This window comes from Sphingobacterium sp. InxBP1 (assembly GCF_026191775.1).
Lineage (GTDB): Bacteria > Bacteroidota > Bacteroidia > Sphingobacteriales > Sphingobacteriaceae > Sphingobacterium > Sphingobacterium thalpophilum.
This window is the reverse complement of sequence record NZ_JAINDX010000049.1, coordinates 115,343-346,028: the sequence shown is the minus strand read 5'-3', so window position 1 is coordinate 346,028 and position 230,686 is coordinate 115,343. Positions and strand designations below refer to the sequence as shown.

Annotated in this window: 197 protein-coding genes, 1 tRNA gene, 1 pseudogene and 1 riboswitch (2 of these 200 cut by a window edge); of the genes and pseudogenes, 94 read left to right on the top strand and 105 right to left on the bottom strand. The window is 42.6% G+C overall.

Annotated features, from left to right (window positions below):
• From K7A41_RS21515 to K7A41_RS21505, 3 genes are all read right to left on the bottom strand, one after another.
• A protein-coding gene (locus tag K7A41_RS21515) for a serine hydrolase domain-containing protein (protein WP_265715475.1) crosses the window boundary here: on the bottom strand, positions 1–207 show its 5' end (the start). Its footprint begins 828 nt before the window's first position; the window shows 207 of its 1,035 coding nt (coding positions 1–207); the start codon lies at positions 205–207; its stop codon lies beyond the left edge, outside the window.
• Between the two features lie 198 nt (positions 208–405).
• Complete coding sequence (locus K7A41_RS21510; RefSeq protein ID WP_028071459.1) at positions 406–738, bottom strand: YegP family protein; 333 nt, start codon at positions 736–738, stop codon at positions 406–408.
• A gap of 296 nt (positions 739–1,034) precedes the next feature.
• Positions 1,035–1,409, bottom strand: coding sequence for a hypothetical protein (locus tag K7A41_RS21505; RefSeq protein ID WP_265715474.1), 375 nt, complete (start codon positions 1,407–1,409; stop codon positions 1,035–1,037).
• A gap of 129 nt (positions 1,410–1,538) precedes the next feature.
• Here K7A41_RS21505 and K7A41_RS21500 point away from each other — a divergent pair, with 129 nt between their 5' ends.
• Positions 1,539–2,564, top strand: a complete 1,026-nt coding sequence (locus tag K7A41_RS21500; RefSeq protein WP_265715473.1) for an AraC family transcriptional regulator — start codon at positions 1,539–1,541, stop codon at positions 2,562–2,564.
• A 20-nt stretch (positions 2,565–2,584) separates the two neighbouring features.
• On the opposite strand, the gene K7A41_RS21495 is transcribed toward K7A41_RS21500, so the two are convergent.
• The 4 genes from K7A41_RS21495 to K7A41_RS21480 form a co-directional block, all read right to left on the bottom strand.
• The gene (locus tag K7A41_RS21495) at positions 2,585–3,022 is read right to left on the bottom strand and encodes a RidA family protein (protein WP_265715472.1); all 438 of its coding nucleotides are present in this window, start codon (positions 3,020–3,022) and stop codon (positions 2,585–2,587) included.
• 63 nt (positions 3,023–3,085) lie between these two features.
• A complete protein-coding gene (locus K7A41_RS21490) occupies positions 3,086–3,994 on the bottom strand; it encodes an alpha/beta fold hydrolase (protein ID WP_265715471.1) in 909 nt (302 codons plus the stop codon).
• A gap of 117 nt (positions 3,995–4,111) precedes the next feature.
• Positions 4,112–4,933 carry an alpha/beta fold hydrolase gene (locus tag K7A41_RS21485; RefSeq protein ID WP_265715470.1) on the bottom strand — a complete coding sequence of 274 codons (822 nt, stop codon included), beginning with the start codon at positions 4,931–4,933 and terminating at the stop codon, positions 4,112–4,114.
• A 227-nt stretch (positions 4,934–5,160) separates the two neighbouring features.
• Positions 5,161–5,985, bottom strand: a complete 825-nt coding sequence (locus K7A41_RS21480) for a helix-turn-helix domain-containing protein (protein ID WP_265715469.1) — start codon at positions 5,983–5,985, stop codon at positions 5,161–5,163.
• A 131-nt stretch (positions 5,986–6,116) separates the two neighbouring features.
• Between K7A41_RS21480 and K7A41_RS21475 the strand changes: the two genes are divergently transcribed.
• Positions 6,117–6,788: an acyl carrier protein gene (locus K7A41_RS21475; RefSeq protein ID WP_265715468.1), complete on the top strand. Its 672-nt coding sequence runs from the start codon at positions 6,117–6,119 to the stop codon at positions 6,786–6,788.
• A gap of 384 nt (positions 6,789–7,172) precedes the next feature.
• Here K7A41_RS21475 and ligD read toward each other — a convergent pair whose 3' ends face one another.
• On the bottom strand, positions 7,173–9,167 hold the full coding sequence (ligD, locus tag K7A41_RS21470; RefSeq protein WP_265715467.1) for a DNA ligase D: 1,995 nt from the start codon (positions 9,165–9,167) through the stop codon (positions 7,173–7,175).
• A gap of 164 nt (positions 9,168–9,331) precedes the next feature.
• Positions 9,332–10,333, bottom strand: coding sequence for an alpha/beta hydrolase family protein (locus tag K7A41_RS21465; RefSeq protein ID WP_265715466.1), 1,002 nt, complete (start codon positions 10,331–10,333; stop codon positions 9,332–9,334).
• Between the two features lie 983 nt (positions 10,334–11,316).
• Between K7A41_RS21465 and K7A41_RS21460 the strand changes: the two genes are divergently transcribed.
• The 4 genes from K7A41_RS21460 to K7A41_RS21445 all read left to right on the top strand — a co-directional run bounded on the left by K7A41_RS21460 (position 11,317) and on the right by K7A41_RS21445 (position 16,631).
• Complete coding sequence (locus K7A41_RS21460) at positions 11,317–13,824, top strand: TonB-dependent receptor (protein ID WP_265715465.1); 2,508 nt, start codon at positions 11,317–11,319, stop codon at positions 13,822–13,824.
• A 445-nt stretch (positions 13,825–14,269) separates the two neighbouring features.
• On the top strand, positions 14,270–14,884 hold the full coding sequence (locus K7A41_RS21455) for a histidine kinase (protein WP_265715464.1): 615 nt from the start codon (positions 14,270–14,272) through the stop codon (positions 14,882–14,884).
• The gene (locus tag K7A41_RS21450; protein ID WP_265715462.1) at positions 14,875–15,933 is read left to right on the top strand and encodes a sensor histidine kinase; all 1,059 of its coding nucleotides are present in this window, start codon (positions 14,875–14,877) and stop codon (positions 15,931–15,933) included. Before K7A41_RS21455 ends, K7A41_RS21450 begins: the two co-directional genes overlap by 10 nt.
• On the top strand, positions 15,930–16,631 hold the full coding sequence (locus K7A41_RS21445; protein ID WP_265715461.1) for a LytR/AlgR family response regulator transcription factor: 702 nt from the start codon (positions 15,930–15,932) through the stop codon (positions 16,629–16,631). The genes K7A41_RS21450 and K7A41_RS21445 overlap by 4 nt, the downstream gene beginning before the upstream one ends.
• A gap of 94 nt (positions 16,632–16,725) precedes the next feature.
• On the opposite strand, the gene K7A41_RS21440 is transcribed toward K7A41_RS21445, so the two are convergent.
• Genes K7A41_RS21440 through K7A41_RS21420 form a run of 5 tightly spaced genes read right to left on the bottom strand, consistent with a single transcriptional unit; the run spans position 16,726 to position 25,908 of the window.
• Positions 16,726–17,808: an alpha/beta hydrolase family protein gene (locus K7A41_RS21440; protein ID WP_265715459.1), complete on the bottom strand. Its 1,083-nt coding sequence runs from the start codon at positions 17,806–17,808 to the stop codon at positions 16,726–16,728.
• Between the two features lies 1 nt (position 17,809).
• The gene (locus tag K7A41_RS21435) at positions 17,810–19,753 is read right to left on the bottom strand and encodes a TlpA family protein disulfide reductase (protein ID WP_265715458.1); all 1,944 of its coding nucleotides are present in this window, start codon (positions 19,751–19,753) and stop codon (positions 17,810–17,812) included.
• Positions 19,754–19,774: 21 nt separating this feature from the next.
• Complete coding sequence (locus tag K7A41_RS21430) at positions 19,775–21,196, bottom strand: RagB/SusD family nutrient uptake outer membrane protein (protein ID WP_265715457.1); 1,422 nt, start codon at positions 21,194–21,196, stop codon at positions 19,775–19,777.
• Positions 21,197–21,207: 11 nt separating this feature from the next.
• Positions 21,208–24,840: a SusC/RagA family TonB-linked outer membrane protein gene (locus tag K7A41_RS21425; RefSeq protein ID WP_265715456.1), complete on the bottom strand. Its 3,633-nt coding sequence runs from the start codon at positions 24,838–24,840 to the stop codon at positions 21,208–21,210.
• Between the two features lie 45 nt (positions 24,841–24,885).
• The gene (locus K7A41_RS21420) at positions 24,886–25,908 is read right to left on the bottom strand and encodes a FecR family protein (RefSeq protein WP_265715455.1); all 1,023 of its coding nucleotides are present in this window, start codon (positions 25,906–25,908) and stop codon (positions 24,886–24,888) included.
• Positions 25,909–26,183: 275 nt separating this feature from the next.
• Here K7A41_RS21420 and K7A41_RS21415 point away from each other — a divergent pair, with 275 nt between their 5' ends.
• Positions 26,184–26,774, top strand: a complete 591-nt coding sequence (locus K7A41_RS21415) for an RNA polymerase sigma factor (RefSeq protein WP_265715453.1) — start codon at positions 26,184–26,186, stop codon at positions 26,772–26,774.
• An 85-nt stretch (positions 26,775–26,859) separates the two neighbouring features.
• On the opposite strand, the gene K7A41_RS21410 is transcribed toward K7A41_RS21415, so the two are convergent.
• Positions 26,860–29,670, bottom strand: a complete 2,811-nt coding sequence (locus K7A41_RS21410) for a family 78 glycoside hydrolase catalytic domain (protein WP_265715452.1) — start codon at positions 29,668–29,670, stop codon at positions 26,860–26,862.
• Between the two features lie 560 nt (positions 29,671–30,230).
• Here K7A41_RS21410 and K7A41_RS21405 point away from each other — a divergent pair.
• Entirely contained in the window at positions 30,231–30,899 is a 669-nt protein-coding gene (locus K7A41_RS21405) for an ATP-binding cassette domain-containing protein (protein WP_265715450.1), read from the top strand.
• A 189-nt stretch (positions 30,900–31,088) separates the two neighbouring features.
• On the opposite strand, the gene K7A41_RS21400 is transcribed toward K7A41_RS21405, so the two are convergent.
• From K7A41_RS21400 to K7A41_RS21390, 3 genes are all read right to left on the bottom strand, one after another.
• Positions 31,089–31,454 (bottom strand): hypothetical protein, encoded by a 366-nt coding sequence (locus K7A41_RS21400; RefSeq protein ID WP_265715449.1) that lies wholly within the window; start codon positions 31,452–31,454, stop codon positions 31,089–31,091.
• Between the two features lie 477 nt (positions 31,455–31,931).
• Positions 31,932–32,399: a dimethylarginine dimethylaminohydrolase family protein gene (locus K7A41_RS21395; RefSeq protein WP_265715835.1), complete on the bottom strand. Its 468-nt coding sequence runs from the start codon at positions 32,397–32,399 to the stop codon at positions 31,932–31,934.
• Between the two features lie 272 nt (positions 32,400–32,671).
• Positions 32,672–33,151 carry a hypothetical protein gene (locus tag K7A41_RS21390; RefSeq protein ID WP_265715447.1) on the bottom strand — a complete coding sequence of 160 codons (480 nt, stop codon included), beginning with the start codon at positions 33,149–33,151 and terminating at the stop codon, positions 32,672–32,674.
• Between the two features lie 206 nt (positions 33,152–33,357).
• Here K7A41_RS21390 and K7A41_RS21385 point away from each other — a divergent pair, with 206 nt between their 5' ends.
• Positions 33,358–34,140 carry an NIPSNAP family protein gene (locus K7A41_RS21385; protein WP_265715446.1) on the top strand — a complete coding sequence of 261 codons (783 nt, stop codon included), beginning with the start codon at positions 33,358–33,360 and terminating at the stop codon, positions 34,138–34,140.
• Positions 34,141–34,314: 174 nt separating this feature from the next.
• On the opposite strand, the gene estT is transcribed toward K7A41_RS21385, so the two are convergent.
• A complete protein-coding gene (gene estT / locus K7A41_RS21380; protein ID WP_265715444.1) occupies positions 34,315–35,178 on the bottom strand; it encodes a macrolide hydrolase EstT in 864 nt (287 codons plus the stop codon).
• 242 nt (positions 35,179–35,420) lie between these two features.
• Here estT and K7A41_RS23820 point away from each other — a divergent pair.
• The 10 genes and pseudogenes from K7A41_RS23820 to K7A41_RS21340 form a co-directional block, all read left to right on the top strand.
• Positions 35,421–35,744: pseudogene (locus K7A41_RS23820) on the top strand (DUF6597 domain-containing transcriptional factor); the annotation flags it as partial.
• Between the two features lie 3 nt (positions 35,745–35,747).
• The gene (locus tag K7A41_RS21375; RefSeq protein WP_265715443.1) at positions 35,748–36,218 is read left to right on the top strand and encodes a helix-turn-helix domain-containing protein; all 471 of its coding nucleotides are present in this window, start codon (positions 35,748–35,750) and stop codon (positions 36,216–36,218) included.
• A gap of 485 nt (positions 36,219–36,703) precedes the next feature.
• Positions 36,704–37,057, top strand: coding sequence for a hypothetical protein (locus tag K7A41_RS21370; RefSeq protein ID WP_265715442.1), 354 nt, complete (start codon positions 36,704–36,706; stop codon positions 37,055–37,057).
• Between the two features lie 110 nt (positions 37,058–37,167).
• Positions 37,168–37,245, top strand: a complete 78-nt coding sequence (gene kdpF / locus K7A41_RS23815) for a K(+)-transporting ATPase subunit F (RefSeq protein ID WP_138097088.1) — start codon at positions 37,168–37,170, stop codon at positions 37,243–37,245.
• A 114-nt stretch (positions 37,246–37,359) separates the two neighbouring features.
• Positions 37,360–39,057, top strand: a complete 1,698-nt coding sequence (gene kdpA, locus K7A41_RS21365; RefSeq protein ID WP_265715441.1) for a potassium-transporting ATPase subunit KdpA — start codon at positions 37,360–37,362, stop codon at positions 39,055–39,057.
• A 12-nt stretch (positions 39,058–39,069) separates the two neighbouring features.
• Entirely contained in the window at positions 39,070–41,082 is a 2,013-nt protein-coding gene (gene kdpB / locus K7A41_RS21360) for a potassium-transporting ATPase subunit KdpB (protein WP_265715439.1), read from the top strand.
• Positions 41,083–41,164: 82 nt separating this feature from the next.
• Positions 41,165–41,725, top strand: coding sequence for a K(+)-transporting ATPase subunit C (locus tag K7A41_RS21355; RefSeq protein ID WP_265715438.1), 561 nt, complete (start codon positions 41,165–41,167; stop codon positions 41,723–41,725).
• A 116-nt stretch (positions 41,726–41,841) separates the two neighbouring features.
• On the top strand, positions 41,842–42,921 hold the full coding sequence (locus tag K7A41_RS21350) for a porin (RefSeq protein WP_265715437.1): 1,080 nt from the start codon (positions 41,842–41,844) through the stop codon (positions 42,919–42,921).
• A 75-nt stretch (positions 42,922–42,996) separates the two neighbouring features.
• Entirely contained in the window at positions 42,997–44,121 is a 1,125-nt protein-coding gene (locus K7A41_RS21345; RefSeq protein ID WP_265715436.1) for a sensor protein KdpD, read from the top strand.
• Positions 44,121–45,881, top strand: a complete 1,761-nt coding sequence (locus K7A41_RS21340) for an ATP-binding protein (protein WP_265715435.1) — start codon at positions 44,121–44,123, stop codon at positions 45,879–45,881. The genes K7A41_RS21345 and K7A41_RS21340 overlap by 1 nt, the downstream gene beginning before the upstream one ends.
• 538 nt (positions 45,882–46,419) lie before the next feature.
• On the opposite strand, the gene K7A41_RS21335 is transcribed toward K7A41_RS21340, so the two are convergent.
• On the bottom strand, positions 46,420–47,205 hold the full coding sequence (locus K7A41_RS21335) for an AraC family transcriptional regulator (RefSeq protein WP_265715434.1): 786 nt from the start codon (positions 47,203–47,205) through the stop codon (positions 46,420–46,422).
• Between the two features lie 187 nt (positions 47,206–47,392).
• Between K7A41_RS21335 and K7A41_RS21330 the strand changes: the two genes are divergently transcribed.
• From K7A41_RS21330 to K7A41_RS21315, 4 genes are read left to right on the top strand one after another with little or no spacing between them, the layout of a single operon-like run.
• Complete coding sequence (locus tag K7A41_RS21330; protein WP_265715433.1) at positions 47,393–48,721, top strand: TolC family protein; 1,329 nt, start codon at positions 47,393–47,395, stop codon at positions 48,719–48,721.
• An 18-nt stretch (positions 48,722–48,739) separates the two neighbouring features.
• A complete protein-coding gene (locus K7A41_RS21325; protein WP_265715432.1) occupies positions 48,740–49,804 on the top strand; it encodes an HlyD family secretion protein in 1,065 nt (354 codons plus the stop codon).
• A complete protein-coding gene (locus tag K7A41_RS21320; protein ID WP_265715431.1) occupies positions 49,770–51,386 on the top strand; it encodes a transporter in 1,617 nt (538 codons plus the stop codon). The genes K7A41_RS21325 and K7A41_RS21320 overlap by 35 nt, the downstream gene beginning before the upstream one ends.
• 30 nt (positions 51,387–51,416) lie before the next feature.
• Entirely contained in the window at positions 51,417–51,824 is a 408-nt protein-coding gene (locus K7A41_RS21315) for a hypothetical protein (RefSeq protein ID WP_028071489.1), read from the top strand.
• Positions 51,825–51,922: 98 nt separating this feature from the next.
• Here K7A41_RS21315 and K7A41_RS21310 read toward each other — a convergent pair whose 3' ends face one another.
• The 6 genes from K7A41_RS21310 to K7A41_RS21285 form a co-directional block, all read right to left on the bottom strand.
• Complete coding sequence (locus tag K7A41_RS21310; protein WP_265715430.1) at positions 51,923–52,801, bottom strand: endonuclease/exonuclease/phosphatase family protein; 879 nt, start codon at positions 52,799–52,801, stop codon at positions 51,923–51,925.
• A 12-nt stretch (positions 52,802–52,813) separates the two neighbouring features.
• Positions 52,814–54,565 (bottom strand): RagB/SusD family nutrient uptake outer membrane protein, encoded by a 1,752-nt coding sequence (locus tag K7A41_RS21305; protein ID WP_265715429.1) that lies wholly within the window; start codon positions 54,563–54,565, stop codon positions 52,814–52,816.
• 34 nt (positions 54,566–54,599) lie between these two features.
• Positions 54,600–58,139, bottom strand: coding sequence for a TonB-dependent receptor (locus K7A41_RS21300; RefSeq protein WP_265715427.1), 3,540 nt, complete (start codon positions 58,137–58,139; stop codon positions 54,600–54,602).
• Positions 58,140–58,314: 175 nt separating this feature from the next.
• Complete coding sequence (locus tag K7A41_RS21295; RefSeq protein ID WP_265715426.1) at positions 58,315–59,517, bottom strand: FecR family protein; 1,203 nt, start codon at positions 59,515–59,517, stop codon at positions 58,315–58,317.
• 54 nt (positions 59,518–59,571) lie between these two features.
• Positions 59,572–60,156, bottom strand: a complete 585-nt coding sequence (locus K7A41_RS21290) for an RNA polymerase sigma factor (protein ID WP_265715425.1) — start codon at positions 60,154–60,156, stop codon at positions 59,572–59,574.
• 114 nt (positions 60,157–60,270) lie between these two features.
• Complete coding sequence (locus K7A41_RS21285; protein WP_262709439.1) at positions 60,271–60,405, bottom strand: hypothetical protein; 135 nt, start codon at positions 60,403–60,405, stop codon at positions 60,271–60,273.
• Between the two features lie 273 nt (positions 60,406–60,678).
• Here K7A41_RS21285 and K7A41_RS21280 point away from each other — a divergent pair, with 273 nt between their 5' ends.
• On the top strand, positions 60,679–61,392 hold the full coding sequence (locus K7A41_RS21280) for a hypothetical protein (protein WP_265715424.1): 714 nt from the start codon (positions 60,679–60,681) through the stop codon (positions 61,390–61,392).
• 145 nt (positions 61,393–61,537) lie between these two features.
• Here the strand turns inward: K7A41_RS21280 and K7A41_RS21275 are convergent, their stop codons facing one another.
• The 10 genes from K7A41_RS21275 to K7A41_RS21230 all read right to left on the bottom strand — a co-directional run bounded on the left by K7A41_RS21275 (position 61,538) and on the right by K7A41_RS21230 (position 78,939).
• Positions 61,538–62,959, bottom strand: a complete 1,422-nt coding sequence (locus K7A41_RS21275) for a serine hydrolase (protein WP_265715423.1) — start codon at positions 62,957–62,959, stop codon at positions 61,538–61,540.
• Positions 62,960–63,115: 156 nt separating this feature from the next.
• Positions 63,116–66,055 (bottom strand): M16 family metallopeptidase, encoded by a 2,940-nt coding sequence (locus K7A41_RS21270; protein ID WP_265715422.1) that lies wholly within the window; start codon positions 66,053–66,055, stop codon positions 63,116–63,118.
• Positions 66,056–66,432: 377 nt separating this feature from the next.
• The gene (locus tag K7A41_RS21265) at positions 66,433–67,575 is read right to left on the bottom strand and encodes a TlpA disulfide reductase family protein (protein WP_265715420.1); all 1,143 of its coding nucleotides are present in this window, start codon (positions 67,573–67,575) and stop codon (positions 66,433–66,435) included.
• Positions 67,576–67,621: 46 nt separating this feature from the next.
• Complete coding sequence (locus K7A41_RS21260) at positions 67,622–69,241, bottom strand: S41 family peptidase (protein WP_265715419.1); 1,620 nt, start codon at positions 69,239–69,241, stop codon at positions 67,622–67,624.
• Between the two features lie 21 nt (positions 69,242–69,262).
• On the bottom strand, positions 69,263–71,266 hold the full coding sequence (locus tag K7A41_RS21255) for a TlpA family protein disulfide reductase (protein ID WP_265715418.1): 2,004 nt from the start codon (positions 71,264–71,266) through the stop codon (positions 69,263–69,265).
• Positions 71,267–71,276: 10 nt separating this feature from the next.
• Positions 71,277–72,635, bottom strand: a complete 1,359-nt coding sequence (locus tag K7A41_RS21250) for a RagB/SusD family nutrient uptake outer membrane protein (protein WP_265715417.1) — start codon at positions 72,633–72,635, stop codon at positions 71,277–71,279.
• Between the two features lie 12 nt (positions 72,636–72,647).
• On the bottom strand, positions 72,648–76,187 hold the full coding sequence (locus K7A41_RS21245; RefSeq protein ID WP_265715415.1) for a SusC/RagA family TonB-linked outer membrane protein: 3,540 nt from the start codon (positions 76,185–76,187) through the stop codon (positions 72,648–72,650).
• A 28-nt stretch (positions 76,188–76,215) separates the two neighbouring features.
• Positions 76,216–77,244 carry a FecR family protein gene (locus K7A41_RS21240; protein ID WP_265715414.1) on the bottom strand — a complete coding sequence of 343 codons (1,029 nt, stop codon included), beginning with the start codon at positions 77,242–77,244 and terminating at the stop codon, positions 76,216–76,218.
• 171 nt (positions 77,245–77,415) lie between these two features.
• Positions 77,416–78,012, bottom strand: a complete 597-nt coding sequence (locus K7A41_RS21235; protein WP_265715413.1) for an RNA polymerase sigma factor — start codon at positions 78,010–78,012, stop codon at positions 77,416–77,418.
• A gap of 297 nt (positions 78,013–78,309) precedes the next feature.
• The gene (locus K7A41_RS21230; RefSeq protein ID WP_265715412.1) at positions 78,310–78,939 is read right to left on the bottom strand and encodes a histidine phosphatase family protein; all 630 of its coding nucleotides are present in this window, start codon (positions 78,937–78,939) and stop codon (positions 78,310–78,312) included.
• Positions 78,940–79,858: 919 nt separating this feature from the next.
• Here K7A41_RS21230 and K7A41_RS21225 point away from each other — a divergent pair.
• From K7A41_RS21225 to K7A41_RS21185, 9 genes are all read left to right on the top strand, one after another.
• On the top strand, positions 79,859–80,518 hold the full coding sequence (locus K7A41_RS21225; RefSeq protein WP_265715411.1) for a hypothetical protein: 660 nt from the start codon (positions 79,859–79,861) through the stop codon (positions 80,516–80,518).
• Positions 80,519–80,575: 57 nt separating this feature from the next.
• On the top strand, positions 80,576–81,361 hold the full coding sequence (locus tag K7A41_RS21220; protein ID WP_265715410.1) for a hypothetical protein: 786 nt from the start codon (positions 80,576–80,578) through the stop codon (positions 81,359–81,361).
• Positions 81,362–81,373: 12 nt separating this feature from the next.
• Positions 81,374–82,204, top strand: coding sequence for a carboxypeptidase-like regulatory domain-containing protein (locus tag K7A41_RS21215; RefSeq protein ID WP_265715409.1), 831 nt, complete (start codon positions 81,374–81,376; stop codon positions 82,202–82,204).
• A 340-nt stretch (positions 82,205–82,544) separates the two neighbouring features.
• Entirely contained in the window at positions 82,545–84,302 is a 1,758-nt protein-coding gene (locus tag K7A41_RS21210) for a sensor histidine kinase (RefSeq protein WP_265715407.1), read from the top strand.
• Positions 84,303–84,336: 34 nt separating this feature from the next.
• Positions 84,337–85,092 (top strand): LytR/AlgR family response regulator transcription factor, encoded by a 756-nt coding sequence (locus tag K7A41_RS21205; protein ID WP_265715406.1) that lies wholly within the window; start codon positions 84,337–84,339, stop codon positions 85,090–85,092.
• On the top strand, positions 85,089–86,615 hold the full coding sequence (locus K7A41_RS21200) for a TlpA family protein disulfide reductase (protein WP_265715404.1): 1,527 nt from the start codon (positions 85,089–85,091) through the stop codon (positions 86,613–86,615). Before K7A41_RS21205 ends, K7A41_RS21200 begins: the two co-directional genes overlap by 4 nt.
• Positions 86,616–86,778: 163 nt before the next feature.
• Positions 86,779–87,195, top strand: coding sequence for a hypothetical protein (locus K7A41_RS21195; RefSeq protein WP_265715403.1), 417 nt, complete (start codon positions 86,779–86,781; stop codon positions 87,193–87,195).
• Positions 87,196–87,527: 332 nt separating this feature from the next.
• Positions 87,528–87,923 (top strand): DoxX family protein, encoded by a 396-nt coding sequence (locus K7A41_RS21190; protein ID WP_265715402.1) that lies wholly within the window; start codon positions 87,528–87,530, stop codon positions 87,921–87,923.
• 7 nt (positions 87,924–87,930) lie between these two features.
• On the top strand, positions 87,931–88,395 hold the full coding sequence (locus K7A41_RS21185) for a hypothetical protein (protein WP_265715401.1): 465 nt from the start codon (positions 87,931–87,933) through the stop codon (positions 88,393–88,395).
• On the opposite strand, the gene K7A41_RS23810 is transcribed toward K7A41_RS21185, so the two are convergent.
• From K7A41_RS23810 to K7A41_RS21165, 5 genes are all read right to left on the bottom strand, one after another.
• Entirely contained in the window at positions 88,383–88,580 is a 198-nt protein-coding gene (locus K7A41_RS23810; RefSeq protein WP_398455801.1) for a DUF4386 family protein, read from the bottom strand. The genes K7A41_RS21185 and K7A41_RS23810 overlap by 13 nt on opposite strands.
• Entirely contained in the window at positions 88,561–88,794 is a 234-nt protein-coding gene (locus K7A41_RS21180; RefSeq protein WP_265715400.1) for a DUF6597 domain-containing transcriptional factor, read from the bottom strand. The genes K7A41_RS23810 and K7A41_RS21180 overlap by 20 nt, the downstream gene beginning before the upstream one ends.
• Before the next feature lie 35 nt (positions 88,795–88,829).
• Entirely contained in the window at positions 88,830–89,666 is an 837-nt protein-coding gene (locus tag K7A41_RS21175; RefSeq protein ID WP_265715399.1) for a maleylpyruvate isomerase family mycothiol-dependent enzyme, read from the bottom strand.
• Between the two features lie 308 nt (positions 89,667–89,974).
• Entirely contained in the window at positions 89,975–90,610 is a 636-nt protein-coding gene (gene catB, locus K7A41_RS21170) for a type B chloramphenicol O-acetyltransferase (protein ID WP_265715398.1), read from the bottom strand.
• A 369-nt stretch (positions 90,611–90,979) separates the two neighbouring features.
• Complete coding sequence (locus K7A41_RS21165; RefSeq protein ID WP_028070169.1) at positions 90,980–92,176, bottom strand: GTP-binding protein; 1,197 nt, start codon at positions 92,174–92,176, stop codon at positions 90,980–90,982.
• A 356-nt stretch (positions 92,177–92,532) separates the two neighbouring features.
• Between K7A41_RS21165 and K7A41_RS21160 the strand changes: the two genes are divergently transcribed.
• The 3 genes from K7A41_RS21160 to K7A41_RS21150 all read left to right on the top strand — a co-directional run bounded on the left by K7A41_RS21160 (position 92,533) and on the right by K7A41_RS21150 (position 95,797).
• Positions 92,533–93,102, top strand: coding sequence for a Crp/Fnr family transcriptional regulator (locus tag K7A41_RS21160; RefSeq protein WP_265715397.1), 570 nt, complete (start codon positions 92,533–92,535; stop codon positions 93,100–93,102).
• Positions 93,103–93,110: 8 nt separating this feature from the next.
• A complete protein-coding gene (gene ilvD / locus K7A41_RS21155) occupies positions 93,111–94,799 on the top strand; it encodes a dihydroxy-acid dehydratase (RefSeq protein WP_265715395.1) in 1,689 nt (562 codons plus the stop codon).
• 65 nt (positions 94,800–94,864) lie between these two features.
• Positions 94,865–95,797 (top strand): helix-turn-helix domain-containing protein, encoded by a 933-nt coding sequence (locus K7A41_RS21150; RefSeq protein WP_265715394.1) that lies wholly within the window; start codon positions 94,865–94,867, stop codon positions 95,795–95,797.
• A gap of 144 nt (positions 95,798–95,941) precedes the next feature.
• Here the strand turns inward: K7A41_RS21150 and K7A41_RS21145 are convergent, their stop codons facing one another.
• The gene (locus K7A41_RS21145) at positions 95,942–98,341 is read right to left on the bottom strand and encodes a beta-L-arabinofuranosidase domain-containing protein (protein ID WP_265715392.1); all 2,400 of its coding nucleotides are present in this window, start codon (positions 98,339–98,341) and stop codon (positions 95,942–95,944) included.
• 602 nt (positions 98,342–98,943) lie between these two features.
• On the opposite strand from K7A41_RS21145, the gene rsgA reads away from it, so the two are divergent.
• Positions 98,944–100,035: a ribosome small subunit-dependent GTPase A gene (gene rsgA / locus K7A41_RS21140; protein WP_265715391.1), complete on the top strand. Its 1,092-nt coding sequence runs from the start codon at positions 98,944–98,946 to the stop codon at positions 100,033–100,035.
• A gap of 208 nt (positions 100,036–100,243) precedes the next feature.
• Here the strand turns inward: rsgA and K7A41_RS21135 are convergent, their stop codons facing one another.
• The 4 genes from K7A41_RS21135 to K7A41_RS21120 all read right to left on the bottom strand — a co-directional run bounded on the left by K7A41_RS21135 (position 100,244) and on the right by K7A41_RS21120 (position 104,014).
• A complete protein-coding gene (locus tag K7A41_RS21135) occupies positions 100,244–100,456 on the bottom strand; it encodes a DUF2945 domain-containing protein (RefSeq protein WP_028070163.1) in 213 nt (70 codons plus the stop codon).
• Positions 100,457–100,466: 10 nt separating this feature from the next.
• Positions 100,467–101,012 carry a DUF488 family protein gene (locus K7A41_RS21130; RefSeq protein WP_265715390.1) on the bottom strand — a complete coding sequence of 182 codons (546 nt, stop codon included), beginning with the start codon at positions 101,010–101,012 and terminating at the stop codon, positions 100,467–100,469.
• A 600-nt stretch (positions 101,013–101,612) separates the two neighbouring features.
• Positions 101,613–102,662, bottom strand: coding sequence for an enolase C-terminal domain-like protein (locus K7A41_RS21125; RefSeq protein ID WP_265715388.1), 1,050 nt, complete (start codon positions 102,660–102,662; stop codon positions 101,613–101,615).
• 608 nt (positions 102,663–103,270) lie between these two features.
• Positions 103,271–104,014: an SDR family NAD(P)-dependent oxidoreductase gene (locus tag K7A41_RS21120; protein ID WP_265715387.1), complete on the bottom strand. Its 744-nt coding sequence runs from the start codon at positions 104,012–104,014 to the stop codon at positions 103,271–103,273.
• A 257-nt stretch (positions 104,015–104,271) separates the two neighbouring features.
• Here K7A41_RS21120 and K7A41_RS21115 point away from each other — a divergent pair, with 257 nt between their 5' ends.
• Both K7A41_RS21115 and K7A41_RS21110 read left to right on the top strand, forming a co-directional pair.
• A complete protein-coding gene (locus K7A41_RS21115; RefSeq protein ID WP_028070158.1) occupies positions 104,272–105,303 on the top strand; it encodes a fatty acid desaturase in 1,032 nt (343 codons plus the stop codon).
• 207 nt (positions 105,304–105,510) lie between these two features.
• The gene (locus K7A41_RS21110; protein WP_265715386.1) at positions 105,511–105,999 is read left to right on the top strand and encodes a pyridoxamine 5'-phosphate oxidase family protein; all 489 of its coding nucleotides are present in this window, start codon (positions 105,511–105,513) and stop codon (positions 105,997–105,999) included.
• Positions 106,000–106,017: 18 nt separating this feature from the next.
• Here the strand turns inward: K7A41_RS21110 and surE are convergent, their stop codons facing one another.
• Entirely contained in the window at positions 106,018–106,761 is a 744-nt protein-coding gene (gene surE / locus K7A41_RS21105; RefSeq protein WP_265715385.1) for a 5'/3'-nucleotidase SurE, read from the bottom strand.
• Between the two features lie 52 nt (positions 106,762–106,813).
• Here surE and K7A41_RS21100 point away from each other — a divergent pair, with 52 nt between their 5' ends.
• Entirely contained in the window at positions 106,814–107,716 is a 903-nt protein-coding gene (locus K7A41_RS21100; protein ID WP_265715383.1) for a diacylglycerol/lipid kinase family protein, read from the top strand.
• Positions 107,717–107,776: 60 nt separating this feature from the next.
• On the opposite strand, the gene K7A41_RS21095 is transcribed toward K7A41_RS21100, so the two are convergent.
• The 6 genes from K7A41_RS21095 to K7A41_RS21070 form a co-directional block, all read right to left on the bottom strand.
• Positions 107,777–110,587: a PAS domain S-box protein gene (locus K7A41_RS21095; protein WP_265715382.1), complete on the bottom strand. Its 2,811-nt coding sequence runs from the start codon at positions 110,585–110,587 to the stop codon at positions 107,777–107,779.
• Between the two features lie 111 nt (positions 110,588–110,698).
• Positions 110,699–111,397 carry a lycopene cyclase domain-containing protein gene (locus tag K7A41_RS21090; protein WP_028070154.1) on the bottom strand — a complete coding sequence of 233 codons (699 nt, stop codon included), beginning with the start codon at positions 111,395–111,397 and terminating at the stop codon, positions 110,699–110,701.
• Positions 111,394–111,849, bottom strand: coding sequence for a sterol desaturase family protein (locus K7A41_RS21085; protein ID WP_265715381.1), 456 nt, complete (start codon positions 111,847–111,849; stop codon positions 111,394–111,396). The genes K7A41_RS21090 and K7A41_RS21085 overlap by 4 nt, the downstream gene beginning before the upstream one ends.
• A gap of 20 nt (positions 111,850–111,869) precedes the next feature.
• Entirely contained in the window at positions 111,870–112,706 is an 837-nt protein-coding gene (locus K7A41_RS21080) for a phytoene/squalene synthase family protein (RefSeq protein ID WP_265715380.1), read from the bottom strand.
• Positions 112,707–112,710: 4 nt separating this feature from the next.
• Positions 112,711–114,183, bottom strand: coding sequence for a phytoene desaturase family protein (locus K7A41_RS21075; RefSeq protein WP_265715379.1), 1,473 nt, complete (start codon positions 114,181–114,183; stop codon positions 112,711–112,713).
• 83 nt (positions 114,184–114,266) lie between these two features.
• Positions 114,267–114,923 (bottom strand): MarR family winged helix-turn-helix transcriptional regulator, encoded by a 657-nt coding sequence (locus K7A41_RS21070; RefSeq protein ID WP_028070150.1) that lies wholly within the window; start codon positions 114,921–114,923, stop codon positions 114,267–114,269.
• Between the two features lie 355 nt (positions 114,924–115,278).
• On the opposite strand from K7A41_RS21070, the gene K7A41_RS21065 reads away from it, so the two are divergent.
• From K7A41_RS21065 to K7A41_RS21045, 5 genes are all read left to right on the top strand, one after another.
• On the top strand, positions 115,279–115,674 hold the full coding sequence (locus K7A41_RS21065; RefSeq protein WP_265715378.1) for a hypothetical protein: 396 nt from the start codon (positions 115,279–115,281) through the stop codon (positions 115,672–115,674).
• Between the two features lie 102 nt (positions 115,675–115,776).
• On the top strand, positions 115,777–117,156 hold the full coding sequence (locus K7A41_RS21060; protein ID WP_265715377.1) for a TolC family protein: 1,380 nt from the start codon (positions 115,777–115,779) through the stop codon (positions 117,154–117,156).
• A gap of 11 nt (positions 117,157–117,167) precedes the next feature.
• Positions 117,168–120,341, top strand: coding sequence for an efflux RND transporter permease subunit (locus K7A41_RS21055; RefSeq protein ID WP_265715376.1), 3,174 nt, complete (start codon positions 117,168–117,170; stop codon positions 120,339–120,341).
• Between the two features lies 1 nt (position 120,342).
• Positions 120,343–121,443 carry an efflux RND transporter periplasmic adaptor subunit gene (locus K7A41_RS21050; protein WP_265715375.1) on the top strand — a complete coding sequence of 367 codons (1,101 nt, stop codon included), beginning with the start codon at positions 120,343–120,345 and terminating at the stop codon, positions 121,441–121,443.
• Positions 121,444–121,818: 375 nt separating this feature from the next.
• Entirely contained in the window at positions 121,819–122,250 is a 432-nt protein-coding gene (locus tag K7A41_RS21045) for a hypothetical protein (protein WP_265715373.1), read from the top strand.
• 25 nt (positions 122,251–122,275) lie between these two features.
• Here K7A41_RS21045 and K7A41_RS21040 read toward each other — a convergent pair whose 3' ends face one another.
• Positions 122,276–123,076: a 3-keto-disaccharide hydrolase gene (locus K7A41_RS21040; protein ID WP_265715372.1), complete on the bottom strand. Its 801-nt coding sequence runs from the start codon at positions 123,074–123,076 to the stop codon at positions 122,276–122,278.
• Positions 123,077–123,341: 265 nt separating this feature from the next.
• On the opposite strand from K7A41_RS21040, the gene K7A41_RS21035 reads away from it, so the two are divergent.
• Positions 123,342–123,677, top strand: a complete 336-nt coding sequence (locus K7A41_RS21035; RefSeq protein WP_028070143.1) for a hypothetical protein — start codon at positions 123,342–123,344, stop codon at positions 123,675–123,677.
• Positions 123,678–123,729: 52 nt separating this feature from the next.
• Here K7A41_RS21035 and K7A41_RS21030 read toward each other — a convergent pair whose 3' ends face one another.
• Entirely contained in the window at positions 123,730–124,218 is a 489-nt protein-coding gene (locus K7A41_RS21030) for an Lrp/AsnC family transcriptional regulator (RefSeq protein ID WP_265715371.1), read from the bottom strand.
• Positions 124,219–124,293: 75 nt separating this feature from the next.
• On the opposite strand from K7A41_RS21030, the gene K7A41_RS21025 reads away from it, so the two are divergent.
• The 4 genes from K7A41_RS21025 (at position 124,294) to K7A41_RS21010 (ending at position 127,194) form a co-directional block, all read left to right on the top strand.
• The gene (locus K7A41_RS21025; RefSeq protein ID WP_265715369.1) at positions 124,294–125,190 is read left to right on the top strand and encodes an EamA family transporter; all 897 of its coding nucleotides are present in this window, start codon (positions 124,294–124,296) and stop codon (positions 125,188–125,190) included.
• Between the two features lie 137 nt (positions 125,191–125,327).
• On the top strand, positions 125,328–126,062 hold the full coding sequence (locus K7A41_RS21020) for a helix-turn-helix transcriptional regulator (protein ID WP_265715368.1): 735 nt from the start codon (positions 125,328–125,330) through the stop codon (positions 126,060–126,062).
• 72 nt (positions 126,063–126,134) lie between these two features.
• On the top strand, positions 126,135–126,668 hold the full coding sequence (locus tag K7A41_RS21015; protein WP_265715367.1) for a dihydrofolate reductase family protein: 534 nt from the start codon (positions 126,135–126,137) through the stop codon (positions 126,666–126,668).
• 139 nt (positions 126,669–126,807) lie between these two features.
• On the top strand, positions 126,808–127,194 hold the full coding sequence (locus K7A41_RS21010) for a DUF5856 family protein (protein ID WP_265715364.1): 387 nt from the start codon (positions 126,808–126,810) through the stop codon (positions 127,192–127,194).
• A 101-nt stretch (positions 127,195–127,295) separates the two neighbouring features.
• Here the strand turns inward: K7A41_RS21010 and K7A41_RS21005 are convergent, their stop codons facing one another.
• Positions 127,296–128,423 (bottom strand): aldo/keto reductase, encoded by a 1,128-nt coding sequence (locus tag K7A41_RS21005; protein WP_265715363.1) that lies wholly within the window; start codon positions 128,421–128,423, stop codon positions 127,296–127,298.
• 348 nt (positions 128,424–128,771) lie between these two features.
• Between K7A41_RS21005 and K7A41_RS21000 the strand changes: the two genes are divergently transcribed.
• The 4 genes from K7A41_RS21000 to K7A41_RS20985 all read left to right on the top strand — a co-directional run bounded on the left by K7A41_RS21000 (position 128,772) and on the right by K7A41_RS20985 (position 134,991).
• The gene (locus tag K7A41_RS21000) at positions 128,772–129,194 is read left to right on the top strand and encodes a hypothetical protein (RefSeq protein ID WP_265715362.1); all 423 of its coding nucleotides are present in this window, start codon (positions 128,772–128,774) and stop codon (positions 129,192–129,194) included.
• A 108-nt stretch (positions 129,195–129,302) separates the two neighbouring features.
• Complete coding sequence (locus K7A41_RS20995) at positions 129,303–130,382, top strand: efflux RND transporter periplasmic adaptor subunit (RefSeq protein ID WP_028070135.1); 1,080 nt, start codon at positions 129,303–129,305, stop codon at positions 130,380–130,382.
• A gap of 15 nt (positions 130,383–130,397) precedes the next feature.
• Positions 130,398–133,559: an efflux RND transporter permease subunit gene (locus K7A41_RS20990; protein ID WP_265715361.1), complete on the top strand. Its 3,162-nt coding sequence runs from the start codon at positions 130,398–130,400 to the stop codon at positions 133,557–133,559.
• Positions 133,552–134,991: a TolC family protein gene (locus tag K7A41_RS20985; RefSeq protein WP_265715359.1), complete on the top strand. Its 1,440-nt coding sequence runs from the start codon at positions 133,552–133,554 to the stop codon at positions 134,989–134,991. The genes K7A41_RS20990 and K7A41_RS20985 overlap by 8 nt, the downstream gene beginning before the upstream one ends.
• 210 nt (positions 134,992–135,201) lie before the next feature.
• Here K7A41_RS20985 and K7A41_RS20980 read toward each other — a convergent pair whose 3' ends face one another.
• Genes K7A41_RS20980 through K7A41_RS20950 form a run of 7 tightly spaced genes read right to left on the bottom strand, consistent with a single transcriptional unit; the run spans position 135,202 to position 141,402 of the window.
• Entirely contained in the window at positions 135,202–136,635 is a 1,434-nt protein-coding gene (locus tag K7A41_RS20980) for a phytoene desaturase family protein (protein WP_265715358.1), read from the bottom strand.
• A gap of 20 nt (positions 136,636–136,655) precedes the next feature.
• Positions 136,656–136,817: a hypothetical protein gene (locus tag K7A41_RS20975; protein ID WP_160169514.1), complete on the bottom strand. Its 162-nt coding sequence runs from the start codon at positions 136,815–136,817 to the stop codon at positions 136,656–136,658.
• A 21-nt stretch (positions 136,818–136,838) separates the two neighbouring features.
• Positions 136,839–137,204, bottom strand: coding sequence for a hypothetical protein (locus K7A41_RS20970; protein ID WP_265715355.1), 366 nt, complete (start codon positions 137,202–137,204; stop codon positions 136,839–136,841).
• A 21-nt stretch (positions 137,205–137,225) separates the two neighbouring features.
• A complete protein-coding gene (locus tag K7A41_RS20965) occupies positions 137,226–137,513 on the bottom strand; it encodes a hypothetical protein (RefSeq protein ID WP_265715354.1) in 288 nt (95 codons plus the stop codon).
• Between the two features lie 30 nt (positions 137,514–137,543).
• Positions 137,544–138,992, bottom strand: coding sequence for an MBL fold metallo-hydrolase (locus K7A41_RS20960; protein WP_265715353.1), 1,449 nt, complete (start codon positions 138,990–138,992; stop codon positions 137,544–137,546).
• Between the two features lie 21 nt (positions 138,993–139,013).
• On the bottom strand, positions 139,014–140,483 hold the full coding sequence (locus K7A41_RS20955; protein WP_265715352.1) for a hypothetical protein: 1,470 nt from the start codon (positions 140,481–140,483) through the stop codon (positions 139,014–139,016).
• Positions 140,484–140,505: 22 nt separating this feature from the next.
• Complete coding sequence (locus K7A41_RS20950; RefSeq protein WP_265715351.1) at positions 140,506–141,402, bottom strand: hypothetical protein; 897 nt, start codon at positions 141,400–141,402, stop codon at positions 140,506–140,508.
• Between the two features lie 18 nt (positions 141,403–141,420).
• On the opposite strand from K7A41_RS20950, the gene K7A41_RS20945 reads away from it, so the two are divergent.
• Entirely contained in the window at positions 141,421–141,804 is a 384-nt protein-coding gene (locus tag K7A41_RS20945) for a hypothetical protein (protein WP_265715349.1), read from the top strand.
• A gap of 88 nt (positions 141,805–141,892) precedes the next feature.
• On the opposite strand, the gene K7A41_RS20940 is transcribed toward K7A41_RS20945, so the two are convergent.
• Positions 141,893–143,260, bottom strand: a complete 1,368-nt coding sequence (locus tag K7A41_RS20940) for a RagB/SusD family nutrient uptake outer membrane protein (RefSeq protein ID WP_265715348.1) — start codon at positions 143,258–143,260, stop codon at positions 141,893–141,895.
• A gap of 24 nt (positions 143,261–143,284) precedes the next feature.
• The gene (locus K7A41_RS20935; RefSeq protein WP_265715347.1) at positions 143,285–146,338 is read right to left on the bottom strand and encodes a SusC/RagA family TonB-linked outer membrane protein; all 3,054 of its coding nucleotides are present in this window, start codon (positions 146,336–146,338) and stop codon (positions 143,285–143,287) included.
• Between the two features lie 643 nt (positions 146,339–146,981).
• Between K7A41_RS20935 and K7A41_RS20930 the strand changes: the two genes are divergently transcribed.
• Both K7A41_RS20930 and K7A41_RS20925 read left to right on the top strand, forming a co-directional pair.
• Positions 146,982–147,063, top strand: a tRNA-Leu gene (locus K7A41_RS20930).
• A gap of 204 nt (positions 147,064–147,267) precedes the next feature.
• Positions 147,268–147,921 (top strand): MEDS domain-containing protein, encoded by a 654-nt coding sequence (locus K7A41_RS20925; protein ID WP_265715346.1) that lies wholly within the window; start codon positions 147,268–147,270, stop codon positions 147,919–147,921.
• Here K7A41_RS20925 and K7A41_RS20920 read toward each other — a convergent pair.
• From K7A41_RS20920 to K7A41_RS20910, 3 genes are all read right to left on the bottom strand, one after another.
• Positions 147,918–149,915 carry a PAS domain S-box protein gene (locus K7A41_RS20920; protein WP_265715345.1) on the bottom strand — a complete coding sequence of 666 codons (1,998 nt, stop codon included), beginning with the start codon at positions 149,913–149,915 and terminating at the stop codon, positions 147,918–147,920. The genes K7A41_RS20925 and K7A41_RS20920 overlap by 4 nt on opposite strands.
• A 30-nt stretch (positions 149,916–149,945) precedes the next feature.
• Complete coding sequence (locus K7A41_RS20915) at positions 149,946–150,314, bottom strand: response regulator (protein WP_265715344.1); 369 nt, start codon at positions 150,312–150,314, stop codon at positions 149,946–149,948.
• 331 nt (positions 150,315–150,645) lie between these two features.
• Positions 150,646–151,146, bottom strand: coding sequence for an RNA polymerase sigma factor (locus tag K7A41_RS20910; RefSeq protein WP_265715343.1), 501 nt, complete (start codon positions 151,144–151,146; stop codon positions 150,646–150,648).
• 477 nt (positions 151,147–151,623) lie between these two features.
• Between K7A41_RS20910 and K7A41_RS20905 the strand changes: the two genes are divergently transcribed.
• The gene (locus tag K7A41_RS20905; RefSeq protein WP_265715342.1) at positions 151,624–152,004 is read left to right on the top strand and encodes a hypothetical protein; all 381 of its coding nucleotides are present in this window, start codon (positions 151,624–151,626) and stop codon (positions 152,002–152,004) included.
• 1 nt (position 152,005) lies between these two features.
• Positions 152,006–152,659 carry a sigma-70 family RNA polymerase sigma factor gene (locus tag K7A41_RS20900; RefSeq protein ID WP_265715341.1) on the top strand — a complete coding sequence of 218 codons (654 nt, stop codon included), beginning with the start codon at positions 152,006–152,008 and terminating at the stop codon, positions 152,657–152,659.
• A 43-nt stretch (positions 152,660–152,702) separates the two neighbouring features.
• Here the strand turns inward: K7A41_RS20900 and K7A41_RS20895 are convergent, their stop codons facing one another.
• Positions 152,703–153,899, bottom strand: a complete 1,197-nt coding sequence (locus tag K7A41_RS20895; protein ID WP_265715340.1) for a hypothetical protein — start codon at positions 153,897–153,899, stop codon at positions 152,703–152,705.
• A complete protein-coding gene (locus K7A41_RS20890) occupies positions 153,899–154,477 on the bottom strand; it encodes an RNA polymerase sigma factor (protein WP_265715339.1) in 579 nt (192 codons plus the stop codon). Before K7A41_RS20890 ends, K7A41_RS20895 begins: the two co-directional genes overlap by 1 nt.
• Before the next feature lie 152 nt (positions 154,478–154,629).
• Between K7A41_RS20890 and K7A41_RS20885 the strand changes: the two genes are divergently transcribed.
• From K7A41_RS20885 to K7A41_RS20865, 5 genes are all read left to right on the top strand, one after another.
• Entirely contained in the window at positions 154,630–155,475 is an 846-nt protein-coding gene (locus K7A41_RS20885) for a hypothetical protein (protein WP_265715337.1), read from the top strand.
• Positions 155,476–155,499: 24 nt separating this feature from the next.
• The gene (locus K7A41_RS20880) at positions 155,500–155,916 is read left to right on the top strand and encodes a c-type cytochrome (protein WP_265715336.1); all 417 of its coding nucleotides are present in this window, start codon (positions 155,500–155,502) and stop codon (positions 155,914–155,916) included.
• A 10-nt stretch (positions 155,917–155,926) separates the two neighbouring features.
• Positions 155,927–156,481 carry a YceI family protein gene (locus tag K7A41_RS20875; RefSeq protein WP_028070125.1) on the top strand — a complete coding sequence of 185 codons (555 nt, stop codon included), beginning with the start codon at positions 155,927–155,929 and terminating at the stop codon, positions 156,479–156,481.
• Between the two features lie 18 nt (positions 156,482–156,499).
• Positions 156,500–157,429, top strand: coding sequence for a DUF5777 family beta-barrel protein (locus K7A41_RS20870; RefSeq protein ID WP_265715335.1), 930 nt, complete (start codon positions 156,500–156,502; stop codon positions 157,427–157,429).
• A 218-nt stretch (positions 157,430–157,647) separates the two neighbouring features.
• A complete protein-coding gene (locus K7A41_RS20865) occupies positions 157,648–159,528 on the top strand; it encodes a PAS domain S-box protein (RefSeq protein ID WP_265715333.1) in 1,881 nt (626 codons plus the stop codon).
• A gap of 78 nt (positions 159,529–159,606) precedes the next feature.
• Here the strand turns inward: K7A41_RS20865 and K7A41_RS20860 are convergent, their stop codons facing one another.
• Positions 159,607–159,990: a hypothetical protein gene (locus tag K7A41_RS20860; RefSeq protein WP_265715332.1), complete on the bottom strand. Its 384-nt coding sequence runs from the start codon at positions 159,988–159,990 to the stop codon at positions 159,607–159,609.
• A 310-nt stretch (positions 159,991–160,300) separates the two neighbouring features.
• On the opposite strand from K7A41_RS20860, the gene K7A41_RS20855 reads away from it, so the two are divergent.
• Positions 160,301–160,774 carry an ankyrin repeat domain-containing protein gene (locus K7A41_RS20855; RefSeq protein WP_265715330.1) on the top strand — a complete coding sequence of 158 codons (474 nt, stop codon included), beginning with the start codon at positions 160,301–160,303 and terminating at the stop codon, positions 160,772–160,774.
• A gap of 54 nt (positions 160,775–160,828) precedes the next feature.
• On the opposite strand, the gene K7A41_RS20850 is transcribed toward K7A41_RS20855, so the two are convergent.
• Positions 160,829–163,021 (bottom strand): catalase, encoded by a 2,193-nt coding sequence (locus tag K7A41_RS20850; protein ID WP_265715329.1) that lies wholly within the window; start codon positions 163,019–163,021, stop codon positions 160,829–160,831.
• 14 nt (positions 163,022–163,035) lie between these two features.
• Entirely contained in the window at positions 163,036–163,584 is a 549-nt protein-coding gene (locus K7A41_RS20845; RefSeq protein ID WP_265715328.1) for a ferritin-like domain-containing protein, read from the bottom strand.
• Between the two features lie 238 nt (positions 163,585–163,822).
• Here K7A41_RS20845 and K7A41_RS20840 point away from each other — a divergent pair, with 238 nt between their 5' ends.
• Positions 163,823–164,068: a hypothetical protein gene (locus tag K7A41_RS20840; RefSeq protein WP_265715327.1), complete on the top strand. Its 246-nt coding sequence runs from the start codon at positions 163,823–163,825 to the stop codon at positions 164,066–164,068.
• Between the two features lie 5 nt (positions 164,069–164,073).
• Here K7A41_RS20840 and K7A41_RS20835 read toward each other — a convergent pair whose 3' ends face one another.
• Entirely contained in the window at positions 164,074–164,754 is a 681-nt protein-coding gene (locus K7A41_RS20835; protein ID WP_037533351.1) for a DUF421 domain-containing protein, read from the bottom strand.
• 382 nt (positions 164,755–165,136) lie between these two features.
• Positions 165,137–166,105, bottom strand: coding sequence for an ROK family protein (locus K7A41_RS20830; RefSeq protein WP_028070116.1), 969 nt, complete (start codon positions 166,103–166,105; stop codon positions 165,137–165,139).
• A 192-nt stretch (positions 166,106–166,297) separates the two neighbouring features.
• Between K7A41_RS20830 and K7A41_RS20825 the strand changes: the two genes are divergently transcribed.
• The 3 genes from K7A41_RS20825 (at position 166,298) to K7A41_RS20815 (ending at position 168,161) form a co-directional block, all read left to right on the top strand.
• Entirely contained in the window at positions 166,298–166,852 is a 555-nt protein-coding gene (locus K7A41_RS20825) for a DUF4382 domain-containing protein (protein ID WP_265715325.1), read from the top strand.
• A 132-nt stretch (positions 166,853–166,984) separates the two neighbouring features.
• Positions 166,985–167,161, top strand: a complete 177-nt coding sequence (locus tag K7A41_RS20820) for a DUF6496 domain-containing protein (RefSeq protein ID WP_162835072.1) — start codon at positions 166,985–166,987, stop codon at positions 167,159–167,161.
• 637 nt (positions 167,162–167,798) lie between these two features.
• On the top strand, positions 167,799–168,161 hold the full coding sequence (locus K7A41_RS20815) for a hypothetical protein (protein ID WP_265715322.1): 363 nt from the start codon (positions 167,799–167,801) through the stop codon (positions 168,159–168,161).
• A gap of 76 nt (positions 168,162–168,237) precedes the next feature.
• Here the strand turns inward: K7A41_RS20815 and K7A41_RS20810 are convergent, their stop codons facing one another.
• A complete protein-coding gene (locus tag K7A41_RS20810) occupies positions 168,238–169,596 on the bottom strand; it encodes a Gfo/Idh/MocA family protein (RefSeq protein WP_265715321.1) in 1,359 nt (452 codons plus the stop codon).
• A 325-nt stretch (positions 169,597–169,921) separates the two neighbouring features.
• Complete coding sequence (locus tag K7A41_RS20805) at positions 169,922–170,371, bottom strand: protein-disulfide reductase DsbD N-terminal domain-containing protein (protein WP_028070111.1); 450 nt, start codon at positions 170,369–170,371, stop codon at positions 169,922–169,924.
• Positions 170,372–171,088: 717 nt separating this feature from the next.
• Between K7A41_RS20805 and K7A41_RS20800 the strand changes: the two genes are divergently transcribed.
• Positions 171,089–171,586, top strand: coding sequence for a DinB family protein (locus tag K7A41_RS20800; RefSeq protein WP_265715320.1), 498 nt, complete (start codon positions 171,089–171,091; stop codon positions 171,584–171,586).
• A 112-nt stretch (positions 171,587–171,698) separates the two neighbouring features.
• On the opposite strand, the gene K7A41_RS20795 is transcribed toward K7A41_RS20800, so the two are convergent.
• Positions 171,699–172,625, bottom strand: coding sequence for a 2-hydroxyacid dehydrogenase (locus K7A41_RS20795; RefSeq protein ID WP_265715318.1), 927 nt, complete (start codon positions 172,623–172,625; stop codon positions 171,699–171,701).
• Between the two features lie 77 nt (positions 172,626–172,702).
• On the opposite strand from K7A41_RS20795, the gene K7A41_RS20790 reads away from it, so the two are divergent.
• Positions 172,703–173,470, top strand: coding sequence for a DUF4382 domain-containing protein (locus K7A41_RS20790; protein WP_265715316.1), 768 nt, complete (start codon positions 172,703–172,705; stop codon positions 173,468–173,470).
• A gap of 81 nt (positions 173,471–173,551) precedes the next feature.
• Here K7A41_RS20790 and K7A41_RS20785 read toward each other — a convergent pair whose 3' ends face one another.
• On the bottom strand, positions 173,552–173,935 hold the full coding sequence (locus K7A41_RS20785; RefSeq protein ID WP_197734438.1) for a YidH family protein: 384 nt from the start codon (positions 173,933–173,935) through the stop codon (positions 173,552–173,554).
• A 240-nt stretch (positions 173,936–174,175) separates the two neighbouring features.
• Here K7A41_RS20785 and K7A41_RS20780 point away from each other — a divergent pair, with 240 nt between their 5' ends.
• From K7A41_RS20780 to K7A41_RS20760, 5 genes are all read left to right on the top strand, one after another.
• Positions 174,176–174,733: a hypothetical protein gene (locus tag K7A41_RS20780; RefSeq protein ID WP_265715312.1), complete on the top strand. Its 558-nt coding sequence runs from the start codon at positions 174,176–174,178 to the stop codon at positions 174,731–174,733.
• 70 nt (positions 174,734–174,803) lie between these two features.
• The gene (locus K7A41_RS20775) at positions 174,804–175,658 is read left to right on the top strand and encodes an AraC family transcriptional regulator (protein ID WP_265715311.1); all 855 of its coding nucleotides are present in this window, start codon (positions 174,804–174,806) and stop codon (positions 175,656–175,658) included.
• A gap of 75 nt (positions 175,659–175,733) precedes the next feature.
• Positions 175,734–176,456, top strand: a complete 723-nt coding sequence (locus K7A41_RS20770; RefSeq protein WP_265715310.1) for a siderophore-interacting protein — start codon at positions 175,734–175,736, stop codon at positions 176,454–176,456.
• Positions 176,457–176,473: 17 nt separating this feature from the next.
• Positions 176,474–176,866, top strand: coding sequence for a hypothetical protein (locus K7A41_RS20765; protein ID WP_265715309.1), 393 nt, complete (start codon positions 176,474–176,476; stop codon positions 176,864–176,866).
• Between the two features lie 156 nt (positions 176,867–177,022).
• The gene (locus K7A41_RS20760) at positions 177,023–177,391 is read left to right on the top strand and encodes a response regulator (protein ID WP_028070103.1); all 369 of its coding nucleotides are present in this window, start codon (positions 177,023–177,025) and stop codon (positions 177,389–177,391) included.
• A 91-nt stretch (positions 177,392–177,482) separates the two neighbouring features.
• Here K7A41_RS20760 and K7A41_RS20755 read toward each other — a convergent pair whose 3' ends face one another.
• A complete protein-coding gene (locus tag K7A41_RS20755; RefSeq protein ID WP_265715308.1) occupies positions 177,483–177,953 on the bottom strand; it encodes a ferritin-like domain-containing protein in 471 nt (156 codons plus the stop codon).
• Positions 177,954–178,260: 307 nt separating this feature from the next.
• Here K7A41_RS20755 and K7A41_RS20750 point away from each other — a divergent pair, with 307 nt between their 5' ends.
• Together K7A41_RS20750 and K7A41_RS20745 are read left to right on the top strand one after the other, a co-directional pair.
• Complete coding sequence (locus tag K7A41_RS20750; RefSeq protein ID WP_265715307.1) at positions 178,261–179,781, top strand: PAS domain-containing protein; 1,521 nt, start codon at positions 178,261–178,263, stop codon at positions 179,779–179,781.
• Between the two features lie 7 nt (positions 179,782–179,788).
• Positions 179,789–180,157 (top strand): response regulator, encoded by a 369-nt coding sequence (locus K7A41_RS20745; RefSeq protein ID WP_265715306.1) that lies wholly within the window; start codon positions 179,789–179,791, stop codon positions 180,155–180,157.
• Positions 180,158–180,210: 53 nt separating this feature from the next.
• Here K7A41_RS20745 and K7A41_RS20740 read toward each other — a convergent pair whose 3' ends face one another.
• A complete protein-coding gene (locus K7A41_RS20740) occupies positions 180,211–180,582 on the bottom strand; it encodes a winged helix-turn-helix transcriptional regulator (protein WP_028070099.1) in 372 nt (123 codons plus the stop codon).
• Between the two features lie 218 nt (positions 180,583–180,800).
• Here K7A41_RS20740 and K7A41_RS20735 point away from each other — a divergent pair, with 218 nt between their 5' ends.
• The gene (locus tag K7A41_RS20735; protein ID WP_028070098.1) at positions 180,801–181,484 is read left to right on the top strand and encodes a YceI family protein; all 684 of its coding nucleotides are present in this window, start codon (positions 180,801–180,803) and stop codon (positions 181,482–181,484) included.
• A gap of 71 nt (positions 181,485–181,555) precedes the next feature.
• Here K7A41_RS20735 and K7A41_RS20730 read toward each other — a convergent pair whose 3' ends face one another.
• Complete coding sequence (locus K7A41_RS20730) at positions 181,556–183,289, bottom strand: hypothetical protein (protein WP_265715304.1); 1,734 nt, start codon at positions 183,287–183,289, stop codon at positions 181,556–181,558.
• A 347-nt stretch (positions 183,290–183,636) separates the two neighbouring features.
• Between K7A41_RS20730 and K7A41_RS20725 the strand changes: the two genes are divergently transcribed.
• The gene (locus tag K7A41_RS20725; RefSeq protein ID WP_265715303.1) at positions 183,637–184,206 is read left to right on the top strand and encodes a GNAT family N-acetyltransferase; all 570 of its coding nucleotides are present in this window, start codon (positions 183,637–183,639) and stop codon (positions 184,204–184,206) included.
• Positions 184,207–184,521: 315 nt separating this feature from the next.
• Positions 184,522–185,148 carry an HPP family protein gene (locus K7A41_RS20720; protein ID WP_028070095.1) on the top strand — a complete coding sequence of 209 codons (627 nt, stop codon included), beginning with the start codon at positions 184,522–184,524 and terminating at the stop codon, positions 185,146–185,148.
• Between the two features lie 77 nt (positions 185,149–185,225).
• On the opposite strand, the gene K7A41_RS20715 is transcribed toward K7A41_RS20720, so the two are convergent.
• The 3 genes from K7A41_RS20715 to K7A41_RS20705 form a co-directional block, all read right to left on the bottom strand.
• Positions 185,226–185,630 carry a VOC family protein gene (locus K7A41_RS20715; RefSeq protein WP_028070094.1) on the bottom strand — a complete coding sequence of 135 codons (405 nt, stop codon included), beginning with the start codon at positions 185,628–185,630 and terminating at the stop codon, positions 185,226–185,228.
• 103 nt (positions 185,631–185,733) lie between these two features.
• The gene (locus K7A41_RS20710) at positions 185,734–186,276 is read right to left on the bottom strand and encodes a hypothetical protein (RefSeq protein WP_138096645.1); all 543 of its coding nucleotides are present in this window, start codon (positions 186,274–186,276) and stop codon (positions 185,734–185,736) included.
• 130 nt (positions 186,277–186,406) lie between these two features.
• Positions 186,407–186,985, bottom strand: a complete 579-nt coding sequence (locus K7A41_RS20705; protein WP_265715301.1) for a Pr6Pr family membrane protein — start codon at positions 186,983–186,985, stop codon at positions 186,407–186,409.
• Positions 186,986–187,314: 329 nt separating this feature from the next.
• On the opposite strand from K7A41_RS20705, the gene K7A41_RS20700 reads away from it, so the two are divergent.
• Together K7A41_RS20700 and K7A41_RS20695 are read left to right on the top strand one after the other, a co-directional pair.
• Positions 187,315–188,058, top strand: a complete 744-nt coding sequence (locus K7A41_RS20700) for a LytR/AlgR family response regulator transcription factor (protein ID WP_265715299.1) — start codon at positions 187,315–187,317, stop codon at positions 188,056–188,058.
• Positions 188,055–189,974, top strand: a complete 1,920-nt coding sequence (locus tag K7A41_RS20695) for a sensor histidine kinase (RefSeq protein ID WP_265715297.1) — start codon at positions 188,055–188,057, stop codon at positions 189,972–189,974. Before K7A41_RS20700 ends, K7A41_RS20695 begins: the two co-directional genes overlap by 4 nt.
• 137 nt (positions 189,975–190,111) lie before the next feature.
• Here K7A41_RS20695 and K7A41_RS20690 read toward each other — a convergent pair whose 3' ends face one another.
• The gene (locus K7A41_RS20690; RefSeq protein ID WP_265715296.1) at positions 190,112–192,577 is read right to left on the bottom strand and encodes a glutaminase family protein; all 2,466 of its coding nucleotides are present in this window, start codon (positions 192,575–192,577) and stop codon (positions 190,112–190,114) included.
• Between the two features lie 260 nt (positions 192,578–192,837).
• Complete coding sequence (locus K7A41_RS20685; protein WP_265715294.1) at positions 192,838–194,280, bottom strand: PLP-dependent aminotransferase family protein; 1,443 nt, start codon at positions 194,278–194,280, stop codon at positions 192,838–192,840.
• A gap of 92 nt (positions 194,281–194,372) precedes the next feature.
• On the opposite strand from K7A41_RS20685, the gene K7A41_RS20680 reads away from it, so the two are divergent.
• The 3 genes from K7A41_RS20680 (at position 194,373) to K7A41_RS20670 (ending at position 196,457) form a co-directional block, all read left to right on the top strand.
• Entirely contained in the window at positions 194,373–195,245 is an 873-nt protein-coding gene (locus tag K7A41_RS20680; protein ID WP_265715293.1) for a DMT family transporter, read from the top strand.
• A 219-nt stretch (positions 195,246–195,464) separates the two neighbouring features.
• On the top strand, positions 195,465–196,004 hold the full coding sequence (locus K7A41_RS20675) for a GNAT family N-acetyltransferase (RefSeq protein ID WP_265715292.1): 540 nt from the start codon (positions 195,465–195,467) through the stop codon (positions 196,002–196,004).
• Positions 196,005–196,130: 126 nt separating this feature from the next.
• Complete coding sequence (locus tag K7A41_RS20670; protein ID WP_265715291.1) at positions 196,131–196,457, top strand: hypothetical protein; 327 nt, start codon at positions 196,131–196,133, stop codon at positions 196,455–196,457.
• A gap of 100 nt (positions 196,458–196,557) precedes the next feature.
• Here the strand turns inward: K7A41_RS20670 and K7A41_RS20665 are convergent, their stop codons facing one another.
• Positions 196,558–197,169 (bottom strand): NAD(P)H-dependent oxidoreductase, encoded by a 612-nt coding sequence (locus K7A41_RS20665; protein ID WP_265715290.1) that lies wholly within the window; start codon positions 197,167–197,169, stop codon positions 196,558–196,560.
• Positions 197,170–197,265: 96 nt separating this feature from the next.
• Here K7A41_RS20665 and K7A41_RS20660 point away from each other — a divergent pair, with 96 nt between their 5' ends.
• Complete coding sequence (locus K7A41_RS20660) at positions 197,266–198,162, top strand: LysR family transcriptional regulator (RefSeq protein WP_265715289.1); 897 nt, start codon at positions 197,266–197,268, stop codon at positions 198,160–198,162.
• Between the two features lie 51 nt (positions 198,163–198,213).
• Here the strand turns inward: K7A41_RS20660 and K7A41_RS20655 are convergent, their stop codons facing one another.
• On the bottom strand, positions 198,214–199,044 hold the full coding sequence (locus K7A41_RS20655) for a hypothetical protein (RefSeq protein WP_265715288.1): 831 nt from the start codon (positions 199,042–199,044) through the stop codon (positions 198,214–198,216).
• 275 nt (positions 199,045–199,319) lie between these two features.
• Here K7A41_RS20655 and K7A41_RS20650 point away from each other — a divergent pair, with 275 nt between their 5' ends.
• From K7A41_RS20650 to K7A41_RS20640, 3 genes are read left to right on the top strand one after another with little or no spacing between them, the layout of a single operon-like run.
• Positions 199,320–200,105 (top strand): class I SAM-dependent methyltransferase, encoded by a 786-nt coding sequence (locus K7A41_RS20650; RefSeq protein ID WP_265715287.1) that lies wholly within the window; start codon positions 199,320–199,322, stop codon positions 200,103–200,105.
• A gap of 25 nt (positions 200,106–200,130) precedes the next feature.
• Positions 200,131–200,493, top strand: coding sequence for a DUF4180 domain-containing protein (locus tag K7A41_RS20645; RefSeq protein ID WP_028070080.1), 363 nt, complete (start codon positions 200,131–200,133; stop codon positions 200,491–200,493).
• 47 nt (positions 200,494–200,540) lie between these two features.
• Positions 200,541–201,026, top strand: a complete 486-nt coding sequence (locus K7A41_RS20640) for a GNAT family N-acetyltransferase (RefSeq protein WP_265715286.1) — start codon at positions 200,541–200,543, stop codon at positions 201,024–201,026.
• A gap of 38 nt (positions 201,027–201,064) precedes the next feature.
• Here K7A41_RS20640 and K7A41_RS20635 read toward each other — a convergent pair whose 3' ends face one another.
• Positions 201,065–202,174, bottom strand: coding sequence for a serine hydrolase domain-containing protein (locus K7A41_RS20635; RefSeq protein WP_265715285.1), 1,110 nt, complete (start codon positions 202,172–202,174; stop codon positions 201,065–201,067).
• A 217-nt stretch (positions 202,175–202,391) separates the two neighbouring features.
• Between K7A41_RS20635 and K7A41_RS20630 the strand changes: the two genes are divergently transcribed.
• Positions 202,392–203,141: a hypothetical protein gene (locus K7A41_RS20630; RefSeq protein WP_265715284.1), complete on the top strand. Its 750-nt coding sequence runs from the start codon at positions 202,392–202,394 to the stop codon at positions 203,139–203,141.
• 47 nt (positions 203,142–203,188) lie between these two features.
• Here K7A41_RS20630 and K7A41_RS20625 read toward each other — a convergent pair whose 3' ends face one another.
• On the bottom strand, positions 203,189–203,752 hold the full coding sequence (locus K7A41_RS20625; RefSeq protein WP_265715283.1) for a Crp/Fnr family transcriptional regulator: 564 nt from the start codon (positions 203,750–203,752) through the stop codon (positions 203,189–203,191).
• A 75-nt stretch (positions 203,753–203,827) separates the two neighbouring features.
• On the opposite strand from K7A41_RS20625, the gene K7A41_RS20620 reads away from it, so the two are divergent.
• Positions 203,828–204,520, top strand: a complete 693-nt coding sequence (locus tag K7A41_RS20620) for an HAD family hydrolase (RefSeq protein WP_265715282.1) — start codon at positions 203,828–203,830, stop codon at positions 204,518–204,520.
• Between the two features lie 63 nt (positions 204,521–204,583).
• On the opposite strand, the gene K7A41_RS20615 is transcribed toward K7A41_RS20620, so the two are convergent.
• Complete coding sequence (locus tag K7A41_RS20615) at positions 204,584–205,108, bottom strand: hypothetical protein (protein WP_028070075.1); 525 nt, start codon at positions 205,106–205,108, stop codon at positions 204,584–204,586.
• A gap of 197 nt (positions 205,109–205,305) precedes the next feature.
• Here K7A41_RS20615 and K7A41_RS20610 point away from each other — a divergent pair, with 197 nt between their 5' ends.
• Positions 205,306–206,598, top strand: coding sequence for a serine hydrolase domain-containing protein (locus tag K7A41_RS20610; RefSeq protein ID WP_265715280.1), 1,293 nt, complete (start codon positions 205,306–205,308; stop codon positions 206,596–206,598).
• 132 nt (positions 206,599–206,730) lie between these two features.
• Here the strand turns inward: K7A41_RS20610 and K7A41_RS20605 are convergent, their stop codons facing one another.
• A complete protein-coding gene (locus K7A41_RS20605) occupies positions 206,731–207,495 on the bottom strand; it encodes a DUF3050 domain-containing protein (protein WP_265715278.1) in 765 nt (254 codons plus the stop codon).
• Positions 207,496–207,674: 179 nt separating this feature from the next.
• Positions 207,675–207,769: riboswitch (SAM-I-IV-variant riboswitch) on the top strand.
• A 64-nt stretch (positions 207,770–207,833) separates the two neighbouring features.
• Here K7A41_RS20605 and K7A41_RS20600 point away from each other — a divergent pair.
• On the top strand, positions 207,834–208,097 hold the full coding sequence (locus tag K7A41_RS20600) for a 5-oxoprolinase (RefSeq protein ID WP_028070072.1): 264 nt from the start codon (positions 207,834–207,836) through the stop codon (positions 208,095–208,097).
• Between the two features lie 96 nt (positions 208,098–208,193).
• Here the strand turns inward: K7A41_RS20600 and K7A41_RS20595 are convergent, their stop codons facing one another.
• The 12 genes from K7A41_RS20595 to K7A41_RS20540 form a co-directional block, all read right to left on the bottom strand.
• A complete protein-coding gene (locus tag K7A41_RS20595; protein WP_265715276.1) occupies positions 208,194–209,711 on the bottom strand; it encodes a RagB/SusD family nutrient uptake outer membrane protein in 1,518 nt (505 codons plus the stop codon).
• A 5-nt stretch (positions 209,712–209,716) separates the two neighbouring features.
• Entirely contained in the window at positions 209,717–212,914 is a 3,198-nt protein-coding gene (locus K7A41_RS20590) for a SusC/RagA family TonB-linked outer membrane protein (RefSeq protein ID WP_265715275.1), read from the bottom strand.
• Between the two features lie 111 nt (positions 212,915–213,025).
• The gene (locus K7A41_RS20585; RefSeq protein ID WP_265715274.1) at positions 213,026–215,377 is read right to left on the bottom strand and encodes a glycoside hydrolase family 95 protein; all 2,352 of its coding nucleotides are present in this window, start codon (positions 215,375–215,377) and stop codon (positions 213,026–213,028) included.
• Between the two features lie 6 nt (positions 215,378–215,383).
• Positions 215,384–217,369 carry a sialate O-acetylesterase gene (locus K7A41_RS20580; protein WP_265715273.1) on the bottom strand — a complete coding sequence of 662 codons (1,986 nt, stop codon included), beginning with the start codon at positions 217,367–217,369 and terminating at the stop codon, positions 215,384–215,386.
• Between the two features lie 94 nt (positions 217,370–217,463).
• On the bottom strand, positions 217,464–219,662 hold the full coding sequence (locus tag K7A41_RS20575) for an alpha-galactosidase (protein WP_265715272.1): 2,199 nt from the start codon (positions 219,660–219,662) through the stop codon (positions 217,464–217,466).
• Between the two features lie 12 nt (positions 219,663–219,674).
• The gene (locus K7A41_RS20570; RefSeq protein WP_265715271.1) at positions 219,675–221,915 is read right to left on the bottom strand and encodes a glycosyl hydrolase family 95 catalytic domain-containing protein; all 2,241 of its coding nucleotides are present in this window, start codon (positions 221,913–221,915) and stop codon (positions 219,675–219,677) included.
• 17 nt (positions 221,916–221,932) lie between these two features.
• Entirely contained in the window at positions 221,933–223,528 is a 1,596-nt protein-coding gene (locus tag K7A41_RS20565) for a solute:sodium symporter family transporter (protein ID WP_265715269.1), read from the bottom strand.
• A 20-nt stretch (positions 223,529–223,548) separates the two neighbouring features.
• A complete protein-coding gene (locus tag K7A41_RS20560; RefSeq protein WP_265715267.1) occupies positions 223,549–224,589 on the bottom strand; it encodes a GntR family transcriptional regulator in 1,041 nt (346 codons plus the stop codon).
• Between the two features lie 9 nt (positions 224,590–224,598).
• Positions 224,599–226,623, bottom strand: coding sequence for an alpha-galactosidase (locus tag K7A41_RS20555; RefSeq protein ID WP_265715266.1), 2,025 nt, complete (start codon positions 226,621–226,623; stop codon positions 224,599–224,601).
• Between the two features lie 11 nt (positions 226,624–226,634).
• A complete protein-coding gene (locus K7A41_RS20550) occupies positions 226,635–227,810 on the bottom strand; it encodes a DUF4998 domain-containing protein (RefSeq protein WP_265715264.1) in 1,176 nt (391 codons plus the stop codon).
• Between the two features lie 19 nt (positions 227,811–227,829).
• Positions 227,830–229,020: a DUF5000 domain-containing lipoprotein gene (locus K7A41_RS20545; RefSeq protein ID WP_265715263.1), complete on the bottom strand. Its 1,191-nt coding sequence runs from the start codon at positions 229,018–229,020 to the stop codon at positions 227,830–227,832.
• A 22-nt stretch (positions 229,021–229,042) separates the two neighbouring features.
• Positions 229,043–230,686, bottom strand: partial view of a RagB/SusD family nutrient uptake outer membrane protein gene (locus K7A41_RS20540; RefSeq protein WP_265715262.1) — the 3' portion only. It continues 255 nt past the right edge of the window; only the last 1,644 of its 1,899 coding nucleotides appear in the window; its start codon lies beyond the right edge, outside the window — the gene reads right to left on this strand; it ends in the stop codon at positions 229,043–229,045.

Sequence of the window (230,686 nt, the reverse complement as noted above, 5' to 3'; positions counted from 1 at the left end):
ATTTGATAGGCCAAATCCTTTGTTAAATACAACATTCCCATTATTGATGACAGCAATTGACATTCCCTGAACTTGTAGTGAATCCATTGCAAGGTTTATTTTTTTCTCAAAGTCAATCGCTGTTAGTTGAGTACCGTTAAGTGTTCTAATCTGACTAAAACTAACCTGATGTATTAATATACATGCTAACAATACATATTTTGTCATATTGTTTCTAATTTTTTTAATATCGTTCAAGGGCCCAGCAGCTTGTAGTGACGAATAATTGAACGGAAGGTTCAGCCTTCGCGCATGAAAATGAAATGGACGCTACAAATTTTATTGTCGGTCAGCATCTTATAAACCATAAACCAAAAATTAAAGCTGTCTAAGAGTTTTAGACAGCTTTAATTTTATATACCTGGTTTAGGAGGTTTGATCATCGACTTCCGCCGAAGGTGCATTTTTCTTAACCGACTCAATCCCGTTTTCCATACCACTACTGCTCTCGTACATCTCACTCGTTCCGATGATCTGTCCGTTGGACGCCTTTAGATTGAAGTACCACTTCCCATTTGATGAGGTTTTCTTTTCGAACCTACCGTCATCCTGTGCATTCTTCCTAACCGATTCAATACCGTTAAGGCAACTTGCCTTACTGGAATAGCCTTCGCTTCCAAGGATCGTCTGGCCGTTGCCTGCCTTGAGATTAAACTGATATTCACCGTTCTTTCTGGTTGTTACTACAAATTTTCCCATGTTCTCTCTTTAGATTTATAAATGTATACTTTCGAATTTAATCACTTTCGAGCTCTTCGTCAAGAAAAGAAATAGCAATGTTCTTTTGGTAAACCTCCATCGCGCTGAGCGGGAAAAAAGAGCGTGTTGAAGAGATCCTGTATTTCTAACTTGCTGTTTCGAGTACCTAGCCATCTTATATGGTCCACATCCCTGGGAACCTCCCATTTAACATCGTTTGCAAAGAGATTTATAAGCTTATTCAATTGTCTGTGCTGCAAAATGTAGAAAGTCGTTTGTAATTGTTCTTGTCATGCTCATGGTTGATTCTTTTTTAATGTGATAATTTGCAAATAGGCCATCATTCCTACCCAAGCTGCAACAAAAAGAATGATCACTGTACCAAGCATACTGATGGAATAAAATGACAATAAAACAGTTACCAAACTTGCAAATACCCACGTGATGTCCAACGCTATGATTAGTTTAATCCATGCCTTTATGACAGGCTTTTTAATGGCCGTAAAAAGAACAAATGCAGAAAATAAGATCAAGAACGTCCCTACTTCCATAAATGGAGCTACACCTGTTGGCTTAAATATACTTATCCACATATTAGGTGTTGCAACGAGTAAAACTCCTGTAATACCAGAACTAATGGCATTTAACAGTAATACATTTTTTAGTGTCATAAGCTTTGAATTTTGTTTCTGTAAAGATATTTCTGATCCTCCAACCACACGTTATCTTTACGCGCCAACGTATTGGTTTTAGACGACAAAAAAACAGTATTTACTGTGACAAATGTGTAATTTCACATAATGAATTACAGACAAACATTTTTACAGGCATTGTTTATCTTTTGCGAAGAGAGAGGATTAGATACCGGAAAAATTGCTGCTCACTCAAACATTTCAATAGACGAATTGAACACAAACCCATCCTTTCCGATATCCAATGAGCAGATGGACATGATTTGGAAAAACATTATTCAGATTTCAAAAAATGAGTTGGTAGGGCTACATTTTGGAGCAGCGATGCAAATTGCTGCTCTTGGGGTAGTCGGCCAAGTGATTCAAACGAGCAACAATGTAAAAGAAGCTTTACAGTATGCCTGTATGATGGTAGGCTTACTTACTGATTTTTATACAATGTCAGTTCATGAAAAATCTGAAACTTTTGTTATTACCTATGAGAAAAATGCTGGCTTTGACAAATTTTCAACTACTCAAAATCAAATGGGTGATTTTTTAATCGCCTTTACACTATATGAGTTAAAAGGATTATTGATTAAAAACCTAGCCCCACTACGTGCGAGTTTTCCTACTTACCAAAAAGATTATGACAGAGAATATAAGCATATTATCAAATGCCCTTTACAGAAAAGCCGTATTTATATTCTGGAATTTAACAAGGAATTTCTAAATACGAAGATCATAACCGCCAATTATAGCGTTCAAAACTCACTTATTAGTCAGGTCTATAAGCTCCAAAATCCGGAATCATTAAGCGGTGATTTTGCAAAGAAGATTTTTAATTACTTGATCACAAACTCTTATCTATTTACCCTTTCAATAGAATCTGTAGCCTGTAATTTTAATGTCAGTGTAAGAACACTCCAAAGAAAACTCCGCGAGGAACGTATTTCGTATATACAAATCGTAGAAGAAGTTCGAAAAACGTTAGCCATTCATTACATCACGACGAGTCCATCTTCTGTAAAGGAAATTTCGGCGAATCTAGGCTTTGCTGAACCAAGTAGTTTTGTTAGGGCATTTAAAAAATGGCTGGGAAAAACTCCGTTGGAATACAAAAATAACATTCTTGTGAATCAAGACCGTCCTTGATGATGAGTGATAGTTTCTAATTACCTTTTAACAGCTATACACTCAATTTCAATATTGGCATTCCTCGGTAAAGAAGCCACCTCAATAGTGGTCCTTGCTGGAAAATGCCCGTGAAAATATTTAGCATAAATCTCATTGACCTTTTCAAAATATTTCATGTCTGTCAAAAATATCGTTGTCTTGGTAATGTGCTCAATATCGGATTGATTATCCGCTAAGATGGTCTTTAGATTTTCCATAATCTGAACCGTTTGTTGTTCAACACCATCTTTTAGCATATTTGTTTTTTGGTCTATGCCAATCTGGCCTGATACAAAAATAACATTACCATAACCTGTGGAATGACTATAGGGACCTATTGTTTTTGGCACCCCGCTATGTGTTACCCTTATGGTCTCCATTTTTGAACTGCAGGAAAAACATGCCAGCATTAGGATAAGTATAAAAATTCTGTTCATTTCAATTGATTTAAATTAAAAGATGAGGTCAGCTTTTTAGACCAACCTCATGCCGTCATTGCTTTATTTCTTGATGAAGTTTAATAACTCACTATTAAATTTATCCAGCTCTTCAATGAAGAGCGCGTGACCACTTTTTTCGAAGGGAACTAAAGTTGAGTTTTTAAGTAAGGTATTCATTTGTTCTGCCAGGTCGTACGAACATATTTTATCCAACTTACCGTGTAAGATCAATGTTGGGATTGTTATCTTACTTAAATCACCACGTAAATCGCTATCCCGCAATGTTCTTAGCCCCTCCGCCATAGCATAAGGCGATGCCTGAGCCTGGATACCTCCCAACCAAGCGCCATGCCCAGGGGAAACGCTTGTCTCATTGGCTGGAAATATCTTGCCGAAAGTGCTAAATAATTCTGGACGGTTCGTATTGTTCAACGTGATCAGTCCATCGACATCTTCCTTGGTCCACAAACCATAATTAAAGTCTTGTCGTTTTGTCCAGGTCGGTGCCGCCGCTCCAAATAAAGCCATCTTGGAAACGTGAGCTGCATTGTATTTAGCCACATAGTGAATCACTGTAGCTCCTCCCATGGAAAATCCGCCTATTGTCGCATTTTTAATATCCAATTTATCTAATACAACCTTGATATCATCTGCAAATACATCATAGTTGTATTTTCCTCCCGGTTTGTCAGATAACCCGAATCCTCTTAGTGTGATGCCGATCACCCGATACCCTTTTTGAATAAAATCGGCATATTGATATTCGTACATGGCGTCGCTCAAGGGCCATCCGTGAATCAAAACAATAGGCTCTCCCTCACCGAGGTCAGTTACATGAAGTTTCACGTTCTTTTCTACTTCGATATATTCGGCTCTTCCAAAAGATGCCGGAGTTCTCTTGATTTGTGCAAAAATACTGTTTGTAATAAAGGTGGTAATTAATACGATGGCTAAAGTTAAGTTTTTCATGACTTTAATAATTATTAGTGTTGTTATATTCTTTTGTTATTGCAGGTTGAAGTAATTTCACAGGCACATCAATGAACATCTTGCGCTTTGAATTGCACTTTTTGCCCAGATGAATCTTTATTCTTTTATAAAGGATAGTATATCTTCATTAATGACATCGGCATTAATAGTAGGCATACCGTGAGAGAAGCCCGGGTAAATGATCAGTTTACTGTTTCTCAATAGTTGGGCCGCTTTAACGGCTGTGGTTGCATAAGGGACAATTTGGTCATCATCACCGTGAAGCACCAAAACGGGAATTTGCACACTTTTGAGATCTTCGGTGAAATCGGTCTCCGAAAATACTTTGATACAGTCATATTGTGCCTTGATACCACCCATCATCCCTTGTCTCCACCAGTTGTCCTGTATACCTTTTTTAATGACCGCATCTTCCCTGTTGTAACCGTAGAAAGGCACGGTAAGATCTTGGTAGAACTGCTGTCTGTTATGAAGTGTATTATAGCGGATATTGTCAAACACGGCGAGTGGCACCCCGTCCGGATTATTGGCGTCAGCAATCATATAAGGTGTAACCGCACTGATCAAAATGACTTTGGATACCCGGTCTTTCCCATATTGTGCGGCATATCTGATCGCTTCGCCACCACCGGTTGAATGGCCTACATGGATCGTATTCTTCAGATCGAGGAACTCTACCAATTCTGCGACGTCAGCAGCATAAGTATCCATATCATTTCCCTTATACGTTTGCGTAGATCTTCCATGGCCTCTTCTGTCATGCGCGATTACTCTAAAACCTCTTTCCAGAAAGAACATGATCTGGGCATCCCAGTCATCGGATGATAGTGGCCATCCATGATGAAAAAATATCGGTTGTCCTTCACCTAAATCTTTGAAATAAATTTCTGTTCCGTCTTTTACTGTAAACTTGTTCATGTCTTTACTATTTAATTGTTGTTGTTATTGTTTTCTTTTGTTATTACAAAGTTGGGGTAATATCGAAGGCGCATCAATGGATGCTTTTCGCTTTGAATTGCACTTTTTGCCCAAAAAAGTTTATTAACCTTGTGCACGGCATATTTTGAGCAACGAAAACGTGTAAACATGAAAAAAAGCACATCCTGATAGGCTGTGCTTTTCTTAAAATATGTGAGAGATATATTTTAAAACTGTTTTCTAAAACTTGTCGGTGACATTCCGGTATGTTTTGTAAAAAAACGGACGAAATAGGCATCGTCTTCGTAATTCAGGGTGTAGGCGATCTCTTTAACATTCATCGCCGTATGTGCTAAAAGACGTTTACTTTCCAGTATGATCCGGTTTTTTATAATATCGTTTGGCGTCTCTTTACTGACCAGGCTGATCTTTTTACTGAGATTTTTAGGCGTAATACAGAGCATATCTGCATAGTCGGCCACGGTATGCAGTGTTTTGAAATGCTGTTCGACCAGCTTACTGAATTTCCGTAAAAATTGAACATCAGTCTGGCGCATATCGTCAGCCAATTGATGCTGCTGCTTCCAGATACGGGTAGATTTAAGAATGATCAGCTTTAACAACGTTCTTAGCATTTCTTCTGTACCCGAGTCCTCATTCTTCAATTCAAAATCTATAGCATTGATGATGTTCTGAATTTCTTCGGATTGTTGCTCGTTTAAATTTATAAAAGGGATTTCAAATACATTATTGTATAATATGCCATCGCAGGCGACTTCGTGATCGTGTATTTCCACACAGTAGAAGTCTCGGTTAAAGTGCATCAATTGCCCATCAATAGTTTCACAGGGTTTTAAAATGACATGCGGATTTATAAATAATAAGGCGTCCGTGTGCATTTCTATCTCCTGGAAATCTACTTGAATAATCGCATTTTGGGGAATAAACAGGACTTTGATATGATCATTTATGATGTTGAGTGAGTCATGTTCAACAGTGGCCTTGCTAAACTCTAGTTTACCAAATTTCTTATATGAAAATTCTTTTATCATTATGATTCTTACAGATTGCTATTTTGAGCACTCAGCAAAATTAAGAAATTAAAAGCCTCCCTGCCCAGACTATTGTCGCTATTCTTTTTTTTTCGCATATTAGTATAGTGTAACCAATTGACAGTAGCACTATGGCTGACGACGAACTTGAAAATGTGGATCCAGACGATATTAGCGATTTACTTCTTAAAGTTGAAAAATCATTTGACATTAAGTTTCAAAATAACGAACTAATGTACATTTCGACTTTTGGCGAACTGTGTGATCACATCCTAAATAAACTCCAACTAGCTCACACAAACGACTGTACGAGTCAACATGCATTTTATAAACTGCGCAATGCCATTACATCCACGCTGCAAATAGATCATAAAACGATCTCGACAGACCTTGCTCTCGTCAGCCTTTTGCCAAAACAAAGCAGACGTTCACTAGTCAAAAAACTGGAAGATAATCTGGGCTTCAAACTTAATATCTTACGACCGCCTTATTGGGTGTCATTGACACTCACAATTTTACTTCTAGCCTCTTTAGTAGGGCTTTTTTTCAGTTGGCAGATTGGTCTTGTAGGGGCTACACTCTCGTACTCTGGACTTTGTTTCGCACATAACTTCGGCAACGAACTTGACGTACAGACAGTGGGTCAGGTAGCGAAAAAAATGACTAGAGAAAATTACCTTAAATGTAGACGCAACCCAAACACGTTTAATAAGCTTGAAATTGAAAAAATACTGGCCGATCTGTCCAGCAGTGACCTAGGCATCGACAAGAGTAAATTCGCAAGAGAAGCGAAATTTAGCTAACACGTCACCGCACAATACGGGGGAATTATTACTTCAATCTTGACGACATCGGAATATTTTACTGAAATCCGAAGAAAATCAACGAGGTTGAGATCGCTATTATTTTTTATTCTGCTGTCTTTTTTTTTAAAATGCTGTAATGTTTTTACAATCAATCCTCGATACAGCAGTGCTTTTTAGGTTTACGGCCCTGGGAGTAATTTTTTATTTTTTGCACAGCTATATGTTTAATCAATATACGAAACCTCACTGGGACATGCTAGTAGATCTTCGTTATCATATAGCTGAACTGGAGGAGTCTCAAACTACAGAAATAAAAAGGTTCAGAAGTTAATTTAGATTTTTTGAGTACAAAATTATTATGTCGCTGAACTTTAACAGATACTAAGGCAGCTTTGCCAGAACAGAATAATTTCTACTTCGGATTTTTTCATCGAGAACAGACAAAAACACATCGCCCTTCTTTTCCAGTCTTTTTTCTATCGTATTGATCGTAAACGAATAACGGTCCAGCCCAGGCTTCACTTCTTTCCAATCCAGAGGTGTACTGACCGTCGGTTGGTGATAAGGGCGAACAGAATAGACCGCAGCCAAGGTATCTGCATAATTATTCTGATCAGCGTCAATATATACCTTCCCTTTCCGATGAGCTTTGGTAATTGACCGCGTGCTAATATCAGGCACCAGCTCATTCACCCAGTCCGCTAAATACCGGCCTAAAAATAACGAGGTATCAAAATTGATGTCCCGGACCGGGATGTAAACATGAAGGCCGGTCTTTCCGGAGGTTTTTATATCGCCCTTCAAGCCAAATTTGTCCAATACTTCCTTAACGGCCCGTGCGACTTCAATAGCCATCTCGAATCCTTGATCCTCTTCGTCCGTATTGTCCACCGTAGGGTCTAAATCTAGCCATATATAGTCGGGAAACTCCGGCGCCTTTGTCCGGGATGCCCATGGATTGATATCGACACATCCCCAGTCGACCATGCTGAGCAGGGTTTCTATATTGTTGCAGATCAGGTAATCGATCTGTTTGCGCTTGCCTTTTTTGGCAACCCGCCGCTGGTCGATAAAGATCTCGGCACAGTCCGGCTGCCTATTTTCCATATCTTTTATAAAGGTGGTTGGCCCTCCGGCATGGGTCAGCTTCAGATTCAGCGACTGTGGCCTATGCTGTATATGGGGTAAAATAAATTTGGAGATCTTGTTGTAGTATAGAAGCAGTTCGCCTTTCGGAATACCTTTCCAAAGTTCCCGCCCGACATCGTGCAGCTGTATGGTACAGTTTGCCATCGGGAAATCGGAGATCTCTTTGCCGGCTATGGCTTCATCGACACGCCTCCAGTTACTGCCAGCATTTAAATAGGGTTTGGAAGGGGGAATTTTTCTTGCCGGTTCCATTTTGTCGGTGAGTTCATCGATTTTCTGTACATCTTTTGGCACTTCCCTAACCACCTGTTCCGGTCTTTTATCGGACCTGAATCCGAGGAATGTAGCCGGCTTCCGTATTCTTCCTGTTTTGGTCCAGGTCGCAAATTCAAAATTGGCAACCAACTGGGGTTTGACCCAGTGGATTTTGGCTCCCTTGGTATCGAGCACCTCATTGACGAAGGGTGATTCACTAACTTCCAAAGCCTTAAGTTGCTTGAGAATAACGGGCATCTCCTTGTCCTTGAAACCTCCTCCACCCCTACCGATCCAGGTGAATTTCCCATTTTCGTATGCGCCGAATAGCAGGCTTTTAAATGAACGTGCTTTCTCGGACTCTGCCCAGCCTCCGATCACAAATTCCTGTCGCTTCCGAGTGGGGATCTTTAACCAGCTGTACGCCCTTTCGCCTTCGATATATTCACTGTCTTTCCTTTTGGCGACAATGCCTTCCATATTGAGGTCGAGGACCCGCTGATACAACTCCTGACCGTCATCATAAGATTCGCTGTAGTGGAAGGTATCGTCTTTTCGCACCAGCTGTTTGAGCAGCTCTTTGCGTACGGTCAACGGCTGGCTCCTGAGATCATTGCCGTCGAGCCATAATAGATCAAAGACACAGTATGAAATCGGGCTGGCGATCCCATTGTATTTTTGTAGGGCGTCAAAATCGGCGTTGCCGCTGTCATTGAAGACAACGACCTCACCATCTAAAATCACCTCATGCCCGAGCTTCTTTAAGGCGTCCGCGATGACAGGATAACGCGAGGTATAGTTCAGTCCGCTTCTGGAGTCCATGCGTACCTCTCCATGCCGGACAAAAGAGACGATGCGATAGCCGTCCCATTTCACTTCGAACAAATAATCGTCATTCCGTGGCGGCTCTTTGGTGAGCGTACAGAGCATCGGACTGATCCTGGTGGGCATTTTAGATTTTGACCTGGCCATACTGCATTTTTTATCTACTGAGTATAGAACACGGCCGGGCATTATTGGTTTCAAAGTTTTATACTGCGCGCAAAATTCCGGGTAAAAAAATAAACCGCTTGTATGACGAAGTATATGCTCTATCACTAGTTTGTACAAAAACCAGAGCCGGAAAGCGATCAAAATTACTTTAAATTTTCGGAAAGAAAATGACGAATCTCTTTAGCTAATTGCTGATGTATTGACTTTCTGTCAATTGTTTGATGGTCGCTGTAGTAACTTGGTTCCGCTTGTACCAGTTTGGGGGTTCCTTCATTCAAAAAGATGTAATGTCCCGTATTAGCAGGGAGTACAATATTCCTTGAACCTTTAATTACCTCACTATATTTTAGCGCATTAGTTCTGAGAGGGGCAATTTGATCATCCGCTGCGCCGATGATCAAGACTGACGAGGCGCTATTTTGTTCCCCTTCTGGAAGTCCCAGCCCTAAAGCTGGAGACAAAGCGATGTTAACTTTAAATCGACTATCTTTTAAATCTTTAGGTACTTGTTTGCAGGATATTTTTTGTATTAAATTCTGCAGATCACCTAACTCAGGAACGACAAATTGATTGCGATTTTCGGCTAATGAAGCATTTTTCTTGAGGATATCACAATCTATTTTGGTGCCAGCTAGCGCTAAAGTAGTATATCCGCCCAATGAAAAACCTATCGCAGCAATCCTAGTGCTATCTACATAACTATTAAAACGTGCATCTTCAAGGAATGAGGAAATCAGGAAACTCATATCTAGAGGTCTATCCCAATAACGCACAAAATTTTCAGGAATTTTATTATTTAGCGTATTGCCCCAATGATCCGGAGCAAGCACAACGTATCCATTTTTTGCCAGGTTAATCGCTAGCCAGGATAAGCTGAATCTGTTACCCCCAGTGCCGTGTGATAGTACAATCAATGGATATTTATTTTGAATAAACTTGGCATTTCTTACTGTAGGTGATAAAAGAAATGGTAGTTCTGTATCCTTAGTATCTTTATCGTCAGTTGGATACCATAATTGTACTTTCAAGGGCCGAGCTCGGGAAGAATCTGTATACGAAATTTCCCGCTCCCCAACGTTTTTGAGCGGAGTTTGATTGAACATAAAAAATAGACTAAACAAAACCAAACTAACTAGAATGTGCATATTTTAACAATTTTAAGCTTCAATCGAGATCAATAGCGATTGAGAAACAATCTCTTACCAAACCACAAATTTAAATCTATATGGTGATCGGATCAATGGTTATTTTTAACCATAAAATCTATTTTTGTCTCACAACTCGAAATTGAAGAGGGTATAAGAGTGCTTGAAACTTTCTTGCAAACGTATAAATCCAGCGCAAAACACGCTTTGCTGTGACTAATCGATTGAAACCATCCTGATAAAATATCTGAGCAAGCTCTTACCGAAATTGTTGCACCCCCGTCTCCTGTAATAAAGACGACAATTATTTTCTTTTATGTATTATTATTTACCTCAGAGATAACATAGTCTGAATCCTTAGCATTTATTTGCCGAGGATTTACAAAGCTGAATAGCAGCATTGCTAACAGGAATTTGACGTTTAAAATCATTATCGTTAGTCTGTTATATTTCACATTTTATTTTCACTGAGGGTTGTCGTAGTTGGCGCAGATTTGCTTCCGTCATATGAAGAGATCGCCCCGATTGCTTTTGGTCTCTGTCGATCATATTACTAGCACATAAGTTATTTTCCATGTACAAATCAATCACAAAACAAACGCAGTAAAAAAAATAAATGACAAACAGCCAATTGGAGGTGACGAAAGGTCCTTATCACATCTCAACCTTCTTGGCAAGACACGTTTTGCTCCTGTTCGTCGCCAGAAAGTCATTGTTAGCGAGTAACGCGAACTTTGGTATACAGAGTCGATAGACGTTGTTCAGAGAGATTCCTCTAAACCACGCAGGACTCTTCGTCTACAATTGTTTTTAGGAGAAAATTTCTTTTATAAACATGCAAGCGATTCATTGTGCTAGAGTCCTCTTGGTTCTTTCATCGTGGCAACAATTATTTCTGTCGCAGAAAACTGGCTATCTGTCTCATATGCTGAAAGCACGCTTTTCATACCAATAAATTTGACTTATAATCAAATGTTGCAGAAATGAATAGAAAAGAAACCGTAAAAAAAATATCGGAGCTATCTCAGATACCAGTACCCGAATGCGAAAAAGTACTGGACGCACTGGAAATCGTGCTCAGCCAAGAATTAATGCAAAAAAAAGGTCTCCGACGTATCTTCCATATAGTCTATAAGATTATGGAGATATTTAAGCGTAGGATATTTATGGCATTTTTCTGTGTTTTGATTTCAATCACTGCTGCTTATGGCCAAAACACGCCAACGCAAAATATACGGGGTGTGGTCACAGATCGCTTATCAGGCATGCCGGTTCCCGCCGTATCTATCAAGGTCGTTGAAAATGCAGGTCTAGGTGTATTCACCTCGGATGACGGGCAATTCGTGCTACATAATATCCCGATCGGACGTTATACAATTCAAGCTTCCTGCATAGGTTACGAACTAACCGTTGTCAAAGAGATCATGCTTACTTCTACCAAAGAAGTTTCGGTAGAAATAGCGATGGATCGCATTGAATTTGAACTGAAAGATGTTGTCATCGTAGCGAATAAGGAACGGGCTTCTAATAAAATGGCGCTTACAGGTGGCCGTTTGTTGCGGGTAGAAGAAGCGAGTCGTTATGCAGGTGGAATGGATGATCCCGCCCGCCTGGTCAGCTCTTTCGCTGGGGTATCTCCTAACGTCGGCAACAACGGTATATCAGTGCATGGGAATGCACCGGGTATGCTGCAATGGAAACTTGAGGGGATAGAAATACCAAACCCTAATCACTTCGCAGATATAGCAACCCTTGGTGGGGGCGTATTATCGTCATTAAGCACAAATGTTTTGGCAAATTCGGACTTCTATAATGGCGCTTTTCCTGCGGAATATAATAATGCAATTTCCGGTGTATTTGACATGAAGTTGCGTACTGGAAATAACCGTAAGCATGAACACACCTTCCAGGCAGGTTTACTGGGACTAGATTTCGCGTCGGAAGGCCCCTTTAGTAATCATAGTCATGCTTCTTATCTGTTCAATTACCGTTATTCGACAACCGGATTGATGAATAAATTGAAGTCGGGAGTCAATAAAGAGCAATTGTTGGATTATCAGGACCTAAATTTCAAATTAAATTTCCCGGGCAATAATAAAAGCATATTGTCAATCTGGGGGAATGCCCTGATGGACAAGTTCCGTACAAAAAAAGAAGAGTCATTAAGCTGGAAATATATGGATGACCATAAATCCTCAAAAACCGACCAGATGTCAGCTGCGGCAGGCATCACACATCGCTATTTCTTTGCTGATGGAGGAATTCTGCGTACCACGCTAGCGTCTACCTATTCAAACAACCAAGCCGCGGAAGACATCCTTGATCATAACACACAAATAACGCCCAATTTATCCTTAAACAACCGCATTACAAACCTGATATTAACATCATCATTGGATAAAAAATACAACCAGAGACACAGCAATAAAACAGGTCTGACAGTTACAAAGATGCATTACAATATGGATCTGGATATTTCACCGATTGTGGGAGCAGCACTGAAAACAGTTTCGGAAGGAAAAGGTAATACAACATTGATTTCGGCTTATAGCAGTTCATTGATTGAGCTGAGCAATAAAGTACACGTCACGCTAGGGCTGAATTCACAGATATTAACACTGAATAATAAATGGACAATCGAGCCCAGAGCCGCTGTCAAATGGCAATTAGCCACGAAAAACTCGATTGCCCTTGCCTATGGATTACACAGCCGTATGGAAAAGATGGACGTCTACTTTGTAAAAGATAAAAACAGTGACAAATACGTGAACAAAGATCTGGAGTTCACCAAGACACATCACTTGTATTTATCTTATCAATATAAAATGTCAGCTAACACGAGCTTAAAGCTGGAACCTTTTTATCAATATCTATTCCATGTGCCAGTGATTGCCGACAGCTCCTATTCCGTCCTCAACCGCAACTTGTTTTATGTGGAATATCCGTTGGTAAACAGAGGACAGGGACAAAATTTCGGACTCGATATCACAATCGAGAGATACTTGGAGAGGGGTTTTTATTATATGTTAACGGCCTCGCTGTTTGATGCGAAATTTGCAGGTGGAGACGGTATCTGGCATAACAGCAAATTTAACAGGCGTTTTGTCATCAATGGACTCACGGGCAAAGAATGGTTCATTGATAAACAGAAAAGAGATCTACTAAGTGTTCATCTGAAAATGACTTTGCAGGGAGGCGAGCGGTATTCTCCTGTAATCGAAGCAGCTTCACTCAGCCATCCGGATAAGGAAACGCAATACGATGAAAGAAATGCATTTGCCAAACAATTTTCCCCTATGTTTATAGCTAATTATTCGATCAGCTACAAAATCAATAGGTTGAAACGATCGCACGAGATTGCTATCAAATGGCTGAATGTCACAGGCGAAAAAGAATACTATGGCCACAAATACAATTTAAATACCGCTGCCATAGAACCCAAAAAACAGGCGACATCGTTATTCAATATATTATATAGAATAGATTTTTAATGTATTTTTATACCCACAAATGCAGCAAAGTAAATTATACCGTCTAATAATTGATTCTAAGTATCGTGTCTGGAGACATCTCCTCTTTATTTTCACTTTAGTCATTATCACCTTTAACCAGATATTTATAGCTTATCAAGACAGCATTACACATTTGGGCAATACGGTATTTCTAATTTGTTTGCTTTCATTTATCACTTACCTGATAACCACTTACCTAAACTACTTTTTCCTCATACCAAAATTCTTGTTAAAGGAAAAATACACAATATACATCGCATTGCTACTATTTTTTGTTATAGCGCTCATGGGCTGTACACATATTTTGGAATATTCGATACGGACAATTTTCGGACTTTCGCACCGAATAAAATCCTACAGCAATCCCATTATACTAGTGGACAGTTTGTCTTCATCAGTGATTACTATAATCTGTCTTTGGAGTATGTCGGTCATAACGCTGTTTCGAAAATGGAATAAAAAGAATGAGGATCTGATGATATTGGAGCATAGCTTTCTAGAATCAGAAGTCAACAAACTAAAAGGACAGATTTCTCCTATTTTTATGTCGAAAGCCTTACGTAAAGCCGCCGCAGCCGCTAGATCCGACTCAAAAAAAGCCTCCGAAATACTCATGCTGCTCGGGCATTTACTACGCTATCAACTCTATGACTGCGATAGAAAGATAGTTTTCCTACGTTCTGAAGCTACCTTCATAAAAAACTTGCTGCAATTAAAAAGATTGATTGATGATATTCCTTTCGAGTATACCCTTGATGTAAAGGGAAATATCAATAATTTACTAATATCTCCCTTATTATTAATCGTATTGATACAACGTATGCTGATTGATGACGATGTAAAACGCTTAGCCATCAGCATGCAAACGGTAGAAAAAAAACTAGTCTTCATTGCAAATTTTACGGAAACCTCCACACTGACTGCCGAAAACTCCATGGAAATAACGGAAAAATTAAATATGCTCTATCCCGATTCATACGAATGGACTACTGAATCGGGAAAAATGAAGCTTAAACTGGATCTCAGCCAATGGAACTAACAGTAGACAATAAGGGATTTGCTTTTTTGATTGCAGATCGCTACAGGGTACTGAGAAATATCTCGTTGCAAGTAATTATTCTCTTAATTACTATCGGGATATTCTTCGACGCCCCAGATACCCTGAATCTTTCCTTCAACAGATTTTGCGGCTGGCTGGCATATTATCTGTTTATGAATATGCTGGTATATGTCAATGTTTACCTATTGTTTCCCCATTTTCTGGCAAAAGATAAGATTATTCAATATGTGATCGTTGTTGTGCTATTTGCTGTAGTTGCTCTGTTCATATTAATGATCTTGCAAGATCTATTTTACGATATTGCAGTAAGCCGAAACGAACCCAGCCCGATCGCCATATTCCTCAGTTTGGCTTCCAGCTTATTGGCTATTATACTGTTTATTACAGGCACCTCGGCCCTCCTACTCTTCAGACCGTTAATACAGAGCAATATCAAAGAGCGGGAATTACAAAAAGCCACTACTGAATCAGAACTGAAATTTCTAAAAAGTCAAATTAATCCTCATTTCTTATTCAATACAATTAATAACGCTAATATACTGATCGATGAAGACCCTGAAATGTCTGCTCATATTCTAACAAAGCTGAATGATTTATTACATTATCAGTTTACAGACAGCGTCAGAGATAAAGTATGCCTAGCAGACGATATCTCCCTATTAACGGACTATCTGGAGTTGGAAAAAGTAAGAAGAGACCGCTTTGAATTTAATATTGAAACATGGGGAGATACTAAAAATGTATTTATTGCCCCGCTTTTATTTATCCCATTTGTTGAAAATGCTGTTAAACACAATCTAAACAGCAATGGAATATCTTATGTCAACATATCTTTAGGCATAGGGGAGCAATCACTTGTCTTTATCTGCGAAAACTCTAAATCCATGCGTGTAAACCCAACACAAATGGGAGGAATCGGACTGAGCAATATTGTTCGTAGATTGCAGCTTTTGTATGAAGATCGGTATTCTTTGGAGAAAGAAGAAACAGAAGAGAATTATAAGGTAAAATTAACGGTAATGTTATGAGATGCATCATTGTAGATGACGAGCCTATCGCACGAAAAGGAATAAAAAAACTGGTGGAACCGATTGCTTCACTGGAGCTGCTTGAGAGTTTTAACAATGCAGAGTCCGCCGCTTTGTATATACAACATACAGCTGTTGATTTGATCTTCCTAGATATCAATATGCCAGGAATTAATGGAATTCAATTTGCCCAGACAATTCCCAAAAATACTCTGGTTATTTTCACCACTGCTTATTCGGAATACGCAGTAGATAGCTACGAGGTCGATGCCATAGATTATCTGGTAAAACCAATTGACAGCGTTCGTTTCCGAAAAGCAGTGGATAAGGCGATTGTTTATCACGGTCTCCTTTTGGATGAAGAAAATAAGAGTATAGAACAAATCACCGAGGATTACATTTTTGTAAAATCCGATCGCAGATTTGTCAAGGTCAATCTCAGTGATATTCTTTTTATCGAAGCACTTAAAGATTATATCATTTTTCAAATGGAAGACCAACGTGTGATTACACGAATGACGATAAAAAATATACATGATTGGCTCCCTAAAACTACTTTTATTCGAATAAACCGCTCATACATTGTCAATAAATATAAAATCGATTCATTTGACCATAACGATGTCTTTATCAAAAAGCATGAAATTGCGATCGGAAAATCCTATCATGATTCTTTTTTCCAAGAGATGCTTGCTTAATGCGTTCTTCACCTTTAATAAATCAAGTGTGCATTCTCGCCACCTTCTCGCCCAACAAGAGACTGACCGGTAACAGGTATAGATTTATGCATGATTATCTTACTATATGATCCAACCATCTAACTATAGACTCCAATGTACTATCCGGCATATCACCAAGTTTTGCATATTCGGATGGGACGCAGGTTTTACAAGCCTGGAGCAGGTGATTTACATCAGGCAACAACAAGGTGGTGACCTTCCCCAGCTGTCCAGAGCGGCTATACCGCTTCCAGTAAGTCAGGTTGACCGGATCGACAAACAGGTCCTTACTTCCATTGATCGCCAAGATAGGCACATCTATTTTGCTTAAATAGATCTGTGGATTATATCTCACAAAATAACGGTACCACGGGCCAATCGCCTGCTGCACATATGACCAGATCGGAAAGCGGAAATGATCAAATTCTATACCCAAAGTCTTAAAGTAGATCTCATCTTTGGATTTCCAATAATTGTATACTGTATTCAACTTATTTTCGAGACTATCGGAGGTTGCATATTGAAAAGCTGTTGCAAACATCAGGCGATTGATCTCATTGGAACGTTTCTTGTCAACTTCTGGCAAAGGCGAATTGTTGACCAAGTTTTCGTTCTGCACGAAAAGAGACTCCAGACCATTGGAAGCTAAGCCGGCAAGACTGATCAAAAATGCAATATCTTTGGTTTGGGAAGCAGCAATCGAAATCACTGCTCCACCTTCGCTATGCCCCAGTAGTCCGATATGGGCCGGATCAACATTTTTTTTAGCTTTCAAAAACTCCACGGCACCCAGTACATCTTGCGCAAAATCCGCCGTTGTGGCATAGCGGTATTCCCCCGTCGTTTTGCCCACACCCCGATCGTCCATACGCAGCACGATGTAGCCTTTGGGTGTGAGATAATTTGCTATACGTGCGAACATCTTGGTGCCCGCCATGGTTCCATCACGATCCTGCGGGCCCGTACCCGAGGCAATGATGATCGCTGGGTATTTACCGGCCTTTGCCGGAGCCGATATAGTGGCTCCGATCGTGATACTGTCGGCTTTTGATTTGAAAACCACATCTTGCTGTTTGACATGTTGGGCGAATAGCGATAGCTGCCCTATGGTCAATAAAGAAATCGATGCCAATGCAATTTTATGTCCTATTCTCATTTTACTTTCCAGATTTTAACACCCTGACCATTTCAATAATCTCATCAGAAAGCTCCGAAGCGCTTCCCATGTACCCTACTTCAGAAAACCTGATTTTACCATTTTTATCAACAACAATTTTATGTGGAATCGGACCTACACCGAAACTTTTGGATACCCTACTTTCGGTATCGAGCAAAACAGTAAACGGATAATTATTTTCTTTGACGTAGTTAGCCACATATTCTTTTGCATCGGCACGCTTTTCCTGTGTGTCGATAAAATAGAATACCACTTCAGGATCGTTTTTAAAGTGTTCGACAGCAATTTTCATCCCGGGGAAAGCGGCTTTACAGGGTGCACACCATGATGCCCAGAAATCCAGGATAACAATCTTTCCTTTTTGCTGGGCCAGCGTTACCGTATTTCCAAACTGATCTTTCAATTGAAATGCCGGGGCATTTTTATTGACCAGCTGCTGCAGCACCTTATTTTTTAACTCACCCTGAAGACTGGCATCTTTGAGACCTGACAGATAATTTACATAGCCCTTATCGCTGCCTTTTTCAGCAACATACATTTCTTTCATCAGATCCAGCATGTAGGTCGAACTCTTATTGACGCGATAACTTGCTTCGAGGCTTTCTTTTAATTCCTTTTTCTTGCCCTGTCCTTTTAAAATTCTGGAAAACGTATCATTCAGGTTAGCGTCTTCAAAACCTTTCTGACTTTTTGCCGCTGTAGCGTATACAAAGGCCTCGTCAAACAGACCATTGTCCACTAAGATCTTGGCAAACAAATCTGCATTGCTATAATAGAGGCTACTGTACTCATCCCCCTGAAAATTATCCTTATAATAGTTCAGGCGATCCAGGACGACACGCGTGTATGGCAATATTTCTTTGGCTGTTTTTGAATTTTGGGATATATACGGAACAGAAAGCGTTCTATAAATGACATTCGCCAAGGACAGATAAGGCTCCGCTTTTGACACATATTTCTTATATAGCTCAAAGTCATTTTTCATACTTGCGTAGACGGAAATCAACCAATAAGCATTGATATAACTGATCCTGTATTTATCGTTAAATGCCACCTCGGACTCGCGATAGGGATGCTTGTCAATGAAATCCGTCGCCGCTTTCAGCCTTTCGTCATCCGTCTTGGCTTGTTGAATCAGATTAAAGTCTGCCAGTCGCTGCTGATCCCTGACGTACTGGCCCTGTGGATACTGTAGACGAATTTTTTTCTCCAATTCGTCTGCTCTCGCCGAATCCTTTAATACCTCTTTATAGACCCGAAATACGTCCAACATATCCTCTTCTTTTAAATCGGGAATGGCTTGAAGAGCATTCAATTCGTTTTGAAGTTTTGTCAGGGACTCGCTGGTATTCATATGTTTCAGGGCATTGGCGGCAGCATAGAATACCTTGAATCTGTTTTCAGGGTGTCCCTGCAACTCATACTTGGCCCACATAATCAGGATCTCATCCGTTTTATAGGCTGATTTATCAACTACATACGGGGTACCGGGTACAATTTCGGGCGTACGTAACATCCCCCAGCCAATCATACCTCCGGACACCTGCTTACCATCTCTTCCAGAGATCAGATAAGAATAGGTCTGATCCCCACCCAAATCCCGTAATGTATCTGCCTGAAAAACAAAATTGACCAAAGCCATCTTCTCGGGCACAATATAACTTGCAGTCCAGACCGAATCTTTTTTTGTAAATTTTAAGACCTTCTGCACCCAGCGAAAATCCTGATAACCGGTAAGATTACCGGTTATAGACGATGCATCCTTCAAAGCTGTTTTACGGGCATCATAGATAAATTGTATAGTATCGCGTTCTTTTGGAAACTCGGGAATTACTTTAAAATTAGGCGTTTGCGCTTGAACTGAGGCGATGATCCCCAAAAAAGCTGTCCCCAACCTTGCTCCCAGTGATTTGTTAGTCTTCATATGAGTAGTTCGTTTATTTTTTTATGGATTTTGGACTATTTCCGGACTCAGATTAATCTCATATTGGGCAATCGGAAAGACATAGCGATTGCTATTTGGCGCTAATGTAATCGTCTTACCAGCAAATGTCCGAGTATATGTTTTTTGAAATAAAGGCTCGTCTTTCAGACGGCGCATATCCCACCATCGCAGCATACGGAACATAAACTCACGCCGGCGTTCCTGCACAACTTTAACCAATGCATCATTTGCATCTGTCGCTGTCAAGACGACATTTCCTTTGGCAAGTACCCTTTTGGCGCGAAGTTGATTAACCAAAGCCATAGCTGTAGCAGGCTTATTGTTGCGCGCCTCCGCCTCTGCCTTGATCAATAACATCTCCGGAACGCTGGGCCCCACATTCCGGCCTTCGTTCATCACATAGTCCAGGTAATAATAGCGTCCCTCGTACACTTCCCACGTAGAGATGATATCACCGTTGACAGTGAACAAATTATACCGTTGATCATTTTCGTCAAACAGTCCAATGAGGTCGCTGCTCATGCGGAAGGCCGTCGGCGTGTAAGCCGAAATTCCATTTACAGGTACTTTTGACAGTAGAATTTCGGTATTGAACACTCTCTTTGGATAACTGGAGGCTATCGGCTGATTAAGCGTAGTCAGGTCAATTAACTTATTGCTGATCGCCAAGGCTTGATCTGCAGCGGTAGCGGCTTCAGTATACCTATTCATATAGAGATAGGTACGCGCGAGCAGACCATAAGCAGAGGCTTTTGAAGGCAGTGTCATATATTGCTGGCTATTTGGTAATGATGGAATGGCTTCTTGAATATCTTTTAAGATGGCATCGTAAACAGTCTGCACTGGCACCCTGACCAGCGGCTGCTCTGTCGTAGGCGCCAGGACGAGTGGCACTCCAAGGTCGTTGCCTGCCGTGGCCGCCTCGTAAGGCTTAGCGTAGGTATTAACCAACATCAGATACGCTGATGCGCGGTGAACTTTCGCTTCGGCTATCAGCGCTGCCTTTTGCTGATCCGTGCCGTCCGTCACTGCCGGTACCTCATGGATGACTGTATTGGCGTAGGCAACGGTATTGTATAATGCGCCCCATGCATCATCCTTGTGATACAAATTTTCGATAGGATAGATAATGTCCGCCCATTGATAAGCACGTTTATAATAGCCATAATAATCGCTGCTGGTCAATCCGGTCTGCTGTGCAGTACCGTCTATAATCTCCAGATCATCGGAGGCCATATCTGAAATTGCCGGTGCTGCTTCAAATGCATTGGTATTGTTGAGCAGATAACGATAATTTTCAATGGTCCCCGGAGTGAGCTGACCCTGGGTCTTGATATCCACATATTTTTCACAACTTGCAAACATGGCCACACAGAGAACTGCCAAAGCTGCGGTGCAAGAAAGGGTAATTCGATTTTTCATGTCAATCGGTTTTAAAAGCTTACATTAATAGAAAAATTATACGAAGGTACTGGACGCAGATTGGTCGTATTTCCGACGAGATTAACATAATCCGGATCATAGCCTTCTTTGTTCGCTGTCCAGATCAAGCCCAAATTGCGCACGGAACCTGCCAGCTGCACATTTTCTACTCGCAACCTGTTTAAGATGCTTTTCGGCAGTCCATAACTCAGCGAAATTTCCCGCAGGCGGATATAGTCTCCTTTTAAGACGTTAATATCCGAATACTGATAGCGCTGCAAACTATAGGAACTGTAGATATCCGCAGTCAATCCCGGTACATTTGTAAAGGCCTCGTCGCCTGGCTGTCGCCATCTATTGGCGATATCCGCACTCAGATCGAACTTAGGTATTGTGAGCCCCCTGCTTGGCGCCATGTAAGACTCAATGCTAGGTTTCATGAAAATATTTCCAAACTGATACGAGATCAATGCATAAACCGACCATTGTCTATAGCGTAAATTGGTCCGTAACGATCCGAAATAAGGGGCAACCCTACGGCCAGCATATTTCAGGTCATCAACCCCGCTCAAGGTTTTAGTAACGGGTATGATCTCGTTGTTTTTGTTATAAATCTGAGTCAACCCTTTCTCATCCAGCCCTGCATGGCGAAAGACAAAGATTTTGTCGCTCGAATAACCTTCTAAATAGCCGATACCGATCGGAGTATAGGAATAAGTAAATGTCGAAATATCTTTGGGGTCAAATCTATTATCTGTGATTTTATTTGTATTATATGAAAAGTTTAGGGTGGCATCCAAATTCCAGTCGACAGTGCGGATGAATGTTCCTGTAAGCCCCAAATCAATTCCATGCCCGGACATAGATGCCGTATTCCTTTTTAATGAACCAGCCCCAATCGTACCTACATAAGGAGCAGCAATTGGGAAACCATATAACAGATCTTTACCATTTTTTCGGTAATAATCCAAACTACCTGTCAAACGATTGTCCAACAAACCGAAGTCAAGGCCAAAATTGGTGACATAGGTTTTTTCCCAGCGCAATTGTGGGTTGGCAATGGCGATGATACTTGCCGACGGTTGATTTGTCGGATTAAGACTGGCATTGTCCAAAGAAATATAGGTAAAGGGTCTGACGTCCTGTGTGATATTACCATTGACGCCATAAGTGGCCCGTAGTCCAAGCCGGTTAAGCCAGGTAAAATGCTGCATAAAGCGTTCCTTAGCCATATTCCATTTCAATCCCGAAGACCATAAAGGTGTTGCGCGGAAACTGCGATCTAGACCAAAGTTGTTGTAATCGTCATAACGTACACTACCCGAGAGGGTATACTTTCCATTTAAAGTATATGCAGCATTCGAAAAATAGGATAAGAAACGTCTTGTTCGGTCAGCCTGAGTAGGACTGCCACTTAAACCGGACAGATAGCCCATCAGTGTGTTATAGCTATTTTGCATATAGCTGACGCTGGTATTAAATCCCGTCTGTGGGTTGTAACCGTACATCGTTTTCATCCCTTGCCCAGCCTGTGTTTGTCTGATTTCCGAACCGGCGATGGCTGTAATCTCATGCTTCTGCGCGAAAGTCGCATCATAATTCAGCTGACCACGCACCGTGTAATTGTTCATACTGCTGTTGATGATATTGTAGATCCCACCCTTATTAATACCAATGGTATTGCTGGATTCTCCAATAGGCGTGAACTGGTTTAATAGCAGTCGATTCTTGTAGGAATTCTCATCGTCATAACTTCTAGTTTCACCAAAAGAACGCTCGTTGGCGTAACTTACCGAGCCCTTCAATCCTTTGTATATGGGGACCTCCAGGTTGATGACAGCGGAATAATTATTGTCTTTTTGGACATTATCCAGCAGCTGCAGCTCCTGCAGGTAGTTATAGCGCCAGTCTTTATACGCTGGCCCCAGGGTCTGGGTAAATCCTGGATTTACCCGATCGTAGTAAATTCCATTTCCCTGCTGATCCGCCAACAGCTGATAAGGCAACAATGTGGAACTATTGGCATCATAAAGCTGACCAAGATCGATACCATTCTTGCTATTTCTGAAAAAAGTTCCGCGAACACTTGTTGAAAGCGTTGCGATCTTGAATATTTTCCAATTATTATTGAGGTTAAACGTAAAACGTTTTCCATTTTCCCCTTTCGTAAATGGATTCTCATTAGCATAGGAGGCTGAATAGAAATAGTTGTTATTTTCAGTACCGTTGCTGATCGAAAGGTTATATTGCTGATTATTCATCGGACGCAGGAGATACTGCTGAATCTGTGATCTGTTGTCGATATGCTTTAAGGGATTCACAATTGCTTCATAGTCTGCCTGCGTTATTTGTCCCATTTTTAAGCGTATAGCCGCCGTTGCTACTTCACCGGGATAATAGCTCGAAGCATACATATACAGATTGGAGGCTATATTATTGGAGTTAAGAATATTTTTGGCAACGAGTTCTTCCTGATATTCGATCATCTGCTCACTGTTCATCGTACGCAGATAGTTCAGGTCAGGTTTACCAGAAAACGCCGTATTGAAGGAAAAGTTGATCCGCGGAACACCGGTTTTTGAACCTTTCTTTGTGGTGACCACAATAACGCCATTGGCTGCTCTGACACCGTAGATGGAGGCCGCAGCAGCATCTTTCAGAATGGTAATATTATCGACATCATTCGGATTGAGCATGTTCAGATCAATATTTGAAATAGCGCCGTCAATGACAACTAATGGAGATTTTTCTGTATCCGTATCGATAGATCCCACTCCTCGGACAGTCAGACTGTAATCGTTTTGTCCGATCGTACGTGTGCTGGAGTAGATCCCCATTTGGTTGTTGTTGTAAGTAAATGTACGGTCACCTGACCCAACCCACACCTGAAGCCCCGGAGCCAGACCATCCATTCGCTGAATAAGATTGGGCGATGCACTTTTTTCCAATTCCTTGGATGTAATCACTGTAGCCGATCCTGTTGCGCGTTCTTTTGAAATTTTTTGGTAACCTGTAGAAATAAGAACCTCTTCGAGCATATTTTCGTCGGCCTCCATGATCACAGCCATGGCGTCCCGATTGCCGGCAAGTACGGTCGTGGTTTTATAACCTACCGCGGTAAATACCAGTTCGTCTGTCGGCTTGAGATCATACATCATAAACCGACCATCTTCATCCGCCTTTCCGCCTTTGCGCGTATCTTTTATCCAGATGCTGGCAAACGGAATAGGTTTTCCGCTAGCAGACCGTACCGTACCGGAAATACGTTCAAATCCGGATTTAGCATCCATACTTCTTTCAAAAGCTCCTTGCTGTGGTCGGTCATCGGTTTCCTGACGAGGGACAATTGAATACGATCGATCGTCCACATAGAGGAAGACCAACTGATTGGGATAAAGGACTTTTTTGAGCACCTCTTCGAGACGATTTCCTTTAAGAGATTCGGAGCTGACGAATTTTCCGTTCAGCAGATTATGCTCATAGCTCAAATTCGCATTGAAGCGCTGTTCGATCTGTCTGATCGCTTGGGCAAGGGGCAACTTTTGCTGCCCGTAGGCCTGTTGCCCAACGGTAAATAGCAGCGTCGTGACGGGAACGGCCAACAAGGCGCGTAACGGCTGCCACCTGTCTTCTGTGATTTTCATTTTTGTTAGGTTAGATGTTACTATTGTATTAGATTAATATTGTTTTTATTGCTTAGGATCGAGGTAGATGGTATCTTTTTCCATTCGGATATTGGCTTGTAAAATATTGGCAATGGAATAAATAATACTTTCAGGAGACTTTAATGATATCCGCCCGTCAATTTTTCGGCTTAAAAGCGCAGTATCGCTTATGATAATTTCTTTTCCGTACACATAACGAAATTCATTGATGAGGTCAGCGACCGATAGGTTCTCTCCTGTCAAGGTTTTCTGAGTCCAGGCTACCGTTTGCTGCACCACTTTTTTATCGCTGCTCAAGTTTTGAAAGCCTTCGGCTCCTTCAGTAACGATATCTCCCGGCTGGAGCACCTTTGCTGTGCCCCCATGCTTCAGGTTGCGCAGTGAAATTCGCCCTTCCAATAGGGAAACCGTGATCTTATTGTCCCGATTGCGGAGATTAAATTTCGTTCCTAACACCTCAACAGCGATATCGCCAGTGTAGGCTGTAAACCTTTCCTCATCACGTATGTTTGCCAGATCTCTGTTCAGATGTTTAATTTCCAAAAGGGCTTCGCCGGTGGTATATACTTCTCGTTTCGACAACCATTTCCAGGCACGCCGGTAAGCCACAGAAGAGTTTGCATTTAGCTGCACGGTACTGCTATCGGGCAAAACAACGGTCTCCAACATACCACTTCCGGTACGTATCACTATCATGGACTGGTAATACCAAGCTGCCACCACAAAAACAGTTACGGCTGCCGCGCCGGCCATCGCTGTCCATATACGAATTATACGATGCCTCCGTTTCTTTCGATTTCCAGCAATCCCTGACTCGATATCCTGAAAAAGGCTATCCACAAACATCGGATCGGGTGACAGACGTTCGATCCCGAGCAAGGTGTGGAGATAAGCGAATGCTTCGTCGTACGCCTGCAGGTTATCTGGATTGGCAGCACGCCAATGGCGCCAATAGCTGAACTCTTCCTGATTTGGTTTTTTGACAAAACGGACAAAATCCAGATCATCCAAAAAATCCTGTGTGCTATATGTATTATATTTCTCCATTATTAAGCCTTTGTTAATTACATGACAAACAGGGATTGAATTTTATCCCATGGATTTTCATCTTTTTTTTTTTAAAATCTAAAAACTACTTCTAAAGATTGTCAATTTCACAATTAATCCTCAGAAAAAATGATCACCTTATTAGTTTTTGGACTGAATAACTACTTCCCTGCACCTAAACTTGAATTTTAAAATGAGGGTTGGCTTATTGTTATTAAATCTTTACTATTTTTGGAAAAGCAAGTAATTTATCCACTTAGTGGCGTACATTCTACATGAACAACAGTATCGATCTGTATTGGAATGATTTTATTGAAGGCGACAGAGAGGCCTTTGAGCAGATCTATCGTGTACTGTTACCCAGCTTATACGAATATGGTATGCGACGGGTCAAAGATGAAGACTACGTCAGAGATTCAATTCAAGATATATTTGTCAAGTTTTGGGAAAGCCGGGGCAAACTAAAAACCATTTCCAATCCAAAGCACTATTTACTGGTCGCTTTAAAAAACAGCTTATTGAACGCCCAATTGCGGGATGGCAGGTTATCGTCTTTCGGGGAAAACGACGATTTTCTGCTATCGTACGATATTGAATCCAATTATATCCTTGCTGAAGAACAGCGTGCCAATGCGCTGAAGCTAATTCAGGCCCTGGAACAGTTAACAGGCAAACAAAAAGAAGTTATTTTTCTTCGGTATTTCGAAGAATTGAGCTATGAGGAGATTAGTGTGCTGACCAATATTTCTGTTAAAAGCTTATACAAGTTAAACAATCGAGCCATGGAAGCGCTGAAGGAAATTATGGGTATTCCGAAGAAACCACTTCTGGTACTACTTTATATGATCCGGTTTCTATATTTCTAAAGGAAAGGGCAGCACACAGCTTAGGCAACTGCGTGCCAGCTGTAACCTAGGCCCCTATTCTCTAGCAGCGCTGCCAGGTCCAACATTAGTTCAACGTCTGAAAGCTATACCTCCCGGGTAAAAGCTGGTATTGCAGAAGACCGCACATATTGGCGAGTCTACTAACGGTTTTATATTTACCCGCGTCAATCCGTTCTTCTGGACGAAGCTGTAATACTGCGGTACTATTAGGAGGTACGATCACTTCCAAGGTCATTTGTTTACCGACTCTTTTCCAATTCACGGCTATCCTTCCTACAGGAGAGTCATAGGTTGTTTTCGCATACTGGATATCCGTCGCTCCCCGAAATGGTGGCCGGATAATAAAACGCTTATATCCGACTTCATTCGGATGTCTTTTAATCCCGCCCAGACCATCTATAAACCAGGCTCCGGGAAACAAATAAGAACTATGCAACAGTGAATGCCCCGGCAGGTCTTTCTCCCACATCTCCCATATCGTAGTCGCACCATTGTCTTTCATATATCCCCAGCTTGGATAAGTTCTCTTTGAGGTCATCGCATAAATGAGATCATCTCTACCCTCGTCCCGCAATAACTTAAATAACAGCGCACCTCCGGTAATGCCGGCATGAATATGGCCTTTCCGGACTTCCATAATCTCTTTTTCCAGACGTTGAAAGACTTTTTTTCGCAATTCGGCAGGCGGCACGTCGGCCAATAATGCTGCGGCAAGATAGGCCATGGAGCCATTCACGTAACTATGATCCGTCTCGTTATAAAACATTTTATGGACCGCCTTCGCTGCCACCCCAGCTTTCTGCTCCCAAAATGCGGCCTCTTCCTGACGGCCGATAAGCTGTGCAATCTTCGCAGCCGTTCGCAGATTAAAAATGTAATATGCATTATTCAGGCATAAGGTTTCGGGAGAATCGTTGTTCATCCCTTCTGCTGTAGCGTTGGGCCATAGCCAATCTCCAAGAAAGTCCCATTGTCCGCCAAATCGACGCAGCAGATTATCCTCCACATGGGTATCTAAAAATGATAGCCATCCCCTCATGAGCTCAAAATTCTTTTCCAGCACCTGCCTATCGCCATAATGCTGATACATAAACCAAGGTAATGTAATCACGATACCTCCCCAGGCTGGTCCTCCTCCGCCCCATACAGTTGGTGCGGTATGCGGGATCACGCCATTATTTAAGATCCTACCGCTCGTCATCTGTTTTCTAGCATAATTGGTATCCAACATATCACCCACCATGGGTTCGGTGCCCTGTACATCGCGCCAATCTTCCATCCATTTGGTATAAAATGCGCCCATATGATAATTGAACATCCCTGTTTCACTCGTAGCGAGCGCGTCTCCACCATACCCCATGCGCTCCCGCTGTGGGCAATCGACAATAAATCCGCCCAATGAGAGGTTTTCAAATGTCCACTTGATACGGTCGTACATCCAGTTCTGCAAGGTATCCGAACTCTGAAAGCTTGAAGCGTCTTTAATATCAGTTCGCAGCATCCATCCGCGCACGTCATCCATTGTCAACGCTTTTTTCAATCCGCGAATGGTAATCCATCGACCAGAGCTATAATTGAACCGATTGACGAATATGCCTTTTCCGGTATGGTTGGGTATGTAGGCACTGTGGATCCCAAAAGTCATCTCATCCTGTTTTCTTTCTGAAAACTGGAACGTAATTGTATCTCCCGGTGTTCCATTTACACGTATACGGGTCCAGCCAGCAAAATTCACGCCCATGTCCACACGGTACGTGCTATCATTCCGTTTTTCAATATAAACAGGACGAATTTCATCAAAAATCCGGTTAGGCTCTACCATCTGGGCAGAAAGAATGAGCTTTGTCGGATAGACGACTACGGCCTTCCACTGGCGTTCATCACAGTCTGCTTTGTTCCATGTTGCATCTTCTAATCTGGCATCCCAGAGTTCCCCTCCCATACGCCTAAAGTCCCATTTGCCCAACAATTTATTGGGGCTTGATTTCGTCCTCCAGGTTTCATCTGTATAGATCTTTGCGACCGGCTGACTATTTGGCGTAGGGTTGCTTTCATCATAGATGGAGACCTGCGCTTTTACGATCGGCGTAAGTGGCCGGTCATCATGCAAAATATAACCGGGAAAGATGGACCAAGAGGTTCCTAGCCAGATTGCAATCACATTCTTCCCTTTTACTAGTTTGGGAGCAATATCATACATGATATACCGCGCCCGTTTAGTATGATCGGATACTGCTGGGGCCAACACATGATCGCCGATACGCTCACCATTTACATAAATCTCGTGATAGCCGACCGAAGCGACCATCAGCGATGCCTTTCCCGGCTTGCAATCTAATTCAAATGATTTACGGAACCACGGATCAGCGATATTGTTTGTCACAGCATGCCGGTCATAAAGTTCCTCTCCACCAATCCACTTTGCAGACCATTCTTCTTGCGTAAATAACCCAGTACTCCATGATTTTGCAGGGCTCCAGCTTGATTCATTTCCTCTTTCATCTTTGACCTGTACTTTCCAATAATAAGTACGATCTGACACCAGTGCTCTGCCTTTATAATCTATCAATTGCATTTGATCCGAATTGACCCACTTGCTGTCCCACACATCCCCAATATTCTTACCGATCAAATCCTTATCCGAAGCTACGATGATATGGTATGCCGTCTGCATCTGTCCAAAAGCAACGCTGTCCACGGGCCGCAATATCCAGCTTAGACGGGGTTGCAAAACGTCTATGCCCTGTGGGTTTTCCAGATATTCGCACCGTAACCGAGTGGGTATAACAGAACTCATTTTTGTCTGTCCAAAAGACGTAATTACCAATGCCAGCAGCAGTGATATCATAAAGATGTGCCTGGGTATTCTCTTCATATTCTTCTGTATCGAGGTTTATACTACTTGTAAATGTAAAGTAATAGAGTCAACTTTGCAATTGGTCAAACAGCTCAATAATCCCATCCACCCCAAGAATCGCCTCTTGTAAATGAGAAGCTGTCATCCATTTACACTTAAAATGTTGTATATTTATTCTTGCCGGATGATATCAAAACGGTCTTGAATATAAAAATGGTTCGACGATGAGCCCTTCGATTCAGTTGAACTGCCCAATAATTTTATGCTGCCAGAATGAGCGCCAAACCTTATCTGTATTTTATCAAAAATGTGATCTGGATCAACTTTGGGTTATCCTGCTTTTTTGCTTTACTGGCCACAGATCTTGTATCCGATTCGAGGCATCCTCTCCTGACTGCATTCTCCTTTTGCTTTACCACATGTGGTTATGCGTTGACAATAATGATATTTCATTTTTTTTCGAAACGAACAAGGTACTTATATTTTAATCTGGGAGTATCCTTACTTCGATTATATCTATTCGGGTTCATTTTTAATCTGTTAATAATTTTTGCTCTCAACCTGGCCGCCCATATTGTATGAATAACAAAGAACTATATGTAGATTCCGTTCAGTTCAGTTATGATAATAGTAGACAGCATATTACCGGCGCTTACCTAAAATGTTTCACGGGTGATATTGTTGCCTTATTTGGGCGAAATGGAAGTGGTAAATCGACACTTTTGAAAATAATATTTGGCTCTTTGAAAGCTAAAAACAGTTATATCCTCCTGAATGGGAAAAAAGTTGGGAAAACGTATCTGACCAAGAAGGTCGGTTACTTACCACAGGATTCATTCCTACCCACTCAGGAAAGGGTGTCGAAACTAGTTGACCTTTTAATCGGGGACACTCACCATAAAAGTCTGCTCTGGAACGACGCGCGGATTAAGGCGCTACAAGATAAAAAAGTACATCAATTATCTGGGGGAGAACGCCGCTACCTTGAAATTTGGCTATTAATGTGCCAACCTACGGATTTTGTCTTGTTGGACGAACCTTTTACCGGGATTGAGCCTATTTATATCACGATGATCATAGATCTCATACGACGCTTCAGCGATAAAAAGGGATTCATCATCACTGATCATAATTACCATGATCTTTTACACATTGCTTCGCAGGTCGTGTTACTACAGAATGGAAGCTGCCAGCGGATCGAAAACAAAAGGGATCTAGAATTTTTAGATGGAACTTTTGATGAATGATGCTAAAATCGGGGAATCATATTCCTTAGGATACGCAATTGCTAATGGTTAAAATGATGATTGAGCTCGACTATGATGGTGAAGCTAAATGAGCAATAGACGAAAATGGTTAGAGCAGCTTTAAAGATCAAGAAAAAAGAGGCTGGTCCTATTGGACAACCTCTTTTCAGTGTTTTTGAAAAAATGTCTTTAATAGCAAAGTACAATGTTGTAATACAATTGTGCATGTTCGTATGCTGCTTGGTAAGAGCCGCCCGAAACCCAAATATTCCAAGTACCACATGCACCATAAATTTGGAAACATCGCTGCCGGCTTGTCTCTGAGCTACCAAAGCTGGAAGGGACCGGAATTTCCTGGATTCTCACAGTTTCACCACCTGATCGGTTTGTTAAGGAAGCTACGGACTGCTTAACCACTTGAACTCCGGTAACGGTAACAAGCCCTCCATCCCAGCTTTTTTCATATTCCTGAGAATTATTTTTCATCTGTCCATTTGAGGAAAGCGCTATGGTGCCTAATCCAAAGCATAAAGCTGCAACAAATAACCTTTTCATGTTCTGTTTCATGGTTTAAAATTTTAATGTAAATAATTAACAATCTTTGTTTGTCCCATAAAAGTGAACATTAGATTCGATTAATTTTTTGTAAGTAGATATCCGCTACCAGAGATTCAAGATCCGTTCGATTTAAGAAAATATCTGACATTAACTGGTTAAACAAAATTCAAACAAAGACCAAAGACACGTATCGCTTTCAGCTAAAGCAACAAAATAAAGGTCCGTCGCCATCACACAGAACTTTTTTACTTCGATTATTTCGACAGCGGATGAGACCTTCAAGGTTAACTGTCACCGTTGCTGATTCTGAAAGATGAACACCTTGCTGATGAGCATACAAATATAGTTTTGGAGGTTGACTATATCGCTTTGAAACTGGCTAACCTCATGCTCTCTTATTGGGATGGAAGTTTATATCCGCCTTGATTCAAAGCTACGGCTAGGGATGTGTTGGTACGCAAAATTGAGCATTGTTTATTTGGCTACACGCAACAGCGGTTGCGTACTGCAACGGAATGAACCGCCAAAACTACGGCTAATGCTAAAATCAATATATTCAACCTTTATCCCATGTTTTTCAATTTGAGCGCCAATATGTTTAAAAGCAGGATCTGTAATATATACTTCTGTTGAAATCGGCAATCCGTTTGTGGCCAGGCGACTCGCTTCTTTTAAGGTGACGTGAATGGCATCCCAGTTTCTTAATATTTCAGGTATTCCATCCATGAAAGGCTCATCGCATATCACCATTAGATTCGGTCTCACCAAACTTAGCGCACAATCCAAATGAAGAATGTCAGGGTGCAAACGGACGCGCTGAACGGTATATCCCAAAGGAGCGAGCAGTTTAGCCAACCATTGAAATCCACGGTCATTGGAAGCTAAACCTGAACTACCTACCAAAACGTGTTTGTCGAGCACAAGCACATCTCCGCCTTCAATAAACGGACCTTTGCCAAGGGTTGGATCATCAGGAGCACAAAGCTGTGAAAAAGGGGCTTTGCATCCTCGGTCGCCGATTCATTTAAAAAACGGACGTATTCTGGTCTCACCGCCATTGGATAACCATATTCGGATGCTGCTAAAACAACTCTTTTTAATGGCCCAAACTCATTCTCAACGAAAATTCTATTTTTTGTCATCATCATTCGATTTTTCCCATCAACGATTATCTGTTTGAAATACTGAGAATTTCAAAAAGTAAACGCTTCAATCTAATCAACCGGAACGGAAAACTTCCCTTCAGAAATAGTGACTACCGAACTTCCTACTACGGTACCGGAAAATGTGCCGCTCACGTGACCCGCCGCAAATTTATCGATCTTAACCGTAAAGTGATCACCAAGGCTGGCAGAACCCGTGGAAGCAACGTAATTGTCCTGATCCATTGTTCCGTCCGCCTTTTTCTTGATGACTCCATAGGTGACAACCATGGTCGGGGTTTTCTCCAGCTCATAAGTCATCGGTTCGATCGCCTTCTCACTAATGATAGCCAATTGAATATGCGTATTTTCATTGCTCTCGTTGATATCTGCTGTATTACCGACAACGCTAATGGAATTCGCATTGTTCTGATGACTGCTGTTCAATTTAAACTGCACTAACTTACCGTCAATTTTCGCCTGAACATAGTTTTCACCGGTAGGGCTAGTATCATCGTTATCCTTACTGCAAGAATATAGGACTGTAGCCATTAGCGTTATTATAAAGCCTTTCATTACTTTTTGCATAACAAATCATTTTGGTATAGAACCGTAGATATCAAAATACATACCTAAAATTGAATAGTTGAGATTCGAACCGTTATATTGTCCGAAAAAATCCTATTTTTAATCTGTATTTTCTAGATGACAAGAAGACAAACAATAATAATCTAAATCTATAAAACTAAATGTTAAACATGATCAGGCCTAAGAATCAGAGAAATTGGATGTTGATTTTATTGATCTTTATCAGTATTCAATCCAGCTGTTTTGCCCGCGCAGCAACCACTTATTTCCAATTGAAAGTTTATCACTTCCAGACCATAGAACAGGAACAGGTGATCGACCGTTTTCTGCAAAAAGCCTACCTGCCGGCGATGCACAAATTGGGATTTAAAGAGATTGCTGTTTTCAAACCGATTGATAATAACGACAAAGCAGATAAGTTGGTTTATGTATTGAGTGCATCAGCTACTCTTGAAAAATATGCAAGCTTAGATGTCGATATCTTAAAAGACAAACAGTATTTGGAGTCGGGAAAGGAATACTTAGATGCTGCACATAACCAGCCACCTTATTCAAGAATTGAAACGATCTTAATGAAAGCTTTTGAGGGGATGCCATTTCTCGCTCTTCCAAAACTAAGCGCGGTTAAAAGCGAACGTGTTTACGAATTGAGAAGCTACGAGGCTCCAACGGAAAAGTTATCGGCAAATAAAATTTCCATGTTTAATAATGGTGAGATTGATATCTTCAACAAACTAGATTTTAATGCTGTGTTTTATGGTCAGGTCATTGCTGGAAGCACGATGCCTAATTTAATTTATCTGACGACTTTCGAAAACATGACAGCACGCGATGCACACTGGAAAGCTTTTGGACCGTTATATAAACCTATGGCAGATATGCCACAGTACCAAAACAATGTTTCTAAAAACGTGACAATTCTTTGTAGACCAACAGCTTATTCGGATATATAAGTTAAACAAGAGGCTGCCCTCGAAAAATTGGGCAGCCCGGCAATATTCGTATGTTTGACCACATTTTGCCCAGTTATTGCGGACATAATTGGCCCTCATATGCGCAAGTATGCACTTTGCACGATAGTAATGGGGAAGCTCAAGTCAGTCACAAGATGTGACTTAGATATTCATTTACTGATTGCTTACTTTAATCGCATGTCCGATGTGTTTGGAGATTCCATCAATAATGGTATCCCAATCTTGGGTATGCAACTCATGCCCAGTACCTTCGAGTGGGATAAGCGTCGAATTGCTAATTTTATCCAGTAGTATCCTCGTGCTGTTAAAATGCCAGACTAGATCGTCTGTACCGTGAATGACTAAAGTCGGCTGTTGTATTTCATCTAATCTGTTGTAATAATCTTCTCCGCCGCCTAAAGTTGCATGATTAAACATACTGATGTAGTTTTTCGCACGTGCATATTCTGATCGGATCAGGTTTTCTGCCCTGGTCTTGTCGAAGGGTTTCCTACCGGACATCAGCTTTGCCGCCTCGAGCATGTACTGAACGACATTTTCTTCTTGACTCCAGTTTACATCTGCGGCTTTTGCATGAAAATCTAATATCCGCGTATCCATCTCCGGAATATCTATATCCACAACGCCCCAAGGCCCTGTCGCTATCAATGTGAGGGATTCTACCCTGTGAGGATGGCGTAGCGCTGCAATTTGTGCGATTAGACCGCCTAAAGATATACCAACAAAGTGTGCATTATCGAAGTTATATCCGTCCAGAATCTTAATAGCGTCCTCTTCGAAGTCAACGATATTATAAGGGGCTGATCCAGGTTCGTAGTTCGTCGAAGTACCTACATCTCTATTATCGTAACGAATAACATAAAACCCTTTATCGGCCAATCTTCTGCAGAAGTCTTCATCCCAATACAGCATAGATACCGTCGCTCCGGCCAATAGCAGAATTACTGGGTTTTTAGGGTTTCCGAAACTTTCCGTGCAGATTTCAATCTCTCCGTGGATAATCATTTTATCTTTCATAATCAATGAATTAATATTAAATACAAGTATGCAGACACACATCCGATCCTATTATCTAGAATCCAAAATTACGGTCATGTAGGCGGACATAATTGTACAAATTCGACGTTTTTAATACCTTCGATTGTCAGCATGGTTTTTGGAGCAGTGGTTGTAGAAATTGGAAATAAATCGTTAACTTATTATATTTAATCATAAAATCGGTACAGGAGTAGTATACCCCTATATCGATTGTGCTAAGTATGCATTATAAAAGGATATACCCATCTATAGATATCAAGAACCTTGTTTGTTTCTTTTGGGAATTCGAAGGGTTGTATTCCGAGAGAGAACCTTATGAGCATGTCTTGACGGCCTCGATCAACCCAAAGCTCGCATTCCTGTATAGCGGGATGATGCAAACGCAGCAAAATGATACGCGATCACCTCTGTTTAAAAGCGGGTTTCAGTGTCAGACACAAGTTCACTTACAAATTTCGGCGACTAGCAAAGTGGGGATATTTGGTATATATTTCCAACCTTTCGCCATTCCTCTTTTGTTTGGTACCCCTGCACATGTCTTAACCAATTTGAATATTGAAATATCCGATTTGTTGGGTAATGAAGGTTCTGCACTGGAGGAGAGAATAATGACTTGCAACAATACGGACGAACGAGTGCGTACCGTGACCTCCTTCTTGGCAAAAAAAATAAAAGATGATATAAGGTTCAATAAAGACATTATAGCCACGGTCGACTTCATAACTCACCACAAGGGCAATGTAGATATGCGTGAATTAGTGAGCAAAAATTTTCTATCTCAACGGCAATTTGAACGGAAGTTCAAGTCATTGATTGGCTTCAGTCCCAAATTGTTCAGTAAAATCGTTCGGTTTGAAGCGTGCTTATCCCATGCTGTGTCCATAAATCAACCTCTTGGCAGGCTTGCATTGGATTCTGGCTACTACGATCAGTCGCACATGATCCGGGACTTTAAAGAGTTTTCGGGCAAACACCCCCGAAGCTACCTTTCAGAAATTGATTCTTTCCTTTTTGAGTAGGGAGAACTGACGCCCCATTGAACCTGCTCTTTAGCCATCAGCCAGGCCAATAGTGTAAATTTTATAGAGGAGGCGAACATCGAAGTCTATCATTTTGATAAAGAGGCTATCAAAATGATAGACTTCTTTGTATTCATAAGGTCGTCCGAAAAACATCAAATTACTCACAATCAATTTGTTAAACAAAAATATTTACACATGGCATTTCGTTTGGCATATCGAAAATCAAACATACAAATGAAGATGAAAAATGTAAAGTGGAAACAAAGAAAAGAACCTCCTTCATTCCCAACATGGCTTAAATCATACCACTTATTGCTCGCCGCAGTGGTGGTGATGTTGATTTTCGGAGCGTTAATGAAATACTTAAGTCGATAACTCATATAAAGAATCATGATAACATTGATTTTACTCGTAGCAGGACTTGCCTGCTTTGGACTCTTCTATAAATCCATTGATTTTTTTGAAAAAATCTAGAACACAACATGAAAACTAAAATCGCAAATACCATTCGGGAGTGGGCTCCAGAAGCCGCAGGTCTTGTATCTGACAATCTGGATGACACCATGGCTGACTACCAGCTATTACACCAATTAGCAGAAATATGTATGGTTAAGATCCATTCAGGGCTGGACAATGAGCTGGAACGAGTGCAGGAAATAGTAAAAGTGGTTAATCTGCTTTATCAATATGGTAATCAATACACCCGCAATGCGATAGAAAATGAATTTTTGACCGCATTGGCTGCTGAAGAAAGTCCCGGAAGCCTGAAAAAGCATCTGGAACTATTTCCGATAGAATTGAGAAAAGGATATATAAAAACTATTCTTGAAAATTAAAATAGCCTCCTCTCCTATCTGTAGTAGCTATTTTGAAGTTGTGTTGCACTGCAGGGAAATCAGGTATATACCAACTTCAAATCAAGCATTGTTTAAACAAAACTAGGTTTATGATCGCACTATTCATAATAGCCGTCGGTGTATTTGCTTACATCTGTTACGTGTTGCTAAGACCAGAAAAATTTTAAGTCGTTTCGGCAGAGGTGAGCAATGTCAAGAAAAATGTCCTTGACATTTCCGGATTGTCTGGAATCGATCACACTGTTTGAAAGCATAATCAAAATAATATTAACGCATAAAAAATGAATACAGAAATTTTAGGAATCATCGTCATGTTCACCTTTTCGGTATTGCTGGCCATACCTCTGGGCAAGTATATTGCCAAGGTATATGGCGGTGACAAAACGCTTCTCGACCCTCTTTTCAATCCGGTCGAACGTCTTTTTTACAAAATCAGTGGTATTAACACGCAAACAGAAATGAACTGGAAGCAGCAGATGGTGGCAATGCTCACCATCAATCTGGTATGGTTCCTTTTGGGAATGCTGATATTGATGACACAGGGAAGCTTACCGCTAAACCCCGATGGAAACCCCAGTATGCCTGCTGATCTGGCTTTTAATACAGTCATATCGTTTGTGGTCAACTGTAATTTACAACACTATTCGGGAGAGACCGGATTAAGCTACATCGGGCAATACTGGTTGATGTTCCTGCAGTTTGTAAGTGCAGGAACAGGAATGGCGGCAGCCGCAGTCCTGTTCCGCGCCTTCAGGGATAAAAGCACAACAGCACTGGGCAATTTTTACAACTATTTTGTAAAATCCTGTACCCGTATCTTATTGCCTCTTTCATTTGTCGTAGCTATAGTTTTGCTCTTCGAAGGAACACCGATGACTTTTGAGGGTAAGGATCGTATTACCACCTTGCAGGGCGATGTACAGGAAATTTCCAGAGGTCCTGCTGCAGCGTTCATACCCATTAAACATGTTGGAACAAATGGCGGTGGATTCTATGGCGTTAATTCCGCACATCCCTTTGAAAACCCTTCCTACTTGACCAATATGGTGGAAATGGTGGCACAGTTCATTGTTCCACTAGCGATGGTTTTTGCCTTTGGATATTTTATCCGCCGGCGAAAACTTTCCTGGATGATATTCAGTGTGATGACTGTCGGTTTTTTGATGCTTACCATCCCCAACATCCATATGGAGATGAAGGGTAATCCGGCAATCGCTCAAATGGGTATTGATACTTCGCTGGGAGCCATGGAAGGCAAGGAAATCCGGTTAGGTGCAGCAGCATCAGGTTTTTGGAGTATCGTAACGACGGTCATTTCTACGGGCTCCGTCAATTCGATGCACGACAGCTCAATGCCTTTGTCAGGGATGAACGAGCTGCTCGCCATGATGATCAATGCTTTTTATGGCGGTGCTGGTGTGGGTATACTCAACTTTTTCGTATTCGTCATTTTAGCTGTATTTATCAGTGGATTGATGGTTGGACGTACGCCCGAATTTTTGGGCAAAAAGGTGGAAGCGCGGGAAATGAAGATAGCGATGGTTATCGCCTTATTGCATCCATTCTTGATACTCGTAGGCACGGCATTGTCAGTGGCGTTGCCCCAACACACCCTCGAAACACTCAATAATCCAGGCTTTCACGGGCTGAGTGAAATGCTTTATGAAAATACGTCTTCGGCGGCCAATAACGGCAGCGGATTTGAGGGTCTGGGCGATAACACGATGTGGTGGAACATCAGCACCGGATTTATCTTGATACTTGGGCGCTTCCTGCCGATTATCGGACCAATAGCCATCGCCGGACTGTTAGCGCAAAAAAGATACATTCCGGAGGGTGACGGAACATTAAAAACAGACACTGCAACATTTGGACTGATGGTCTTCGCCGTAATTGCCATCGTAGCTGCGCTTGCTTTTTTCCCTGTATTGACGCTCGGTCCCATAGCAGAGTATTTTTTCACTGTATTAATTGTTTAAAGAAATTTAGAAATGAGTAAAAATAATAAATCATTGTTTCAGAAAGAACTGGTTCGGGAGGCCCTAATACAGTCATTCGTGAAGCTGAACCCAAAAATAATGTTCCGTAATCCTGTCATGTTTACCGTTTGGATTGGAACGCTCGTCATGTTGACGGTAAGCCTGTGGACCTTGTCCGGTGCAGAAGGTCAGGGAAGTTTTATATACAATTTTGTGGTGTTTGTCGTGCTTTTTAAAACCCTGCTGTTTGCCAACTTTGCTGAAGCCATTGCCGAAGCCAGAGGAAAAGCACAGGCAGACAGTTTGCGAAAAACAAGAGAGGAAACACCAGCAAGACTGAAAAATGGCAAGACCATATCCTCTGCTCAGCTACAAAAAGGTGATATTTTCGTCTGTGAAGCAGGAGATATAATTCCTTCCGATGGTGAAATCATCGAGGGATTGGCAACCATTGATGAAAGTGCGATCACCGGTGAGAGCGCTCCTGTTATCAGGGAAGCAGGTGGTGACAAAAGTTCGGTCACAGGTGGTACAAAAGTGCTATCCGACAGAATCATCGTACAGGTTACCACACAGCCTGGCGAGAGTTTCCTTGACAAAATGATTGCATTGGTCGAGGGTGCGAGCCGTCAGAAAACACCCAATGAAATCGCATTGACCATATTATTGGCAGGCTTTACATTAGTGTTCATTATTGTGTGTGTAACCCTCAAACCATTTGCTGATTATGCGAATGTCAGTATTACCATCGCGTCGTTTATCTCCTTATTTGTCTGTCTAATCCCGACGACCATCGGGGGGCTGCTATCGGCTATCGGTATTGCAGGGATGGACAGGGCCCTAAGAGCCAATGTGATTACCAAAAGTGGTAAAGCTGTGGAGACTGCAGGTGATATCGATGTGCTCTTGTTAGATAAAACAGGAACGATTACGATCGGGAACCGTAAAGCAACGCATTTCCATCCGGCCAGTGGTGTGGACGAGAAAAGGTTGATTAAAGCGGTTGTACTAAGTTCGATGGCGGACGAAACTCCAGAAGGAAAATCGATCATTGAGCTGGCAAATATCAACCCTTCGAGCTATCTGGTAAAAGAACCAAAATTTATCAAGTTCACAGCCGAAACCCGTAGTTCAGGGATTGATTATGAAAATTTCCGCATCAGAAAAGGTGCGACAGACGCCATTAAAAATCTCGTTTTGCAGGCAGGAAATACTTTCCCGAGCGAAGTGGAAGAAACTGTTAAAGCAATCTCCCAAAACGGGGGAACGCCCTTGGTGGTATCCGAAAATGAAGTGGCTTTGGGCGTAGTTGAGCTGCAGGATGTCATCAAACCCGGCATTCAGGAGCGTTTCGAGCGTTTGCGCAAAATGGGTATCAAAACCGTAATGGTTACAGGGGACAACCCGCTGACTGCAAAATTTATTGCTGAAAAAGCGGGAGTGGATGACTTCATCGCCGAAGCCAAACCGGAAGACAAGATGAACTATATCAAAAACGAGCAGGCAGAAGGGCGTTTGGTGGCGATGATGGGTGATGGTACAAACGATGCTCCGGCATTGGCCCAGGCAGATGTCGGTGTAGCAATGAACAGCGGCACTCAGGCTGCAAAAGAAGCGGGGAATATGGTGGACCTGGATAACGACCCAACCAAATTGATTGAGGTCGTAGAGATCGGAAAACAGCTTTTAATGACCAGGGGAACGCTCACCACATTCAGTATTGCCAATGATGTAGCTAAGTACTTTGCCATTATCCCTGCCTTGTTCATTGCGGCTATACCGGCATTGCAGGGGCTGAATATTATGCGTTTACATTCACCGGAAAGTGCCATTCTATCTGCAGTCATTTTCAATGCGATTATTATACCCCTATTAATTCCGCTTGCGCTTAAAGGCGTTGCTTACAAGCCCATCGGCGCCAGTGCGCTCTTACGCAGAAACCTGTTTATATATGGCCTGGGCGGCGTGCTTATTCCCTTTGTAGGGATAAAGCTGATCGATATGGTGGTATCCATTTTTTTCTGAGTCACAAAAAGCAATGTTAAAATCAGATCATTAGCATCAACGGCTGATGGTTGCTTCATGTACATTAAAACAAATAAATAAGATGAAAAAACATATTTTGCCCGCTATCAAACTGACTGTCATTATGATACTTTTCTTCACGGTATTGTACCCTTTGGTCGTGTGGGGTATTGCGCAGTTTGCGCCCAATTCCGGAAAAGGAGCAGTCATTGAGGATCAAGGCAGTAAGTACTACAGCAATATTGGGCAGCACTTTTCCGATGATCAATATTTCTGGTCACGACCCTCCGCGGTAAACTACAATGCCGCTGGCTCGGGCGGCAGCAACAAAGGTCCGTCAAATGAAGAATATCTTGCAGAAGTGCAGGCTCGCATAGATACTTTTATGATACACAATCCCGGCATTAAAAAATCCGAAATACCTGTGGACTTAGTCACCGCGAGCGGCAGCGGGCTTGACCCCAATATTTCAGTGCAGGCTGCAAAAGTACAGGTGAAGCGTATTGCCAAAATAAGAAATATAGACGAAAATAAACTGTATCAGCTCGTCGAAAGCCATATAGAAAAACCGCTTTGGGGTGTGTTCGGTCCTGAGAGAATTAATGTACTGAAACTCAATATCGCCCTGGATAGATCAAAATAAATATTTGTCAGGGAATTAAGCGGTACAGAAATAAATAATAGGATCATTGTAGTTTATTCATTCGCACGCGCGTGAATAATTTGGTAGTACCATCGGTAAGAAGAAATTAGATATAGATGAAAAAAGTATGGATATGCTCCACAATTATGTTGGGAGCAGGAAGTGTATTGGCACAAGAAACAGAAAAAAATCCGCTAACAATCAGCGGATATGCTGAGGTTTACTATCAGCGGGATTTTAACGATCCAAAATCAAATAAACGACCCGAATTTGTGTACAGCCACAACCGCAACAACGAGGTGAGCCTGAATGTGGGCCTGATCAAAGCATCTTATGAAAACGAAAAGGTACGGGCTAATCTCGGTTTGGGCATTGGTTCTTATATGAATGCCAATTATGCTGCCGAAGAAGGTGTCTTAAAAAACATTTATGAGGCGAATGTGGGTATTAAGTTATCCAAAAAGCACGATCTGTGGCTGGATGCGGGTGTTATGCCTTCTCACATTGGCTTTGAAAGTGCTATCGGAGCGGACTGTTATACTTTGACACGCAGTATGCTTGCAGACAATTCTCCTTATTTTGAAACTGGTGCAAAACTGTCGTACAGTGCCAAAAACGGCAAATGGGATATGGCGGTGCTGGTCATGAACGGCTGGCAGCGCATCCAGCGGGTTGAAGGAAATAGTACACCGGCCTTTGGGCACCAGTTGACCTACAGACCTTCCGAAAAAATCACGTTAAACAGCAGTTCATTTATCGGCAATGATAAACCGGATGAGGCAAAGCAGATGCGTTATTTCCATAACTTGTATGGACAATTTGCGTTTAACGCACAGTTTGCATTGATAGCCGGATTTGATATCGGAGCTGAACAAAAAAGCAAGGGTGGCAGCGAATACAACATTTGGTACAGCCCTGTCTTGATCGCCCGATATAGTCCGACACATAAACTAAATGTAGCGGCGCGAGCAGAATATTACAACGATAGAAACGGTGTCATTATAGCTTCTGGCACAACAAATGGCTTTCAGACCTTTGGCGCGTCCTTCAATGTAGACTACCAGATTTTACCAAACGTAGTCTGGCGGACTGAAATAAGGGAGCTAAACAGCAAAGACGCCATTTTTTTAAAAAGGAATGGTGATCTGAAAAAGAACAACCTGATGGCGGTTACTTCGCTGGCAGTACGTTTCTGATTATTTCATTTCCTTGCATTCCCCTTAACCGTTTGTCTAAGGGGAATTTGTAAATTTAAAAAACCATTTTTTTGTATGGAGGACGAGAGAAAAAGTGCTGCACATTTTTTGGACTTAATCCAGAAATCCCGCAGGGGAAAATTCAAACTTTATATTGGAATGAGTGCCGGTGTGGGAAAAAGCTATCGGATGTTGCAGGAAGCACACGCTCTTTTACACAATGGCATAGACGTAAAAATAGGCTTTATAGAAACCCATAATCGGAAAGAAACCCATGCCCTGGTCGATGGTCTTCCGATAATTCCAAGAAGAAAGTTGTTTTACAAAGGCAAGGAATTGGAAGAACTTGATGTTCAGGCAGTGATCAACCTACGTCCGGAAGTCGTCATTGTCGATGAATTGGCACATACCAACATTGAGGGGAGTAAAAATGAGAAGCGCTGGCAGGATGTAATGGATATTCTTGATGCGGGGATAAATGTGATCAGTGCAGTAAACATACAGCATATCGAAAGCCTCAATGAAGATGTCAGAGAAATAACGGGGATTGAGGTAAAAGAGCGCGTCCCGGACAGTGTCATCGCCCAGGCAGATGAAGTGGTCAATATTGACCTTACTGCCGAAGAGCTTATCACAAGACTGAAAGAGGGTAAAATATATGAACAAGCAAAGATAAAAACGGCACTAAATAACTTTTTCAAAAGTGAGCATATATTACAGCTTCGTGAGCTCGCTTTAAAGGAAGTAGCCTCACAGGTAGAGCGAAAAGTGGATACGGAAATTACCATGGTCAACCCTGCAAAAAGGGAAAAGTTGCTCGCCTGCATCAGCTCCAACGAGAAAACAGCAAAAATTGTTATCCGGAAGACTGCCAGACTGGCCAATTATTATAACGGTAAGTGGTATGTGTTATATGTGCAGACACCCAAAGAGCGTGCTGATAAGATTGCTTTGGATAAGCAGCGGCATCTGATTAATAACCTTAAACTAGCAACGGAACTGGGAGCCGAAATCATTAAAATAGAGGGCAGAAACATCACAAGGTCAATAATGGAACAATGTGAGCTGCGAAAAATCACGACCGTCTGTATCGGAAAGCCCCACCTTAACTTGTTAAAAGTAGTACTGGCAACAGATACGCTCAACTCTCTTCTGAATAAACTTTCCCAGGAAAATATTGATTTAGTAATATTGTCGTAATGAAAATCAAAACAAAACTAACATTTGGTGTTGGGATGCTCTTCCTTTTAATTTTGGCTCTGGCCGCCGTCAGCGGATGGTACATCTATAGGCTAAAGAAAGACACAAACAACATCCTTGTTGCTAACTACAACACACTACAGTATTCTCGAAATATGTTGATTGCGTTAGAAGATATGGGCAAGGATAAAGCCGCTATGGCTACTTTTAAAGACAATCTGGCCAAACAACAGCAGAATATAACGGAAATGGGAGAAAGGGAAGCAACAGATCTGGTAATCAAACATTTCTCAATGCTCAGTAAAAATCCACAAACGCCTGCTTTGATTTCGGCTATCAGGAGAGATATTACTGAGCTGATGCGATTGAATATGGAAGCCATTGAACATAAAAGCAATATCGCAGATGCGACCGCTCAAAAAGCAATTGTTATCATTTCATTTACTGGCACACTCTGTTTCATGATTGCCTTTGTTTTATTGGTGAATTTACCTTCAAACATCGCTAATCCGATCCGTGAGCTTACTGAAAGTATAAAAGAAGTCGCTGCACAGAATTATAAAAAACGGGTACATTTTGAAAGTCACAGCGAATTTGGTGATCTCGCCAGATCGTTCAACACAATGGCTGAAAAGCTAGAAGAATATTCTGAAAGCCGTTTGGATAAGATCCTGAAAGCGAAAAGACGCATAGAAACACTTATCAATAACATGCACGATCCGGTTATCGGAATTGATGAAACTAACAAAGTATTATTCGCCAATGACGAAGCGTTGAAAATAACCGATATCAATGACAACGATATCATCGGAAAGCAAATCCAGGACATTGCGGTTACCAATGACCTAATACGGGATATTATCAAAGATATATTCAGCCCGGAATCTGAAAATAGAAAACCTGAACCGTTAAAGATTTTTGCGGATGGTAAGGAAAGTTATTTCGAAAAGGAGATATTAGACATCAATATTATTCCAACAGGAGAAACCGAATCGCAATTTATCGGGCGGGTCATAATGCTGCGCAACATCACACCATTCAAGGAAATGGATCTGGCAAAAACCAATTTTATGGGCACAATTTCTCACGAGTTTAAAACGCCGATTTCGTCCATCAAGATGAGTTTGCAATTATTGGAAAACAAACAGATTGGCGATTTGAACATGGAGCAAAGAAGTCTGATCGACGGCATTAAAGAAGACACTGAACGATTGCTAAAAATAACGGGAGAGTTGTTGAATATCACCCAAGTGGAAAGCGGCTCCATCCAAATCAACATACAAACGACCCATATTTCTGAGATCGTCAACTATGCTGTCAACGCGACAAGGTCCTTAGCCGAACAGAAAAATGTGCAGGTCAAAATCAATCAGGACAGTAAGGTAAAGACAGTGATGGCGGACGGCGAAAAGACAGCCTGGGTACTCACCAATTTACTGTCAAACGCCATACGTTATTCCTATGAAAACTCATTTGTCCAGATTAGTGTAACGGAACACAGCGATGATAAAGTTAAATTCTCTGTCATAGACACGGGGCAAGGCATTCAACCTCAGTACTTATCCAGGATATTCGAACGATACTTTCGCATACCCGGCACCAAAAAAGAAGGCACTGGATTGGGGCTGTCCATTAGTAAGGAATTTATAGAGGGACAAGGGGGCAGCATCGGGGTAGTGAGCGAATATGGCGCAGGAAGTACATTCTCTTTTGTATTGAACAAACCTTCTTTTTCAAAACAAAACGCATATATCGCATGAGAAGATGACCAAAGTCCTCTGTTGGCTTGATCATGTTCATCTCAGGTACGGCCTATTCGATAACGGGAAGTTCTACTCGAAGTACTAAAGCACTTGCCCCTAAGAGGGCAGCTTCTTCATACGGCAAGTAGTTCTCCGTCGAACAAGTAACGTCGTTATTGCCATCTTCTACTTTCGAATCCGATAGCCGCCATTTTTCGAAAGCGCGATATAACAAGCTATAACAGAGACGGAAAATAATAGAAAGGTCAGGCCAAGAGGTTCCAACACATCTATCACCCTGAGTCTACCGAGGCCCTCCCTGCGGAAATTAAAATAATTGAGTTTATTAAATATCAAGATAAACATTGGTCCGTAAATACAAGCAGACTGAATAGATATCTTTCGTATAATTCTGTAAGGCTTCCACAAGCTAATAACAACTTTTACCAGGACATAGGTAAACACGCCTATCAATATCAACGACAATATCCCTGTGAGCGTCAACAATTTGATCTCACATATGTGTTCAAGAATTAACGGTTGATGTGCGTGCATTTTATTTCCTACGTAAATCTGAAGGTCTGGAATGCGTGAAGGTATAGAAAGTATTGCTAAAAGATCCTAGCGTATCGTAACCGACGGCAAAAGCGATGTCGGTAATGGACTTATTTGTTTTGAGCAACATTTCTATCGCTTTAACCATGCGCAAAGTCTTCACATACTGCAAAAAAGAAATTTGTAGCCGCGTCTGAAACATTCTGGATATAGACCGTTCACTCATATAAAAACGATCGCCGATATCGTGCAGAGTAATCTGTTCGGCGAGATTTTGTTCGAGATATGCAAGAATAGGTGCCAGTCTCTCATCTGACGTGATGGGCAGTATAATGGGCAGCGCATCACTGCCGAGCTGTGGCAGCAGCTTTTTGATCGACACCAAAAAGTCAAAATAATAATCAGACTTCATCACATGTTGTTCATCCCAGCGTTCGGTATGGTTTATCATCTGAATCAGGAGCTCGGTCGCGGGATAAATACCCAGTTTACTGTAGAAGGCATCTGCCTGATCGTCCTGCGTATAAAAATAGATGGATCGCAACACCGTTCCTGAGTGCCCTATACGTAAGACATGTGGCACTCCGCCCGGGATCCAAAAGTAATGCCTTGCGGGTACAACGTAGGTTTTATCATGTATCGTTATATAGGCAATTCCACCTTCGATAAATCCCAACTGGCCTTTTTTGTGCGTATGTAGGGGAATTAATTTTTCGGATTTTTCATGCATAACGAATGCAGATTCATCGTGTTCGTCTATTGCGGGCAGTAAAGCAATCAGTCCCATATTCCCTGTTATTTAAATACGAAAATACATATAAATAAAAAAGTGTCCGAATATAAGGCATTGGATGAATGCGCAAAAACGTTCTATTTCATATTGGCGAGAATCAATAAAAACATGTCTTTTACAAGCCATTACAAAAAAAGCCTGCCGTCTAAATTTGTCCCCATAAAAAATAAGCGAACCGTACATGCATAAAACCATTATTTTATTAGTTTTTTTTGTTTTCCATCAACTTGGCTTTGCAGTCCCTTCTACCCTTTCTTCAGCAGACACGCTCTACCTCAGTCTGCCCGAAGCCTGGAAGAAAGCGGAACTGCATAGCAGGTTGATCGAGATTCAACGAAAGACGACTGCCATAGCCCTGGCGGAATATAAAGATGCGAAGCTCGAACTGCTCCTTCCGGAAATATCGATCAAGGGAACCGCTGAAAAAGCGTCAAATATTCCAATCTATGAGAATGGGGTATTTGCCAAGCCGACACAACATGAGGTCATCCACACCCTATACCATGTCGGCGCTGAATTTTATCAGGTACTCTATCACGGAAACAAATACCGATTAAAGATTCAGGCCGACAAAACGATACATCAGCTCAGCGAAGTACAACAAAATAAAGTGGTTTCTGATATTCGCTACAAAACAGCCTCTCTTTACCTAGACCTTCAACGCTGTCTCATATTTAAGAATCTCATCATCAATGACATTGCTGACCAAGAAACACAGCTACGGGAGATCAAAAGTTTTCACCGGAATGGTGTGGTACTGAAAAGTGACGTACTGCGCGTTGAGCTGGATCTTTCTAAGCGGAAGATGGCTTTGGTAACCATCGAAAACGACATCTTGATCGCCAGCCAGAAGCTCAATATTATCCTGGGCGAACCAGACGAACGGATTATACGCCCGATGGTGCCAAACATCGAAAAAGTAGACAGGCATCCGTATTTACATTACCTATCGCTTGCGTTAAAGCATTCGTTTGCCTATCATATCTCGGAGAAGCAGACGCAGCTGAGTGCCATTAATCTTAAGAAAGTGAAAGCAAATGTCCGGCCCAACATCGGAATATATGGTGAATTTTACTATGCTAATCCCCAGATCTTTTTAGCACCCTACAACCCTTATTGGTATTCACTCGGTGTGATAGGTGTCAAGGTAACGTATCCTATATCTGCTCTCTATCATAATATACATAAAGTAAGTGCTGCCAAACTGGAATTTGAGAAGGAAGAGGAGGCGCACCATAATACTGAAGACATGGTTAGACAGGAGGTTAAAGAAGCCTATCTGCGCTATGAAGAAGCGCTAAAACAGATTGAGGTATCGGAAGTTGATGTAAAACATGCTGAAGAGAATGCCCGCATTATCAAAAACACGTATTTCAATCAAACCTCTTTAATCACGGATTTACTGGATGCTGATATTCAACTGTTACAGGCACGCTTTGATCTAGCTGCGGCGCTTATAGCCGCGCAAAACAAATATTATTTACTGCAGAATATTATCGGAGTTTTATAAGGCTATTAACTATCAAATATGAAGAAGAAATACACTGTCACTGATCGCTTAATTACACAGATCACCGGCTGGATAGCAGGTTTAGTTGTGCTGGGCCTGACTGTCTGGGGTGGCTATACTTTATGGGGTTATTATGTATATGAGCAGACCAACGATGCTCAAGTACAGGAATATGTCAATCCTGTCATTTCGCGGGCGGGCGGATTTGTTGTCGATGTGAAATTTGAAGAAAACCAGCATGTCAAGCGCGGTGATACCTTGTTTTTGATCGACAACAGGGAGTATGTGTTGCAACAACGGCAGACTGAAGCCGCGTTAAAGAAGGCTGAAGCCCAGTTGCGGGTATTGGAAAGCAATATACAAACTGCGACAGAGACCGCTAATGCTTATGCTGGTCAGGTCGGTAGCAATAAAGCTAAACTATGGAAGCAGCATCTCGATTACGAGCGCTATCAGAAACTATATTCGGAGGAGTCTGCCACAAAACAAAAGATAGAAGAAGTACAGGCAACGCTGGACGTCAACAACAGCGATTACCAATCGGCCAAAGACAGCCATCGCGCTTCCCTCTTGCGTATCGAAGATATCAAGGCGGAGCGCAAGGTTGTCGAGGCGGAGATCGCACGCCTAAAATCTTTGCTTGACCGCCATAGGCTGGACGTAAGCTATACCGTGATCCTCGCGCCCTATAATGGCCGGATGGGCCGGCGCACGATCGAACCCGGACAGATGATCGATGTGGGGCAGCCTCTAGCCTTTATTGTCAATGACGAAACAGACAAATGGATTGTCGCTAACTACAAAGAAACACAGATAGCAGATATGCAAATTGGCGATACAGTTAAGATTATCGCTGATGCATTTCCCGATCGGGAGTTCAGGGGAACGATCATCTCCTTGTCACCTGCTACCGGATCCAGCTTCTCGCTGTTGCCACCTGACAACTCAACTGGCAACTATGTCAAGATCGTGCAGCGAGTACCCGTCCGCATCCGTGTCGATGGCAAACGCAAAGAAATCGATCTGCTAAAGGTCGGCATGAATGTGAATGTCTACACTCCCAAACAACAACGCCGTGGATAATATCCTTCCAATATTTAAATCGTGGGTCCCCGAATGGATGATCAAGATTGTCCTATTTGCCCTACTTCTACCGAGTATTGTCCTCTTCTTTCTGCCGATTACAAACCTGCAGGCCGCCGCAGGTTATTACGGCAGCGAACCTGCCGACATGCAGTTTTCGGTTGCTTTATTTTACGCAGGATATGTGGGATTCTATAGTCTGGAACGTCGTTTTTTCAACTATCTGGCAGCACGGGAATATTTTATCTTATTTACGTTTCTACTATTGCTTACCTGCTGGATCTGTTACCTCACCAAGGAGATTTACATCTTCTTTCCGATTCGCTTTGTCCAAGGCTTATTATTTGCGAGTACCGTCAATTTGTCTCTGTCACTCATGTTTACCCGTCTGCGCAGCGAACGTGCAAGAGAAATAAGCTTTTCTGTTTTTTTCGGTCTATTGATCTGTGCACTACCTTTCAATAACATCGTTACCGCCGATTTGATCGACAGTTTTAATTTTAATATTGTATATAAAGGAGCATTGTTTTCCTATCTTCCAAGCCTTATTTTTCTACCCATGACGATGAACCGTATCCGGCTAAATATCCGTTTTCCACTTTATAAATTAGACTGGCAAAGTTTTTCTTTATATAGCATCGGCTTGGTCCTCATTGGCTATATAATGATTTTCGGACAGGAGTATTATTGGTTTACTGATATCAGGATACGTTGCTCTATGCTGGCGCTCACCGTTCTAACCGTTCTCTTTATTATCCGACAACGTGCCATGAAACGTCCTTATATTGATCTGCGCATTTTTAGATCCCGCAATTTTAAAGCCGGACTGCTGGTTTTGTTTATCATGTATATCTGCAGATTCGTATCAGGCATTACCAATAGCTACTTCAGCTCATTACTAGGTTTTGATCCCATGCATGTTTCCTATATCAATGTCTTCAATCTAATGGGACTGATATCGGGTACAATTGTCGCTGCCTGCATGTTTATTCAAAAGAAAAATATTCGTTACATCTGGAGTATAGGATTTATCCTCTTACTCGTTTTTCACATCATCATGTTTTACCATTCCGATGTTCAGGCGGATGAATACAATTACTTTATCCCCCTTTACCTGCAAGGACTCGGTGTTGGATTAATTATGGTACCCACCATTATTTATACGATTTCTGCAGTCGCAGTTTCGCGTGGGACGTCCGCAGCGGCCATAAGTCTGGCAATCCGCTACCTCGGTTTCTGTGCGAGTATTGCTTTGATCAATTTCTTTGACCTGTATGGAAAAAGCAGACATTATAATGCGTTTCAAGATCACCTTTCACTATTGGATTACCCCCTTATCCGGTACATGCAGACCCAGACAAATGTACTGTTGACGAAGGGTCTGCATTCTGGGCTATCGGGTAAGGCAACTGAAAAACTTTTGACGGCGACTGTCCATAAACAGGATCAGCTACGTTTCGCCATGGATTACTACGAACTTATCGCCTGGCTAATCGTAGGAATCTTGCTTCTTATTTCTTTATCACCTTATCTCGGTAAAACAATCGTCAGACTGCGTTCAAAGCGATTGGCACCTGCATAGTTATTCATAAATATATTCCATCAAACAATCATGCGTTGTAAAATCGTACTTATCATCAGTCTGCTATTTTCCTTTTCGGCCTGTAAGAAAGAGGATAAAGTGTTCACGTTTAAAACCATCCAGTTGAACCATTACCGCCCCAAGGAAATACCGAAGCAACTGTTATCGCTAAAGGTCCTTGAAGATGACCATATGACCGTCATTGCTGAAACGGAAAAATATCCGAGTGAATATACCTTGCCCGCGCAATTTGCTGTCCAGCCGCAATTATCCTTACCCTTGTATGCTCAAAAATACAGTATACAGCTTTGGGGAGATGTAACTGGTTTTCTTGGTGAATGTGAGGTTGATATGCATCATTACAAGATCGTTTTTCCAATCGACATGGAGGTGGACAGTGAATCACTCGGTGTCTCCATTAAAGGAAGCTGGCAGTAAGTCTAACTACCTCGAGATAAACGGGAACGACAAGTATCTATAGATAATATAGCCGTCTCCTATTCAAGAGACGGCCATTTATCAAATCATAGTATCATTTATTTAAGCGTAAGCTCTATAAATGTTGGGTAATGGTCAGAGATATAACGGGTATATTCATTCTTGATGATACCGCTTTTAGTGACACGCGATGCAGCTACAGAATTGGCCCATATAAAGTCGATACGCTTGGGGTGGCCGGTATTATTCTGCTTGATATTTCCGCTACCATCCTTAAAAGTCGGAACGGAGCTTTCAAACTCCTTATGTAATAATCGATATGTATCTTGAAATCCCGCTTCACGTAATTTGCCCAATACCGAATAATCGATTGCTCCATTGCTCAAGTTACGGATATGATTGTGTTTTCGTTCACTTTGTTGCATAGCGTCCAGGACTTCCTTGCCGTATTGATCTTTGTCCGATACGTCCAGGGAGTTAAAGTCCCCCATGATCAGTATAGGTTCATGGCTAGGAATTTCGTTGGCTTGTGCCAACACATCGGCTACTTCCTTCAGCCGTTTCTGGTAACTAAACGGGGAAAAATGAATGACAAAAAAATGTACGCCTTTTATCTTCGTATAAATGTAACTATGCCACATATTCTCGGTGACTTTCCTAAAATTGACTAAGGGGTATTTTGAAGTAATGGCAACTGGAAATCCCTCCTCTTTGGATTGTAGAACGTAATCATGACCGATCCGCTGCCCCAATTGTTCCAACGTCTTTTGGGTATACCCATTCATTTCTTCGAGTGCTATCACATCAGGCTTCCAATCCCTCGTAAAGTTTACGAACCGGTCGATATTGACAGAGTCTTTCTTTAATCCGTACAGCACATTATACGATACAATCTTTAATGTTCCCTGTGCGTATGCTACCCCCCAACTCACCACCACCATGACGGCAACAGCAAGCGTATTTTTATAATTCTTCATATTCTAATTTTTTTAAGTACCTGATTTGTCCCAACCTTTATTCTGTTCAAGCTTTTTATTTAACTGAAGTTCTTGCGTCGGAATCGGATAGTAGTAATCTTTTTCCTCCGTCCATTTTTTGAGGATGTCAGGCAAATTCACAATACGTCCCCCATTTTTTCCATTTTCTAGTACAAGTTCGCCAAGCTTCTGATACTGGACCCCAGTTTTTTTGGCGGGTGCGTTGCCTTCATAAATAACAAGATCCAACTTGCCATCCTGGTCCAGGTCATACTCACCAGCCCCGGGGAAATACATACCATAGAAGGGTTTGGCTACCTTTGCTCCTTCTTTCCAGCGCAGCAGGTCGTTGTAGCGCAGACCTTCTTTGACCAGTTCAACTCGGCGCTCCCGGCGGATTTCCAAAATGACTCCTGTGTGGCCGCTTTTGCTAACATTGGGATAAGCAGCTAAAAGATAGGGATCCACCTTAGAATTTGCTTCTGTCAATATGAGGTTGGGCATATTGACACGATCGCGAAGCAACTTAATAGATCTATCGATATCACCTTGGGTAACCGTGCCTAATTCGGCCTTTGCTTCGGCATAGTTAAGTAATACCTCAGCATAACGGATTATGGGCATATCATTGGTGCTCTGCCCTGCATCAAAGGCCGGCGAGAGTATATACTTTATATATTGATATCCTGTTACTGAGGTTGCAAAATCCGGAACTGACGTGGTACTCGCTCCAATACGCTTGTACCCAGGCGTACGAATTGTCTGAGATAGCCGCGGGTCGCGATTCTGGGTCTCTTCGTAAAACGATAGCTTATCATAGTTGGGCTTGTCCGTAAATCGGCTTCCATCTTTCATTAAATAACTATTCACAAGTTCTTTAACCATCCCGGGCCGACCATAAGAGGCGGACAGAATATAGAAATTTGCAGAATGTACAAATGGAACAGAGGCGCTGTACTGTCGTGCTAAAATCATTTCCGCTGGATTCGCCTCCTCGGCAATGAACAGTTCCTGATAAGCTTTATTAGGATCACTTTTGTAAATGCTGTAGGTATTGGACATCATCAATTCGTCTGCAGCTGCTACACTTTGCTGAAGGATCTCCTCCCAATCGCCCAATCCGTGGTATTTGCGGAATGTTCCCTCGAATAAACACATTCGGGATTTGAAAGCCAAGGCTGTCCACTTGCTGATCAATTGAGGACTTTTGGTAGTACTACAATTGGCAATAGCGAAATCCAGGTCTTCAAGTATTTTGGCAAAAACAAGTTTGCGGGAATCTCTTGGTTTAAACATGGCCGGATCATCCAGCTGATTTACTTTGTCGTACCATGGGACGTCGCCAAATCGCACGATCTTGTCATAGTAGAAATAGGCGCGGAAAAATCGTGCAACGCCGTCGTACTGTAGGCGCGCAGCCTCATCAGCACATTTGTGCGAATTCTCAAGATAGAAATTTATCCGGCGAAGGGATGTCCATTTCCACCCTCCGTCACTGGCAGGTGTGGTACGGGTACCTTGAAATTCTGAAGCCAAAGTATTACGGGCTTCGTCATCGCCCTGACCAGGGGCATTGTAATGTATAGCGAGCGCATCAGGCAGGTCCTCATAAAAGGCATTGGTAAAGGTCTGCAACTCGGATGCTGTCCTGAAATAATTTTCAGGCGCCAGTTCGGCTATGGGATAGCGTTCAAGATAATCGTTGTTGCAAGAACTAACCGCAAGCCCAAGGATGAGCGTAAAGATATTGAGGTTTCTTTTCATTACTTTTCAATTTTTAATAACAGACATGCATAAATTAAAAGGACAACTGAGCACCAAAAGAATAAACACGGCCCATAGGGTAACTCCTACCAGTATTGTCAGTCATTACCTGCTCGGGGTCGATGTAGTCGGTTTCCAATTTGGTCCAAGTATGCAAATTTTCTCCGCTAAAAAATAGACGTAACTTATTGATCTTCGCTTTTTGGGTGAGCGCAACAGGGAAGGTATAGCCTACAGTCAGATTGCGGAGCTTTAGGTAGGCTACGTCTTGCATATACATATCATTAGCGACAGAAAGTTCAGAGTTTTGCGCTGTATAGCCCCGCAAAAAAGGGAAATAAGCATCCGGATTATCGGGCGACCATATTTTATCCTGAAAATTAGCAGGAATAAAGGAATCGTATGGTCTGGCATAGACGGACCAAAAGGCTTGTGCTTCCAGATTAGGATACCAATTTTGCTTACCGATTCCCTGAAAAAAAGCGGACAGATCGATCCCATTCCAGTTGGCCACCAGATTTAGCCCGTAAGAGTAACGCGGCTGACTGTTTCCGATGATCGTACGATCTCCGGGATTGAACAACGTATTGTCTCCGGCATCGATGATGCCATCGCCATTGAGATCCAATATCTTGATATCTCCTGCTTGAAGCATTCGTAAGTCTGCGGTGGGAGCCTGTACACGACGCCGATTGATCTGATCTTGATTGACATACTTAGCATATTCCTGAGCCTCTTCGGTTGTCTTAAAAAATCCATCGTAATGATATCCCCATATCTCACCGAGTTTTTGTCCTTTATAATAATTGCTCAACAAGCCGGCGTCGTTGGCAAACTTGGTGATTTCAGCTTGATAATCGGACAGCATAGCTCGCACGGAATAATTAAAGGGTCTTCCGCCGACATCAAAATGGTCTTTCCATAAAAGTGAAAGTTCAAAACCTTTGGTCTTCAGGTCGGCTGCATTTTCTTTGGGCTCGGATGCTCCAAACACAGCAGGCTGGGTTTTACCTTTACTGAGCATGCCTTTGGTCTGCCTGACATAGAAATCAGATTGAAAATCCAGTTTATTATTGAATAAACTAAAGTCGAGACCTATGTTGCTGGTCGTAATTTCTTCCCAGGTCAATGTGGGTGCTACTGGAGCGGGACTATTGGCAACATTCAATTTTTGACCGTTCACCAGATAAGAGATCTGACCTGTACTCATTGACGAAATATAAGCATAGGTGGCGACTTCCTGATTACCTAATGATCCGTATGAATATCTGATCTTCAGGTTATTGATCATATTCTTTAACGGAGCAAAAAACTTCTCTTCGCTAATTCTCCAGCCTGTAGAAAAGGATGGAAAAAAACCAAATCGGCTATGCTTCGGAAACCGTGAGGTACCATCGTACCGTCCGCTGACCTCCAGCAAGTATTTGCCCTTATAATCATAATTGGCACGATAGAAACCACCACGTACTGCCCACTCATCACCACCTGCTTCAAACTGCTTCTCGCCAATTACCAGATCAAGATCATTTAAGCTTTCGGATAGCAGATCTTGACCGATTCCACCAATCCGCTTATGAGAGCGGTCTTCCTGATTAAAGCCGCCCATCACCGAAACATGATGATCTCCAAAATCTCTTTGGTAAGTGGCAAAAATATTAATAAAATGCCAAGCGTATTTTTCCATATTTTCACGAAGCTTATCCTGGTTCAACGCACCAAGAGAAGACAATTCAAGCTGTCCTGGATACTTGGAATAGTACTGTTTAGTCTGCCTGTAGGAATAGTCTGAGCGAAATTCCCGATAGGAATAATTACCTGTTACCGACAGACCTTTCCCCAGCTTCAACACCGCCTCTGTCATATTGGTAAATTCCGTACCACGAGTATACCCTCGCATCGTACCACTTTCGAGTGCATTGTGCAGGCCATATCCGATCGGGTAGCTGTTGATACCTGAATAACCTGTAAGTGTACCGTCTGGGTTGCGGGGAACGTACATCGCATGATAATGATAGGTTGGGCTATTGCTCACATTGTTGGTAACTGCACTGAAATTATTTTCCAGCCCTGCCCAGTCATAGCTCGATTTGAAAAAATGGGTACTATTACTGACCGTAAGCCAACTACGTATATCGGATGCGATATTTGCCCTTAAATTGTAGCGCCCAAATTTGTCCGGATTAATGTTGAATATTCCCTGTTCACTTGCTTTAGAGCCAGATACGGCGTAGCGCGTATTGCCTGAAACTCCAGAAAAAGAAAGATTATGCTCATTTTTTGGTCTTGTCTTTTTGTACAAATAATTGAACCAATCAAAATTGGCATAATACCGGTAAATGTCATTGCCGCTAGCGTCTTTCTTGATCACCACCCAAGGTCTTTCTGGGTTTTCGGTTTTGTCGTTAACACGTGCCAGTAGTTCTTCATAATCTTCGTCGGTATATCGTGTGGTCCGGTAACCCAATGCATTATACATGGCATCATCGTTGATCTTAGCGTTCCAATAACCGCTGGTTATGAAATCCGTATTCGTTGCATGTGTGGTGAAGCCAATATTGTTATTGTATTCAATGGAGGTCTTCCCATTTTTACCCCCTTTTTTGGTTGTGACCAAAACAACACCGAAGGCTCCTCGCGCTCCGTAGACAGCCGCTGCTGAAGCATCTTTGAGGACTGTAACAGATTCTACATCATTCGGATTGATACGGTCCAAGGTACCAAGAATACCATCGATCAAAATCAAGGGGCCGCCACCGTTGATGGAGGTATTTCCACGTACATTGATCGAACCACTGGTGCCGGGCTTTCCGGAACCAAAAACAATATTGAGATTGGGAATATTGCCTTGTAGCGCTTGGGTGAGTTGTGTGACAGGTCGATCTTCAAATTCCTTGCCCGATATCTGGCTAACTGCCCCAGTCAGGTTAACCTTTTTTTGTTCGCCGTAACCGACGACTACCACCTCATCCATCGCTGTGATAGCCATGTCCAGGCTAACCTGGATCTTACTCTGTCCACTGACATTAACTTCCTTGGACTGGTAGCCTAGCATCGAAAATATCAGCTGATCATTATTTGTCTTAAGACGAATCTCAAATCGCCCGTTTTCGTCACTGGTAGTTCTATTTTCCGTTCCCTTCTCCGTTATGGTAACATTGCTAACTGGATTTCCTTTTGAATCTACCACATTTCCCTCTACGTTGCGCTGTTGGATGAAAACCGAATTATTGAAGCCTGCAATAGGTGGATTCCAGGGTACTGCTGCCGATTTGGCTACTGGCTTACTTAGTACCACATTGTTGTCCATCATCTTATAGGCGATCTGGTAATTGGCCAGAACATCTTTCAATGCGTGTTCGAATGGCACGTTCTTGTAATTGACGTCTATCCGTTTAGTGTCGCGTAGCAGGGAAGCTTTATACAGAATATTGTAACCGCTCTGCTCTTCAAAAACCTTTAATATGGTTTCGAGTTTAGCATTTTTCTTTTGGATGTTGACTCCTTGTCCAAATGTAATTGCACTCAACTGGAGGTTAGAGGCCAGCAACAAAGGAATCGCTAATGACATTTTCATAGCCAATTCTTTTTTGGTAGAGATCCTACTTTTAGGCATAGGACCTCCATACCGTTTTTTTTTGTACTTTTGCATACGGTTGTAATGGTTTTAAGTCTATTAAATCTTTTCAGCTAGTCTTTTCGAAGACAAAATTCAGGAGCGATCGCAACGCTCCTGAAATCTTCTTACCTGGTTATCTTTTTACATAAATTTTCCTCCCTTTCAATTCAAAGTGAATCTCTCCGACTAGTTCGATCGTGCGGAGCAGTTTGTTAATATCATCATATCTTGACACCGTACCTGAAAACGCAAAGTTATCGGGATGATGATCAAAGTGAACTTCCACGTCATACCATCTACTGATAATTTCCATGACTTCGTCAATGGAGGTATCGTAAAAAGCAAACTTCCCCTCTTTCCAAGCGGTGAAATAGCGCGGGTCCACCGCGGCCTTTGAAAACTTTTTGTCAGTCAAATGAAATACTGCCTGTTCAGCAGGACTCAGGTATAGGTTGTCCTGCTGAACATTTAATTTCACTTTGCCTTCCACCAAAGTTGTGACGATCGATTTTCCATAATTTTGAAGGTTAAAGGATGTCCCCAAAACTTCCAGTTGCTGGTGTCCAGAATTGACAATAAAGGGGACTCGTCGTCCACGATGGACTTGTTTAGCGACTTCGAAATAAGCTTCGCCCTGCAGTTGAACTTTTCTTTCTTCGCTGTTAAAATTGATCGGATAACGAAGTGTAGTAGCAGCATTCAGCCAAATTTTTGTACCGTCCGCCATAACCAGTTTATATTCACCGCCTCGTGGTGTAACGATTGTGTTGTACGCTGTCTGCTGATGAAGTGCTTCTGAGCCCTTTAAGCGATAGGATATCAAACCTTTGCCTGATTTGATAATTTCGAACGCACCATTATCTATAACCGTATCTAATCTTAGTTTTTCGAGGTCTATCCGCTCACCACTTTCCAAAATTATTTCGGCTCTCTGAGATCCTGGAACGATTACAGTTGGCGAATTGTCGGCTATCGCAGGGTTATCCGGTCTATTTTTTTGTACATAAAGGAATATCGAGGCAGATACACCCACCAGCAGCAAAATCGCGGCTATGCGGGCATATTTTAACAGATGAACTGATGATCTCTTTTTATGCGAAGTAGAAATAACTTGCTCTTTTATTCTTTCATCTTGAATGATTGTTCTAAAAAGTGCTTCATGTGCTATACCATCATTTGAAGAAGGCCTTACTTCTCCTTCCTCCATCAGCTGTTGCCATGCTTCCAAAAAATCTGGGTCATTTAGATAATTGGCAAAATTTTCTTTTGCGCGCTCATCTAATGTTTTCGCCAAAAACTGACTGATAATAATTTTATATGCTTCTACTTTGGACATCCTTTTTTGTTGTTCTCTATAGTATTATTCGTACAACTCGAAAGGATGGACTAGTCAAAAGATGTTTTTAATTAGAAAAAAGATGCAAAGTAAGCTATCAAGTTTCAAACGCACAAACTGGCATGCCGCTACAAGGTGATTGCGGACGGTATTTTTGGAAATACCTATTTCTTCGGAGATCTCGGCATAGCTCATCTCCTCTATTTTACTTTTATTAAAAACAAGCTGTTGTTGCGGTGGTAATCGAGATACAATCTCTTGTAGTATCCTATCCAAATCTCTATGTGCGAGCTTTCGTTCCAATTCATCGCTCAGCTCATCCCAAGCTGTCAAATGCGATAGTTGATATTTCTGTCTTGACAGTTCCTTTCGAAAGAACGTAATGGCCATTCGTTTCGCAACTAAAAATAAGAAAGGAAAGATAGCTTCTGCCGAGGGAATTGAATCGCGTTTCAAAAAAAGCTGTACAAAAATTTCTTGCATAATCTCCTCCACATCTAAGTCTGAAGCACATACACGACGTACTTTGCGGTACAGCAAAGGTCTATAAAAATCGAAATTTTTTTTAAAAACCTTCTCATCTCCCGATTTAAAGCGATTAAACTCATCAAGGCTCAACGGAACTGCATTTAAATCCATGGTCATATTTTCCCTAGGTTACACTTGGTCTAAGCAACAAAACTTATGTTAAATCTATATAAATGCAAGATTATTTCAAAATGAAATCTAGGCAAGTTCGGATTTCGACCGGCGTCAAAACCAGTAGTTATAGCACAGCATCGGTGAAGCTACAGTGCCATCAGCGGCATCTACCAGTTTATGCATCAAACGATACTTAGCAGTACTGACGTCTTTGGTGGCGATCTTTTTATCAGAAGTATTGCTCATGCTTCTCTTGTGATTATGCCTATTGATAGGGCGGTATGCTTCCTCCTAGTAAAAACATTTAAAATGAAGACGTAATGTAGACGGACATGTCATGTACTGCTGCTGGATATTTCGGTAAAAAAATAAGCAGCATTTTAACTTAATCAATTAAAAATATGATTAATTTCGAAGCAGACTAAAATTGTCTATTTAAGGGTTTAGACGGAGAGACATTCTATGATGGGCAAACTCAACCTTAGAAGTGTCTTTCCTATGATGATGGGTGAAATTTTTATGAAGAGACTCGCACTATTTACACTTTCCATGAGCGTCACTGTTTCGGGTTGCAATGTATTCCAAAAAAACAGCAAAAAGGCGTTTAACGACGGCTTTTATACACAAAATATAGACGGCATAAAGCAACGCGTCTATATTGATGTAGCTGATGAAATTATACGGATACATCCATCCGAACTAAAGGAAAATGGCATATCTGTGATTGATACGGCAAATTTCTATGAATTTCAAAAAAGTAAATTGAAAACAAATACCGAAGAAGCTATTCCATTCAGTAAAGCTTCTTTCGATATTGATTTTTTGACGATACCTCTAAAATTCCGTCCTTCACAGGGGGGAGTTCCCTTACAGTTAAACACTAATTTGAACGGTGCAGGATATTTTGGATATAGACGGGACAGATACATCATCGACTACAGTACAAATCCCTTGGGCAGATCAGAGCGCAACATGAATCATTTTGGATTTTCAGTAGGCGCTTTCACAGGTTTTGGAAATACATCGATATCGCCCACCAACACCAATAATTTGATAGAACAGGAGTATGATGGTGTTGTTTGGAGCAAGGGACTGGCAGGAATTTTTGCTGTCAATAATTTTACGGTCGGAATGGCTTTGGGGTTCGATCATCTATTAGGCAGCAACCGGCGGATCTGGATTTATCAAAATAAATTCTGGTACGGACTCGCTTTCGGACTTAACTTAAATTAATCCAAAAACTCGCTTGTCAAATGTAAGACGCAATTTACACTTCTTGGTAGTGGCAACAAATCTCAGTGCACTCTAGATACATAATCGTCAGGGATTGATATCAATGTGAAGAAAGTAAGTAATACTTTTAACTTCAATTTTGGTGCTAATCATTTAACGCCTGTTCTAAAATAGAAAAGCCTATATTCGTCACGTCAACAGCTGTATTGGATAAAATAACAATCGCTTTTTGTTGTTTATCATTAAATGCAACGAAAGATCTAAATCCTCCAGTGCCTCCAGAATGATAAAATATTTGCTGATTTTCGAGTTTTTCAATTCGCCAGCCAAGCCCCATTGTTTGTTCGGCAGCGCTGAAAGTTTCTTTATGGCTCAATTCGATCGCATTCGCCAAGTTATTCTTTGAGCCTAACTGCGCTTTCATAAAAATTATCATATCATCGAGCGTAGACCGAATTGCACCGGAACCCGACAACGGGCCTAAATGCCAATTGGAAGAAGCCTTACCTCTTTCATCATACCCTTGAATAACGCCTACATCCTTCAATGATGTTTTGCTCATCCCTAGTGCCAAAAAAATATTTTCATTTAGGAGCTGTGCAAACGTTTTACTATTTTGACGTTCTAAAATCACGCCTAGTAATCCCGCCCCCAAGTTTGAATAAGAAAACCGGCTTCCGGGTTGGGCAACAACTTTGTAATTTTTCAGGTAATGGAAAAGGGAATCTGACGTGTAATGACGATACGGATCCTCAATGATCACATTGCCAGAAAAAATGTTTTCAGGAAGCCGGGGTAATCCAGAGGTATGATTAGACAACTGCATCAGCGATATTGTCTTATTTTGATAGCTTAATGGAGGAATAGAATCGGGTAAATACTGATTGACAGGATCATTCAATGTCATCTTTCCTTCAACGACTTCCTTGGCTAATAATAGAGAGGTAAATACTTTTGTAACTGACCCAATTTCAAAGATGCTTTCAGAAGATGCTGGTAGAGCCTGAATCGTTTTGTCAGTGGTTCCATAACTGTATTTCCTTTCTTTGTTACCTTCAATTATAGCTAGTATGATACCAGCAGCGTTTTCCTTTTGGATATAGGGCCTAACGAATTTCTCTACCCATAAATCTAAAGAATCTTTCATTGGATTGCTACTCGCGACCTTGTAATCCTTTTCTTTGGCCACAAAAGGGATTTCTTTAAAATTCATCCTGATGATCTTCTTTTCTTCATCAAGCAGAATCGAAAATAACTGGTCGGAATTTTCAAACTTAATCGCATAGTTATATCCATTCGCCGCTGTATCAACAAAAGAAAAACTCTGCATCTGCCCTGTCTTCGCTACAAATTTCTTCATCCCAAGCGTGAACTTTTCCTTTGGCATTCTAGTTTTATAACTATTGGATGCCTGTTCATAAATACGATCGGGCTGCCTTTCATTAAATAGCTGCTGAACCTCTTTCATCGCACGATCGTAAACCGGACGATTCCCCTGAGCCTCTGCAAGCAGGAAGGAAAATTGAAGCAAAAGGACAAAAAAGCTATAATTTCCTATATTTTTCATCTGTCGGTTTGTATTTTCTAAATTTAAGGTTTCAAAACGATAAATCATACTGCAAGCAATGCTGTGACCAAATGTTTATGGCGCAATAATAAAAAAGGGCCGCTGTATATGATGCGGCCCCAATAAACTATAAACACTGAAACAACTTTCATTGGATTAGTATCCAAATATCTCTTCAAGACTTAATTTTTGGATACTTCCCAAGTGTGAGAGCGTATCTTTATTTAAGTCTTTCTCATCTCCTACAATACAATAGATATAGGGTTTACTACTGATATTGTCTGCATGGAAGGCACTAAGGTCCGAAAACGTTAGTTGAGGCAATTTATCAAAAATCAGTTTTCTGGAGTCTTCATTTAGTCCCCGACGCTGTGCAGCCAGATAGCTTGAGAGTATACCTGCACCTGTAATCCGCTCACTTGCCAGTGATTTCAATAAATTGGTCCGGATTGATTCCAAGCCTACTCTAGATTCAGGGAGTTTGTTCAAAAGCTCATTCATTCCACCTACAGCATCCTTAAACTTATCAGATTGTGTCCCAATATATGCGCCTACCATACCATGATTTTCTTTCCGTTGAGGTTGTCCGTAATACGCATATGTCGTATAGGCTAGTGCTTTCGATTCGCGGAGTGTCTGGAAAACAATACTGCCCATTCCTCCCCCAAAATAACCGTTAAAAAATGCAACAGTAGGTATCTGGTTTTTGTCAAATAAGCCGGAGTTCCGAATCCAGAACACTTCAGCCTGCTTCATAGTATACTGTGCGAACAGGACCTTATTCTCAGTTGTGGGCTTTTCTTCAAATTTCACGCCCTTCTCTATGTTAAAATAAGGCAGGTCACTCTGTTTTAAAGATTTCAGGTTTTTGACAAGATCACCCACTGCTTGTGGACCGTAATATAGTATACGATGTCTGGCATTCGCCAGATTGTGTAACACATCAACAAGATCTGACGCTTTTAAGCTATCCAGTTCCCCGTCTGAATAGGTGTAATTAAACGGATTTTTAGCTCCATAACGCGCAAAGGCTTTTAACCCTTCCATAATGGTCGCCTTATTTTCCTTGGCATTGGCCCTCGATTTCTTGACGCGCTCAATATATGCTTTGAAAGCCGCTTCATCCGCCACACAATTATGCATCAGATCCTGCAATAGGTCGATTGATGCAGTGAAATTACTATTTAGACCGGAAATAGAAACACTGCTTTCTTCATTTCCTGTAGATACCAAAAAATCGGATGCCAATTTGTAAAATGCCTTGCTAAAGTCTTCGCTGGTCTTATCTCTCGTGCCCAAAAACTCTAAATATCCTACTGCCAATCCTAATAATTTATTATCCCACCGCCCAAAGTCAAAATGGTATGTGAGGCTAAAAAGCTCATTGTTTTTGTTCTGTACGGCCAAAACATCCAAATCTTTCAACTTAGCAGTTGTCATATCTTTCTCAAAATCAATCCACAGCGGCTGAATATCTTGTTCGGACATGGCATTGATCTGTTTCAAAAAGGCAGACTCTACATTGCGGTTGACCGTAATGGGCGTAATGGCTGGTTTGACCACTTTATCGACCGTGGTATCCTGCCCCTTTTGTTTATAAACAGCGACATAGTTCACTTCAGATAAATACTTATTGGCAAAACGTACAATATCTTCCTTCGTTATCTTCGCTAAACGATCCGTATAAGCCAGTTCTTTTGCCCAGTCAAGCTCCGAGGTGAAGCCAGACATGAGTTGCTCAGCCGTACTTGTATAATTGTCAAAAAGCTTGATCTGTGCCTTCCTTTCATTGTTTACGATAGAAGTAAGCAAGTCTTCTGAAAACTTTCCCTTTCTCAATTTATCAAGTTCATCCAACAAGAGCTGCTTAACATCCTCCAGGCTCTGTCCCGCTCCCGGATTGCCCTGTAAGATTAACATGGAATAATCCTTTAAAACGTAAGGAAACGCGCCAGCACCCAGTAATTTCTGGGACTTGACAAGATCCAGGTCAATCAATCCGGCAGATCCGTTGGTCAGCACATTGGCCATAAGATTCAGCAGCTGCGCATCCGGATCGGCCGCTCCGGGAAACCGAAATCCCATCAAAATATACTCTGATGCAGGACCGGTGACGGTTTTTGTAATGGGACTGGTAATCGGTTGCTCTTTTTCAAATGCATAAGCCGGAACAGGCTTAGATCTCATAGCGGAAAACGCCTTGTCAATACGTTGGATGATATCCGTAGGATTGAAATCTCCAGACATAATAATGCCCATATTGTTGGGAACATAATAGGTATTATAATAATCACGGATAGCCTTTAGCGAAGGATTTTTGAGATGCTCAACAGACCCCAATACGGTTTGCCTGCCATAATTGTTGTTGGGAAACATAGCTGCAAAAATAGTCTCTATGGACTTTCTATTATCGTTATCCAAACTGATGTTCTTCTCTTCATATACGGATTCCAGTTCGGTATGGAACAAACGCAGAACGGGGCTTCTGAAACGCTCGGCCTGAACAGCTAGATATTTGTCAACGACATTGTTGGGGATATCTTCCACATAGACGGTCTGTTCAAAAGATGTAAAAGCATTGGTCCCCTTAGACCCCATGCTGCTCATCAATTTGTCGTACTCATTGGGGATAGCATATTTTGACGCCTCGCCGGACACGCGGTCAATTTCTTTATAAATAGCCGTGCGTTCATTAGCATCACTCGTATGATTATATTTCTCATAAAGATCATCGATTTGATCCAGCAAAGGTTTTTCTTTGGACCAATCAAGGCTGCCGAACTTGTCCGTACCCTTAAAGAGCATATGTTCAAGGTAATGCGCCAGTCCAGTATGATCTTTAGGATCCGTTTTACTGCCAGCCTTGGTTGCAATGTATGCTTGTATACGGGGCTGTTTGTTATTTGGACTAAGAATAACGGTGAGACCATTTTTCAGTTTGTAAAAACGTGTCTGCACAGGATCGTTAGTTACATATTTATAGGTATATCCGCCTTCAGAGCTTTCTTTCCACTGATATTTGCCGACCTGCGCCTGAAGACCAGTGGTGATGAACAATAAGGAAATGAAAGCTATTGTTTTGAATTTTCTATTCATAATTGGGAATAATTATTTTTCACGAATCAGGGTAATTTTTTAAACAAGATTATTTACAGCAATAATCGCAATTAACCAGAGTAAACACAACAACAGTTAGATAATCCAAGAAAAAGAACTGAAAAACAACATAAAACAAGAAAAAAATATAAAAACCATCAGTTTTTCTATGTCCGCCTGCAGTTTTTTCTGTTTGAAAATCAAGGCTTAAACCAAACTATCATTGAGCGACTGTGCCTTCCAAAATTGAAGAAGAGGTATGCTCAGATACCATATCTGGTACCGGATTCCAAAAAGAGTAACGGCTGCCAAAGGAACAGCCGTCTCCACTAACTAAACATTTACCAGCACCGGATAAGTTTAGGTGCTGGTGAAAACTACTTATCAAAAATTTCGGCTAGTTTTTTATCTAACTCTTCTCCACGTAAATATTTAGCGATGATTTTACCATTCGGATCTACCAAGAAATTCATTGGAATAGCCTTAACATCGTACATTGCTCCGGCTTCATTTTCCCATCCCTTAAGATCGCCGACCTGCCTCCAGGTAAGTCCATCATCCTGAATGGCTTTTAACCATTTCGACTTGTCCGCAGCTTTATCCATGGAAACACCCAGAATTTCAAAGCCTTTTTTTTGATATTTAGCATAGGATCTTACCAAATTTGGATTTTCACGTCGGCATGGGGCGCACCAAGACGCCCAAAAATCTATAAGCACATATTTACCACGATAATCGGATAACTTCACCGGTTTGCCGTCAACATCAGGCTGTGTAAAATCCTGTGCCTCTACCCCTTCGCTTGTTTTTTTGACCAAAGCGATACGCTTTGCCAAGTCTTTTCCAAGGATAGAATTCTGTAAACTGGGATCCAGTGTGGCAAATATCTTTTCGGCCTTGATGGCATCAAACTCCGGTGGTAAGGTAGAATTAAAAGCCATCAAAGCCATATAGCTTTTTGGGTTTTTGGCGACATAATCCAATTTGGCATCAATGGTCTGCTGCTGTATCGCATTGGCTCGGTCTTCCAATGTCTTGATATATTTCGGGTCCTGTTGGTCTGCTAGAGATTTGGATTTATATTCGTTATTTAAAGCCTCGTACTGGTCATATATGGGTTTCAATAATGCATTTACGCGTTCATTTTCCGTATTCAATGGAGATCCGGTTATTTGTGCATGTTTTATGGAATCTGTGGCGGCAAATTTAATCGTTGCTCCCTCAATTAAAAATGGTAAGATGTCCTGTTTCGGTGGCTTGGCTGGATCGAAAGGCGCATTATCATGGATGATACGCAAATGCGCTTCCATCGGTGACGGGATACTTCCCTTAAACTCAAATTTTCCATTTTTTATTTCCACCGAATCAATCCGTTCCTTTCCATCGTAATTGAGACGCAGATAGGCTTTCGCCGGCCTATCTAATTTACCGACTGTTCCTTGTAATGTATAGTTTTGTTGAGCATGGCCCATTGCCGGCAATACACAGGCTAAAGCTAGGGCCCATTTTATTTTTTTCATATCTATTCGGTATTTATTCTATTGTTCGAAATTTAATTGGATAATTCTACTGTACTTTTTTTACGATTTGGCCGACTATGTCTGCCTGTAACAAATGTTCATACAATTTCTCGTCGCGAAGTACAACCAAGGCTTCCTTAAAACTCCGGTTAGCTTCATTTCTGACTCGAGCCATATAATCACCGCCTGTATAAAGCAGCGAACCAACTTGCGCCTTAAACTCGACATCGATAGCTGCATGAGCATCCAGCTGGCCGCCCGGAGGAATGGCTACGTTGTGATCAGCTGCGGCATTGATCAGCTGGAAATGGACTTCTTTGGGAACTTTAAACCGTGAATTGAAGGTAGCAAAGTCCGGATAGGCTTTAAGAAGTGCTGCACGATTTTGCTGCACAAATTCAAATCCTCCTTTGGCGATAATGCCATTGTTCATGAGTTGTGCCATCCATGCGCTATATTCGTTTGTGTCAATAGGCACAAAGCGGTCCGGCATGATCCCGCCTCCGCCATAGACTATTCTTTTGTTACCTAAAGTGGTATATTTTAACGAATCAGGGAAGGAAACATGCCCCTCTTCCATCAATTCTTTGGATGCCATCCGACGATTAAAGTCCTGAAAATAATCGTCTTTTCCTTTGGTATAGGGCTTTTGAATCGAACGTCCCGACGGGGTATAATAACGGGCGCCGGTAAGCTGCATGACCGACCCGTCGGATAGCGGTACCGGCTTCTGCATTAGCCCTTTTCCAAAACTGCGGCGACCGATCACCACTGCGCGGTCCCAGTCCTGTAGCGCTCCAGTCACGATTTCACTAGATGAAGCTGTGGACTCATCAATAAGGACGACCAACTGTCCGTCATAAAACTGGCCATATCCTCCGGTGAAGTAGTAGTCCTTACCGCCCTCGTTGGGCACCGAATAAAAAACAATTTTCTCCTTAGGCAAGAATTCATCGGCCACGCCAATTGCGGACTCCACATATCCCCCTCCGTTGCTCTGTAGGTCAAGGATCAACTTTTTCATCCCCTGCTCTTTTAGTCCTTTTAAGGCAGCGTCTATTTCCTGTCGCGTAGTCCGGTTGAAAATCGAAAGCGCTATATAGCCGATCTCTTTGTCGACCATGTAACTTTCACGAACTGACTTTTCCAAGATATTCTCACGAACAACTCTTATATCTCGCCTTTCCTTGCTTCCCGGCGATAATAGTGTAAGTACCACTGGCACGTCCTTTTCACCCCGCAATTTTTCCATAATCTCCCGATTGCCCCATTTTTTTCCCGCAATACTATCACCATCAATACCGAGGATCTGATCCCCCACCCGTATTCCAGCACGCATCGCCGGTCCATCGGGGTTAATTTTGGTGACAAAGGTCTGGTCATTATTTTTTAGAAACTGAATGCCTATGCCAGCAAAGCTTCCACTCATGGCCATCCGCATTTGCTCCGCCTCCTCGCGGCTCGTGTAACGCGAATGGGGGTCCAAATCCGATATCATCGCTTTGATAGCTGCATCCACCAGCTGTTCTTCATTGACCTGATCAACATAGTTCTGCTGAATAAGCTTCAATGCCTCCTCAAACTTATATTTTGGATTCATCTGAGCCTGTAAGGAGAGGCCGAGGCCAATCATCCCGACGAGCAAGCTCGTTGTTTTCCTGTTCATATTGTATAGTGATTTAATATTCTATTTTTCGTTTTTAAGGATTTCAATGGCTAGAGATAGTTCATCCATCAATTTGCTGGGGCTTCCTGAATAACCTCCCGAACAATAGCGCACGCGGCCATTCTTCACGATGATCTTGCGTGGAATCGACGAATCGCCGAATAATGGAATCAGCTGTCTAAAGACGAGATCCTGTTCATTGGTCTTGGGACTGACCGAATCGTGCAACAAATTAAAACGGAAACCTTCGCCACGAACATAGTTAACTGATTTATCCTTATAATTCCCAGTCTGCATTGTACCTAACATATAGACAGCAACCTGTTTATCCTGTGCATATTTGTCGACCAAGAGCTGCATGCCCGGGAAAGCCATAATGCATGGGCGGCACCAGGTAGCCCAGAAATCCACCACAACAATTTTATCCTTCCAGTCTGCTGGCGTAATAAATAGTCCATCGGCCGTTTCCAGGCGGAAATCGGGCATAGGGTGGTTGACCCAGTTATGATCTACATACGCTTGCATCGCTGCTTTTTCTTCGTTCGATTTCAATCCTGCAAGATAAGTTTGGTACCCGCTGTCATTCCCAGCATGTTCTTTTAGATAAATCGCCTTGAGTTTATCAAACATGCGCGGGGTCATCGCATTATATCTAGCGCTCATTTCGAGTAGGGGAAGAATTTGTTTGTCATCGCCCAGTCCCTCCAGAACCTGAAGGTTAATTTCATTCAGTTCAGCATTGTTATATTTGCCATCTTCGGACAACAGCAAGAAATATTTTCGAGCTTCTGTATACTTTTTGAGGTCCTTTAATAAGGAGATATGCGTAAAAAGACGGTCATCGAGGTTTTTCATCACATTGGAATCGGCCTGTGTCTGTCGGTCAAAATCGTCCTTGTATGAATTGTCGTTCCGTCGCGCGATCAATTTAGGAAGAATTGCTTCAGAGACCTGATAGAGGCTATCCTTTCCGATCATTTTGAACATATAAGCACGCATAATATTCCAGCGCATCAGTTCATTTCCTGTACGGAAATCGATATCGTCATACAGTTTCGCGAATTTGTCGAGCTGCCGGGACTCGAAGTAGGCTGCCCCAAGTCCGCGATACACCGCATAATAGATAAACCCTTGACTATTGGGACGCTCGCGCCATTGCTGAACAGGAAACCGTTTTAAAAAATTTTCATACGAAGTGATTACCTCAGCATTGTCCGGGCTGCCTCCCATGGTCTTGCTATAGGCTATGAAACGTGCTGTTGCACCGCCCGGAAAATCTGTATTGACGCGCTGTTCAATCGATCGGGTCAATTCTTTGTCTTGTAGGCGTGCACTGGCAAAGGAATACAACTGGTTAAGAACTTCATCAGTTAAATTCTTCTGCTTTAGTTCATCCGTGATCAGCTTCCTAGCGAAAGCGGGGAAAGCATCACCTAAGGCCAATTTTTGTAAGTTCATAAAAGGCTGAAAATAGCGTAGATAGTGCTGGCCTGATAATGTAAATTCTTTCTCAGCGAGGGCCTTTAGATAGTCAGCTGGCAGCGCTATGGGCTGATTATTATAATAAGCGAAAATGCCACCTCCGGCTATCGTTGGTTGCTGAAAAGCAGCCTCCGACAGATAAGCCCCAGGTACCGCTCTGCCTTTCTCATCGCACAGGGCAACAGCATAACCCAGGTCCTGATTGTTGTCTAGCATGTCGGGATGATCAGCGTCTCCCTGATAGAATCTGGCAGCGATAAAAGCTGTTGTCGGTTTAACTGACACCGCCACCGTCCATAACCCAGCGGAATTTTTCTGCATGGGTAGATTGATCCGCTTCCAGGCAAAGTCTTCAAAAAGAAAGCAGGCAGCGTGTACCTCATCGCTGAACTCGAGATCTTTATCTTTGGCATTATACAGCACTTCAACAGGTTCCGTCGTTTTGGGTCTGGCTGGTTTAAAAACACTGCTGTCAAATCGAGGCTGCGCGTGTAACACAGCCTGGACAAACAACAACACTAAAAAAATATTCAGTTTTTTCATCGTAAGTAAATTATCTCAATTTTTGACCTATTTCGGGATTTAACTGCAGGTATTTATTCGCAACGGGATACACATAACTCGCGCTATTGATCTCGAGTGTATAATCTTGATTTACAAATTGCCTCTTGAATTCTTTCGCCAACTTTGGATCCAGATTATAACGGCGCATATCCAGCCACCGCAGACCGGTGCCGAAGAATTCCCGCCTGCGTTCGTTGACAACAATCTGCATCGCCTCATCCGGAGAAGTAGCGGACACAGGTATAAAGTCCGCTGACTTGAATCTTTTGGACCGTAATGTGTTTACAAATTCCATCGATTTCACGGTATTTCCTCTACGTGCTTCAACTTCTGCTTTGATCAACAACATCTCGGGAACAGAGGGTCCAGCATTCGGCTCACCTTGCATGACGTCCGCTTTTTTTGAGCGCAAGGCACCAGCGGGCATCTGACTGGTTCCAGCGTCCATATATACGGTGCGTCTAAGATCGTTGGCATCAAAAAGTGCTACAAGCTCTGGATTTAGCTGTTGATTAATAGGCTGCCCCACTTGTTTGGATAAGTAAGCTTCGGGATGATCGAATGGCTTCGGATATCCTGACGTAGATGTCGCATACTGCTGAAGATCCAAAAGGGCTGAATTGTATTGAAGGGCTGCATCAGCATGGGCGGCGGCTTGATCAAAGTTACGCATATGAAGATGCACAATCGCAAGCAAGGCTTCTGCCGCTGCTTTATTGGGATGTCTCTTGTTACTCACAGCTGCTGGAATATCAATTAATCCTGTTTCTAAATCCTGAAGAATCTGTGCATATACTTTAGCTAGCGCTGTCCGTTTCAGCGACGCAAATAAATCAGGTTGTAAAAGCAGGGGTACCCCCATCCCATTATCTGCTGTCTTCGGGTCATAAATATCCCCATAAAGATTGGCGAGGACAAAATAAGCATAGGCTCTTTGGATTTTAGCTTCAGCCAAAAGCGCGCGTTTCTGCTGTTCGGTACCGTCTTGACTTTGCATCACTCCTGCAATAACTTCGTTGGCCGTGTAAATTTGCTTATAAGGCCTTGACCAGTTCAAATCTTCTGTATTGTCCGGCACCAGTTGCGATGACCAGATATAGGGCCACGCGACAGTTTCGGGCTGCTGCTGTTGATAAGCGAGTGTTGCAAAGGTCAGATCATCACTGGACAATATCGGCATACCAAAAGTAGGGGTGAATACGGTAGAATTATTTAAGAGGTAAGCATAATCGTTAGTATATTTAAGTTCCCTACGATTATATTGATCAACCTCTACATATTTGCGACAGCCTTGTGTACCGGCTGTTAGTGCCAAAAGCGATGCAAAAAGAATATATTTGGCTTCCATGTTGTTTATTTTTTAAAAAGTAGCGTCAATAGTTAAGAAGAAGTTCTTTGTGGGCGGCAAATTATTATACGTATTTGCACGTACATAGAGCGGATCGATACCTAGTTTATTTGCCTTCCAGAGAATGCCCAAATTTCGTACTGCAGCATTTACACCTAAGGTCTTGAACGGCGTCCGTTTGAGGTATGAGGTCGGCACGGCATAGCCCAAAGAAATCTGTCGCAGGCGAATATGGCTCGCATCGATCACCAACTGATCGGAATCTTTGAATCTGTTGAAGCTATTCGTATTGATATTTTTTAACCCAGGAACATTGGTATGTGCTTCGTCGCCCGGGCTACGCCAGCGCTCTGCCTGCATCTTATTCGTATTGAGCACTCCATAGAATGTCCCTTGATACTGTGGATAACTCCGGAATGTCTCAAGACGCCTAACATTGCCTAAATCATAGGATATACGAACCCCTAGGCTGATGCCTTTATAGGTAACTGTATTCATAAAACCGCCAAAGTAAGGCGCAGTGGTACGCCCCATATAGACCAGATCCTCACGAGCAAATAAGTTACGTCCGCTTTGTGTGCTCGTGATGATTTCTCCATTTGCTTTTGCTATTTGGGCTTGACCTTTTTCGTCAAGTCCGGCCCACTTATATGCGTATAGGTAATCCAAGGGCATTCCTTCCAATAGTCCACCGTTGATGTAGCTGTTTATCTCTGTAATCACAAAACGCGAATCTGTTACTTTGTTGGTATTGTACGAAAAGTTGAACATCGAGTTCCAAGAAAAGTCTTTTTTGCGGATGACAACAGCATTTATCCCGAGATCAATACCGTTACCCTCCATGGTGCCACCGTTAAATTGGAGGTCAGTCCATCCATAGGTCGCATTGTAAGGAAAGTTGTAGAGGATATCACGCGTGTGCTTTTTATAGAGATCGAATGCGATATTCAATCTATTATTCAGTAAACTAATATCAAGACCATAATTTTGCGTGTACACTTTTTCCCATCCAACCTCAGGATTTCTAGGCATAGCTATTGAAGCAGGTATCTCTCCAGTTTGAGGATCTGTGCCTTCTATATTGATAATTGTGGCATTGGATCCGCCCTGAGGAACTGTGCCCCCGACACCATATGTAACACGGAGATCCAACGCATTCAACCAATCAACCTCCTGCATAAAATTTTCGGACTTGATATTCCATTTAGCACCGGCAGACCAAATTGGTTTGGCGCGTTTGGACCTGGAGAAACCGACAAGTGTAAGATCATCAAAACGGGCGCTGGCCGAAACAATGTATTTGCCCTTGAGAAAAGATAACGCTCCATTAGAATAATAGGACATCTTGCGTAAGTTAGGTCTTCCAATAGAGCCATCAGCGATGGAAAGTGATTGTTGCCAACCTTCTATCCCCATAAAACTACCTAGTTGGTTATAAGCAGCCGAGGAGTAGGTATCTTCGTTAAACCCATATCTTGTCTGTGAATAGTTAATGCCGGTCTGCGAACTTATTTCACCACCCAGCACCACATTCAAATTGACCACATCCGCCCATGACTTATCAATATTTCCCTGCAAACGGACATTATATTGGGTCGCATTTTCATTACGTAGGACCATCCGACCGCCCTGTGTAAAATTGCGGGTGAATGTCTTTTTCTGGAAGTCGACCGTCGAATAATAATTTAAGAAATCACGCATCGAATAGCTCTTCAACTCGTCAAGATTTTTATTATCCGCGAATGTGCGTTGAAGCATACCTGAGAGGCTAATGCTAGCCCAGCTATTTACTTTTGCGTCAAGGGCGGCATTGATCCGTACCCGGTTATCAGCTAGCGTATACTTATTGTAATCAAGCTCATCTACAGGATTATATGTCCAGTCATACAATCCAATATCTTTCAAATTTGCGGCTACAGATTCTGTAAAACGCGATGAGCGGCGAATTCTATTGCCCTCTGCGTCAACTAATAGCTCGTAGGGTCTCAAGCCTTCTGTTGTATTTCCAATCGCATTCGCAGCAACTTGGTTGGACACACTGTTTGTATAGGTATAATTAAGTCCCGTCGTCAGTCGCAATCTCTGATTTAAAAAATTTGTCGACAAATTGGTATTTACAAAAAATGACTGCGCCTGGTTAGATCTAAAAACAGGAACATCTTTTGAGTAATTTCCTGAAACTGCATAAGTTGTTCTTCCATTGCCGCCTGATAGCGAAAGGTTATGCTGTTGGGTCACTGCATGCTGTAGCAGATACTTCCGGATCTGTGCGGTATTGTCGATCTGAGATAAGCGATCGAGCTGCTGGGATAACTCGTCATTACTGATCAATCCCTTTTTATTTTTATACATCCACTGTATAGCTTCGCTTGCAGGCTTATTGGTGTTGAAAAGTTGCCAATCTGAATTCCAGACTTCCGGATCTGCGATCCACCCGTAATCAAACATTTCTTTTTCAAAGTCAATATACTGCGCAGTTGTCATTCGATCCAGATTACCGAGATCGGCAGGTGCTGAAATACTAAGACTTGTATTATAGGAAATGACTGGTTCACTGATACGGCCTTTCTTTGTTTCTATGACAATGACCCCATTTGCTGCCTGTGCACCCCATATAGAAGCTGCTGCTGCATCTTTAAGCACCGTAATACTCTCGATATCTGCCGGATTGAAACGGCTAAGTATGGAGTTATTAGCAAATTGTGTAGTATTTTTCACCAAATCTTGATCTATTGCCGCAAAGCCGTCAATAACAATCAGTGGACGCTTAGAATCGCCGTCTGTATTGAAGCTGTTGATTCCTCTGACCGTCATTGTATTCTTGACTGGATCAATCTGTACTCCTGGAATCATCCCCTCTATACGATCCAGGATATTGATAGAAGGTACTTCTTTTAGCTGTTTACTGGTGATCTGCCCAAACGAGCCTGTCGCACGATCTTTTGCAATTTTTTGGTATCCCGTCGATACAACTTCAACTTCGTCTAGCTGATTATTTACCGCTCCCATCGTCACATTGATCTGTGTATCACTGCCTATCACCCTTCGGGCAGGCTCCATACCAACGTATGAAAAAATTATTGCCTCTGCTGGATCCTTTAGACGCAGTGTAAAACTACCGTCGCTGCTCGTGGTTACACCTGTGCGCACAGCATAGCCGTCAGGAATGACCGTAACGCCGCTCAGAGGTACTCCATGCGTATCCTTTACCCGCCCTGTAATTACTTTCCAGAATCTATCATCCCCATCATTATCGCGCTTACCGCGGGTATCCCGTATAATGGTAAAATAATTGTTTTGTACATACAGAAATAAGTAATTGTTTGGATAAAGAAGCTCCTTCAATACGGTTTCTACAGGAAGCCTTTTATTTTTAGGTATGTGCTCACTGTCGACGAAGGCATCCCGGATCAATCCTTCTTCATAGGAAAATTTGGTTCCATAGATCCGGGTTACTTCGCTAAGAGCCTGGCTAAGACTGGCCCTTTTTTGTGCAAAGCTGCCTGTGGTACTCATCAGGCAGACAATAGGCACAAGTAATTTTGTTTTCATAAATTTTTGATTGATTAATTGTTGTTTTTTAGTTAGGTTTTATTACGATCTGTTTATTTTTCACTTCGATGTTGACGTTTATGGTATGCTTGATCACAAAGAGAATATCCTCAATTCCCTTTACTGGGATTACACCTGTAAAACGCTTATTGAGTAATGCAGAATCCTGCACAATTACTTTGTATCCATAATTATCTTCCAGCACAGCGACAATATTGGCTAGGCTGCTGTGTTCGATACTCAGTTCGTCACGGGTCCATGATAACACTTTGCCGGCATCATTTTTGACGATTTGATTAGCCTTAGTCAAGTCGTCATGAACGAACGTTTCTCCCGGCGCAAGTAATCTATCTACTCCGTTTGGCCCCTGTACATGTACGCTTCCTTGAAAGAGTGCTACTTCAATACGTCCACGGCGATCTTTAACGTTGAATTTTGTCCCTAATACTGTCAGCGAAAACTCGCCTACATGGACAACAAAGAAATCATTCTCGCGAAGGCGATTTTTTATTGCGGTATGTTTTACCTCAAACATGCCCTCCCCCTCTATCCAGACCTCTCGAGGTTTGTCCGTCTTCCAGTCGCGCTGGTAAGATAACTTGGAGTTGCTGTTCAGCTTAATGATGGAGGAATCCGGAAGCGCTATTTCGCGTTGTTCACCAAATGCCGTATCGATACCTTTAGGACCGAACTGGCTGATCTCATAAGCTAGTAGCGTGAAAAGCAACAAGGCTGCTGCTGAAGCCGTCCATCGTAGCATGGTCCGAATAAGCAGTGTTCGTCTTTTGTTCTTTTCATAAACCACAATCTGGTCCTGAATATTAGCCCAACGTTGATCAATACTCAAGCTGCTCCGAGCGGGTACCTGCCTCTTGATCAATAACATCCAAGCGCGAGCAAGCTCCATCTCGGCTAACAAATAAGGATATTGTTGCCCCAATTCAACCCAAAAAAAATGCTGTTGTTCTTTCTGCTCGACTACAGTCTGGATAAAATCCTCATCCGCAAAAAAGTCTACCGCCTTAAAATCTTTATATTTTGATAACCGAGAATTCATACTGTTTTATATAGGTTACACCCTTCAACAAAATTTTACCCCAATACACTTTTCTTTTTTTTTAAAAAACAGGCAATACCTGTCTAATCGTCCCAACTGCACATGTGTCAGGGCGGATGGCTTAATACTGGTTACTTATTTTTCTGGCAAACTTGAAGTTGAGCGCAGGATCTAATGATATCGGAAATGGTTGAGCACATAAAGCAATACCAAAAGACCAAACCTGCCAAAATGTTTTTTCAGGTTATCTAGAGCGCGGTAGTAAAGTTTATAGGTATCTTTGGTGGAGAGCCCCATTATTTCGGCTATTTCGTTGTAGGGTAATTCTTCAAAAAACCGCAGATGTATAATTTCTCGTTGTCGTGCCGTCATCTGTAGCAGCGCTTGATCGAGTTTATCTCTGATCTCCAGCGCACGCTCTTGGCGTATCATGCTGAGGTCATGTGGAAGCTCAATGGTAAAGGGCAAATAATCGACTGAAGAATTCGTTACGTCTACCCGGCGTAGGGACTGTTCGATCTTCTTCACCAGTGTACGACGGAAGGCTTTTAACAGATAATTTTTAACCGCAACATCTATACTTAAATTATCCCTGTTACACCATAACTTCACGAATAACTCCTGAATACTATCCTCAATAATCGCCTCATCCTGCGTAAACTTAAATCCATAATTGAACAACAGCTGGTTATATCGTTCAAAAAGAATTTTGAACGATGGTTCATGTCCAACCTGAAACATCTGCCAAACCTGTTGATCGGAGTTCATCTTTTAGTACGCGATTTTTTGTTTTTCAGCTAAGTAGATAAAAATTCCATTCAAATCTACTAATTTTTTTCAACCAACCTAACACCATGATCCGCAATGAATAATGGCACATACATCGACAAAGTTGCCACCTTTGACATAAGGTGGCAGAGGAAAATATAACGCGACGAACTGTTGCGATTAGTAGCCTACAGTTGTCCACGAGAAATAGGATTGCTTGCGACAGTGGTATGCTTTGCAAATTCACGGAAGTTATAGGTAGCAAGACAGGCTTGATGTTTTCCGAAAGTGGTGTACTCATACAGCTCTCCCAATTTTATATGATGTATCCCCTATCTGCTTGATGATTCTTTTTCCCTGCACTGTCTGATACATGAAGGAGACACCGCCGCTGACGCCGTACAAATCAATTGTGTTGAGCATTTCCACATCCAGACCCAGCCACATCACATTGAATACACTTAAACTATCCCCATGTGAGACAAGAATAATATTCTCTTCGGCATTATTTAACAAGATTTCATAGAATGATAACATCCTTTGCCATACATCAAATCTTGATTCAGCATCACTAAAACACTTATCATATACGGTCAATTCTTCCATTTCGATATTTTCTTTCAGCCATTTTACGGATTTCCCCACAGCTTTTCCAAGATTCCTTTCTTTCAATGCCGAACTGAATTGGGGAATTATATTTAATTTTTTCGCAATTATTTCAGCCGTCTCTCTGGTTCTGCTAAGTGGTGACGAATACAAAGAAAAGTGGATATCCGCAAACTCGGTTTTTAAGTTTGCCGCGATATTTTCGGCTTGCTGAATTCCTGTTCCTGTTAATTTCCAGTCGGTCCAGGAACCGATCATTCCATTCGTATGATGGACAGATTCTGGATGTTGTACAGTGATGATATTTTTCTTTTTAAACATCGTCTTTGGTAGATTAGAAATAGGTGTATTCCCAATGGCAGTGATTCGGGGTAAGTATTACACCAATAATAAATTAATGAAAATCGTTAGCTTGTATCTTGGTATAAATAAGCTCCATCTGCTGCCCTAATTTTGATTAAACCATAGACCAGAGCCTAAGCTTCATATTAAAGTACAGCAGACCTATTGAGTCAAAGCCAGCGAGTCTTTAGGGAAGAACCCATTATCACGATCTTAGCCACTCGATGCGGAGCATAAATACATTATTTATGCAAGTATATGGAATAGATTTATCAAAAGAAAAGTTTGATCTAAACTTCTTTGAAACTGCTTTATTCTTAAGTTCCTCTCCAAAACTTATTTTATTAGTCCCTGCGGTGAAATTGCCAGCAACAACAATAATGATGGCTATAAACGTGAGCTCTGAGTCCTTGTCCGTTATGAACTGCAAAAAAAATAGGCTTTATCGCCGGCAGCGAATATGAATCATTACTTGACGAATATTAAATAAATGAAAAGGGTAAGCCTGATTAGTATATCTTTACTTTATTTGAGGTACAATAATAAATGACAGACCGGCATAATTGAGCAGAGGGCAATATTCAGTAATCATATGGTTCGAGCAAGACAAGGACTATGCCTGTTTCAAAGATATTGGCAGTGGCGAGGCTCCTCCGATAATCTTACGCGCAAAGGTGAAAAGCGAATCTGTTGGTTATACCGGCCCAACAGGGGCAGAATGATGAAATTGAAATGGAAGTCATAAAGGAAAATTGAATTTACGTACATGGGGCGCTGTCTGGGACAAAAAAGGAAATAGGCTGAAACCGGGAGATGCTCACAGAAAGGTTTTCAAACGTACGGGCAAATTGGATTAAAGTGAATATTCTTGAACATATCGAGAGCTTTTGATATAAATATGGAAAACAAAATTAAGGATAAAATGACTTTTGTACGAGCAACAGTGATTTTGATGGTTATCGTACTGTTTTCCTGCCAGGGCCCTAACAGGAAGGACCCCTTGAAAACAGATACTGCAATCCAAGACGAGCACAATAAGCCACGTCATCCAAGTGCTGGTGTCGCTACACGCAGAAGTGAAAATGAAGCAAAGGATGTCATGCTTGCTGAAGATATCAGATTTAACGGTAAATTGAAAAGATTCTTTACCATGGGTGAGTTTGAAACTGTATTCGGAAATCCCGATAGTATAAGACTGTTGAAAGATGATGCCCCCTGTATCAGCATCTTTAATACAGAAACACCCCATGACAAGTACCTTTACAAAAGTGGCTCACGATTCGAGAACAGCGGGGACAGTGTGGCTGTGGACGAATTCTGGTTCAGAGATGGCAATTTTATCATCTATAAAGGGATTCGGATAGATGCTTATACGACCCTGCAGGATATACAACAGCTGTTCCCAGCAGCGGTAAGTGGGAGAATAGGCATGGACAAAGAAGGGAAACTATGGGTCATTACATTAAAAGAAGATTACGAAGACACCTCTGACGGGCAAGTCAAAATGTTCTTTAGGGACGGTAAGGTAATCTTTATGCATTGGTGGTTGCCGTGTTAACTATCGGCAGGCAGAATATGCCATGGGTGGACAAAAGCAATATTTTAACGCGATAAAATGAAAATCAGTCTTTACATCAAAATAACGGCATTGACTTTTCTCTCTCTGGGGACAATTGCGTGCGGACAGAAATTAAAGAACAAATCTGTCGTTCAATCAAAAAAATTAAAAGAACCAACATCAACTGAAGAACATGCGATGATTGCTAGGGATTCAATCTCTGTCCATTTTGAAATTGAAAAAATAAGTGCAGAGGAGTTTTTCACGTCCAAGCGACGGCAAAAAACAAGCAAGCCTGCTGAGAAAATCACTGACTTTCAAATCGTCCCGAAACTTTTGACCCGAGTCGTTGATTTCAAAGAAATGGGTAACTATCTAAATATCGAAAAAATTAATTTCCGTAACGGGACTTCCTCCGATGATAACGACTTATTATCCGAGTGCACTTTTGTCGCATTTTTTCCTACGGAAGATATTCTCTTGCTTGAAGGCGGCCATTCAACGGATGTCAGCTTTGACCTGGGGACAGGACAGGAGACTTATGATACCGGCAATCCAGGTCTAGCCACTACCTCCCCCAGTGGAATATTCAGGCTGAATAAGGTGTACGAGGGTCAGGAATGCTTTTATCATTTCATTCAGGTTAAGAAAAACGGTAAATTTAAAAAGATCGCTGAGCTCAACGATATTTTCGAAAAGAAAACGAATAAATGGCTGTGTGTAGTTGAAAAAGAGTTTTGGACCGATGACCATAGCCTCTACTTCGGTCTGGTGACCAAATATAACGAGCGGGGCAACGAATATGAGTTTTACAAGGTGAAAATAATCGACAGTAGTAACTAATTTCACATATACATGAAGAATATCTTTTATCTCCTGCTTCTGCTTTTTTCGTGCCGGACTGGGGTAAACAATTTCTATCAGGGCAGAGTGCTGGACGGAAACGATCAGCCTCTCGAAGGCGTAACCGTAATTGAAGAAAACGGAAAAGGGAAACAGGTGAGAACGGATAAGAGCGGATATTTTAAACTGGACAGAAGTCCAGACTGGCTGGGCCGGCTGATTTTTATGAAGCAAGGTTATCGTACGGACACCATTCCAAGTGTCTGGCGTCAGTCAGGCGAAGCTATTGGGTACAACTTCGTTGAGGACGATACCACAATAGTGAGGTTGAAAGACGCCGAAATCTTAAATGACAGCACAGGTGCCGTATCTATCATAAAAGAAGCCAGCGCTGAAGCTGATCTGTTGGCAACAATTCCGACAAGGTATTTTCCGAGTATAGACAGCACCAGATTCGAGAATTTTGATACTTCGGGTATTCGGGACAACGGTTTTGTGAAACGGATCCATTTTATGCCAAAATGTGAAGATGCAAGCAATTTCAGACTTAACTATAAACTCCCATTTTCTAATAACTTTTTGGCTATAGTGGTGACCTATCGATGTGGCGAACACGAGCTATTCACAACATTGGTCACGATAAATAAAGCGAATAAGATCATTGACACACTGGATATCGCTTATGATGAAGTCGCGGAATCGGCATTCTCCAAAACGAGCAAAATTGAAAGAGACAAGATAGTAATTACCAGCAGCAACTGGATGAGCGAGGAGCCTATTTTTGAAACGGAAACCTATATTATACAAAATGACGGCAAGTTTCGGGAGGTGCCCTCCCATTAGAAGGCCTCACAAATTTTGATTTAATTACCCGCCTACTGGCTCTACAATAAATTCCATTACAACATTGTATTCTACACTTCTTTCCAGCGCTTCACCAACATATCAGATTGTTCAGGATAGATCTTCTGGAACGATGCGATCTGCCGACAAATTATGCTGAAACCTGTCATAGAAAAATATGATGCACTATAACTTCGCTGAATACCCGGGAATACGCAAAGAACAATTTACAAGCCCATAGAAGCGTTGTCTGTAATTCACTCAAATAAACAGACCGAATACTCAATTTCTGTTGAAGGAGTGATATTAAAATCCCATATTCGAAGGAGGTATTAAAAATATGAAAAAGCAAATTCTATTCGGCATCCTATTCTTACTATTTACCAATCTCCTAGCGCAGGACAAAGAGGGAAATGACTACTTCTTTGGTGATAATTTCCATTTCCACGGGAACCGTACCGATCTTAGAATGATGCACTATAGCTCCTTGACTTTCCAGATATCCGATAAAAGAATCTGGACTGTCTTTGACAGCTTTGATCCTGAGAATAAATTTAACGCAGACTATGGAAAAATCACACCTAAGAGCAAAATTCTATTGGGAATAAAATTGACACCGACCCTTAAGAACTACTTTACTGCTGAAGTCCCCAATTTCAGTAAATTTTATTACAGCTATCTGATTCCTGATTCCAGTGAAGCTACCGTTGTTGCCATGGGAATAAACAGCAGCAACATCGCGGATTATCAATATAGAATGGTTCTGGACGACAGTCTGGAAATCCAGAAATGGTCTCACATCCCTGGACTGGAAATGAAATATGGCGCCAGAAAACCCTATGGTAAGATTGGAACCTTTAGATTTCCGGGCAGGAAGCTTCTGGTGGAAGTTGCTCACAAAGACTCCATATGGATTCGGGATGGCTATATTATGGATTGGACCAGACGTATCAAGCCACCAATCGAACAGATCATCGTGAGGGGTGCTAGTACTTATGGCTACTATGGACTGAATCTGGATAGCTTAAGGAGAACAAATCACGGAATAGACTCCCCAACAAACAGTGATATTATTAAATGGACTTTTGAAAAAGACTCGGTACAGGAATTTGACCTGTGTTTTGCCCAGCACGAAACCAGACCATATTCGATTTATCTGATCAAGGATATCCAAAATAATAGAGATACAATCAGAATTGCATGGTGGGAGATTGGCAATCGGTTTACTGTTGAAAATAAATACTTGAAAGATGTTGGGCAATACACATTGTTTATACAGCAGACTGGTACCTTCGGCGAGTTTTCAAAGGATGAAATGACACAGATTGATTTTAAGATCGTGGAGTCTCTCTCGACAGATGTGCGTAACGGGTACACGCCCAAGCAAATTCTTCCTTTTGCACTAGGTGTGCTGACTATTGTCGGACTGGGATTCATAGCCTACAGACTTCGGGTCAGAAGGCACTTAAAAATGGTTGAACGGGATCGCAAGCTGCTCGCAATTCAGATGCAGGGGATCCGCAGCCAGTTGAATCCCCACTTCATGTTCAATTCCATAAACTCCATTCAGAACCTGATTCAAAAAGGGGATATCAGTGCTGCTAAAAACTACTTACAGACTTTTTCCTCACTCACACGGGAGGTGCTGGAAGACTCAGAGAAGGAAATGCATAGTCTAAGTGCTGAATTGAAACTGACAAGAGACTACCTGATCATGGAACAATTACGATTCGGCTTTTCATATCAGATCAAGCAGGAATTGGATCTCCATACCGACAATGTAGATATTCCGGTTATGTTTCTCCAGCCGTTTGTTGAAAATGCAGTCAAACATGGAGTTTCCAACCTGCTTGATCGCGGATCGATCGCCATAACAGTCTCCAACAGAGACAACGATCTGATTTTGGAAGTAACTGATAACGGACAGGGAATGAAGGCCGGTGTTGAAGAGTCTGCTACAGGGTACGGTATTAAATTGAGCAAGAAGCGAATAGCCTTATTAAATCAACTGAATCCGCAAAATCGAATAGACATGGAATTGTTAAATGATCAACCTGGAACCATAGTTCGGATCACATTTGTGGACTGGTTAAATTAATTGTAAAAACAGGTCATAAACTAAGAAACTTAAAATGATCAATTGTTATATCGTAGATGATGAGCCCAACAACGTGGATGTCCTGCTATATACCTTAAAAAGCAGGCATCCGGAATTGGATATTGTGGGTTGTTCATTAAGTCCGACAGATGCCATTCAGCAGCTGAATAAAGTGAAGATTGACCTCCTGTTCTTGGATATTCAGATGCCTCAATTAAATGGTTTTGAATTGCTCAATAGATTAGATCGGCGGGATTTTGAGGTTATTTTTATCACAGCCCACGATCAATACGGGATTCAGGCGGTCAAGATATCCGCCTTGGATTATCTGCTCAAACCATTGAACGATATGGAATTAGAAGCTGCTATAGCAAAAGCAAAGGAGAAGATACAGGCAAAACGAGAAAATATCAATCTGGAGAATCTACTTCAGAACTATAACAAGAAAACGTACGATCCAAAGATCGCCTTAACCATCAACAGAGAAAGCCGATTTGTTCCTGTGTCAGAGATAATCCGGTGCCGGGCCGATAACAATTACACAGAGATTTATCTGAAAGACGGCCTGCAGATCATGGTCAGCAAAACGTTAAAGGAATTCGATCTGATGCTGGAAGGATTCGGTTTTTTGCGCTGTCATCATTCCCACCTCATAAATACTAAATATATTAAGGGTATTCAGGGGCCCGGTCTGCACAAGATTATCTTAACTGACCATACTGAGGTGCCTATTTCCCGAATGAAGAAAGATCTGGTCAAAATTGTATATCCAAAATCTAAATTTCTATGAAAAAAATCTATCTAGCAATTATTGCCTTATGCCTACTTGGGCTGCTTGGTCATGCGCAAGAATCTGCAATAGCCATTACGGACAGTAAGTTTGATAACACCTATACGGAGCGCGCATATCCGATTATTCGCGGTAAAATCAACAATGCATCCGAGGAGGAGCTTAAGCAGATTACTCCCGTATTTACACTAGTGCGCCCCAAAGAACCCCTGCAGGCTAAATTAACCACTGAAATCGCAAACGATGGGACTTTTGAATTGCAATTGCCGAGCAAGTTGCCCTATCAACAAATCTGGTTTTCATTAGGCGAGTATGTGTACTCCTGTTTATACGCTAACGAGGAACTGGACCTTACCTTCGACCTTGAAAAACTCAAAAACGAAAGGGTTTATATGCTTGGAGAAGGAATGGCATTCGCTGGAAAGGACGGAGCAATAAACCGTACTTTGAATGCCTACATCTTGTACAATAAAAAACACCTGCCTGAACTATATAAGGACTTTCAAAAACTAAAACCGGAGGACAATCGGTACATGGTGAAATTAGATTCGTTATTTAATCTACAAAGAACCGTTAACTCAAATTTCTTAAAGGAAAACAGACAGGTCGCTAAGAAAATAATCGAAAGTGAAACAGAGGCCTATTACAATTCCAAAAAAATCAGTTATCTACTTTTTAAAAACGATGAACTTACGAATATAAAGGAACTACAGATTCCGATATATGCTATTACAAACGAATCGGCTGAATACATGCGCTACTTGTATTGGTATATCAACAATAAAAAACTACATACCAAGCAAGACAAACTGAGCGATAGTGTTAAATTTACAAAAATCGACTCCCTGCTACCAAATACCTATGCCGATCTTGTCAAAATGCAGGTGTCAAGCAGAGATTTACCAAGCCAGCTAGAGATCAATAAAGTACTGGAGAAATCGGTTAAGTCGAAATGGGCAACTTTGTATCTAAACGAAGAGAATAGGGAGCTGACTTCTAAAATCCTTAAAATGCAAAATCTTCTTGTAGCCAAGCAAGATGAAACGCGTAACAGCAAAATAGGGAAGTATTTAAAAAGCACGAGCTTTGAAGGTAATCTATATCTGAACGAAGCTAAATCGGGAGTAGAGCTCTTGAAGTCTATCAAAGGTGCTTTTCCGGATAAATATATCATCATGGATCTTTGGGCAACATGGTGTACACCCTGCCTATCGAATATGCCCCATAGTAAAAAGCTGCAATTGCAGGCCGATAAGGAGAAGTTGCCTGTCGTGTTTGTCTATCTATGTACAGACGGCAATTCCTCCGAAGCTCTTTGGCAGAATAAGATAGCGGAACTGGAACTCCCTGGAGAACATCTCTTTGTACAGAATACACAGATGGATGAATTACTTACCTTGTTCAACGGGGCTGGGTATCCTACTTATGCGGTTATTGACCCCAAAGGGGGCATCTATACACAGTCCATCAATTTTTTCAGAAATATCAATCTAGACAGACTTAAAAACCTGATTAAGGACTAAAAATACCCAGGCTATCAAAAAGGTAGTTGTCCAAGTAATAAAATAAAGTTGGATCTTTATAACACATGCCATAGGCAAATGTTACTTACTAAAATTTGTGGAAATATTTTAATTATATTTATGAGCATTCTGAAAAGTGTCAGAAGTTACTAATAAACGCATTATGTCATATACAGAAGATAATTTTAAGGAGTGGATATTTCTAATCGGAGAAAAAATGGACTTGTTCACCGGAGATTTTGCAAGAGAAAACAACCTAAATCTCGATTACAGCATTCACTCATTGGATGAAATTGAAAAATGGATTATCACAACCTATCCGACTATCAATCAATTGAAGGCTGACCATAAAATGCTCGACTTGTTAACCATTTATATCGGGGAAACTTTCAGAAAACATCTCGGTGGGAAATGGCACATGAATACCGAGGATCAAGAAAACGTCTATTATCTGATGCCAACACTTACGAGCCCGGAGTATAGTGGGGAGGTATACAAATCGCCGCGTACATTTGCTACCGCTTCAATTCCCAGAAAAAAAGGAAATTACATGAGCAGTATACTCAGCAACTGCTTGTAGAACACTCATTTAAAATCCTGCTTTCTGCATTGCGCCTGCCGCCTTATGCAGCCTTCGCAACATTTAAGCCCTAAACCTAACTGCCCCATCTGTCCTTTCTACACCCAATATTCCAAATCTCCCTTATCGAGCAAAAGCCGAAAAAAAGATAAAAAAATATTGTGTAGTTAAATAACTACATTTATATTTGTAGTCAAATGACTTCACATAAAACATGACGTGTTCAATTAAAATAACGTGACTTAAATATAAGCTTGAATCGTATAAGTTAGTTCGATTGCATTGCGCACGGAATTGATATAAACCACATAAACAACAAGAAGTAATAGCGTATGAAAAAACGAATTAGAATTATTTACTGGATAGCCACTATTTGGCTATGTATGGGCATGATATCCACGGCCGCTGTTCAACTATTTAGAATACAGGCCGGTGGACCCGGTACTGAGGAAAACTTACTACATTTAGGCTATCCCGCTTACATCCTTACATTTCTTGGTGTTTCGAAAGTCCTGGGTGTAATTGCACTGCTTATTCCGGGATTTGCAGTCCTGAAAGAATGGGCTTATGCAGGCATCTTCTTCACCGTTAGCGGAGCGCTATATTCGCACATCGCGTCAGGTGATGCGCTTAAGTCCATGTTGCCGTGCTTATTGTATCTTGTTCTGATAGCGACTTCGTGGTATTGCAGACCTTCAGATAGAAAAATGATGTTTAATAATAAATAGTATTAATATGAAAGTAGATTTTAAAAACGTGGCTGTAAAAGGTCTGGAGTCGTCTCCTGTTGCTGAGGCTCTGGCTGGTTTACGAGCAAATGAAGCAAGGTACTTTATGAATAAATACAACATCGAATTTCATGTCACGACAGCAGATGAAAGCACGGAAACTGTAAATTGGGTTCATCACATATTAGAGAAAGAAAGAGGCATAGTGATAGCGTCTAAACCTTTAGAAACAGCCTCCTTACAAATTGAAAACATAAAATGGGTGTTCGTATTTTACGAGAGCGGTCTTGGAATCAATGTTTTATATCCGCTGGACAATCCGAAAAAGAGAGCTGTAGGTTTTAAACTGTCTGAGGGAATGGAAATTCCGAAGGAACTGGAAAAGTTTAAGTTTGCCCGGCAAAAATCTAAATTGGCGGGAACTATTCGAGGCTCATTCTTTGTCATCAAAGGGGAATATTACCGACCTTGATGTATAAGCTGTGCACCAAATACAATTTCATGAAGAGCGGTAGCACTATTCAGATATAAGCAGTTCGAAATAATCTCTAAAGCCTCAAAAAATGCACGGCAGCTGGCAATCATTGATAAGATATTTGCCCATATACCCCAGCAAGATAGCCAACGAGGGACCAGTCTAGATCGCCATGTCAACACATAAAGTTTTATGCGTCTGCCCTTGCACCGTTGTAAATAACAGATCAGCCTGTCTTTTGCCGTTAGTAAACGCAAAAGTAATTTCAAGCAAGCGATTGGCAATTATGATATGCTTATCTTGTGCCGGCTCGGCTACCGCATCCCAGCTACCTGTCCAAAAATGACTTATATAAGCGCTGAGATCCGAATCTGGCTGTATCGTATTATAGATCATTTTTATCGCCGATAAATGGGAGGCATATAATTATCTTAAGCCATTACCGATACCATTTTTAAAACCTGTTGGCCCAAACCTTCAATTCCTTTTATTTCTACTTTATCCATCACATCAGCTGGGGACCAGCTTTTCGAAAACAATTTCCAGGCTGTATCGGGATCTATTTTTACAATGGCTTCAGCACAATCACCTTTTTCGGTGTTCAATTCCCAGCCATCTTTGGACTTGATAATATTCCATTGTCCGCCTATTGTGCCGCTGACAATTAATGAAACAATGGTCCCCGCTTTTGCCTCCACATTCCTGAACGTATGAGGCAGTGCAAACATCAACGTATGTATAAACGGATAATAGAATTCCCTGGTCATAATTCCAGGTTTGCCAACTGCATCCCGGATCTGCTGCTGATGCAGAAATTTTTCGGTATACTCTCGAGCAATATGAAACAAGTTGGGCGACTTCTGATGGCCTGCCCAGGCAACAGAAAGCAGGGCATCCTCATCTGGATCGAGTGTCTGAAGAAAAGCGGAATACTGTTTTCCTGTACTTTCCAGCAATTGGGTCAGCACAGCTGGACTTAAGCGCCTTGTAGCATTGGTCCAAATCATATTAAGGTCGTTAAGAAACGAGACCAGATCGCCAAATGTATGAATGTGCTCAGCTTGCTCTCCAAAATAATGATCCCGCGTAATAGACAATCCTCTCAGATTGCCGTCAAGAAGATGGGAAGCGACATCTTTTACCTTCCAGCGTTTGGCGACGGTCTGGGCATTCCATTCATCCGGAGTCAGGGAGCTCAACAATTCAATCAATTTCCTATCCAGGATAGGAAGTAATTTCGACGTAGACAGCAGGATTTGATCTTCCATACCTGAAATTACTAATTTTAAAAGCAATTTGAAAAACGTAAAAAGGAACCGAACTAATCTTTCCGTTTTTTTTAAGTGTTCCGAAGCCTAAACGCAAGGGGCTATTCTTAACAAGAACGACCCAAATATCCTTTCCACCAAAAAGAATGTATTAACGATATCGTGCGTGACGGATTGAACTGCTAGTGTAAAAACTATAACCGCCAATGTAGTGAGATAGATGGCTCAAAATTTCAGGGCGCTGTCCTGAATAATAAATCAGGTGGTTAATAAAGAACGAGACTGTCCGGGGGACAGCCTCGGGCAACTTATCGCTTTATATAATTATGATAAAACTCATATAACAGTTCGATATTGCCTGAACAGATCATTGGGATAGCATCTGATAATTTAGTTTCATCCCAATCCCACCATTTGATTTCTAAGAGCATTTCAATGTGCTGGTCGCAGAATCGTTTCTTAATTGGTTTCGCGGGATTTCCGCCCACAATAGTGTAAGGCGCAACATCTTTGGTAACTAACGCCCTGCTTCCGATGACTGCTCCATCTCCTATTTTCACGCCAGACATGATCATTGCCTCGCTGCCTATCCAGACATCATGCCCAACGACAGTATCGCCTGCATTCTTAAATCCGTCAATTGCTCCTCTGAAGAATTCAACCTCCGGCATATAATAAAATGGAAAACTTGATATCCAGTCATTCCGGTGCCCTTGGTTTCCGGCCATAATAAAGCTAACACCACTTCCAATTGAACAAAATGCGCCTATAATCAATCGATCAACGTCATCTCTATCTGGAAATAAATAACGAGCACAATCATCAAATGAATGCCCATGATAATAACCTGAATAATAAGAATATTTCCCCGCCACTATATTGGGGTTAGTAATGTGGTCTTTAATAATTTTGCCTTTAAAAGGACTTTCAAAAAAATTGATCATTTTAGCATATATTAAAAATTTGACAAATAAAAATCAACGGCATTCATCGATTGCCGCAAAACAAGTATATGTCATATGCTAATCAGATTTTTTCATAAGACAAATATAGCAAACACCTCTGTATTTCCAATCGGACCAGTTTCCCTAAAATTTAGGGAGACATCGTGTCTGGGCGCTAACCAAAATAGTGGTTTTGCCGCAAGGGAAGCCATTTGATCATACCATGATGACCACTGATGATCTTTTTCTCAGGTGTTACCGATGATATGCGCGCATGGCTTCTATACATATCGGTGCAACGAACAATAAAAAAAACAGGTCGGCTTCTGCATAAGCGAACCTCTCTCTGTAGAAGCCGACATATGATTATCAGATATTTTTAGGAAATTGGTCCTTCCACCAGGTGAAACGCCAATCTTCAGTCTCTTCTTCAGTCAACAAACAAGATTCCAGCTCTGCAAGATACTTTTCTTTTTCCAGATGCTGACCGATAAACACTAATTCATTTTTACGATCCTCCCATTCGGGATGCCAACGGTTTAAAAGATCAGACCGTATTTCAGCATAAATGGGGTATTGATAACGCATTTCTTCAGGCATACTGCTCCACCATACACCCGCATTCTCCAATCGGACACTTCCCCCAGCCTGACTAAAACTAATGGCGATATCGGGTCTTGACGCTAACCAGAATAGACCTTTCGCACGTAAGATATTGTGTGGATAATGATCATTCAAATAACTGTATAAGCGCTGTGGATGAAATGGACGCTGCGCGCGAAAGACAAATGACGAAATGCCATATTCCTCTGTTTCGGGAACATGATCTGCCTCCAGCTCCTTCATCCACCCCGAAGATGCCGATGCTTCGTCAAAATCAAAAATACCAGTTCCCATAATTTCTCTTGGATCGACTTGCCCAAATTGGGCACGAATAAGCTTGGCCCCAGGATTAAGCTTATGAAGAGCCGCCTCTAAAGTACCTATCGTTTCCTCCGATACAAGATCTGCCTTGTTTAGGACGATAACATTCGCGAATTCGATTTGATCGGTCAATAAATTTACGATTGTCCGATTATCACCTTCATCATCAGCCAATTCCCTATCCAATAAAGTATCTGCGCTACCGAAATCTCTCGAAAAATTGAAACAATCCACTACTGTCACCATCGTATCGATATAGCTGAATGAGGAAAGGTCGATATGATTATTAGGATCAGCATAACTGAACGTTTGAGCTACTGGAATCGGCTCCGAGATACCCGTACTTTCAATTAAGAGATAATCAAACCGATCTTCTCTGGCCAAACGCTCAACCTCCACCATGAGATCTTCTCTTAACGTGCAACATATGCATCCATTGCTCATTTCAACAAGTTTCTCCTCAGTCCGGGAAAGAACATTCTCACGCTCAACTGACTGAGCATCGATATTCACTTCACTCATATCATTGACAATTACGGCAACCTTCTTCCCTGCCTTGTTGTGCAGCACATGATTCAGCAAGGTTGTTTTACCCGCACCCAAAAAGCCACTTAAAACGGTGACCGGTAGTTTTCTTTCCATTTTGTTGAAAATTAAATTCTAACTTTTTTCTCTTTTATACTCAGTACAATCTTTAGCCAGCCCGTTCTATTCCATGTCCGGAGGCACATTGCTGTGTTTCCAGCCTTCGAAGTTTTTTAGGAATCATGCTCACTGTCTTTTTGCTTGAAAACAAAATTAGGTAGAATAATTTATAAAAGCAATTTAGTTGCATTTATAAATTCAAGTCTTTGTTTAAATAAGAACTCGCATAGCGCTGTGCCTTCCAGAGGGAAATTGGGATCTGAAGCTTCAGTTAATTGAAGTACGATTTTGACTAAAGTCAACAACTTTATCGTAATATTTGCTGCATATTTGATACTACAGAACAGTAAGAGATGAAAGAACTACTTTTGCAGCTAATACGGAAAAGAGTATCGTTAACGGAAGATCAATTAGCGGAGATCCTGACCTATTTCGAACCACAGTCAATAAAGAAGAATAAGCATCTGCTCGAAGAGGGGGCTATTGCTGACCGTCTTTTCTTTGTTAACAAAGGCTGCCTTCGTCTTTATTTTCGTAATGACGAGTTATCTACTGCAACTCGTTTTATGGCTTTTGAACAGACCTTCTTAACGTCTATCGTCAGCTTTATCTCCAGACAGCCGGCGACAGAATTTATTCAGGCGGTAGAAGATAGTGAGGTGCTCAGCATTAGTCACAACGACTTCACCTTTCTAAGATCCCATATACCGGGATGGGACAAATTTTATATCTACATCCTGGAGTACGGACTCACAGTCATAAATAATAAGCTCAGTAGTTTACTAACCCAGACCGCTAAAAAACGATATCAAGATCTACTTAAAAATAATCCTGAACTGACACAGCGGCTGTCCAATGCAAACCTGGCTGCTTATCTGGCCATATCTCCTGAAACACTCAGTAGGCTGAAATCTAATATTTAAATTATACAATGAGAAGTGACGAAGTAAAAAAAGGTTATCAACGTACCCCACACAGAGCACTGCTACGGGCAACAGGTCTGACAGACAGCGATTTTTGCAAGCCGTTTATTGGTGTAGCGAATTCATTTATCGAAATTATCCCGGGCCACTATTTTCTGAATAAGGTAGCCGAGATTATTAAAGAAGAGATCAGGGCCAATGATTGTGTCCCCTTTGAATTCAACACCATCGGTATAGACGATGGGATTGCTATGGGGCATGATGGGATGCTCTATTCGCTGCCCAGCCGCGAACTAATTGCCAATTCTATCGAAAGTGTCATGAATGCACATAAGTTGGATGCAATGATAGCTATTCCAAACTGTGATAAGATCGTACCAGGAATGATCATGGGGGCACTTCGGGTAGATGTACCTACTATTTTCGTCAGTGGTGGCCCGATGCGAAAAGGATACAGCAAAGATGGCACAGCAATAGACTTGGCCACGGCTTTTGAAGCGGTCGGCAAACATGAAGCTGGTATTATCAACGAGGAGCAGCTTAAAGACATCGAGTGTAATGCATGCCCAAGCGGAGGTAGCTGCTCAGGTATGTTTACGGCAAACTCTATGAACACATTAATGGAAGCAATGGGTGTTGCACTCCCCGGAAACGGTACCATACTGGCGCTTACACCCGAGCGCGCGAACCTATACCGGCAGGCGGCAAGAAGAATCTGCGAGATCGCTAAAGACAGCGAACTATCGAAACAATTCAAGCTGAAAAATATAATCAACGAAAGAGCTATACAGAACGCTTTTGCCGTAGATATGGCCATGGGGGGAAGTACCAATACTGTGCTTCATATGCTCGCCATAGCACATGAAGCGAATGTTGATTTCCAGCTCAGCGATATCAACGTCATTTCTCAACAAGTATCGCACATTGCCAAAATATCACCAAGCTTAAGTACGGTGCATATGGAGGATATTCATCGGGCAGGTGGAGTAAATGCCGTGATGAAGGAGATGACAAAACGGAACAACCATGTGCTCCTTGATCATATAACAATTACGGGCCAGACCTTGTTCGAAAAGATCGCCCATGCGCAGATCAAAGACACGAAGGTCATCCATACTATTGACAATCCATATAGTCACGTCGGGGGGCTGGCTATTCTTTATGGCAACCTGGCCGAGCAGGGAGCCGTTGTAAAATCTGCCGGAATAGCCGGAGACAGAAAATTTAGTGGAACTGCAGTCTGTTATAACGGTCAGGACGAAGCCGTCACTGGGATTTTGGCAGGGGAAATTAAAGCGGGGAATGTTGTGGTGATTCGCTACGAAGGCCCTAAAGGTGGCCCCGGCATGCAAGAGATGCTGACTCCAACAAGTCTGCTTATGGGAATGGGACTTGGCAGTTCAGTCGCGCTGATAACGGATGGTCGATTTAGCGGCGCCACACGTGGAGCATCAATAGGTCATGTTTCTCCTGAAGCGGCCGAAGGAGGAATGATCGGCTTATTAGAAAATGGAGACTTAATCCATATCGATATAGATAAACATCTTCTCTCAGCCGATCTCAGTGAAGAAGAGATTCAGTTGCGCAGAAAAAAATTCACTCCGATCAGAAAGAAGCTGAATTCCAAATGGCTAAGTCAATATCGTCAGCTGGTCGGCAACGCAAGTAGTGGCGCCATATTAAAGTGTGATGAATGATAAAATTCCTGCAATTCGTCATGTATTTGATGATAAATAAGTAATTTTAGAAAAATGAAAACAAGGTGCCAAAATTCATAAAGACGATCAGTGAGTATCACCGTTACCGCGGACTAACTCAACCATATCATCCTATGATCAGTGTGGTAGATTATAATGATATTCGGTCATTGCCAGAGGAGGACTTCGATAGGCTGATCCTTGATTTTTATGCTGTATCTCTTAAGCGAACAAAAAACGCCAAGATAATATATGGCCAGCAACGATGCGACTTTGATTCAGGTGTTTTGTTTTTCATAGCTCCACGGCAGGTTTTCACGATCCAGTCCATCGGAAATTCCCAACCCCAACACACGGGATGGCTGTTACTTATTCATCCGGATTTTCTATGGAATACACATCTGGCTTCTGCTATCGGAAAGTATGACTTCTTTGAGTACGAAGTCAATGAAGCATTATTTTTATCCGACAGCGAAGAGAGTGTTCTGACGGGGATTATTAAATATATTGACCTTGAGTGCCGGACCAATCTGGATAGATTCAGTCAGAATATCATCATAGCCCAGATTGAGACTCTGCTGCGTTATTCGGAACGGTTTTACCAACGACAGTTTATCACGCGAAAAATAGGTAATCATGAAATCCTGGGACGTATGGAAAGAATCTTGAACGAGTATATCCTTAATAACGCGGTCAGAGAAGGCCTCCCCACTGTCCATTTTATAGCTGAAGCACTTTCAATGTCACCTGGGTATCTGAGCGGAGTACTGAAGTCAGTTACCGGAGAATCTACACAACAGCATATCCACAATAAACTGATTGCTGTCGCGAAAGAAAAATTGACCACCACAACCCTTACAGTTAGCGAAATAGCTTATGAATTGGGGTTTGAACATCCACAGGGCTTTAGTAAACTGTTTAAACACAAAACAAATGTCACTCCAATGGCATTTCGGCGTTCCTTCATAATAGGCGTAGATCAAGAATATCAAAAATGAACGTCCTAGCACTCACCGCCAACACTGATCTGGCAACTTATTATCTCACCAACAGACACTAAACTTGATCCCTCTAACGGAGCAGCTGCTACACGAAATGGAGTTTAAAGGGGAAGATATTCAGCATGATTCGAATTGCCCGTTTTATTTATTAGGCGACTTCTGTGCTAAACGCACCTGGAATATTCTGCCTGTACTGTTGTGTGGCTTTGCTCTAAACGTGATATTAATCGATTCTTTATTCTTTGTCCATGCTGCTGGAATCGGGTACACCACATCGAAAAACTTACTTTGCTCCCATCGCTTTACAATATCCTCGGAGGCTAGCACTTGCCCGTCCACCAGAATATCAAACTTTTTGTTACCCGATTCGTATCCCCAATATCTAACTATCAGTTCCAACGGTTGTTTATTTACGGTACGGAACTCAAAAGATAGTGTTCCACCTTCCGGAGTCTGACGCCACGATTCGCCCTGATGAACTCCTTTACTTAGATTCTCTCCCTTCAAAAGATGATCTATTTCTGGCTGTTGCTCCCCAAGCGTAATCATATCGGCAGTCCGCTGATCCAATGCGACCTTTTCTTGTTCTTTGGTTGCCATTTCTTTTTGAAGTGTATTGAACTTAGCTTCGGTCATTGAAAGCCAATACATCATATATCGGCTATCGTGAATTTGATAAAAGGGTTGCAGCAATAAGTTATGGACATTGCCATGAATCAACGAAGAGGGTAGTTTATAATGTAATGAATCTCCGTCAACTGCCTGTGCTTGGTTTAATCTACTAATAAGTTGTTCACGCTCTCCAATTAAAATCGGAGTGTCGAACAACGAAACAAGCGGACCACTTGCGATATGTCCCCAACGATGATCTCCAGCAACCAAGCCATCCAAATGATCGGTTCCAACTTTAGCTCCCATTAATATAGGCCCGCGAAACAAAGCAATGTAGTCTGGATTAAAAGGTAATTGTTCGAAATGAAATCTCAGTTTACTATGCATATTGATGACATCACCATTTTGCCATAGACGATCAATCACAACATACTCTCCCGGTCCGGCATCTTTAGCATAGTTGCGACCACTTATGGTAAGGTTAAATTCCCCCTTTTTGAGCCAAAGCGGGTAACGTACAAGAACTTTGAGCCTTAGTGATTTATCGGTTTTTATAGTCAGCTCTCCATCCCCTGATGTCGGAAAGTTAGTCTGCTGGGTAATTTTCAGTTTCTTCTCTTTCCAGTTTAGCTCAGAAGGAATGAACAAATTGATGAAAAGACTGTCACCCTGATGACTATAGATCATTTCTCCATATTTGCCATGATTCTCCATTCCTGTGCCCACACAGCACCACATCGCACTATTAACCTTAGAGTATACTCTATAGTGTGCAGGCCTAGCCGACGTAAAATACACATAACCTCCGTGCTCAGGATGTTGTGTCGATAAGATATGGTTATATAGTGCACGTTCATAATAATCCATTAACTTGGCTTCGGGCTTCATCCTAAACAGTCCTTCGGTCAATTTTAACATGTTATTCGTATTGCACGATTCTGGCCCTTCACGTTCTTCCATGTAGCTTAAAAAATCTCTCTGAGAAGGAAAATGTTCCCGTCTACTATTTCCTCCATTAGCGAGAGTGCGGTATCCAACGACCGTCTCCCAGAAAAAATGTGCTGCAGTATTATAATCTGCATCGCCGCTGACCTCAGCGACACGCTGATATCCCACTGCTTTTGGAACTTGTGTATTGGCGTGCTTATTATCCAAATTATCTTTACGGACACGCATGCTATCGAATAGCTCGCGGTGTGAAAAGCGTTTTGCTACTTCTAAATAACGTGGATCACTGGTCATTTGGAAGGCATCGGCATATACTTCGTTTATTCCACCAAACTCGTTCGACAACATAGCCTCCATCTGTCTGTCGTCAAGATTGCTGATCAGCTGCGCCCCCCAGTTACATAATTTCAAAAACATATTTTTTGCTTGTTCATTCCCTGCATATAACCAAGCATCACGAAGGCCGGCATATGTTTTATGTAGATTGTACCAAGGAACCCAATATCGTCCCACAATGTCCACATTTCCATGTTTAACTTCATTCCATATCCGTTTTCCGTCTGGAACCCCTCCAACATATCCATTACCGTGCTCCTCCTGACATCTATTCAATTCATTGAGCATATATTCCATCCGTTCTTTCAACCGCAAATCGCCAGTAGCTGCGTAATGTATCGCCAACGCAGATAGATAATGTCCACCAACATGGCCATCGAGGTCAATCCAATTTGGAAAACTGTTCGTTTTTGCCGGAATCCCTGCCTCCTTTAAAAATGGAGCCAATAATCGGTCTGCGTCATATTGTAGAAGCGTGTTTACATTGAGATCTTGTGCGTGTTTAAAAGGTCCTTCTAAAAGTTTGACGTCCTGCAGCGGAAAGTTATGCTTGTACAACCGCTCTTGAGCAACTGCACCGCTATAGGAAAGTAACAGCAAAAAAAATAGGTGAAAGTAAGGTCTGATGTTAAAATTGATGTGCATTTCTATATTTTATAATTGGTATTTTTATCATATACTGATCAATAACAGGAAATTTTAAAACTTGTTGGGGCCATCTAAATAAACATAATTTTATCAATGATGGAAGGTAAAATTAGAGATTTGCATCAGAATAAACATGTCTTTATGTTACTTTTAGCTTATCATTTGTTACATCATATCGAACAATAATAATCCTGTGTTTCATTGATCGGCTGGTATAGCATGAGCCAATGACTGAAGGGCTATAGCTACAATACAGGCATATCATGGTGGATCTTGATAATAGGTGTTATGGCTGCGCTTATTACCCTTTTAACCATTAGCTTGCAATCCACCAACAGCTTTGTCAAACCCGATAGCCAGCCTGCAGAACGAGTAAATGGAACACAAATATTAGGATAGTTCTTTGGTATTCTGTATTTTTGCGATATGGTTAAAACGAATAAATCGGATATAGCATAATAAACACGATATCTTACTGTATATCGTGTCCTATCAATTTCTCGGATGATCCAATTCGGGAGTAATTCTTATTATCTTATTTTTTAGACAGGCTAGGCAAAAAACAAACGTTTTTACCTAGCGCCAAAACATGCTTTAACATGATTAAAAAGAATGTTACAAATCTGCACGAATTCGATTTTAACCTCTGCAAATACGGCTGGAACAACAAGTTAGATCAACTTAAACTCAGTTTAGGATTTCAATCGCTTCCCCATGGCCGTATTGCGGCCGTACATAAGACCTGTTATGACGTCGTATCCGACAACGGCATACTTCGCTGTGAACTGACTGGTAATATGTTATATGCAAAATCAGAGTATGAGCTGCCCTGTACAGGTGATTGGGTAATCTTTCAACAATTTGAGGAGAACAGGGGAATCATCATCGACATGCTTCCGCGGGAGCGCGTTCTGGAGCGTAAGAGAAATGGCTCTTTAGCAGACAGGCAAGCGCTTGCTTCTTACATTGATAAGGCTTTTATTGTACAAAGTCTCGATGTAAACTTCAATATTCGAAGAGCAGAACGTTTTATGATACAGATTATTGAGGCCGATATCCAGCCAGTACTGGTGCTAAATAAGGCTGATCTAACCTTTGATCAGGAACGAGTAAAAAGCGCTGTTCGACATCTGCAACAACGTATGCCGATGTTCATGACCAGTATCTATCAACCTCACACAATTGCTCATCTGCAAGAGTATATCTCGGAAGGGGAAACTATCGTAGTCGTAGGCTCTTCCGGTGTAGGAAAAAGTTCACTGGTCAATACCTTATGCGGAAAAGCAACGCTTCTCACCTCAGAAATAAGCAAATCTACAGGAAAAGGGCGGCACACGTCAACACGGCGGGAGATGGTGGAAATGGAAGGAGGAGGCATCTTGGTGGATACCCCAGGGGTACGTGAATTTGGGCTCACCATCGACAATCGTGAAGCGCTGACAAATGCACTTGAACTCTCCGACTACGCAGGGATATGTCGTTTTAAGGACTGTACACATCTCAACGAACCTGGTTGCGCTGTTCTTGAAGCAGTTGATAACGGTAGCTTGGATCCAAAGATATACCAAAGCTTTCTCAAGCTAGAACGGGAAATAAATCATTTTACCGCATCGGAACATGAAAAGAGAAAAAAGAAAAGAGCTTTATCGAAACTAGTCAAAGAGGTGAAGAAACAACAAGGATTGCGTTAGGCCTTCAACCCTCACGCCCAGGTACAATGTATCTGGGCTTTTAGAATCTATTATTTACAAAGGTAAATTTGCCCTTGGTTAATGTAATGGCCACTTTATGCTCATACGGAAGTAAAGGGTCAGCGGTAATATGTCAGCCGACATCAATGAACGGACAATCTCCTTCAAAAATTAATTTGAACATTTGAAAGTATTAGGACTTTATACCTCATTTGATTTTTGTCAGGGCAGTGCCTTTATGTGCAGCGATATGATCCGTTTTACTGCTTTTGATTTCATACTGAGGGTCATCTTCGGTTGCATGATGAGTGTATCCCTTATAATCAAAATCTGCTGTATGTACTCTAATGATCGTTCCACTGACCCTGCCCCCTTCAGAATTCCAGCTTACTTTATCTCCAATTTTAAATTTTGGTTTCATGTAATCAAGTTTAATCATGAATGTTATCGTCTGAATAATATACTTTTCTATCGATGACGTTGGCAGGAGAAGTATATGGATGTTCTTCTGATTTACCGGTCGCCATGATGTGTAAAACCGTCCAGCCCTTTGCTTTTAAGTAATCGGAGACCAGAGCCCGATGACAACGCCACCAAACAGCTTCTGAACACATATAGGCGGTAACATTGTCACTTGCGATGTCAATCAAACGGGATATCGCATCTCTAAATTCATCCGTTTCCATATAAGCTGCATAATTGCGAAAAGAAGTATTTCTCCAGCGGCTGTTAGTGTAGCCCGGAGTTCGGTTTCGTCGGCCGCCAAGACCCTCCAGATGGTTATAGTCTATTTTAAATTTGCGAAGAGCCAATTTCAAATTTTCTTTATCAAACTGCGGGAATTTTTTTGATCCTGGAAAGCGTCTTATATCAACCACATGGTTTATGTGGAAAGACTGGAGCATATGAACAAAGTCCTCCAAGCTGTGAGTCGAATGCCCAATTGTATAAATAATATGTCCACGCTGAATTTCCATACCCAAACTATCTTGCTTTGTCGTAACAAACCGTCATACTCCCGTCTCGCCCCATTCCTTCCTGTTACTCATTTCCTCTTCAAAAGCAATGCCACAGACATACCGAAATATAGTATCAGTTCTTAACAAAAGCAGGCATTCGTCAGCTTTCTGAAATACAGTACGCGTTAGCTCAGATAAGATATCGGTCAAAATCAGTTCCTATCCATCTCGATTGCAGAAAGAAAAGAAACATGGTATCCTCTGATCGATATCAGATTAAGTATTGTTGCCTCATCTCGCCGTTTTGTTCGAAACGTCATCGTCAACAATTTGTCCTGCAGATCTGCAGAAACATATTTTAGATCAGCGATGTGCCTGTTTAGATAGGAAATTATTTCTAACCTTTTTGCTAAAACCTGGGCTGACACAGAGAAAACAAGTAAATAGGATTTCATAATATTTTCTATATATAATAATAAAGGCGTCCTATATGTGATAATCGAAGTCCTCTTCTAAAGTGGCTATAGAACAAAACAAATATACTACTTTTTGACTAAAAACAAATTAAAGTCAAAAATAAAAAAAGTTCGGGCTTTCGGCATTCAATAAGAGTAAGGATCATAACTTTTTCAACAATGGCATACCAAAGCCCGGAGACGAGGAAGGAATAAGTTTACCGTTATTTATCTCATATCCAGAGAAATCCACATCGTCGGAAGTACTGGTTACCCCTTCGATGGTAATGGTATTCCCAAGTCCTCCAGCCAAATGTGCAGTATAATAGCTCTTGAGGAGTGAACCCCAGGCATGAGGGGATGCCTGGGCTCCCAGTTGTATGAGCTCAGGCATCAGTCTTCTCCAATTCGTAAACCCAAGACCTTCAATATCTGTAAGATGTACATCCAAAAGCTTCATTTCAAAAAGCATCTTCAACAAGTTCTGATCAGGATCTGCTTCGCCATCAGCTAGCAGAGTACCTATGCCTTCGGTTTTTAAGTAGGCCCTAAGTTTTTGGTAGTCAGTGATTGTTTCATGAAACGGTTCTTCTATCCAAAAAAGATTTACTGTCGGAATACCTTTTAAATACTGCAGGAATTGGTCTAGGGTAAATCCGTTATTCCCGTCAACTAAAATCCTACAGTCAGGAAATGCCTCAGCCACGGCATTTGTTACCTCAATATCACGTTGTAAGCCTTCTTTGAAAGACATCCATTTATGTCCCCTTCCAATTTTTAACTTGAACTGCCTATACCCTACGCCGTAGTCATAGCGACACTCTTCGAGTATACGGTCGATACCGCGAGGCCTATCTGATGGTTCCAAATCATCGAAGTAGATCATTCCACTATAATAATCGGTGATAAACGGCTGCTTACGCCCTAGCATTTCGTAAACGGGTTGTTGTAAAATTACTCCGGCAAGATCATGGAGTGCCATATCGAAGGGCATGTGAATGTCCCTCAGAGTGCCCATCTGGGTCGAAAACAGATCAGATACTTTTTTCCCAATCAAATCTCCGGAAATATGTTCAGCATCACGTTTGGATCCTCGAATCGAAGCCCAGCCCATTGCTCCTTTATCGGTCCTTATGCAGCATATTTCCACATTCGGACCATACCCATGAAGGTCTAGACGGGCATTCTTTCCTACAAGTCTTGGATAATTCATTTGTACAGATGAGAATTTAATATCCTTTATCCTGTGATAGGAAAGTTCCTTGTCTTTATCTCCGACACCGAGCAAGGAAGATAATGCCTTTCCGTGTATGTAATTGTTGGATAGGGTCGCGGATGCAATGCCCAAGTTCAGGGCGTGAAGAAATGCTCTTCTTTTCATATTGGTTTATTTAGTTATTCTCGTTTAACACTCAGACGTATGTTTTCCGTTTCGGAGCGGAAATGCTTTAATTGACCGTCTGACCTTATTTCATTACGCGAAAGGATACTGGACATTCAGGCTCCTCGCTTAGGCAAGATAAGTGATTTCTAGGTTTTTATATCGACAGGCTGTCTCATTAATATTACAATTTGTATCAACATATTCTGTGATCCGCCTGCTCGTCACAAGAGATTGTGGCCATGCCTTGCCAGCGTTGAAAAGGTACTTCCGGACCAACAAACAAAAATCACAGACCGTTCTGGAATATACCTGCAATATATAGATAAAAAGAGGCCACCATTCAACCCCGCCGCCTATTTTGCTCACGGCAATGTGGCGCGTAGTGACACTCTTAAGGAAATCATGGGGTAAAATGATTTTATCAATAAATAGCTATGCTAATCTGAAATTTCTGCGTGATATAGATCGGAGAATATTTGCGACAGTTTTGACGGTTCTTCCCTCCATGCTCTGTACATGTCCTGTCCCATTTCGTCGGGTATAATATCAAAACTCTCCTGCCCTATTGCTTCCAATATTTTTACAGCGACGGTATCCGGAGACGGCATCTTCCAATCACTCCCTTGGTTCATATCGGTATCGATAGCTCCGGGGTTGACGGCGTATACCAGAACGCCATGCCTCGCCAGTTCGATCCTTACAGATTGTGTCGCAGAAAAGAGGGCAGCTTTTGAAGCAGCATATCCCGCAATAGATGGTAACGGTGAATAAGCTGCAATCGAAACAATATTGATTAACATCGACGGTTTATTTGTTTTCAAAATCGGCGCAAATGCACGCATCATCTTTATGGTTCCAAAAAAATTCACCTGTAGATCATTTTCCATACCGTCCAGGTCTCCCTCTAAGATGTTTCCAGCGTTTAGCCCTCCTGCATTATTAATAAGGATCTCCGTATCCTGAGCTCTGGCTGCTGCCAAGGCTACCTGTTGGTCATCGGTAATGTCCAAGGGTAAAACAGTTATACGATTATCGTCAAATGCTGGCATTTTACTGATGTCCCTGCATGCGGCATATATTTTTCCCACTCCAATGTTTAATAGCGTCTGAACAAGCGATCTGCCTATACCTCTGTTTGCTCCTGTGACCAGGATAACTTTGTCTTTAAAATTATGTATCATGTCTTATCTTTTAGCTAATACAAAACTAGCTCGAAGGAAGGTAACATAAAATCCGAAACTTGCGGTATGGAACAATTTTACAAATACGATAACTATACAAATCTGGAACCGGCGAACCTACGAATATTTCTGTTTTAGTAAAATATCGAATAGCTGGCTGTATCTAAACACTTAAGGATATGTTAAATTTACAGGATTAACACTTTTTAACCTCATTATATGGTAGCTTAGCGATTATTATAATTAATCAACCGCAAATGCCCTTTTTAGATCACGTTCTACAAGTTCCTACCTACGGATGGAAAGACAACAATGGAAATCTCGTAAAGCCAAGTAAAAAACAAATTGTTAAGGAATTCTTCAAACGCCTCAATATCATCAAAGACAGACGAAATTGGTTGCCATTTTTTAGTTGGGCTAAAGTCATTTGCCTCGTTCCTTTTTTTATTGTTTTCCTGAGATATCACTTTAATTGGTGGACGGTGCTTGCGGCATTCGTCTACAGTATGATCGTAATGGGAACTCACGGAACAATATGGCATCATCGATTTGCCACGCATGGAGCATTTAAATTTCGTAACCGATTCTGGCGCTTCTTCACACAGAATCTGACTATCAACGTAATTCCCGAAGAGATCTATGTGATATCCCATCATGTACACCATGCCAAATCAGATCAGCCAGGCGACCCCTATAATGCACAAGCTGGCTTTTTATACTGTTTCTTAGCGGACGTAAATCATCAGCCCATTGCAAAGAACCTAACGGAGAAATCTTACAACCGTGTCAAGCGCCTCATGCAACATACGGGGGTAACTGGTAATAGCTATGCACAATATCAAAAGTGGGGCTCTTACGTAAGGCCTTCTTTTGCCATTTGGTCATGGATATTGAATTGGACATTCTGGTATATCATATTTTACTTGATCGGCGGCCATGCTCTTGCCTGTACACTATTTGGCGCCGCTGGATTTTGGGCTGTTGGTGTGCGGACATTCAACTATGAGGGCCACGCAAAAGGACAGGATAAACAACGTGAAGGTATTGACTTCAATGATAAAGATAAATCTATAAATCAGCTCTGGCCCGGAATCGTGGCGGGTGAATGGCACAACAATCATCACTTATACCCTAAAAGCGCAAGAAGCGGCTTTAAACCCTACCAGATCGATCTCGCGTGGTGCTATATAAAAGTCATGCATAAACTTGGCGCTGTAAGGAGCTATCGGGATGACAAAAAAAGATTTGACGAGCAGTATCGTATTCCTTTCTTAAAATCCAAGACTTAAAATTCCTAACCTGCTTTTCTAGAGTTGAAAACTGCTTAGGATAAGTAACGGAAAAACCGCTTACTTATATTCGGCCGAATCGATTAAACGGTCGGGAAAAAGATGAGTCAAAATAATAACGTAATATTTCGTTCATTTTGCGTATTAAGAGCTTGAACGCATTTTAGTCCGCTAATGTTTTTCGTATTAATATTATAGCAATACGTTATGGCAAATCTCTACCTCGACAATAAAGGAACGGTATCCATGCTTAAAGCAATGCTTACTGAAATTCACACTGGAATTGTATGCACTACAGCACACACAGAAGATTTTCCAGACATAGAATCGATGAAAACCAAAGATGTTGATCAACAGGGCAACATTTGGTATATGTTTTCTTCGGAAAGTCCGGCTTATAAAAACTTGCAGCATAACAATAACGTAACATTGATTTATACGCTACCGATCAAGTCACAGCTGGTGCGGATAATAGGTAAGGGTGAAATCAGTAGAAGTGTATCCAAGATCTATCAGTATTGGTCAAACAGTGATGAGAAACAGTTTGAACAAGGAAGAGACGATCCCAGGATAAGGCTATTAAAAATTAATATCGAATCCTCACAATGTCTGAAATTCAGCTCAAACAGTATTATCAGTATCTTAAAACTGCTCGGCAGGGCTATTGGGGGACGTGATACCGATCCTGCTGCTTAATAAAAAAATAGGCCGGCATTAACCGTTTGATTTCTTTTCCATTGCCAGTCGGGCGGCAAGCTCTTCGTGTGCAGTGAGATCTAACCGAAGCGGGGTTATTGAAACGAGGCCATGCTCAACCGCCCATCGGTCAGTTCCCTCTTCGGCTCGCTCGAGGGGCACGACCGTAATCCAATAATGTTTCCTTCCCATGGGATCTTGGCCCGGCACAACATTACCGTCATATAAGCGCACGGATTGCCTTGTCCAGCACAATCCATTTGGTCTGGGCGGGAAATTAACATTGTAAAGTGAAGGTCCTTTGTCGCTTAGCAAGATTTCCAGAACATCGGTAGTCCATGAGGTGAGTCCCTCAAAATCAGGCTCCGTCTTGCCAACGGGTGTACTCAAAGCAATCCCTGTGATACCTAAAAGCATCGCCTGTTTGGCTGCTGCAAGTGTTCCCGAATGCCACATGGAGTTACCAAGATTTGGCCCCATATTGATACCGGACAGAACGACCTGAGTATCTGGATACATATGCAAACCTAATGCGACACAGTCTGCTGGTGTTCCGTTGACGCGATGAGCATCGATACCCTCGAAAGTAATGGGTGAACTTCGGTAGCTCAAAGGTCTAGAATGTGTTATAGCATGTCCCATAGACGACTGCTCGACATCCGGTGCGACTATCCTGACTGTACCAAACTGTTTAGCCGTTTTTGCCAATGCGGCTATTCCAGGAGAATATATGCCATCGTCGTTGGTAATTAATATATTCATATTTGTCTCTTTTCTTAGAAAACCAATCTCGTGCACAGATTGTTCAGCTGATATGAAAGAACAGGGCAAAACCGTAAGGCTAGTGCACAATCCAGCGGCGGGTAAGGAAGACAATGATGATGGAGATGAGCTAAGCCATCTTATTAAACAACACGGGTACCGTTGCAAAGCAGTGCTTAAAAAAGACGCAGTAAAAAATATGTCAGCACAAACCGATCTAATTGCCGTGGCAGGCGGAGATGGAACAATAAGATTGACGATCTTAGGGCTTCTGGAAAAAAAACTTCGTTTTAAAAGACCCATTGCTATCCTTCCCCAAGGTACAGCGAACAACATTGCACTTTCTTTGGGCATCCCTTTGGACAACAAACTAGCCATCGATTTATGGAAACATGCACAACTCAAAAAATTTGATGTGGGAATGGTGTTGGGCCTAGACAAAAAACCACTACATTTTATAGAATCAATCGGTTTTGGGGTGTTTCCGATGCTCATCGAGAAAATGAGCAACAAAAAACTTATCCATGCTACAAAAGAAGAGGAAATAAAAATGGCGCTCGAAGAGCTTCGCAGAATAGCTGAAGTATTTCCTGCTGAAACGCTGAAACTAATCACAAGGTCCAATGTGATTGAAGAAGAATGCATAATGGTCGAGGTAATGAATATCGCACGAATGGGACCTCGCTTGGCGCTCTCGCCTGATTCCGACCCAGGCGATGGACAATTTGAAGTAATTATCGTAACTAACGAGCATCGCCAGAAGCTGATCGATTTTATCGATGAAGTATTAGAGGGAAACAATCCTATATTTCCGATAAAGTCAATCAGGACGAATCGACTCGTGCTGAAATCGAAGGGAAAAGTAATGCATATTGATGACGAACTAACCAGCTACTCCGGCCAGAATATTACGATATCATTGCTGGACAGCTTAATTGAATTTATTGTAAAATGAGCCGCTTACGTTATAGGTTTAGTATTTGAAACGACTTTGTTATTCCAAATGGCATATCGGTTACGTATTTATCCTAGCAAGTATAGTATACAGCTTCTCCGGCTCAACCGGCTTGAAGAGCCAGTTATCTACACCTAAAGAATTACAAAGTGAGGCCACATCTTTTTCTTGTTTATCGAATATTGCGATAATCGGTTGCACATAATTTTGATTAAAAATCTTCTCGCGAATCTTTCTTATGGTTTCAATTCCACTCATTATGGGAAGTTCATTATCTATTATAATACAACCAAATTGGCGCCCCCGCATCAACATCTGCAATACTTCAAACCCATTTCTGACCTGTGTGAATTCAATTTTCTTGGAAGTAAGCATTTGAGTTAAGGAATTTCGAACCAATTCATCTTCAGCAACGACAAGCACCTCTTTGATTTTAGTCAGCACAGACCAATTGTTGGTTTCCCATACAGCGGGTACTTTAATGTCGAAAAAAAAACGGCTACCAACGCCCACTTTACTGTTGAGCTGCAGCTCACTACCCATCATTTTAAGGAGCCGATTTGAGATAGTCAGTCCCAAACCGGTCCCGCCGTACCGTTTGGTCATCGACGTATCCTCTTGGGAAAAAGCTTCAAATATTCTCATCTGCTTCTCTTCTTTGATTCCTATACCGGTATCTTGAACACTGAAACGCAATACCGCATGTTCAGGCCCCATAGACAGTACATTGATTATCAGTTGAATTTCTCCCTTTTCAGTAAACTTCATGGCGTTGCTCAGCAGATTCATCAAGACCTGCTTGAGGCGAAGCCCGTCTATCTCTACGTAATGAGGAGCTTTAGGATCGATGTCTAAATGAAATTCCAAATTCTTAGCTTTAATCTGAACATTAAAAAAACTCTCCAGCTGAATGATAATCTCGTGAAGATCAGTTTGTTCGATATCCAGCTCCAACTTCCCCGCTTCAATTTTGGAGAAATCAAGAATATCGTTTATGATACTGAGTAGAAGGTTAGCGGACTGATCAACGATAGATAGGTACTCACGTTGAGTATCGTCTAATGCAGTCCGAGTTAATAAATCAGTAAACCCAACGATTCCATTAAGCGGTGTTCGAATCTCATGGCTCATATTAGCTAAAAATTCTGATTTTGCGGCACTAGCCTGTTCAGCTAATGTCTTTGCTTTTTCAAGTTCTTCACGCTGATGAATAATCTTACTAATATCTGTTGCGACCCCCAGATAACCAACAACTTTGTTTTCAATATCACGAATGATAGTCACGGCCAACGAAACAAATAGTAGCGTTCCATCCTTCCTTACATATGTCCATTCGCGCTGTTCCGCTCCGTAGAGTTCCGCAGTTTCCACAAACACCCGGAAACCCGTCACAGGATATCCCAACTCCTGTTGCAGCTCTTGTGCTCTCCATGTCAGTTCGCGCTCCAGATGAAAATGGATTGGCGTTAATTTGCCTATCATTTCTTCACTATCGTACCCTAATAGATTTTCAGCTCCCTTGTTAAATAATGTTATTATACCATCGGTATTTGTAGCAATAATAGCTACTGCAGAAGTGGCCTCCAATACATCTTCGAAAAGCTTTTTTGAATTTGAGGATTCTGCTTCCATTCGTTTCCGTTTGTCGATATCCTGAAACGTGCCATAAAGACGTATGCACGTACCATCCTCAAAGTCGGCATTTCCAAGGGCACGTACCCAAAGCTCTCTTCCTTTAAAAGTTACAATTTCGAGCTCAAGATCCCAAGGCTGCCCATTGGCAATAGCTCGTTCAATAGCTTGAAGAAGATTATTTCTATGCATTCCTTCTTTATAGAAATTCAGCGCCGTGGTGAAATCTGGCTCATAATCCTTCGGCACCTCGTGAATCTCCTTGGTGATCTCGGACCAAATGATTTTCCCATCCTTAATCGAATACTCCCAACCTCCGACGCGTGCGACGCGCCCTGTGCGTGTCAACAGAGCTTGTACATGCTTGAGATCCTTCTCCAGAAAATGCTGTTCGGTTATATCTACAGCATTACCGATCACATAGGGTTTCTTGCTTCCGTTCGTTTGAAGTATGTTGTTAAACATCCAAATACGCAGCTCCCCAGTACTTGTCATCGTGCGCATTTCCCCTTTAACAATTTCGTTTTTGACGATTTCTTCCAAGTATTTTTTCAAGTTATCGTGCCCCTCGCCTGGCACGATATCGAAAAGAGACAGCTTTTCTATTTCAGTTTTGCTATAGCCCAAAATTCTGGCGCCCGCCTCATTCACAGTAATAAAATTACCTTCTAGGTCATGCGTACACATGAGGCTCTGAGAATTATCAAAGAACGCTTTTAGCTTCTGTTCACTTTCTTTATACTTTTCTCTCTCTTTTCTATTGACAATCAATGCAACGGCCTCGTCCCGCAATAGTGACAGGATATGTTTTTGGGTTTCATCAAGCTGTCGGGGAATACGGTCGATAACACAGAGCGCACCCAAAGCATATCCATTGGGATCAATCAAAGGAATCCCGGCATAATAACGGATATGAGGGTCAGCGATAACAAGCAAATTGGATTTAAATCTTTCGTCTTTTTTGGCATCTTCTACTTCCATGAGCCGGTCGTTAGCCAATGCATATTGGCAAAATGATAAATCACGCGGAGTCTCTTTGACATCAAGCCCTACACGAGATTTAAACCACTGGCTATCTTTATCTACCAATGATAGGAGTGAAATAGGGGTTCCACACACTAACGAGGCAATCCGGGTTATCCGGTCAAACTCTTCTTCGCTTGCAGTATGAAGAATTTCATATTCATGCAATGCACGAATTCGTTCAGATTCATATGTTGAGGAGGATTTTGCGCTCATAAGAAGTCTATAAAGGTATATTATACTTCTTGGAACAATTCCTCACGCAGAATTGTTTACAAGTGCATGCAGGTCCTGACGAGGAAAATGAAAAAAAGGTGATTGCAGAGACTATGGTTTAATTTGCTTTTTTATCTCAAATTTTTTAAAAAAATAAAGAACCAATAAAAATTGAGTATATCCATAAATAGCATCCTCAATGGGAATCGTAAGTACCCGGATTCCCATAAAGTCCTTTGGATTATAATTAACTATAGGCGATTGTAACCCAGTACCCGTAAGAATTCCATTGACAGGTAAAAACCCCAGCATAAGCAAGGTAAAAACTAGAGATGCCTGACTAATCCATTGTATACGCAGCAAAAAGTGAAAAGTCAATAATGTCACGATAGTCACAATTGCTGTTACCAAAGTGTAAATACGATCCGTGTAACGGAGAGCCAGAACAGCGCACACAACAACACTGACAAACACGATGATATTGTTAAACGCACTGAGATACTGCACATTAAAAAACTTATCAATGCAATAATATGTAAATACGCATGAAAACGGAATAAAGATGAAAAACAACCATTCCTCCATCGGTAGTCCAGCTATCACCAAACCCACTGTATATCTACTATCAAACCACCATACACCCCGAATAGTAAACCAGATATCCCAGGCGATAAAAACAAAGGCAACAAGTGCAGATGCTTTTAAGAATGGAATAAATTGTTGGTCGAATCGAATCCGTCTATCAAAAGAAGCTATAAAACAGATAAAAACCGTACAAAACAGAATTAAGCCGTAGGTATATTGCATCATGATTTTTCTTTGTCGTACATTTTAAAATATTTGGCAGGAACATACAAAAAGCCAAAGCACTCACCATCTTCCTTACCTAAATGTTTATGGTGCTGTTTGTGTGCTCGTCTGAGCGCGAGGAAATATTTATTCTTGGTACGGCTTAAAAACCTGATACGCTGATGGATGAAGATATCGTGTACAAAAAAATAAGCTATACCATATAGCATTATGCCTAAGCCGATGTAAAATAAATAATTGTAGTTCTGCAAGGAGCCATGATACATCAGTGCAATAGTGGGGAGCGAAAAAATAACAAAGAAGTAATCGTTTTTTTCGAGGAATCCAGCATTACTATGGTCATGATGGTCTTTATGCAACACCCATAAAAAACCATGCATGATATATTTATGGATGAGCCAAGTGGCTCCTTCCATGGAGATAAAGGTAATCAGGAGAACAATAAAATTCATTACATATAATCTTTCATGATCTATAAATAAGCTACCTTATAACGCAGGTAGCTCTTAAAGGCTACATAAACTTTCTCTGTATTTGCTATGCGGATTCTGTTTTCCAAAATCTCTTTTGAGGATTTTTTCCTGATCTTCGCAAAAAGTGAAAGATAATATTTGTAAGCCAGATAGACACCAAATCTAGCTGTTTTTGGCAGCTTTTTTATTCCTAAGAGAGCTTCTTTAAATTCGCTATGGATTTCGTCCTCAATTTGACCTTTAAGTGAGTTATCGAATACATCCATATTCAAATTAGGAAAGTAGGTGCGACCAAGAACGTGATAATCCTCTTTGATGTCACGTAAAAAATTTATTTTCTGAAATGCTGATCCAAGTTTCATAGCGTAAGGTTTCAACTCCTCATAATGCTGTTTATTACCTTCAGTGAAAACCTGAAGACACATCAAGCCGACGACTTCAGCAGATCCATAAATATATTCTTTATAACGTTCAGCATTATAGTCCACCTGCTTGAGGTCCATTGTCATACTATGAAGAAATTGGTTTATGAGTTCGCGGTCAATCGCATACTTGTGAACTGTCTCCTGAAAAGACTGTAATATCGGATTCAAAGAAATCTGCTCTTCAAGAGCATAATCCGTTTCCAGGTAGAGACGTCCCAACAAGCGTTGCCGATCATAGCCATAAAAACTGTCAACAATTTCGTCTGCCAGTCTTACATAACCGTAAATGGCATAAATACTATCGCGTATACTGGGTTTCAAGGCTAAAATACCGAGCGAAAAACTCGTGCTGTATTTTTCTGTTGTCTTTTTGCTAACTTCGTAAGCCAGCTCATCAAATAGCTTTTTCATGGTCTTATAGTGATAACTTTATGACTTCTTTTGCAACGATCTTTCCGGAAATAATAGCTGGTGGAACACCGGGTCCCGGTACGGTTAATTGTCCAGTATAAAATAAATTGTGGATTTTCTTATTTTTAATTTTTGGCTTCCACACTGCTGTCTGTTTTAAGGTGTTAGCCAGCCCATAAGCATTGCCCGCGTAGGCGTTATAATCGCGTGAGAAATCGCCGACACAGTAACTCCGTTTATAAACAAGCTTTCTATACAGATCTTTAGTCCCAGTGTATTGTTCCAAGCGTGAAAGCATACGGAGCAAATACTCTTCCCGTATTGCCTCATCATCAGAAATACCTGTGGCTAATGGCATCAACAGGAAGATGTTTTCGTGATTCTGCGGTGCTACATTTTGATCTGTTTTCGACGGACAGCAGGCATAAAAGAGTGGTTTCTCAGGCCATTTTTTTTCCTCATATATACATCTAATATGATCGTCCAGATGATGTTCAAAGAAAAGGGTATGGTGAGCCAAATTGGGAACAATCGATTTAAATCCAAGATAGTAGATCAAACTGGAGGGAGCAAATGTCCGACTTTTCCAATAGTGATCGCTATAGTTTTTGAGGTGCTGTGGGAGCAGTGATTCTATATACTGGTAGTCCGCAGAAGCGACGACAAGATCAAATTCTCTGAGTTCTCCATTTATGCGAATTGACCGGACTGCAGTATCCATAACATCGAAAGCCTCCACATTATGATTAAAATAAAAAGTAGCTCCTTGAAGCTCAGCAACCTTTTGCATGGCTAATACGAGCTGGTAAAATCCACCATTCGGGTAATGTGTCCCGAGCACATAGCCACCGTAATTCATAAGGCTATACAAGGCCGGTATATCTTTTGGAGAGGCCCCCAGAAATATGACCGGAAATTCCATCAATGCCCGTAGTCGTGGATCTGAAAAGTACTTGCTGACATACGATCTAAAATTCGTAAACAGATCCAGTTTAAAAGCACTACTTGCAATCTTGGGTGATAGAAATTCGGTCCAGCTATAACAAGGTCTATTAACAAAATCGCGCATCCCGACTTCATACTTAAATTTCGCAGCATCCATGAACTTGTCCAGTTTAGATGCAGCTCCCGGTTCTATAGATTCGAATACCCGTCTGAGATCGTCATAAGATCCAGGAACACTGACTTTACCGGAATTAAAGACCATATCGAACTGGGGGTTAAGTGAAATCAACTGAAAAAAATCTGATGTATTATAACCAAAATCTCCAAAGAAAGATTCGATTATATCGGGCATCCAATACCAGCTCGGCCCCATATCAAATTTAAAGCCTTCAGGAGTTGAAAACTGTCTTGCACGTCCTCCGGGCTGCGCATGCTTTTCAAAAACGTGCACATCATATCCTGCCTGAGATAAATAGGCCGCGGCAGAAAGCCCCGAAAATCCCGCCCCTATTACAGCTACTTTCTTTTTCATTTTTATTATTTAGTTCCTTCTGTCTTTAGAATATCCGTAAGGAATGACCATAAAAGTTATAAAATCATATTTTGGATTGCTTCTCATTCTTTCAATGGTTTTACTTTTACTTCTTCTAATAGTTTTTCGGTTAAGATACTTCTCTCATAAATTGCTTGATGAAAATCGCTAAGCTTATTTAACAGTCTTATTAATTCCATTTTTTCTATATAAGTCAAGTCTCCTGTTACGAGCTGGGTTGCATGCCGTATTTTTTCCATCCTTCCATCTAACGCCAACAAACCTTTATCGGTAATATGGATCATTTTGCTGCGCCGATCAGTCTCTGAGTCCTGCTGAGCTACCCAACCTTGCTTAATCAGGCGATTTATAATTGCCATACCAACAGGCTTCTCATGAATATTTCTTTTGATTAATTCCATTTTTGTCATTTCACCAAATGATCTTAATACAATCAGGTATATAAACTCTTCCTGGGTCGAAAACTCTGATCCCCAAATGGCTGCCTTTGAATAGCTCTTCGCAAATCTATTCATATGGACAATTAACGTACTGATCACACTCTCCGGACTTCGCCCTTTTTCTTTTCCCTCCCAATCAGGTTCTTCTATCAGCCCTCTATCACTGTCGCCTACCCACTGCCTAAATCCTTCTGCATTATTAGGGTAGCGTTCGTTCAAATTTTCGTACTCAAACCGTTCAAGTAATGCAAGTACTTCCTTTAAAAGTGTATACTTCATCTTTTCAAATTAGAACATAAATATACAAAAAATTGTTTTAAATTTTTAAAATAAACTTACATAAGTATATTTTTATACTTTATTAATACTTCACAACACTGTCTGATCGGAATAAAACCGATATATATCTTTAAAAAAGCCCTTCCTTCGCCTCCCTTGTCGGGTAAGTATCCTACTATATCGCCATCGTTATGCGGCTAAGCCATCCACTGAGCTTTAAATAAGTTGCATTTAAATATTTGGATCAGATAGGTTGTAGTCGGTTTATTTATTTCATTTGACCAGTCATCATTGTTACACAATAACTAAAACACTTATTTGTTTTATGTGCCGGAGATTTATAAATTCGTAACCGATGGAACAAAAAAGAAAAAATAACATCAATACAGTAGTAAGACAGTTTCTTACTATAGGGGCGGTTATCCTATTGTTTCTTTCTTCCTGTCCTATCAAAACCGGCATTAGGTCACTCATGGGCCTGCCCCAGAAGGTCGAACAGACTACTAATTCGAAAGGTTCGTTTATCGGAACCGGCTACCAAAACTGTTCGAGTTCGATCTTGACTGATGCTATGGTCCAAAAAGCGGGAATACAAGACAACGATCTGCTTCCTGCAGCAATATTAACCGTCCTTGTTTTATTCTTCTGCCTCCGAGCGAGGATAAAGGAAGAATTCGTCCTTTCATACTGGAGGATCAAAAGCGTTACATCCCTACCCATCTTTCTGCGCCACCGCAAACTGATCATTTAGAATCCACATCCGCTCAAATTGATTTCCTATTGGCAGTGCCAATGGGCTGAACGTGTTTATTTTCCGTATTGATCACTTATCATATTCCAAAACTTTTATATTATGGTCAATTATCATTTGGCTATCCTCATGACTTTTGCAGCCATTGGATCTGGATATACCTATGGGCAGCAGATCCCACAGACCTTGGGCCAGCTTTGGCCAAAAGTAGAAAAAACTTATGTTGGGCTTAAAGCGAAAAGTGCAGCTATAGAGTCTGCGCAGCTTGACGTCCGTGCAGTAAAAACAAATCGTCTTCCACAAGTAAAACTACAGGTCCAAAATACATATGGCACCTTTGAAGGTGCGGCTGGCGCATTTTTTCCTCAACCCGGCTTTTTCAACGTTTCGGGCAGTACGACAGGAACAGCCGGTTCCTCGGTTGCGGCCAATACATTTGGCTCTGCCACAGCCGAATGGGAGATTTTCTCTTTTGGAAAACTAAAAAAAGAATATCAAGCTGCCCAAACCATAGCCGAAAAACGTGACAGTGAACGGGCTGCTTCTATTTTAGAATTAAAAAAATCACTTGCCGAACGCTATATCACCTTGTTGTATGACCAAGTAAAGCTTAACTGGAACAATAAAAACGTACTGCGGCTCAATGAGATCCGCAAGCTGACTACCGGGCTTTCGAAGGCAGGAATCAGACCTGCGGCAGACAGCCTTCTCGCACTATCCTCATACAACCAATCATTGGGAAAAAACGAGCGCTTCACGGGGCTGAAAAATGCTGCATTGATTAAATTGACAGAGCTGTATGCTGAAGAGAATATGGATTATTCATCTTCCCTTATCCACTTTCTCGAGCCAGTTGCTTATCCAACAAAACACCTAGCTACAGTATACGAAAGTCATCCTATTTTAACCGCCTTAGAGCATCAAGCGGACTACGTTTATTACCATAGTGAGATCCAGAGAAGAGCTGCTTTGCCATCTATCCGTATTTTGGGAGGCTATGCAATCAGGGGTAGCGGCATACATCCATCAGGACTGGTATCCGGCCGCTGGAAAGACGGATTTTCCAATACGACAGCAAACTATCTGTTTGGTATCGGTGCAACTTGGAATATTACTGATCTCAAGTCAAATAGTCTACGACGCCAAGTCTATCGGAAAGATGCAGAGAGTATACGCCACCAACTTTCTCAATATCAACTGGCCATGCAATCCGACCTCAGCGCAGTGACTGCAAAAATCTTACAGCAATACAAACAAATCGAGAAGAGTTCCATCGCTATACAGCAGGCCGAGGAAGCTTACGAAATGTATCTCGCCAGGTATAAGAGCGGTCTGATAGCGTTAAGCGAAGTACTTCAGATCCGACAGCTACTCGAATCCGCTGAAAACAGCCACATCGAGGCTGCAAAGCAGTATTGGATGCTGGTTGCTCATCAATCAGCATTGACAACAGATTTTGATTACCTCTTTAACAACTTATAAGCATTAGAAAAATGAATATAATCAGATTTGCCTTGAGGAAGCCCATTTCAGTCATGATCGCCGTACTGGCAATTGTTTTCTTTTCCTACAGCACGATAAAAAAAATAAATGTCGATATATTTCCGCGTGTCGAGCTTCCAGCAATGTACATAGCCATGCCATATGGAGGTCTGTCACCATCTTACATGGATGGATTTATGGCCAACGAATTCCAAAAAGTACTGCTATTTGTCAACGGCGTCAAAAATATAGATTTTAAAAGTATTCAGGGATTGACAATGATGAAGCTGACCTTTTACCCTGGCACGGATATGTCCCAGGCGGCTGGGGAAGTTTCAGCCTCCGTTTCCAGGGCGATGGGATTTTTACCTCCGGGAGCGGTACCTCCAATTGTTGTACGATTTGATGGGAGTTCCCTGCCTGTTGGACAACTAGTTTTTGAAAGCGACCAAAGGTCCATCAATGAAATTCAGACACTGGTCCTGACCAAAATAAGGCCTATGTTTGTAGAGATCCCCGGTATCACCGCACCGGCACCGTTTGGCGGAAATGCCCGTACGATCGTTGTCAATATCAATCCTGAACTTATGCAGGCTAGTGGTCTTAGCCCCGAAGATATTACCGCAGCAATAACAAAAAACAGCCTTCCCTCACCAGCAGGAAATATCCGTATCGGGGATAAAAATTTGATGGCACCAATTAATTCTATCGCACGAGGCCCCGAAGAGTTTCTCAACACGCCAATCAAATCCAACGGAAACAGGACCTTATATATCCGTGATGTTGCCACGGTACAAGACGCTGCAGACCAGACAACAGGCTACGCACTGATCAATGGAAAACGATCGGTATATCTTCCTGTAATCAAGAAAGCAGACGCCTCTACGCTTGAAGCCGTTAGAAATCTAAGAGAATCATTACCTAGGCTTAAAAATTTACTTCCAGAAGATGTGAACATCAATTATGAATTTGATCAGTCAAAATACATTGAACGTTCACTTTCGAACTTGATCCACGAAGGTATGTTAGGCGCTGTATTTACAGGGTTGATGATTCTTCTTTTCCTAGGGGATACCCGAGGAGCCATTATCGTTGTCTTGACCATACCAATCGCAATTATGGCAGCTGTTATCGTCCTGTATCTTTTTGGACAGACGATTAATATCATGACCTTAAGTGGCCTGGCATTGTCCATCGGTATCCTTGTGGATGAAGCTACAGTAACTATCGAAAACATACACCAGCATATGGAAATGGGAAAACAAAAACCTCGCGCCATCCTGGATGCTTTGCTGGAAATATCCGTTCCAAAACTGCTTATTTTACTGTGCATACTTGCAGTGCTGACACCAGCATTTATAATGACGGGCATACCAAAAGACATGTTTGTACCCTTATCCATGGCTGTTGCCTTTGCCATGGTCGCCTCCTTCATTGCCTCACAGACATTCGTTCCCATCATGGCTAACTGGATGATGAAAAGCAAGCCCCATTCAACAACTAGCACAGCACATAAAAGAGCATTCTTTGAAAAATTCAGAATCAATTATACTTACAGAATACGGAAATGGACCAAACGTTCATCTTTGTTGGCTTTTATTTACGTACTCATTTGTATACCTATAATTGCAGTTCTGTTACCTGCAGTAGGCACTGATGTCATGCCGGTTTCCAACAGCGGAGACTTTCAGATCCGTATACAGGCACCGCAAGGTAGCCGTCTGGAAAAAACAGAGGAGATTGTACAACAGATCATGACGATTATCAGCAGAAAAGTGCCTGAAAATGGTATTAGCATTTCTTCCGCATTTGTTGGCCCTCAGCCGGCAGGTTCGCCGATCAATCCGATCTTCTTATTCACTAATTCTTCTCACGAAGCGGTACTGCAAGTCTCCATTGATCAGCAAGTGTATGCCGGTTCTATGGAGATACTGAAGGAAGATATCAGAAAAAGCGTGCAAAAGAACCATCCAGATCTAGCGTTTAATTTTGAGCCCATGGAACTGACCGAGAAAATCATGGGACAAGGCGCGTTGACGCCAATTGAAGTAAAAGTGGGTGCTCCTCAACTCAGTAGCGCTTTCGAATTCGCATCCAGAATACAAAAAAATCTCAAAAAAGTTTCTTATCTACGCGACGTGCGCATTATTGAACCAATTGCATACCCTACCTTGGAAATAGAGGTCAACCGCGATCTGGCAGGGCAATTCGGATTAACAATGCAAGATATCACTCGCAGTCTTGTTGTCGCAACATCTTCTACCCGATTTACGGACAAAAATTTATGGGTGGACCCTAAATCTGGATTGGTCTTTCAGGTCCAGGTGCAGATACCAGAAGCCGTGATATCATCGGAAGAAATCCTGCGTTCACTTCCTTTAAAAAAAGGAAGTGCAAGACCGGTCCTGGAAGATGTGGCGACATTGAAAAGAGTTACAGCTCCTGCTCAGGTCAACCGTAAGGGTCCCAACCGTTATGTAACTATTGTTGCGAATCTTTATGGGAGAGATTTGGGGAGTGCTTCAAGTGCTGTAGACAAAGCCATCAAGGAAACTGGAGCACCGCCACGCGGTGTCACCGTATGGACAGAGGGCACACTACAACTACTGAGCGAAACTTTAAAGAGCCTACTTGCTGGGTTAACGGTTGCCGTTGCCGTGATCTTCCTGATGCTCACAGCGTATTATCAGTCGTTCAAAGTGTCACTAATTATCTTATCTGTATTGCCGGCAGTCATTGGCGGAAGTCTAATAGCCTTATATCTGACCAATAGTACGCTTAATCTACAGTCCTATATGGGCATAATCATGTCGATCGGAGTGTCGGTCTCTAATGCTGTCCTGATGGTGAACCAAGCCGAGTTTTACCGGAAAAGCCTGCTTCTCAAACCAGATAATGCCGCGAGACTGGCAGCTTCTTCACGTTTAAGGCCGGTTTTGATGACAGCTGCGGCGATGCTTGCAGGAATGCTACCCATGGCTATTGGTCTTGGAGACGGCGCAGAGCAGGTTGCTCCGCTTGGAAGAGCGGTTATCGGCGGATTGATAGCCTCCACAGTGACCATACTGCTCATGGTACCGCATTTCTTTTCATCGCTCCTTTCACGTGCCAAAACACACAGTCCTTCACTCGACCCTGATGATCAAGAAAGTCAATATTATAGTCAAATCAACTCGCAAAATTAACATGAAAAATAAAAAAATATTTACTCCGCTAATCGGAACAGTATGCTTATTTATAGTCCTGCATTTTGTATTCACTTCCTGCTCCCAGCCGGAAGCGGTTGCCCCTTCCATCAAGGAAAGCAACAAAGAAGAACAAGCCCTGTCCAAAACAATTGCTGTCAAATTTGATAACCCTGAATATGAAATTTCGCTGCCTGGAGAACTGCATCCTTACGAACAAGTGGCGATTCATGCCAAAGTCACAGGTTTTGTGAAGCAGCTCCTCGTTGACCGTGGTACATTTGTAAAAAAAGGCCAGTTACTCGCAGTACTGGAAGCACCTGAACTGGATCAACGTTTAAATGCTGACAAGTCTGCAGAACAGAAGTTATACAGCGATTACCTTTTTACCAAACAAGCCTATGAACGGCTCAAACAAGCCGCGCTCACGAGTGGTGCCGTGGCTGAAATTGAGCTCGATAAAAGTAAAAGTGCGATGGAAAGTGCACTGGCGACATACAACGCGGCAAAATCAGGCACAGCAGGAACAATTCAAATGCGTGACTACCTCAACATCAGAGCGCCATTTGACGGCATAATTAGGGACAAAAATGTGTCTGTTGGCGCTTTGGTGGGTGTAAATTCCGGAGAACCTTTATTAATGATTGCTCAGGGCGACCGTCTAAGACTAACAGTATCCTTACCAGAAAAACACGCTGCTTCAGTTCATCGCGGCACACAGGCTATCTTTACGGCCAGCTCCAGACCGGGAGAGCAATTTAGCGCAAAACTATCTAGATCTTCCACTTTGCTGGATCGGCAAGACCGGTCACTCACCATCGAGTTTGACGTTCCGAATCATGACGGGCGCCTGCAAGGAGGAGACTATGCTCAGGTCAAACTGCGTTTAAAAAGGAAAACCTCAACCAGTTGGGTACCCCAAAAAAGTATTGTCCGCGCACAATCAGGGACCTTTTTATTCACCGTCGTCCAAGGGCAAATAAAAAAGGTAATGGTCAAAGAAGGAATCCAAAGAGACAGTCTGACAGAAGTTTTTGGCCAGTTAAAAGAGGGAGATATGGTATTATCGGCACCGTCAGAAGAGACCCAGGCAGTAAACTAACATAGATAGAACAACCCAGTCCCACACGCCACTTTGTGGCATGTGGGACTAGGCATGGTCAAGCAATTGCCAAGGCGTGAGATCCAGCAGTAATCCCACGCCTTTCGATCAACCATCTATGTCTGAAGTTTTTAAGGTCATGTACCGAAGTCTTGCATAAAATACCTTATTTTTACCAAACGGTATATAAAGGTGACAACCAACCTCCGATTGGACTGGCAAACAACCCAACTGTTAGAAACCTTCAGAAGTGTTTGTGATAAGCTCAATGACAAAAGACAGAAATATAGATCAGTCATAGCTTTATGGCACTAGCGATTTTGATGCGATTAACGAAATGAGACACAACTTTACGTTATTATTTGAAACAGGATTATGTTGCATAAAACTTTTATTCTAACTTGCTTGATCTGCGCATTAACCATTTGCTGCTCGCCACAGAAAGTGATCGAACGTGCCGGCAGCAGACATATCGAACTCACCGAGGGGCATGAAAGTCCAGTGAAAGGATCTCCTCTACGTGTCAAATTCAAAGGTATTTCGGAAGATAGCCGTTGCCCCCAAGGGGCAAATTGTATTTGGGAAGGAGTTGCGGTTGCTCAGATCGAAATAAGGGATCAATCAGCGGAGCCTGTCATATTGGATCTTGCGACAACCGACTTACAGCAAAGCGGGTATCAGAAATCAGCAATATATAAGAGTTATAGCTTCTCGTTACTGAGTGTTGATCCTTACCCTACTCAACAGCATGCCGTGCACACGCTTAAAGGAAAATACAAAATTGCCATTACGGTACAAAAGCAGTAACTATGGAATAGATCAAAACATAAAATTATTTTTTTGGTTTTGGGAGCTCTTTAATCCGAATATTTTTAAAGTCTATGGGCTGCCCCTCACTTTGCAATGCTATAAATCCACTGCTCAGCAGTTTGCCGTCAATCTTAATTTTAGGGTCGTAGCCATTGGCAACTCCCCCACCGATTTGAGGTTTTGAATATTGCAGGACAGTATCACCATTAATGATATGTTTGATCAACGAATCACCGAGCACGATCAATTCTCCGCGTACCCATTGGTCTCCATCAAAAGTCTCAGAAGTCGAATTTAAACAATGCGAAGCAGCAATCTCCCCTTGGTATACAACATTGGTCCCGGGAGAGCACATATTACCTGTGGGTCTTGGCTGTCCATCTCCCAGTCCTCCCAAAAGTTGCATCTCGATGGAAATAGGCCAATCTTGCTCCTTCAATATGGTTCTGGGATCTTGAGAATGAAACATAATACCGCTATTACGTAATGTATAGGATGGTGCTCCCCGATGAAGATCACCCACAAAGCGGTACTCAAATTTTAAATGATAATGCGAAAACGGTGTGTTATAATACAAATGACCAAACTGATCATTGAAATCGCCATACTGATCATACCTGATCTTAATCATGCCCTCCTCAACCCTAAAGGTACGACCGTAATTTACACCAAAGTCATGATGGTGAATTTTGACAAACCAATTGTGAACATCCTTGCCATTGAATAGAGGCTTCCACCCGTTATCGTCACGCGGGCCCTTCATTCCGGAACAGCTCCCGAAAATAAAACCCGTAACTAAAATTGCAATAAAAAATCTCTTCATTTGAAAAGTCATTAGTTTAAACTGGAAAGTAGACCACAAGATATTCAATTAAAGGTTGCCCGTCAAGTTTTTCTCTGCAGATCAACCGGCTTTAGCCATCAGCTGGCAGAAAAAACCATTATTGGAACATAAATGAGTACCTTCGATTGAAGAAGTGCGGGGATGACAAAAACATCCGCGCTTAATAACTGTTTAATACCTAAGCGAGTACATTTTAATGGATAACGCCCCGGATAACAAAGCAAAGATAAACGTAACGGATTTTATGAAAACGAAAGCTGAAGAGAACGCCTATCTCCCGGTAGCTTGGGAATTCTGCGAAATGATTAAGGAACAGATCGACAAAAAAACTACCGGCAAAATATTCTATTTTGACTCACCTGAGGTGATCGGTGAAGCCCAAGGCATCATTATCCATATGGACGAGGAAAAAGGAAAGGGGGTATTTATCAACATGGATAATGGTATGCGTATAAGAATAGACCGCATTATAACACTTTTTGGGAAGATAGGTGCGGCTTATGAAGAATATAATGCATTTGCTGACGCGTGCATGGATTGCAATGGCGGGTATACCAAAGAGGAGTTGGAGGATATGTAACCGACTAAGACTATGTTAAAAAGATAAAATGCAAAATAGAGCAGAAGATCATTTAATTTGAAGTCACGATTGGTAGTTTAAAGCCTTGTTTTTCTACACCCATAGCGACAAGCGTCCGAAAACTTTTGATATTGTCATTTCCAAAGAATATTTTGCGCGTGAGCTTCTCGTATTCAGCCATCGATTTTATGACGATGACAAGGAAGAAATCAGTTTCGCCGGTAACATAATAACATTGTTGTACTTCTGGTGTTTCGATAAAACTCTTTTTCGCCTGATCGATAAGCTCAATCTTTTCATTTTCCAAAGACACTTCTACCAAAATCGTAATCGGATCTCCAAAATGCTGCGGGTTGGGAATGGCTACTTCTCTTTTAATCGTCCCTTCTTCGCGCATCCGCTTAATCCGTCGCTGGACTGCAGCAGCAGACAGTCCGACACGTTCTGCGATCATACGCTGTGAAGTCTGACAATCTTCTTGTAAAATTTCCAAAATAGCAATATCGAATTGATCCATACTGACGGTGAGGCAAAATTGCATTTTTTAATTCAAATCTAATGAAAATACTCGGAAAACTTCATGCAATTTTGCATGATCGGACTTAGTAAACAAATCATGAAAACTTCACAGGTTAAGGGAACTACATTAGCGATCCTGGCGGCGATATTTTGGGGCATATCAGGGACAAGCGGACAATATTTGTTCGAACAGAAAGGCTTGAATGTAGAATGGTTGATCACCACAAGGCTACTGATGTCGGGCTTTGTTCTTTTGGTATTTACCCAATTTGGACAAAAGACAACTATATTTGGAATCTGGCGCAACAGAAAAGACGCAGCGCAACTTGTCGTTTTTAGTATGGTAGGCATGTTGGCAGTGCAGTATACCTATTTTGCAGCTATCAAGCATTCCAATGCAGCTACCGCAACGGTATTACAATATTCCGGTCCTATCATGATTGCCGTCTATCTAAGCATCAAAAAAAGACAACTGCCAACCCCGAAAGAAGGACTTGCCATCGGCCTTGCTGTGATAGGCACCTTCCTGTTAGTTACTCATGGAGACGCCAACGCATTAACGATCTCTCCAGTTGCACTTTTTCTAGGCTTATCATCAGCAGTCGCTCTCGCTATCTATACGCTCCAACCTGCGCGTTTATTGGCAAAATATGAACCTTCCGTAGTTATCGGATGGGGGATGTTATGTGGCGGTCTAGTCTTTAGTTTTGTCAAAGCACCCTGGGACTTTCAAGGAATATGGGATACTTATACTTTATTCAACACGGCAGCCATTATTGTGTTGGGCACCTTGGTAGCTTTTTCTTTTTATTTATACGCCGTCAGATTAATTGGCGGACAAAAAGCCAGTCTTTTGGCATCAGCAGAACCTTTAGCAGCTACTATTTTAGCTGTGTACTGGCTCGCCATCCCCTTTTCGTGGACCGACTGGATCGGGAGCTTCTGTATTATTTCCACAGTATTTCTCCTCGGCCGGTCGAACCGCAAAAGATGACTCGTCCGCTTAAAAAAAATAGCCCACTTTTTGTCTTTATATTTCTTATTCGTGTACAACGGAGGAATTAAATAACAACATATTTGGCCAAAAATGAGGGTATTTTTTTGTATTATTGCGAACTAATTATTCACTTTATGAAATACAAGGAAATAAAACCCGCCCCTATTTTGGCCCCTTATATTCATACATTTTGGGAGTTAATTGGAGAAGAGAAAGATAGCCAATGGGAACGAAATTTTCCTGATGGTTGCGGAGGAGTGGTCATCAATCTGGGGGATACTTGTATTACCGATAATGGGACAACGAAAATGGATTTTGGGAAAACGTACGCTGTCGGTGCTACAACCTCTTTTAAAGATAGCTTTGTTGATGAAAACATCCATCTATTTGGTGTTTGTCTGAAGCCGGGCGTATTTCCTAATTTCTACGATTATAGTGCTCAAAGTGAAATAGTAGATACAACTGTCCAACTTGACCATACCCATTCTTTCCATCTCGACAAATTTCTTAAAAATCCAGTCGGCTATTTAAATGAATTTTTTGCTCATCGCCTACATCCTATCAGTGCCTCTCTTGAATCGGCTTTAAAAACTATCCATCAAGCTCAGGGTCAAATTACTATAGATGAAATTGCTAAAAGAAATTTTACGTCGGTGAGACAACTAGAACGCAAGTTTAAGACGCATGTAGGTGTTAGCCCCAAAGAGTATACACGCATTATCAGGTTTCAAAACGCTTTGTCCAAGATAAAAGAACCAAATCAAAGGACGAGTTTACTAAACATAGCATTTGAATGTGGTTACTACGACCATGCGCATTTGACAAATGATTTTAAAAAACATACAGGAATGTCACCTTCAAAATTTTGATTTTGTCGCTTTTTTCCAAAATATAAGTGATCAATGCACCTATTTTTGTGTAAACTTTAATATGTAAAGCAAATGCGTAAACTATCACTCTTTATTGCGATGAGCTTAGACGGTTACATTGCGAAACCCAATGACGATCTCAGCTTTCTGAAGCTGGTGGAAAAGGAAGGAGAAGATTATGGATATACTCAATTTTCAAACTCCATAGATACCATAATCATAGGTAGGAAAACTTATGACTATGTGGTTAGGGAAATCGGCGCCACCCACTACGACAACGGGCAAAGAGACATTTATGTTATCACTAGAACGGACAAGCCCTCTTTAGGAAGGACAACTTTTTATACTGGAAATTTAGTGGAGCTTGTCCACCAACTCAAATCCCAAACGGGGAAAAATATCTATTGTGACGGGGGTGCAGAAATAATAAACGAACTCCTGCTGAACGATTTAATCGATGAGCTGATCATATCTGTTATTCCGATACTGTTAGGTGCTGGCACAAAACTCTTTAAGGAAGGAATTCCCGAACAGCCTCTTCAGCTCGTAGCAGCTCAAACTTACGATACGGGTTTAACGCAGGTACACTATCGAAAAAAGCGATAACTACATTCACCATAGAGATTGGATTTTGCTCATCTCAAAAATCTGATTTGTATAGGAAACATTATGTCTTTTTTTATTGTTATCACATTTAACTATGGATATCAGATCCAGACTGACATTACAAATTTGATTTTTAATTATGGCAAAAGCGAAAAACAACAAAAATGCGATGGGCGAATTTTTAGGTAAACTGATTTCATTCAGGAATTCTTTAAAACTAATTCACTGGTCTATCACCGGAAAAGGAAGTTATGAGGCTCATATATTATTAGATCAAGCGATAGATTCACTAGTAGATGTCACTGACCGGCTTGTGGAGACTACCTTTGCCCTAAAAGGTACTGTGGATATCATAATCCCTGAAACAACACGGCCGCAGCAACACATCAAATATATCGAAGCTTACTATCAGGAAGTCGAAAGTCAGCGCCAATCGCTTTTTCCGGAAAGTTTTTCCCAATCAATCATTGATGATGTACAAGAGACTATCCAGCAACTTCTCTTTAGATTAAAACGGCTTGAGTAGAAAACTTAAAACAGTGTGTTTGAAATGCTATCGTAAGAAAATCTGCAAAATAAATTACAAATGGGTTGTCTGCTTCGCGACAGCCCATTTGTAATTTAGCTTTACGCCGAAATAGGCACTGGTGCGTTTTCTGCAATTAATTTCTCATGTTTTAGCTCCGACCAGAAATCAGCAGGAATCGCGATCTTAAAAGACGCCGCGTTTTGCACTGCTTGTTCAGCTGTGTGTGCTCCCGGTATTACACCCGAAACCACCTCCGGGGCTGCCGCAAACTGTAATGCTGCTGTCCGCAGATCGACAGCATGGTTAGTTGCAACTCGTTTTAGCGAAGCCAATTTATCTTTTACCCCGTCCGGAAACTGCCCGTCGTATAGATAACGGTCCTTTCCTGACAGAAATCCTGCACACAGAGGCGCTCCTACAATGATGGAAACGTTTCGTTCTGCAACCTTTGGGAAAACCCTATTGAGATCATCCTCATGTTTGATCAGCGAATACTGGCACGCAGAGAGAAATATATCAGGATCAGCAGCGCTTAAGGTTTGCAAAATCGGTTCTATGGTATTCACACCGAGCCCCCATCCTTTAATAATCCCCTCTTCCCTCATTTTAGTCAGTTCGGGCATTGCTCCTTTGACCGCCTGTTGGAAATAGCTTGGATACGTGGTTTTCATATCAGCATTATCAGGTGATAAGTCGTGGATAAACACAATATCGATAGCAGATAGCCCCAGACGTTGCAGGCTATCCTCAACACTGCGTCTTACACCTGAAGCGGTATAGTCGTATTTATAGCTAAAATTGAGTTTTCCCTTCCATAGCAGCTCGTCAGCACTAAAATTTTCTTTCGGAATCAAAAGACGCCCTACTTTAGTGGACAGCGTAAAGCTCTCCCGAGGCTTATCTTTTAGGAACAAGCCCATTCTCCGTTCGCTAATACCTAAGCCATACCATGGTGAAGTATCATAGAGCCGTATACCGGCATCCCATGCCGCTTCTACAGCTTCCAGGCACTCCCGATCCGGATTTTGCTGGAACCCATTTCCGAGTGCCACTCCTCCAAAGCCAGCTTTATCCTTTGGACGGAATCGCTTGGTCTCTTTTGGAGTTGATAATGACATTGGTTCATTTTCATGTGATGATGCGGAAACTAAATTGGGAAGCCCTGTACCTAATGCCATTCCAGTTCCCGCTAGGGTGGCCTGTGCCAAAAATTGTCTTCTTTCCATGACAGATCCGTTTGGATAAATCTATTGTTTTCCCTCTGTAAACAATTCTTATCATCACAAAGTTTGAAAATAATTTGGATGTCCACACCTTCCCTATAGGGTGCATCTTCGTTCATCATCGCTGACAAGCCAAACAATGATGTAGCATCCGTGGCGAGCTTAGGCATAAACAGATAATGGTGTTACTTCATTACTATCTCAGCTATTCGTATTCGCTTTTGATTTATTAGTTTTTGCGAATGGACAACAAATAATTCATGAATTTGTAACAATTACACGTAAACATTAAGAATTTAACACGAAAACAACTTGTATCCTCTTTTAACTTTGATTACATTTGTCAAACGGATGCAAAGAAAATTTCATCGATATTTGTACGGATTAATAGGGGCTATACTCATCAGTATCGGCTGCTGTTTTTTTACACAGCTGTCTGCATCTGCTCCAAAATATCAAGCAGCAGTCCACGACGGCTTAGCCTCGTCAAATCGCGAAAATTTCCAGACTGATCGTTATAAAAAGGGAGTACATCATCATCGGGAAAGTCTAAAAGCTTATTTTCCTGAAACCGACAATGAAAATGATGACAGTGGAACCGACACCAATCCGGCAAACCTTATTGCTCTCCTGAGAAACGATCTCAGAAATTTAAATTCCTACCTTTGCCCCGGGATATTCAACCATTATACCGCTGTCTCCCTCGCCTCCCTGGAGTGCCGATGGCCATACAAAGAGGCCCTTTATATTCACTACGCTGTACTCAGGCTGTGATTTTATCATAATTCTTCAAAAAAGAGTATTGCTTCCAGATTTTTCTGAAAGCCAGTAATGTTATTGTCCATTTTTTTAAAAAGAATTATTATAAAAATTTATCACTTCATGAAAAGATTCATGTATATCAGTCTGTGTCTTATCGTTTTATTCACGAGCTGCCAATCCGATAAAAAAGAAAAGAAGGAATCAGCGATATTCAATGTCACTTCCCCCCTAATCAAAGACACATTAGTTAACAAAGAGTATGTAGCACAAATTCGCTCTATAAACCATATTGAACTTCGAGCGCAAGAAAAAGGGTATATTCAGTCCATATTTGTTGATGAGGGACAATATGTACAGAAAGGACAACCGCTGTTTAAAATTATGCCCAATCTTTATGAGTCAGATGTCAACCGAGCCAAGGCTGAAGTAAAATATGCAGAAATCGAATATCAGAATGCCAAAAACCTTTCTGAAAAAGATATCGTCGCTCCACAAGAGGCAGAAATGGCTAAAGCAAAATATGAAAAGGCCAAAGCTGAACTCGCGTCGATGAATACTCACCTAAAGTTCACAGATATCAGAGCTCCTTTCTCGGGAATAGTTGGCAAATTACATATACGGAAAGGAAGTCTCGTTGATGAAGGTGAACTAATAACCGAGCTATCAGACAATAGTAAAATGTGGGTCTATTTTAATGTCCCAGAAGTAGAATATCTGAATCAAATGGAAGCCAAAAAAGGCAACAGTCCGATGCATGTACGCCTAAAAATGGCGAATGGAAAAGAGTTTGATCAGGACGGGGTTGTAGAGACGATAGAATCGGACTTCAACAATGAAACAGGCAATATCGCATATAGGGCAACATTTCCAAATCCCAAAGGACTTTTAAGATACGGGCAGACAGGGAATATTATGATTACTTCTCCTTATGAAGCCGCGCTGATGATCCCCCAGAAAGCGACATTTGAAGAGCTCGAGAAAAAGTATGTGTATGTTGTAACCAAAGACAATAAGGTGAAAGCTAGAGAAGTGACGATTGCTGCTGAGCTACCGCATATTTATGTTATCTCCAACGGACTCGGAAAAAATGACAAAATTCTTTTGAATGGATTACGCATGGTTCAAGAAAACCAAACAATTGAATCCAGATATCAAAATCCTGAAAAGGTCATGTCGAATCTAGATTTATATGCAGAGTAATTAAACGGAAACCTTATGTTTAAGAAAGTCATACACCGACCGGTATTCGCTATCGTATTATCGGTTGTCATCCTATTTATTGGTGGCTTGGCCATCAAACAGTTACCCACGGAACAATTTCCAAAAATAGCACCGACTACAGTTGCAGTTACCATAGCCTATCCAGGAGCAAGCGCAGATGTATTGGTCAAGTCATCGCTCATAACATTGGAAAATGCAATTAATGGTGTGCAGGGCATGCGATACATAGCAACAGATGCAACGAGCGCCGGTGAAGCTACTGTTAACGTGATTTTTGATCCCGGAACCGATCCAAATGATGCTGTTGTACTCGTCAAAACACGTGTCGATCAGGTGATGCCCTTGTTGCCTGAGCTCGTCCAGAAAGAAGGGGTTGTGGTCAATCCAATCCAGCCCAGTATGTTGATGTACGTCAATCTATACAGTACCAATAAAAGTATGGACGAGAAGTTCTTATATAACTATGCGACGGTCAATATCATCCCTGAGATCAACCGTATTCATGGTATTGCCAAATCACAGATTCTCGGAAGCCGTAGGTATGCCATGCGGATTTGGCTGAATCCGGATCGTATGCGGGCTTATAATCTGTCTGTGGATGAAGTGATGGAGGCAATAGGTGAGCAAAGTATCATTGGACGTCCAGGACGGCTTGGCCAGAGTTCAGGTATAGTGGCACAGTCGCTTGAATACGTTCTGACTTACAAAGGACAATACAATCAGCCCCAGGAATATGAAAACATCATCTTGCGAGCCAATGCCGAAGGTGAAAATATCAAATTAAAGGATGTCGCCAAAGTGGAGCTGGGCAGCGAATTCTTTGATATCTACTCCAATCTGGACGGACATCCATCCGCTTCGATCGTGCTCAAACAAAATTATGGCAGTAATGCCAATGATGTGATCAAAGATGTAAAAGCAAAGCTCAAGGAAATGAAGGGCAACTTTCCACCCGGCATTGATTATAAAATCAGTTATGACGTATCCCAGTTTCTGGATGCTTCTATTGAGCAAGTAATGCACACTTTGCGTGATGCCTTCATTTTGGTAGCCATCGTCGTATTCATCTTCCTTGGGGACTGGAGATCTACTCTGATCCCTATTATAGCCGTCCCGGTCTCGCTCATAGGTACCTTCTTCGTCTTACAGCTATTTGGCCTGTCAATCAACTTGGTCACGCTTTTCGCGCTGGTATTAGCAATTGGAATTGTGGTCGATAACGCGATCGTGGTTATAGAGGCGGTACACGCAAAAATGGAAGAAAGCAATATATCACCATACAATGCTGTTAAAGAAGTGATGGCTGAAATCGCGGGAGCCATTATCGCGATCACTGCGGTGATGGTGGCCGTATTTATTCCTATTTCCTTTATGACCGGACCCGTCGGTACATTTTACCGTCAGTTTTCTATTACAATGGCGAGTTCAATTGTCATTTCGGCCGTAGTAGCACTCACCCTTACCCCCGTACTGGCTGCCGTGTTATTAAAAAACAATCATGGTAAAACCAAAAAGGCCAATGGGCTCAGTAGAGCATTGGATGTATTTAACGCGACCTTCGATAAAATCACTGGCAAATATGCTGGATTTCTACGAAAAATCGCCAGCAGACGGGCTATTACCTGGGGTATATTGATCGCTTTCTGTCTGGGCACTTTCGCTATAAACAAAACCTTGCCAGGGGGATTTATCCCTAGCGAGGATCAAGGGACAATCTACGCAATTATTCAAACGCCACCAGGATCCACCCTGGAGCAAACGAACAAAATTTCACGTGAATTGCAAAAGATCTGTCAAAATGTGGAGGGAGTAGAGTCCGTTTCTTCTCTCGCAGGTTACGAAATTATGACAGAGGGCCGGGGTTCAAATGCAGGTACTTGCCTTATCAATTTGGAGACCTGGGATGAACGTGAACATTCTGTCAAGGAGATCATGGAAGAGCTGGAAGAAAAATCAAAAGACCTTGGAGCCATCGTAGAATTTTTCGAGCCACCGGCTGTCCCAGGATTTGGTTCCTCAGGTGGATTTTCAATGCGATTGCTCGACCTAAACAGGACGACGGATTACCAAGACTTTGACAAGGTTAACAAAAATTTTATCGCCAATCTAAAAAAAAGAAAAGAACTGACAGGAGTCTTCACCTTCTTCGCCGCGAATTATCCGCAATATGAATTGGTCTTTGACAATAACGCGGCCATGCAAAAAGGGGTTTCTATAGGCAAAGCCATGGACAACTTAAACATCCTCATCGGAAGCACCTATGAGCAGGGTTTCATCCGCTTTGGACAATTTTTTAAAGTCTATGTACAATCATCTCCTGAATTCAGAAGACTGCCGTCGGATATTATGAATTTATATGTGAAGAACGACCAGGGGCAAATGGTTCCTTATTCAGCGTTTATGACCTTGAAAAAGACACAAGGTCCCAATGAAATCACACGTTACAATATGTACAATTCGGCGGCCATTCGTGGACTTCCGGCTAAAGGTTACACAACTGCAGATGCCATTCATGCAATCAACGAAACCGCCATACAGACATTACCGCATGGATATAAGGTAGCCTGGGAAGGACTCTCCTACGACGAGGCGCAAAGAGGTAACGAGGCCGTTTACGTATTTTTGGTTGTACTGGTGTTTGTTTATCTCGTATTGGCTGCACAATATGAAAGCTTTATTATTCCATTTGCGGTTTTACTATCCCTACCAGTGGGCGTATTCGGTTCATTTTTCCTATTAAAAGCTATGGGCCTGGAGAATGATATCTATGCGCAAGTGGGACTCATCATGATTATCGGGTTATTAGGTAAAAATGCAGTACTTATTGTAGAATTTGCTGTAAAACGAAGGCAGGCTGGCGACTCTATTTTGGAGGCAGCAATAGAGGGGTCAAAAGCCAGGTTTAGACCGATTTTGATGACGTCATTTGCTTTTATAGCGGGATTGGTACCCTTAGTCTTTGCCGGAGGCGCGGGGGCTATCGGAAATCACACTATCGGTGCATCAGCATTGGGCGGAATGCTTGTCGGGACAATTTTCGGTGTAATTGTCATTCCAGGTCTCTATTATATTTTTGCGAAACTCGCGGATGGAAGAAAAATGATCCAAGCCGAAGACGAATCACCTTTAAGCGAAGACATGATACATTATGAATAAGAACAGAATATACAAATATGCCGGTTTCACGCTCGTTTTATTAAGCTTTGCAGCGTGTAAACCTTTGGAAATACAGCAACGCGTAGAAAATAAGACTGTGCCCACACACTATGGCACAGCGGAACAGGATTCAGCTAATACCGGAAAAATGAAATGGGATAGCTACTTTACCGATCCTAATCTGCAGGCGCTGATTCAAGAAGCATTGCAGAACAATCAAGAGCTGAATATCATTCTTCAAGAAATTGAAATTGAAAGAAATGAAGTGAGTTCAAAAAAAGGTGAATATTTACCATCTGTTGGTATAAAGGCTGGCGCTGGTCTGGACAAAGCCAGCCGATATACCAACATCGGCGCAATGGAAGCCAATACGGAAATCGAGCCCGGAAGGGAGATGCCCGAGCCACTCCTCGATTTCGGATTGGGACTACAGGCCAAGTGGGAAACTGACATTTGGGGAAAATTACACAACGCGACCAAGGCTCAGCTACATCGATATCTGGCAAGTGTTGAAGGTAAAAATTTCATGGTCACCAATTTGATTTCAGAAATCGCGGATTCCTATTATGAGCTCCTTGCATTGGACAATGAACTCGAGGTGATCAACGAGAACATTAAAATACAAAATGATGCACTGGCTGTTGTCAACGATCTCAAACAGTTTGCTAGAGCCAACAAATTAGCAATCAAGAGATTTCAAGCACAGATTCTCAAAACTCAGGGCATGCAATTCGATATTAAACAAAAAATAACAGAAACGGAAAATAAGATCAATTTTTTAGTTGGGAGATTTCCCCAGCAGGTAAAAAGAAATCATGACGTTTTCGCCTCCCTTGTACCACCAACCGTGTATACGGGTATACCTGCAGACTTGTTGGAACACCGTCCTGACATCAAAAAAGCAGAATATGAGCTTGCAGCTGCCAAGCTGGATATTAAATCAGCAAAAGCACGTTTCTATCCTTCATTGGATATTACCGCTGGTGTTGGTTTACAAGCTTTCGACCCGACTTATCTGATTAAGCCCGCATCTTTCGTTTCTTCTTTAGTCGGAGAACTCACAGCTCCGCTGATCAACAAAAAAGCAATCAAAGCAGCATATAAAAATGCGAATGCGCGACAAGTGCAAGCTGTCCTGCATTATGAACAGACCGTTCTGGGAGCCTTTATCGAAGTCACCAATCAACTCTCAAAAATTAAAAACCTTGAAAGTGGACTCGATATTAAAACGAAAGAAGTTGAGGCATTAAATGAGTCCATTGGCATATCCAACGACCTGTTTAAATATGCTAGAGCCGACTATATGGAAGTTTTACTCACCCAGCGCGATGCACTCGAGTCAAAATTTGAATTCGTTGAAAAAAAAGTGGGCCAGCTTAAAGCAAGTGTTTCGATATATAGATCACTAGGCGGCGGCTGGAATCGACAATAACAGAATCGCCCTGCTATCTTATCTACCCCGTGAGGGCTGTCCGGAAATATAAGACAGCCCTCTTTTTCTCAGTCCTTCTTTCAAGTTAATTCTACAGCATATTGTCAGCGGTTCGCGGGTGCGAATAGCTCCCCTCCGTAAGCCCACAAAGAAGCCGACACATGTTTATTGGCTATCGATTTGGGAGAAACATTCTACACCTCTAAACAACTATCTATCTGGTAGAATTCCAAAATGCTCTTTGAGTGCCATACGGGCTGCCTGAAAACCGCACATGCCGTGCACCCCGCCCCCCGGAGGTGTGGACGATGAGCAGAGATAAACGTGGCCGGCCGAGGTACGGTAAGGGTTTAACGCCAGGACCGGACGGCTGTACAGCTGGGTGATATCCATGATCCCGCCGTTGATATCCCCACCGACGTAATTGGGGTTATACTGCTCGAGCTTCCCAGGCGACAGCGTATGCTTCGCCAGAATAGTGTCTTTAAATCCCGGAGCAAAACGTTCGATCTGGTTTTCGATTGCTTCGCTGTAGTCCAGGCTACTTCCGTTGGGCACATGGCAGTACGCCCAGCCCGTATGTCTGCCTTCGGGAGCACGTCCGGGATCAAAAGCACTCTGCTGCGAAAACAGGACAAAAGGCTTGTCCACCCACTTTCCCCTGTGACTCAGCCGCTCATTTTCCGCAATTTCAGCATAGCTATTCCCAAGGTGTACCGTTGCGGCCTGCTGGCAGCGTACATCTTTAAAGGGTGTCTTTTCAGACAGCGCCCAGTCCACCTTGAATACGCCCATGCCCTGTTTATATCGCCGGAGGCGTCCGCGGTACCCCGCCGTCAGCTCCAGACCTTTGAGCTGCAGCAGCTGCTTGGGCGTCATGTCGCAAAGCAGCACCCGGTGGGCGGGCAGATCGCGGATGTCCTGCACCCAGTATCCGGTCTGCAACTCGCCGCCAAGGGACTGATAATACCGCAGCAGGGCATCGGCGATGGACTGGGAGCCACCGACAGGAATCTGCCAGCCGTACTTATTGCCTACCGCGGACAGGACAATGGCAATTGCCGAAGTCGTCCAGTTGCTCAGTGGCTGAATGCCATGTGCCGCCATTCCTGCCCAGAGGGCCCTGCCCCGCTCGGTGGCAAAACGGCTGACCGTCCAGCTGGCAGGCTGCAGGGCATGGAGGCCAAATGCCGCCAGATGCCAAGGATGTTCCGGAAAAGACAATGCCCCCATGATATCCGGAGCCAGCTCCTCCCAGTGTTCGACCACAGGGCCGACGAGCCTACGATACCGCTCACCATCAATCCCCAGACCCTGCACCGTTTCGGCGAGGCTATGGTAGAGCAGCCCCGTCTCCCCCTTGTCCAGAGGATGCGCAGCAGCATAGTGCGGTTTCACGAAAGATAACCCAAAGCCCGCCAGAGGCAGACTTCTGAAAAACGGCGAAGCCATCGCCATAGGATGCACCGCCGAGCAGATATCATGTTTAAAGCCCGGCAATGTAAGCTCTTTTGTGCGCATGCCGCCACCCACGGTATCTGCACCTTCAATCAGCAAGGTACTGAGTCCCTGCCGCTGAAAGGTAATTGCCGCCGCCAAACCATTTGGCCCCGAGCCAATAATAATCGCATCAAATTTTCGCATAGACTGACTGTTAATTGCCCCTAATCGCAGCCTGTATTGGGCTGATCTTTTTTTGACTGCCCGGATGATGTTGAATCCCGCTGTTCGCTGCCATTATCCTTTTTTTTGCCTGCCGATCCACAAGCTACTGTAAATGTCGTCAAAACAAATGCTAAAAGTCCAAGATTGATTAATTTTTTCATATGTTGTGTATTTTCATGATCTTATCCTATAGGAGCTCCGTCCAAAAAATATTCCCGGTACCGTTGTTTCAGTTCCTGACGCTGCGCGCTGTCCAGTTTGATTTTTGGGTCAGTCTGGGAGGCCACCGTTGACACCACCTTATGTACACCTTTTCCTTTTTCGATGAATAGTACCGTAGGCGATGATATCCTTTTTATGGAGTCAATACCCAGGGCTTTGTAGGGATTCAGGATGTCGTGAAATCTGCTCAGTATAGCTTCATAGCCGGGACTGCCAGCTTTAACCGTCACGACTTTGCCGTCTTTGTTCTTTTCCCGGACATCCCGGATGTCATGGATATTAAGGTAATAAATAGTCGCCTTCTCCTCCGCCGCGAATTCCAGCAAAGGCGTTATGGCATTTCTGAACTAGGGGCAGCTTGGCCATCCAAACAGGACGATACCATTTTCCAGTTCCAGTACATCCTGTTCGGTCGCATAGACGATCCGTGCGCTGTCTGGAATATGCACGGTCACCTTATTGGTCGTATTGAGACCTTCCAGTTCCTGTTTAAACCGGACAGCCTCTTCGTTTTTGAGCTTGACATGACTATTTTTTACCGCTTCCTTGGTGTCGTTTCTGGACTGGCAATTGGTCATGTTGAGCAGTACCACAATTGCCAGAAGCATGCCCGATAAAAGTTTGAGATCTTTCATATCCTATGATTTTCTGTTGTATTTCAGTAATTAGTTTACGGATTTCCAGTATTCTTTGATCTGTTCGCCTATATCCCATACCCTTGCCTGCGGCAGGCGGGACTGGATCAAGCTGCTGGCTATCGCCGAGCGGTAGCCCGATACACAGTGCACGACAATGGTTTTGTCGGTGGGCAGTTCAGCAATATGCTGCTGTAGTTCGGCCAGTGGGATATGGTGCGCAGTGCCGAACAGCGGATCTCCCTTTGCCTCCTCTGCCGTCCGTACGTCCAGGATAAAATACCTCTGCGGATCCCGGTCAAACGCTGTCCGGTCAAAAGCTGCCGACTGCAGCCCCTGATAATCATCGAGAAGCACAACACCTTTGACAAACTGTTCATACCCGATTTTGGCCACCTTGGCGAGCTGCGTCCGTGCCTGCTCCCGGCTACCGGCGACAATATAGAAATGGTCGCCCGGAGTGATGAAAGTGCCGATCCAGGATTCAGACTTATTCCGTTCCGGAATATTGATAGCCCCTTGCAGATGCGATTGCCTGAACTGTGAGGCAGGCCGTGTATCGACCATCTTGTGCGGCGCCGAGGGCACTTCTTCTGCTCCTATCAGAGGGATATCTGACAAGGAAGCCTCCCATGCCGGCGCTCCCCTGCGGTTCAGCTCCACATTGTAGGGAAAATAAGCCGGTATAGGCGGGCGGTCGTCCAGGATGCGCTGGACAAACTCCGCTTCTGTGCTGTCTCCAAAGGCAAAATTCTGCTTCCTCTCCTGACCGATGCTGCTCTGCCGGGCGCCCTTTAGTGCATGACCACAAAGCGAACCCGCGCCGTGGGCCGGGTACAGCACAACCTCATCTGGCAGTTTTGCAAAAACTCCATGCACGGTATGGTAGAGCTGTCGTGCCAGCTTTTCGCGCTGTGCCGTCTGACTTCCGGCATATTCATGCAGGTCGGGCCGGCCGACACCACCGATCAGTACCGCATCTCCCGAAAAGATCGCCACAGCATGGTCGTCCTGCTTCAGCAGCACCGAAATACTGTCTGGAGAATGTCCGGGCGTATGGAGCGCATGCAGTACAATACGGTCCGAAAGCCTGAGGGTATCACCCTCATCAAAGGCCCTGTGCGGATAGCTCGCAGCCACCAGCCTACTCACATAAACGGGTACCTTCAGCTCCCGGTGGATCTGCAGGTGTGAACTCACAAAGTCAGCATGGGGATGCGTTTCCACCACAGCGATGATCTGCGCCCCCTGCTCTTTTGCATACACATAATAGGGCTGCGGATCGCGTGCAGGATCCACGAGCACAATCTTTCTATCAGCTAATATCGCATAGGAAAACTGGGCCAGGCCTTCGTCTTCAAACTGCCGGACCACATAGCCGTCCCCTTTTTTGCCGGTATTTCCAAAAGAGGATACCCCTTGCCCCGCTGCAAGCGTAAACAGGAGAGCAGAGCGTTGTATAAAGAATCTTCTATTCATGATACGATCTATTTTACAGGATTAATAAGTAAAAAGGGTATTTTTCATATACCATTCCTTACCGGTCAGATACGACTCGTCGATACGGTCCAGAGTGATTTCTAGCTTGTTACCTTCTGCATCTAGTCCGCGGAGCCTGATCTGTTGAGCTGTCGGCCGCTCATAATCCCATTTCAGGATATGCAGGCTATCGCCCATGGCTTTTCCGTACAGCGCTTTGAGCCCCACGTCCAGCTTTTTGTCGAGCTGTCTGCGCAGGTCCTTACTGAATTTTTGATTTTTGTCGATGAGATACAACTGCTGCTGCACCGTATCGATTTCGTAGTACAGATACGTCTTTCCGCCTGCCCTGCCCGTAAATTCATAGGTCTTGAGCACATCATTGAGGGCTGGGGTGCCGTTGCCCAGATCGATATCGTTGGCTTTGTTGACCTTATACACGAGCGTGGAATAACGTTCAAAAAATGCTTCATGCCAGCGCACGGAATCTGCCGGCGAGTAAGGCAGGGCTTTTCCGTTCAGCACAAACCCGGAGACCTGGTAATGTCCCGCTGCCTTGGGCAGACCCGGGAGCACCGGTTCCTTGAGCCGGCCTTCATGATAAAAACGCTCGTACCTAAAATAGCCGTATACAAAGACAAACAACAGCACAATGGCCGTCTTAATGCCAAAGTACAGAGGCTTGTTCCAGGTCTTCACAAACCCCGGCACATAATAATAGGTGTTCACCGGTTTGCGCAGTATAAAAAGCTTCCAGATCGCAGGGATATACTGCAGCAGCAGAAATAGCGACAGCAGCACGAAATACGAACTGTACACATGTACGGCACCATCGTACGCAAGGTTGGCATGGGCGATGTTGAACAGAACGCCTGCATTGATGATTGCGCCGACCACGACGGTCGGCCGAAAAAAGAGCAGACTCCCTGCTGCAATCTCCAGAAAACCCAGAAATATCTCGTACCTATACGAGACACCGACAATCTGCCAATACAGTTTAAATGGTGCATACTCGCCGATATCGGTATTCAGGTTGGCGAGTGAAGGAAAGGGCATCTGCATGGGAAAGAATTTGATAAAACCAAATGCGATCAGACCCAGTGCGATGCGGTAGCGTACCAGTACCCGCAGCCAGTAGTAGAGCGCGTCATACTGCCGCACTCTGCTGTTGCGGGCCAATATGGTCCAGATAGCAGCGCCCAGCACCGCAATCAGTGCATTGAGCCACCATGAGGTGTAAGATGCAAAACCCCATTTGCCACTCTCCGTATCCACTTCGATCCAGCCGGTGCGTGATCCCCCGGCAAGAGATGCCATAAAGTCGTACAATGAATCAGGCGCAAATACCTTTTCGTACCATTCCGGGTCCAGGGGCACCACCATCAGGATAAAGAAAATAAACGCAAATCTAAATCCCACCTTCTCCCCGTACGTCCAGCCGCGGTCTTCCTTGCTGGCGAGTGTTCCTTCCATATATTGAATAGTTGCCATAAACTTTGTCTAATTGAGTCAGTTAATAAATACGGACCGGTCTTCTACGGCCCTCGTGCAGCAGGTATCTTTTCGTTGTTTTTTCCAGGCGTACGTGGAGCGAATCTCCGCGTTGATCCGTCCCGTCGAGCAGCAGCGTGCGCTTATCCGGCCGGCGGACCACAAAAGAAAACGTGTGCTCCTGCTCCACCTTTCCGGTGAGCGTAATACGCTCCGGCAGCCCATCGCCTCCTTTTCTTACGGTATATCCAAAGAATTCACGGCCAGCATTGCCCAGATATTCGTAATTGCGTTCACGGTTAAAGGCGATATGCGGTCTGAGGCTGTCCACTTTCACGGGGCGGTTGCCGCGGATACTGATGGTATTCCATTTCTCAAAGACCACATCTTTCCAGCGGATGCTGTCTGCCAGCGAATAGGCCAGCGTGTCCCCTTTCCATACAAAGTCCTTCACATCATACACCCCTGCGGCATCCCGCAGCCCCTTTTCGTCCGGAAAGGGATAATCCGAATTCTTCCAGCTCAAATAGGCCTGGACACTGAAGACAGCGATCAGCAGCAGGACGAGCACCTGGAGATAAGGACGCACAGCGGCCGTCCGGCGGCCATATTGTGGCCAGAAGCCATCCGGAACCGTGGCTGTCTTGCTGATCAGCAGGCGGTAAAAACGGGGCCAGTCGTAGGCAAAAATGACAATCGCCAGCAGCAGCAGAAAAGAACTGTATACCTGCTCACCGATTTCGTATACATAATTGACGATCACGACATTGAGCAGTACCGCCAGCAGCAGTCCCGCACCGATGACCGTAGTCCGGCGGTTGAGCAAAAAGAGACCGCCCAGGATCTCGAGCGCCCCGATCACCGGCAGGTAACCGGCGGTTGCGATACCATTGGTCAGGTAATATAGCTTCCAGAGCATAAAGTCGCCATATTCAGTATGCAGTTCGCTAATGGTGGGTTCGGGCAGCTGTATCGGGATAATTTTGACAATACCGATAAAGGTCATGGCCAGCGCGAGGCGGTAACGCAGCAGGACGCGGAGCCAGTAGTACAGCGTATCGTCGCTGCTACGGATCCCCCGTCTGAGCCGCCGTCCGAAGATTGCGGTCAGCAGCAGCGCCACCGCGAGTGCAATAGCCCAGTTGAGATAGCCGCGGAGGTCAGCACCCGCCAATGGGCTTTCCGGAACAAAAGAAGTGCGATAGGTCGCCAGCTCGAACCAGTTTTCCGGGGACAGCAGATCCGCAAACGAGCTGCCGCTGAAAAGGCGCGGATCGTACGGAATGCTGAGCAGCAGAAAGAAGATCAGACCGGTGTATAAAATCCCCGTGCGAGAAGGCTGAAAAAAATGAGAGTCTTCTATTTTTGACATGTCAGTACAGATTTAAATGGATAAAAACAGCTGGCCATCAGTCCAGCCCCGGATTCTGATGCAGGTCCGGATCAATGGAGACCTGAGCGAAAGGGATCGGCAGCAGCAGCCTATTGGCTGAGGCGATACCGAGCACCTCCTGCGCGCGTCCGGTTCGCAGCAGATCATACCAGCGGTGGTTTTCCAGCGCAAACTCCACCCGGTTTTCCTGTTCTATGGCCTGCAGCAATGCCACCTTGCCCAAACCTTCCAGCGGCTCGATATTGGCCCGGCGGCGCACCGCATTCAGGTCGGCCAGAGCAGCAGTCAGATCCCCCTCTCCGTTTAGCTGTGCCCGTGCTTCGGCACGGATCAGATACAGTTCGGCCGTCCGGAGCAGGAAGACAGGGTCTGTACGGTCGGTCCGGTAATAGAGATTCCCGATCAGAATATTCGGGTCTGTCGAAGAAGACGTGCGAGATACCAGAGCTGACCGGTCGCCGCCTATGGCAGGATTGACGAGCAGGTCATAGATGTCCTGTGAAGGACGTATCCAGGCCGTCCCGCCATTGGCTCCGGCCAGCCACTGGCTAGCCTGCCCGCTCGTATTGTTGATATCGTATACCAGCTCAAATACCGATTCCTTGGTATTGGAGGTATTATTGGCATAGAATGAGCGATACGGTGTCACCAAGCTATAATTGCTGTTGTCATCGATGATATAGGACGCATATTTGACCGCTTCGGACCAATTTTTCTGGTAGAGATAGAATCTGGCCAGCAGCGCACGCGCCGTTTTTTTGGTCGCACGGATACGGTTGGTTTCATCCGGCAGCAGCTGTTCTGCTTTCTGCAGATCCTGCAGCACCTGCGCATAAGTATCCGCCAGCGAACTTCTGGGCACCTGCGGCAAGCTGCTCGCCGAAGCCGTCGGCTGCAGCACAAGCTGTACACCGCCCCAGGTCCGTGCCAGGTCAAAATAGGCCAGGGCACGGATAAAGTACGCTTCACCAACGAGCTGATTTCGATAAGTCTCGGTAAAGTTGGTGGTCAGGGCCAGTCCCGGCACTTTGCTGATCACGTGGTTGGCCCTGTTGATGGTTGCGTATATCTGGTTCCAGGCAGTCGCCAGTACGGCCAGATCTGATTTGACCGTATGGTTGGTCAAGGTCTGGTGGACGGTCTGGCTACCCCGGTACACGATATTATCTGCCGAAAAGAAGCCCAGTAGCTGAAAGCTGTAGCCATAATAGTCGTTGGACCGCAGCGCCGCGTATATACCGCGGACGGCTGTTGCCGCCGAGTTTCCGTCGACGATGGTCACTTCATCAGATACCGAACTACGCGGTTCGACCTCCAGAAAGGAGTTGCAGCCTGTCAGCAGCAGGATGATAAGCGGATATAAGAAATGTCTTGTTTTTTTCATGAGCGTAAACATTGCGATTAACAATTATAATGTGACATTCAGACCAAGCTGGAAGGTGCGCGGTTGCGGGGGTGTTCCAAAGGAGCCCAGGCCCTGCGCATTGGGGTTGCTCGTCACGTTGGATTCCGGATCACCGGTATATTTGCTCCACAAAAAGAGATTGGACCCCACAAAATATACACGTGCAGCCGTCAGCCTTGCCCGCTCAACCAGCTCGCGCGGTAACTTGTAGCCCAAGGTCAGCTGCCTGAGTTTTAGATAAGAGGCATCTTCCAGGTAGCGGCTGTTTGCATCAATGGTATAGTTCAGCCCTTCCGATGTCAGCCGTGGCACGTCGGTGATATCCCCCGGCTGCTGCCACCTGTTCAGCACATTCTTGAATACGCCGCCACTGCTGGGATTGCGCTCGCGGAAATAACGGTTGAGGTTTACCGCATAGCTGCCGTACTGAAAGCTGAAGTCAATGCCCAGGTCAAAGTTTCTGTAGGTAAATGTATTGCCGATACCCCCATAAAATTTGGGATAGGCATTGCGGAATACCTTGCGGGCCGAGGTCGGCAGCGAACCGTCGCTGAGCTGTCCATCGAATACGGCCTTGCCCGTCTGGGGATCGACCGAGAGCTGTTCATAAAGCCAGAACGAGTTGAGGGAATAACCCTCCTTAAGGATCACCCAATCGCGGGTATACTGTGTGATCTGAGCCGGCAGCTTTTCAATTTTATTTTTGTTGCCGGAGATGTTGAGGCTCGTATTCCAGGCGAAATCTCGGGTTTTGACATTGAGCGAGCTGATCAGCAGTTCGTAGCCCTTGTTGCTGATCTCACCGACGTTGGCCCAATATTTTGAGAAGCCGGAGCTCCCCACAATCGGGCGCTCGAGCAGCAGATCCGAGGTGTATTTGTGGTAGAGGTCAACCGTGACGGACAGGCGGCTGCCGAACAGGGCCAGATCCAGTCCGAGGTCAGCCTGCGCTGTTTTCTCCCAGCGCAGGTCATCGTTGCCCAGCTGCGAAGGTCCCGTAGCAGGCGATACTTTACCGAAGCTGTCTGCGTATTTCTCGTTACCGGTCCACAAGCCCCGTGCAGCGAAATTGCTGATGCCCGCCTGATTGCCGGTCAGTCCGTAGGATGCCCTGATCTTCAGGTCGCTCAGCCAGGACTGTCCGGCCAGAAAAGCTTCGCGGCTGATACGCCAGCCTGCCGAAAACGCTGGAAAATACCCCCAGCGGTTGTTGGCGCCAAATTTGGAAGAACCGTCTGCACGCAGTGTTGCCTCCGCAAAATAGCGGTCTCCATAGCTGTAACCTATCCTGCCAAAAAACGAGGAAATTGTGTACTTGGTCCAGTTGTCGGAGGCGATAATATTAGCTGCCGAAGAGATCTGTCTGAAAGAGTCGTTGGCAAAACCATTTCCTTCCAGATATTTATAATCAAGCACATTGCTCTGCAAGGTGTTGCCCAGGATAGCACTAAGGTTGTGATTTCCAAAGGCATGCTGATACGAGAGCGTCTGTTCATTGATCCAGGTACCATTTCTTGAGATTCCGGATGTCGCCTGGTTATTGTTCGCTATCCCGATACTTGTTTTGCTGTTCCAGTACTGCGATTCGTCGTAGACGTTATAATCGGCGGAGAAACTGGATCTGAATTTCAGTCCTTTCACGATATCGACTTCTGCAAAAGCGCTTCCGACATAGCGGAGGCTTGTGGTATTGACATCGTAGTTGTCCACCAGCGTATACGTATTGTCCGTGCCGTTGAGCGAGCCGTCGGTATTGAAGATGGGCACATTCGTTGCCGAGGAGACGGCCGAATTGAAGAGGCTCACCTGCGGACCGTCGCCGGTACGCGCCTGATTGCGGTAGGTGCGGGAAAAGTTGTTCGTCAGGCCGATCTTGACGCGGCTGCTGAGCTGGTGGTCAAAATTAAATTTGACACTGGTACGCGAGAAGTCGATCACTTTGATAAAAGCTTCCTGTCCCGTGTATCCGGCGCCAATATAAAACCTCGATTTGTCACTGCCTCCCTGTATACCCAGATTGTAATCCTGCAGCCTACCATGCCGCAGCAGAAAGCCCAGCCGGTCATAAGTGGGTTGCTCTTCCGGATTTCCCTTTCCCCCTTCTGCCACAGGGCGATACGGTCTGTTGGCAAAGGTCTGCTTGAGTGCGGGGTTGTCCAGTCCGGAGTTTATCCACCATTCGTTGGCCAGGGTTGCCGTTTCGGGGCCGGTGGCCAGTTTGGGCAACAGGGTACGGTTGGCCTCGGCCCATCCCGCCTGGAGATTGAGATCCACCTTGGTGCGGCTACCATAGCTGCCCTTTTTGGTGGTAATGATAATCACCCCATTGGCACCACGTGATCCATAAATTGCTGTTGCCGAAGCATCTTTGAGCACCTCAATCGATTCGATATCTGCCGGATTGATGTCTGTGAGCGGTGAGCTCGTGCGCCCGCCGAGGCCGATATTCTGCAAGGAGGTGTTATTTAAGAATACGCCGTCTATGATGTAGAGCGGGTCACTGCTCGAGTTGATGGAGGTCGTCCCGCGTACCCTCAAAAAGATACTTTCTCCGGGTACACCGGAGTTGGTCGAGACCTGCACCCCAGGGAGCTTTCCCTGCAGCTGGGCGTCAAAGCTCGCTACGGGGATTTTGTTCACTTCGGACGCTTCGACTCTGGCCACAGCGCCCGTCAGGTTTCTCTTTTTCTGTGTACCATAGCCGACCACCACCACTTCGTCCAGGTCCGAAACGGCTGGTTGCAGCAGGATCTGGATCTGGGCCTGCCGGGCGGTGATCCGGCGACTTTTATAGCCTAAAGAAGAGGTTGAGAACGTCAGAGGCAACCGCTGCCCCGTGACAAACTGAAATCGTCCCGACGCATCTGTCTTTACCTGGTGGGTCACACCTTCAAGCTGTATCGTGACTCCTTCTATGGGCTGATGGGAAATTGAATCCAGCACCAGGCCTTTTAAGGTCGCGTTAATCAGAGGCTCAGATTGCTGCGAAAATACGGGCAATAGCAAACCATGCGACAAAAATAGTGTCGCGGCGTACTTCCATACGCTATTTTTCATAGATATATTTTTAACAGTGAATAATTACAAGTGCCAACGCCAATTGATTACTTGTCAGAAAAGCTGCATGTCTGGAGAAAGAGGTCCTTTCTTCTAACCACAGCTACACATTCGCATGCTTATATCAGAGAAATAGGATAGACAGGAGAGCGGATATGCTCTTAATGAAGAAGGGATCAAATAAAAACTCTGGTTCATAAATAATAAATTATATTAACAGTGATATTTCATTACACACGGAAGATGCTGCTTTCGGAAGGCCTCTGGATATCCTATAAACTTCCTTCGATAAGCTTGTCTCCTAGGTTGATGCACAAATATAATAAACATAAATAAAATCTACAATATTAGTAGACATTATTTTAGTTTGTACGATTATGTGCCAAAAAGATGATGTCTAAAAGACAAGACTTAGCACCTTACAATTTGACAAAAACCATCCTTTGGACTAATTTTTTATATTTAAAACAAAGTTTTTAAAAACAATACAATACACTCATATTAAGGAACTAAGCTATTAACGCGATTTCTAGACCAAAAAAAATAGGACTTTAAACACATAAAAAAACGAAATAATATGCTTGATATACTTGGAAGATATAGGTTTCATTTCTATCTTTGTGACATCAAAAGAAATCCTAATGCGGAAGTGGCGTAATTGGTAGCCGCACCAGACTTAGGATCTGGCGCCGCAAGGCGTGGGGGTTCGAGTCCCTTCTTCCGCACGCAAAATCCTTCTTAGAGATAAATCCTAGGAAGGATTTTTTTATCCATCACAATGTCCACCAAAAAAGTTTGGCCCAAATGTAAACGTATGGAAAGCATACCAGAAAAATATCCATCTGCATTGATAAAATTTGATACTTTTAATATCTTTAGCTTTCACTTGTCCAGCATTAGCTTATTAGGGTGGAATTAAAAATATCATAATGGAAAATCAGGAGAAATCGGAATGGGAATTTGCTGAGACGAGGATCTTTTGGGGAGAAATTGCGCCAACAGATCACGTTGTACAAATTTATGAAAATGATGAGTCTTTTTTGATCACACTGGAAGGCTTCGTTATTAGTGGGCTGGAAGCAAAGGAGTCTGTCGTACTAATAGCAACCTCTCAACATATCGCTGCATTATCTCATCGGCTTTCAAAGGCAGGAATTGTTATCGACACGTATATTGCTGACGATCGACTCATTTTGTTGGACGCAGAACAAACATTAGCCAAATTCATGGTGAACGGATGGCCTGAACCGAGACTTTTTGAAGAAACCATCATGGCAATCATCAGACGGGCTGTAGATAAAAATCGACGTGTACGTGCTTTTGGGGAGATGGTGGCACTATTATGGGCAAAAGGTGAAAAATCAGCTACTGTACATTTAGAAATGTTGTGGAATCGCTTCTGCGAAACGCAGAAGCTGTGTCTTCTCTGTGCATACCCCAAGAATGGCTTCACCCAGGATGCCAACTCGTCAGCTCACACCATTTGCTGTGCACATGCCAAAATGCTTTCGGGCATACAAAAGTCAACGACTAAAATCTTTTATAAAACGGCGCCCCAACAATCATCAGGGATTGTCCTTTAAACTGGTAATTTTACAGTAAATGTCGAACCCTGACCTAGCTCACTTTCTACGGAAAGCGTGCCGTAATGTTTGTCAACAATTTCTTTGGCTATATATAAGCCTATGCCTAAACCAGAAATATTGGTATCTATACCCGACGCCCGATAAAATCTTGAAAAGATCCTTTCCTGCTGGTCTTCTGGAATTCCAATACCAAAGTCCTGAACGCGGAGCACCGCGTACCCAGGCTCTTCCTTCAAAAAAAGTTTTACTAAATCTGCTTCTGGTGAATATTTGATAGCGTTGTTGACTAGGTTAATGATAACCTGTTCTAAACGTCGCTTGTCTCCTATTATCCTATGAATTGTCTTTTCACTAAAGAATGCTATATGATGCGAACTACTAGTATATTGAATCTGTTCAACGGCATCTTTAATCATTCCTACTAGATCAAAAGGAGATTGTATAAGCGGCAACTGCCCTGTCTGGATTTTGGAGGCATCCAACATATCTCCAACTAACGCGGACAATTTATTTGCTTGGCTTAAGGCTCTATCAATAGCAGATCTGTTGACGTCTCCTTCCAGCATTCGCATACTGATAAATTGTAAAAAACCTTTTAGGCTCGTAATAGGTGTCTTCAATTCGTGGCTAGCAAGTCCGATAAATTCATCTTTTTTGATATTTAGACTACGTATCTCTTCATAAAGGTTTGCATTCTCCAGCGCAGTACTAGACAGCGTTGCAATTCCAACAATTAGCTTTTCATGTTCTTCGCTGAAAAAGCATTCTTCACGATGCCCGTATATCAATCTTCCGATGACGGTACCCGACGCTGAGATAACAGGGACTATAAGGCAACTAACCGTCTGCAACTCATCCATAAACGTAAAACGCAACCAATCGTTCTGCCTATAATAAGCGTCATTAGTGATATTTTCTGATCGAATAATTTCTGCATAAGTGATATTGCCAGTAATAAGAAGCAGTTCCGGACCTGACCTGAGTTTATCAAAAAGCATCTCTGAAATCCCCGAACATTTGGCCTGTAGCGCCTGCCCCTGGAATTTATCTGGTCGGTTATAAATAAAAAAACCAAATGATGCACCAATAATTTTGGTAGAGGCATCGATCACCCGTTGGAGAATCTCACCCACTTCAAGGCTCTCTGATACCAATTTCCCTATTGTATTCAAAGTTTCGACATGGTTGGTGTACCTTTGCAGATTCTTTTCGTACTCTTTTTGTCTCGAAATATCTCGGGCGATCTTAGAAGCACCCATAATCACTCCTGATTCATCTATCATTGGGGATATCGACAATGAAACTGGAATCAATCTTCCTCCCTTATGCATACGCACGGTTTCAAAATGATCAATTCGTCGTCCCTGCTTTATATTTTCGATAATGTGATCTTCTTCCGTTAACCTGTCTGCAGGTATGATTAACGATATATGTCTACCCAATGCTTCTTGCTCCGAATAACCAAACATCATCTCTGCTGCTACATTCCAGCTGGTGATTATTCCTTCTAAATTTTTGCTGACAATAGCATCGTCCGACGTACTTACAATAGCAGCAAGGCGGGCTTGATGTTCGCGGCTTTCGTAAAGCTGCTGCTCCATTTGTAAGTTTCGTTGGGCGGTTAAGCTAGCCTGTTTTTTCAGCGCCGCAATATCCTGAAAAAAGAGATAAGTCAACCTTAAGCCGTCTGTATCTTGTATTATATGGCAGGAAAGTAACGCCCAGCATTCTCCGCCGGTATTCTTTTGCAGCAGTACCTCACAGTTGATTACCGGTATTCCTGCAAATATTTGCTGAAAGGCTTGTCCAGAATCCTCTCCATAAAAAAAAGAAAGGACCGGCCTTCCTGACAAACCGCCAATGTCAGCAGCCAAAAGAGTAGTCGCAGCTCGATTTGAAAAGATGATGATACCCTTCTCGTCAATGCATAAGACAGGTATATTATTCAGGTCATATATCTCCTGAATTTCCAAATGTGTAAGCTCACTCATAAGACGTTAAAAACAAAAGAAATCCACTTGTCAGCCAGTCTTGGCTGTACCCTTAATCACAGCGAGGAACTCCCCCATATCAAATGGCTTTGCAAGATAAATATCTGCACCAGAGCTAATTGCAATCTGCTCTCCAATTGGATTTGCTGACATACAAACAATAAACATTTGATTTAATGTTGGGTCAGTCCTAACGTTCTGGATTAACTGGTCGCCTGATATAACCGGCATGGCGATGTCCACAATCAATACATCAGGACATTCAAGCCGTAGACGAGGCAGCGCATTCCGACTGTCGGTTTCGGTAAGCACTGTAGCGTCCGTGAATTCCTGAAGCACCATCTCTAACATCTCCACAATATTTCTGTCATCATCGCAAATAAAAATCTTTCTCTTCATATCTCTTATATTTAGGAAAGGCAACAGATGATTTCGCCTTTTTAATTATAGTTTATTCAGGAGTAATGACTAAATCTACAAAAAAAATAATCAAATCAATTATCCCAGCCCCTTCATCACATATTTTTTTGTGCGTCTATATTTTCACAACATGTCCGCCACAATAGCAGCCCTGGTATTATTAGGCGAAAACAGAATGTTGTGGCCACCTTTCCCAGTTAGGTTATCATTTATAAAAATTTAATTTCCCATGCAGCCCTGTTTTCCCTTTCAAATAAAAAGCCAAACGAAAACTCGTTTGGCTAATATATCTATAAAGAGTGATAAGCGATCAATTTAATTTATAAACTTTAAGCTGCTGTTGTAACTTTTTACGGATCATATGAATTCTCGTTTTTATGGTTCCTTCCGGCATGTTAAAGTAGCTCCCGATCTCGTGGTATTTGTACCCATCCAAATACAGGCGAAAGATCTCATAATTGTCAGCTGATAAACTTCGCATAGCCTTTTCAATGTCGTCGGCCATAAATTTATTGATCCCTTTATTGTGTTCGATCGTATTGGTGCTTTCTAGATCGACATACACATCTTGAATCTCGCTGACACGTTTTGCTTTGCGATATTTATTAATATAAGTATGTTTCATGATCACATACATCCAGCTCATCAATTTCGGGTGATGAACAAACTTATCAATGGATTTAAGCGCACGAATCCAAGTCTCCTGGATTAAATCTTCCTTCTCATCAGGGTCAGCAGTAAACTTAGCAGCAAAGTGGTTCAATAAACTTCTTTTTTCCTTAATCAATACATTTAAATTGTAGTTGTTCATAATTATATGCTTTCGTTTAAATTGATATTAGTGGTGTTTCTGCGTGTAGAACTACAATAAGAATGCTAAAATGTACGGAATCGAAACGTCAAAATAGGTACCACCCTGCTAAGCGTATAAGTACGTTTCGGTCATCACGGGCAGGAAAGTAAATAAAACAGCTGCCTACAACAGTAAAAAAATCCATATTATTAAAAAAATATCAAACTAAGAAATAACCCAAACGGGTATAAATTCTTATATTAATGTAGAAAGTACCGGCGATGATGAATTTTAACGAACCGGGTCATGAAGCAAATTGTACAAACAGATATACGGAAACATTTCAATAAGTATAAAAATAATGAACAGCCCACGGCGACCAGCAACCAGGCTTCATAAAGCAACGGCTGACATCCTAAAAAATTATAATGTCCTCGCTGTAACTATTTCTTGGGCTGCATACTCTAATAGGAAAAGTAATAATAAGATAGCGTTATGGAAAATACAGCAATCAAAACACAGAAACGGGTCTTCCATTTGTTGAAGTACACTTTTATTATCGTACCTATTGTCGCCGGTGCAGATAAGTTCATGAACTTATTGACCGAATGGGACCAATATCTCAACCCCGCTATTGCGGCGGTGTTGCCATTCTCAACGGGGATTTTCATGAAAGTCGTTGGTACGATTGAAATCGCGGCCGGCCTGATCGTTTTAAAAAATCCGCACATAGGTGGTTTGATTGTGGCTCTTTGGCTAGTCGCTATCGCCTTATCTCTATTAATGAGTTTTAATTTTGTGGACGTTGCTGTCAGGGATCTGGTCATGGCGATTGCAGCTTTTTCGATATCCCAATTGTCCAGGACTATAAAATAACATGAAACAAAATAACGGACAGCTGCACGACAAGGAAATTATATCAAGAATCCTGCTTGGAGAAAAATCGCTTTACGAGTTGATCGTAAGGCGATTCAACCCATACTTGTATAGAATTGGCCGGTCTTATAGGTATGATCATGAAACCACTCAGGATCTGATGCAGGATACTTATGTCGATGCCTTCAGGAATCTACATCAGTTTAAACAACAGGCTGACATAAAGACTTGGCTTATTCGAATCATGTTAAATAACTGCTACAAAAAGAAGCAAAGGTCCAGCTACAAAAACGAACTTGCTCAAGACAATATCAATGAAAACGTACTTCCTATGTTTAATAATGCAGACAGTGATACCTATCGCCAGGTGTATAACCGGGAGTTGGGAAAGGTTATCGAACAGGCGGTGGAAAGAATACCGGAGAAGTACCGCTTGGTCTTTTCACTACGTGAAATAAATGGGCTGAACGTATCCGAAACAGCCAAGGTACTTGATATTAGTGAAATTAACGTCAAAGTCCGGCTCAATAGAGCAAAAGCAATACTGCGCAAAGAACTTGAAAAATCATATGCCCCCATGGAGCTCTATGAGTTCAACCTTGTGTATTGCGACGCAATGGTCAGCCGTGTCATGAAAGAAATAGAAGGAGAATAACAATCACAGATAGTGCAGCGTTGCAAAATGACGTAACAATACTTTAAAGGCTCACACCTAAAGTAAAGGCCACCCCCTTGGATTCAAGGTCCACATTCCCATATCCAATGCCTGTCAAAGGCAATTTAACAAACGGTTTGACACCCACATTCACCTTGTCGCTAATTTTCCGCTCAATGGATACCGAAAAATCCGCTACGCCAAAAATATGTTGATTTTCTCCAACAACTTCATACACTCCACTTTTTTTACTGTCCCCATAATTACCCCCACCTTCATAATCAAATGTATACTTTTCCTTCAACATGAAATAACTTGAAAGGCCCGCACTAACATTAAATTTTAACTTTTTATTACGCAAAACAGTATAGTTTGCTGTTAAAGGCACATCAATAACGTCACATACAGCACTGACACTGCTTGGCACCTGTGTCATCTCCGGCGGATTGGATGGCGAATAAAATCTATATGCTGACTTATAATTCTTCTTGGCGTAGGTTGCCCCAACGGAAATGTGTAAACCTTTTGCCAAGGGATAAGAATAAGCCAAACCGATGTTTTCACTAACTGAAGAGTTTCCAGCTCCCCTGACGCTCGTCAGATCAGGGCCTGCTAGCAGACTGATCATAGGGCGTTCTCCTTGTGGTTTAGCTAATACATCCATACCTTTTGGTTGATAAGACAGGTCTGGCCGCTCTTCTATTGCATCGTCACGATGTATCTGCACGACCAGCTGGGATAGGGGCTTTAATCGACCATTCATTTTGGGAATTGTTACAATACTATTCATAGCAATGCTCGTCATTTGAGAAGGTTTTCCGGTGACGAGCCGCACGCTATTAATTTGTTTCCAATCATGGAGCTCTATTGGATTTTGAAATGCTATATTGCGATCATCTTTCGGCGGAAATCGGGTTTCCTCTTTTTGTTTGACGCCTACTTCTGTTGAGCTGTTCGTTTCTTTTTTAGAAGTTGCTTTCTGTTGGGCTATACTACCCTTATTGGCGTCCGATAAAGACTCCAGTTGAAATTGATCACTTTTCCAAATAAAAAACAAAGCAAAAACAGCCGCTACGGCAGCCCCTAGTACCAGTAATACAGCCATGTTTTTCCTTCTTTCATGGCGTTTCTCGTTCAACCTATCCTCTAGTTTCTGCCAATGTGATTCATTAAAGTCAAATTTGGCGTTACTTAGACCTTCCCTAAAAATTTCGTCAATTTTATTTTTATCCTTTTCCATTATGTTTTCTCCTCAGTCTTACCACGTATAGCACCCCGAATCTTCACCATTTCAGCTAGACGGCTCCTTGCTTTATGCAGATTCGATTTGGATGTTCCGATCGCGATGCCCAACATATCGCTGATTTCTTCATGTCCATAACCGTCAATAGCATAGAGGTTGAAAACCGTTCTATAGGCAGGTGGGAGCTGATGTACCATCGCCAACAAATCCTCGTAGTCCAATTTGTGGCTAATCGAGTCATGATCAACAATAGTATGCTCATACATGGTAATATCTAAAGATATACCTTGTCGTATTTTTGCACGGTAAAAATCTATTGCCGTATTTGTCATGATTTTTTTTATCCACACGGAGAAGGGCTTTTGATAATCGTATTTGTCAATATGTTTAAAAACCTTGAAAAAGCCGTCGTTTAATATGCCAATAGCATCCTCTTTATTATCAGAATAACGCAGACATATCCCCAAAGCTATTGGATAATAAATAGTATAAAGATCTTTTTGAGATCTACGGTCCCCATTGATGCATCCTTTAATAATATGGATAGATTTTTCGTCAACTCCTGTTATCGCCACTCGATATTGCTGCTTTCTTTTGATAAATATAGTATTAAGTCTAATACGATCAGATACCACCAAAGGTTGCCTGTAAAAAATATTTTTTTTCTTTCCTCCGCCAAGGCAACCTCCGCCTGTAATCTATCGTAATATCTCAAAACGTAACACCAATGAAAACGAACGAAAAAAATGTCACAAAAACCGCTTTAACAATTTTAGCGCTGTTTTTCTTTTTCTCTTGCTCCAAAGATGAAGAGCAGGATAAAGTTCAGCCCGGAGGCATACAGGTCGTTGCCAATAGCCGCTTCGGCAACATATTAACAGACGCAGAAGGCAAAACCCTCTACTTCTTTTCCAACGACACAAAGGCTACCTCAACGTGTAAGGGCAATTGTTTGGCCACCTGGCCGGTTTATTACAGTAGCCAAACAAGTACTGACCTGAAACTTGACAAGAATCTGATTGGTGAAATCACTCGGGAAGATGGGGCCAAACAAAGCACATTTAAAGGTTGGCCGCTGTATTATTACGCCGGTGATAGTCAGGTTGGCCAGGTTAACGGCGATGCTATGAATAAAATCTGGTATGTTGCAAAACCCGATTATGTATTAATGATTGCCAATGGCCAGCTAATTGGACATGACGGAAAGAATTATTTGGGAGATTATAGCGAGGGCACAGGGCCAACCAGCTACCTCACCGACGATAAAGGTAGGACACTTTATGCCTTCAAACCCGATAAATTCAATAAAAACACCTATACAGCTTCAGATTTTAGCAATGACGCTCTCTGGCCAATTTTTCAAAACGAGACTGACTCGTTACCCTCACTGTTGAGGACAGATGATATGGCTGTTATCAACGTATTCGGAAGGAAACAATTGACATATAAAGGTTGGCCATTATATTATTTTGGTCAGGATCAGCAACGTGGAGACAATAAAGGAGTCAGCTTTCCGAAACCAGGTATCTGGCCGGTTTTGAACAACACGACGACAACGGCGCCCACAAATTAATTGAATTAAAAGTTAGCATAAGGAATGATGAACGCCCAAACTTTACCATTAAAACGAAATCATCGACGCAACTACAGTTTAACGACGATTGTCGTCTTGATAATAGCTTCCATCATCACACTCGAAGGTTGTACTAAGAAGCAAGCGGAAGAACTTACGCCCGACCCTGGAGGTGAAAACGAAACGGTCACAACAGCAAATGTCTCGTATGACAATTTTGTCAAGGCCCTTTTTGAAACCAATTGCGGTTCCTGTCATGGTACTGGTCGTCCTGCCAGTGCCCGATGGGCGTTCAGCGGCTACACTTCGGTCAAAGACAATATTGAAAAAATTAATAACGCCGTATTGATCACCAAATCCATGCCCATAGGCCGGTCGCTGACCATGAAAGAATTAGAACTTCTAGATGCCTGGATTAAACGCAATACACCGGAAAAATAACACCAACACTATGAAGAAGATTAACATATACACATTTATCCTGCTTTTGTTCCTTAAGATGACAACGTTTGCACAACAAACAAGCTCATTTATAGCAAAGGATGCAGATATCGCCTTCTTTAGTAAAGCTCCCTTAGAAGACATCGAAGCAAAAAGCAGCCTTGCTGTTTCGGCAATGAATATCAGCACGGGAGATATCATCTTTCGGGTAAAAAACACCTCTTTCCAGTTCGATAAGAAGCTGATGCAAGAACACTTTAACGAAAACTACATGGAGAGTGAAAAATACCCTATTACTGAATTTAAGGGTAAGGTCGAAGGGGCACAAAAACTGACGAAAGACGGAAGCTATACGCTCAACGTATCAGGCACACTCCAGACACACGGAGTCGCAAAACCTTACACCACTATGGTCGTATTCCATGTTAAAGACCACATAATAAAGGCGTCAGCCAATTTTCAGCTTAAGCTTGCAGACCATAAAATCAGTATCCCATCTATCGTGGGAAAAAAAATAGCCGAAGTGGTAAAAGTCAGCGTGAATGCGCTTTACAAACAACAGTAAAAATACAACACAGCGAACATGAGAAATATACTATGGATTGGCCTGTGCCTCCTTTCGGCAAGAACTTTCGCTCAAGAAGACCTTGATAAGCTCATATCGATAGCGGCATCGAAAAACGAAAAAGTAACTTCAACATTTAAATCTGGCAACCTCATCAACTTAAAGACAACCGAAACAATTCATCGCAAAGAAATGGATTTTAGGGTCGACCATCGTTTTGGCGATATTGCCGGAAATGCTGGTGGTGTAAAAAATTTTTTTGGGCTAGACAACTCAACAGATATTAGAATAGGCTTTGATTACGGCCTGCTGGACAATCTCAATGTCGGCATCGCCCGGGCAAAGGGAGCGACGGAAGTCAGACAACTTTATGAAGCCAATGTAAAATACCGTTTTTTAGACCAAACCGTTGATAATAGTATTCCTGTATCTGTTGCACTGTTTGGAAGTACGACGGTGTCTGCCATGCAGGCTGCCGAAGATCAGCATTCGGCAGCAAGTTTTGGGCATTTTAGTGACCGGTTAAGTTATGTAACCCAACTGATCATTGCCAGAAAATTTAGCTCAAAATTATCATTGTCCTTAGTTCCATCCTACCTGCATCGCAACTATACTGCTTACAACGACCAAAATGACCTTTTTGCTCTGGGCGTAGGTGGACGGGCGAAAATCAGCAACCGTGTCGCGCTTGTTGCCGACTATATATTCCCTTTCCGGAAGTCGTCGTCCAAACAATATCGCGAGGACCTAACCGGCCAGCCTTATTACAATGCGCTAGGTGTCGGTCTTGAGATGGATACGGGAGGTCATATCTTCCATCTTAATTTTACCAATGCGACGGCCATTCAGGAATCCCAATTTATCAGTGAGACCAATAGTACCTGGAGCAAAGGCCAATTCCGATGGGGATTCAGCATTGCCCGCCGTTTTAGTTTTAATAAAGATTAACCAGAAAACCTTCTGATCACCACACGACGGTGGAGGTCGACTTTAAACCTCTGCCGTTCCATTGAAAAGAGCAGTGAGGGATTCAGCCATATAAGCAAGTTCAAATCCGTACTTTAGGTATATATCGCATATAAAAATGAGGCTAAGAACAGGTAATGACAAATAAATAATCAATACCTTTATCCGTTTAGAATTGTGTTTGATACCAGATAAAAGATATGACGCCTGAAGATCGAATATTACAGTTAAATCAAGAGAATGCTCAACTAAAACAAAAAGTGTCGGAACTTTCCGAGTTTATTGAAAACGCGTCCATGCCTCTTCATTGGGTGAATGGAGAAGGTATTATCGTGTGGGCTAATAAGGCCGAACTTGAATTGCTTGGTTATGAGAAGGAAGAGTATATCGGTGCAAAGATACAGGATTTTCATCAAGACCAAGATATTATTGCCGAGATCCTTCAGTTATTAGCCGATAATGAACGGGTCAATGACTATCCTGCCGTCCTCAAATGTAAAGACGGATCGCTCAGACATGTGATCATTAACTCCAGCGCCTTGATCAAAAATGGCGAATTTGTTCATTCCATGTGTTTTACCAAAGATGTAACGGCAGCAATGCTGGCTGAAGAGAGAAAAAATAAACTGACAGTTCTGCTCGAAGAAAAGGAAGAACGGTTACGCTTGGCGATGGCTGCAACAGGGCTCGGAACTTGGGACTGGGATTCAGAAAGCAATATGGTGTATCTTTCTGAGCGGTCGAAGGATATCCTGGGCATAGGGACAGATGCGATTTATGCTGACAACCTCTTAGACATCGTCCATGTAGATGACAGAAGTTCAGTATTTGAACCCGTCAAACAACTCAGTGACAGTAGCTCCGACGGACATTTCGAATTTACAGGCAGAATCGTAAAAAATCACAGGTATTCAACAGCTTGGGTAAAAGTGCAAGGTGCCGCTTACTTCAGTGATGGAAAAAGATCCCGCAGAATAATCGGCACAATAATGGACATAACAGATCAAAAAAAAGCGATCGCAAAAAGTGCGGAAATGGCAGCAATTGTCAATTCATCGTATGATGCAATTATCGGAAAGACATTAGCAGGCATCATCACAAGCTGGAACGACGCTGCCGAGAAGCTATTCGGATATAGATCAAGCGAGATAATCGGCCGATCCATCTTGACGTTGATTCCAGAAGACAGGCAGCAGGAGGAAGACTACATTTTAGCACAAATGCGGAGAGGTGAGTCGATCAAACATTTTGAAACGGTACGCCGGACAAAAAGCGGAAAACTAATTGACCTGTCATTGACCATTTCCCCTATTAAAAATGAAGGAGGAGAAATAATCGGAGTCTCTAAAATTGCCAGGGATATCACTGAAAAAAAACAGGAAGAGCGAAGGAAAAATGCTTTTATATCTATGGCTAGCCATGAACTTAAAACTCCGCTAACGAGTGTCCTGCTCAGTGCACAGCTTATGCAAAAACATGTGGAAAAATTTGGCCAGATCGGTAATACTATCGGACAAAAAATTGAAATTCAAGTAAAAAAGATGATGGGGATGATCCAGGATTTTTTAAGTATGGCAGAAGTCGAAGGTGGAAAACTCCAGCTCCATAAATCGTGCTTTCAGCTGGCCTCTTTAATGGAAGAGTGCAAACACGATTTTGACACAGTCTCCACCAACCACAAAATCGAGATGACCTGCGACGCTTCCATTGAAATTTTTGCTGACCGCAACAAAATCGGCCAGGTATTGACCAACCTTCTCGGCAACGCCATTAAATATTCTCCTTCTGGTGGGACCGTAACAATAGGCTGTAAAAAGGTGGGCAATCGAGTGCGTATTTATGTACGTGATGAAGGCATCGGAATTGATAAACATCATCAAAATAAGTTATTTCAGCCCTTTTACAGGGTGGATAATCTTAATACAACTACCATATCTGGTTTCGGAATCGGCCTATATCTTGTGGCGGAAATACTCCTTAGCCACAACACCCGCATTCAGGTTGAAAGCGTGAAAGATAAAGGGTCAACATTTTATTTTGAGTTGTTGGAACATGGTTGCCCCAAAAAAGAGATTTTATAAGGCTGCTAAAGCTCACCATTTGGAATCCCAGATGATGAGCTTATTTATCATACCTAAACCTGCTTTCTTAGCTACTTTCTACACCGCCCAGTCAAACGGCTTTGTACAAGGATCACATTCAAATTTTAGCACCTTACCTAAGCTACGCGCTTTTTTCCCTTTTTTCACAAACACATAAGCGAGATCCAGATACTCTTCCACTTCGTTCCCACTGTCATCCCTCCCCTTTAAGATCACAGAGTAATATTTGCCGTCACTGTCTTTTTTATAAAACACTTCGTTAACAGTGACTTTTTTGGGAGTTTCATTGTCACAGCAACTGCACCACAAAATAACAATGGGCTCTTTTTTAAGATAGGTCACTGCCGCCTCTGCCTGGGCCTGTGTCAATGCCTGTAGCTGATCTGCTCTGGACAACAGTGCAGTACATATAAACAAAAAAAATAAAATGGTCTTTTTCATCTGTATAATTTATTTGTAAATAACATTAGGTACTGGCACGAGCCGACCCGACAATTGGTCGCCTTGTACCTTAGAATAGAATACATATGGAAATTTTTATATTTCAAAGGATCAGCAATACAAATATTGTGCCTTTCATATGCCAAAGCCTGGCACGTTTTAAACGATGTTGGAGTAAAGTGTATACTATGTTGACTGACGCCCCACTCGAAAGTCTTTAATTTTACAAACGTTTATGCCGTAGCTCCTGTTATCTAGAAGATAACCGAAGTAAGCTCTTTGGACTGTAAAACACTCAACATTTAATCTTATGACAGACACGACACATGTGATTATCCACGCGGCCCGGCTGGGCAATCTGGAGGTTCTGGAGGAACTTATACGGCAAAACGCGGATGTAAACTGCCGTGACACCAAGGGATACACGCCACTGATAATAGCCTGTTATAACAACAGGTATGAAGCAGCAAAATTGCTGCTCGAAGCCGGAGCTGATGTCAACGCACAGGACAATGGTGGCAATACCGCGCTGATGGGGGTAGCATTCAAAGGATACACGGATATTGCTGAACTACTCATACGTTTCGGAGCAAACCTGAATATGCAGCATGGGAATGGTGGGACGGCGCTTATGTTTGCAGCCATGTTTGGCAGAAACGACGTGCTCAAGCTCTTGCTCGAAAGCGGAGCAAATAAGGCCTTGCTCGATGTCCGCGGCCTGTCTGTCTTGGACCTGGCTGCACAACAGGGCAATGTTGCAGCCATCGATATCTTGCAAAACTGATGTTTATCTTCACAGCGAAGCCCGCTTTTTGGCGGGCTTCTAATTTTGCGTTTTTTAAGCAGGAACCTGCCTTGGTTTTTCGCGGTCCCAGAATCTGTGCTGTGCAATAGCTTTAATAAATTTATCGGCCAAAGCATCTGGGTTCTCTTCGACAACTATACCTTCAGCCAGCACTGTTTCCTCTGAAAATTCTTCGGGGAGTTTATCGAAAAAATAAGTAGCTTCCAACACCTGAACAGCTTCCTTATCCGCAGCAATTGCTTTGCAATGTTTAAAGGCTTCGTTGAGAAAATGAACTGCATTAGCTTCAGCTTCCAGCGTAGCCACACTATTCTTCCCGCCCGGTACATAAACGGCATCATACAACACCGATGCTCCGGTCAGAAAACTTTCCTCCACAGCTATTTTCGAATTATCCGATGCAATGATCTCACCTAATTTAGGAGCAATGACATGAACAATACCTCCAGCTCCGGTGATCGCATCGCTAATAGCCATCACAGAAGCCGCATTAACGCCATCGGCCGCCAGGATAGCAATCTTGCGGCTGACAATACTGTCTTTTATCGTATTCTTCATACTCAAAGCTTCAGACTTCCTCACCTTCCCTTCCACCTGTATAGGTTCATAATCTGCGGGATCTCCATCTGCAGGAATACTATGATTGATCGGCTTTTCGAGTTCTTGAGGGATTTGGAGGCCTAACGCAAACGCAACCCCAGCGGCCAGCCCTTTGTCGATTAAGGATAATATACCGACCATACGCTGCCGCACAGCTACGGTCTTTACCTTTCCGAGTTCAAAGCTGAACGCATCAATGATATGATTTTGCTCAGGCTCAGACTGACTATGGTAAAACAATCTTGCCTGACTGAAATGATCACGGAAGCTGTCGCTTCGTGCACGAACCTTCCTGGCATCAATACGTTCCTGATAGCTGGTAAACCCGCCCTGCGCTTCCTTTACCTGAACCGGATCATTATTGCCTAGCGAGTTAGGCCCGTAACTTGTCTTGCCTCTGTCTATCCGCTGCCGCATAAAACCATCACGCTGGTTGTTATGGGAAGCACTGATCGGCCGATTGATGGGTATCTCATGAAAGTTAGGCCCTCCTAATCGGATCAATTGTGTATCCGTATAAGAAAATAGCCTTCCCTGAAGTAGGGGATCGTTGGTAAAATCTATACCGGGGACAACATTTCCAATATGGAAAGCGACTTGTTCTGTCTCCGCAAAGAAATTATCGGGATTACGGTTCAGTGTCATTTTGCCTATCCGTTGAACGGGCACTAGCTCTTCTGGGATAATTTTTGTCGAGTCCAGCAGATCAAAGTCAAACTTAAATTCATCGGCTTCAGGAACTATCTGTACACCCAACTCGTATTCTGGGAAAGCGCCACTCTCAATCGCATCCCATAAATCCCGCCGGTGGAAGTCGGGATCCTTTCCTGAGATATTCTGTGCTTCATCCCACGCAACCGAGTGTACTCCCAATAACGGTTTCCAATGGAATTTTACAAAGTTCGCTTCGCCCTTTTCGTTAATAAAACGGAATGTATGTACACCAAAGCCCTCCATCATCCGATAACTTCTCGGGATAGCTCGGTCACTCATCAACCACATGATCATATGTGCGGACTCGGGCATCAAGGAAATAAAATCCCAGAAGGTATCATGGGCAGAAGCTGCTTGTGGAATCTCGTTGTCCGGTTCAGGCTTGACAGCATGCACCAGATCAGGAAATTTCATTGCATCCTGAATAAAGAACACGGGCATATTATTACCCACTAGATCGAAATTACCCTCCTGCGTATAGAATTTAACTGCAAACCCGCGTACATCCCGTGCCAGATCGGTAGAGCCTCTGGAGCCTGCGACAGTGGAAAAACGCACAAATACAGGCGTCTCTATTTCTGTATCGTTTAAAAATGCGGCTTTCGTCAGATGCCCAAGAGGCTTATATAGCTTGAAAACGCCATGTGCACCTGAGCCTCGGGCATGTACCACGCGCTCAGGAATACGTTCATGATCGAAATGCGTTATCTTTTCTCTAAAGATAAAGTCCTCTAATAGAGTAGCTCCGCGATCTCCAGCACGCAGCGAGTTTTGATCGTCATTTATTTTGACTCCTTGATCGGTAGTCATGTTTTCGCCGGCCGCATCCGATATATGCTGATTTAAGCTTTTGATCTTTTCGTTTTCCGGCTGTTTGGTCTGTTTCGGTTGGGTCTCTCTTTTCTTCGTCATGATACTGTTGATATTTACTCGCCTGCAGCGATATAATTAATTTCATTTTCAGCAACCTCAGTCAATAGCGCATCCGCGGTCTGTTCCTCAGTTAGTGTCTGTTTCAGTAGTACCACCGCTTCATCTAGACCCAATGTCGTCGCCAGACGAAGCAAGCCCAAATAACTCGCTATCTCATAATGCTCGACTTTTTGTGATGCTAAAATAATCCCAGCATCCCGTGTGGCTGTCCCCGCTTCTGTACTTCCTATTACACCTTCCGCCTCCTTTGTCAATCCTTCCATAGCATCACATTTCTTAGCCAGTGCTTCTTTGTCCAGTAATTTAAATACCTGTTCCAGTCTGGCTACATGTCCTGCAGTCTCTTTTAAATGATTTTCGATCGTTGCTGCCAACGCCGTCGACGTGGCTGCCTTTATCATTTTTGGCAACGATTTAACAAGATGATTTTCTGCCCAATAGAGGTCCATGAGCCCATCTATAAAAAGTTCCTGAAGTGCAGGTTCAACTGTAGCTGTACCTTTCGTTTTGAACTTTGGCGTTGTTCCAGTTTCATTTTTCATAATCCAACGTTTAGAAATGTTAATAACACTAAGTTTTACTCATATTGAACAAGGGGCGTAGCCGAATCGTTTACTTTTTGTGTCGAATGTCATTCGCCTCCTCCTACACAGTTGTAAAAGTCACAGCGATAAGGTGAAAATTATCAATAAACAAACGTACTCTTTCCGTTATCTTCCGTATTAAATACTGATCTCATGGCTCAATATCTGTAGACATATCCTGGATAAATTAAACTTTATGGAACAATATAGATTAACAGATTGGCAAAGAATATTAATCGGCGAAGCGCCGGCCGTATTTCTCTTGGAGGTGCTCTTCCGATCACTTCTCATTTTCTTTGTGCTGCAACTCGTAATACGAGGAATGGGCAAACGTATGGCGGGACAGCTTACTATTTCAGAAATGACGGTGATGATTACATTAGGCGCCATAATAGCAGCACCTATCCAGCTACCGGATCGTGGACTGATCCTGGGAGATTAAAAAACCTATACCCGTTTATTTTTGCAGGCTTTGGCCCATTGTTTCCGCTGACAGCGAGAACAGCTTACCGAATCATTTTCAAATCCGGAAATTACATACCCACAATACATGCATGCAAATGGCCCCTCAGAAGTGCGGATATCTACGCTTTTATAAGAGGAAGGGAATAGCGGCAGGCCGTACTTGACCTCTTCGTCCGGATAGAATAACACACTTAACGTACCATCGATTTCCAAGACACCTTCTTTAACCTGTCCGAGATGTTCCACATTTAAATTTCTTAATTCCGAAAAGAACTCCATTCGGGAAAATGTATTATCATTTTCATGCTTTATATCGAATACGCCATCCTTTACAACCGGTAGGACCTTTCCTTCCAACAACTGGGTAATCTTCTCCGATTTAGAGGTAAGCCAGGTGATTATTTTGTACACACAGATGACACATATAAAAACAATGATCGCATAGAAAATCGGTATATCTTCCTGAAACATGGGGTCACCAGCGGCTGAACCCAAGCTTATTATAATAGCCACTTCAAAAACCGTTAATTGGCGAACACCCCTCCTTCCGGAAAGACGTAAAATAACCAATATGATTAGAAACATGATAACTGTTCTTGCCCCGATCTCGACAAGAAAAGACAGTTCTACACCGTCTGTAAAAATTTTCTGAAAATCAATCATAAGATTCGTGTTGGACAGTCTGTCATAACAATCTTCTTTTAATACAATTAACTTCAGAAAAAGTTCCTAATCATAATAAGTCTGTATTGGCCAAAAGTGAAATAAGCTTTTTTTACAGGTCTGCCCAAGGGATTTCATCGATTGAATAGTATATTGGCAAACCCCGCTCTTTTGCTAGCTTTACATCTCCATCGGCACCTTTCGAATCCCCCTCTATACGTAGCATACAGAAAGCTCATGGTCGGTCAGATCAATGCACCTTTTAATATTATTTAAGATAGACTGGTGATCTATCATTGAACTGGAGCTGAAAGATATGTCATCGGATAGGCTACAGGATTAGAGTCAGAATGAACATATTATTAAAACAAGATATGCATGATTATTTTTCCCAAACTAAAGCACTTGCTCCAAGAATAGCGGCGTCAGCCTCTTCGAGCTCACTGAAGACCAGTTTAACTTTATTTCGAAATAAAGGAAAAAGGTTTCTTTCCATATGTAATTTTGCTGGTTTTAAAATAAAATCGCCGGCCTTGATGACACCGCCAAACAGTAAAATAGCCTCAGGAGAGGAAAACATCACAAAATTTGCCAGTGCTTCCCCCAGCTTCTGTCCTGTGTATCTGAATACTTCTATGGCGATAGGGTCCCCTTTCAAAGCGCATTCGTGTACCGTTTTGGAGTTGATAGCATCTTCAGCATAATCATTCAACATGGATTCGGGAAATTCAGCGCGCATTTTTTTTGCTGTTATCGTTATTCCGGTCGCTGAAGCATAAGCCTCCAGACTGCCCTCTGAGCCTGTACTCCAATGTTTTCTTCCACCGGGCTTGACAATCGTATGTCCTAATTCTCCTGCAAACCCGTCATGTCCATAAATAAGCTTACCACCAGCGACAATACCGCTCCCAACTCCGGTACCTAACGTGATCATGATAAAGTCCTTCATACCACGGGCAGCACCAAACAGCATTTCACCATAAGCAGCGGCATTGGCATCATTGGTAATTGTACAAGGAATATTAAACTTGGCCGTCATGAGGTCACTAAAGTGAATTACCCCTTTCCAGGGAAGATTGGGAGCATGGTCTATGGTCCCCGTATAATAGTTTGCATCGGGAGCACCCACTCCGATTCCGTCAAAGTTCGTTTCACCACCGGCCATTTGAATTAACGGGTAGGCCTTTTCATAAAGCGCGTCGATAAACTCTTCGACACTTGCGTAATCGTCTGTTTTTATACTTCCTCTTTCAAGTACTTCACCCCGATGATTGACCACGCCAAATTTCGTATTGGTACCTCCGATATCTATTCCCAGCGCTACGCGTTTTGATAAATCTATTAATGACATTGTTATTCCTTGTTTCTAAGCCTTAAATTTATAAAAAAGATATTATTTCTGAGAATTAAACGAGATAAACCCAGGAAGGAAAATCATAAATCGCCAGCCCCCTCTCGATGGCAGAACATTTTAATAATTTTTCAAACGCTTTGCTGCTAACTGCTGTTCAATAAAAAGAACTAATTATTACATTCAGTTATTATGTCTACAAATGCATTTATTCTTGTTGCAGCCCTATTTGTTGTTTTTTACAGTTGTCATAAAGACGACAGTCCGTCGCCCCCCCATGCTTCCCTAACCGTCAGATTCAAGGATGCTTCAGATCATTATGATGCGGTATATCTGAACATACAAAAAATCTGGACACGTACCTCGTCTGGAAGTGGTACTCTCCAATCAACGACAGAGCCACTCAATATTAGTTCGATAAAGAAAGATACGGTCATTGCACAGGGAAATGTGCCAACGGGCAAAGTTCAGGAAATAATACTCGAATTAGCAAACGAAGGAAATGAAGTCTGGACAGCCGGTATACGCCATCCCTTGAAAATTGACAAAGACAAATATATTGATGTCAAAATGGCCATAGATGCTGAGATTAGCATTAGTCAGATCAATACGCTCTTTCTTGATTTTGATGTGTTAAAATCAATCGCAAGGACCACAGATGGACAATTCGTACTCAATCCTGTTGTAGAAGGTGTACTAATGAGCAACGCGAATGGACCAATCTCGCATACATATGACGAAGAGTAACGTGAGCCTGCCTAGATATGCAATAAAATCAAAAAAGCCGATTATTTTTTCAAACCATCCTTGTCTCCACAGCGTTCTACGAACGAAGATGTTACCTCAGTAACATGCAAACATCAACTTAAAAATATTGTTATGGCAAAATATTCAAAAAAAGCATCAGAGAAAGTAGAAGAAACGATGCACGAGATGAAAGAAGGAAAATTAAAATCGGGTAGCGGCAAAAAAGTCACTTCGAAAAAACAAGCCGTAGCCATAGGACTTTCCGAAGCCAGAAAGGAAGGCGCTAAAGTACCTAAGAAGAAGTCCTAATAGCGCCATCTATCAATTCCTCCTAATGGTAAATTACTCTACATCGTCACCCTGACCGGACTTTGATCAGCTGGGGATAGAAGATAAATATTCACATTATTTCCATTTCGTTTCTTTAGGTAATATTGAATTTTAGTAGTATCTATATTTGTTGCGCCCGAGGATATCCAAATTTTTCTCTGCCCAGCTTCATCTATAGTCACGACAGTATCGCGGCCTCGCACAATTATCTGCTTTGGTCCCGGTTCCATTATTTTCCCCCCCTCTCTGGTCAATATATGCAAGTTGCCATCTTTGTCTATTAAGTTTGTTTTTTTACTGTTACTACAAGATGCCAGAAGGGACGAACAACATAATGTCAATATAATTATACGGGATACTGTTTCCATAGTTTTAATGTCAGAAGTTTTAATGTCAGATTGGGAAAGCGAAAACAAAGATGCTGCCAAAAAGCTAATTTGACTAAGCTTTCTAAAAATTTTCCGCGTCATTCTTTAAAAGCTAGTTCTGACGAAAAAGAGGTTACTTATACAGAAGCGGCAATGTCAACATTGATTGGCGCATTCGAAACGAATATCAATGATATTTTTTAAAAAATAACCGTAAAAACGTAATTTTAGAGATCAGTATGGTCCTTATGGAAAGAAAAATTGGTTTAACAAAAACAGCAGGCTGGCAGTTTGGCGTCAGGAAGACCGTAAACGCGCCGTTGGAATACATTTGGAATGATATGTTTTCGGAAAATGGCCTAGCGAAATGGGACGAAGGCGTTGACACGGATTTCTCAACTTTTAAAGCGTATTCCCATGTCCGGACCAAATGGAAACTAAACAACTGGAAAAATAAAGCAACTCTTCAGATCAGACTCGTGCAAGGCCAAGCTCCCGAAAAAACAACCATTGCTGTGCATATCGATCAGCTGCTAGATGAAAATCAGCGGAAAGAGGCAAAAGAATACTGGAGCACGATAATAACGCATATTGCTAACGATTATCGCTAGTGTTTAACCTATCCCAGCTGCAATTTTGGAATACCTAAAAAGGTGATACAGCACCTTAAACAGATAAGACGCTTGGCTACGATACGTAAGGGTGTTGCCACGGGGCACGGTAGGGCCTCCGGAGCAAGGCCGTAGCTTCCGGATCACCGATACATATCTTCCGATGCGGATCATATTGCACAGGCCGATTCAGTTGCATAGCCAAATTAGCCAATATACAACATGCGGTGGATATATGCCCTTCTTCGATATCCGCTATCGGAAGATGGTCATTTTCTATTGCCGAGAGAAGATCTAACATATGTTGCCGCGTAGCGGGCGCTGTATGTAACTCTATGCGCGGCTCTTGCAGATCTTCTGGGAACTTTTCTCTTTCATATACAACCTCTCCCCTTATTGGTCTCCCTTCTCCCGTGGGTATATATTCGTATTTCATTACACTTCCTTTTAGCGTACCACGGTCTCCATAAATGATGAATGCCCAGGGATATTCGGGATCAGCCGCATTGCCCCAGGTCCGGTGTTGCCATATACAATTCAGACCCTCGTATTCAAAGATCGCAGTCTGCGTGTCCGCTATGGTCGACTTCCCGTTCTTCTGTACATATATCCCTCCTGTCGCGCTAATTCTTTTTGGCCATTTCAAATGCAATAGCCAGCGGACGGTATCAAACATATGCATACCCATATCGCCCGTAATGCCATTGCCATATTGCATAAATGTACGCCACCAGCCACCATGAGGCAGACCGTCATATGGCCGCAATGGTGCTGGACCTGTCCACATGTCGTAATCAAGAAAATCTGGTATGGGCTGTTGCGGAGGATTACCGTTCTTTCGCATGTGATAATAACAGCACATCTCAACATGGGAAATTTTACCTAGCAGTCCTTGATCAATTACGCGCTCTTTTGCGTTTATTAGATGTGCAGTACTCCGCCGCTGTGTCCCTACCTGTACTTTCCGGTTATATTTTCGAGCACAGCTCAGTATAGCCTCGCCTTCGAGAACATCAACACTGATTGGTTTCTGTAAATAAATATGTGCACCTGAGCGTATAGCGTCGACCGCTTGCCTAGCATGCCAATGATCCGGCGTAGCAATAAGAACCAAGTCCAGTCGGTGGTCGGCAAGCATATCTCTATAATCTTGGTATAACTGTGGATGCTGACCAGATACTTGTTTTTTACTGATGAGCTGCCCCGCCTCCTCCAGATGTTTTTTGTCTACATCACAAACCGCAACGACATCCACATCACGAACTTGTATCAGTCTAAACAAATCGCTCTTTCCATACCAGCCGGCTCCAATAAGCCCAACTTTCATCCGCTTCGAAGGGGTAAGTGATAAACCTTTCGCTTGCAAAGCCGATAACGTAAATAATGCACCGGTGCCTTGAATAAACTTTCTACGGTTTAGATGGTTTTCAATCATGATAATCGGTTTTATCGTCAAGTATAAAGACAACAATTAACGTCCAATAATGTTTAAATGCTGTGCAGCCGATCATCTGCGCTCACCATCTAATCAACATCAGCTTGTATAACTGCAGCATTCTCCATAAAAAAGCCCTAGAGCGGGGAACTCTAGGGTCTTAGCCATATATTAACCTATTTTATGAAAAGTATTTGCAGTAATAACGCAGTACTTTGTAAAATATTTTGTCTGTCTTTGAAATTTTTTAAAAAAATTAAAAATGCTGCTCAGGACTGCTTCCAAAGTTTAGATCAGACTTCAAGAACCATCCATGTGTTTCACTTTATTTGATGGTCACTGCAAACGCATAGTCATCAGGTGGGAGGCATTGTGAGGCATCACAGGCCTGCCATTCAACGGTTCCTCTCACAGTGGCTGTACCTTTTTTCAAAGCCACCTTTTGCTGAAATATGACTTCGTTGGTAAAGTAACCCACGTCCATTTTGAAAACTTCTTCATGTTTTACTTTAGGTTTTGGTTCTGCCATTTTACCGACCAACGCATAATCAGCGCCTTTTGTAAAAGTGAAAGAAGTCGGAATAGGCCCGCCCTCCTTAACGTGCTGGGAATAGATATGCCAACCATTCTGGATACTGGCTTTAACATATACGACAGCCTCTTTGCTGTTTAATTTCTTGCTAGCCACGGTCCATTTTACGGGCCTGTGAATTTGAGCGAATGCTCCGGTCACTGCAAATATGACTGTGACCATTAACAATAAGAACTTTTTCATTTTTTTATTATTTATTCGGTTTATTTCCTACTTTTTTTTCGCTCATTACTCTTCTTTTGCCTGCCTTTCTATAACTTTGGTTCGCTTCATCGCGAAACAGATGTAATAAGCTGTTATACGTTATAAATTTATATATACAATAATCGACATACGCCATATAAATTACAACAACACCCTTACATTACAAGAAATTTTATTGACAATCACACACTATTCAAAATAAAATCAGGTGTTATCTCAGAATTAGCACATTCCTTATATATTTTTTTTGTTGTGATCATTTTACCCAGCCAATAGAGATAAATAGAGTTGAAGGTATAGAAGTGCAAACAACAAACATGTTACAGTTTAATACGAGATATAAAGTTTTTTTGGCATAAAAATAGCAGTATATCAAGCTCATAATTTAGGTTAATAATTGGTTAGATTAAACGTTTGAAGTTCCCCGCTTCAAGCGTTTTTTTTTATCAGCAGCAGATAGTTTCAAGCATCCAGTCTATGGTAAACATTTTTCAGCGAAAACCGTTAATTTAAGGACAATCAAGTGAACGACACATGTAAGGAGACGGAAGTTACAGACAAGGTATAAAATGGAGAACTGCAAAGAATACTGACAGACAGCTGTCATTCACTCCATTAACTTTGTAGTAGTAATTAGGACAGGGTATATGGACAGTTAACATCTATTTACTAAAAATCAATTAAACAAGTTATAAGATGAACACATTGGAACAATTAAAATCTGAACTTCAGAGTGAGTACGAGATTACTAAAAATTTCATTAACCTTTTTCCAGAAGGCAAGAATGACTATGCCCCACATGTCAAGAGCATGAAAATGATGCCCTTAGCCACACATCTAGTTGAAGTTTTTGAATGGCCTAACACCATTTTAAAAACTGCGGAACTTGATTTTGCGGCCGGCGAGTATAAACCAACAGTTTTATCAAATAAAGCAGAGCTCGTCGCAAAACTAGAGCAGGATTTTGAGGCGGGAAAGAGAGCCTTAGACCATGCGCATGAGGAAGACTTATATCCCACTTGGACGATTAAAAATGCAGGCCAAACTCTCGCAAGCTGGACGAAATATGGAGCCATCCGACATGCATTAAATCAGATTACACATCACCGTGCACAATTAGGTGTATACTACAGATTGAATGACATCCCTTTGCCTTCAAGTTATGGTCCCTCCGCAGACTCACAAAGCTTCTAAAGAATTTATGTCTAACGTTTAAAACTCATACCGGAAAAGCTAAGGCTCAGGTTAGTACCCTGAGCCTCCAATTTTCGTTTGATTACACCTGATTTTCCGATGGCACTGGTCATCAGTACCCCTTTTTCCGCGACACCTCATTGAGCAAGGGTTGATTATGCATCATCCTTTTATAATTCTCAACCACTTGGCCTACCGACGATTTTATATTCGTACGGCTCGCCACATGCGGAGTAAGAAATAGGTTTTTAGCTTGCCAGAAAGGATGTTCTTCAGGCAATGGTTCGTGCTGAAATACATCGAGATAAGCTGCTTTTATATTCCCACTGTCCATGGCTTCCAATAAATCCCTATCGACCACATGCCCTCCACGCCCGACGTTAAGCAGAACAGTACCGGGCCCACAGGCTTGAAAAAAGTAGCCATTTAATATTCCGCGTGTATCGGCTGTAAGAGGCAGGATATTGATAATAAAATCGGCGTCTCGAATGGATTCATACAGTGAACCTTCTCCAGAAAAGCACGCTATTCCTTCCAGATCCTTCCGCGAACTTGACCAGCCTCGCACATTAAATCCGAAACGGACTAAACCGGTTGCCACATAGCTACCTATTTTACCCAGACCTAAAACCGTCACTGTTACATCTTCAATAGTCTGATATTCCTGCGGACGCCATCGTTTCAAAAATTTATCTGAAAAGTAATCTGGAAAGTTTTTCATAGAACTCAGGATACAGGTTAAGACATGTTCCAACATATCTTTTTGTAGCATGGGATCCACTATTTTACATATGGTAACCTGCTCGGGTAACAAATCTAAATACAGATGATCCACCCCTGCTCCCGCCGACTGTATTACCTTTAAGTTGGGAAATTGATTATGATACCCCTGATCAGGCTTCCACGCCAGAATAAAATCCACTGTTTTGAAATCTTCTATATGGGGATAAATTTCAACTTTTGTTCCCGGTAGCAAGTTTAGGATCTCCGTTTTCCAATCGTGTGAACGTATACCACTAATGACTAATGCAATACTCATATTTCAATCTTATAACCCAAAAGTACAAATTTGTGTTGGCATAGCTTTTGCGAAACGCTCCGTATAGATGACTAACTATGAAAATAAATTCCATTATCGCTGCGTTAGCAACTGTGTCGTTGCTGGGCAGCTGTAGTTCGGACGATACGCCGTCTACACAAAGAACTCCTGTAACTATTAAAATTACCGATGCCCCCGCCTATTACGATGCGATCGAGTTAAACATTGACGAGATTGAAATCCGTACAACTTCTGGTAGCGAAAGCATTGATGTCGATGGAGGACCATTTAATATCCTAAACTACACGATGGGAAAGGATACTGTTATTGCGGGAGATGATGTCCCTTCGGGTATGATCCAGGAAATTAGGCTAAAACTCGAGGACGAAGGTAATCAGATATGGGTAGATGGTGTTGCGCACCCGCTCAATACACCCAGTGGACAATCTTCCGGCGTGAAGATTAAAATTCAGGACGAATTGATCCCTAACGTCGCCTACACACTCTTACTTGATTTTGACGCATCAAAATCCATTGTAAGGACTGGCAATGGACAATATCTACTGAAGCCCGTCATTCGTGCAATTCCGGTGGCTACCTCGGGTGCAATCACCGGAACTGTGAGTCCTGCAGCTTCATTAGCCCATGTTTTTGCGATCAATGGCACGGACACTGTAGGGACGCTGGCCAATGACGCAGGCAAATTCTATTTTCCCGGCATGCCCGAAGGGACATACAAGGTTAAGGTGGAACCTTCAGCAGAAAGCTATAACACCACCATTAAAGAGGACGTGCAGGTCGTTAAAGGAAGTGTAACAGACGTCGGTATCATCAACGTCCAGTAGATAACTTTAAACGAAGGGGCTACCAAGCCCCTTTTTGTTTGGCTTCATACCAGCTAGAAGCGTCTGAAACACATCTCAAATTCACAGACTGTCTATTAGGTACCAGCCCAATAATAGTCCGATAGTGAGCATGCATGAGGCGATCAGCGCAATCCCATACGAACCATAAGTAAACGTCTCCTCCTCTATCTGTTTGGCTACCTTCCGATATTTAAGGTAGGCCAATACCACAGTAGCAGCCCCGATCAATACAACCGAGACGCCTACGACTCCTGAATACTCATGTTCTATATCAATCTTCGATCCGGTGTTCAGCATCAATGTAATCTGCCGAATAAATAAGGAGAATTTGACAACAACAAACCCGAACCCCATAATACCTAGACTTGTCGTAATCCATGCCAAAAATGTACGTTCATTGGCCAGGTGGTCATTTATTTTTTTTGAAATATCTTTCTCTATCATCGAATCAGTATTAAACAATCTCTTAACGTAGTATCAATAAACCATGTTCCCAGCGATATTGTTTAAAATTGGCGGTGTTTTCGTTCATCTCTGTAAAAAATATCCTCTTTTGTTTCGCTAAAAAGTAGATCAAAGTTGTTTATCTTTAGTTGGGCTAACCAAAATTATGAGAACAGTAGCCTCGAAGGGACAGCCAATACGACGGTTAACCAATAGTCTAGACTAGATGAACAGTATAATATGAATTTTTTAAACTTCTTGAAAGGCACAAACGGTTTAAGGCAAATAGATGTCAGTGAAGATGAAGATTTCATTGACCTACAGCTGGTCATCGTCAGATACTGGAAAGATGAGGATCATAACCACACAATTCAGGCAAAGGGTCTGTGGGGAAAACAGACTGTGGGGATAGAAATCGGCATCCGTCACGACATGAAATTAGGGATAGTGAATACTGAAGTGGACCGTAAAAGATTCTACAAAGAAGGAATATGGTTTCGTTCCATAGGAGAATTAAGTGACAATTTCACCAAGGCACTAAGTACAATGTTTAAAGCAGAATCAACAGATTCCAGGATGTGCAGTTCTGTGGCATCCCTGGCCTTTGTACTTAGTGGTCACCCCGAATATTTTGAAGAGGATTACATCAAAACGAAAGTCTTCTTTGACGAAGCCAATGAAAAGCAACAATATGCCGAATGGTATATTAATATAGATCTCAAGAACAAAATACTTGAACTAAGAGAAAAAGACCCCCAATACAGAAAAAATATTATTAATATACTGACGAATGCGTAGATTTGAACGAATTCATTTGCTTTAAGCAGGGATTAAAACATTGATCATTCAAATCGTCGAGTCTAAAAAAATGCCGAAAAAAAACGCTTCCATCCCATTACATCTATTTCCAGAAGAGTTTAAACCGGGAATCGTAATAAAGAAAACGGCTGTCAAAAATTTACCTGTGAATCGCTTGGACGAAGCACATCGAGATGATTATTATCTATTTCTAATCCTGGAAGAAGGAACAGGTCTATTTGAGATCGATTTTCAGCAATTTCACCTTGGTTCGTCCTCCGTTATGATCATTCAACCTTATCAGGTTCATCGCGGTATAACTATGGATTATAACGTGTTCTCGGTGCTCATGATAAGTACAGAGAACATAAATCCTGACTATGTCAACCTATTGAAGGACATCGGGCCAATTCAGCCTCTTGCCCTTGCCCAGAATACCTTCAAAGTATTGACTGACATCGTCGATCTGTGTCTGCAGCTGAGCGATAGACAACGTGAAAAATTATACACTTCCTTGTTGACAGATAGCTGCAACACCTTAGTGGCATTTATTATTTCACAGTATTTAATGGAATCAAGGAAAGCCGAACCTCAGAACAGGACTGAAATCGTGTGGAAAGAATTTAAGGTTCTATTGGAAAGCGATTTCATTCAAACAAAACAGCCGATGCACTATGCGGAAAAACTCAAAATATCCACCGCATATCTCAACGAATGCGTTAAAAGATCGACGGGGAAACCAGTTTCTTATCATATCCAGCAACGCGTAATTCTTGAAGCCAAACGCTTACTCTATCATTCCAACCAATCCATTAAGGAAATTGCCACCACCCTCGGATATGAGGACTACCACTATTTTTGCCGTGTCTTTGCTAAGGCTGTTGGCGTGACAGCATCGGCATTTAGAAAACGAAACCTCGAATAGTCCAACACTTACCGCTGTTTATCCCTTTTTGCAATCGAGAGATTGGCATTTCTTTGTATCATAAATTTTAACGTTATGCCAACAGCTCCCAAATGGATAAACGACGTATTAGAAAAAATAGCACCATCTTTAATGCGTGAAGTCGCCGTTATAGACAGTCTTTATCTGAATGCGCACATCAAAAAAATAATACTGAAGGGTGATTTTCCTGATTTAAAGTTCGAGCCCAACTTTACCATTGCTTTCCGTGTGAATGCAACTGATTCACGACACTATACCGTGTCCTATGGTGATGCCAACACCGGTATCATAGAGGTCATCGTGCATCTTCATGGAAATGCTGTAGGGGCCAACTTTGTGGATCAGCTGCCGGTAGGCACGAAAAACATGAAAATCGCTGTTTTGGGATGCCCTAAATTTTATAACCCCAATACGCAACGTCATATCGTTGTTGGCGATGAGACATCATTGGGTCTCATGGTAAGTTTATTGGCTGCCTTCGAAAAAAACAACAATATTTTCCAATTTCTAATCGAACTGGACGATGAAAATTTGGAAATACCAGCGTTGCTGGGCCTAAAAAATTACACTGTTTTCTCCAAACATGGTGTTTTTAGGAACGAAGACAGGATTCGGCAGCTCCCAATTTTTAAGGATCATAAATGGGAAGAATCAAATATACTACTAAGCGGAAATGTCAGGTCCTTGCAAAATTTTAGAAAGGTGCTTAAAACCAGTAAACACCGTGGAAAAATTTACGCGAAGGGATTCTGGATGGAAGGAAAAAAAGGTTTATAAAAAAAAAGTAATCGATAATGAAATATTTTATGGCCGACCCCGTGGGCCAACCAACGAATGAGCTGTTTTTTGAGCTAGCAAACTTCTTATGGGACAATGGAAACGACGTCTTTATCGCAAGCAATATCATCTGTAACTGTAAAGAGATAGACGCGAAGCAATTTGACTATACGGTCTCATTAGTACTTCAGCATAATAGCATAGAGACTCTCTTTGCTACTCATCATTCTATCATCTGTACCTACTTTAATCAGGTACCTCAAAACATCCCTGCATTGATTGTTGCAAACGATGGAATTTACACCGATTCCATACCTTATCCGTACAAAATCTTTGCTATGGAAGGATTGAACCAATCGACCTTGGCACAATTCTTCGACTGGTGCCGGAAATTTAACTTTTTCATTTAGTAATAATGCACGGAACAGATTAGATATAAGCGCCTGATCTTGACATATGAACAAAAAAGCGTATTTTTTACCCGAAACAAAACCCGTATTTTACCCATGATGCTCGTATTTGTTTTTTGTTAATTTAGCCGAACCTTTTTTCAAAAACACGGTAAGATGGCAAATAAAACAATACTTATGCTCGACGATGATAGGCATGTTCTTGAAATATGTTCGATTATTCTCGAAACAAACGGTTACCATGTTGAAGTATCAGAAACCTCTCACGATATCATAGAAAAAGTGGAAGCAGTGCAACCAGATCTTATATTGATGGACAATTGGATTCCAAAGATTGGTGGAATAGAGGCTACACGACTTCTCAAGTCACACCCAACCTTCCGCGATATCCCTGTTATCTACCTTTCTGCAAATACCGATATTGAGCAACTCGCCCTGCAGGCTGGTGCGGACAGCTATTTGGCAAAACCATTTAATCTGGAAGACTTAGAGAACATGGTCGCCGATCTGCTTTGTTGTTCATAATAAGAAAGCTAAACTTACGCGTAAATAAGTAAAGGGAAATGCTTCCCCTTTACTCAACTGAATCACTTATAAAATATGGAAATACGTATCGTCAATTATCAAGCTCGTTTTCACGCATCACCTTGATTGTATTATAGGCATCTAACTGTTTGTTTAATTGCATTCTTATTAAATTCGTCACATTTACCGATATTTGGTCACTATCCTCAGCCAAGGTTCTTTGATAGCTTTCCTTGAAAGCATCTTCTCCTTTTTCACAGCTTTCGAGTAAACTTTTCCTGTCGTTGCCCGATATGCTAACTTTAATGCTCATCCATAAACGAAAGAGCTTTCCGCTTATCATAGTATCTTCAGAAGGCTCTTTACCAGCAAGCCTAACATATGGCGACAGCTCCGCTACAAACTGTTCAGATTGCGCAATATGGCGTCTGAAAATTTCATCTAAATCGCGGATCTCCAATTTTTTTGCCAACGTTAGCGCATCCTTATAACCTTCAATCCGATCATTGTTGATTTTAATCAGGTCATTGATGATGGTTGGATTGTTTATTTGTATGTCCATACCCCTGCGATGTTCTTTTCTGAAGGACAAAGAGAATGCTCTATTAGTTCGAGCATTAATTAAATCAAGTATTTAAAACACCATCTCGGTATTATTACGAGCATTTACCAAACTCAGGCCGTTGAGGCGATGAGGAGGGTACAGCACAATCATTCGGTAATCAACCTAAGGCAAAGGGAAAAAGTAAAACGAGTTGTAGGGAGCTAAACAAGTAAGATGATTTACTATAAACTAAATTGTACGATAAGCGGTTCTTATGCTAACCGTCATTAAACAGCAAACGGTGTTCATCAAAGAGTCATTGGATATGTCAAATAAAGAAAATGTAAATGAAACTGTTGAAGAGGATGTGCTACCTTTGATTTATAGCGCAGTTGACGCCAGTTCCGCCGGTATTATCATTACAGACAATCGGCTTCCCGACAACCCGATAATCTATAGCAATAAAGCTTTCGAGCGGCTTACAGGATATGGTTACAACGACATTGTAGGGCACAACTGTCGCTTTTTACAGTCTGCAGACCGAGAGCAGCCTGCCCGTGCGATAATAGCTGAAGCCATAAGAAATGGGGAAAATCTGACTATTGAAATTAAAAATTACCGCAAAGATGGCCAACTTTTCTGGAACGAGCTTTCTATAGCGCCAATCAAAAATGATCAGGGGGAAGTGACGCATTTTATAGGTGTTCAAAATGACATTACCCGTCGGAAACAGGCCGAAGAAAAACTTGAACTTGAGCGGCAGCAAACGGAAGAAAAAATTAAACAGCGTACGGAAAGCCTTAGACAAAACGAAGAATATTTAGAAAGCGTTATTCAGACCATCCGTGAGAGTCTTGTCGTTCTTGACCCGAATTTACGTGTATTGACGGTCAATGCGTCCTTTCTAAGAACATTTAAAGTGAGTGCTACCGAAACTATTGGAAAACTGCTTTTTGACCTCGGAAATAGACAGTGGGATATTGACGATCTGCGCCAGTTGCTCGAAACAATTCTGCCGACCAACAATCCAGTACTGGATTTCGAAGTAGAACACGACTTTCCTCATATCGGCAGAAAAACCATGCTTTTAAATGCGCATCGTGTTGAGCTCGAAGGGCAGTATAAAGACCGGATCCTGTTGGCGATTGATGACATTACAGAGCGCCGCTCAATCGAGAAAAGAAAGGACGATTTTCTATCCATAGCAAGCCATGAATTGAAAACACCACTAACGGCTCTCAAAGGTTATATACAGATGGTTAAAAAATTCCTACCTCAGGATAATGGAAAGCTTGCAGAAATAATCCAAAAATCCGATATTCAGATCGAACGGCTCAATAAGCTTATGATAGAGCTATTGGAGGTGTCTAAAATACAATCTGGAAAGCTCGACGTACACCATAAAAAGTTTGATTTTTCAAAAATGGTTCAAGAAGCCATCGAACAGCTACAGTTTAACACGGACCAGCATCAGATTTTTCTAACAGCTGCCCATAATATCATATATAATGGCGACGAAACCAAACTGAATCAGGTCGTTGCAAACTTAATTTCAAATGCGATTAAATATTCACCGCAGGCGGACCGCGTTGATGTACATTTAACCGAAGTGAACGGCCATATTAAATTTTCGGTCACAGATTACGGTTTAGGTATCGCCAGCGAGGACAAAAAAAAGATCTTCGAACGATTTTATCGTGTCAGCGACATCAAGCAAAAAATAGCAGGAATGGGCATCGGCCTATATATTTGCCAAGAAATTATAAAACAGCATCACGGAGAACTATGGGTCGACAGTAAAGTAGGTCAGGGGTCGACATTTAGTTTTATTCTCCCAAACACTTAAAAATTATATGAATCAAAAGAAAATATTCATCTGCGATGATGATAAAGGTATTACAGATATGCTCGAATTAGTGTTAGAATATTATGGTTTTGCCCCAATTGTGGAAACCGATAGCGTCAATGCCTTTGAGAAAATACGTGAATCGAAACCCGACCTGATCATAGTTGACTTATGGATGCCCATTATTTCGGGAGATCAGTTGATCAGAAAAATCCGAAACAGTGACGAATTAAAAAATATTTTTATACTCTGTATATCGGCTAGCCGTGATGGCGAGGAAGTTGCTTCCGGAGCAGGAGCTGACCTATTCCTTCCCAAACCTTTTGATATGGATGAACTAATCACTATCATTAAACAGGCTATACCAGAAAAATAAGGTTTATCTGTGATGTGCTACCAACAGAATAGAAAAGTATTATTAATCAAAAATCACATCTCCTCACTTTTATTATACAGGGTGCTTCTATACGTAATGCCCCACTTTGCGATCTCTTCAATAATCGGCCCCAGTGTTTTTCCACATTCAGTCAGCTCATACTCGACAGTGAGTGGCTTTGTATGCAATACAGTCCTTCTAATCAGATGATTCATTTCCAAGTCCTGTAGCTCCTTTGACAACATCTTGGCGCCGATCCCCTCCACTTCGCGCAACAATTCCATAAACCGCAGCTTGTCGACCAACATCAGTGTGCCGATAATATGGAACTTCCATTTGCCTGCTAAGATTTCCATCGCATCCTTTATCGCCAGCACCCTTGTTTTACACACATCAGAGGTACTTAGGCTCGCCTCTTTTTTCATACGCTTTGATCTATTTTCTACAAAAATACTGAATTGAAGAGTTTTAAACTACTTTCCAAAAGGAAAGTAGTTTCCTTAAGGAAACTAATACCTAAAATAAACTATCTATAAGTTACCTTTGTATCGACACATTACAAAGAAATGAAATTGGCATGATTGATGCCCGTCGATACGCAGACAACAAAACGATAAAAACACATAAAAATAAAACGACAAAGATGAAAAAACAATTAATCTCAGGTTTAGCTGTTATCCTTCTTTTGGCCTCCTGCCAGAACACAAACGGCGATAAAGCAACTACAACAACGGCGCAGGAAGTAACCGAGCAAAAAGGACAGACCTATACCGTAGAAGCGGACAAAAGTAGTTTGAAATGGACAGGTTATCATAAAGGGGGCTTAAATCCTCGCTATGGAATCTTAAAAAGCGAAGGAACCCTTTCTGCAGAAAACAATCAGATTACTGGCGGTACCTTCACAATCGACGTCAACTCCATCCTTACCGATACGGCTTCAGTAGATCCTACAACAGCCGGCGGTAAAAAATCGACCGATCTGGATGCTCACTTAAAGAGCGCAGACTTCTTCGATACCGCTAAATACCCTACAGCAAAATTTGAAATTACCAAAGTCGCCCCATTTGACGCTACAAAAGAAAAAAGCGTTGTGGCTGATGCAACAAATACGGTTAGTGGTAATCTAACGATCAAAGACAAAACAGTAAACGTTACCTTCCCTGCCAAAATCACTTTCAATGGTGACGAAGTAAATTTCTATTCGAAATTTACTATTCAGAGACAAGACTGGGGACTTACTTATGGTACCGAAGGTAATCCGCAAGACTGGATGATCGCCCAGAATGTGGATATCGAACTTAATGTTGTTGCAAAATCAAGCAAATAAAGCACCCGTAACCAGGAAATAATTATTCGATTAATACGAATAAGTAGGCTTCAAGGAGCCTACTTATTTTTTTATCCCTTCTTCGCCTCGACTTCCATTTTTTTCTTTAGCCGCTGTTTCGCTTTTTTAATAGCCTCGGCTGAAACACACAAGAGCTCACTCATACTTGAGTTGTTCAAACCCAGCTTTTGAAGCGCAAGTATGCGTAAGTCATTATCTGTTATTCGTGGATAGGTCTCCTTCATTTGTGTTAAATATCTCGGGTAGACCTTATCAAATACATGTTTAAATTTAAGCCACCGTTCGTCAGTCATAATATGCGACTGAAGCATATTGCTCAAGCTATCTGATATTTGAGCAATATATTCCGGATCACGTTGTGACGCGATTTCAATTTCCTGTCTTAGCTGCTTGATGAGGGTATCATTCTTTTTGATAGTTTCGGTAAACTCTTCCAAGGAATTTCTCAAAATGCTAAGCTCCTGATCGACCAACTGTTTTTCGTAAGTTAGAGTTAGCCTATCCTTCTCCACAATAGCATGCTGCATCTTTATTTTCGTCTTTGATCTGTTAATAAGTAGCAGAACAATTACGAACATCAGTAACAGAAAAACGGCAAGAAATTGATAAATACGTTTTGTCTGTAACCTTTTTTCTTCCGTATCCCGAATCGCCCGGTCATAACGTTCTGTCTCCCGCTGCCAAATAGCTTTCTGGATCGCCTTATCATTTATTCGTGTTTCCAAGGAGTCTTTCAATAAGAGATATAAACGCAGTTGCTTAAGTTCTTCAGTCTGCTGCCCCAGTCCACGGGCAATATCTGAGCGTAATTTGGCCACGTCCATTCTGTACTGCAGGTAGTAGGGTTTTTCTTCCAACAACTGTGCCCCGGCAGCAACATACTTCTGGGCCAATTGCCACTCGCTGAGTACAACATACCACCTTGCCAAATTTAAATTTGCGCGCATGGCATCCTTACTTTCATTATAACGGGTGGAAAGATCGATATTCTGTTCCATTAATGCAATGGCCTTTAGCCTGTCACCGGCTTTCCAAGCCTGCTCACCCAGATTTCCTGAAATTATTCCAATCCATACTGAATCTTTGGCCAGTCTTGCTTCCTGCATCGCTTTCTTAAAGTAGCTTCGCGCCTGATCGTTGATTGAGTCCTTCGCAAGATAAACAGCTATAGCGTTAATCAAATCGATACGCGGCCTTGATGCAGCTTTCGAAAAAGGGAGCGCGTCCTTTAAATACTGCACTGCACTCCGCTGATCCCCGATATAGCTATAAAAATTTGCTATAAACTGATAATGTTTTACCACCAAAGGTAGGTTATGGATATTGATCTTAGCTTTTAAATCATTAGCCCGCAAAAAAAAAGGGAACGCTTCCTTTACTTTTCTATAGACATAATTATAATAACCCTGCCGAACATACCCCAGCATTTGCAACTCTGTCTGCTCAGACCCATGCAGCAATTGTTCAGCCAAACGATAACAAGCATCCGAAGCAGGATTAACATCGTCAAACGCAATTGAATATCCGTCAGCCATACGCATATAATAGGCCCATTTCAACCGCACATCAGCTTCGCTGATTGCCAGTGCTAAAATGGGCTCCCATGCCTTTCTTAATCGCGCGGTATCTGTTCCAAAATTTACGGGTAACTGCAGCACAGCTTCTAATCGCCGAACGGGCGCTTCGATCTGTTTAATCTGAGGAACAGACTGCCCTACGGCAATACAGCTGCTGACCACAGAAAGAATCAGGAACACGAGGCTATGTATTACATAAATTTTCATCGTTAAGGTTGCTTCAAATATAAAGGACAAAAACAAACACGAAACAAATCCCTACACGAGCAGAGTACTATAATCGTAAATATTTTTGTAAAGGCTAATATGACTCACTGAGCATGTATCCATACCCAGTCCTCGCCCATAAATATAAGCATTATCCTTTTAAGAAAAACAGATATATCATTAAAATTGTATTGTATCCTTTACATCCTTGACATTATGCAGTCTATTCCCCCTCCCTTGGAAAACGCAGTTAAACCGTACTTGTGGTCGGCGCGAGAAGCAAGTTTCTCATCGATTAGGAGGAAAATAAGCGATTTGTTACCTTAGTAAATACAACAGCCTTAAAGATGTATTTGACAATTAGACCAGCAGAACAAAATGATCCGGCATCCGTGCCCAGCATCATGTTACAAGCAATGGAAGATATCGTCTTCCGGTATATACGACAGCACAACAAAGAAGAAGCGATTCGATTTCTGACACAACTTTTTGTCGAGTCAAAGAACTTATATAGTTACGAAAATACGTTCGTAGCCGTGGATGATGCAGGGACAGTCTTGGGGACATTGACAGGATACAACGGCGACCATTTTACCCAATTGCGTCAGCCTGTTCTGGACTTAATACAACGCCTATATGAAAACGATCTTGTTCCTGAAGCTGAAACCACAGGACATGAATATTATATTGATTCAATTGCCGTTTCACCATTAGCCAGAGGCAAAGGAATAGGGACTGAATTATTGACGCATGCCATCAACTATGCTCAGCGTTCCGGATATGAACAAGTGGGCCTATTAGTGGATCTGAAAAACCCCAGTGCGCAGAAGCTTTATGAACGGCTGGGCTTTAAACCAGGCCATAAGACCTACCTTATGGGTGCTGCATATTACCATATGCACATTTCACTCCTTTAGATATTGTCCTACGATAACATAGGCCATACGCTCCAAATTCCGATGGGGACAAAAGTTACAATTAAATTAAAAGTGTTGTTATATACAGCTATGCTTTTTGTATTTTTGCTCCGGAAAATTTTCGATCTAAACCAGAGCAAAAATACAATAAGGGAACTTTAGCTTATCCAAATAATGGAGTTAGATCGCAATACCCGAAAGATTGCAAAAAAAGGGAAATACAATAAAGGCATCTTTTAATTTATAAATAGTACAAGAATCCGAATAGATTGCTCACACAAGCAATTTATTCTGCTTGTAAATTTGCAAAATAAAATGAAAAATCAATTTCATAGACAGCTAAGGATTTATAGATATGTGATTTACCGCGAAACATTAGTTGATCCGTGGGAACATTTTTGGTCATTCGTTGGTGCTTTTGTTGGCATATTTATCATTGCTTTGATTCAGTCGCTCCACCTGCCCGCTCTGGAGAATATCTTTTTGATTGGATCCTTTGGAGCCTCTTCTGTTCTGGTATATGGAGCTATACAAAGCCCGCTTGCTCAGCCCCGAAACTTGATCGGCGGGCATGTGGTTTCGGCACTTGCCGGTGTAACCGTAGCCCAAATTCTTCCAGATATTATATGGCTCACCGCCCCTTTTGCGGTGGCTCTGTCGATTGTCTGCATGCAGCATACCCGGACATTACACCCTCCCGGTGGCGCTACAGCTTTAATCGCCGTAAGTAGCGGAACCAAGATCTCATCCATGGGCTACTGGTACGTACTGAGCCCCGTACTTTCAGGTTGCCTCATTTTATTTGTCGTGGCACTTTTGTTTAATAATATTACCAAAAACCGCCACTATCCTGTTAAAATGTCGCGTTTACGCAGATCAAGAAGAGAACATCTGAAAAAGAGATTTGAACGCATCAAGCAAACGGCGAGTCCATCCTCCTAACCTTTTAAAAACTGATATACCATCAAATGACAATAACGGCCAATGAGAAAGCGAAACTATTTTTCCCATCGGTAATATTACGAAGCAGGCAACTTGCTCATATCCATATAAAATATTTCCCAGGTATGGCCGTCATAATCTTCTATTTTTCTTACCTGCATAAACCCATGGTCAAGCATCGGCATAGGTTCGATACCACCGGCTTTCAGTCCCTTTTCGACAATCTCATTTACGCGGGATACACTCTCTACCGATAGCGCGAATAATCCGGAAATATGATCTCTTGTGTCCGCCAGAGGTTTGTTTGTAAAGGTCCTGAATTTGTCATGCGAAAGCAGCATCACAAAGATATGCTCGCTCCAAACCATACATTTCCCATCGTTATCCGAAAATTGTGGATTATTTTCAAATCCCAACTGCGTATAAAAGTCCATTGATCTGTTGACATCGGCTACAGCGAGATTAATAAATACCTGTTTCATCTTTTAAAAATTTTAATTGTTACTGATACATCAAATTTGCGAATTACAGGCAAGAAAAAGCTTAGCATATGCCAAGAAGTGAAGAAAATAACTCGAATACGCATCACTTGGAAAGTTCCGCCAGTTCTTCCGGGGAAAAGATATGCTCTCCCTTAAGATAGCTATTGGCATCCTTCAAATACGTATAAATAATTTTTCGAGCTTCTGGGTCGGGCAATTTCCGTAAATTTTTCACCAAAAATTGCTTATCGCGAAGCCTGTCTTTGTGATAATTGAGGAATGAAGGTGCGTGCGTCTGAACACTCCAACGAATGAAGCGCAGATCGACATTGTCTGGGTATTTTATAATAACGGACTCCAATAACTTTTTCCCTTTTTTAAATTGCCCCAACTTTGAAAAAGGGTTTCCCATGTGTTTCGCCCAAAGAATTTCATAAGCAGCTAGATAACCTTTTTCCGTCGCCGTACTTGCGGACGATTCCAGCGTTTTCAGGTTGGCTTCACATAGTTTTTTATTCTTTACGGCTTTTGCATAATCAGCTCGCATTTTATCTATATTAACTTGACCTATAACGCAAAGCGTACTGAATATAAAGTATGTACAAACAAGAAATCGTATAACCATGCTAAATATTTTTAAAGTCATCTATCATCCGACACCAATGCCAAAAATCGAAAGCTAAAAGCGTGGGACTTTTTGTCCAAGTTATGTAAGCTTCTTAATACGCCGATCTTTACTTTTGTTGATATAACAATGCGCACTGCTCTACAGTTTCTTATTTTTCATCTTTATTTCTATACCTCCCTTTCCACCGGGTCAATGAGATCAACAGCAGGCCGACAGCTAGAAAAACAACAGTAATCACGAGGCTGTTGAGCAAAACATGTTGGATACCCAACTCTGTCACGTCCACGAAAGGATAAGGATAAAAGTCGGATACCACACCATGACTCAATGTATATAATAAATAAACCAGTGGAAATAACAGCCAATAACAAACCAATTTCCAATTCAAGCTACGTTTTGCAGCAAAACTCCACCAATAGAAAAAGAACAAACAGGGAATCACAACATGCAGCAACTCATCCACCAATTTCAGCAGTCCTTGTGGCTGCACCAAAAAACGCAGCACAGCATTATAAATAAGACCTACAATCACTATGTATAACGTGATGGCAGTTACCACCGCGGGGCTATCAAGAAAACGCTCCTGACGATGCTTTAATGAGAAAACAACATAGCTACAATGTAAAGCAACCAATGCATTGCTAAGTACAGTAAAGTAACTAAAAAACCGCACGACATATGCCGCACCGCTTACGTTCGCCCCCCGCAAGCCCATTACAAACTGCATGATTAGTGCGAACCACGCCAACGCTCCGATAGTCGCAGCAAAAATTAACTTTGATCGATTTCGATACAGCATAATTAATCAGCTATGCATTCTAATATAAATATTTTCCACATACAAACCATTGGTCAGAGGAGAGTTTTTGGTTTTTCCACGACTGTAAAACCACGATTCTGCCTAGGTCATAGACTTTATTTTTACGGCTTAAAGCCGTCTATAGTTATGCGAATAGTGAATTTAACAATCATCCCGCAATCGAAATAATGCAAATTGCAAATCAATAGCATTTCTTTACTCACAATTATTATTTTTACCGAACAGAAAAATTAAAGATGATAACAGTAGCCATCATAGAAGACGAACCTGCGATTCGCAAAGAAATAGCTTATCTTTTAGAACAGGAAAAAGATATTGAGGTCGTTGGCTGGGCTGACAGCGTGACAACAGCGATAAAGCTAATGGAAGAAAAGCAACCAAATATAGCCTTAATGGATATACAGCTTCGCGATGGCACTGCTTTCGATCTGTTAAGGAAGCTGACCTCCATCCCGCAGAATGTCATATTTATCACGGCGTACAATCATTACGCAATCAAAGCGATTAAATATGGGGCATTAGACTATCTGTTGAAGCCCATTGACCAGGATGAACTTAAAGAAGCATTACAACGTTATCGCCGCCGAAGTGAGAATAATCCGCAATGGATGCGCCAGCTTTCGATGGCAAACAGCGCAATGCACGGCGTCGAATTACCAGATAATATTGCGCTAACATCGATTCATCAAGTGCGGATTGTGGCCGTACATGATATTCTTTATTGTAAGGGAGATGGCCCGTATACCTTCTTTTTCCTCAATGATGGAACAAAAGAGCTGATATCAAAGCCGCTCAAATATTATGAGGAACTATTGCCTTCTCCTTATTTTTTACGTACGCATCAGTCCTATCTCGTAAACCGGAAATACATCACCGGTGTAAACCGTTCGGAGTATATCGTCCTGAAAAATAAAGAAGAGATACCTATCTCTTCGCGTAGGAAAAACGTCATTTTAAACCAGCTTTTCCCCGAAAAATGAAATATTTTCTACAGTCTGCACTCGTCCTGCTGACGGGATTTTATATAATTGCATGCAGCAATAGATCTGCCTTCTTAACCTCCGCCCCGGATAGCATTTCAACAGCGGTTGAACAGCTGGAGGAGATAAAATTGACTGCTCACAATGGCGATTCACTCAAAAAAGCCTGGTTGCTCCTGAATCATAGTCCCCTTGTAAAAAAGGACACTGTGCTGTCGGCTACAGTGAAATATAACCTCGCTCGACTATATGCAATGCTTCAGCAGGACTCTGCCAATATATTTATCGAACAGGCGCTGGAAATTATTGAACCAACCTCGGGCAACCTCAAATATAAAGCACTTATTTATAATGGTGTAGGCAATATCCGCAGTATGGAAGCAAAGGAAAGAGAAGCGGGCTTTTATTACAACAAAGCAGCCGCAATAGTGCTGTCGGACACAACAACTGGTCTGTCATCCGAAGCAAAATCTGCCATGCTGCTGTCTGCTGCACAAAATAACCTCAGCACCTTCCAATACAATCTTGCTGAAAAGATGAATCTGGCTGCAATCCCCCTATCGGAGTCACTTCCTGCAGGACATATTATTCATCAGCGGGTATATGTGCAGATGATACAGACATTAAATGCGTTGCACCGACCTGCGCAAGATATGGCCCCCTACTTACATAAGCTCGAACAACTCCATCAGAAATATCCTGACAAATATAATATCAGCTTTCTGTATGATTCAAAAATCCAGTATTTTGAAACTACAGAACAACAAGATTCACTACTGCATTATCAACTACTGAAAATAGCAATAGACGAACAACAGAGCAAGATAGCGCAATCAACTGTCCTGCTTAACAACCTTTTTGTAAACTACTGCAACGTTTCGGCTATATACGTGCTTTTCAAAAAGCCCGCAGCCGCAGCGCAATTCCTGATGAAAGCAAAAAAGCTAAGGTCCCATTTTCCGAAACTTATCTTTCCCAATAACGAGATTCTATTTCAAAAAAGTTCTGCCGAACTATTTCGTCTGCAAGGTAAAAAAGATGAAGCTCTGAGCGTACTTAACACCGTCGTTCAGCTACAGAAAGACATCTATCAATCGGAAAACACACAGGCTATCGCTGAAATGAACGCGATCTACCAGCTTCAGGCTAAAGATCAGTCCATTCGTCTGCTGAACGAAAATATTAAGATCAATAAACTCCAGCTTCAACAAAACCAGCTATGGTTGGCTGTTTCCTCACTGACTCTTATTTTATTGGCCGTCACATTGTCGTTCCTATACTATAGATCCCGCCAGCGGCGCATAAGACAGGCGAAAGAAAAAGTACTGTTACAGCAACAATTATTACGTACGCAGATGGAGCCGCATTTCATTTTCAATACCCTGGCAGCGGTACAGAGCTTTGTCCGACTGGACAAAAAGGAAAGTGCGATTAAGTATCTAAATCGCTTCAGCCGCCTCCTTCGGAGCAATCTTGAATTAAGCCGCGAAAATCTGGTTCCGTTAAATGAGGAAATCGATGCACTTGAAAATTATCTGTCATTACAACGGATGCGGTTTGAGGAGACCTTCACCTATACGATTGTACAGCCCGAAGATCAGGACCTAAGCGCCATTATGCTACCTCCGATGCTCATTCAGCCCTATGTGGAAAATGCTATTCTCCACGGTGTGGATTTAGATGCAGGTAACGGGCAGCTTGAGATCCTTTTCCAGGTACTGGATGATGTATTATATGTTGAAATCACAGATAGCGGCAAGTCCACATGTGAACCTTCAGATAGGACCCACCGCTCGCTTTCCGGAACAATCAGCCACGAACGCATACAGCTGTTAGGCCAGAAAGCGTCCATAAAAATCACCAAAAGAGATGAGGGTGGCACACTTGTCGCTCTGACAATTCCCATTACGTCCTAAGTACTCAGGAGCCGTGCAGCATTGATCTCATGGTAATTGACTACACGCCGTGAGATGACCGTAAACAGCTGTCTAACACTGAAATAAACGCTTTTTATGGGATCAGAGCCAAATATACTGTACCGGCTTCTCTATGATTATTTCTTCGTTAATCTATCCAGGAGAATTTTCATATAGAATCCACCGACCACACTACGTGCTTTGAAATTCTCTCGTACACCTGTATTCGCATCATAAAAATCATTCAGCGGAACGCGTGATGTTGTTTGAAGCGCATGCTTATATACAGGCTGCACCAAAGCTTCAAATTCCGCCCGTGTAGGTGCAAATGTCGCCGTCCACAGAATCCAGTCATTTTTTGTATAGGCTTTCCGGCTATCTAAGGGAATACCAAATTTATTTTGCTTAGTGAGATAGTATTTGATCTCTTTATTATATACTTCTTGCGGGAACAGGTTAAGACCTAAAACTTTGTCCCATATCAAATTATATTTTTGGCTCCAAGTATTTTTGTCATCGAAAGTCAACGCATAATGGTCGCCAGCGTCGGCCATCTCCATCCACTTTGGCACCATCTGCTCGGCAATAGCGCGGTATTTTTTTGCAGTTTCCAGTTCGCCGATAGCATCCGCCATTTGCGCGTAGCATGCAATGCCGACGATAGCCTTGACCGATAAATTCGCATTGCGCGCAAGGTGACCGGCAAAGTCATCGGTGCACAATTGTGTTTTGGGATCAAAGCCCTCTTTTACGAGGTAATCGACCCAGTCAGTAAGTGTTTTCCAGTGTTTTCGTGCATAACTGCCATCGCGTTGAACCTTTGTAATCGCCGCGGTCAAAATAATCATATTCCCAGATTCCTCAACAGGCATCGGCTCACCATAGGTCTGTCCATTGGCCTTTGGATACGTTCCCAGATCATGTGCCGCCCAAGGATGAGGGTATTTACCGCTTTCACTAAAGTAGAAAATACCATTCAACATCCCTTTTAGCAGTTCAGGGTTATAGATAAGATAAAGCGGTGCCGAAGGATAGGTCACGTCAACAGTATTGATAAAACCTCCACTATTATTCTCTTTAGAAAGCCAAAGCAATTCGTTTTCGGGGCTCTTTACCAAAGTATGCGCTGCTATACTCTGACGATAAGCCAATGTCGTCAGATGTGCATAGCCTTCACCTCCAGATTTTACCGCGCCAGCATATACGGCCCTGTCAAAAGCGATACATTTATCCATAACCCTTTGGTAATCTGTAGCCGCCGCCGCAAGCTGGTTTTCGAACGTCTCCGTCCCCGAATTATTCCACCAGGGCCTTAAATTGTTGTTGAAATATTGAATAGCAAAGACCTCATCGTACCCCAGCTCAACAAAGCGCTCTACCTCTTTTTTTCCCACTGTCCCGAAGGGTATTATCGTATTTAATGCCAATGATGTTCCTTTCAGCTTTGCTACAGCAGCTCCATCTTTCCTAAAAAGATCAATTGCCTCAGCGCCAGAACTTACAAACTGACGTACAGCATCCTTTTTAGGCGACGCCACGTAAAAATACCCCCAGTCTATTCGCATGTCATCGGCTCCCTTCTGCAATACAGGCTGTTCGGTTGTCCCAGCCTTTAGAATTGACATGTCTGCGGTTTCATATTTTTCGGCGAGCACCTCCTGCGACGGTTTATACACGGCAATATTGGTTGAGGCACTGAGAAAAACTTTGACAGCGTGTTGCTTTCCATCGTTTGATTTTACTTGATAACTGATATAGGATACTGGCCTCGACAGGAGCTTTAGATCATCCAGCAAGAGTGGGGAAATAAAACTTAACTTCAGGTCGATCTTGCCCGCCTGAAAATTATAAATAGTCCGTGTTGCCGTAATCTCCACATCTTTCTGTACTGCCAGCTCTACTTTAGGACCGCTCTCCTTCAGCCTGTCCACCAGGCCGAAATCCAGATAACGCCCGCCTGCAGTATTGCGTAAATAGATCGCTAGCTGATTTTCTCCAGCGTTCAGATCGTTTTTATCAATAGGTAAATACTCAAAAGAGTTTGTCCAACCCGTCTTCTGATAGATTTTTTTCCCGTTCAGAAACACCTCGACGTTGTCATCGTGGTTTAGTTTCAGGAAAAGTTCGTTGATACGTTGTGGATCGTCTACCTGAAATGTGCGCCGCACCCAAATGGCATCCGATTTCCAAAGCGTCTTTACCTGCTTTTCATCATCTCCGATTGGTGCAGTTCCAGATTTCCATCCATCTGCCTGATAGGAAGCCGAAAGCCAATTGCCGTCGGGCTTTACTTCAGTATATTGCACAGTATAGGATTGTTCTTCTGCGGTCGGCAGGATACTCTTATAATTCGGTTCTTCCTGCCCCAAAAAGCGATAGAGATGCCCGTCAACACTGATCAGTCCTAATAAGGAATGATCGGCGTCGGTCCAATGCCTGGTAGTCGATGCATTGAGCTGGTCGGTCATTGACCAGATGCTAAAATTTGGATTGTGTGTAATTAATGGATAGGCAGGGGCTTTTCTCTCCTGCGCACGTACAGTAAAAAAACTTACTAAACAAGCGAGTATAAAGCACATGTTCAGTTTTCCGAGTTTGTTCATCTTATAAGGTTTGTAAAAGGGTTTTAATTCCATTTATGAGTATCTGACCACACTGTCATCTCCCATGCCTAGCCTATCGAAACATCTATGTAGGAGGAGAGCCGTAATGTAATCACAAATTACGTTGTAAATAACTATATCTGGATTGCCGCATTGTATCATTTTACAGCCAATTTATATCATATTATTTTTCCGCCTCGTCTACCCTCGCAGCTCAGTCCCATTAACTTGCATGACCTCACCATTTTGTGAGACCATTTCTAGACAGATAAGCTTTTATTGTGTGCATCCAACAATACCTTTGCTAGCACTCCAAGCTGTTCAAGCTGAAACCGCAGATGTTCTGTCCATGGAAGCCCCATACATAGCCGCATACAATTTTGATATTGATTTTGCAAGGTAAACATCCTCCCCGGAGCAATACTTATTTTCTTCCTCAGCGCGTAATAATACAGTTTTGCAGTATCTATACCTTTTGGAAATTCGATCCAGAGCGCAAGTCCGCCTTGAGGTCTGCTTATCCGGGTTCCCTCCGGAAAATATGTCGCAATCACATCCGCAAAACGTTGATAATTCTCCAAGAGCGTTCTGCGAAGACTATTCAGGTGATGATCGTATCTGCCAGTCATTAAAAAATTGCCCACAGCTTCATGGATTAACGACGTTGAGGCCAGAGCATGAACTAGCTTTAGCCGGAGAATCTGATCCTTATATTTTCCTGCTGATACCCAGCCGACACGATACCCGGGAGCCAATGTTTTGGATACCGAGCCACACCACAGCACATGACCATCCTTGTCAAATGTCTTACAGCATTTTGGACGCTCCCGGCCAAAATAAATGTCCCCATAAGTGTCGTCTTCGATAAGCGGTACAGCATACCTAGCAAGCAATTTAACTAATGCTTTCTTGTTTTCTTCGGGCATACAATACCCCAGCGGTGTATTGAAATTGGGGACAAGCAGACAGACATCAATATGCAGTAGCAGACCTTCAAGCGCAAGAAGGTCAATACCCAGGACGGGATCGGTAGTCAGCTCAATCACCCGAAGCCTCAAACTAACGACTAGTTGCAGGATACCCGGGTAACAGGGGCTCTCCAGGGCAATCGTATCGCCGGGTTTCGTCAAAGCCATCAGACACAGCGATAGTGCGTGCATACAGCCATTTGTTGTAATCACCTCGTCTGCAGTCAATGTGCCACCCCACGTACGTGAACGAGCAGCAATCATCCGCCGCAGTTTCAAGTTGCCTTGTAAAGGCTCATAAGCAGCCCCTCCGCCATCCAATATTCTCGTTGCTAAAGCAATCTCTTTTTTGAGTTTGGCTACAGGCAATAATTCCGCAGCCGGAACTCCAATAGAGAATAAAGTCAGGTCTTTATCCCCCATTGTAGCATACACATGATCAATCAATTCATGTGGTTCAACGCCCTCCTCTGTCAGCAAGGCCTTGTTGACTTCAGGCAGCTGCAACTTTCGCACTTGCAATGCGCTTACAAAATAGCCGGACTGCGGTTTTACATAAATGAGGGAGTGAGCCTCCAATGCCAAGAAAACTCGCTTGGCTGTATTCAGACTAATGCCATGTTGCCTGCTCAACATACGCACAGACGGTAAACGCTCGTGGGGTTTTAAAACACCATTTCTGATTTTATCCGCTATATTTTGAGCTAATGCACTGTATATAAAAACCTTCTCCATCTTATAAAGATAACTGTATCCATTCAATAAGCAAAAACTGTAACTGTATCCAACCATAAATATTACGAAGATTTGTACATAAAGATCAAGCAATGAGCAACAATAGCAACTTAAGACTATCCAATGGCTGGCTGAATGGATTAATCGGCGTCATGATATTTAGCGGTTCATTACCTGCCACACGAATAGCCGTTTTGGATCTAGATCCGCTTTTCGTTACTGTAGCCCGCGCCTCCATCGCTGGAGTGTTGGCGCTGATTGTGTTATTGATCACAAAGGAAAAATTTCCCGACAAAACACAGCTGCTGTCTCTCGGCATCGTTTCACTTGGAGTAGTCATCGGCTTTCCATTGTTGAGTGCATTGGCATTATTGTATGTGACCTCGGCACATTCCATTGTGTTTGTGGGTATCCTTCCGCTTTCCACAGCAATTTTTGGCATTTTTCGTGGAGGAGAGCGGCCTCGCCCTATATTCTGGGTCTTTTCGATACTGGGGAGCTCTTTGGTTGTGAGTTACGCACTGATGCAAGGTGTATCTTCTTCAATCGGAGATCTCCTGATGTTGCTGGCCATTATACTTTGCGGACTAGGCTATGCGGAAGGTGGTAAGCTTTCGAAAACGCTAGGTGGCTGGCAGGTTATTTCCTGGGCACTGATCTTATCTTTACCCATTGCTATTCCCCTGAGTTTTCTCTATTATCCTACCTCTGTAGCCCAAGTTAGCATTGGGGCCTGGACAGGCCTGGCTTATGTTTCGTTCTTCAGCATGTTTATTGGATTTGTCTTTTGGTATAAAGGCTTAGCACAGGGCGGAATCGCATCTGTAGGGCAGCTGCAGCTTCTGCAGCCATTTTTTGGTATGTCCCTGGCAGCCGGCATTTTGCATGAAGAAGTCGGTATAGGTATGCTATTTGTAACCCTCGGTGTGATCGGTTGTGTTGGCGGAGCAAAAAAATTTGCTTAACGCAATTGGACAGCATGCCCTAGCAACCAACTTGCCAAAGCTATACTTCAATATATGGCAGACAGAACTTAGCCAGCGCTTTTTGCATCAAATACACTGGACTGTTAACTTTATTAAAGCTGGACCAGCGATCACCTTTTTTTTAATCTTAGATTTGGATCTACGTGGTTGATAAGATGAAGTGGTATAGATAGACCATGAGAAAACAGTATACAGTCAATGAACAAGAATACACATAAAATAACAATCGTAAAGGCATCGTTCAAGGATGTCGCCCGATTACAGGCTATAGGTAAAAAGACCTTTGTTGAAACCTTTTCGGAAGTTAATACCGTGGATAATATGGAACGATACCTAAACGAAGGATTTTCCAAAGAAAAATTATTGTTGGAGATGAACACGGACGGTTCAGTATTCTATTTTGCGCAACATCAAAATCAGATTGTTGGGTATCTTAAAATCAATACTGGCCATGCGCAAACAGAATTGCAACATGAACATACACTCGAGATTGAACGAATCTATGTGCTGCAGGAATTCCAGGGCTTGAAGATAGGCCAGCTTTTACTTGAAAAAGCAATAGAAATTGCGCACCAAATGAAAGCCCAGTCAATATGGCTCGGCGTCTGGGAAGAAAATCACCGGGCCATTCGCTTCTATGAAAAGAACGGCTTTGTAGCCTTCGATAAGCATATTTTTAGACTAGGAGATGATGAACAAACAGATATTATGATGAAAAAAAATGTGGGTACCAACTAATTTTATTTCGGGCGCCAGCCTACCTCCGGCCACGGTTATAAAATGAAGGCAGATTTTAATGGAGAATCACGGATACGGCCGTCGAATAGACAAAAAATCGTAAATTTAGTCCCAAAAGGCGCATTGATGAAAAATATACGACAGTGCTTTCCAAAACTGGGAACTGCAGGCATAGCCATGCTGCTTCTTTTGTCCTGCTCCGTCAAAAGAAACGACAAGAATCTGATATGGTACGAAAACCAAGTGATCGAACAGATTGTACCAGAGCAGGATTCAACTTACCGTATGCAGATCGGCATAATGGCCGCCTCCTTCTGGTTCGATCAAAAAGATAAACGGACCACAACCGGGCAAATGGACCTCTTGCAAAAAAGCTACCATCAAAAGACCAGACTCCATTTAGGGGTGGAAAAAGAAACACATAAAATTATTATGGTAACACGGGCTGAGTAGAATACAACCCAGTCTCCTACCGCTTGCCACAACCATATTGTTCTATTGTTCAATACTAAAACCACCTTGTCCCCGTGTGCAGGCTCCGGCGTTATAATGCTCATAATAGTTGATTTTCAAGTTCAAACGCTGCTTCCAGATACTGCTTATAATCCCTTTCGTAAAGCGTCACACGTTCTTGCGTCGCTCCTTTCTCCATGTCATGAAAATGAAAACTACCTATATGCTCCAATCCAGCAAATTGATTCATTTTGTGAAAGCCAAATAAGATCCCTTCATCCACCGGGCGTTGATCAAAAAACTCACCTTCTAGCGTAAAAGCTGTATCTGGAGCATTCCAACTTGTTGTCACAAAGTATTTTTTACCGTGCATTAGACCACCCCGACCGTAATTTATAGCTGGATTTTTACGCGAACGCCCGTCATTTTTATAGATGCCATTGTTATGTCCCGCCGTAAACACCTCGTCGATATAAAGCTTCAAACGATTAGGCACCTGAAACCACCAAACGGGAAAGTGATAAACAATGATGTCTGCCCATTTAAAATTTTCCACTTCAAGCATCGGATCAAATGTATCATTGACGTTAGTCACCCGTGTTTCAAAACCATAGTTCAACAAAGTTTGTACCGTCCAATTTGTGATGGTAGCATTGAAAGTACCACCTGAGTGGGCGAATTCCTGTCCGCCATTGATAATAAATATGTTCATTCTATTATTTTTATTATTGATACTACAAATTTCTATCATATTTTTAAATCATAAAAATAATTTAAATTGTATATTTGTATAATTAAAATTATAGTCATGAAATGGAATTTAGAATGGTTGCGGACGTTCAAATCAATTTATGAAACTGGCACACTGTCAGCTGCGGCACAGGAGCTGTTTATATCGCAGCCAGGCGTAAGCCTTCACCTGAATTCGTTGGAAGCGTTTACAGGCCATAAACTCTTTGATCGCTCTGCGAGAAAAATGGTACCAACGGAGAAGGGTAAAATATTATATAATTATGTAATTGACCCGCTGAAAAAGCTGGAAACGGGCGAGCAGCATTTCCACAAACGTGCTTTGGATGAGCGTATCACGGTCAGTGTTGGCATGTGTTTCGAAACTTTTCAATATACGCTTGAAGAGCATATCGCGCAGTTACCATTTAACCTAATTATCAAGTTTGGCGAATATCCCCAAATGCAGCAGGATTTGGATAATGGTTTATTAGACCTGATCATAACACCGCAAAAAGGCAACCAGCAAAACTTACAGTACCGCCCATTTTCCAAGGAACGGATTGTGCTGATCGCGGGCAATGAAACCGATACCGCTGAATTAGAAGGTTTATTAGGAAGTGGCGCTATCAAAAGCGCGGCGCAGCTTCTGAAAAAACAACTTTGGTATAGTACGGCAGCGGATATGGACCACTTAAAGAATTTTTGGTCAACTCATTTTGGTGAACATCCGGACTTCAGTCCCAATTACATTGTTCCGAATATCAGCTCCATTATACGCTGTTTGAGCAATAATAAGGGATTTTCCATTGTACCCGATTTCTTATGTGCTGAGGCCATCGCGACGGGGAAAATTAAACTGGTCTGGGAGGGTATCTCGCCTGTGGAAAACATTCTATATTTTGGTACGAGGAAGAAAACCATGTATCAGGAGGAAATTAAACAACTGGAAACCCTCTTACAGGAAAAGTGGTAATCTCCCTGTACTCTATGTGATCACATCTTCACGCCTTCGGTCAATAATATACTACTCAGTTTGTTTATCATCAACCGCAGCTGCTGCTGCCGTCAATGCCACTACACCGCCTAGAAGCAAAGCATTTTGGCCTTTCTTTTCTTTAAAAACCATGACATCCCCCCTCTTTTCATGTACCTCTGGAATACTATTAAGGGACACTGTCCCAGTTTGCATCAATTGCTGCGCATAAAACCGGTGGTCAAGAGCCGAAGCCAGTGGGTGCTCACCAGACAGTACCGAAAACATCAGATAGCTTCGCAAATTATACGGAGATTCGTTGGGCGTAAACCGGACAAATTTTACCGCATAACTTTCACCGTCAAGATCATACATATGTACCTTTTCCTTTTTTGCAGACTTTGTGATCTCCTTGATATCGTTTCGGAGATCAAAGTAGCTGCCCTCCACATAAGCGTGTGGTGGAATAAGAACAATATCTTTTGGTACGTCTATAGTACCGTTAAAATATCCACGGATCCAATCCTCCTGGTATATATTGGAACTTCTATCTCCTACGCTCGATACGGTACCATCAACTTTTCCCGACACTGAAATATTGTCCCCAGCATAGCTAAATGCCTTGCCATTAACGATTAGCGCGGAGCTCTTTAGGTTCCACAAAAGTGGCTGGTCGAGCTTATTCGCTATTTTCAGATACACTTTCCCATCTTTGCCGGCAAACGAATAATCAACTTGTAAAGTGTCATTACTAAAAGAAAAATGACCGTTGTCTTCATTTTTTTTTACATTTTCACCATTAATGGTCATCAAATAACTGGAAGAACAAGCTGATAACAGAAGTGCGCAACAGATTGGGGCAAAGATTTTGGTTATTCTCATCGTAATAGCAATTTTATAAAATTAGGTTTCAGTAAACATCAATACTTATCCCTACTAATATAATTTTTTTTAATCACAAATAAAATATTCCGCTTTTAATTCTTGATATCGCGTTGAAACCTACCTCAAAAAAATTCTCATATCTGCATTCCTGACAAACACCTGTTTGCACCGAAAACTCGTCACTTTGAATATTAAGCGATTAAAAAGCCTAGTATATCAAAAGCTTACTTTACATAAAAAAGTCTATATTTATAACAGACTAAATCAGTCCCATGAAAGAAAAATTTATTGATAGAAAAGATCAGCAGGCGAATAAAATATTTGAGAGACGGACACTGGTCCGTGATTATCGCACCATTCTGCCCCTGTTGAAGCCTGGGTTGACTGTATTGGATGTTGGCTGCGGCACAGGAACACTTTCCAATGAGGTTGCTTCTCGTATTGCCCCTGGTCCTGTGATCGGTTTGGATAACACGGAGGCTTTTATCGCTGATGGCAGTCGGCAATATGGTGGAACAAACAATCTTACGCTGATTTGCGATGATATATTCAACTACCAGCCACCCCATCAATTTGATCTGATAATGACCGCACGTACTATGCAGTGGTTAAGGGATATTCCAAAGGCGATACGGCAGTTTAAATCATGGTTAAAGCCCCATGGCCAGCTTTCTATCCTTGACTACAATCATACGGAGATCGAATGGGATCCAGAACCGCCGGCAAGCATGCTCGAATTTTATCAGACTTTTCTTCGATGGCGTGAAGATGCCGGTATGAATAACCGTGTCGCCGATGAAATTGCACCGCTGTTGTACCAACAAGGTTTTACAGCAGTGGAAATAATCAACGCTGATCAGACTTACACCCGCGGAGAGGAGCATTTCGAAACCAATCTGGGTATCTGGATCAAAGTCGCACAATCGAAACAAATGGTAACAGAAGGATATATTTCAGATGAGCTCCGTTTAAAAGCAATCGATGAATATGCTGCCTGGATTCAAACCGATGCTATATCTATGACGCTAAAAATGAATGATGTACAATCAAAATTATAAATCAATTTCAAAATCCCACCCAGCTATGAAAATCGATATTCTAAAACTCAACGACGAACATATCGCTGAAGTAAGCGGTGACGGTATACTTTTAAAAGATCTTGAAGACGGTCTACAGATTATGGCGGATTGCGGTGGAGTTCAGGCTTACAAAGCAATACTCTATCAGGAAAATATCTCTCCAGATTTCTTTGAGCTCAAAACCCGGCTGGCAGGCGATATCCTTCAAAAATACACGCTATATGATTTTGATATTGCGATTGTCGGCGACTTTGAACGCTACAATAGCAAAAGCTTGAATGACTTTATTTTTGAAAGCAACAAACGTAAAAAGATCAACTTTGTTGCTACACGGGACGAAGCGATCAGGAAGCTGACACGTTCATAAGAACTGTCGCTTAAAACTTGGCGTTAGGAACATATTTTACTACTTATATGGAATTAGCATTTGAAAAATACACCCCTCCAGACTTCCACATGTTTAGAGAGTTAGTGAAGGACGATGAAATCATGCGATATATTTCAGGTAAGGGCCTGACCTCGAAGCAGGCAGAAGATAAATTTAATGCCATTCTTGAAATCAATGCAACCCCACACTTAGGCTATTTTAAGGTCATCAGCCTAGATAGGCAACTTTTTTTGGGAGACTGCAAATTAGTGTCTTACAAAAAAGACCCTAGTGTCTTCGAAATTGGCTATCTGCTTCAGAAAAGATTCTGGGGGCAAGGTATTGGCACCAAAATCTGCGAATCTATGCTTGCTAGGGCTAGCCGCATTAATGCTCAAAAAGATATTGTAGGTATCATAGATCCGGATAACGCAGCCTCTAGAGCATTGTTGGTTAAATTTGGATTTGAATCATTTTTCCTCGGTGTAGAAGATGACGTTCCGACAGAAAAGCTGATCTTAAAACGAACATAGCCGCAAAATACTTAACTTTCCTCTTGAAAAGAAAAAGGTCAGTGTTCTCCTTCTTGGTTTGCGTACACAGCATTAAGCCATCCAAATAAGGTTTGATTGTTTCCCATTGCCTCAAATGGCTTTTCGATTTTGAGGACGTCCAGCAGCGAATCAAATGCATCTGCAATCAATAGATCATCGCGATTGCTAAATAAGGTGACAACAAGCCTCTTTTGTTGGTCTATATACACGATGTTATGAAAACCAGTAGATTCCCCCGAATGAAAGAAAATCTTATTAGTCCCCGCAGGAGCTACAAACCAGCCCATACCGTAGGCGATGCCATCCCTTACCACCATGCTTCCGTGACAGAGCAAATCTTTCCAATGAAGATCCTGAAAACGTTTTTGAAGCAAATAATTAGCCCACTGGTGATAGGCCGAACTAGAAAAATAAACTCCCCCATCTCCTTGGGTTGCACTCGTTACACTTTGATCTGCAAAACCAAAGCTTTTCCCCGTTTGGTGATAGCCAAAGGCGCGCTCAGGAATGTCAACATCTTCGCTATACACTGTGCCGCCGTGTATACCTATACGATCAAAGAGCTGATCTTTGACAAACTGAGCAAAAGACATTTTTGATACCTGCTCTACAATTAAAGCCAACAGACAATATCCCGTATTACTATACCGAAACTGGCTACCGGCGGGGAAATAACCATGATTTGCTTGCTTAACATATTCCAGCACATCCGCGTCCGACACCTGGGCGGTACGCGCCTCTGGTATCAATTCTTCATAATCTATTATACCTGAACTATGCTGCAGCAGTTGTCCGACAGTGATATGTTGCAGAGCCACCGGAAGGTCCCTAAAAAAGAGGGACAAAGGGTCTGTTGGCTTAAGTCTTCCTTGTTCGAATAGATTATATATAGCCTGTGCTGTTACCTGTTTACTGACAGATGCCATACGAAAATGGGTATTTTGCGTAATTTTTTGTTTAGTTTTCATATCCGCCACCCCTGTTTCGTAATGATACTTCATCAGACCAGCTTGACTAATTTGGACAGCAATCCCCGGAGCGCTGCTGTCAGAATAGAATTTCTGCAATGTTTTGTCCAGGGCAGACTGATCTATTTCCTGTCCCAGCACGGACTTTGTTACAATCATAAACAACAAACTCAGTTTTAAGTATATCCCGATACACCCTTTATTCATATCCATCTTTGTATTTATAAGATAATAGTAGAATGCTGGTAATTTAATTAATTTTCTTCCAATATTCCAAGACAACTTTGGACCATAGTTGCCAGCTTCGCCAAAGTTTTCATTAATTCTTTTTACTTTTGTCCTCCCCTGTATGGGGCTTCAGAAAAATCACAAAACTATGTTATTCATTTACAGTATTTACGACTTTGTACTAGCCGAAAAAAAGATTACAACAACGTTAAAACAGGAAAACGAGAGCCGAAACTTTACCTTGCAGATCATTACTCCGGCCCGAAAATTTATCGGAATGCCATTTGGCGGTGGGATGGTCAAAATATCAAGATTGTACGATGAGCATGGCAAACTGATCCATGCCCGCAGGTATTCTGATGAACTAAAGGCCGAAATCAAATCCTTTAAAAAAGAGCATGCGATCCCTTACTTTCAGCTTTGGAAGGGCTTCCTTCTTGTATTTGCCGGCATTTTAATTTGGGCTGCCATTTACGGAGTAAAGAATAAAATGGCCAATCAGCAGCGTAAGCAGGAAACCGTAAGACTATTTGAACAGCTGCAGCATCTGAGCGCGGGCCAACTGTATGCGGCAACATTTTTCACAAACAGCAATGCTGAAGGTATCGATGGCGTTCCTGCTGGGTGGATAAAGATCAATAAAATAGCCGGGGACACATTATTTGTCCAACGATCCAAAAAATTAGATACAGAACATGCTCTATTTGACATGGCACATATGGCATCCATCAAACCGCAAGCTGTCAGTGACTGGAACGAAAAAATAGAGAAAATAGATTTAAAGCTACTGCGGGATCAGTTGCAGGAAGCCAATAAGAAAAGCGTAGATCTAATCTATATCGGCGCAGACCACGATAAATATAGCGGCGTCATCTGTACGGTTAAAGGCAGTGAATAAAATCTCATCTGTTGCCTGCAGTGCGATGCAGGCAACAGATTACACCATTAGTGCACTTTGTTTAACTCCCGATTTAAGCTTCGTACAGAAATACCCAAATATGCAGCCATATCCTCTTTGGAGATCGTGATTCGCAACTGGGATTGCATCTGCAATAAACGGCTTAAACTGTGTGCCAAGGTATATAACTGCTGGTAGGATGCGCGGCTAGAAGTTTGAACAATACGTTGTGCCATCACTTCGAGCAATTTATTGCTCAGCACAATGTCCTGATTCAGCAAGGATCGGAAATAGGGCAGGGAAAACGCATAAACAGTTACTTCGGTCATCGCTTGAACACTGCATAAACATGAAATGTTCCGTATACACTCAATCTCTCCTACAATCTCTCCTGTCGAAAGAAACTCCACGATATAGACCTTGTCATTAGCCTCCGTAAAATAACATTTGGCAATCCCCCTACTGATGACCATAACTTTCGTGGACGGCTCATCTTGATGGAATAAATGCTGCCCTTTGCGGTAATGCCGAACGACGATAGCGTCCTTCCGCTCCTGCTGGTCGTAAAGTTGCTTAGCGCGATCTAAAAATGACTGATTTGTTCTTAACATAGCCCGTGGGACAAATGTCCTTTTTCCGCGAACCTCCTTTTCTGAAATTCGCATGATAAAAATACAAAAGTAAAAATGAAAAATACGATTACAACTATCGCATTCGATGCAGACGATACCTTATGGGCTAACGAATCCTATTTTCAGGAAGCAGAAAGACAATTTTGCAGGCTTTTAGAAAACTACCTACCACAGCATACGGTCTCACAGGAACTTTTCGCTACCGAAATGAAAAACCTGTGCCTGTATGGTTATGGCATCAAGGGTTTTATATTATGTATGATAGAGACTGCCAGTCGAATTTCAGAGCATACGATTTCCATTCCAATTGTTAATCAAATTATTGCCATCGGACATGACTTATTGCAGAAACCCATTGAGCTACTTCCGGGTGTCACTGAAACGCTTGAACAGTTAAAGGATCATTATAGACTGGTTGTTGCTACTAAAGGCGACCTACTGGATCAAGAACGGAAGTTAAAAAAATCGGGATTGGAAGATTATTTTCATCATATCGAAATCATGAGTGATAAAAACGAAAAAGACTATTATAAATTACTCAAACATCTGGACTGTCCGCCCGATCAGTTTATGATGCTCGGCAATTCCCTTCGATCAGACATCCTTCCAGTACTCCAAATCGGTGGTTTTGGCGTTCACATCCCTTACCACATTACCTGGGCTCATGAACAGCATGAACTGAATATAAAAAACGAACGCTTTATTGCCCTTCGACGTATCGATGAAGTTTTGCCTTATCTGAAGTAAGGAGCTATTGGTAGCATAAGCTAGTGTCCTATACGCAAAACGCCGGCTTATGCTATCAGGATTCTAGTAGGTTATATTTTCGTTCATTTCGTATTTCATTCCCGGATAGTTGAGAATCCGCCGCATCAGCGCCATCTGGCCACAAAGATAGTCCTGCCGTCCTATGCACATACCAATAAAGTTGAGCTTATTCTCTTCAACAAAAGGGATGTTCATATCGATTTTGAAAATTGCGGCCAGTTCCGCATCATCCACCTCGAGTAAGCGGCGATAAACTTTGGGTGAAATGGCATAAAAGCTATCCTTCAATTCTTTTAAACTGGGGTACTGAAACTGTTCGTCCAAGGTTTTACCCATAAAAAATAAGTCGTGATAGGGATCTTCTTCCTGAAGCCCCAGGACATATGCAATCCCATAACGTACATTGACAAAATTACCGGCCATCCACACGATGTGGTTGGTCTGTCCGTTAATACGTTGGCGTGCATGCTCTTCCGAAATACCGTCCAGCACATTGATAAAACTTTGACTGTGCATCCGGTATGCAGGAATAATGACTTCTAGCTTTGTTGATGTTGGTTTATCCATGGTTCATAGCATTAAAGACGCGATGCGTCTGATTCTTTTCAAAATTAGCTGATTTAACGCATGCTGTACTTGTCGTATGGCAAGAAAAGACGCACTTTATTATAAGTAAATAAAACAATACATGGGCTTTTCTTCTTATAAATATAAATAAGTGTTTCACATAATTTATTTATAACGTATTGCCAATTTAGATAATTATGAAAAAAGCCATCTTATTCATTCTGCCGCTCCTGATACAAATAAGCTGGGCACAAGAATTTCCATCCGCTGCAGATTCCGACCCTGTTAAACTCGGCTGGATGCAGGGATTTCCACCGTCGCAGGATCGCATCATTTCGGCTTTGGACGGCACATTTTTTAAGTTTCCGGCGTTACGCTATAGTGTATGCCATATGCGCCAGTTCTTCCCCACCAAAGTCGTTGCTTCTGCCAGGGCTGACCGCTATACCTTTTCGAAGACGGAGGACCCGGCCATAGATAACATCATTTTCCAACCCCTTGGAGAAGCAGAAACAATCAATTGGGCAGCCTCACTGCAAAAAAATTATACGGATGGTATTATTATCTTACATCGGGGGCGTATTATTTATGAAAAATATTTCGGTGCATTGACCCAGCGTGGCGTACATGCCGCGATGTCCGTCAGTAAAACTTTGACAGGCACACTAGCAGCCCAGCTCGTTGCGGAGGGTCTTCTGGATGAAAACAAGTATTGTCGGGATTACCTGCCCGAACTCGAACATTCAGCTTTTGCTGATGCGACTATACGTCAGGTACTGGATATGACCACAGGCTTAGACTTCAGCGAGGACTATGCTGACCCCAAAGCTGAAATATGGGCCTTCTCTAAAGCAGGCGATCCATTCCAGCTCCAAAGATCTCCTCACGAGCCCGCAAACTATTTCGATTATCTGAAAACAGTTAGAAAAAAAGGCCTGCATGGTGAGGCATTTGGATATAAAACAGTCAATACTGATGTGATGGGCTGGATGATATCCCGCATATTAAATAAACCCCTGTCTGAAATCCTATCCGAAAAAGTTTGGCAACCTATGGGGGCCAATGTGGATGGATATTATCAAATCGATGCGGCAGGTATATGTTTCGCAGGTGGCGGTTTTAATGCGAATTTGCGTGATATGGCCATGTTTGGCGAGATGATACGCAATGGAGGTTATTTTAACGGAAAACAGATTCTCGCAAAGAAAGTAGTCGAATCTATCCGTTCGGGCGGAAGTCAGGCCGCTTTTGAAAAGGCAGGCTATACCAATCTGAAGCATTGGAGTTATAAAAACATGTGGTGGGTGAGCCACAACAGGGATGGTGCGTTCTGCGCGCGCGGCGTCCATGGACAGACGATCTACATCGATCCGAAAGCGGAAATGGTCATCGTTCGATTCGCTTCCCATCCCATAGCGTCCAATTCGGCTAATGATAAGTATTCTCTGCCCGCTTATCAGGCCGTAGCCGATTATCTATTGAAAAAGTGAAATGTTCTCCTACGTTCGGAGGTAAATTTACAGCGGCTTTTTGCCCAGTCATCACGTGGGTCTGTCGCGACAACGTCAGTATATTATAAACAGTTTCTTTACACAGGCGGTTAAATGATAGAAGATTCCCAATTATAAGGAATCTTCTATGGCGTTCCAGAGCTCAATCCGTTTTTGGAGCGCCGCTTTACTTACCAGTTTCATTTCGTGCCAGATCTGATCATTGTCTTTACCGAGGTCAGTGATCATCTGCATCGCCAGCGGGCCATGTTCATCTCCGTCCAGATCAATGTGGCGTTGAAAATAGTAGATAAAGTGATCCAGATCTGATTCAGGGAAGTTGCCTTTTAGTTTTTGCAAAATCGAGGTGAACATCCCCGGAATAAGATCTTCCCTGCCAAAAGTAAAGGCAGCGGCAATTTTGTGAACCTGTCCTTCTTCGATCACTTCAAAGGTAAAATTAAGAAAGTCTTTAATGCGCTTGTCCAAAGTTGTCTGCGCGATAGCCTCAAAAATATTTTTGGACTGCTTTGCATTGACGATGAACTTATTGATCAGGTGCAGATCAGCGCCCATTTTACTCATGGCATCCAGATACATCTCAAAATGACTTAAACGGCGGCCATCGATATATTCGTCAGATTCTTCAGCCAATACAATTTCATTAATCAAATAACGCGTCGACGGATGCTCGCTTGCAAACCAGGGTAACGTTGTACATGTCAATTTTATCTGCAAGGCTTTTAGCAACGACATAAAATCCCATACCGCATAGACGTGCCCCTCTGTAAAAGCACAAAGCCTCTTGACCGTTGTGATCTTTGTATATAAAGGGTGCTGCAATAATACTTCGCGTTCAGCCGCAATGTATTGGTTAATTTCCGCAATTCTATTCATGCCGCAAAAGTATCGTCTTATCATTGCTTTTTAAAGTATTTTCGGTGAGATTACAGTAACATGATAAAGCTGACTTAAAACCTATTGTCAACCAAACGGTCAATGAAATGAGAATATAAAGCATAAATTTAAAAAAATACTGTATTAATTTTTTTAAACCAAAAAAATCTACTAATTTTATAGAGTATTCAGAATTGCATTAGGCAATACCAACCGAGTGCAGACACCGCGGTGGTAAATTAATACGGGTTTTCGACCAAAATAAACGTTTGATGACGCTTATTTCCCCACAAATCTGGATACAGTTTATGGTTTAATCTTTTAAATTTTTAGATTGTATGGCTACAACAGCAAACCTTTATCAGCATTTACTTGAAAAGTTCAGTTATTATTCCCTGGACGAACTCATACAGCTCAACAATGATGTGGTTGTGGGGCAAGGTTGGGGTTCATCTAAAGCTGCCTTTCGGACTGCTTTACTCAGTACATTTTCCAAACGGGGTTTGGACCTTTCTAATATTGTCACCAAAGAAGACGGTTTTACGTCAATCAAACATGTTCCTGTACGTCTGGAACAAAATGTGCTGATTCCTTTACAATAATCTTTATCGGCAAAAAAAGCGCGCCCGAAACGACTTCGTGCGCGCTGCTGTGGTTGGTTTAGGAAATTGCCGATTTAAAAGAAGGCAATAATCTTATTATTTATAGTTTGGATTCTGAATTAACACACCTGCGCTTTTCTCAATTTCTGTTTGTGGCAATGGCCAACGGTAAAATTTGTCTTCAAAATGATAGGGCACTTTACTGTCTTTGACTGCATTGAGTACTTCACCCGCTATATGCCAACGAATCAGATCGTAATGCCGCAGTCCTTCGAAAGCAAGTTCTACTCTTCTTTCATGGCGGATACGGTCACGCATTTTTTCCTTGGTATAACCGGCAGGGAACCCAGGCATCTGGACGCGGCTCCTTAGGGTATTCATGGCAGCGTAAACCGATGGATCTGGCCCGGCGATTTCATTTTGTGCTTCGGCATACATCAGCAGCACCTCTCCAAAGCGCAATACAACCGCATCCTGTTGGCTCAATGTTGAAAAGCCAAAGGGTAGGTTGGCCGGATCCAGGAACTTCAGCACCCCATAACCCGTAGGCCGCGGATTGGACGGTGTATGGATCTTACCGCCGCCAAAGTCGGGATGGTCCACAAAAATTGTTTTGCTCAACCGCGGATCCCGATCTTTAAACGAATTGGCCCGGTCCGTCAGCGGAGATTCACCAAAAGGCAGGCCATCTTTGCATTCATAGGTATCCACGAGGTTTTGCAACGGCGAAGCTGCTATCCAATCGCCTAGGTACATGTCCCAAGGGGCTGTATTATTCGGTGCCAGAAAATTGACCGAAAAGATAATCTCGGGATTGTTCTTCTGTGTTGCGTCGCGAAAGACATTTTCAAAAGCCGTACTCAGGGTATACTCTTTCATGACATCGGTGCATAAATCTTTTACCTCTTTCAAAATTGCTAAATCGGGCACCCCTTTGTCACCATAAGCCGCAAACAGTAAAACCCGTGCTTTCAAGGCTTTTGCTGAACTTGAAGTCGCATGTCCCCCATTGTTGAAATAAGGTTTAGCCGCTAAGTTGGCGATCCCGAAATCCAGATCGGCCCGAATCTGTTTCAGAATATTATCCGCACTTTCCTTTGGCTGACGTTGATTCTCCAAACTGAGGGGAGTCAGCACAAGTGGCACTTCACCATAGATACTGTACAATTGGAAATACACAAAAGCACGGATAAAGCGGGCTTCGGCTTCCATATTTTTCTTCTCTGCATCGTCCATATCCGAGCCGTTGTAGCCCTGAAGCTTCTCGATCAGGCGATTGGCACGTCCTATACCTACATAAGCATCGTTATAAATACCGGTTTCGTAGCCCCCGGTGGTCGGATTTAAGTTCCCACCGACGATTTCATTGACGCTACCTGAATTGAACTGATTGTAGCCATTGTCGGTCAGACAATCCCGGAAAGGCATCCCATAAGAAAAGGCTTCACTCTGCAACGAGGCATATACACCGGCCAAGGCATTATCAAAATCCGATTTTTTGCTAAAATAATTGTCCGAAGCAATCTGATCCAAAGGGTTGAGGTCCAAGGCACTGTTACAGGAAGCTAAAAATAGGCCGGATAGCATCAACGCTGTTATAAATTTCTTTTTCATAGCACTTAAAAGTTAACTTGTACACCAAATGAATAAATCTTGTTTTGTGGATACTGTACCAGATCACCATTTCCATAGCGTTCAGGGTCCAAGCCCTTAAATTTGGTCGCAGTAAGGAGATTATCACCCGAAAAATAAACCCGCAAGCGATCAATTTTATATTTTTTTAATAACCCATCAGGTAAAGTATATCCTAACACGAGATTTTTCAACCTGAAGTATGAGGCATCCTGAATAAAATAGCTGGAAGCCCGGCTGAATTTCTCCGGAGCACTCCAACCCCAATAAATACGGGGCATCGTTGTCGAAGGATTTTCAGGAGTCCAACGGTCTAACCAGTCTTTTGTCGGCGGGCTACCTTGTACAAATGGGGTTACGCCCCAGCCCGAAACATAGGATTTGACGCCATATACGCCTTGTAATAGGGCCGAAAAGTCAAAGCCCTTAAAACTAGCACTTAGATTAAAACTATAGTTCAGCTTTGGATCCACACCGGCTATCATTGTTCTGTCGTTGGCATCTATTTTTCCGTCACCATTGACATCCCGATACTTCAGATCGCCGGGCAGTGTATTATCATTAAACTGCTTAGGCGAACCTGCTACTTCTGCTTCTGACTGGAATATGCCAATGACTTCGTAGGTATAAAAGCTGTCCATTGCATAGCCATTTTTTTTGATCGTATAGCCGCCGATTTCAGGTTCTCCAAATTTGACCAGCTTGTTTTTGAAACGATCGAGGTTTGCCCCTAGCTGATAGCGCAAACCTTCCAATGCGCCCGTGGTAAGCTGATTACGATACGTAATTCCTAATTCAATGCCTTTATTTTCAACGATACCGTCATTGATATTTGGGGCGCCCAATCCGACGATTGCCGTGATCTGCGACGGGCGTAGGATATCGGTTGTCCGTTTCTTATACCAGTCGAAAGTAATATCCAAATTTTTGAACAGGCTTAAATCTACCCCGACATCTGTCATGGTCGTTGTTTCCCATTTGATCAGTGGGTTGGTCAGTCTTTGCTGTGCCACCCCCGATTGCAGGCTATTGTTATCAAATGAATAATTACCGGTAAGTCCCAATACAGGCTGGTATGGATAATTTAAGGAATAGCCATTCACATCCACTACATTCTGATTTCCAAGTTGGCCCCAAGATCCACGGATCTTCAAATTATCCAACCAACCGGAAGCGAATTCCTTGACAAACGATTCTTCCGATACACGCCAGCCTGCAGAGAAAGAAGGAAAGGCTGCCCAACGGTTTTTACCGTAAAACTTGGAACTACCGTCGTAACGCATATTGGCTTCCAAGAGGTATTTCCCTTGATAATCATAGTTCAACCGGCCGAAATAAGAGATCAGCGCCCATTGGTTGGCTGTCCCGTTTGCCCGTTGAATATCCGATCCCCCGGCATTTAATTCTGTTAGCGTATCGTCAACAAAATTCTGTCTGAAGCCCTGGAGGTAAGTATACTTACTTTTTTCAATACTATATCCAGCCTGAGCTTTGAGGTGGTGTGCCCCAAACGCACGATCATAGTTCAGGTAGGTAAATAAGTTGGTGTAAATGGTCTGCTGATCCTGATCTGTCAGTCCCTTTCCCAAATCCAATGTTGTTCCGAGCGTGCCCGTATGGTAGTAATATTCATCTAACGTTGATTTATAATCCTTGTACTTGTCCATATTGAAATTATAGGCCCCTTTGGTGTACCAGGAAAGCCCCTTAAACAGCTGTACCTCCATCCAAGCCTGCAAATTGGCCGCATAGTCATCGGTATTGTAGGTGAATTTCCGGTCCAATACCGCCATAGGGTTTTTATTGTTGTACTCCCAGTCGTAAGCTTTGTAAGTATACCGTCCGCTACCATCCGGCAAAAATGGGCCATAAGTTGGTGCCTGCGACATGGCCGACAGGAACAGGTCTTTGGATCCGCCCGGGATAGATTCGGTATGCCCAGTTTTGAGCAAGATATTTGTTCCGAATTTAATACCTTCCGAGATTTTGGTCGTCAGATTGAGGCGGGCGGAATAACGGTCGTAGTTGAAACCTTTGATCATTCCATCCTGATTGACGTAGCCCAAGCCAACATTAAAAGTTGTCTTTTCGTTTCCGCCCTGGATACCGAGGTTATGGGTATAAGTTGGTTTAGTTTGGAAAATAAGTCCCAACCAGTCCGTATTTGGATATTTAACAGGATCATTGCTATTGCGGTAGGCAGCGATCACGTCAGCGGGGTATAGGCCATCGTTGAGATTGGAATTCTTGCGCGCTTCGTTGTACAGTTCCATGTACTGTGCCGAATTGGTGATCAGATCAAACATTTTTGTAGGCTTATAGATACCCACATTACCGTCATACTGAACGGTTGTCTTTCCCGATTTTCCTTGTTTTGTCGTGATCAGAATAACGCCATTGGCTGCACGCGAACCGTAGATTGCTGCGGAGGCGGCATCTTTCAGCACACTGACATTTTCGATATCATTGGGATTGACATCAGAGAATTTGCCCTGCACACCATCAATCAGCACCAGGGGATCCGATCCGGCGCCGCTAAAGGTGCCCTTACCACGAATGCGGATGGATACGCCTTCATTGCCCGGTTCTCCTGACCCTTGATTGATCTGAACACCCGGCACTGCCCCCTGCAGCATGGAAGCTGTATTGACAACGGGCCGTTTGATCATATCTTTGCCACTCACTGTAGCCACGGCACCGGTTAGGTTTACTTTCTTTTGTGTACCGTAACCGACGACAACGACCTCTTCCAAACTCGACGAAGCGTCGTTCAGCTGCACATTCACAGTTCCCTCATTGGCAGCAACAGCCATTTCCCTGGTTTCAAATCCCAGCGAAGAGAACGTCAGTACGACAGTTCCATCTATCAGCCTGAGCTCGAATTGACCCTGCTGATCCGTTTGTGTTTCCAGCGTTGTATTTTTGACCCGTACTGTCACACCAGGTAGCGGGCGCCCTGTATTATCCAGCACTTTTCCTTTTATTGTACGCTGTTGACGTATTACATCCGCGACTGTGGAAGGAACTTTTTCTGTTGGGGCAAAACGACGGTCTGTTTTCCTTATTGATGCAGCGGAGCCCGTGTAGGGTACAGCTATCGAAAGACAGAGTGCCATAATACTGGCCTCAGGACCGAAGGACAGGCCCTTGATCAAAGGCCATTGTCTTGTCTTTTCTGTTTTCATATTTACTTTTTTTGTTTATAAGGTGCTTTTATCTTGAAATTTTTGGCACAAAGTATCCCCTATCATGCAAAAAATTGCATGATCCAATTCGGTTGAGGACGCTATGTTTTGTTATTTTTCTTTTGTACGATAGGCGATCCAGTTATGATCTATACATACGTTAAGTTGTTGTGATTTGGCTGAATAAATCTGATAGTTCAGGATCTTACCATCTTTCCATTCCATATCTAATGTGTGATTTCCCTTGATGCGCATGCCCCTCACCCGGCCTTCTTTTTTCCAGGCCTGAGGCACCGCCGGTAGAAGATACACCGTATCCTGATGGGACTGCACCAGCATCTCGGCAATACCAGCTGCTCCACCAAAATTACCATCGATCTGAAATGGGGGGCCTGCTGTTAACAAATTGGCGTAAACACCACCACCAGCACCATAATTGATATGTGTATCGACACGTGGGGTCATGAGTTGCCGAAATAATTTATAAGCCCGCTCGCCTTCATGCAATCTGGTCCAAAAGAGTAGTTTATGGGCAATGGCCCAACTCGGTCCATCATCCCCCCGCACATCTAGGCTTTTTTTAGCGGCAAGCTGCCAGTCTGGATGTTCATCATAACGAATCAGATAACCTGGATACAGACCGTACAGATGCGAGATATGCCGATGCTGCGGATCCACCTCTTCATAATCTTCGATCCATTCCATGATGCGGCCATCTTTGGCGATCTGTACCGCCGGAGCTAAGCGTTTAAGCTGCGCCGCAACCTTCGTTAAAAAAGGATCGGATTGTTTGCCCAATAATCCCGCTGCATGGATGATATTTCCAAATAATTCACGTACGATCTGATTATCTATCGTTGGTCCCATCGTGACGTTTGCCTGCTGCCCATTGGGGAGCTTGAAGGAATTTTCGGGAGATACAGAGGGCGAAGTCAGCAACCAGCCCTTGGTTGTGTGTTCGGTCAGGGCACTGGAGTAAAACTGTGCTGCTCCGTAGAGAATCGGGTATATGCGTCGTAGATAGGCTATATCTTCGGTATAGAGGTAATGTTCCCAAAGGTTATTGCAGAGCCAGCCCGAGCCCGCATTGGCAATTCCCCAGGAAGCAGACTCTCCGGGTTCGGTATAGCCCCATACATTGGTGATCACATGGGCTACCCAGCCCGGTGCATTATAGTATGCTTTAGCGGTCTTTGCCCCCGGGGCCATAAGACCTTCCACAAGCCCTACCAAGGGTTCATTGAGCTCGCCCAAATTGGCCGCCCCGAGGTGCCAATGGTTCATCTGCACATTGATATCCAGGTGGTAGTCCCCATTCCAGGGCGTCTGAATCTGATTTGCCCATAAGCCCTGTAAGTTTGGTGGTAGCAAGCCTAAGCGCGTACTGCTGATACTCAGGTAACGACCATACTGATAGAATAGCGCTGCCAGCCCTGGATCCTGATCCGGTTCTTTACCAAAGGCCACCAAACGCTCATCGGTCGGTAAGTCATCTTTCGACTGCCCCAATCGGAGCGACAAACGGTTGAACAGGGCCAAATAGTTTCGCAGATGTTCGGCATACTGCTGGCTATAGGATTTTTTCAACGCCTTTTTTAGCGTTTCAGCTGTTGTACGCTCAAAATCCTTACCTTTAAAATCAGTATCTGTTGCCACGTAAATCAGCACTTCGTCAGCCTGCTGGATGACAATAGAGTGTTCCTTTACCAGCTGTTTCCCGCCTTTAATCTGTGCGCGGACACGTGTTTTAAACTGCATTCCTTTACCGTCCACACCGTTGTCCAATTGTCCTACCAAAACAAGCTCGCCATCCTCGGTCTTGGCAGTAGCCCTTTCGGGACGGTCAATCTTGATTTCCAGGCTTAGCTGGCCTTTTTTGCTGCTCTGTAAACGAATAACGCCCAGGTCATCAGCAAAGCTTGTCCAATATTCGCGGCTATACCGGACGCCTTTGAGCTCATAGCTTGTTTTTGCCATCGCCTTATCGAGATCCAGTTCCCGGCGATAGTTCTGCACTGCGTTGAGATCCGTTTGTCCGTCAAAAGCAAGCATCAGATTGCCGAGCACTTGATAACAGCCCCATTGCTTACCGCCCGATCCGGGGCCTTTGCAGATAAAATGCTGGTCGATCAGACGCTGAGCAAGGTCGTTTTTCCCGCTTTTGATCAGATTTCGAATACTATCCAAATACCTGCTGGCCTCATAATTATTGGCATCCTGAGGGCTTCCCGACCATAGGGTGATATCATTGAGCACAATATGGTCATTCTTCAATCCACCATCAGGCATCATACCAATTTTTCCATTGCCCAGGGGCAGGGTCTCCTCCCATTGTTTTGCCGGCTGCCGATACCAAAGTTTGCCCCCCAGCACTTGCCCAAATAAGTTTCCCGAAAAAAAGAAAACCACAAGCGTACAGAGTAACTGACCTTTCCGAAGGTTTATTTTTGATGATCTATTCATGTGGTTTTAATTTTTTGTCCAGTCATCGGTTCGGAAGGGAGATCCGGGTATCCCGGCTTCGTTGTATAAAGTCAGATCCGGGTTATCGGCCCAGCCGTAGCGCACTGCGACGGGCGATGGTACTTCTTTGGCAGATACGATCAGCTTATTTCCGATCTGTTTGACTTCTGCAGGATAAAAAACCTGATCGGCACCCGCAATTGTGAAACTACCGTTGCGGTTATCCGTTCCTTTCAGCACAAGCTTTTTGCCCATGGGGTTAAAGCTAAGTTCCATTTCTGCGGCTTTTGTCGTCCAATGCTCAAGAACAGGTCCCGAATAAGGGATCTTTTTCCCATAAAGCTGCGCTGTTGCAATCCAGCCAAGCCTTCTACCGACATCCTGCTTATTTTTCGGATGGATATCCAGTGCATCGCCGATATCAGCAATGACTGCCATACCTGTATAAGGCAATTTGAGTGTTTGGCGCTGTGCTTCCCGTAATCTCGCCCAGGAAGAAGGCTGCGGTGTTACACTTTTTGCTTTAAAGTTGGCCAGTTGAACAAAATAGAATGGCATCTTTTCATTGTTCCACTGCTGGCGCCAGTCCCGAATCAGTGCGGGCAGCAGTTGCTCATAGGGAGCGTCTTTTGAATCCGCGTTACTTTCACCCTGGTACCAAATGGCGCCTTTTATTTTAAAATCCACAAAAGGTTTGACCATGGCATTGTAGAGCACAGTAGGCCTATTGGGCCCCTCCATCGTATTAGGTCTTGCCGGCAGCTTCGCCAGATCATACCCTACTTTGCATTTCCAGTCTCCGACGAGAGATAGCTGTTCGCCGTTTGGTCCTTCTAGTCGAGGTTGTTCTGTACCGCCATATATTCCGCCATCGCCGGCTCCATCAAATACACGAACGGCGATATGCAATAGGCTGCCATTATTGGCCGTTGCAGGAACAGTATACTTCCGAATCTGATCGTAACCAACGGTTTCACCCACTTTTGTACCATTGACATAGGTGATGTCGTTGTCATCAATCGCTCCCAAAATCAACTTAAGGGGTTTGCCTTGCCAATGTGCCGGTAGTGCAACGTCTTTGCCAAAATAAACGACACCATCCATTCCCGGAAACAGGTTCTTGTCAAAAAAGCTCGGAATAGTAATCGTCGACCAGCTGCTTTTATCCAATTGTGGTGCAAACCACTCGCCCTGGGTTGCTGTCTTCACCTGATCCTGCTGTTCGGCGACGCGATTCCATTCGGCCAGATCTTTCGCATAGATTTCCTGTGCATCCGGACGCTGGATTTTATCAATGGCCGCCGTATAGGTTGAAAAAGGTGTAAGTGCCTCCCGGCTCATCCAGGCTTCAATGATTGTTCCACCCCAGGAGGAATGGATCAGGCCAATGGGAATGCCTGTTTTCTCGTAGATCTCACGTGCAAAAAAATAGGCCGTCGCCGAAAACTCCGGAATACTTTGTGGCGTCACCGGATTCCATCCACCAGACTCCACCTTCACTGCTGTGGTAGGTTGATTGGCCGTTGCTTTTGGTATCTGCAAAATACGAATATTGGGAAAGTTGGCTGCTTTGATTTCCTGCTCAAAGTTATTGATCTTACCCCAGCCCGCCAGGGGCATTTCCATATTTGACTGTCCTGAACAAAACCAGACTTCGCCGATCAGGATATTTTTGAGGATCAATTGATCACCATCGTTGATGGTAATCTGGTAGGGTCCACCGTATTTCGGGGTCTCCAGATAGACTTGCCAGCCTCCCTGCTGACCGACCTCAACCTGGTAGTTCTTGTTGTTCCAGCTGGTGTTTACGCGAAGTTCTTTCCCTACTGCGGTACTTGTCCCCCAGATCTTGACCTTTTCTTTCTGCTGCAGCACCATATTGTCGCCAATAAAAGCCGGCAGCTGTACTTTGGCCTGTAGGGCAGAAAATCCACTGGCAACGCTGAGTAGCAGCGCCAGCAAAGTCCGTTTATACTGTTTAGATTTTATCATGATTTTTGAGTTTCGTGCTCAATTCGGTATACATTTGACGCATCCGAAGTCCTAACTGTTGGACCCGGAGCTTCGGATGTGCCACAGTTATTTTTTAGAGTGCCGATATTTTTAGTAAAACACTGGGACGGTTGCTATTCAAGTCTGGATTTACGCCAACTTTCATCAGGTAGTCGCCCGAATAGGTTTGTCCCTGGTTTAAGCTCGACTTGGTTCCCGGATACAGGTTGATCTCCTCCACCCGATATTGCTTTTGGGCAACCAGTCCTTTTAAACGAACAGGATCGGTTGTTCCTATACCATAGCGATTATTGACCAGATAGTTGAAGATTACAGCCTCGGTTTTTTGGCTATTCACGTAGCTGAGGGCGGCAAAGTCACCTTCACGTGGATCAGCCAGACGATACTGCTCCCCATGCCAGATTGTTCCTTTAAGCGCGTCGTAATTCTTTACCGCCTGCTGGCAGAATAAGAGATCCTGTTCTTTCAGATGGCTAACCACAATATCAAAACCCAGTTTACCCATCATCGCTACATCCGTACGGAATTTGAGGGACTGTTTTCCCCAGTCAGTCACATGGTTTGAGGTACTGATTGCCGGGAAAAAGTACGAATACTCGTACTGCATAAAAATACGTTCCAGAGGGTCTGTATTGTCCGAAGGCCAAAATTCGGTAAAGTACCGAAGTGCCGCATAGTCCACACGACCACCACCGCCCGAACATAACATCATCGGCACTTTCGGATACTTCGAACGAATGCGCTCCAGTACTTTATAAAGGCCTTCCACGTAAGAAACATAGAAAGCCCCCTGGTCTTTTAGAAATGCCGAATGCGCATTGTAAATGACCGCATTACAGTCCCACTTGATATAGGCCAATGCCGGATTTTTGGTAAACAGGTCGTCAAGGATCTGAAAAACAAAATCCTGCACCTTCGGATTTGTCAGATCCAGGATCAACTGATTACGGAAGTAATGTTCTTCCCGCTGTGGCTGTTTGACGACCCAATCCGGATGTTGTTCGTAGAGTTCGGATTTGGGGCTAACCATTTCTGGTTCTACCCAGATACCGAATTTAACGCCCTGCTTGGTCGCTTCTTCCACGAGTGTCGCGATACCATTAGGCAGTTTTGTGCGGTTCGGTTGCCAATCTCCTAGACTGGAGTGATCGCTGTTACGCGGATATTTATTTCCAAACCAACCATCATCCAATAAAAATAGATCTACCCCTAGTTTTTTGGTATCCCGGAGCAAACCTTTTAATTTTTGTTCATTAAAATCAAAGTAGGTCGACTCCCAATTGTTGAGTAAAGTCAGGCGTTCGCCATTTCCATCCAGCAGCTGATATTTACGGGCCCAATTGTGCAGATTTCGGGAGGCGGTGCCTTTTCCCTTCGTTGATAAGGTATAGATCAATTTGGGTGTAGTAAACTCCTGATTGCTGGCTAGTTTTACATTGGAAGCATAGTTATTGATTCCGGCAATGATACGTAGGTTATTGAGGTAGTCCACTTCAAAATCCACCTTAAAATTTCCACTATACCCAAGGCTTGCCATCAGCACTGTTCCTTCATCTTCGGATGCCGCCTTGCCCAGAGACACCATAAAGGAAGGTGGCTGGAATAAATTCGCGCGTGTTCCGAGTTTACTGTCCAACACTTTAATGCCATGAGTCAAGGGCGCCTCCTCAACTTGCATTTCTTTTGCCCAGTCGCCATGGTACTGCCGTAGCCAATACGCCTTGGAGCGCAGGGTCAGATTGGCCGAAGCAAATTTTTCCAGCGTGACGACTTTCTTTTCCTTATTTTGGATGGTTGCCCACTGCTCAATGATGTCCTCATTCAAAAACGATTTGTAGTGTAAAACGACATAAATATCGTATACTGGATCTTTTAGGGTGATATCAAGCTGTTTGACATTGGCATCCAGATTTTTCACCTCATGCTTTTCATAGCGTAGGTCCAAGGAGCGGTTACCATCGGCATGAACAACACTGATGGCCGGTTCCAGTAGGTTTTTTGAACCTGAGGGGGTATACGCCGCATTGGAGAGGCCACTATAATCTGTCAATTGTCTATAACCACTTGCAATGGTCGAGTACTCTTTAGAATCACTCAATTTTTCCCCGTAATAGAGCATTTTCAGTGTTTTCGTGGAATCGTACTCCAACACTAAGGCATTCGATCTGGTTTCAATAGGAATCTGTTTGGACTGCGCCTGTGTTTCCAGATGGACAAGCCCTTGGGCCATCAAAAGCCCCAGTACAACATGTTTAAAATGATGGGTTGGCATATATAAAAAGATTTAGGATTTGTTAACGAACTTGACTATTTTATTTGCTTTCAACTGAATCTTATACAAGTATTTGCCATTAATGTCCCGCTGTGGACTTAGACCTGCCAATGGCGTAGGGCTCAATACCTGAATCGTTTGATCTTGCGGCGATGAAAGAATAAGCTGCCTAATGCTGCTGTTGTTCCATTCCATCTTCTCGATGGTTATGTTGCCCCGGCCTTTGAGCCCGCTAACCGTTCCTGCGGACCAAGCATCCGGTAATGCAGGAAGTAATTCAAGGATGTCGGTCTGCGATTGCAGCAACATTTCACTCAGAGCAGCCACATAGCCCAGATTACCGTCGATCTGAAAAGGTGGATGTGCACAGAGCAGGTTGGCATACACGCCGCCGCCATGATTATAATCGATGCCGTCTCCACCTACGAGGTTAATGAAGTTAGTCAGGATTTTATAGGCATGGTTTCCATCTTGCAACCTGGCCCAAAAGGCCATTTTCCAGGCCATGGACCATCCTGTAGACTCATCGCCACGCGCCGTGAGGGAGACTCGGGCAGCTTTAGCAAATTCTGGCGTCTTCAAAACTGAAAATTGATTACCGGGATATAATCCAAACAGATGTGATACATGCCGATGTTTGTCCTGTGGATCATCGCGGTCGGTTTCCCACTCCTGCAATTGTCCCCATTTCCCGACCTTAGGCTTGAGTAGTGCATCGCGAAGTGCAGCAATATGCTTACGGTAACCTACGTCGATATTTAAAATTTGGCTTGCCTGGATATAATTGCTAAATAGGTTGTAGATAATCTGATGATCATAGCTCACCGCGTCCTCGGTTGGGCCATGTTCCGGAGACCAGCCTTGTGGTGCTACTACCGTTCCGTCTGGTCTTCGAACAAGGCGGTCATCCCAAAACTCACTGATCTCTTTCAAGATTGGGTATGCAAATTCACGTAGGTAATTTTTATCGTTATTGAACGCATAATGTTCCCAAAGTGCCTGCGCATACCAGGCACTTCCAGGGGTATTCCAAAGAAAGCTCTCCCCTCCGAAAATATTATTTTCTGTTCTGACCGTCCAGCCCCTAACGCCCGGAAATTCCTTTCGCGTATTTATTTTTTTGACCTCGCGCATACTGTTGATATAATCGAGGTAAGGCCAGGCGGATTCACTCAGGTTAGCCACTTCTGCAGGCCAATAGTTCATCTGCACATTGATATTGGAATGGTAATCCGAGCGCCACGGTGGATTATTGCTGTTGTTCCACAGGCCCTGTAGATTGGCCGGTAAACTACCTTTTCTCGAAGAACTGATCAGTAGGTAACGTCCATATTGATACAGCAACGCCTCCAGTGCCGGAATGGGTCGTTTTTTATAAGCTTCCAACAGCATTTTTGTCGTCAGCTTGTCGTCTAGTTGGCTATGAGCCAGCTTCAGCTCCACCCGGTCGAACAAAGTGGTATAATCTGCGACATGACGAGCCAGAAGCTTGTTTACGTCCAGCTTCTCTATCTGGTTAAGATAACGTTCATTTGCCTGCCCAGGATCCTCTTTCGACTTCCAGTTTGTCGCTCTCGTATTGGCATAGTCCGTTGCTGCACTTAACAAAAGAAGCATTTTATCTGCAGATTGAACAAAGATCTGAGCCTGTCCGTTTTCATCTCTGCCCGCAGAAAGCACACCGCCCTCTATTCTAACCTGCACCCTTGCGGCATACTTCATGCCATTGGCAAGCGTGCCTTTAAAAACTAGGCCGCCATCACTAGCTTCTACCGTTCCGCCGTGTGCGTCCCGCAGCGTTATGAGGGCATTCAGAACACCTTTTTTACTGTTGGTATACTCAAAGACCATCACCTGATCTGGCCGGCTCGCAAAATACCGGCGGCACATCTGCTGTCCATCTTGTCGGTAAACGATTTCATGCAGAGCCTTATCCAAATTTAGCTTGCGTTGATAAGATGAGAACGTCTTGGTGCTATCCTGATTAAAACGAATAAATAGATCCCCAAAAGCTTGGTAAGATCCGGTTTCCTGCTCATCACCCGTCCAAAGGCTATTTTCATTAAATTGAATATGCTCTTCATGTACGCCGCCAAAAATCATGGCGCCAATTCGCCCATTGCCGATCGGATAAGCTGCAGTCATCCAGTCATTCGCCGGTTTGTCATCCCAAAGGTAGTAGCGCTGTGCATAAATGTGCGGAACGCAGGCTATCAAAAGTAAACCAATCAGGTATTTTAATTTTTTGTTCATGAACAGCAACATTACAATTATTGGGCAATGCCCATTGGTGAAAAAATAATATAAATAAGCACCATCAATAAGAGCAGAATCATACCTACCCGATATCTGCCTGTCCAATAGGAATCTTTTTTCTGACCGGAAAATTCGAATTCATAGGCTGCGATATAGTTCGGTTGGCTGATTTTGCTTCCGCACCAGATGATTAAAGCAACAGCGACAAAAAGCAGCGCAAACAGATGAAGATAATGCAGCTCTGTTTTCCAGACGAATACCATCAGAAAATAGCTCAACATATAAAGGAACAGCCCTATTCTGGCCATTCCCGGTGTTACCCGCCGGGACAAAATTCCCAGTAGCATAATTGTAAAAATAGGCATATTGAACAATCCCGATACGGTCTGAAGATATGTATAGAACCCATCATGTGCAAAAAGTATAAATGGAGCAATAAACATCGCCGAGATAGAAATGATGAATTCGAACAGCTTTCCCTTTTTTACCAGTTCTGTTTCACTTACAGGCTTGTTTTTAACTTCAAGGTAGGGTTTGTAGATGTTGAAAATAAAGAGACTGCCACAGCTTTGAAGACCGGCTGTGTAAGTGGTCATGGCGGCGCCGAACACAAGGGCTAACGAAAAGCCGATCAGCATATCCGGAAAAATCAGCACGATAAGTTTTGGAAAAACAGAAGCGGTTGGCTGTACATTAGGAAGTAAATGCACGGCTAGCAACCCCGGAAGATTGATTAATAAGGGCATCAATAGTTTACCGGCGGCCGCTAATGTCATCCCTTTCTGTGCCTCTTTTAAGTTCTTCGCACTTAAAGCCTGTTGAGCGATATAAGGCTCCATCCCCCAGTAATAAAAGTTGATCAACAACATCCCTGTAAACAAGGTTGAAAAGGGTACTGCGTCATGTTTGCTTCCCACCGCATTCAGATGTTCCGTTTTTTCATGAAATATACGCAATACACCAGACCAGATATCCCCCTTTCCAAGGTACCAGAGGGCAAAAATTGGAATCAGTACTGCCAGCAGAAACAGACAAAGCCCTAGCCCGAGGTCAGAAAGAGAAATCAGCTTCAGTCCCCCTAGGATACTATATAAACTTCCTATGATACCAAGTGCCCAGACCAGCAGCCAGATACTCTGCCAATAACTGATGTTCAGTATGCCCGGGACATCAAACATCGTCGCCAGACTGAGGGCACCTCCATACAACACAGGGGGCAGTAAATTGACTATATAACCAACTAGGATAATGATCGAGACCATCAGCTTAGTCTTTCCATCAAACCGCAATGCCAAGAAATCTGGCACCGTGCGAAAACCATGTTTAAAGTAAATAGGCAGCAAAAATTCTGAGACCAGCAACATGGCTACTACAGAACTCACACCCCAACCTATCACCGATAGGTTATTGATGTATACCGACTCATTTTCACCGATAAACTGATTGGCACTTAAGTTTGTCAATAACAATGCAGAGCCAACCATCCAATAGCTATTACTTTTCCCAGCTAGAAAAAAGCCATTGAGTGTGGTAGAGTAGTTGCTCTTAAATTTCCAGAGGGACCAAAGTGCTACCAGACCTGTAAAAAGACAGAAACTGAAAATTATCATTTAAACATCCTTTTGTATTTTTATACTGAATGGCGGTCAGCCAATGTCGTTGGCACGATTTCCCGGATCAATGTTCTTTCCAGCACAAATCGGGCGGCCTGCGAACCGATCTTTGCAAAGTCTGTCGAAAAGGTCGTAATTCCACCGCTGATGATCTCCTTAATAACATCGTCGTTATGAGATAGCACGCCTAGATCCTGCCCCAATGTCCAGCCTTTCTTAAGTACCTCCTTTAAAATTTGATAGAGCTCCGGATTGTGGATGGTAAAATACAGATTTCCTTTCCGCAGATCTCCTGCATGGTATTGTTTTTCAATGCGCCCTTTGACTTTGTATTCTTTTAAAAAGCGTAAGTACGCATTTTTGATTTCATTGGGTTCGGCAGTATTCTCCCTAAAGTAAAAAACCAGCTCTTTATACTTCTTGATCTTGGGGTACAGCTGCTGAAAGACGGCATAAGTCGCCTGTTCAAATTCCTGCGCGACATAAGAGTACTCTTCACCAAGATCCATCAGCCGGTCGATAATCATCAATTTAGATGCAGGTATGGACCGCAGCATCAATTCAGACTCTTTGTTTTCTATCGGAGCAACAATATATACGGTATATCGGCCTTGTATACGGTTAAAAATATCTTCAAAGGTTTCCATGTTGTTGTGGTGGAAAAAAAGATCCACCGCTATCTCCTCCGGTAGGTTTGCGCGCAGCTCATTGACCAGAGTATCCTGAAAGGTATCATATGCGTAGAGCAGTACGGCTACTTTCTGTTTCATCTGGGTATTGTTGCTCACCACAAAATAGCCTTTCCGATTTTTAGACTCGACAACACCATGAGCGATAAGGTCGCGATAAGCTTTCGCAAAAGTTTCCCGCGCATAACCCAGATATTGAATCAGATTATTAACCGAAGGCAAACTGGAATGCACTTCCAATTCGTTGGCATCAATCGCATCCAATACTCCCTGTACAATACATTCATGTTTTGATAACGTGTTCAATTCCTCCAACCGTTTAATACGGTCAATCAGCGCTTTAAAGTATTCTTCTTTGTTCAACTTCATATGTAACGATTAAAATAGAGCAATTTTAAATAATTTTGCTCCTGCCTGCTCAAACGCAATTGATTTTTCGGCAATCAGCTCAACTTTACCTTTGTCAAACAGTTCTACTGCCTGGTATTTCTCAGCAGGCTCGAGGCCAATCTGTTTGAAATCAATGTGCACTGCGGCTGGCCCTGTATTGAAATTAAATACGGCTAAATACAGATCTGTCCCCACCTTCTTATAATAATACATATTAGCTGCCTTACCTTGCACAAATCCTGCTGGGCGAAAACTTTTGCCATCTGCTACAATCTTTAAAATTTCCGGATCTTGAAGGTATGCATTCATTTTGGGCTGCCAGCTTTCCTTTTTTGACAGGTCATCACCAAGAATCAATGTACCTGTTACCACACCTGAAAGCAGTCGCGCTTTATTAATCTCAGGACGCTCATCGTGAAAGACCAGATGGTCGGCGTCGATAAAGTCATAGAGATAGGTTTGCCACCATCCGTAACTAACACTGTTTAGGGTATACTGTGTTTGGTCGAGGGTTTTCCATGCATCGCAGGCAATTCTCCGCATGTGGGCAAATTGCGCGGTGGCCAATGAAGGTGAAATCGCAGCATAAATCAACATCTTACCTTTCAGGACATCAACCAGATGCTTCATCCCCACGCTATAGGCCTGCATCCCCGTATACACGTTTTTATCGTAAAAGCCAGTGGATTCTATCGCGGCATGCGACAGAAAGTCAATTTTGATCATCTTGAATCCACAGTCAACCAACCTCCCCAGGATCACATCCATGCGGGCTAATGTACCTGGGTGTGTAGGGTCCAGTGCACGCCCCCCATCCAGATTGTGGTAGCCGTGTTGTGTCTTAGTCCATAACTGGCCAAAGGTAAATGAGCTGCCCTCCGCCTTGCGCCCAGGGCCGCTTGCATGGCCCCAATCCGTAAAAGGAGCCCAATAAACGCCCGGCTTGAGTCCCAATGAATCACAGTAGTGCACAAACTGTTTTAATTGTGTATAGTCGCCTGACATACCACCCGGAGTCATGTTGTCCCAAAAAGAGTCCAGATCCATAAAGGCCTCACCGTCTGCATTGCGGAAATAGGGAATATCATGAGCAAAATAGTCTGCCGTCGCCGTAGCGTTCTGATAATTGATTTTATCCTGTATGACGCCCCAACTGTTCCAGCCCACGGGCGTGGCCCCTTGCCACCTTTGTACATAAGGCGGTGACAGAATACGGTGAGTCTTAGCATACTGTTCCAATCCGTCTCGCCAATTCTCAACATACGATACCATATATTTCGGCGAACGGATCACATGACCTTTTACCAAGCCGTGTTCCATCGAATCCCGTGTAATGGTGGCATCAGTGAACCCTGCTTTCACAGAGATTTGATTATACATGTTCCCTTTACCTTTGATCTCAATGCCAGACTTCCACACCGACTGATCCAAAGACCCAATCAACAGGCCATGCCGGCTTTCCTTATCATAGACAACCCCGATCTCCGAGCTGACCTTATTGGCCGGCGAAATTATATTATTTTCATAGGAGATAAAAGTGTCATTGTCAAAGGGGACGGCAAGCTGATAAAGAGAAGTTCCGGGTATAGTTATTGCTGCATTGGACCAGACCGGGACCAGCTCATTACTGGACAGGTTTTTCCCTCTGACTTCCAGCTCCAGAATAACCATATTGCTGTTGTCATAGAAGTAAAAATGCTGCAACAGCTCTATTCCGCCAGATGTCTTGGACAAAACGGTGTATCGTTTGCCTGCTCCAAGTCTATCGCTGATTACCGTCTCAATTACTTTTCGACCCTGATTGAGTTGGCCCGAACTAATTTTTTCACCGTTGGCAAGTTTGAAATAAGCACTTGCATCCTTGATATAGGAAATTTGCCCGTTACTTAAGGTATAAGTGCCAGTCTGCTTGTTGTAAGTCAGAGATATCCCATTTTTCGTTACCTGAAAAGGCTGTGCGGATAACATGACCGTACTCAGCGTTAAACATAGCGCGAAAATAGCTGTCTTCATGCTGTTCGTTCTTATTGTAAATTGATTTGAAACGCGTTGATCTTCATGTAATGGTCCGGTTGGAAATTCACTAACATCCCCATATTAACCGTAACTTTTTCCTTGATCTCAAAGTACACCCCGTCAGATTTTACGTCGGCATGCGCCATGGCCTGCTGAATTTGCTCCAGATCAGGAATCCCACTATTTGCTTTGCTTACAACCAGCTGTGCCGGCGGTTGATCATAATTTGTCCAGGATAAGTTACAAAAAAAACGGTATTTGCCGGGGAATAAGGTTACTTGCTGTTCAATTTTCCCATTGACAATTGCTGGAGCACCCCAACCCGCCTCAATATTAACGACACCTCCGTCGTCCGAACCAAACCCGCCATAACCATTATGGTTTTTCATACTGGCGTTTGTCATCCAGTCGTCCAGGATCCCCCATCGATTGCCGTCATATGCCGTTGCTGTGAACGGGGCTTTGTAGTTTTTTAAGCACCAGGCAGTGATATCACCTTTAGGCAACAGTTTATGTGTTTGTACCATAAACGTATCAATCGCGTTACTATCTGGCTTAAAAACGGTGCGGTAAGCAATCTCCTGATTTGGCAGATAGTCCTTGAGTTTGATTTTTTCATCTTGAGTTTTCGTATGCACCAATGTATCTACAAGGTTGCCATATCGGTTTATATAGGCTATCCGCAAAGCATCAAAGCCCACGCTTGGCGCCACATCCTGTAGCGACAACTGCAGCTGTTGATCACCGATAAACTGTTGTTCCAACACACTTCGCTGAAAGAGACCTTCTCTGTAGCGATTGCCGTACACATTCCCAGCCAAATAAGATGGGATGGAAAATCGTCCCTGCGTATCCACTGTGCGAATCTCAAAATTCATTGGGCCTTCGGGTAGCTTGTCGATCACATAATGTACTGTATCCAACGCATTGCTTAGTTTCACTGGAAACTTCATCGAGTCCTGTCGACTATTCCAATACACACGGACCTCCGAAACACCTGCATTTACCCTAAAAATTCCCTGTATTTCGACCCTATATTTACCCGACCTTATTCTAATCGAATCAAGTTTGGCAGGATACACGATTTCCTTCCCGTTGGTGAATCGGGTAAATTCATCCATTTTCGAACAGGCACCCAATAGCCAGAACCCGACGATCGACAATATGAATAGATATAATCTCATCTTTTTTCCTTTTTAAATGTTAATAAACTCCCCACACCTGTATCTGTGCGATCTGAATAAAATAGCTACCCCGCCAATTGCGCAGGTTGCGGATCCGCAAATATTTGTATTTAGGTGCATCTTCGGGCAGATCAAATGACCAGCCTGCTATTCCATATACTTCATCCGCGTTGGTATTTGTTCCCGGTGGAGTACCAGACGGTTTGCGAACGGTACAGGTTGCCAGCTTTGTCCACGACTCCCAGGACCCGTCCAGATTCGGGCTATTGCTTCCCCAAACTTCAAAATCACGCATATTACCTTTATCGTAGAAGCCATTTTCTCTACGCGGAAAGATGACGATACGGCTCAGCTTCGCTTCTTTCCCGATGGAAAATGTCAATGACTGTGGGGCACCTGCGCTCTCAACCGTATATAACGCAGGCCATCGCGAAGGATTCATATTGCCGTCCCACATCATTTCCGAGGTTGTACCATACATATACTGTGCGTCTCCGGGCAAATGCAGCGCTGAAAACTGCTGCCTTGGGAAGAGGTTTTCTTCCAGTGGTTTCAGTGAAGTGTATAAGGTATCTGATTTGTTCAGCCAGCGGTCCCGTACATAGAAAGCAAACTTCATCTCACGGGACTTCAACCCGCGGATATTATATAAAATCAGCGAGTCCTGACTATAAAAGTTATCCAGCGGCAGGTATTCTCCGTTGTTTAAGGAATCGACCATCGGTACAATCACAATGTCGCCTCTCTCTTTATTGACCGAACTGATGCGCACACCTCCAAAAGTCGGCGCCACTTTCATCTCCGCAAATACCAGATCGAAGATTGGTGTCTTGGGCTCCACAATGACATCTACGGGATCAGAAGCTACTTCCGCTTTGTTAACCGCGTATAGCTTTACAATATGTTTTTCAGTATCCGGAAAACCATCAATTAGGATTTCATTTTTATATGTTGATGATTTCACAACACGCATTTGACCGTTTGTCATCAAATATTCAGCTTTCACATAGAGGATATTGTGATCTGTAGGCAAACTGTAACGTATAGTCGCCTGGCCAAAACCGTTCGTCACCGAGGTATTTTGGACAGTACTGGGTTTGGATTGATCTCCCTCAACCAGCGTCCAGCCTTTCTCCTCTTTGCAGGCGGTTATTGCATAGAAAAGACCGACAAAGAGATAGATAATAGTCGAATATCTTATATTTTTCATAACTTCTTAATTTAGATATAAACTACCAGCCCGGGTTCTGTACCAGGTTGGGGTTAACCAAAAGATTGTTTTCGCGAATAGGCCAGAAGTAATCCCTCGGCGCAACAAAACGTTGCTGAAAAAACGTCTGTTCTTTATAGAAAAGCTCTGGATGATCTTTGTCTTGATTCCGATCCCAACCCGTAATATTTTTGTTTAGCTCCTGAGCAGCCAGCTTCCAGCGTTTTAGATCCCAAAAACGTGATCCCTCAAAACTCATTTCAATATTCCTCTCCCGTTGGATGATAGCTCGCAGTCCTGCTTTGGTCGTCGGCTTGCCTGGATTATAGGCATACTTTGTCCAAGATGCCTGCACCCCTTCCAGTCCCGCTCGTTGACGGACCCTATCCAGATATAAAAATACTTCAGCACCCGGCCCTTCACTTTCATTCAAGGCCTCTGCGTACATGAGGTATAAATCCGCTAGACGTAACATAGGCCAGGGATATTCCTCGATGTGTGAACTATTTCCATCCTTAAAAGCAAATTTCCAGTTCACTAGTTTTTTCGGATAATAGGTGGTAACAGGAATAGAAAGCCCACTACCAAACAGACCAAGCCGCAACTGTGTAGTCCATGTATTCTCGTCACTGCGGCTGGGGCTGTTCTCCATAAACCAGATGCCGCCATCGAAGCCGACATTCGCATAAAATCTATTTTCCCGGTCAAAATGTACTCTAGCCGTCGGATAATTTTCAATGTTATTGAATCGTTCTGTATGTGTGCCTGAGCGTAGTTGGCTTTTATTGCTAAAGTCTAAGGTTTTATCCTCTTCCATCGGAACACCATTTCGAGTATAGAATTGATCGACAATTTTGAGGGATGGCGCCAGGGTGCCGTGCACGCTGTTATTGCCGGCATTATTGGGATCAATATGCGCCATCGAAGAATATTGCATTTGCCATGCCCGTGAAGTCGGATTTCCCCATATGATTTCCTTGTTCCATTTCTCCGTCACGGCATTGCGGATACTCATTTGAATCATGGTGGTATCCGACAGCGGAAATACTGTTCCAGGAAACTGATAGAGGCCTATTCCCAAGTTTTCGCATGCAACGATCGCTTCCTTCGCTGCACGCGCAGCTTTTTGCCATTTCTCTATCTCAAAGCTCTGATTAAAAAATAATTTACCATCTACATTCTTAAAGGTAGCGTAATCCGTGTTGCCATTGAAAAGCGGACTGGCGGCATATAAAAGCACTTTTGCTTTGATCCCTAATGCAATAGGTTTGGTAATACGGCCCAGGTCGGTTACGGGCGACTGGACCGAATTAGGGAGTTTAGGTATTGCCTCATCAAGTACCTTGACGATATAGTCGACAACCTCATCAATAGGCTGGCGTTTTACTTTTGCATCCTCGATAGACGTGTTGACGGAAAGATTGACATCCATGGTCGGAATAGGTCCATAATGCCGCAACAACATAAAGTGGTAATATGCTTTCAGAAATAAAACTTCACCTTCCCAAGTGATGCGTTCGTCCGCCGTCATATCACGCACCTTCTCGGGATTACGGATATTTTCCAGAAAGATATTACAGTCCCGAATACCATTAAACATATAACCGTCCCAATAGTTGACATAGGGGTTGGTGACATTCTGGTTACCCCTTGCGATATTCCAGTT

Coding starts and splice junctions, on each gene's coding strand:
- K7A41_RS20550 (WP_265715264.1), bottom strand. CDS start 227,810: ATGAGATTATATCTATTCATATTGTCGATCGTCGGGTTCTGGCTATTG.
- K7A41_RS20620 (WP_265715282.1), top strand. CDS start 203,828: ATGAAAAATACGATTACAACTATCGCATTCGATGCAGACGATACCTTA.
- K7A41_RS20665 (WP_265715290.1), bottom strand. CDS start 197,169: ATGAACATATTTATTATCAATGGCGGACAGGAATTCGCCCACTCAGGT.
- K7A41_RS20770 (WP_265715310.1), top strand. CDS start 175,734: ATGCCAACAGCTCCCAAATGGATAAACGACGTATTAGAAAAAATAGCA.
- K7A41_RS20860 (WP_265715332.1), bottom strand. CDS start 159,990: ATGAAAAAGACCATTTTATTTTTTTTGTTTATATGTACTGCACTGTTG.
- K7A41_RS21085 (WP_265715381.1), bottom strand. CDS start 111,849: ATGAATTTTATTGTTCTCCTGATTACCTTTATCTCCATGGAAGGAGCC.
- K7A41_RS21010 (WP_265715364.1), top strand. CDS start 126,808: ATGGCAAAAGCGAAAAACAACAAAAATGCGATGGGCGAATTTTTAGGT.
- K7A41_RS21100 (WP_265715383.1), top strand. CDS start 106,814: ATGAAAGAACAGGGCAAAACCGTAAGGCTAGTGCACAATCCAGCGGCG.
- K7A41_RS21175 (WP_265715399.1), bottom strand. CDS start 89,666: ATGGAAGATCAAATCCTGCTGTCTACGTCGAAATTACTTCCTATCCTG.
- K7A41_RS20595 (WP_265715276.1), bottom strand. CDS start 209,711: ATGAAAAAGAAATTTATAACAGCGTTGATGCTATCCGGCCTATTTTTA.
- K7A41_RS21160 (WP_265715397.1), top strand. CDS start 92,533: ATGAAAGAACTACTTTTGCAGCTAATACGGAAAAGAGTATCGTTAACG.
- K7A41_RS21465 (WP_265715466.1), bottom strand. CDS start 10,333: ATGCACATTCTAGTTAGTTTGGTTTTGTTTAGTCTATTTTTTATGTTC.
- K7A41_RS21200 (WP_265715404.1), top strand. CDS start 85,089: ATGAAAAAAATCTATCTAGCAATTATTGCCTTATGCCTACTTGGGCTG.
- K7A41_RS21355 (WP_265715438.1), top strand. CDS start 41,165: ATGAAAAAACATATTTTGCCCGCTATCAAACTGACTGTCATTATGATA.
- K7A41_RS21350 (WP_265715437.1), top strand. CDS start 41,842: ATGAAAAAAGTATGGATATGCTCCACAATTATGTTGGGAGCAGGAAGT.
- K7A41_RS20575 (WP_265715272.1), bottom strand. CDS start 219,662: ATGCCAACCCATCATTTTAAACATGTTGTACTGGGGCTTTTGATGGCC.
- K7A41_RS20755 (WP_265715308.1), bottom strand. CDS start 177,953: ATGGACATACAAATAAACAATCCAACCATCATCAATGACCTGATTAAA.
- K7A41_RS21295 (WP_265715426.1), bottom strand. CDS start 59,517: ATGTCCAAAGTAGAAGCATATAAAATTATTATCAGTCAGTTTTTGGCG.
- K7A41_RS20800 (WP_265715320.1), top strand. CDS start 171,089: ATGAACACATTGGAACAATTAAAATCTGAACTTCAGAGTGAGTACGAG.
- K7A41_RS21460 (WP_265715465.1), top strand. CDS start 11,317: ATGAATAGAAAAGAAACCGTAAAAAAAATATCGGAGCTATCTCAGATA.
- K7A41_RS21385 (WP_265715446.1), top strand. CDS start 33,358: ATGATCAGGCCTAAGAATCAGAGAAATTGGATGTTGATTTTATTGATC.
- K7A41_RS21235 (WP_265715413.1), bottom strand. CDS start 78,012: ATGAACTCCGATCAACAGGTTTGGCAGATGTTTCAGGTTGGACATGAA.
- K7A41_RS21250 (WP_265715417.1), bottom strand. CDS start 72,635: ATGGAAGCCAAATATATTCTTTTTGCATCGCTTTTGGCACTAACAGCC.
- K7A41_RS21020 (WP_265715368.1), top strand. CDS start 125,328: ATGAAATACAAGGAAATAAAACCCGCCCCTATTTTGGCCCCTTATATT.
- K7A41_RS20625 (WP_265715283.1), bottom strand. CDS start 203,752: ATGTTAAGAACAAATCAGTCATTTTTAGATCGCGCTAAGCAACTTTAC.
- K7A41_RS20760 (WP_028070103.1), top strand. CDS start 177,023: ATGGCAAATAAAACAATACTTATGCTCGACGATGATAGGCATGTTCTT.
- estT (WP_265715444.1), bottom strand. CDS start 35,178: ATGAAAGATAAAATGATTATCCACGGAGAGATTGAAATCTGCACGGAA.
- K7A41_RS21270 (WP_265715422.1), bottom strand. CDS start 66,055: ATGAATAGAAAATTCAAAACAATAGCTTTCATTTCCTTATTGTTCATC.
- K7A41_RS21435 (WP_265715458.1), bottom strand. CDS start 19,753: ATGAAGACTAACAAATCACTGGGAGCAAGGTTGGGGACAGCTTTTTTG.
- K7A41_RS21125 (WP_265715388.1), bottom strand. CDS start 102,662: ATGAATTATCCAAGACTTGTAGGAAAGAATGCCCGTCTAGACCTTCAT.
- K7A41_RS20630 (WP_265715284.1), top strand. CDS start 202,392: ATGTTATTCATTTACAGTATTTACGACTTTGTACTAGCCGAAAAAAAG.
- K7A41_RS21000 (WP_265715362.1), top strand. CDS start 128,772: ATGCAAAGAAAATTTCATCGATATTTGTACGGATTAATAGGGGCTATA.
- K7A41_RS20805 (WP_028070111.1), bottom strand. CDS start 170,371: ATGAAAAAGTTCTTATTGTTAATGGTCACAGTCATATTTGCAGTGACC.
- K7A41_RS20885 (WP_265715337.1), top strand. CDS start 154,630: ATGAAAACGAACGAAAAAAATGTCACAAAAACCGCTTTAACAATTTTA.
- K7A41_RS21430 (WP_265715457.1), bottom strand. CDS start 21,196: ATGAAAAATCGAATTACCCTTTCTTGCACCGCAGCTTTGGCAGTTCTC.
- K7A41_RS20685 (WP_265715294.1), bottom strand. CDS start 194,280: ATGGAGAAGGTTTTTATATACAGTGCATTAGCTCAAAATATAGCGGAT.
- K7A41_RS21340 (WP_265715435.1), top strand. CDS start 44,121: ATGAAAATCAAAACAAAACTAACATTTGGTGTTGGGATGCTCTTCCTT.
- K7A41_RS21275 (WP_265715423.1), bottom strand. CDS start 62,959: ATGAAAAATATAGGAAATTATAGCTTTTTTGTCCTTTTGCTTCAATTT.
- K7A41_RS21415 (WP_265715453.1), top strand. CDS start 26,184: ATGAACAACAGTATCGATCTGTATTGGAATGATTTTATTGAAGGCGAC.
- K7A41_RS21425 (WP_265715456.1), bottom strand. CDS start 24,840: ATGAAAATCACAGAAGACAGGTGGCAGCCGTTACGCGCCTTGTTGGCC.
- K7A41_RS20795 (WP_265715318.1), bottom strand. CDS start 172,625: ATGAGTATTGCATTAGTCATTAGTGGTATACGTTCACACGATTGGAAA.
- K7A41_RS21440 (WP_265715459.1), bottom strand. CDS start 17,808: ATGAGAATAGGACATAAAATTGCATTGGCATCGATTTCTTTATTGACC.
- K7A41_RS20880 (WP_265715336.1), top strand. CDS start 155,500: ATGATGAACGCCCAAACTTTACCATTAAAACGAAATCATCGACGCAAC.
- K7A41_RS21210 (WP_265715407.1), top strand. CDS start 82,545: ATGAAAAAGCAAATTCTATTCGGCATCCTATTCTTACTATTTACCAAT.
- K7A41_RS21420 (WP_265715455.1), bottom strand. CDS start 25,908: ATGGAGAAATATAATACATATAGCACACAGGATTTTTTGGATGATCTG.
- K7A41_RS21215 (WP_265715409.1), top strand. CDS start 81,374: ATGAAGAATATCTTTTATCTCCTGCTTCTGCTTTTTTCGTGCCGGACT.
- K7A41_RS20855 (WP_265715330.1), top strand. CDS start 160,301: ATGACAGACACGACACATGTGATTATCCACGCGGCCCGGCTGGGCAAT.
- K7A41_RS20705 (WP_265715301.1), bottom strand. CDS start 186,985: ATGCAGTTTGTAATGGGCTTGCGGGGGGCGAACGTAAGCGGTGCGGCA.
- K7A41_RS20905 (WP_265715342.1), top strand. CDS start 151,624: ATGGAAAATACAGCAATCAAAACACAGAAACGGGTCTTCCATTTGTTG.
- K7A41_RS20750 (WP_265715307.1), top strand. CDS start 178,261: ATGTCAAATAAAGAAAATGTAAATGAAACTGTTGAAGAGGATGTGCTA.
- K7A41_RS20790 (WP_265715316.1), top strand. CDS start 172,703: ATGAAAATAAATTCCATTATCGCTGCGTTAGCAACTGTGTCGTTGCTG.
- K7A41_RS20820 (WP_162835072.1), top strand. CDS start 166,985: ATGGCAAAATATTCAAAAAAAGCATCAGAGAAAGTAGAAGAAACGATG.
- K7A41_RS20545 (WP_265715263.1), bottom strand. CDS start 229,020: ATGAAAAATATAAGATATTCGACTATTATCTATCTCTTTGTCGGTCTT.
- K7A41_RS21030 (WP_265715371.1), bottom strand. CDS start 124,218: ATGCAATTTTGCCTCACCGTCAGTATGGATCAATTCGATATTGCTATT.
- K7A41_RS20915 (WP_265715344.1), bottom strand. CDS start 150,314: ATGAAGAGAAAGATTTTTATTTGCGATGATGACAGAAATATTGTGGAG.
- K7A41_RS20780 (WP_265715312.1), top strand. CDS start 174,176: ATGAATTTTTTAAACTTCTTGAAAGGCACAAACGGTTTAAGGCAAATA.
- K7A41_RS20655 (WP_265715288.1), bottom strand. CDS start 199,044: ATGAGAATAACCAAAATCTTTGCCCCAATCTGTTGCGCACTTCTGTTA.
- K7A41_RS21070 (WP_028070150.1), bottom strand. CDS start 114,923: ATGAAGTATACACTTTTAAAGGAAGTACTTGCATTACTTGAACGGTTT.
- K7A41_RS20650 (WP_265715287.1), top strand. CDS start 199,320: ATGAAAGAAAAATTTATTGATAGAAAAGATCAGCAGGCGAATAAAATA.
- K7A41_RS20825 (WP_265715325.1), top strand. CDS start 166,298: ATGTCTACAAATGCATTTATTCTTGTTGCAGCCCTATTTGTTGTTTTT.
- ilvD (WP_265715395.1), top strand. CDS start 93,111: ATGAGAAGTGACGAAGTAAAAAAAGGTTATCAACGTACCCCACACAGA.
- catB (WP_265715398.1), bottom strand. CDS start 90,610: ATGATCAATTTTTTTGAAAGTCCTTTTAAAGGCAAAATTATTAAAGAC.
- K7A41_RS20910 (WP_265715343.1), bottom strand. CDS start 151,146: ATGAACAACTACAATTTAAATGTATTGATTAAGGAAAAAAGAAGTTTA.
- K7A41_RS21485 (WP_265715470.1), bottom strand. CDS start 4,933: ATGAACAAGTTTACAGTAAAAGACGGAACAGAAATTTATTTCAAAGAT.
- K7A41_RS20830 (WP_028070116.1), bottom strand. CDS start 166,105: ATGTCATTAATAGATTTATCAAAACGCGTAGCGCTGGGAATAGATATC.
- K7A41_RS21445 (WP_265715461.1), top strand. CDS start 15,930: ATGAGATGCATCATTGTAGATGACGAGCCTATCGCACGAAAAGGAATA.
- K7A41_RS20815 (WP_265715322.1), top strand. CDS start 167,799: ATGGAAAGAAAAATTGGTTTAACAAAAACAGCAGGCTGGCAGTTTGGC.
- K7A41_RS20610 (WP_265715280.1), top strand. CDS start 205,306: ATGAAAAAAGCCATCTTATTCATTCTGCCGCTCCTGATACAAATAAGC.
- K7A41_RS20985 (WP_265715359.1), top strand. CDS start 133,552: ATGAATAAGAACAGAATATACAAATATGCCGGTTTCACGCTCGTTTTA.
- K7A41_RS20745 (WP_265715306.1), top strand. CDS start 179,789: ATGAATCAAAAGAAAATATTCATCTGCGATGATGATAAAGGTATTACA.
- K7A41_RS21045 (WP_265715373.1), top strand. CDS start 121,819: ATGTTGCATAAAACTTTTATTCTAACTTGCTTGATCTGCGCATTAACC.
- K7A41_RS21495 (WP_265715472.1), bottom strand. CDS start 3,022: ATGAACAGAATTTTTATACTTATCCTAATGCTGGCATGTTTTTCCTGC.
- K7A41_RS20975 (WP_160169514.1), bottom strand. CDS start 136,817: ATGAAAAAATTAATCAATCTTGGACTTTTAGCATTTGTTTTGACGACA.
- K7A41_RS21320 (WP_265715431.1), top strand. CDS start 49,770: ATGTCTACACTCCCAAACAACAACGCCGTGGATAATATCCTTCCAATA.
- K7A41_RS21145 (WP_265715392.1), bottom strand. CDS start 98,341: ATGCACATCAATTTTAACATCAGACCTTACTTTCACCTATTTTTTTTG.
- K7A41_RS20840 (WP_265715327.1), top strand. CDS start 163,823: ATGGAACAATATAGATTAACAGATTGGCAAAGAATATTAATCGGCGAA.
- K7A41_RS20950 (WP_265715351.1), bottom strand. CDS start 141,402: ATGCTCTGGAAGCTATATTACCTGACCAATGGTATCGCAACCGCCGGT.
- K7A41_RS21260 (WP_265715419.1), bottom strand. CDS start 69,241: ATGAACAGGAAAACAACGAGCTTGCTCGTCGGGATGATTGGCCTCGGC.
- K7A41_RS21325 (WP_265715432.1), top strand. CDS start 48,740: ATGAAGAAGAAATACACTGTCACTGATCGCTTAATTACACAGATCACC.
- K7A41_RS20590 (WP_265715275.1), bottom strand. CDS start 212,914: ATGAAAACAGAAAAGACAAGACAATGGCCTTTGATCAAGGGCCTGTCC.
- K7A41_RS21225 (WP_265715411.1), top strand. CDS start 79,859: ATGGAAAACAAAATTAAGGATAAAATGACTTTTGTACGAGCAACAGTG.
- K7A41_RS21505 (WP_265715474.1), bottom strand. CDS start 1,409: ATGACACTAAAAAATGTATTACTGTTAAATGCCATTAGTTCTGGTATT.
- K7A41_RS20835 (WP_037533351.1), bottom strand. CDS start 164,754: ATGATTGATTTTCAGAAAATTTTTACAGACGGTGTAGAACTGTCTTTT.
- K7A41_RS21305 (WP_265715429.1), bottom strand. CDS start 54,565: ATGAAAAGAAACCTCAATATCTTTACGCTCATCCTTGGGCTTGCGGTT.
- K7A41_RS21185 (WP_265715401.1), top strand. CDS start 87,931: ATGAAAGTAGATTTTAAAAACGTGGCTGTAAAAGGTCTGGAGTCGTCT.
- K7A41_RS21135 (WP_028070163.1), bottom strand. CDS start 100,456: ATGAAACCAAAATTTAAAATTGGAGATAAAGTAAGCTGGAATTCTGAA.
- K7A41_RS21195 (WP_265715403.1), top strand. CDS start 86,779: ATGTCATATACAGAAGATAATTTTAAGGAGTGGATATTTCTAATCGGA.
- K7A41_RS20735 (WP_028070098.1), top strand. CDS start 180,801: ATGAAAAAACAATTAATCTCAGGTTTAGCTGTTATCCTTCTTTTGGCC.
- K7A41_RS20700 (WP_265715299.1), top strand. CDS start 187,315: ATGATAACAGTAGCCATCATAGAAGACGAACCTGCGATTCGCAAAGAA.
- K7A41_RS20990 (WP_265715361.1), top strand. CDS start 130,398: ATGTTTAAGAAAGTCATACACCGACCGGTATTCGCTATCGTATTATCG.
- K7A41_RS21390 (WP_265715447.1), bottom strand. CDS start 33,151: ATGGCTACAGTCCTATATTCTTGCAGTAAGGATAACGATGATACTAGC.
- K7A41_RS20580 (WP_265715273.1), bottom strand. CDS start 217,369: ATGATAAAATCTAAACAGTATAAACGGACTTTGCTGGCGCTGCTACTC.
- K7A41_RS20695 (WP_265715297.1), top strand. CDS start 188,055: ATGAAATATTTTCTACAGTCTGCACTCGTCCTGCTGACGGGATTTTAT.
- K7A41_RS21050 (WP_265715375.1), top strand. CDS start 120,343: ATGAAAAATAAAAAAATATTTACTCCGCTAATCGGAACAGTATGCTTA.
- K7A41_RS21500 (WP_265715473.1), top strand. CDS start 1,539: ATGAATTACAGACAAACATTTTTACAGGCATTGTTTATCTTTTGCGAA.
- K7A41_RS21475 (WP_265715468.1), top strand. CDS start 6,117: ATGGCTGACGACGAACTTGAAAATGTGGATCCAGACGATATTAGCGAT.
- K7A41_RS20965 (WP_265715354.1), bottom strand. CDS start 137,513: ATGAAAGATCTCAAACTTTTATCGGGCATGCTTCTGGCAATTGTGGTA.
- K7A41_RS20645 (WP_028070080.1), top strand. CDS start 200,131: ATGAAAATCGATATTCTAAAACTCAACGACGAACATATCGCTGAAGTA.
- K7A41_RS21080 (WP_265715380.1), bottom strand. CDS start 112,706: ATGAAAAAGCTATTTGATGAGCTGGCTTACGAAGTTAGCAAAAAGACA.
- K7A41_RS20940 (WP_265715348.1), bottom strand. CDS start 143,260: ATGAAAAAAACAAGACATTTCTTATATCCGCTTATCATCCTGCTGCTG.
- K7A41_RS21005 (WP_265715363.1), bottom strand. CDS start 128,423: ATGGAAAGAAGACAATTTTTGGCACAGGCCACCCTAGCGGGAACTGGA.
- K7A41_RS20995 (WP_028070135.1), top strand. CDS start 129,303: ATGAAAAGATTCATGTATATCAGTCTGTGTCTTATCGTTTTATTCACG.
- K7A41_RS21180 (WP_265715400.1), bottom strand. CDS start 88,794: ATGATCTATAATACGATACAGCCAGATTCGGATCTCAGCGCTTATATA.
- K7A41_RS20900 (WP_265715341.1), top strand. CDS start 152,006: ATGAAACAAAATAACGGACAGCTGCACGACAAGGAAATTATATCAAGA.
- K7A41_RS21510 (WP_028071459.1), bottom strand. CDS start 738: ATGGGAAAATTTGTAGTAACAACCAGAAAGAACGGTGAATATCAGTTT.
- K7A41_RS21165 (WP_028070169.1), bottom strand. CDS start 92,176: ATGGAAAGAAAACTACCGGTCACCGTTTTAAGTGGCTTTTTGGGTGCG.
- K7A41_RS20640 (WP_265715286.1), top strand. CDS start 200,541: ATGGAATTAGCATTTGAAAAATACACCCCTCCAGACTTCCACATGTTT.
- K7A41_RS21410 (WP_265715452.1), bottom strand. CDS start 29,670: ATGAAGAGAATACCCAGGCACATCTTTATGATATCACTGCTGCTGGCA.
- K7A41_RS21035 (WP_028070143.1), top strand. CDS start 123,342: ATGAAAACGAAAGCTGAAGAGAACGCCTATCTCCCGGTAGCTTGGGAA.
- K7A41_RS21370 (WP_265715442.1), top strand. CDS start 36,704: ATGAAAACTAAAATCGCAAATACCATTCGGGAGTGGGCTCCAGAAGCC.
- K7A41_RS21240 (WP_265715414.1), bottom strand. CDS start 77,244: ATGAATTCTCGGTTATCAAAATATAAAGATTTTAAGGCGGTAGACTTT.
- K7A41_RS21290 (WP_265715425.1), bottom strand. CDS start 60,156: ATGGATTTAAATGCAGTTCCGTTGAGCCTTGATGAGTTTAATCGCTTT.
- K7A41_RS21300 (WP_265715427.1), bottom strand. CDS start 58,139: ATGAAAATGTCATTAGCGATTCCTTTGTTGCTGGCCTCTAACCTCCAG.
- K7A41_RS21490 (WP_265715471.1), bottom strand. CDS start 3,994: ATGAAAAACTTAACTTTAGCCATCGTATTAATTACCACCTTTATTACA.
- K7A41_RS20785 (WP_197734438.1), bottom strand. CDS start 173,935: ATGATAGAGAAAGATATTTCAAAAAAAATAAATGACCACCTGGCCAAT.
- K7A41_RS21245 (WP_265715415.1), bottom strand. CDS start 76,187: ATGAAAACAAAATTACTTGTGCCTATTGTCTGCCTGATGAGTACCACA.
- K7A41_RS20960 (WP_265715353.1), bottom strand. CDS start 138,992: ATGAATAGAAGATTCTTTATACAACGCTCTGCTCTCCTGTTTACGCTT.
- K7A41_RS21285 (WP_262709439.1), bottom strand. CDS start 60,405: ATGAGCAATACTTCTGATAAAAAGATCGCCACCAAAGACGTCAGTACT.
- rsgA (WP_265715391.1), top strand. CDS start 98,944: ATGATTAAAAAGAATGTTACAAATCTGCACGAATTCGATTTTAACCTC.
- K7A41_RS21255 (WP_265715418.1), bottom strand. CDS start 71,266: ATGAAAAAACTGAATATTTTTTTAGTGTTGTTGTTTGTCCAGGCTGTG.
- kdpF (WP_138097088.1), top strand. CDS start 37,168: ATGATCGCACTATTCATAATAGCCGTCGGTGTATTTGCTTACATCTGT.
- K7A41_RS20955 (WP_265715352.1), bottom strand. CDS start 140,483: ATGGCAACTATTCAATATATGGAAGGAACACTCGCCAGCAAGGAAGAC.
- K7A41_RS21220 (WP_265715410.1), top strand. CDS start 80,576: ATGAAAATCAGTCTTTACATCAAAATAACGGCATTGACTTTTCTCTCT.
- K7A41_RS20615 (WP_028070075.1), bottom strand. CDS start 205,108: ATGGATAAACCAACATCAACAAAGCTAGAAGTCATTATTCCTGCATAC.
- K7A41_RS21130 (WP_265715390.1), bottom strand. CDS start 101,012: ATGGAAATTCAGCGTGGACATATTATTTATACAATTGGGCATTCGACT.
- K7A41_RS21115 (WP_028070158.1), top strand. CDS start 104,272: ATGCCCTTTTTAGATCACGTTCTACAAGTTCCTACCTACGGATGGAAA.
- K7A41_RS20810 (WP_265715321.1), bottom strand. CDS start 169,596: ATGATTGAAAACCATCTAAACCGTAGAAAGTTTATTCAAGGCACCGGT.
- K7A41_RS20555 (WP_265715266.1), bottom strand. CDS start 226,623: ATGAAGACAGCTATTTTCGCGCTATGTTTAACGCTGAGTACGGTCATG.
- K7A41_RS20565 (WP_265715269.1), bottom strand. CDS start 223,528: ATGATAATTTTCAGTTTCTGTCTTTTTACAGGTCTGGTAGCACTTTGG.
- K7A41_RS21110 (WP_265715386.1), top strand. CDS start 105,511: ATGGCAAATCTCTACCTCGACAATAAAGGAACGGTATCCATGCTTAAA.
- K7A41_RS21025 (WP_265715369.1), top strand. CDS start 124,294: ATGAAAACTTCACAGGTTAAGGGAACTACATTAGCGATCCTGGCGGCG.
- K7A41_RS21065 (WP_265715378.1), top strand. CDS start 115,279: ATGGAACAAAAAAGAAAAAATAACATCAATACAGTAGTAAGACAGTTT.
- K7A41_RS20680 (WP_265715293.1), top strand. CDS start 194,373: ATGAGCAACAATAGCAACTTAAGACTATCCAATGGCTGGCTGAATGGA.
- K7A41_RS21405 (WP_265715450.1), top strand. CDS start 30,231: ATGAATAACAAAGAACTATATGTAGATTCCGTTCAGTTCAGTTATGAT.
- K7A41_RS20725 (WP_265715303.1), top strand. CDS start 183,637: ATGTATTTGACAATTAGACCAGCAGAACAAAATGATCCGGCATCCGTG.
- K7A41_RS20605 (WP_265715278.1), bottom strand. CDS start 207,495: ATGAATAGAATTGCGGAAATTAACCAATACATTGCGGCTGAACGCGAA.
- K7A41_RS21075 (WP_265715379.1), bottom strand. CDS start 114,183: ATGAAAAAGAAAGTAGCTGTAATAGGGGCGGGATTTTCGGGGCTTTCT.
- K7A41_RS20600 (WP_028070072.1), top strand. CDS start 207,834: ATGGCTACAACAGCAAACCTTTATCAGCATTTACTTGAAAAGTTCAGT.
- K7A41_RS20720 (WP_028070095.1), top strand. CDS start 184,522: ATGAAAAATCAATTTCATAGACAGCTAAGGATTTATAGATATGTGATT.
- K7A41_RS20635 (WP_265715285.1), bottom strand. CDS start 202,174: ATGATTGTAACAAAGTCCGTGCTGGGACAGGAAATAGATCAGTCTGCC.
- K7A41_RS20715 (WP_028070094.1), bottom strand. CDS start 185,630: ATGAAACAGGTATTTATTAATCTCGCTGTAGCCGATGTCAACAGATCA.
- K7A41_RS20865 (WP_265715333.1), top strand. CDS start 157,648: ATGACGCCTGAAGATCGAATATTACAGTTAAATCAAGAGAATGCTCAA.
- K7A41_RS21190 (WP_265715402.1), top strand. CDS start 87,528: ATGAAAAAACGAATTAGAATTATTTACTGGATAGCCACTATTTGGCTA.
- K7A41_RS21060 (WP_265715377.1), top strand. CDS start 115,777: ATGGTCAATTATCATTTGGCTATCCTCATGACTTTTGCAGCCATTGGA.
- K7A41_RS21345 (WP_265715436.1), top strand. CDS start 42,997: ATGGAGGACGAGAGAAAAAGTGCTGCACATTTTTTGGACTTAATCCAG.
- K7A41_RS20740 (WP_028070099.1), bottom strand. CDS start 180,582: ATGAAAAAAGAGGCGAGCCTAAGTACCTCTGATGTGTGTAAAACAAGG.
- K7A41_RS20980 (WP_265715358.1), bottom strand. CDS start 136,635: ATGCGAAAATTTGATGCGATTATTATTGGCTCGGGGCCAAATGGTTTG.
- K7A41_RS21480 (WP_265715469.1), bottom strand. CDS start 5,985: ATGATAAAAGAATTTTCATATAAGAAATTTGGTAAACTAGAGTTTAGC.
- K7A41_RS20945 (WP_265715349.1), top strand. CDS start 141,421: ATGCAGTTCGCTAATGGTGGGTTCGGGCAGCTGTATCGGGATAATTTT.
- K7A41_RS21205 (WP_265715406.1), top strand. CDS start 84,337: ATGATCAATTGTTATATCGTAGATGATGAGCCCAACAACGTGGATGTC.
- K7A41_RS20560 (WP_265715267.1), bottom strand. CDS start 224,589: ATGAAGTTGAACAAAGAAGAATACTTTAAAGCGCTGATTGACCGTATT.
- K7A41_RS20775 (WP_265715311.1), top strand. CDS start 174,804: ATGCCGAAAAAAAACGCTTCCATCCCATTACATCTATTTCCAGAAGAG.
- K7A41_RS20870 (WP_265715335.1), top strand. CDS start 156,500: ATGAGAAATATACTATGGATTGGCCTGTGCCTCCTTTCGGCAAGAACT.
- K7A41_RS20845 (WP_265715328.1), bottom strand. CDS start 163,584: ATGAAAAATGAAACTGGAACAACGCCAAAGTTCAAAACGAAAGGTACA.
- K7A41_RS20935 (WP_265715347.1), bottom strand. CDS start 146,338: ATGAAAAATAGCGTATGGAAGTACGCCGCGACACTATTTTTGTCGCAT.
- K7A41_RS21310 (WP_265715430.1), bottom strand. CDS start 52,801: ATGAAGAATTATAAAAATACGCTTGCTGTTGCCGTCATGGTGGTGGTG.
- K7A41_RS20670 (WP_265715291.1), top strand. CDS start 196,131: ATGAAAAATATACGACAGTGCTTTCCAAAACTGGGAACTGCAGGCATA.
- K7A41_RS21055 (WP_265715376.1), top strand. CDS start 117,168: ATGAATATAATCAGATTTGCCTTGAGGAAGCCCATTTCAGTCATGATC.
- K7A41_RS21230 (WP_265715412.1), bottom strand. CDS start 78,939: ATGTTTAAAAAGAAAAATATCATCACTGTACAACATCCAGAATCTGTC.
- ligD (WP_265715467.1), bottom strand. CDS start 9,167: ATGGCCAGGTCAAAATCTAAAATGCCCACCAGGATCAGTCCGATGCTC.
- kdpB (WP_265715439.1), top strand. CDS start 39,070: ATGAGTAAAAATAATAAATCATTGTTTCAGAAAGAACTGGTTCGGGAG.
- K7A41_RS20730 (WP_265715304.1), bottom strand. CDS start 183,289: ATGAAAATTTATGTAATACATAGCCTCGTGTTCCTGATTCTTTCTGTG.
- K7A41_RS20895 (WP_265715340.1), bottom strand. CDS start 153,899: ATGGAAAAGGATAAAAATAAAATTGACGAAATTTTTAGGGAAGGTCTA.
- K7A41_RS20585 (WP_265715274.1), bottom strand. CDS start 215,377: ATGAATAGATCATCAAAAATAAACCTTCGGAAAGGTCAGTTACTCTGT.
- surE (WP_265715385.1), bottom strand. CDS start 106,761: ATGAATATATTAATTACCAACGACGATGGCATATATTCTCCTGGAATA.
- K7A41_RS20765 (WP_265715309.1), top strand. CDS start 176,474: ATGAAATATTTTATGGCCGACCCCGTGGGCCAACCAACGAATGAGCTG.
- K7A41_RS21095 (WP_265715382.1), bottom strand. CDS start 110,587: ATGAGCGCAAAATCCTCCTCAACATATGAATCTGAACGAATTCGTGCA.
- K7A41_RS20660 (WP_265715289.1), top strand. CDS start 197,266: ATGAAATGGAATTTAGAATGGTTGCGGACGTTCAAATCAATTTATGAA.
- K7A41_RS20875 (WP_028070125.1), top strand. CDS start 155,927: ATGAAGAAGATTAACATATACACATTTATCCTGCTTTTGTTCCTTAAG.
- K7A41_RS21455 (WP_265715464.1), top strand. CDS start 14,270: ATGTCGGTCATAACGCTGTTTCGAAAATGGAATAAAAAGAATGAGGAT.
- K7A41_RS20710 (WP_138096645.1), bottom strand. CDS start 186,276: ATGACTTTAAAAATATTTAGCATGGTTATACGATTTCTTGTTTGTACA.
- K7A41_RS21335 (WP_265715434.1), bottom strand. CDS start 47,205: ATGGGACTGATTGCTTTACTGCCCGCAATAGACGAACACGATGAATCT.
- K7A41_RS21090 (WP_028070154.1), bottom strand. CDS start 111,397: ATGATGCAATATACCTACGGCTTAATTCTGTTTTGTACGGTTTTTATC.
- K7A41_RS20570 (WP_265715271.1), bottom strand. CDS start 221,915: ATGAACAAAAAATTAAAATACCTGATTGGTTTACTTTTGATAGCCTGC.
- K7A41_RS21330 (WP_265715433.1), top strand. CDS start 47,393: ATGCATAAAACCATTATTTTATTAGTTTTTTTTGTTTTCCATCAACTT.
- K7A41_RS21015 (WP_265715367.1), top strand. CDS start 126,135: ATGCGTAAACTATCACTCTTTATTGCGATGAGCTTAGACGGTTACATT.
- K7A41_RS20850 (WP_265715329.1), bottom strand. CDS start 163,021: ATGACGAAGAAAAGAGAGACCCAACCGAAACAGACCAAACAGCCGGAA.
- K7A41_RS20925 (WP_265715346.1), top strand. CDS start 147,268: ATGGAAAATCAGGAGAAATCGGAATGGGAATTTGCTGAGACGAGGATC.
- kdpA (WP_265715441.1), top strand. CDS start 37,360: ATGAATACAGAAATTTTAGGAATCATCGTCATGTTCACCTTTTCGGTA.
- K7A41_RS21265 (WP_265715420.1), bottom strand. CDS start 67,575: ATGAAAAAAATAAAATGGGCCCTAGCTTTAGCCTGTGTATTGCCGGCA.
- K7A41_RS21450 (WP_265715462.1), top strand. CDS start 14,875: ATGGAACTAACAGTAGACAATAAGGGATTTGCTTTTTTGATTGCAGAT.
- K7A41_RS20690 (WP_265715296.1), bottom strand. CDS start 192,577: ATGAACAAACTCGGAAAACTGAACATGTGCTTTATACTCGCTTGTTTA.
- K7A41_RS21120 (WP_265715387.1), bottom strand. CDS start 104,014: ATGATACATAATTTTAAAGACAAAGTTATCCTGGTCACAGGAGCAAAC.
- K7A41_RS21280 (WP_265715424.1), top strand. CDS start 60,679: ATGAAGAGACTCGCACTATTTACACTTTCCATGAGCGTCACTGTTTCG.
- K7A41_RS20675 (WP_265715292.1), top strand. CDS start 195,465: ATGAACAAGAATACACATAAAATAACAATCGTAAAGGCATCGTTCAAG.
- K7A41_RS20920 (WP_265715345.1), bottom strand. CDS start 149,915: ATGAGTGAGCTTACACATTTGGAAATTCAGGAGATATATGACCTGAAT.
- K7A41_RS21040 (WP_265715372.1), bottom strand. CDS start 123,076: ATGAAGAGATTTTTTATTGCAATTTTAGTTACGGGTTTTATTTTCGGG.
- K7A41_RS21400 (WP_265715449.1), bottom strand. CDS start 31,454: ATGAAAAGGTTATTTGTTGCAGCTTTATGCTTTGGATTAGGCACCATA.
- K7A41_RS21315 (WP_028071489.1), top strand. CDS start 51,417: ATGCGTTGTAAAATCGTACTTATCATCAGTCTGCTATTTTCCTTTTCG.